The following is a 228,419-nucleotide window of genomic DNA, read 5'->3' on the forward strand; positions in this document are numbered from 1 at the left end:
AAAGCGCTCGGCGCCGACACCGGGATCTCGAAGTCCGAGGTGTCACGGATCTGCGGCAACCTCGACGAAGACGTCGCCGCGTTCCGCGACCGACCACTGGCCGACCAGCACTACCCGTATGTGTTCCTCGACGCCACCTACTGCAAAGCCCGTGTCGGACGGCGCGTCGTGTCCCAGGCGGTAGTCATCGCGGTCGGAGTCGCCGCAGACGGGCGCCGGGAGATCCTCGGATTCGAAGTCGGAGAGACCGAGTCACAACCGTTCTGGACCACGTTCCTGCGGTCCCTGAGAGCGCGCGGTCTGGGCGGGGTGCAGTTGGTGATCTCCGACGCTCACACCGGCCTGATCGCGGCGATCCAAACCGTGTTCGCCGGCGCCTCGTGGCAACGCTGCAGAGTGCACTTCATGCGCAACGTGCTCTCGAACGTCCCGAAGACGGCCGGGCCGATGGTCGCGTCGATCATCCGCACGATCTTCGCCCAACCCGACACCGAGCACGTGAGAGCCCAGTTCGACGAAGTCGTGCGTATGCTCACCCGCTCGCACCCGAAGGTCGCCGGCATGCTCGACACGGCCCGTGATGACCTCCTCGCGTTCACCGAGTTCCCCGCCGCGCATTGGCGGCAGATCTGGTCCACGAACCCTCTCGAGCGGCTCAACAAGGAGATCAAACGCCGCACCGACGTGGTCGGCACCTTCCCGAACCCCGCCGCGCTACTGCGACTGGCCGGGCACGTCCTGATCGAGCAACACGACGAATGGGACGGCGCCGACCGCCGCTACTTCAGCGAGCACTCCATGGCCCTACTCCTGACCGAACCCGAGGAGGTGGCAATCCCAGAACTGACCGCGGCATAATCAACACAAGCTGATCCCGCACGGTGTCGAGAAACTCCACCACACAGCGGGACGTCACCGGCGCAGGCGAGAAGAGGGACAAGAGAAGTGGGTAAGTAGAAGAACAAATTGAACAGCAACAAGGTGCAGGGAGGAGTGATCGGGAGAGGGGCATGCAGATGACGAAGTGGGATGCGGCCATTTTGGACTGGTCGAGCGTGGTCCGGGTCGCGGACGTGGACGGGGATTCGGTGGGCCCGCGGAGGGCTGGCTGGTACGGGGAGCGTGGAGACTGTGGGGTCGCGGACGATGCCGAGCTCGTGTCCGAGCTGTGGAGCAGCGCGACATTTGCGGTCGCCGGCTACCGCCACACGAGGTCCGTCGAGTCGGGACTCATTACGGCTGTGCGGGCTGAGTAGGCGAGTAGGCCAGTCTGCTGGTCGACTGCCGCGATGGCCTGGCAGAATATCGATGTGTCCGACGCCATCAACGGCTTGTTCGATCCCAGCCTTAGCGAGACTCCGCCCTCGATTGACCTCGTTGCGCTGAGACAGCTTCTTCAGGCCCAGGCGAACACGATCGTGGCGGTGGGCACTGGGGGCGAGCGCATCCAGAACGTGGACGCTCGCTGGCAACGAGACACTCGCACGCTTAATGCGAACTTCCGGCGTCTTGGACTACAGCCTCCGTTTCCTTGGGGTGGACTATGGGACTGGTACGGGTACTACTCGCAGAATCTCGCAACATACCAAGAGCGCCGAAGTCACGTGCGCGACCTAACCGAAACCGCGCTTGCCCAGCTTGAGATGGCTGAGGCGCGCGGAGGCGTTCACGACCCCGCTGCCGACGACGACACTCCAACGTGGCAGAATCTCAACGGGCGCATCTCGGGGCTAGTTGAAGAGTACTCGAGTGCTCGGGATCGCGATGGATGGCAGGACGTTGGACGACGAAGCCGCGAGATTCTCATCGACTTTGGCAAGCTAATCGCGGACCCAGCCATTGTTCCTGAAGGGCAGGAAGCCCCGAAGGGCGCAGACGCGAAGGCTTGGTTCGACTTGTTTCTGGCGCGATACGCGAGTGGTCGTGACAAGTCAGAGTTGCGATCTACGATGCGTGCTGTCTGGGACCTCGCTCAGAAGGTAACTCATGGAGACATCGCGGATGTCGACGCATTCGCTGCTGCACAGGCGACCGTCATGGTGGTACGCACGGCGCAGAAACTGCAGCGTGACGCTGAATAGGGGGCAATGCCGTGGCTAACTTCGATGAGGACACGCTTTGTGCCATTGGAGAATTGATCGCGCTTGGCGAGCAGGAGGGGTTCGGCATCTCCTTCGAACCGGACGTCGATGGCTGGCGAGTCGGATTCTTGTGTGGAACGGGAGGTGGTGAGCTCTCCAGTGATTTCGATCTGCGGAGCGCCGCGCGGGGCGCCGTTCGACCACTGCTAGAACTCTCTGCGCGTCACGTCGCCAATCGGCGGGATCGACAGCGGTAGCAGATGGTTCCTGCTCGGGACGGCAGGCTAAGCAGCCACGCTGGCAGAGATGGGGCCGTCTCCTCAGCGGGAGCTGCCCGACAGCGACGCTAATCGAGGCCTGAGACGACCGAACAACGGAAGCCGTCACAGGTCGGATCGCCTGGAAACGGCAACAAGTCGTATGTGGGGAGCTCGAGCAGGCGCATTAGATGCCACGATTTGATCCTTTACTGGGAACGAGCATTCTCGCAATCAGTGTTATTCGGACGCCTCGTGGTGCGTCTGCACTATCTCAAGCTTTCGCGTCGCCAGCCGCGTCGCTCCTGTTCTGGAGCGGCAGGAACACCGACGTGCGGGTCCGGGTGGATGCCGCATGCGGCAGGGTGAACAAATGGACTCCCGCAGTCGGCTCAAGAAGTTGTGTGGCGAGGAGCGAGACCATGACACCGGCTGCGGCGGCGAGGTCGGCTGCGGAGCCGTGAAAGGTTGGGACTGAGCAACCGCGGGTCGGAACGAGCATGCCGTGTGTCCCGCTCGACCACATTGAGTGGTACTCCTCCAGGGATGGGTCGGCCCCGACGAGGCTCCCGGCCCTGGCATCCAGTTGCGCCATGGTGTGCGCGCTCCCCGCCGGCTTGACCAGGACCATTCCGACTGACGCGGTACGGGGGTCGACGGCTACCTGCGCCACCAGGATGTGCTCCGAAAGCGAAGCGAGGAACTGTCCGAACGCCATGTTGACGGTGGCGTCGATGGCGAGATCGGGTTCGTGCAGTTCGCCGGTGCTATGGAGCCCCAGGATGTCCACGTCGAGGTCGTCGCGGATCGCGCGAAGCCGAGCGGCGAGGGCAGCCTGCTTGCTTGCACCGATGTCCTCTTCGAGGAAGTTCTGTCGGACCAGCAGTCCGCCCGAGATGGCAGCGGGGTCTGACAGCACGATTCCCTTCGCCCCAGCTCGTGCAACAAACTCGGCTATCCAGGATCCGAGGCCACCGCATCCGAAGATCATCACCGTACGACCGACGAAGGATGCCGTAGGGCGGGTCGAGTCTCGACGTGTTGTCACCGACGGCCTCTCATCGGACACGCGCCACCAGTCGAGTGTCGGATCTCCTGGCTCGCCTCCTGAGCGGAGCGCATCCGCGACTTCAGCCGTCAACGCACCGACCAGAATGTGCGGTGCGCCGCCGGCGGGATGCGGAACAGCCAGAATGAATGGCTGCGGCGATGATTCTGGGTTCCGTTTCGCTGCGGCGATGAGCATCACGGAGAGTGAGCCAGCTTTGGTCGGCACCCCGGGCGCGGGCTGACCGCCTCGACTCAGCGTCGGGTCGTCGAGGAGCATTGCGAGCTCAAACAATGTGGTGCCGGTGCCCAGCGGCAGGTGCGCGGGTGCGGTCACTATCGGAGCGCGAAGACCATCAGCGCCGTCCGAGACGGTGAAGTCGAATCGGCGGTCAGTTCGGTCGACGAGAGTCGCGCGACCCGCATTCTTGCCGATCTCATCCCGAATGACGACAGTTGGAGTTGACGCTGTCGCATGCGAAGTCCCGCCGATGGCGTGGTAGAGCGACGTGTGCGGGTCGAACTTTCCGGCGGCGGCGTCTGCGAACCAGCCCCATAGGCGGTTGAGGAATCCGGCGGCGCCGTTGCCGGGGTTCCATTCTCGGTTCGGGTCCAGGTAGATACACAGGACCATGCCACAAAGCACGTGCGGATAGCCGACGAATCGTGAGTGGGTGACGTGAACCAATGGCGGCCGGGAGGAGTTCGCCGGAATCGAGATTTCCACGATCTCGGTCGGCTCCAGGTCCAGTCCACCCTCGTCCTGGACTAGGCCACCGGTGTGGATCCCGAGCTGGACCGGCATCTCGCCAGCGTCGGTGAGTCTGCGACGCTCACGAACAATGACGAGTTCAGGATGCGCGCGAGCGACGGCGTCCAGGTCGGCGAGAAACTGTTCCTGCCACAGCGAACGAACGGGCCCGCGGCTCAACCGGCGCGTCCCGAGAGGCTGGTCGACGCGGGCGCGGACTTGGGCTCACCGAACGGCGCGCTCGACTCGGATGCTGCCGGCGCCTTGAAGCCGTCACCGAAGAGTGCCTGCCACTTCGCCACGCTGTCATCCTTGTCGGTCGAGTAGTAAGCGGCGTCCGCGTCTGCGGCGTACGTGTGGATTCGGTCGCGGAAGTTCGCGTAGGTTTCCTGTGTCCAACGGTGGTCGAAGCTGGCGCCGGAGCCGGAGGGGTCCATGATGACGGGCTTCGTGGGGTTGGCCTGGAGGTATTCATCGAGGTCGCTGACGATGTGCAGCAGTGCGGTTGGGACGTTCTTGTAGTAGCCCGTGTCGCCGAAGGTACGGAAGGCGCTCACCTGCTCACCGAGGAGCGTAGTGAGGATGACGGAGCGGGTGCCCTTGAAGGATCCCCGGTGGTCGCGAAGGAACTTCACGAGGCGAATGACCCGACGAAGGTTGCCGCCAGCGACGGTGTCCTTCTCCTTCATCCACTTGGTGAACCCCTCGGGGTCGGTCAGCTCCCAGTTGTTGTCCTCATAATTCGCGACGTACTCGAGGCCACCGCGCGTGATGGCGGGGACGATGTCGATGTGGCACGAGTTCGCGTAGACGACACGTACGCACCGGTTCTTCCGATTCACCGGCATCTGCCCGTAGACGGAGTTGCGCACCAGCGCCGACTTCACGTTCGTGAGGAAGTCCTTCGCGGACCATTCCGGATCGTCCTCGAGGTACAGCATGAAGTCCGCGTCGAACTCGTTCTTGCCGACCGGATTGATGATCGTCCGGTGCGCCCATGAACCCTGCTTGCTCATGCCGAGAACGCGCGGGCCGAGTTCGCTGTCGTTCTGAAGAGCAGAGTAGATCTTCGCCACTCGGTCGTCGAGCGTGTCGAGCCGGAACTGACTTAGGTTGACGGTGTCTCGGAGCAGTACTCCGAAATGATCCTCCAGCTGCATGACCGGATCCCTTCCAATTCGGATACTTGTCACCAAGCACCGCCGATGAATCACAACGGTGTAGTTCTATGATAAAGAAGGCCTCCGACATCGAGATGGGGATCGTATGGCCCGTAGGAAGACGCAAGTCGCGAGGTCCCGTATCGGCGAAGCCGTGATTCGCGAAATCTGGGTTCGCGCAGCTGGCCGCTGTGTGCTGTGCTCGTCCTATCTTCTCGGCGGCGGTCGCACCTACTTCCACCACATTCCCCACGGGCAGGTCGCTCACAACGTAGGCGCGACCACGGGAAAGAAGTCACCACGCGGAAAGTCCTCTCTCACGCTCGACGAGCGCGCTCTCCCGGAGAACCTGCTACTCCTGTGCCACCAATGCCATCGGATGGTCGACGACATAGGCGCGGAGAAGATCTACAACGAGGAGTACCTCGCCCGACACAAGCGCGAACATGAGGATCGCGTTCGCCAAGTGACGAACTTCGCCACCGTGACACCAGCGGCGGTCGTTCGTGTTACTGGCAGAATCCGCGGGACACTCTCGGCCGCAACTGACCGACAGGTCGGGGCGGCTCTTCACTATGAGGATCTCCGACCGGCCGGCGAGCATCCGCATGACTCGGAGTATGTCGTGACCATCGAGTCCGAGGACACCGATTCCTGGGTGTGGGATGAGGGCTCCAAGAAGATCGCGACCAGGCTCGCGGCACTTCGTGACTCCCCGCACGCCACTGTCGCAGTCTTTGCGATGGCACCGATTCCGCTGCTGGTTTTCCTCGGTTCGCAACTCGACGATAAATCCGACATTCGAGTGTTCCCCCGATTCCGCGACGCCGAGGATCTCGCGTGCTGCTGGCGGAATGAACCGGCCACGCCTGCAGTATTTGAGCTGTCCTCGTCAGTCGCCGATGCGACCGCCAAGGACGTCGTCGTCGCAGTAAGCGTCTCCGGCGTTGTGGACGCCGACCGGGCGCAGGCGGACCTTATCGGCGCTCCCCGTGTGTCTCTCCGCGCGAGCGAGCTCGGGCCGGATGCGATTCAGACGAAGTCGGACCTCACCGCATTCGCGTCCGCTTGGCGACGCACCCTTGCGAAAGTGGAGTCGGACTACCCAGCATGCGAACGGATACACCTTCTGGCAGCCGTGCCAGTCGTCGCAGCGGTGGCGTGCGGTCAACATCATATGCGGGATGCCCAGCCGGCCCTGGTTGTCTATCAACGTGCCGCCGAAGAGTATGTCGAGGCGTTGACAGTCTCCTGACCATCAATGACGGCACGTCCAGCAAGGCTCAGACCACAGACCACAGACCACAGACCACAGACCACAGACCACAGCCGCAGCGACGGTCGCCCCCGCGGCCCACGCAAAACGCTCTGACTGTCAAGACGTCAGCGCGAATCGCCAACTCCTCCAGCCTGGAGCGCATTCCTAGCCTTCCGCGATGTCCGCAACAACGAGCACTCGCGTCAATGGGACAACCGAACGCCACATCTCCGAAAGCTCCGAATAGTTCTCGAGCACCATTGTGACAACATCTTCCCCGGAGAGGAGCCGCAGGCCGGGACGCTGGCGCTCGATCGCGAGAGCGTCACGGGAGTAGCCGCCGAGAGTGATGAAGAGCAGCAGCTCGCCCTGACCTTGCGTGCCGATCAGCTGTTGTACGTCTGGCGCGCCGACCGTGCCCGTGTGGTGTTTGCACTGGACCTTGATCAGAGGTGGTTCTATTCCAAGCGGGTCGCGATGTGCGATGACATCGACTCCGCCGTCCTGGGAGTACTGAGTGACTCGAGCTTGATAGCCGACGGCGCGAAGAAGCGCGGCCGTGAATTCTTCGAAGTCCTGGTGGCTAAGTCGCTTGTGAAGCGTCTCAAGGACGAAGTCACGGGTGTGTCTTTCAATCCGTGACGCGCGAGGCTCGTCGATCTCGTCCTCGCTTGCGGTCTGGTCCGCCACCAGGTCGATGGTCTTGGCCAGATCGTCGAGTGATTGCTCCGGGCTCTCTAGCGCCGCGAGGAACTCGTCGATGTGCCGGCGAACCCGGAAAACGGCTAGAACGGAGCCGATCTCATACAGCGCTGCTTGCGAGAACAGTGAACGAGGCAGGCCGACGCGCTTCCACTCGACGCGTCGTCGGTGACGATGAGCTGAGGCGGAGGGCTCGAAGAAGTAGTCACTAGCGATCACTCCTAGGTTGATCGTCGAGTTGGGTTTGTAAGGCGCTACGACCACATCGCCAATCTGCATCTCGTCGCGAAAACGAGTGAGTACTCCCGCTTGGCCTGCGATAGATCGCACCTTCGCGTCCGGTTCGGCCGCCGTGAGCGCAGCCTTGATGCCGTCACGGCCCGCGGCGATTCCGGTGAGGTCTGAAAGTTCGTCCCAGCCGAGGCTGATGAAGCCGTCGTCGATGAGCTCCGTGGTCAAGGTGTTGTTGTGCACGCCCCACGCATTCACGATGTGGATCCTCCCGTAGTCCCTTGGACTGACTTGGACTTCAGGTACTCGTACAACATGGCCGGCAGCGCTTTGCCGAGCTCGGTGAAGAGACCGCTGTCGCTGAGCATGTCGTCAATGAACGCCGGCGTCTCCTCGCGCACCTCCACCACGGCTTTCGTGAACGCCTTCGGCAGTGCCGGAGACTCTGCGAACTGCTGCGGCGTGTTGACCTCGGCCTGCTTCGCGAGGTCATAGTCGAGGGCGAGTTTGCCAACGATGTGGTTCATCGTGATTTCGATAACACCGACGCCGTACTTGTCGCCGAGGCGTTCGTTGAGCTTGTGGATGATCTCCTCAAGCGCCGAGCGATGCTTCTCGTGGATGGCGCCTGAGCCGATCGCGGTAATCGGATCCAGCCCCGGCCCCTGCTCGAGGCTCAACTTCACCGATTCACCAGCGCTGATCTTGTAGCCGACCAGGCTCACGTCTGTGATGTCGACCGGCTCGATGATCGTCGCAGTGGACAACTGCGGGAGGATGCGGCGGAAGAAGTACTGCCGGCGAGGAAGGTCGGTGTCTTCGAGGTTACGGGCCTGAGAGATGAAGTCGTAGAACTTCACGAAGTTCCCCACGTCCGCCTTGAAGAGCCGCAGCTCGTCCTGCTCGGTCTTGTCGTCATCCAGGACCGAGGCGACCCACCGTTTCTGGAATCGACCCACCGTCGGCGCGGTCGCCGCCGACACCTTAGAGTTCGCGTTCACCCCACCGGTAAGGGCGGCGTCGAACGCCTGCTCGACCTCCGCCATGTCGTAGATTCCTGCGGAGTCGAGCTTCACGACGAGGTCGTAGATCAGGTTTGGGTCCGTCGTCGCGGTGAGCGTCGCCTTCCGGTAGTACGGCAGGAAAGCGTCCAGCACTTCGACGGGGTCGTTGACGAAGTCGAGGACGAAGGTCTTGTCCTTGCCTGGGTACGTGCGGTTCAGTCGAGACAGGGTCTGCACGGCTTGCACGCCGCCGAGCTTCTTGTCGATGTACATCGCGACTAGGCGGGGCTGGTCGAACCCGGTCTGGAACTTCTCCGCCACGATCATCACGTTGTACGTCGCCGGCTTGAACGCCTCGGCAAGATCCGACGGCACCCCCGGGTTCTGGGTCCGCTCCGTCAGTCCCTCACCGACATCGTCCGGGTCCTCTACCGTGCCCGAGAACGCGACCAGCGACCTCACATCTCGCACCCCCGCATCCGAGATGTAAGTGTCGAGGTACTTCTTCCACCGCACGGCCTCGATACGTGACCCGGTGACGACCATCGCCTTCGCCTTGCCGTCCAGCAGGGGCTGCACGAAGGCGCGGAAGTGGTCGACGACGATCTTCGCCTTCTGGCTGATGTTCGTCGGATGCAACCTGACGTACTGCACCAGCGCCTTCACCGCGGTCGACTCGTCGACCTCCCCGGCACCGTCGTAGTCCGAATCGGGATGCTGCAGCTTCCACGCCACCTTGTAAGGCGTGTAGTTCTGCAGCACATCGAGGATGAACTTCTCTTCGATCGCCTGATGCATCGAGTACAGGTCGAACGGCTCCGGCAGATCCCCACCCTCCGGGACACGCCCGAACAGTTCCAGGGTCTTCGCCTTCGGGGTCGCGGTGAACGCGAAGTACGAGATGTTCGGGGCGGAGGCGCTGACCTCCATCGCCCACTGCAGGTACGCATCCGAATCGATCGGGGCACCCTCAGCGACCGCGGCCTGCTCGTCCGGGGACAGTACCTTCGTCAACGCGCCCGCGGTCGACCCGGTCTGCGACGAGTGCGCCTCGTCCGCGATCACCGCGAACCGGCGCCCCTGCAACTCCGGCAGGGTCTGGATCGCGGTGATCAGCGCCTCGAACGACTGGATCGTCACGATCACGATGTTCTTGCCACCGGTCAACGCGGCGGCGAGCTGCTTCGACTTCGACTCGCCCGCATCCTTTGTGATCGACTGCACCACCCCGGCCTGCTTCTCGAACTGTGAGATAGCGTCCTGCAGCTGCTTGTCCAGCACCGTCCGGTCGGTAACCACCACGACCGTGTCGAACACCCGCACGTTCTGGTCATCGTGGAGCTGGGAGAGGCGGTGCGCGAGCCACGAGATCGAGTTCGTCTTCCCCGACCCCGCCGAGTGCTGCACCAGATACCGGTTCCCCGGCCCTTCGGCCCGCGCCGCTTCCACGAGCCGGGTCACGGCTCGCCACTGGTGATAGCGCGGGAACAGGACCTTCTCCGTCTTCGTCTTCTTGCCCGTGTCGGGGTCGAGGTCGACCTCGACCTGCAGGTGCACGAACGACCCCAGCAGCTGCAGCCAGGTGTCGCGATGCAGGATCTCTTCCCAGAAGTACGCGGATGCCGACCCGTCCAGGTTCACCGGGTTCCCGGCTCCTTCATCCGCACCCTTGTTGAACGGCAGGAACCGCGTCTTCGGCCCGGCGAGCTTCGTGGTCATCTGCACCTCGGAGTTCGACACCACGAAATGCACTAGCGACCGCTTCGCGAACCCGAATAGCGGCTCACCCGCCGGTGACCTGTCGAACCGGTACTGGTTAACCGCGTTCCCGATCGACTGCGTGAAGTCTGTCTTCAACTCGACTGTCGCGACCGGGATGCCGTTCACGAACAGCACCAGATCCAACGCCTTGTTCGGATGCTTCACCGAATAGTGCACCTGACGCATCACCCGCACCCGCATCTTCCCGTATGCCTCAAGCGTGTCCGGGTTCTGCGTAGTCGCCGGCCGGAACTGCGCCAACCGGAACTTCACCGCACCCCCGTGCAGCGGCACCATCGAGAAACCCTCATGCAGAATCCGGATCGTCCCCCCGTTCTTCAACGGATCCAGATCCAGCGACTTCGCGAGGCGGGCCAGGATGCTGTTGCCCGCGGCTTTTCGCTGCGCGTCGGTGTCGCCGGGGCGAACGACCTTGGCGAACTCGATTGACTGCGAATCCTCCAGCCACCCGAGGACGTCCTCGGGGAACAGCGCGAGCTCACGGTCGTAACCGGCATCAGTCGGCGAATACAGCCACCCGCTGGCGGCGAGATGCTCGGCAATCTCGCTCTCAAGCACCGACTCCAGATGCGCCCCAGCAACACCATTCATACCGCCACCCCCACATCGAACTTCCCCGTCACCGCAGCCGAAATCAGTGCGGAACGACGCTCGCGAGCGAGCATGATAGATCGTCCGGCAACGGCGACGGCCTCGTCGAGCCTTCCGAGGTGCTCGTCGAGCTCCGCCACAAGCTTGATCTGGGCCTCGATCGTGCAGAGGGGTAGAGGCAGATTTCCGACCAACGTCTTGTTCGTCGACGCGAGATTCGTCGTTTGCACGGCGGTGGTCTCGAAGTGCCGGCGCGAGGGGCTGGCGTCGAGCCACCTCATCAAGAATCGCGCGTCAAGGTTGGGTCGGACCTTGACGGCGAACACGTGGTTCTGGTGGAGCATGGGCTCGACTTCACCGGACCACAGGGCTCCGCGGCCGAGCTTGTCGCGGTCGCCGCCTTCGGTCATCAAGACGTCACCGTCGCTCAGCATTGACTGACGTGCCCGGGCCTCGGGCACTCGAATCGTCTTGATCTCGTCTAGGTCGACCCGGCCGACCTGGACATTTGCAACGCGCAGGTATGGCCACTCAGGATCCGCTGGGTCTCCGTCGCCACCGAGAGTTATGCCGGTCTGGATCGTGGCGCAGTATTTCAACCGCGTGGGCTTCGCGTCCAGTCGCACGAATGCGTCGTCGATCGAGGCAGAGCGGCGTTCGGTGAGAAGGGTGATGAGTTCCTCGTTCTTCGCGATGAACGCGTCGATCTGAGCGGTCTCCCGATCCAGATAGTCCGCAATCGCACGTTGCTCATTGAGCTCCGGGTAAGGCAATGGGATCAGGGTGAACTGCCCGTAGCGGATCGATTGCCCGTCGCGGAGTTGATCGGTCGTGGTCTGGAGAGCCTGGATATAGAGATCACTCTTGAACAGGTATTTGAAGAATCGCGGTTCTAGCGCCATCTTCGGCTTAAGCACCGTGTATGCCGCACTCACCTTGCCAGGGATGCCCGCAAATTCGAGTCCGCCCTGAAAGCTCCGAAGATGGCTGACGTAGTCGCCCGCCTCGACGTGACGCATGTTGTCAGCGCCGGAGAGGTTCAGAACCACCTTGTTGCCGGTGATCTCCATGTACTCGGCCTGCGGCAGCACACCGTATTTCTGGGAGGGCGTCAGGTGCACGTCGGTCGCGGAGCTCTTTTGTTTGCGTTCGCCGAAGAGAGCGCGCGCAGGGACAACGGACCAGGCCGCCGGAGTATCCCCGAGCCACCCCACTCCGGAGCCACGGAGCTCTCTTGTCATGCTTCGACCGCCGTGAGCATCGCCCGGAGGTCATCCATGACGGTGTCGAGGTCGCGGTCGATCTCTTCGAGCGGGCGGGGTGGGACGTACTTGTAGAAGTGGCGGGTGAAGGGGATCTCCGCGCCCTCTTTGGTCTTGGCGTGGTCGACCCAAGCGTCGGGAGCGTACGGGAGGACTTCGCGGGCGACGTAGGCGTCGGCATCCTCATCCCACGGCACGTTCTCCGTGTCCCGAAGCGAAGCATCCGCCTCAGGGTTCGCCTTCGCATCAGTGCAGGTGTCGGCGGTGTCGTCCTGCTCGCCGAGATCGGTCGTCACCGTCTTGAGAAGCGAGGCGGGGAGGGTGAGGCCTTCGGCTTTCGCGGCATCCTTCAGCACCTTCTGGAACTCAGCACGGTTCTTCCACACCGTGTCAGTGCCGAGCCGGTCGAGAGCGGCACGCAGGGCTCCGGCATCCGCCTCGTTCAGTTTCTGGATGGACTTGGCTTCGAAGACCGTGTCGATGCGCTCGGGGGTGGCGTGCCAGTTGAGTTTGAGGGGGCGTTCGACGGTGATGGTGCGGTAGAGGAAGTCCTCGTTGCGGAAGATCTTCGAGTGCTCGCCGTCCTCGAATCCGGCGTAGAGTCCGACGATGGTCTCAATGTTCTTCGGGGACAGTTCGTTGCGCTTAGAGCCGAGGCCCTTGCGGAGCTTTGTGGACATCTCACGGCCGTCGATGAGCTGCACCCGGCCCTTGCGGTTCTCATCTTTGCGGTTGGTGAGGACCCAGATGTAGGTGGAGATGCCGGTGTTGTAGAACATGTCCTTCGGCAGCCCGATGATCGCCTCGACGAGGTCGTTGTCGAGCAGCCACTTACGGATGTTCGACTCGCCGCCGCCAGCGCCGCCGGAGAATAGCGGTGACCCGTTGAGGACCATCGCCATCCGGGATCCGCCATCTTCCAGCTTGCGCATCTTCGACACCAGGTGCAGCAGGAACAGCATCGCCCCGTCACTGACTGCGGGGGTGCCGGGACCGAACCGGCCGTTGAACCCGAGCTTCGAATGTTCGTCGTCGACGTAGCTGCGCTGGTCTTTCCAGTCGACACCGAACGGTGGGTTGGACAGGCCGTAGTCGAACTTCTTGTCGTCGAAGTGGTCCTCGGTGAGGGTGTCGCCGAGGGCGATGTTGTCGACGTCCTGACCCTTGATTACCATGTCGGCCTTGCAGATCGCGTACGACGCGTCGTTGTAGTCCTGCCCGTACAGGCTCAGCTGGATGCCCGGGTTCAGGGTGCGGAGGTACTCGTCGGCGACGGAGAGCATGCCGCCGGTGCCCGCGGTTGGGTCGTAGATGGACCGCACCACGCCCGACTTCGACAGGGCGTCGTCGTCGAGGGCGAACAGCAGCTCGACCATCAGCTTGATGACCTCGCGCGGGGTGTAGTGGTCGCCGGCGGTCTCGTTCGACTTCTCGTTCGCGAACCGGATCAGCTCCTCGAACACCAGGCCCATCTGGATGTTGCTGACGGTGCGGGGGTGGAAGTCGGCTTGGGCGAACTTTTCCGTCACCGCGAACAGCTTGTTCTTCTCCGCCAGCTTGTTCAGCGTTTTGTCGAACTCGAACCGCTCGAAGATGTCCCGCACGTTCGGCGAGAACCCGGCCAGGTAGGACGAGAGGTTCGCACGGAGGTCGGCAGGGTCGGCGACCAGCTTGGCGAAGTCGAACGGAGAGGTGTTGTAGAACTGGTTCCCCGATGCCTTCTGCAGCGTGATCACCTGGAGCACCTCGGGGAGGTCCTCAATTCCCGTTGCCGCGTCGAGGACCGCGGGCTTCGTGTCCGCAAGGATCGCATCGAGCCGGCGGAGCACCGTGAATGGCAGAACGACCGACCCATACTCCGAAGGCTTGAATGGGCCCCGAAGGGACTCCGCGATGTTCCAGATGAAGGCGACGTGATTGACCACAGGTAGGTACTCTCGCTGGTAGGGCAACGAACAGACGGCAGGTGCCGCCGCGAACTCTTCCATCTTGTCGTATCGGCTTCGACACCGCGTCGGCGGCTCGGGCCGTCGGGCCGCCACCGTTGCACCGTGTCATCGATGTCTTGATGCAGAAACGTCAGAGATGTCCGGACACATCACGCGGGAGGCAATTCCAGGGTGGTGCTCCGTGCCCACATTTTGCCCACAATTGGTTTCAGAACAGCCTGATTCAGCGTCATCGACGTGATCCAAGAATCGCGGAAATACGCGGAAGTAACTGGTCCACGGGGCTGTCGCGGACTCGTCTAACGAGTTCGAGTCCCTCCATGGGTGCCGGGTGACTATCGGCAACCTATCCGGCCTTGCGGCTGGACTACCCGGCTGCATTCTTGAAACTCTCGTGGAGCCACAGGTTGTCGGCGCAGTCTTCCGAGCATGCTCGGTGGTTGTAGATCATCGCCGCACGAAGCATTCGTACGCCGCAGTGGTCGCACCGTCGCACCCGCCTCGCGAATGGGTTGTAGATGCTCACAGTGGCGCTCGCTTCACGTACTCGCGGAGCGCCCGGGAGATCACTGCGTCGATGTCCTCGCCTCGTGCCGCGGCGATGAGACGAGCCGTCCGTTCAAGCTCGTCGGGAACCCTGGCGATGAGCTGCGTTGTCGTGGCTGTCATGCCTCAACTTTACGCGGTGTGGCCACACCCGACAAGACATAGATGATGATCACTCGCCATATGTCTGCGACACTTGTGACGTGCCGAATCAGCCGAAAACACCGAAGCGGGGATTTCGCATCCCTACTGACCTTTACGAGGCGGCCCAGGCCAAGGCGGCCAGTGAGGGTCGAACTATCAGCGATGTCGTTCGCGAGGCCTTGCATCTGTATGTGGAGGGCACCGCGGCGGGCGGTGCCGGCCTGAAGTCCTAAAGCCGTGCGCTGGCCAGGCTGGCGACGTTAAGTCGCCGGGTGGAGTCGGCTTGATCGCCAATGAATGCCGTTGACACCAGGCGCCTGCGGTCAGGGAGCTCGGGCATCACGAGGTCGCTACGGCGTTGCGGGCCCGCCTAGCGAGCCTTGAATGCGCCTGCGGCGGCGGCGCTCGCAAATCATGCTCTGAGGTCTGGCCAGTGCTGGGGCAGTAGCTCTTCTATGGTCACCTCGAGGACTTGGGCGAGCGCCATGACGTTCCGGAGTGAGGGGTTGGCGGGCGTGCCGGGCATCGACTCGCCGCGCTCGAACTTCTGGTAGGTGTAGCGGCTGAGGCCGGCCGCGTAGGCGACCGCCTCCTGGCTGAGGCCGCGGGCGTGGCGATGATGCTCGAGCGAGCGGCCGAGCTCTCGCGCGAAGTCGGGCCAAGATCCTTGAGGAGTGCGGCGGGGCATCCAACCAGCTTGATCGCCCTGTCACCTATGAATGGCCTCTTGTATATGGCACAATGATCGCATGGACACGCGACGTGGCCACATGACCAGCGGGCACACTGCGAAGAAAGGTGGGAGCCATGCTTCGGATGAGAGCTCCGCACACCCGCATGCGCCGATGTCGACAGTGCGATCTTCGCGTGGCACAAGCCGAGATGGTGAGCGGATGGAGCGCATGCTCCATGGATTGCGCCGACGAACTCTGGAGGCGGCTGCACGACGCCGAAGGCATCCACGCGGTGTACCAGTTGCTGCGCTACCGCAGACGCTGAGAAAGACCCTCCCGCATCACCCCCAAACGCCGGCGCCGACAAATATTAGCGTTCACATTAGGGCCAACCCCGCGATAACGCCATCCCCGAAAATCGATCCACATCGTGATGATTTCGCAATTGTGAAGGCTCACAATTTGTGTCATGCTTCTGGCCCAGCGGCACCGATGTGGTTGTCGCACCCGGCACCACACGCAGCAACGACGCGGCCGGGAGGCTGAACAGAGAGGTTCAACGCGATGAAGAAGACGTTCATCGGGCTGGCGGCGGCGGGGGCCATGCTCCTCACGCTGGCCGGCTGCGCCGGCGGGGGAGACACGACCGCCGGCAGCTCCGAAGGTCCCAAGCCGGTCGACGAACTCGTCGTCGGGTTCGCCCAGGTCGGCGCCGAGAGCGGCTGGCGCACGGCCAACACCACCGACATCCAGGCCGCGTTCAAAGACGCCGGCATCGAGCTCAAGTTCTCCGACGCGCAGCAGAAGCAGGAGAACCAGATCAAGGCCATCCGCTCCTACATCCAGCAGGGCGTCGACGTGATCGCGTTCTCGCCCGTGGTGGAGACCGGATGGGATGCGGTGCTCAACGAGGCGAAGGCCGCCGGCATCCCGGTGGTGCTCACCGACCGCGCCGTCGACTCGCAAGACGACTCGCTCTACGTGAGCTTTCTCGGCTCCGACTTCGTCGAAGAGGGCAAGAAGGCGGGCGACTGGGTGGTCGAGGAGTACAAGGACTCCACTGACCCCGTGAAGATCATCCAGCTCGAGGGCACCACCGGGGCCGCTCCCGCCATCGACCGCGCCGAGGGCTTCGCCGACGTGATCGCCGCCGACGACAAGTTCGAGGTGGTCGCCAGCCAGACCGGCGACTTCACCCGGGCCGGCGGCAAGCAGGTCACCGAGGCGCTGCTCAAGTCGAACCCCGACGTCGACCTCATCTACGCCCACAACGACGACATGGCGCTCGGCGCCATCGAGGCGATCGAGGCGGCCGGACTCACCCCGGGCGTCGACATCAAGATCGTGAGCGTCGACGCGGTGAAAGACGGCATGCAGGCCCTCGCCGATGGCAAGATCAACTTCATCGTCGAGTGCTCGCCGCTGCTGGGCAAGCAGCTCGTGCAGATCGTCGAGCAGATCAACAACGGCGAGACGCCCGAGAAGCGCATCATCACCGAAGAGACCACCTTCGACCAGGAGCAGGCTGTCGCGGCCCTGCCCGACCGGCAGTACTAGCAGCAGGGTGACGGATGCGCGGGCGGGCACCGCGCATCCGTCACCGCCGCCGCACCACCAGAAGTCCCTCGAAGAAGAGAGATCACATGACCGCACCCGTCGTCGAGATGACCGGCATCTCCATCTCGTTCCCGGGCGTGAAAGCGCTCGACGGCGTCGACTTCCGCATGTTCCCCGGCGAAGTGCACTCGCTCATGGGCGAGAACGGGGCGGGCAAGTCGACCATCATCAAGGCGCTCACCGGGGTGTACCCGATCGACAGCGGCTCGATCGTGGTCGACGGCGCCACGGTGTCGTTCAGCGGGCCGGCCGCGGCCCAGGCGGCGGGCATCGCCACCGTCTATCAAGAGGTGAACCTGCTGCCGAACCTGTCGGTGGCCGAGAACATCCTGCTCGGGCGGGAACCGCGCCGGTTCGGATCGATCGACGGCCGGGCCATGCGGCGGCGGGCGAAGCAGCTGCTCGAAGGGCTCAACCTCGACCTCGACCCCGGGTCGCTGCTCGGCTCGCACTCGCTCGCCGTGCAGCAGCTCGTGGCCATCGCGCGGGCGATCGACATCGACGCCAAGGTGCTCATCCTCGACGAGCCCACCTCGAGCCTCGACGCCGACGAGGTGGCCGAACTGTTCCGGGTCATCCGGTCGCTGCGCGACTCGGGGGTGGCCATCCTCTTCGTCTCGCACTTTCTCGACCAGATCTACGAGATCACCGACCGGCTCACCGTGCTGCGCAACGGCCGGCTCGTGGGGGAGTACCTCACCGAGGAGCTGCTGCGCATCGACCTCGTGCAGAAGATGATCGGCAAGGAGCTCACCGCCCTCGACGAGATCGGCCGGCGATCGCACACCGCAGAAGCGGCGGCGGCCGCGGCCGACGACCGGCCCGCGGACTTCGTGCGGGCGGAGTCGCTCGGGCGCAAGGGAGCCATCGAGCCGTTCGACCTCGTGGTGGGCGAGGGCGAGGTGATCGGGCTGGCGGGGCTGCTCGGCTCAGGGCGCACCGAACTGGCGCGCTTGCTCGGCGGCATCGACCGCTCCGACTCGGGGCGGCTCGAGATCACGGGAGCGGGCACGCGGCTGCGCACCCCTCGGCAGGCCATCTCGCGGCGGATCGCCTACTCGTCGGAAGACCGGCGGGGCGAGGGCATCATCGACGATCTCACCGTGCGCGACAACATCGTGCTCGCCCTGCAGGCCGACCGCGGCTGGTTCAGGCCCATCCCCAAGAAGCGGCAGGAGGAGCTCGCTCAGAGCTACATCCAGGCCCTCAACATCCGCCCCGCCAACGCCGACGCGCTCGTGCGCAACCTCTCCGGCGGCAACCAGCAGAAGGTGCTGCTGGCACGCTGGCTGGCCATCGCACCCCGCCTGCTCATCCTCGACGAACCCACGCGCGGCATCGACATCGGGGCCAAGGCCGAGATTCAGAAGCTCGTCTACACCCTCGCCGAGAACGGGATGAGCGTGGTGTTCATCTCGGCCGAACTCGAAGAGGTGCTGCGCCTCTCGCACCGGGTCGCCGTGCTGCGCGACCGGCGGCTGGTGGCCGACATCGAGAACGATGGGCTGACCGTCGACGCGCTGCTCGCGCTCATCGCCGACGGGTCGGTGGCCGACGAGCAGGCTCCGGATGCGGGGCAGGCCCCGGATGCGACACAGGCTCCGGATGCGGGGCGTCCCGCCGACGCCGGTGTCGGTCGCCCCGCCGAGAACCCGGGCTCCGCATCCGACCCCACCTTCGAGACCACGGGAGACCGACGATGAACGCCCTCCTCCTGCGCACCGTCACGAGCCGGCTGTTCTGGCCCGTCGTGATGCTGCTCGCCCTCGTGGCGATCAACGTGATCGCCTTTCCCGGCTTCCTCACCATCACGGTGAAGGATGGCCACCTCTTCGGATCGGTGATCGACATCCTCCGCAACGGGGCGCCGACGCTCATCATCGCGGTGGGCATGACGCTCGTCATCGCCACGCGGGGCATCGACCTCTCGGTCGGGGCCGTGGCGGCGATCTCGGGGGCGGTGGCCTGCTCCATCCTGCTCGGCTCCTCCGACCCCGGCTCGTTCGGAACGGTGGCCGTGGCGGTCGCGGTGGCGCTGCTCATCGCGCTCGTGCTCGGTGTGTGGAACGGGTTCCTGGTGTCGGTGATCGGCATCCAGCCCATCATCGCCACGCTCATCCTCATGACGGCGGGTCGCGGGGTGGCCATGCTCATCACCGAGGGGCAGATCCTCACCGTCGACAGCGCCCCGTTCAAGGCGCTCGGCTCGGGGTTCTGGTTCGGGTTGCCGGTCGCGGTCGTCATCGGCGCCGTCATCTTCGCGCTCGCCGCGCTGCTCACCCGGCGCACGGCGCTCGGCATGCTCATCGAGTCGGTGGGCATCAACCCCGAGGCGAGCCGGCAGGCCGGAGTGCGAGCTCGCGGTCTCCTCTTCACCGTCTACACCTTCTGCGCACTCTCGGCGGGGATCGCGGGGCTCATCCTCACCGCCAACCAGACCGCGGCCGACGCCAACAACACCGGGCTGTTCATCGAGCTCGACGCCATCCTCGCGGTGGTGATCGGCGGCACCTCCCTCGCGGGCGGGCGCTATTCGCTCGCCGGCACCCTCATCGGCGCCCTCGTCATCCAGACGCTCGTCACCACGGTCTACACGGTCGGCATCCCGCCGATCATCACCATGGTGTTCAAGGCGGCCGTCGTCACCGCGGTGTGCCTCCTCCAGTCGCCCGCCACCAACGCCGCGTTCGCGCGGCTGCGTCAGCGCATTGCCGCGCGCCACGCCCGAGTCAAGGAAGCAGCAGCATCGTGACGTCGACCCTCGACCGCCCGTCCGCCGGAACCCCCTCGGGGCGCGGGTCTCGCCGCTCAGCGGGCAGCGCCGGCAGCAGCACCCACGGCCGCAGCCGCAGCCCGTTCGACCGGCTGCGCGACGTGCTCACGAGCCCCAAGTCGGGGCCGGTGCTCGTGACCGCGGTGCTCTTCGTCGCCGTCTTCGTCGCCGGCGGCATCCGCTACCGGGGATTCTTCTCGGGGCAGGTGTTCCTCAACCTCTTCGTCGACAACTCCTACCTCATCGTGCTCGCGGTGGGCATGACCTTCGTCATCCTCACCGGCGGTATCGACCTCTCGGTGGGTGCGGTGGTGGCACTGTCCACCATGATCGCGGCCAGCCTGCTGCAGAGCGGATGGTCGCCCGGGGTGGTCATCCCGCTCATCCTGGTGCTCACGAGCGTGCTCGGGCTGCTCGTGGGGCTCATGATCCACGTGTTCAAGGTGCAGCCGTTCATCGCGACGCTGGCGGCCATGTTCCTCGCGCGCGGGCTCTGCTACGTCATCTCTAAGGACTCCATCTCCATCACGGAGCCCACCTTCGTGGCGCTCGCCGTCACGCGCATCCCGCTCGGTGGTGGACTCAGCATCACGCCGAGCGTGGTGATCGCCCTCGTGGTGGTGGCCGTGGCCGTGTGGGTGCTCGGGTTCACCCGGTTCGGCCGCACCGTCTACGCCATCGGCGGGAGCGAGCAGTCGGGAATGCTGATGGGGCTCCCGGTGGCGCGCACGAAGGTGATCGTCTACGTGGTGAGCGGATTCTGCTCGGGCCTGGCCGGCGTGCTGTTCTCGTTCTACACGCTCTCGGGCTACCCGCTCACGGCCATCGGCACCGAGCTCGACGCGATCGCCGCGGTGGTCGTCGGCGGAACGCTGCTCACCGGCGGCTACGGGTTCGTGCTGGGGTCGGTGCTCGGCGTGCTGGTGCTCGGGGTCATCCAGACCATCATCACCTTCGAGGGCACGCTGTCGTCGTGGTGGACCAAGATCTTCATCGGTGCGCTGCTGCTGGTGTTCATCATCCTGCAGAAGGTGCTGACGGCGCGCAGGAGGTGAGGCGGCCAGAGGCCCCCACCCCCGCGATAATACGTAGACGCGCAGAACCCCGCGCCGATGAGGACCCACGGTGACTGAAGACGACAAGGCGAGAGCCGCCACGATCTTCGATGTCGCGCGCCTGGCGGGAGTGTCGCACCAGACCGTGTCGCGGGTGCTCAACGACCTGCCCAACGTGCGGCCGGCCACCCGGCAGCGGGTCGAGAACGCGATCCGGCAGTTGCGCTACGTGCCGTCACCGGCCGCCCGGGCGATGGTGACGCGGCGCTCGCGCACCATCGGGCTCATCACCACGGGGTCGGCCGACTTCGGGCCGTCGTCGACCGCGCTGCACTTCAACGAGACGGCACGGGATGCGCGCTACGCGGTGATCACCGCCGGGCTGCTCGAGGCGGATGCGGTGCACGTGCGCAGCGCCGCCGAGCTGCTGGTGCGGCAGAACGTCGAGGCGATCGTGCTCATCGCGCAGCAGCGCGCCGCGGTGGAGGGGCTGGCCGGGGTCGATCTCGGGGTGCCGGTGGTGGCGGTGGCGTCGGAGGATCGCGGGGCGGCGCATCGGGTGTCGCTCGACCAGTACGGGGGTGCGCGGGCGGCCGTCGATCGTCTGGTGGCGCTCGGGCATCGGGACATCCGGCACATCGCCGGACCGCCCGACTCGATGGACGCGGCCGAACGGATGCGCGGCTGGTTCGGCGGGCTCGCCGCACACGGGCTGGTGAGCCGCGAGCCGCTCGTGGGGGACTGGACGCCGGCGAGCGGGTACGCCCACGGGGTGCGGCTGGCGGAGGAGCGGGCGGCGACGGCGGTATTCGTGGCCAACGATCAGATGGCGCTGGGACTCATCCGGGCCTATACCGAGGCCGGGCTCTCGGTGCCGGGCGACGTGAGTGTGGTGGGGTTCGACGACATTCCGGAGGCGGCGTTCTTCTCGCCGCCGCTCACGACCGTGCGGCAGGACTTCACGGTGCTCGGCAGGGCGGCGATGGAGACGGTGCTCGAGGTGCTGGGGGAGCGGGCGGCGCCCGCGGATGGCGCGCCGTGGGCCGGGGTGACGCTGGTGGAGCGGGCGAGCACGGCGGCGCCGGCGGTGGTGTACGTGCCCTGAGTTCTGCCAGTGGTGGACACGGGCGGCGGGCGCTGCCACGCTGAAGCCATGAGCGCAACGATGCCGCGGTACACGGACGACTACCTCCGCACCCTCACCTCGGCCGCGTACCTCTGGGCCTGGCCGCTCATCAACATGCACAACCGGCAGTCGGTCATGAGGGCGGTGCCGCATCCGGGGCTCATGGGCGGCATCGTTCCGGTGGCGCCGCTCGGTTCGCTGTGCATGCTGCACGACTACGTCGAACCGCAGGAGCGCCTCGTCGCGTGCCCGAATCAGGATGTCGCCTACGGCTTCGGCATGGTGGCCGCGGAGGCCGGACCCTCCGTCATCCAGGTGCCCGACTTCGGGGAGCGGTTCTGGGTGTACCAGGCGGTCGATCAGCGCACCGACTCGTTCGTGCAGCTCGGTGCGATGTACGGCACCGCGCCCGGCTTCTATCTCCTGGCGCCGACGGGGTGGAGCGGCGAGGTGCCGGAGGGGATAGCCGGGGTGTTCCGCTTCGACACCGCGGTCGGCGTCGTCATCCCGCGGGTGTTCATGGACGACACCGCCGAAGACCGGGAGGCGATCCAGCCGCTCCTCAACGGCATCAGCATGTATCCCCTCACAGAGTTCGACGGCACCGTGAAAACGGTGGTGTGGGCGGACTGCCCGTCTTTCCCCGCTGCGGATGCCACCGGATCAGGAGCCGAGACCAGGTGGGTGGCGCCCGAGGCCTTCCCCGAGTCGCTCCGGGCGGTGCTCGACGAGGTGCCCGCCCGGGACGGGGAGGCGGCGCTGTACGACTGGTTGTTCACGCTCACGGAGGCCGCGGCTGCCGACCCGCATGCCCACGACGTGATCGTCGGTGCCGCGACGTCGGCCGACAGCGGCCTGGTGCAGGAGCTGTTCGAGTTCCGCAACATCGGAACCCCGGCGACCGGCAACTGGTCCACCACGCGAAACGGCGCGCACTTCGGCACCGACTACCTCACGCGCACCGCGATGGCGAAGGCCAACATCTTCGTGAACAGCGCGAACGAAACCTGCTACTACTACCTCGACGTCGACGCATCCGGTGACCGGCTCGACGGCACGCGCCGATACAGCGTCACGTTCCCGTCGGACGGGCTGCCGCCGGTGAAGGGGTTCTGGTCGCTCACGCTCTACAACGAGCACCACTTCTTTCACGAGAACGATCTGCACCGCTTCTCTCTCGGCACCAAGAACACCACCCTGCAGTTCGCCGACGACGGCGCGCTCACCCTGACCGCCGGCGGTCCCGCACCTGCCGACCCCGCGGAGTCGGCGAACTGGCTCCCCGCGCCGGAGGGACCGTTCTCGCTCTTCCTCCGCGCGTATTGGCCCACGGAGGCGGTGCTCGAACAGTCGTGGACTCCACCGGATGTCGTGCGCGTGAACTGAGCACCGGATCCGCCTTCGCACGCAGCGCGGCCGGCCTGTACAAAGGCCCTGGGATGCCGGTAGCTTTCAAGCGGGTTGGTTCGCCGTGGACGGGGGAATGGCAATGGGGTCAGACAGCAGCGTGGCGACGAACCGGCGCCGGATGCGCGGACGAATCGGAGCGATGATCGGTGCGATCGCGGTGATCGCCGGCACGATGCTCGCCGGAGGTCTGCCCGCCTCGGCGGCGCCGGGCGACGAGGGCGAGTCCGACTCCGCGCCGTTCGTCAACACCGTGCCGCCTGTCATCAGCCCGGAGGACCCGGTGTGGGGCATGCCGGGCGCCGACACGCTCACCGCCACACCCGGCACGTGGAACCAGAAGTACGACTCCATCTCCTACCGCTGGTTCGTCACCGACCAGGACGGCAACCCCTCCACGCAGTATCCCGACTACGTCTCGACCGACAACCCGTGGAAGACGGGCAACTCCTCCGGCAAGTACGCCGGCCAGTTCTTCGTGGTGCAGGTGCACGTGTTCCTCAACGACGGCACCTACGGCACGGCGGTGAGCGATCCGGTCTATTTCGCGCCCCAGGGGCTGCAGTCGGGCAAGGTCTCGATCGACGGCGACGGTGTCGTGGGCTCGAAGCTGAAGGCCAAGTTCGACGACTGGGAGGTTCCGCCGAACGGTGAGGCGTACGACTACGAGTTCTCGTGGGCGGCGAACGGCGTCCCCATCCCCGAAGCGACCTTCGACACGTGGAAGGTCACTTCCGAGTACGCCGGGCAGAACATCACCGTCACGATGGTCCTCCAGGCCGAGGGCTACTACGTCACCCCCGTCGTCTCCGACGGGCTGCAGATCGCCGACGTGCAGAACGTGGTCGCGGGCGAGACGGTCGACGCCACCGAACTGCCGGAGGGAGGCGTGGAGTTCGTGCTCGCCGACCCGGGGGCGCCGGCCTGGCTCGACTTCGGTGCGCCCGACGAATCCGGGGCCGTGACGGTGTCGGCGCCCGTCTTCATCACGACGCCGGTCGCGGCGGTGTCGATCCCGGCGGGCACGACGATCTCGAGCAGCGACCCTGCGTGGCAGGGGCTCGTCGCCCTTCCCGGGGTCGTCGACGACGTGGACGTGCCTGTCGAGGCGGGGTCGCGCGCCGACGTCGCGCTCGCGGTCGAACTGGGCGATCCGGATGCGACGCTCACCTTCAGCCGCACGGTTCGCCTCCTGCTGGTGGGCCAGGCCGGCCAGCTCGCGGGCTTCGTGCCCGGGGGCGGCGACAGCTCGGCGTTCAGCGAGATCGCGCTCGCCTGCGACGCCGACTCGCGCGAGGCCGCAGACCAGCAGTTCGACGGGGCGGCGCTCGCCTGCTCGATCGACGTCGACAGCGACCTCGTCATCCAGACGCGGCACTTCACGACCTTCGTCGCCTACACTGTCACGGCGGCCGCCTCGACGCCCACTCCGACCCCGACACCGACCTCGACGACCGCGGCTTCCACCCTCGCCGCGACCGGATCGCCGATTGCGCCGCTCCTGATCGCGGTGGTGCTTCTCGGAACCCTCGGCCTCGCCTCCGTGGCCGTCGCCCGACGTGCAGTGCGGAAGGGCTGAAACGGGGAACTGAACGGGCGTTCCGTGCTCACTGCGGGGGCATGGGGCGGTGCCGGTGCTCGCGGGGCGCACGGCGTCAGGCGCGCGCGAGCGCTCCCTCGAGCCAGGTCTGGGCGCGGGTGATGAGGGCCTGGGCGACCGGGGTGGTGGCGGCCCAGTTCTCGAAGCCGTGCACGCCGCCGGCGACGACGTCGGTGTGCACCTCGACTCCGGATGCGCGGAGGCGGTCGGCATAGGCGCCGTCCTCGGCGGCGAACAGCTCGATGTCGGCCCAGCTGAGGAAGGCGGGTGGGAGGCCCGTGAGGTCGGGGCGGCGCGCGGGGGAGGCGTAGGGCGGCACGGCTGCGTCGGAGGGGTCTCCGGGCGCCCGGCCGAGGTAGCCGCTCCATCCCTCGCGGTTGCTCGCGTTGTTCCACACGAAGTGGTCGAGCGCGTCGAGCGACCGGTCGGCGGCGGTGCGGTCGTCGATCATGGGCGCGAACAGCCACTGTGCCACGGGTTGCACGCCGCCCTCGTCGTGGAGGCGCTGCACCAGCCCCGCGGCCAGCCCGGCCCCGGCGCTCTCACCGCCGATCGCCAGGCGTTCGGGGTCGACGCCGAGGTCGCCCGCGTGAGCGACCAGCCACGACCAGGCCGCGTGCACGTCGTCGTGGGCGGCGGGGAACGGATGCTCGGGAGCGAAGCGATAGTTCGCCGACACGATCACGAGGCCGAGCCGCTCGGCCGTCGACAGGCACAGGCTCTCGTCTTGCTTCGCGTCGCCGAAGAGCAGGCCGCCGCCGTGAATCCACAGCAGCGCGGGGGCCGCAGCATGAGTCGGCGCCGCGCCGCCACCAGCCGCCTCCACCGGCTCATACACACGCACGGATGCCGTCGCGAGCTTCACCGTGCGCACCCGCACCGCCTCGCTGCGCGGCACCCGCAGCATCCGCACCGCCACCCGCAGCAGCCACCGCGGTGCCTTCGCCTGGGCACGCTTCATCGGCTCCCGCAGCTCCGGCAGCACCGCCTCGATCTCCACGCCCCCAGTATCCCGCGCCGGACGGTAGCGTGGGGCCGTGGAGGTGCCCAAGCGCACGCGGCCGAACTGGATCGCGGTCATGCTGTCGTCGAGGCGATGGCTGGTGGCGTGCGCCATTTCGGTCTCGCTCTTCATCGCGTCTCTCGCGACTTCGGCGGGCTGGCTCACCTGGATCGCGGTGGTGGGCGGGGTGCTGTCGGTGACCGGGATGCTCAACTGGTGGAGCGCGGGATTCAGGCCGACCGGAGTGCGCATGCTGATCACGAGGCTCACCGTGATCGGTCACGACGACGCAGTGCCCCTGCGATGCTCCATCGAGTTCTTGGAGGCCATGGCCGCGATGCGGCTCGACGCCGAAGACCTCACCCCGCTCGACTACCTCGCCTACACCGACGACGAGACCGCGTTCGCCGTGTGGCAGCTACGCCGGGGCGAGGCCGACGCGCTGTTCCGCTGCGAGTGGGCTGCGGTGGCGAGGGCCGAGTTCGGTGAGGCGCACAGCGGCACCGCGATCGAGCGGGCCATCGTGCTGGTGCTCGCGCCCGAGGCGGCCGGGGTGCGCATCCCGCTCGCCTTTCAGGAGCTGGCGGGGCGGAGGCTGCGGCCGGTCGACGACGAGGCGCTCCACGCGCGAGCCGAGTGGCTCGAACGGCGGGTGGCGGCGCAGTCCGCCTGATCGGCTCAGCTCGTCTGCCTCACCGAGCGCGCGAAGGCTTCGGCGTGCAGCTGCAGGCCGGTGATGTTGTCGAGACGGGCCGCCTCGGCGTCGAAGCCGATGTAGGCCATCGGAGGGAGCTTGCGCACGTTCGCCGAGCATCCGAAGTCGGCACAGATGAGGGTGCCGATCGTGTTGCCGTTGCGGCCCGCGGCGCCCGCGCGCTTGGCGGAGTAGAACACCACCTCGTTCGTGAGGTTCACGTCGGAGCACCACGAGCACTGCGCACGGGAGAGCGGCCTCTTGTCGGACTGCTTGAGCACGACGCCGACGGGCTCGCCGTCGACCTCCGCCACGACGTAGCTGCGGCGGGCGAGCTTGCGGTCGTGCCAGCCGAGGTAGTCGAGCGAGTCGAACGACAGCGTCTCGAAGTCGGGCGGAAGGGTCACGTCGGAGACCTCTTTTCGTGACGCGTTGACGAAAGAGGCGCGGATCTGTTGTTCGGTCAAGGACAGCATCGTGGAATCACCAATCACCGATCGAAATCGGTCTTCAGGCCGGACGGCCGGGGGAGTGCCCGCGAATCACGCGGGCGGAGATCATGATCGCGCGACGCACTGCCGCGCGCAGGGGCTACCGAGGGAAACGGCTACCTGGTGCCGGCGAGAACGACGCCGGCGACCTCCCCACGCCCCGCGGGCGACATGATTCGACTGGTGGATGACACATGATGATTCTACCGCCGCTCTCGACAGGTGTGGTCAGTCCGCCTGATCGGGGGCGGTGATGTAGAGCTTGCGCAGCCCCGCCTCGGTGCGCCACACCGTGCGGTCGCCCTCGCGGAGCGTGACGACGTCGCCCGGACCGATCGTGACGAACGGTCCGTCGCCGATGCTCAGCTCGCACGAGCCGGACAGCACCACGAACACCTCGTCGACCTCCACGTCGCGGGCGGTGCCGGCGGTGAGCTCCCACAGTCCGTAGGCGGCACCGGAGACCGCGCCCAGTTCGAGGAAGCCGGTGCGGGGTTCGCCCTCCATCACGAGCTCGGCCGGCAGCGCCTCGAGCGGCAGCTCGGTCGAGAGCGAGCGGTGGATGCGGTCGGCGGTCGTCATGATCCCGAATCCTACGCGGGGCGGGTGGCGGGGACCCAGGTCCCGCCCGTAACCCGGCTGAAACGAGCGGTCGGTAGGCTGCGGGATGCGCGCCGGGAGTCCGGTGCGAGCGAGACGTGAGCGGGAGGAGGCGACGTGAGCGAGCACGAGTTCTCGAGCTACCCGTCGTCGTGGAACCGCGGCGCCATCGCGCACGGGCACAGGTAGAGACGCCACCGGGCGGGCCTTCGAGCCCCGCCCCGCGCATCCGATTCTCTCCTCACTCATTCGTCTCAGCCTGAAAGACCGTGCCCTCATGACCGACGGAAAGCTCCGCCTCGCCCTGTTCCTCTTCCCCGGCTACCACCTCGGTGCCTGGCGTCTGCCCGACGCCGTGCCCGAGCTCGACCTCGGCATCGAGCACTACGTGCGCGCCGCCGAACTCGCCGAGGCCGCCAAGCTCGACGCCGTCTTCTTCGAAGACCAGGCCGCCGTGCGTCGCAGCAACGACATGCTCGCCGGCGACCGCTACGGCGTCGCCAACCCCCGCTCCATCCACTTCGACCCCACGATGGTGCTGCCCGCCCTCGCCATGCGCACCAGCCGCCTCGGCCTCGCGGCGACCTCCACCACCACCTTCAACGACCCCTACAACCTGGCCCGCCGGTTCTCCACTCTCGACCACCTCAGCCACGGCCGCGCCGGCTGGAACCTCGTGACCTCGTTCAACGAGGACGAGGCGCAGAACTTCGGCCTCGAGACCCACGTGGCGCACGCCGACCGCTACGCCCGCGCGAGCGAGTTCGTCGACGTGGTCACCGGCCTCTGGGACGGGTGGGATGCGGACGCGATGGTGCACGACAAGGAGAACGGCGTGTTCTTCGACGTCGACCGGATGCGCTTCCTCCAGCACGAGGGCGAGCACTTCCGGGTGCGTGGGCCGCTCACGACGGGGCGGAGTCCGCAGGGGCGGCCCGTCATCTTCCAGGCGGGGTCGTCGGAGCCCGGCCGGGCGCTGGCGGCGCGCACCGCCGACGTGGTGTTCACGCTGCAGTCCGATCCCGAGTCGGCGAAGGCCTTCCGCGATGACATCCGGGCCCGTGCCGCGGCGTTCGGGCGCGACCCCGACACGGTGAAGATCCTCGCCGGCATGACCCCGATCGTGGGCGACACCGACGAGGAGGCGTGGGCGCTGCGCGACCGCATGATGGAGCTCATCCCCGAAGACCTCGCCATCTCGAACCTCATGCCGCTCGCCGGCGGCTACGACTTCAGGCAGCACGACCTCGACGGGCCGATGCCCGAGCTGCCCGAGTCGAACGCCGGCAAGTCGCACCGGCAGGCGATCATGGACATCGCCCGGCGCGACGGACTCTCCATCCTCGAGACCGCCCGCTACTTCGCCGAGGGCAGCTACTTCAAGATGATCGGGTCGCCCGCCACCATCGCCGACACCATGCAGGCCTGGCTGGAGGCGGAGGCGGTGGACGGGTTCCTCGCGGTGCCCACGCATTTCCCGACCGGCGTGGAGGACTTCACCCTGAAGGTGGTGCCGGAGCTGCAGCGGCGGGGGCTGTTCCGCACCGAGTACGAGGGTGCGATGCTGCGCGAGAACCTGGGGCTGGCGCAGCTGGACTGACCTGGTTAGCGTGGCCGGTGGGGAGGCTCGACGACCGTGGGCGGGGTGGCAGGTGGGGTGAGCGCGGCGGGGCCGGGCGGCGGTGGTACTCACATCGGCGGCGCTGGCGGGCGGGCGGTCTGGATCGACGTCGCGCGCGGCGTGTGCGTCATCCTCGTGGTGCTGCTGCACGTGCGCATCTTCGTGTTCGAGCCGCTCGTGCCCGAGGAGGTCGACACCCGCGCCTGGCGCGAGTTCACCGAGTTCTTCGGCCCCTTCCGGCTGCCCCTGCTGTTCGCCCTGTCGGGGCTGCTCGTCTCCGAACGGGTGCGGCACGGCTGGGGCGACCGCCGCAACCTGCTGCGTGTGGCCTCCTCGTACTGGATCTACCTCGTGTGGCTCACCGTCTTCGCGCTGATGTCGCTCGCGGTCACCGCATCCGGTGTGCCCTTCAAGATCCACTCGGTGCCCGACTACCTGCTGCAGCTGGTGCTGCCCGACACCATCCTGTGGTTCGTGTTCGCGCTCGCCGTGTATGTGGCCGTGCTCACCACCCTGCACCGGGTGCCGTGGCCTGTGGTGCTCGGGGTGTTCGCGGCCGTAGCCGTCGGGTCAGGGCTGGTGCCCGCATCCGATGCCGAGGCCATGTGGGTGCACATGCTCTACTTCGGGGTGTTCTTCGCGGTCGGGGTGCACCTGCCGCGCGTGCTCGTGTGGCTGGCGGGCGGGCGGATGCTGCCCAAGCTGCTGGTGTGCCTGGTCGCGTTCGTGGGGCTGCTCGAGCTGTGGGAGCTGACCTCGCTCGGCGACATGCTCGAGTCGGGTCTGCGGCTGGTGCGGGATGCGGCGGCGATCGCGCTCGCGGTGGTGGTGTGCAGTCTGGTGAGCCGGGTGCCGGGGGTGTCGCGCGTGCTCGCGGGGGTGGGGCGGCGCACGCTGCCGGTGTACGTGATGCAGTTGCCGTGGTTGTGGGCGCTGTATCTGCTGCCATTCGTGCGCTCGCTGCACGGCAGTGACGTCGCTCTGTACCTCGGGCCGGTGGTGGCGACGGCCGTGATCGTGGGCGGCTCGCTGCTGCTGCACGCGGGGATGGAGCGCACGCCGTTGCGGTACGCGTTCCGGTTGCCGCCGGTGCTTGTGGCGCGCATCCTGGGGCCGGTCGGTGCCGGTGCGGGTGGTGCCGATGCCTCTGCCGGAGGCTCAGCCGAGGGTGGTCGTGCGAGGGCCTTCCGCTCGGAGGCTCCGGGTCACTAGAGTTCGAGCAGATGCGGGAGGGGGCTCCACCATGACGTTGACCGATGCCGAGCTCGGCGAGATCGAAGCGGCGAACTCCTCGGGCAAGACGCCCGTGGTGTTCGTGCACGGACTGTGGCTGCTGTCGAGCAGCTGGAAGCCGTGGCGCGACCTGTTCGAAGACCAGGGGTACGCCACGCTCGCGCCCGGCTGGCCCGACGACCCGGCCACGGTCGAGGAGGCCAAGGCCGACCCGGATGCGTTCGCCGGCAAGATGGTGCAGCAGGTCACCGACCACTACGCCGAGGCGATCGCGGCGCTCGACCAGTCCCCGGTCGTGATCGGCCACAGCTTCGGCGGGCTCATCGCGCAGAAGCTCGCCGGGCAGGGGCTCAACGCCGTAACGGTGGCGATCGATCCCGCCCAGTTCAAGGGCGTGACCGCGCTGCCGACCTCGGCGCTCAAGTCGGCCGCGCCGGCGCTGCTGCGGTTCAACCACACCAAGCACGGGGTGACGCTCACGTGGGAGCAGTTCCAGTTCGGGTGGGTGAACGCGCTCGACGAGGAAGAGGGGCGTTCGCTCTACGACACCTACCACGTGCCGGCGTCGAGCGTGCCGATCTTCCAGGCGGCGACGGCGAACTTCAACCCGTTCGCGGAGACGAAGGTCGACACCGAGAACCACGAGCGCGGGCCGTTGCTGCTCATCGCGGGGGCTTCGGACAACACGGTGCCGCAGGTCGTCGTGGAGAACGAGTACCGTCTTCAGGCGAAGAACCCGGGGGATACGGAGCTGGCGATCATTCCGAATCGGGGGCACTCGCTGATCATCGACTCGGGGTGGCGTGAGGTGGGCGACACGGCGCTGGAGTTCGTGCAGCGTTACCTGCCGTAGGGGGCGCCGCACGGCGGGTTGCGTGAGGTTGGTATGAGCGCAGCTTCAGAAGGTGAGTGTGCCTGAGAAGTACCTTTCCGATCTGTCGTTGAAGCATGCGCCGCGCATTCGAGCGCTGACGTAGAACGTCTTCGCTGGGATCAGTTGCGAACCTGTGGTTGCAAGGCCGAAGACTTTCGTACCCGTCGGGCTCGTCCAGGTCGGAGACGTTGTGAAGTGGGTGTTCGACGTGTCGCGGAGGCTGAGCGCGGTCGAGCCACCGCACTGCGCGGTCGTGGCCATCGCCATGGAGATTGTGCCAGTTCGGGCGTGATACCGCGCCGTCGTATAGTTCACAAGTGCGCCTGGATCAGGGGTTGCTCCCGTGATGGTCTGCGACACCGCATACGCCGCTGCCGGTGCGAGGACAATCAGGAAGAATGTCATCAACGCGGCGATCGCGCACGTAGCCGCGCGGTCGAGGGCGCTCACCTCTCCCCTTCAATCTGCTCGATGAACCCGCTGCAGGTGCCGATGCGGTAGTCCTGCTCGAGCGTCTTCGGCCCTTCGCCAGCCTCGACTGGGTCGACTACCGCAGTTTTCCAGAGGTCGACGTCTGGATAGTGGTCCTTCACCGCAGGCAGGCCGGTGAACTTGTCAATCTCAGCCAACGCGGTCCGCTGCCCTGCGCTGTCGTTCGTGTCGACCGCTTCGAGATAGGCATGTTCCCAGGTGCACAGCCAGTAGAACGACGCAGTGATGCCCGCGAGGCCGTCTTCATTGACTACGCCCTCGTCGGCCATATTGCCGGGCGGGTTCGCGGGCCATTCCGTGCCAGGAGCTAGCTCTTCGGGGAAGGTCGAGGTATCGGCTTTCCAGATTCCCGGCATTTCTGTTGCCGCATGGAAAGTGGAGGGCGCTGCGGGCTGACTCTCGTTGACCGCCGATGCGGCCATGGCGACTCCGCATGTGGACGCGAGCGCAGTGATGCCTGCCGCTGTGATCAAGGCTGCGCGGACAGGCCGAGAGCTCTGGCGTTGGTGTTTCATATCGCTGACTGTAGGGAGTCCCAAACCTGAAGAAAATACACAATTGGTTCACTGTTGATCAGGCGCGCGTAGGGATAACCTCGTGCGATGCAGATCCTGAGGCCGATTCGAGTTGCTGCGGCCGCGCTCGTCACGGTTGGTGTCACAGTGCTCGGCGGGTGCGCGGAAGTACCCGATTCTCTTGCTGATGAGTCGCTGACACCTGTCGTCGAGTCACCAACTGTTGCCACCCCTCAGCCGGTCTCCGACGATCTCGAGTCGACGTGCGGCGAGGTTTCGCGGGCGCTGAGCGGGTACTTCAACGCTGACGACGGGTACTCCCGAGGAGAGCTGACGGCGGATGAGTGGATTGCCGAAGTGCACGCATCCACGGCGGTGCTCGAACTACTTCTGGAAAAAGACTCCTCGGTCGAAGTGGGGGCCCTGGTGGGGGGTGCCCGCCTAATTCCTGAGGACCCTTCGCCAGGATTCGTCGCAACCAACTCTTCGAGTTATCCGGCTGGGCCCATCGTCGAGGCGTGCGAGGAGAACGGCACACCGATCGATATCACGAGGCGTTACCCTGCCGAGCCGAGGTGATCGGTGGGTGCCGCTGCTTTCGATCGGTTGGTGCTCGCGGCGAGTCAGAAGCTGAGAGTGCCAGAGAAGAATCGCTCGGAGTCGGGGATGTAGCACCTGCCGGTCATCCGCGCGCTCACATAGAAGACTCCCTTCGGGATGAGCTGCGAGCCGCTGGTCGCGAGCCCGAAGTACTTCGTTCCCGTGGGGCTCGTCCAGGTCGGTGAGGTCGTGAAGGGAGTCCCAATGCCGTTCCTCAGGCTGAGCGCGGTCGACCCTCCGCACAACGCCACGGTTCGCATCGACATGGAAAGAGTTCCGGTCTGAGCATGATTGCGTGCGGTCGTGTAGTTCTCGAGCCTTCCGGGGACGGGTGTCTGGCCCGTGATGACCTGAGTGAGTGCATACGCGGTGACGCCAGGTCCGGCGATCAACGCAGTGATGGCGAACACGGTGGCCAGAGTCTTTGTGAGCATCTTCATTGGTTGGCTCCGTTGAAGTCGGAGAGGCTGTTGCAGGTGAGCCCGTGAAAGTCTTCTTCGATTGTCGAGGGGCCTTCGCCGGCTCGCACGGGGCCGACCACCGACTCGAGCCACAGATGTGCATCGGGGAAGTGTGCCTGAACCGCGGGCAGCTCGGGAAACTTGTCGATCTGCTCGAGCGCGGCGTGCTGGCCCTCGATGTCTTGCTTCTCGAATGCATCTAGGTACGCGCGTTCCCAGGTGCATAACCAATACGTCGAGGCGATCATCGCCGACATTCCGTCTTCGTTGGCCACATCTTCGTCGGTCATGTTGCCCGGCGGATCGGTCGGCCATTCGGCACCCGGAGCTAGTGCCTCAGGGAACGTCGATGTGTCTGCCTCCCAAATCCCCGGCATCTCGGTTGGATCGTGAAATGTCGGGGTGGTCGTCGCCGCCAGAGGGGGCTCGTGTGCGTTCATCGCGGACGCTGCTGCGGCGACTCCGCACGCCGAGGCGAGCCCAGCCACTGCGGTGGCGAGGAGAAGTGTGCGCCGAATGCTCGGCACTGTCGGCCGTTTGTTGTTCATGGCACCGACTGTAGAGAGATCCTCACCTGAAGAAAACACACCGTTGGTTGATTGTCTTGTCGGCGAACGTCGCGTTACGTTCGGCGAATGCGGATCCGACCACTAGCGGGGGCCGGCCTGGTTATCATCGCCTGCGGCCTGTTCCTCGCTGGCTGCGCAGGCGGGCAAGAAACAAGCCTGCCCACGCCGGGCGCTGCTGCAGACTCTGCGTCAGCTGATCCCGTCACCGACGCAAATCTGGCTTCGCTCCGAAAGTCGCTGCAGAACGAGTTTCCTCAGGCAGAGGTGCCTGACGTCGAGGTCGTCCGATACATCGCCGAGGATGAGTATGGACAAGTGAGGGCGCAATGTTTGACCGATGCGGGATTCCCGACCACGGCCGGCGACGACGGTGGCCTCGGGGGTTCGTTCACTCGGGACCGCGCTCAGGAACACGCGCTCGCGAACTACGTCTGCGCAGCCAAGTTTCCGTTGGACCCCAAGTACCAGGTCCCTCTCACCGCCGATCAGGTCTCCGTCCTATACGACTACTTCGTCGATGCATTGATCCCATGTCTCGTGGACCATGGCCACATGATCGGGGAGCCGCCCACGCGGGAAGGGTTCTTCCGTGACTTCGCCGAAGGCCGACAGTGGACTCCGTACCTGGATCTCGGTCGAGATGCTGCGCTCAGCGAGCTCGAGAAGGCGTGTCCGTCAGTGCCCGACGACTTGGTCGAGTAGATGCGACGAGCGGTCAGCTGCTCGGGTGAGTCTGTAGCCCGCCTTGGCGCGCCACACGAGGCGGCTCGCTGCCCGGGTCGTTTGCGCATCAACCCTGCTCAGTGAGAGTTCTTCTCGAAGAGCAAGGCGATCCGGACAGCTTCGACGCGAGAGCCCACACCGAGCTTGCGATAGATACGATGGGTGTGGTGCTTCACGGTGCCTTCGGCGAGGTTGAGGTGGCCGCCGATGGTTCTGTTCGAGTAGCCGAGTGCGAGGAGCTTGAAGACATCGCGCTCGCGAGCAGTCAACGGCAGGTGCTCGGATGCTGAATCGCGGGACGACTCCGAGCGCGGTGGAGCGTCTGGGTTGACCGCTCTGAGGAGATCGTCGAGAGTCGCGCGGGCGGTGAGATGCGCAGTCATCCCCACTGCGACTTCGGAGTCGCGTGGCTTGTGAACCCGCCACGGACTCAGTGCGAGTATCCGGGCGCTCGGCCATCTCTGTCGCATCGCTCGTGGATCCAGTGCTCCTGGCGGGCTTGCGGCCGGGTCTGAGATCAGCACCACGACCTGCGGCGGCTGGTGGCCGATCGACTCGTGCTCCTCAACTCCTGCTTCGGAGGGATGAGTCAGCGTGATCCCATACTGGGTGGAAAGGAGCGCGACGATACCCTCGCGAACCAGCTCCGGACCGCCGACGACGGCGACACGCGTGCCCTGCATGAGTCCCGCCTTCCCGCTCGTGTCATCCCGAGCGCTTCAGAGTAGTCAAAGAAATGAGGGATGCTTGCTGAATTCCACACCCAACCTTCGTTCACTCGACTCGCCTGACGATCGCTCACTATCGTGAGCGCGTGATCAGAACTCGACCCTGCGCTCGCTGGCTGACGGCGTCGCTGCTGGCGACCACGCTTTTCCTCACCGCCGTCGTGGGTGACCAAACCGCGTTCGCTGAGGTGCCCGACAGCCCTCGCGTCGACGAGCAGCCGGTCGAGGGCGAGCAGCGGGGAGACCTTCCTGCCGATGGTTCAGGGAGCGTTGCCGAAGGGGATCGCGACCGCTTGCTCGGGTCTGAGTGGGCGGAGAGCGAAGACATCGCCTGGGCTCTCGCAGGCGATAGATCCGGGATGCACGTGCTTCGAGCGGCAGCTCGTGAGGGATATGCCTGGTCGCAGGTGGCCTCGCTCACGGCGGTCGGCATCGAGACCGACAGGTGGATCGGAAACGGCTGCCTCGCACCCGACGGGCGAACCCTTGCCGTGGTCTACGGGGCTCGCACCTTCACCAATGACGACCAGACCATGAATCGTGGTGGGTTCGGAGCGCTGATCGACATCGTCGACGGAACGGTCACTGACCTCGGCCGGGGCTACAGCATGTCGTACTTCAACCCGGGCTGCGGCGTCGGCGATGAGGTCGCCTTCAGTGCCTTCGCCGACGACTTCGCCCGTACGCGGGTCGACGTCGTCGATATCCGATCACGCGAGATCGGGTGGCAGGTCGAGGCAGCGGGACAGATCACCTCGGCCACGATGTCGGCCGAGGGGCTCGTCGGCTCCGGCGCGCACGGCGTGGTTTCGGTGGGTCGCGACGGAGCGACGACCCCACTCATCGAGACATCGAGCGTTCCGTACGACATTCGCGCAGGACGCGACGGCAGCTTGACGTTCCTCACGCAGACGGACGGTGTTGCATATGTGAACTACGCGAGCGACCCGCTCAGCGGTACCGATCTCGTCGTGCTTGCCACGGGCCCTGCCGATGAGGTGACCTCGACCCAGGCCGCGACAGGAGATGTCTTCGTGACCGGTGCGCAGGTCGATTCACTCGTCACTGATATGCCTGACGACCTGCGGATGATCGACGCTGCATGGCGGTCGACGGCGAGTTCGCGAGGTGAGTTGGTGGTCTCGCCGGTCAAGGTGAGTGATGTTCCGGCCTCCGATCCCACGACGACCCAGTCGATCGAGCTGGACGCAGTCTCCACGACGACCGCGGCGCGGGTCGGGTTCTCCGCCAGCGCTGTGGCGTTCGACGCGGATTCTACGACGACCAGTGAATCTGTGCTCACCGGCGGACGTGGTGCCGGCTCGGCCACCGAACAGATCGAAAGCGAGCGCGTGTGCGCGGTGCCGCGCAACGACCCGGGCAGTCAAGCCCTGCAGCCCAAGCCACGCCAGGTCGAGTGGGCGGTGGATCGAGCAGTCAAGGGAACGCTGACCGTCTCGCGCCCGGCCGGCTGGAAAAACCTCGGCATGCCTGCCTACACCCCGCAATCGCTCTTCCCGAAGCCGGCGTTGAACGGCGGCGGCACGATTCCGGCCCAGGTGCTCTTGGGTGTGCTCGCTCAGGAATCGAATCTCTGGCAGGCCTCGACTTATACGACCCCCGGAGTCACCGGTAATCCCCTGATCGGGAATTTCTACGGGAACGACCGATCAGCGAGTGAGGACGACTTCTGGGACATCGACTTCTCGAAATCCGACTGCGGTTACGGAGTTGGGCAGATTACCGACGGGATGCGGATGGCCGGTCGTGAGGGTGGGGCGCCCACCGCATTGCCTGTCGCCCAGCAGAGAGCGATCGCACTCGACTACGCGGCGAATGTCGCGAAGTCCGTTCAGATGCTCAGCGAGAAGTGGAACACGACGCGAGCCGCAGGTCTGACGATCAACAATGGCGACTCGCGCTACCTCGAGAATTGGTTCTTCGCAGTGTGGGCGTACAACACAGGGTTCTACCCCGACAAGAAGGACGGGTCGCCCTGGGGTGTCGGCTGGCTCAACAACCCGGCCAACCCCGCGTGGGATCCCGCGCGTGGCCCCTTCCTGGATCGGAGTCCAGGCGATGCTGCGACTCCCCAGCACTGGCCTTATCCCGAGAAGGTGATGGGTTTCGCGGCACACCCGATCGATCTCTTCGAAGACGAAGACACAGCCGTCCAGGCCTTCCGTCCCGCCTACTGGCTCGCCTCCGACGGGCGTGACGGCGAGCTCAACCGTGCCACCGTGAAGCCGCCCATCAATACGTTCTGCAAGGCCTCGAATTCGTGCGCTCCTGGCACCAAACAACAACCGTCCGACCCCGCCGAGAAGCCCGGTCCCTGCCTGCACAAGGATGGCGCCGGTGCCTACGACCTGAAGTGCTGGTACCACGGCAACGCCACCTGGAAGGGTGACTGTGACAGCCAATGCGGCCGCGAGTTCATCCGCTTCGACCCGCCGAGTTCCTACCCCAACGAAGAGCCCGACGCCACGAGCTTCCCGCCGAACTGCACCCCCGCGGGCCTTCCCCCTGGAACTCTCGTGATCGACGACATCCCGAACGGCACCAGGTCTTCCCGGCCCTCGGTGTGCGGTTCACCAGTCGCCTCGAATGGCTCGTTCTCTTTCGCCTTCGGCGCCGACGCGGACGGTCGCTACCCGTCCAAAATGGACCTCCACCAACTCGGCGCCGGCTTCAACAGCCACTTCTACTTCGCCCACACCCGCACTCCTGGCAGCAAACCTGACACCTACCACGGCGGAAGCTTGAACGTCACTGGCACCTGGACGCTCGGAAGACCGCTATCCCAATGGGCGCGAGTCCTGGTTCACCTGCCAGATCATGGTGCGTGGACGCAGCAGGCCGTGTACAAGGTCAACCTTGGCGACGGCACGATAAAACAGCGGGCGCTGCTGCAACGTCAAGGAGCGAACACCTGGGTGAGTATCGGCGCCTTCAACTTCTCCGGGACTCCTAGTGTCTCGCTGACGAATGTGACGCAAGACGGGATCGGGATCGATGACATCGCCTGGGACGCCGTCGCAATTCAACCACTCACCACCAAACCCTCCGACTTCGTCGTGGCCATGGGCGACTCCTTCTCGTCTGGTGAAGGCGCGTCATCCTTCGATGGAGCTGACTACTCCCGTGAGTCGGACAGCTTCGGGGCCGACCCTCAGCTTCGCAACGCGTGTCATCGCTCCTCGCAGGCTTGGTCGCGCAAAGCGGCAATAGGCTCCAGTAGCACTCCGACCGGGGCGCGTGCAGATCGCTTCGACCCGACGCTCGACTATCACCTCATCGCCTGCTCTGCCGCACAATCGGAGAACATCTTGCCGGCACTCGGAGCGCAGAACGCGGTCAATGACAAGAATGAAGGGCAGTACCACGAACTCTCGCAGATTGATCGTGGCTATCTAGACGAGAACACCACCCTCGTCACCCTCTCTATCGGCGGCAATGACGCAGGCTTCGCTGATGTCATCCAGCAATGTGTGCTCAGATTCCCGTCCCCGTTGGACTGCAAGGCGAGCGTACTCGAGGGCGAGACCGTGTCCGCGGAACAGACCCTCATCCGACGGACGACTACAGAGATTCCAATTTCGGTTGCGACGGTGTTGAAGCAGATCCAAACGAGAGCGCCGAACGCCACGATTGTCCTGATGGGATACCCGGCGCTGTTCGAAACCGGCGGGGACTGTGTCCTGGTGAAAGACTCCGATCGGCCGTGGCTCAACCGCGTCGGGAAAGATCTCAACTCGGCGCTCCTCGCCGCAAGGAACGCGGCCAACACTACCGATCATCCAGTCATCTTCGCCGACCCGACAACAGTGTTCTCAGGGACAAACCTCTGCACCCCAGCCGGGGTGTCCAGCAACACCGGGCTCGTATTCACGTTCACGCCTGGGGATCGCCCGCTCTTCACCAGTGGGGGAAAGCCAGTGTCTCAACAGTCTTTTCATCCGAACGTGCTCGGCACTGGGATGTATGCGCGGGTACTGATGGAATCGATCGGGAAGGGCAACTTCGTCTTCGCTCGGATCGCCGACGGTGATCGATACAGCACGAGCGCAGCTGTCTCTAAGTCTGCATTTCCCGACAGTGGCGCCGGGGCGAAAACAGTGTGGATAGCGAGTGGGGAGAACTTCCCCGATGCGCTGAGTGCGGGGCCGGCAGCTGCAAAGCAAGAGGCGCCTCTTCTACTGACCGCGAGCGGATCACTTCCCGACGTCGTGAAGGCAGAACTGCAGCGTCTTCATCCGTCCAAGATCGTGTTGGTCGGGGGAACCACCTCAGTGTCCGACGTTGTTCGAACTCAACTCGAGAACATTGCTCCGACTCAGCGTCTCAGCGGTGTCGACCGCTACGCCGCCAGTCGCGCCATCGCGGACTACGCCTTTGGACTGGGTGCGACAAGAGCCTACGTAGCGACCGGGGCCGATTTCCCGGATGCCATATCGGCCGGAGCGGCGGCAGCGGCCACGAAGTCGCCTCTGATCCTTGTCAACGGCAAGGAGAGCTCGTTGGATGAGGTGACTAGGCAATCGCTGGCGGCATTGAAGGTGTCGAACGTCACGGTGGTGGGTGGTCCCACCTCGGTGTCGCCGGGGTTGGAGCTGTCACTTTCGCGCTCCTGGAAGGTCCAACGTGTCTCGGGGACCGACCGCTATGCGGCGTCGTTCGCGGCAAACGCACGTCTCTATGATTCGGCGAGCACTGTTTTTCTGGCGGCAGGTGCTGGCTTCCCCGACGCGCTGGCAGGCGCAGCGCTGGCAGCACGACACAAGGCGCCACTCTTCCTTGTGCCGTCGAGCTGTATTCCGCGTGCGGTACTAGAGCGCGTTCGGGAAGTTAGGGCAACGAGAGTCACTGTGATCGGTGGAGCAAACAGTGTCTCTGATGCGGCGACGATTCCGACGGTCTGCTGAACAGCATGAGCGTTGGTTCGCGTATCCAGGGGTGCTTCATCTTCGTCGTGGGGTCGATCGGCGCGCTTGTCGCGCTGGTGCTGCTGATCTGGACGCTGCTGCCGCTGATGACGTTCTTGCCATCGGCGGAGGAGCAGGAGGCGGCGGAGCAGGTGCGGAACGCAGTGCGTAACGGTGCCGAGGTGTTCGGGGAGCTGGCAGAGGAGTCGTCGGAGGGCGAGCTCGCCAAGTCGCTGGCGCGAGGTGAGACGGGATTCACGACGACACTGGTGGGTAAGTCGATCGCAGAAGTCGATGCCATGTCGTTCCCCTCGGGGGATGTCGAGGTCTACGACATAGATGCCGACATGCTCACCATCACCGTGATCGGACTCGGGTACGCGTCGGGAGCGGGTTGGATAAGCAGCAGCGCGTCCGCCTACGGCTGCGCGGAGTTAACGGCGAAGCCGGGAAGCAACGAGGTAGACGTGAGGAACGTCGAGTGCGAAGAACCCGTGCTGACGGGGATCGGGTCGCACTGGGGGAGCGCGGTGAGCGCCACGTGAACAATTGAGGCGCAACCCGCATCCGCCGCACCAGCCCGACTCCCACCCGGCGGCCCGTCACCGCTTCTGACGGTACGATTGTGAAAGAAGTCACCTCTCGTGGCTCACGAGGGGGATGAATTCATGAAGGCTTTCGCGTGCGGAGACGTCGTGCCGGGCTGCGCCGCCAGTTGGACGGCGACGAGCGATGACGACCTGCTGGTGCTGGTGGGCGCCCACGCCCACGCCGCCCACGGCATCGAGGAGGTCACTCCCGAGCTCGTCGACAGCGTGACCCGACACATCGTGGCGCTCTCCTGACGCAGCCCGCCGACTGGCCGGCGCTGCTCGACGCGCTGGCCGGCGGAGTCGGCGTCGAGATCGCCTATCAGCCGATCGTCGACACGGCGCGCGGGGTGGTCGCCGGGTATGAGGCGCTGGCGCGGTTCCGTGACGGCGACCTCGAACGGCTCCCCACCTCGGAGGTGTTCGGCCGGGCGCGCGAGCTGGGCCGGGCCGCCGCACTCGAAGCGGCCTGCCTGCGGGCGGGGCTCGGCGATCGAGACGGGCTACCGTCCAACTGCTTCCTCACCGTCAACGTCTCTCCCGGGTTGCTGCCCGAGCCGGAGATCCGCGCGGTGTGGGACGATCATCCCGATCTGCGCGGGGTGATCGTCGAACTCACCGAGCGCAGCCGCATCGACTCCTACACCGGGCTCGAACCCCAGCTCGATCGGCTGCGGGGCACGGGGGCGCTGATCGCCGTCGACGACGCGGGGGCCGGATACGCGGGGCTGACCAGGATGCTCGCGCTGCGGCCCGCGCTCATCAAGCTCGACCGCGAACTGGTGAGCGGCATCGACCGCGACGAGGCGAAGCGGGCGCTCGCCGAGATGATCGGCGGCTTCGCGGCGCGCATCGACTCGTGGCTTCTCGCCGAGGGGGTGGAGACCGAGGCGGAGTACGCCACGATCGCCTCGCTCGGCATCCCGCTCGCGCAGGGGTACGGCATCGCGCGGCCCGGTCCGGCGTGGCCGGAGCTCGCGCGGGCGCTGCCCGTGATGCCGGCACCCGCGGGGGCGTCGTCGCTCGCCCGGCACGTGGGAGAGGGTGTACCGGCCGCGCGATCGGTGGCGGAGGCCGCCCAGGTGCTCGGCGCGCATCCCGAGACCCGCACGGTGGTGCTGGTCGACGAGTTCGACCGGCCCACCTCGGTGGTGGACAGCGAGAGCGCCGCCCTGGGGGTCGTGTCGACCGGTTTGCGGATGAACCTCGACACCCCGGTGCGTGAAGCGCTCCTCCGCGCGGTCACCCGCGACAGCGCGGAACGGTACGACCCGGTGATGCTCACCGACAGCGCCGGGCGCTACGCCGGGATCGCCCGCATGGAACGCCTCATCACGGCGGCCCTCGGCGGGTGGCAGACTACCGGTCTATGAGAATCCTCTCCATCCAGTCCGCCGTGGCCTACGGGCACGTCGGCAACTCGGCCGCCGTCTTCCCGCTGCAGCGCATCGGGGTGGAGGTGATGCCGGTCTACACCGTGAACTTCTCCAACCACACCGGGTACGGGGCGTGGCGCGGGCCGCTGATCGACCCCTCGGACGTGGCCGCCGTGCTCACGGGTATAGAGGAGCGCGGGGTGTTCCCCTCGGTCGACGTGGTGCTCTCGGGCTACCAGGGTGGCACGGGGATCGGCGACGTCATCATCGACGCCGTGCGCCGGGTGAAGGAGGCCAACCCCGACGCCATCTACTCCTGCGACCCGGTGATGGGCAACGCGAACTCCGGATGCTTCGTGGCCCCCGAGATCCCGGTGCTGCTGCGTGATCGGGTGGTGCCGGTCGCCGACCTCATCACGCCGAACCAGTTCGAGCTCGGCTACCTCACCGGCACCGAGCCGGTGTCGCTCGACGAGACGCTCGACTCGGTCGACGCGGCGCGGGCGATGGGGCCGTCGACGGTGCTCGTGACCAGTGTGCTGGACGCGGCCGAGAGCGAGGGCGTGATCGGCATGATGGCCGTCGACGACGAGGGGGCGTGGCTCGTGCGCACCCCGCTCATCCCGATGAAGGTCAACGGCTCGGGCGACGTGACGGCGGCGCTGTTCACCGCGCACTACCGGCGCACCGGCAGCGCGGCGGAGGCGCTCGAGCGCACGGCGTCGAGCGTGTTCGACCTCATTCAGGCCACCTTCGACGCGGGCTCGCGGGAGCTGCTGCTCGTCGAATCGCAGGAGTTCTTCGCCCACCCCCGCCTTCAATTCACCGCCCAGCGCCTCCGCTAAGCAAAGGGTAGCGATTTATCCTTTGCTAAGATCGAGGGATGAACACAGAGTCTCGCGAGTGGCCCGCCGTCGCGTACGAGACGCTGCCGTGGCATCGCAGCGGTGACGACATCGGGTCGCGGAGGTCGATCAAGGCGTCCATCGGGCCCTACGACGCGGCCATTCCGCCGAAGATCGCCACGCTCGACGTGACCGTGCCCAGTGGGATCCTGGCCGAGGCCGATGACGCCACGAACGAGATCGCGCGCTTCGATGCCGCCGTCGGCTCGCTCACGGCACCGTTCTCGTCGATCCTGCTGCGCACCGAGAGCGCCTCCAGCTCGCAGGTCGAGAACATCACCTCCAGTGCCAAGCAGTTGGCGCTGGCCGAGATCCGCCGATCGACCTCGGGTAACGCCCGGCTGGTGGTGGCGAACGTGCGCGCCATGAAGGCGGCCATCGAGCTCGCGGACAGACTGGATGCCGAATCGGTGATCGACATGCATCGCGCTCTCCTGGAGGAGAGCGATCCCGGCATCACGGGGCACTGGCGAGACGTGCAGGTGTGGATCGGTGGTGGTGGGTTGTCGCCTCACGCGGCGGCATTCGTTCCCCCGGCACCGGCGAGGGTTCCCGAACTCATGGACGACCTCATGGAGTTCACCCAGCGCGCCGACATTCCGCTGCTGGCGCAGATCGCGATCGCCCACGCCCAGTTCGAGACCGTGCACCCCTTTCCCGATGGCAACGGGCGCACCGGCCGGGCCCTGGTGCAGGGCATGCTCCGGGGCGGCAGGCTCACCCGCTCGGTGATCGTGCCGGTCTCGGCCGGACTGCTCCACGATCTCCCGCGCTACATCGAAGCGCTCACCGCCTACCGCAGGGGAGCCATCGAGCCGATCATCGAAGCCTTCGTGGAGGCGTCGTTCGCCGCGATTCGCAACGGATGGGTGCTCGTCGATGCCCTGCAGGCGACCCGCGACCGATGGGATTCGGTGCTCGTAGCCCGATCGGACTCGTCGGTGCACGCGCTGAAGACGATGCTCCTCCGTCAGCCCGTGGTCTCGGCGACGACGGTCGCGGAGGGCTTGGGAGTGAGTGAGGTGACCGCCCAGACGGGGATCGACCGTCTCGTCGACTCGGGCATCCTGAGGCAGGCCGGTGGCGGTCAGCGCTACCGGCTGTACGAGGCGCGGGAGGTGCTGGAGGCGCTGGACGCGTTCGCGGCGAGGGCTCGGAGAAGTGGACGGGGCGCTTAGGTTAGCCTTACCATAGCCAAGCCGTCCCCGGTTGGGGAGAGTATCCCGACCGGATCGGAAGCCGCCTGTGAAGAACACCCGCCTCGGACTGTATGACCCTGCCCGCGAGTCGAGCGACTGCGGCGTCGGCTTCATCACCCGCAAAGACGGCGTGCAGACCCACGACGTGATCCTGCGTGGCGACCAGGCGCTGTGCGCCATCCCGCACCGCGGCGGCATGTCGTCGGAGGGCGTGGGCGACGGCGCGGGCGTGAGCATCGACCTCTCGGTCGAGTTCTTCAGCGCGCTCACCGGCCGCGCGCTCGAGCCGGGGCTGTTCGGCGTGGCCAACCTGTTCATGCCCGCCGACCCCGGCGCGTGGGAGGCCGCGGGCGAGCTCGTCTCCGAGCAGCTCGCCGCCACCGGGCTCGAGGTGCTGCTCGTGCGCGAGGTGCCCACCGACGACTCCTCGACCGTGGCCGCCGCCGCGGCCTACCAGCTGCAGATCGTGCAGTGGGTGTTCGCCGCCCCCGAGGAGTGGACGCGCGCCGAGGTCGACCGCGCCGCCAACACCGCGCTGCTCGCGATCGAGAGCGCCGCCTTCGACCCCGCGCGCCCCGAGCTCGCCGGCCTCTACCCGCTCTCGCTCAGCGCACGCACCCAGGTGCTCAAGGGCCGCCTCAACGCCGGCGAGGTCATCTCGTACTTCACCGACCTGCTCGACGAGCGGCACAGCGTGCGCACCCTCTACTTCCACACCCGCTTCTCCACCAACACCGAGCCGCACCCGAGCATGGCGCAGCCGTTCCGCATGATGGCGCACAACGGCGAGCTCAACACCGACCGCAAGAACCGTCTCTCCGACGAGGCCCTGGCCACGAGCCGGTCGCGGCGTATCGTGCGCCCGCCCGGCCAGTCCGACTCCAGCCGTCTCGACCAGACCCTGCAGAGCCGCGTGTTCGACGACGGGCTCGACTTCGTCGAAGCCGTCGTGTCGCTCATGCCTCCGGCGTGGGAGAACGACCGCTCCCTCCCCGGCGAGGTGCGCGACATGCTCGAGTTCTTCTCCCTCTACGAGGAGAAGAACGACGGTCCCGCCGCCCTCATCTTCAGCGACGGCGACGTGGTGGGCGCCCGCCTCGACCGGCTCGGCCTCCGCCCCCTGCGGTCGGTGGAGACGGCCGACTACCTCATGGTCTCCTCCGAGGCCGGCCAGGTGGCCTTCCCCCACTCCGAGGTGGTGCACCGAGGCCGTATCGAGGCGGGCGGGATGCTCTACCTCGACCACCGCACCGGGCGCATCCACCGCACCCGCGAAGCGCTCGAGATGCTCGCCTCCCGTCGCGACTACGGTGCGCTGCTAGCCGACGCACGGGTGAACCTCGACGAGCTGCCCGCGCCGGAGTTCGACCGCGGCACCTCGACGCTCGGCTACCAGGGCGACCTCAGCCCGGCCGGCCGCTATGTGGCCTACTCGCTCAACCAGGAGAGCTTCCGGTTCATGATGGACCCGATGCTCGCCTCCGGCGCCGAGCGCATCTCGGCCATGGGTTACGGCAACGCCATCAACGCGCTCAGCGACCAGGAGGGCGGCATGGCGAAGTACTTCTCGCAGCGCTTCGCCCAGGTCACCAACCCGCCGCTGGACAGCATCCGCGAGGCCGACGGCATGAGCATGCGGGTGGCGCTCGGCGCGAAGCCCGACGGCGGTTCGGGCGGCGGCGTGCAGCTCGTGGTGCAGACGCCGGTGCTCAGCCACCTCGACATGGTGCGCCTGCGCGAGCAGCGCCTGGTGCCGCTGCAGCGCTTCGACCTGCTCTACGCGCCCGAGGTGAACGACACCGCCGCGAACGCGCGGTCGGTTCAGGATGCACTCGGCGCGCTCTGCGACGACGTGGAGGCCTTCGCGCGCGAACACGGCGGCATCGCCGTCGTGAGCGACCGCAACGTCTCCACCACGCGGGCCCCGTTGCCGCTGGTGCTCGCCCTGGCGGCGGTGAACCAGCGCCTCATCGAGACCGGGCTGCGGCTGCGGGTGTCGATCGTGGCCGAGAGCGGTCAGCTGCCGTCGTCGCATCACGTGGCCGTGGCACTCGGTTTCGGCGCCTCCGCCGTCTACAGCCTCTCGGCGCGGCTGCGCGCCGAGGAGAAGTACCCGAGCCCGGCCATGCCCGCCGACGAGATCACGGCCACCGACCTCGCGTTCGGCAAGTTCCGCAAGGCGGCCGAGAAGTCGCTGGCCAAGACCATGGGCCGAGTCGGGCTCTGCACGGTGGAGAGCTACATCGGCGGCGAGTTCTTCGAGCCGAACTACCTCGACACCTCCGACCCGGTGCTGGCGCCCATCTTCCCGCACCTCGACGCCCCGGTCGGCGGCGTGGGGTTCGAGCGGATCGCCCAGGCCGCCAGCGACTGGCACGCGCGGGCCTGCGCGGTCGAGAACGAGAACCAGATCCCGCTGCTCGGGCTGTTCAAGGAGCGGGCGGAGGGTGCCGGGCACTCCTTCGGCACCACCGCGGTGCGCGGGTTCGCGGGCATGACCGAGGAGCCGATCGAGTTCGGGCGTGAGGAGGGTGGCGGTGCGGCGGTCGGCGCTGCTCCGGGTGCGACCGCTCATGACGAGAGCAGCGAGCACAGGGCGCTCCGGCTGCTCACCCTGGGTCAGCTCGAAGACGCCTTCGGGCTCGACGACAAGGCCTACGCCCACAGCGGCTACGAGGCCCTGACCGACGAGCAGATCGACGCCTTCCGCATCACCCCCGGCTACCGCGACTTCGTCTCCACCACCGTGGCCGAGCGGCTGCGGCGGCCGAGCGCGCTCCGCGACGTGCTGGCGCTGCCGGCCGACGTGACGGCGCTCGGAACGGCCGAGGAGTTCGCGCTCGAGCTGCGCCGGTTTTCGGCGCACGGCAACAGCAGCATCCTGGTGCGCGGTCTCGCGGTGACCGCGACCGACGGCGGCGACGCATCCGGAGCCTTCGCGCTGCGCCTCACCGACACCGACGAGGTCGACGTGCTGCGCCACGAGGCGTTCGCCGCCTTTCTCTGGGAGGTCGACCCCGGGGGCCTCGTGGTGCACGGGGTCGACTCCGAGGGTGTGCACGTCACCGCCACGGGCACGCTGCGCGCCTTCCTCGAGCTGCTGCGCCCGGCTCCCGACCGGGTGCCGCTCGACGAGGTGCAGCCGGCCCACGAGATCACCCGCACCCTCGCCTCGGGGGCGATGAGCCACGGTGCGCTCGTGGCCACCGCGCACGAGGCCGTCGCCCACGGCACCAACATGGTGGGCGGCATGTCGAACAGCGGCGAGGGCGGCGAGAACCTCTCCCGCTACGGCACCATCCGCGGCTCGCGCATCAAGCAGTTCGCCTCGGGGCGCTTCGGGGTGTGGGCGGGGTACCTCGCCGACCCGATGCTGCAGGAGCTCGAGATCAAGATCGGCCAGGGCGCGAAGCCGGGCGAGGGCGGGCAGCTGCCCGCGCCCAAGGTGACCGTCGACATCGCGGCGGCCCGTGGCGGCACCCCGGGCATCGAGCTCATCTCGCCCCCGCCGCACCACGACACCTACTCCATCGAAGACCTCGCTCAGCTCATCCACGACTGCAAGGCCGCGCGCGTGCGGGTGATCGTGAAGCTCGTGTCGAGCGAGGGCATCGGCACCATCGCCGTCGGCGTGGCGAAGGCCGGCGCCGACGTCATCAACGTGGCCGGCAACACCGGCGGCACGGGTGCTGCGGCGGTGACGAGCCTCAAGTACGCCGGCCGTTCGGCCGAGATCGGCGTGGCCGAGGTGCACCAGGCCCTGCTCGCCAACGGCCTGCGCCAGAAGGTGACGCTGCGCTGCTCGGGCGCGCACCAGACCGGCAGCGACGTGGTGGTGTCGGCGCTGCTCGGCGGCGACAGCTTCGAGTTCGGCACCACGGCGCTCATGATGCTGAAGTGCGTGATGGCCAAGAACTGCAACATCAAGTGCCCGGCCGGCCTCACCACCAACCCCGAGGTGTTCGACGGCGACCCGCGGGCGCTCGCGCAGTACCTGCTCAACATCGCGCACGAGATCCGCGAGATCCTCTCGCGCCTCGGCCTGCGGTCGCTCCGCGAGGCGCGGGGTCGCACCGACCTTCTGCAGCTGCTCGACCACCCCGCCAGCGTGGGGCGCCTCGACGTGCGCGCCATGCTCGCCCCGGTCGAGGAGAAGATCGTGACCGACCCGATCTACCTCGAAAAGGACTTCGAGGTCGACGACACCCTGCTCGAGGCCGTGCGCGCCGCCCTGGTCGAGCGGGCCGAGCCCTCGGTCCGCCTCGGCGGCATCAGGCTGCGCAACCGCAACAAGTCGGTGGGCGGCCAGTTCTCCATCGACATCGAGCGGATGCTCAATCACGGCCCCGAGGCCGGCGCCCTCGCCGCGCTCCCGGCCGTGCGCACCGACGACCGCGGCCGCCGCAGCCTCGTGCCCGACGCGGTCGAGATCCACACCACCGGCTCGGCGGGCCAGTCGTTCGGCGCGTTCTGCAACGACGGCATCCTGCTCTCGCACACGGGCACCGCGAACGACGGCGTGGGCAAGAGCGCGTCGGGCGGCCGCATCGTCGTGCGCGATCCCGGTGGGGGCAGCCTCGAGCGCGGCGGGAACGTGCTCATCGGCAACTTCGCGCTGTTCGGCGCCACCGGCGGGCGCACCTTCGTGGCGGGCGAGGCCGGCGACCGGTTCGCCGTGCGCAACTCCGGTGCCACCGCCGTGGTGGAGGGCATCGGTGAGTTCGGCTGCGAGTACATGACCGGCGGTGCCGTGTTCAACCTCGGCGGCTTCGGCAAGGGCCTCGGCAACGGAATGAGCGGCGGGTTCCTCTACCAGTACGACCCCCGGGGTGAACTGGCCGACAAGGTCTCCGCCGACTCGCTGGTGACCTTCCCGATCACCGACGAGGCCCATGGCGGGTTCCACGAGCAGGCCGCGCTGCTGCTGCTCGAGTGGCACCTCGAGGCCACCGGCTCCCCGCTCGCCGCACGTCTGCTGGAGAACTGGGACGAGGAGCGACAGCACGTGTTCTGCGGCATGCCGCGAGCGCTGCTGCTCTACCAGGACGCCGACGCCATCCTCGCGGCCAAGACGCGCAAGGAGCTGCTCGACGAGCTCGCCACGGCCGTGGCCACCGACAAGCTGCGAGCGTTCAAGACCGACTACCGTGACAGTCACCCGGTGCTCGGCGGGCAGGTTCCCGGCGCCGATGACGCGGGCGGCGACATGTTCTCGCTGCTGTCGTCGTACACGGTGCTGAGCGTGGCCCAGGAGATCGCGCTCGAGCGCGTGCCAGGAGCCGCGGGAGCGGCCGACCCGCGGGTGCAGGACGCGGTGCGCAAGCTCGTGCTCACCGAGGACTTCTTCGTGATGCAGAAGGTGCTGCGCTACCTGCGCGACACCCTCGAGGTGTTCGGCGACGACGAACTCGCCACCCTCATCGCGATGAAGCGACTCGACGACTACAAGCGGGCGCTCGCGCTCCGCAACGTGCTCGGCATGGATGCGCCGGGCACCTACGGCTGGATCCTGCACCAGCAGGCCAAGAACGCGGGGCGCCTCCGGCAGGCGAGGTTCGACGAGCTGCTGGCCTCGGCCGCGCTCGACGACCTGGCGCGGCGGGCGGCCGCGGAACCCGGGCTCGCCGCGGCGGCGGGAGCGGGATCGTGACCGGCGTGCACATCCCGGCCGACGCCCCGTTCAGCACCGCCCAGCGCACCTGGCTCGGCGGATTCTTCGCAGGGATCGCGGCGCTGCGCGCGCTCACGCCCGACGCCGCCTCCGGCGCCGGAACCCTCACGGTCGACGCCCTGGTGGGCACCCAGACCGGCAACAGCGAGTTCCTCGCCCAGGACCTCGCTGCGGCGGCCCGGCAGCGCGGCATCGTGGTGCGCACCGCCGAGCTCGACTCCGTGAGCGTGGAGCAGCTGGCCGCGATGCCGCTCGTGCTCGTCATCACCTCCACCTACGGCGAGGGCGAGATGCCCGACAACGCCGAGCTGTTCTGGGAGGCTCTGGCGGCGGAGGGGGCACCCCGGCTGGAGGACACCCGGTTCGCGGTGCTCGCGCTGGGAGACAGCGGCTACGACGACTTCTGCCAAGCGGGCAAGCTGATCGACCTGAGGCTCGAGCAGCTCGGCGCCATGCGCCTGGTGCCGCGGGTGGACTGCGACGTGGACTACGAAGACGCCGCGGCGGGGTGGATCGCGGACGTGGTGGAGCGGCTCGCGGTGGAGGTGCCGGCCGGCGGGGGTACGGCCGGCGGGGGAGCGGCCGCCGGGGCCGGGGCTGGCGGGGCCGGAGCCGTCCCCGCGACGGAGGCGGGCGCCGCCCCCGCCGCCCGCCAGCGCTCGCCCTGGAACCGCAAGACCCCCTATCCCTCCCGCCTCGCCGTCAACCGCATCCTCTCGGGCGACCGCAGCGCCAAGGAGATCAGGCACTATGAGCTCGACCTCGGCGACAGCGGCATCGCCTACGCCTCCGGCGACGCGCTCGCCGTGGTGCCCGAGAACGATCCCGCCCTGGTGGCCGAGGTGCTGACGCAGCTGGGCATCGACCGCGACGAGGAGGTGGCCGGCGCCGCGCTCGGCGAGCTGCTGCACACGGCGTGGGAGATCCGCACCCCCTCCAAGGAACTGCTCGCGGCGATCGCCGAGCAGCAGCCCGCGGGCGACCTCGCCGCGGTGCTCGCGCACAGCGACCGAGACATGCTCGAGAGCTGGCTGTGGGGCCGCGACACCCTCGACGTGCTGCGCACCGCTCCCGGCCTGAGGTTCGAGCCCGATGCCCTGCCCGCGCTGTTCCGGCCCCTGCAGCAGCGGGCCTACTCCATCTCGTCGAGTCCGCTCGCGAGCCCCGACCGCATCCACCTCACCGTGGCCTCGGTGCGGCACGGCGACGACGGCCGGATGCGCGGAGGCGTCTGCTCGACGCACCTGGCCGACCGGCTCGCGGCCGAGCATCCGGTGGGCGTCTACCTGCAGCCGAACGCCGCGTTCCGGCTGCCGGCGGACGACGACGCACCCGTGGTGATGATCGGTCCAGGCACGGGCATCGCGCCCTTCCGCGGCTTCTTGCAGGAGCGGGAGGCGCGCGGCGGGTCGGGCCGCAACTGGCTGTTCTTCGGCGACCAGCACCGCGACAGCGACTTCATCTACGAGCAGGAGCTCGGCGCGTGGTCGGCGAGCGGCGTGCTCACCCGCCTCGATCTGGCGTTCTCGCGCGACCAGGCCGAGAAGGTCTACGTGCAGACCCGGATGCGCGAGCACGGCCGCGAGCTCTACGACTGGCTCGAACAGGGCGCGTCGGTGTACGTGTGCGGCGACGCCTCGCGCATGGCGAAAGACGTGGACCGGGCGCTGCACGACGTGATCGCCGAGCACGGCGGCGGGGCCGCCCGGGCCGAGGAGTACGTGGCAGGGCTCAAGCGCGCCAAGCGCTACGTGCGGGACGTGTACTGATGGCGGGCGAGAAGGAAGCGGCTCGTAGCGCGAGGCTGCAGGATCTGCTCGGGCGTGAGGGGCTGACGGTACGCGAGCTCGACCTCACCGCCGCCCAGCTCGGAGCGCTGCTGCCGCTGCTCGGTCACGCCGTGGCGGAGACCGCGAACCACGCCGTGGAGATCAGCCAGTCTGGCGCCTACCGGGAGGCCGGCGTGTGCGGCGAGGCGTTCGGAACCGGCGGCGGTGACGGCGCGTCGGTGCGGTTCCACCCCGAGTCGGTCGGCACCGCGGTGGTCTGTGCGCCCTCCGAATCGGCGGGGCACGGCGATCACGTGGGCGACGGTGCCGGATGCGCGCTGGAGGTGTTCACGCCGGCCGGAGAGTCCGCCCACCGGGTGCGACTCCACGCCGCCGCCGACCGTCGGCTCGCGGAGCGGGTGGCGCGGGGTGAGTTCCGTCCTGACCCCGTGTCGCGCATCCCGTCGTCGTGGCGCACGAGCGGCACGGCCGCGTGGCCCTACCGACCCTGGGCCGACGTGGGCTGGGAGGGCGCCGACCAGCTCGCCCAGCTCGACGAGATGCTCACCGACGGCGGCGTGAGGCGCAGGCGACGGCTCGCGACCGGCGGCGGGGCGCCGATGTCGCCCCGCGAGATCGACGTGACCGTGCTGCCGCTCGTGCTCGAACACCTCTGCGCCAGGGGTCTGCCCGTCACCGCGGCGGTCTTCGCTAGCGGGGTCATGCAGGCCGCCGCCGGACGCGTGCACGCCGTCGCCCGGGCGGGTGACCGCATCCGGGTGCTCGTGGGCGGCGCCGTGATCGAGCTCGACCCGGTGGCCGCCGCCGATGCGCTGGTCGTGAACGCCCACGGTGTGCACGGCCCCACCGCGGCCGTGGAGCTGTACGACGGCGACGGCGCGTGCGTGGTGGCGTTCACGCAGCTCGGCATGGTCGGCACCTCAGACCACGAGGCCTGGCAGCATCTCACCGGTTCCCTGCCCGCCGCCTGACGGCGGGCGTAGGGTGGCCGCATGGCACGCGAGTTCGAGCACGACACCGAGAAGCACCGCTACACGCTGAAGGTCGACGGGGCGCTGGTGAGCGCGGTCGACTACGTGGCGAACGAGGGCACGGTCTCGTTCACCCACACCTTCACCGATCCCAAGCAGCGCGGCCACGGCTACGCCGGCGAGATCGTCGGCTTCGCGATCGACGACGTCGAGGCGCGCACCGAGGACCGGGTCATCCCGATGTGCTGGTACGTGGGCAAGTGGTTCGACGAGCACCCCGAACGGGCGCACCTTCTCACCCGCTGATTGTTGCTAGAGTGATGCGTGGGGAGGGCTTCGGCCCTCTCCACCAGCATTTAACGGCCGGTTTCCTTCTGCCGGCACGAGCCTGATCGGCTCCCGGGGCGTACGTTCGATCGCGTCTCGAGGAGGTGCGCGATGGCGCAGAAGAAGGATGCGGTGGGCGACGACGCGCCCCGCAAGAGCGTGCGGAGCCTGGTTCCGGCGCGCATGGACCGGCTGCCGTGGACGAGGTTCCACTGGATGGTGGTGTTCGGACTCGGTGTCTCCTGGATCCTCGACGGCCTCGAGATCCAGATCATCGCCTCCAACGGCTTCCAGGAGTCGCTCGGCATGGACTCCGCCCAGGTCGGTCTCGCCGGCACCATCTACCTCGTGGGCCAGGTGGTGGGTGCCCTCGTGTTCGGCCGCTTCGCCGACAAGTGGGGGCGCAAGAAGCTCTTCATCATCACCCTCGCCGTCTACCTCGTGGGCTCGGCGGCAGCGGGTCTGTCGCCGAACATGGAGTTCCTCTTCGCGATGCGCTTCGTGGCCGGGCTCGGCATCGGGGGCGAGTACGCGGCCATCAACTCGGCCATCGACGAACTCATCCCGAGCCACTACCGCGGCCGGGTCGACATCGCCATCAACGGCACCTACTGGGGCGGCGCCGCCCTCGGCTCCGTGGCCAACCTGTTCTTCTTGAACCCCGACAACTTCGCCGAGAACATCGGCTGGCGGCTCGCGTTCTTCATCGGCCCGATCCTCGGTCTCGTCATGATCTACATGCGACGGCACATCCCCGAGAGCCCGCGCTGGCTCATGACGCACGGCAAGGAGGACGTGGCCGAGAAGACCGTCGACGAGATCGAGGCGCGGGTGGAGAAGGACACCGGCAAGAAGCTCGACCCCGTGCCCGACGACCAGGCCATCGAGGTGACGCCGCTGGACCGCATCCCGTTCCGCCGCATCGCCTCCGTGCTCATCCGCGACTACCCCAACCGCACGGTGGTGGGGCTCACCATGATGATCACGCAGTCGTTCCTCTACAACGCCATCTTCTTCACCTACGCGCTCGCGCTGCAGAACTTCTACGGGGTCGAGAACGATGCCGTGCAGTACTTCTTCTTCCCCTTCGCCATCGGAAACCTCCTCGGGCCGCTCGTGCTGGGGCACCTCTTCGACACCTGGGGTCGGCGCAAGATGATCCTGCTCACCTACGGTGTCGCGGGCGTCATCCTCACCGTCTCGGGCTTCCTGTTCCAGGCCGACGTGCTGAACGCCACCACGCAGACGGTGTTCTGGTGCGTGTCGTTCTTCTTCGCCAGCGCCGGGGCCTCCTCGGCCTACCTCACGGTGAGCGAGCTGTTCCCGCTCGAGATGCGCTCGCAGGTCATCTCGTACTTCTTCTCGATCGGCCAGATCGTGGGCTCCGTCGCCCCCGTGCTGTTCGGTGTGCTCATCGGCGACGGGGAGGACCGCGGGCCCATCACGATCGGCTACATCGGCGCGGGGCTGCTCATGCTGGTGGGCGGAATCGTGTCGTTCATCTTCGGGGTGAACTCCGAGCGCAAGCCGCTCGAGGCCATCACGAGCCCGCTCTCGGCCGTCAACCCGGGCAAGACGGCGGTGGAGGGCGAACGCACCACGCGACCGCGCGGCTGAGGGCTCAGGATGCGCAGGGTGCGTTGGAGAGGGCGTCCGGCGCGGGCAGCGAGTCGAGCAGGGCGACGTTGTCGCACGAGACGGCGTTTCCGGCGCCGAGGGCGTCGCCCGACAGCTTCACGGCGAAGCCGTCGGGGTCGCGAAGCGCGAAGGTGTTGGCCGAGAACTCGTTGCCGGCGCCCCAGCCATCGACGATCACGTGCACCTGCGCGCCGTCGACCGGTGCACCCGTGCCCTCGTTGCCGGTCACGCGCCAGCCGGAGCCCTTGACGTCGAGGAGGGAGTCGGCCGCCGACATACCGGTGCCGTCGAGCTGGTTGCCGCGGATCTCGCCTCCGGTCGTGCCCTCCTTCACGTCGATCGACTCGGCCGAGGTGGAGGCGATGACGTTGCCGACCACGCGGTTGCGGTCGCTGCGGTCGGGCTCGCACGCCGAGACGTCGCACCAGTTCGACTCGGCGCTGCCGACGTACACGCCCTCGCCGAAGCGCTCCTCCCGCAGGCCGGTGTCGGAGATCGTCGAGCCGATCAGCAGGTTGTCGCCCGAGCCCGCCCTGAAGTGCACGGCCTCGTCGCCGGTGCCCGACACGGTGAGCCCTCGCAAGACGGTGTCGGTGGTGGCATCGAGCATCACGCCCTTCTGGCCGCCCCGCACGGCGAAGCCCTGCAGCACCCAGTGCGCCGCGCCGTCGAGGTGGAGGGTGTAGCCGGAGTCGACCTCGCCGCCCTCGAGAACGGCGCCCGTTCCGACGGCGCACAGCAGGATCGGATCGTCGGCCGTGCCCTGCGCGGTGGCGGTGAAAGTGCCTTCGTACCGACCGTCGGCGAGCGCGATGACCGACCCGGGCCGGGCGGCGGCCAGCGCGCGCGTCAGTTCGGCGCCGGTCGAGACCACGGTGGAGGTGGCTCCGGATGCGGGGGCGCCGGCCGGAGGACAGGCGACGGGCGCGGCCTCGGGCTCACCCCGGAGCAGATCGGGGTCGACCTCGACGGGGGCGATGTCGGCAGGGTCGGCGACCGATCCGTCGCCCGCCGTCGGACCGGCGGTCTGCGTGCCACCGCCGGGTGAGGAATCCCCTGGCAGCCAGTAGGCGGTGCCCGTGCAGGCGCCGAGCGCGAGCGACACAGCCGCCCCGAGCGCCACGGCCACCGCTCTCGAGGTGTGCCGGGCCCGCATCCGTTCAGCTTACGCACCCGGTGCGAGCACTCGCGGTCGCCACCCGAACGGGGGGTCGGGCGCTCCTCGCGTGCGGGGTGTCGCCGTCATTACACTGGCACAGGCCCTCTCCCGGAGGCCGCGAGCACCCACTCGACCCGACCCGCGTGCACCACCCTGATGAGAGGCTGACGGCTCACCCGTGCCCAGTGACCTTTCGTCGTTCCTCGACGACCTCGGCCGCACCATCATGTGGCTGCTGCCCTTCGGCGTGTTCGGCATCGTGTCGTGGAGCTTCTGGCTGGTGCGCAAGCTCATCTCGGCGTCGACGAAGCCGGTCGTCAACGACTTCCGCACCACGACGACCGTGGTGGTGCCCTCCTATCGGGAGGATCCCGAGGTGCTGCTGCGGTGCCTCGCCGGCTGGCGGCGGCAGAAGCCCTCGCGCATCGTCATCGTGCTCGACCTGGCCGATGTCGAGGCGCAACGGCGCATCGAGGCGCTCGGGCATCCCGACGTCGAGGTCATCATGTTCAAGCACCGGGGCAAGCGCTCGGCGCTCGGCGTCGGCATCCGGGCGGCCGACACCGAGCTCGTCGTGCTGGTCGACTCCGACACGGCCTGGGAAGACGGGATGCTCGCCGCGATCCAGATGCCGTTCATCGACTCGGCGGTTGGGGCGGTGAGCACGAGGCAGAACGTGTACCTGCCCAAGACCAGCACCTGGCGGCGGGTGGCCGACTGGATCATCGACCAGCGCTACTACGACTACGCGCCCGCGATGGGGCGGTTCGGCGGCGTGATCTGCGCGTCGGGGCGCACCAGCGCGTACCGGCGCGAGATCATCCTGCCGAAGCTGCCCGACCTCGAGCACGAGATCTTCCTCGGCAAGGAGTGCGTGGCGGGCGACGACGGGCGGCTCACCTGGCTGGTGCTCTCGGAGGGGTACCGGGTGACGCACCAGGACTCGGCACGGGCGCTGTCGATGTTCCCCGACACCTTCCGCGCGTTCGTGAAGCAGCGGGTGCGCTGGAGCCGCAACTCGTACCGCTGCTATCTCACGGCCATCCGTCGGGGCTGGATCTTCCGGGTGCCGTTCATCTCGCAGATCACGGTCATGCAGATCCTCTTCACGCCCGTGTCGATGGCTATCGCGCTGGTGTACATCTTCCACTCGCTCACGGCGCCGCTGCCCTGGCTGGCGTTCTCGATGGCGCTGCTGTGGGCCTTCGTGGGCCGCGGCATCCGGGGCATCTCGCACCTGTGGCGGCGGCCGGAGGACATCGTCATCCTGCCGCTGGTGACGGGGATCACGGCGCTCGTGGCGCTGCCGATCAAGCTGTTCGCCCTGTTCACCATGAACACGCAGGGGTGGCTCACGCGCTCGGCCGACTCGGTGGGCGGCGAGGGGCAGAGCGAGGCGACGCTCGTGGCGCGCGCCGGCGACGGGGCCGTGGGGGCGGGCCGTGAGCGCTGACGACGAGCCGGATGCGCGGGGTGCGGATGCGGGCGGGCCCACGGCCGAGGAGCGCGGTGACACCCTGGGAAGGGGGCCGCGCGCGCTGGTGAGAGTGGCGGTCGCCGCGGTGTTCGTGGTGGCACTGGTCGCGGTGGTGCTGGTGGTGAACGGGGTGCCGCATCGGGTGAGCCAGTTCGTCGGCGGGATCGTGAGCGCGGCCTCGGGTGCGGACTCCGCGACCGTCGGCCCCACCGCCTCGGCCAGCGCGGTGCCTTCCGCGTCGGCCAGCGCGGTCCCTTCCGGGTCGGCCAGCGCGGCCCCTTCCGCGCCGGCCAACGCCGTGCCCTCCGCATCCGCCACCGCGGCTGCGACGGCGCCCACCCCCACGCCCACTGCCGGTGCCCCGGCCATCTCGGGCGACCAGGCGCTCATCGACGCCGCCCACGCGGTCGAAGCCACCCTTCGACCCGGCACCACGCAGGAGCCGTACCCCGTCGACGCCGACGACCTGCACCAGGCGGAGCTCGTGCAGGCGAACGACACGCGCTGGGCGCTGCTCTCGCGCGGTCTCGGCCTCGACGCGGGTGCCGTCGGAACCATCGTCGTGCTGCCCGCGATCGACCGCGCGTACACGCTGACCGACCTGATCGAGCGGGGCGCGGTCACGCGCGTCGACGACGCCACCTTCCTCGTGGGCAAGACCGTGTTCGTCGCCCGCGGCGCCACCCTCGACCTGCAGGGTGCCGGCCAGACCCTCCGACTCTCCAGCGGCGCATCCGGGTTCTCGCCCCTCGTCGTGTGGGGCGGCACGCTGAAGCTCGGCGGAGCCGAGGGGGCGCCGCTCGCCATCACCTCGTGGGACACGGCGGCCGACGCGCCCGACACGACCGTCGCCGACGGGCGTGCTTACATCCGGGTCAACGAGGGGACCGTGGCGATCGATCGCGTCGGGCTCTCCGACCTCGGGTTCTGGAGCGGGCGCACCGGGGGCCTCGCGCTCACCGGATCGAGCTCGTGGGCGTCGACCGGCAGCATCGCGAACACCACGATCGACCGCGATCACGTCGGCCTGTATGTGGAGTCGGCGGCGAAGGTGCGGCTCGGCTCGTCGGTCGTCTCCGACTCGGTACGGGCCGGGGTGCTCGTGGGGTCCGACGTGGTCACGGTCGACATCGCCGACAGCACCGTGCGCGGGTCTGGCGCGAGCGGCGTCGACGTGCGCCAGGGCGCCTATGACGTCTCGGTCACGGGCTCGACGCTGAGCGGCAACGCCCACTACGGCCTCGAGGTCGACGGGAGCCCGCGTGCCGAGGGCGCGAGCGCAGGCGGGTTCACGCCCGAGAACTCGTGGGGGCTCGAGGTCTCGGGCGACACGTTCACCGGCAACGGCAAGGGCGGCGCGACGGTGACCGGGATGAGCGATGTCGCCTTCGACGACGTGGCGATCGACGAGCGGCGGTCGGGACTGGTGCTCACCGACTCGCAGGGGTCGATCGCCGACAGCACGGTGGAGGTGGACTCGGGCGACGGCATCGTGCTCGCGGGCCCGCTCACCTCGGTGACGGTGAGTGGCACGACCGTCACGGGTACGGGGCCGTCGGCGATCGCCGTGCGCGACGGAGCCGACGACGTCACCCGCACGGGCAACGACACCTCGGGGTGGACGGAGCGGTGGCAGGCGCTGATGTGGCTCGAGGCGCATCCGCTGGCGCTGCTGTGGGGGCTGCTGCTGGTGATCCCAGTGCTCGGGTTCGCGTTCGTGTTCTATCGGGCACGGCGGCAGCGGCGCATCCGTGAGCTCGTCGAGGCGGCGACCATCGCGCTCGCCGCCCGCGACGTGGCGCGCTACGAGGCGGGGCGCGGCGATGACGTCTCCGGGCCGGAGGACACCGAGGCGGGTCGGGAGCCGGCTGCCGGGCACGAGAGGCTCGACCCGCTCGACGAGGCGGTGGACCAGTGGGCGCGTGAGCTGCATCAGGCCGCCGGAGGAGCCCCGGATGTCGGCTCGGAGGCGACAGCGACTCACGACGCCGCCGACGAGGACTCCGAACCCGTGCACGGCGTGCCGCTGCGAGGGCCGAGGCGGCGAGTGCCGAAGTCGCCGGCGCGCACGACGGCGCGCTATGCGCCGGTGCAGAACGAGACGTGGCTGCTCGGCGGGCCGTTGAGCGCCCGCGACCACGGAGTCGGGGAGACCGCCCGCCCGCCGGGGGCCGCGCGCGCCGGCGGGGCGTCACCGACGGGTCAACCGGTGAGCGGGCGATCGTCGGCGGCTCCTGCGATGACGTCGAGCCGTGCTGACGGTGAGGCGGCAGCGGTGCGTCCGGCGCAACCACGACCGGCGCCGATGGTGGCGCACACGTCGATCGGGCGGTTCTCCTCCGTCGAGGAGCTCGCCGTCACCGCCGTGCTCGACGCGGGCAAGCCCGTCGACCGTGTGGCCGCCGCACTCCGGGTGCCCGTCGGCACCGTCGCGGGCTGGGTCGCCAAAGCCCGCCGCGCCCGCGGCGAGTAGCCCGCGCGGGTGGTCCATTCCGCCTGCATCTCGCGCATCCGTCCCTCGCGGAGTGGATCGAGCGGTCACCAAGTGCCCTCTGGTGCTTCGGCGGGGGCACCTTCTGCCGGGTCGATCGCGGTGTGACCCCGCCACCCTCATCCGCACCCGTGCGGCGGGCGGTGGCACGGGCTACGGGGCGGGGGCGGGAGCAGAGGCGCGCGCGGTGTCGAGGAGGTCGCGGGCGGTGGCGAGGAACGCGTCGAGGGCGGCCTCGGGGGAGTCGAGGTAGCCGCCGACGAGGGTGCCGTCGCGGAGGAGCACCAGCGAGGCTGCCGTGCGGAGCGCGGCCGGGGCCGGCAGCCCCGCCTCGGTGAGGCGTTCGCGGAGGGCGCCGGCGAACCAGGCCCGGTGGGCGGTGACGATCCGGCGCACCGCGCTCCGCGCATCCGGATACTCGGCGGCGGCGTTGATGAAGGGGCAGCCGCGGGTGTGGTGGCGCCGCACGTCGTCGGCGATGCCGCGCAGCACGGCGTCGACCGCCGCCCACGGATCGGTGGTGTCAGGAGCGGGGAAGGAGGCGCGCAGCGAGGCGTCCTCACGCTCGAGGTAGGCGGCGACGAGCTGCTCCTTGCCCGCGAAGTAGCGGTAGAGCGTGGCTCGAGTCACCCCCGCCTCGCGCACCACGCGGTCGACACCCACCCGCGTGATGCCCTCGCGGTAGAACAGCTCCGACGCCACCCGCAGCAGCCGCTCGCGCGCCTCGGAGAGCGTGGGGCCGACGTCGCTGGACACCCTCGCAGCCTAGCGGAACGACCGTTCTGCCCGAGTCACCCGCCGTTCACCTCCCGGTCACCTGGCGTCACTACCGTGGCCGACGCGTACGGTGGACAGGGATTTCGGACGCCGACCGGAGGGGCATCGCGTGACAGACGACGACTTGCGGGCTCAGGCCGCCGGCGACGCCGCTGGGCGCGCTGGCGCGGCCCAGCCCGTGGGCGACCAGGCGGTGCTCGATGCGGGAGACCGCGCGGCCCCGGTGCGCACCCTCGTCGACGTGCTCACGCAGACCGCGGCCGAGCATCCCGACGCCCTCGCGCTCGACTCGCCCGAGGGCGCGGTCAGCTACCGCCGTCTCATCCGCCTGGTGAACGCGCAGGCCGCCGACCTCACCATCGGCGGGGTGCGACGCGGCGACAAGGTGGGCATCCGCATCCCGTCGGGCACCCGTGAGCTCTACGTGTCGATCCTCGCGGTGCTCGCGGTGGGCGCGGCATACGTGCCGGTCGACGCCGACGACCCCGAGGAGCGCGCGCGACTCGTGTTCGGCGAGGCGAAGGTGGTGGGCGTCGTGGGCGTGGGCGGGGTGTTCACTCCGAGCGCGGCAGCGGCGTCGGATGGGCGCGACGGGGCTGCGGATGCACGGGGCGGCCCAGCGGCGAACACGGCAGTGGCGAACGCGGCAGTGGCGCAGGCGGCCGGCGGCCATGCCGCGGTAGAGCCGCCCACGCTCGCCTCGCCCACCGGCACGATCCCGGCGCTCGGCGCGCCGCATCCCGACGACGACGCGTGGGTCATCTTCACCTCGGGTTCGACGGGAGTGCCCAAGGGCGTCGCGGTCACCCACCGTTCGGCGGCGGCCTTCGTCGACGCCGAGGCCCGGCTGTTCCTGCAGAGCGCGCCGATCGGCCCGACTGACCGTGTGCTCGCCGGGCTCTCCGTGGCCTTCGACGCCTCGTGCGAGGAGATGTGGCTCGCGTGGCGCAACGGCGCCTGCCTCGTGCCCGCTCCGCGCTCGCTCGTGCGCTCGGGCGTCGATCTCGGCCCCTGGCTCATCGCACACGGCATCACGGTGGTGTCGACCGTGCCCACCCTCGCCGCGCTCTGGCCCGAGGAGGCGCTCGAAGCGGTGCGCCTGGTGATCTTCGGCGGCGAAGCCTGCCCGCCCGAACTCGTGGCGCGCATCGTCGCCCGTGGGCGGGAGGTGTGGAACACCTACGGCCCCACCGAGGCGACCGTCGTCGCCTGCGGTGCCCTGCTCGACGGCGGGCCCGTGCGCATCGGTCTCCCACTCGACGGCTGGCGCCTCGCCGTGGTCGACGCCGTGGGTGCGCGCGTCGCCGAGGGCGAGACGGGCGAGCTCATCATCGGCGGCGTGGGGCTCGCGCGCTACCTCGACCCGGTGAAGGATGCGGAGAAGTACGCTCCCTTCCCCTCGCTCGGCTGGGAGCGGGCCTACCGCAGCGGCGACCTCGTGCGCTTCGAGGCCGAGGGCCTCGTGTTCGTGGGCCGGGCCGACGACCAGGTCAAGCTCGGCGGGCGCCGCATCGAGCTCGGCGAGGTCGACTCCGCGTTGCAGGGCCTGCCGGGGGTGGCGGGAGCTGCGGCTGCGGTGAAGACGACTCCGGCCGGCAACCAGATCCTCGTGGGTTACCTCGCACTCGCCGACGGTGCCGAGTTCGATCGCGAGGCCGCCAACGCGCGCCTGCGGGAGGAGCTGCCGGCCGCGCTGGTGCCGCTTCTCGCGGTGGTCGACGCACTGCCGACCCGCACCTCGGGCAAGGTGGATCGCGCGGCGCTGCCGTGGCCGCTGCCCGGCGGCGCGGGCAGCGGGCCGGGAGCGGGCGGGTCAACCGGCTCGGGGAGCGCGGATGCGGGCGACGACGGCCGACCGGGCGCCGACGGCGGGGTGGACGGCCTCACTCCCACCGCGGGCTGGCTGGCCGAGCGCTGGACCGCCATCCTCGGCATGCCCGTCACGAGCGCCGACGACGACTTCTTCGCCCACGGCGGCGGCTCGCTCTCGGCCGCGCAGCTGGTCTCCGCCATCCGTGAGCGCTTCGCGGAGACGCGTGTCGCCGACATCTACGACCACCCGCGTATCGGGGCGCTCGCCGACGAGCTCGACGCGCGGGCGGGTGTCGTGGGCGCAGTGGGCACGGGCGCCGGCGCGGGCCCGGGCGCAGCGGGTCGCACGGGTGCAGTTGGCGGGGCGGGCGCCTCTCGCGGCCCCCAGCGCACCCTCCGCGTGACCCCGGCGTCGAGCCGCATCGTGCAGACCCTGCTCGGCATCCCGCTGCACATCCTCGTCGGCCTGCGCTGGACCGTCTACCTCGCCACGGCGAACAACCTCCTCGCCGCCTGGACCGGCGCGAGCTTCGTGCCCACCCTCGACTGGTGGGTGATCGTGCTCGGCTTCGTGCTCTTCGTCACCCCGCCGGGGAAGATGCTCATCTCGGTGGTGGCGGCGCGCATCCTGACCGCGGGCCTGAAGCCGGGCGCGTACCCGCGCGGCGGCAGTGTGCACCTCAGGGTGTGGCTGGCCGAACAGGTGGCGCAGATGGCGGGCGCGGTGAGTCTCGCGGGTGCGCCGTGGATCCTGTACTACGCCCGCGCGCTCGGCGCGAAGATCGGGCGCGGGGTCGACCTGCACTCGCTGCCGCCCATCACGGGCTGGATCAGCATCGGCGGCCGGGCCGCGATCGAGCCCGAGGTCGACCTCGCGGGGCACTGGGTCGACGGCGACACTTTCCGCATCGGCCGCGTGCACGTGGGCGCCGACGCCACCGTGGGCTCGCGGAGCACGCTGCTCGGCGGCACCACCATCGGGCGCGGTGCCGTGGTGGAGCCGGGCGCCGTGGTGTCGGGCCGGGTTCCGGCGGGCGAGCGGTGGGCGGGGTCGCCGGCGGGGCGCGTCGGTCCGGCTCGGCGCGACTGGCCGGCCGTGCGTCCCGCCCCGGCGAGGCGCTGGCTGGTCGCCTACGCGCTCGGCTCGCTCGCGATGGCGGCCATGCCCGCGATCGCCGTGGTGCTCGCCGCCCTCGTGCTCGGGGCCGGCATCGCAGGGTCGGCCTCGCTCGCCGAGGCCGCGTGGCGTGCTGCGGCTCTGATGCCGCTGGCTGTGGTGGTGGCAGGGCTCAGCTACGCGCTGCTCGTGCTCGGCTCGGTGCGGCTGCTCGGCATCGGTCTGCACGAGGGCTACTTCCCGGTGCGCAGCCGCATCGGGTGGCAGGTGTGGTCGACGGAGCGCATCCTCGACGCCGCCCGCACCCTGCTGTTCCCGATCTACTCCAGCCTCTTCACGCCGGTGTGGCTCCGGATGCTCGGGGCCAAGGTGGGGGCCTACGTGGAGGCCTCGACGGTGCTGCTGCTGCCGAAGCTCACCACGATCGCACCGGGGGCGTTCCTCGCGGACGACACGATGGTCGCCTCCTACGAGCTCGGCGGAGGCTGGCTGCACATCGCCCCCGCCAAGGTCGGGCGCCGTGCCTTCCTCGGCAACAGCGGCATGGCCGGACCGGGACGTTCGGTGCCGCGCAACGGGCTGGTCGCGGTGCTCTCCTCGGCGCCGCGCAAGGGCAAGCGGGGGTCGTCGTGGCTCGGCAACCCGGCCATCCGGTTGCGGCGCACGGTGACCGACTTCGACGAGGCGCGCACCTTCCGGCCGCCGACGCGGCTGAAGGTGGCGCGGGCGGTGTGGGAGCTGCTGCGCATCGTGCCCGTCATCGTGACGGGCTGGATCGCGCTCGTGGTGCTGCTCGCGCTGGAGGCGCTCTGGATCGAGCTCGGCCTCGGCTGGGCGATCGTGCTCTCCGGCGTGGTGATGCTCGCCGTGGGAGGGGCGGCGGCGCTCGTGAGCACCGCGGCGAAGTGGCTGCTGGTGGGGCGCATCACGGCCACCGAGCATCCGCTCTGGTCGTCGTTCGTGTGGCGCAACGAACTCGCCGACACCTTCGTCGAGACGGTCGCCCGGCCCTGGTTCGCGGCCAACGCCGCCGGCACGCCGGCGCTCGCCGTGTGGCTGCGCACGCTGGGGGCGCGCATCGGCCGCGGGGTGTGGTGCGAGTCGTACTGGCTGCCCGAGGCCGACCTGGTGACGCTCGGCGACGGCGCCGCGGTGAACCGCGGCTGCGTGGTGCAGACGCACCTCTTCCACGACCGCATCATGCAGCTCGACGCGGTGGAGCTGGCCGAGGGTGCGACGCTCGGGCCGCACAGCGTCATCCTGCCGGCGGCCGGCATCGGCGCCCTGGCGAGCGTGGGACCGGGGTCGCTCGTGATGCGCGGCGAGCTCGTGCCGCGGGCCAGCGTCTGGGCAGGAAACCCGATCGCTCCGTGGCAGACTTGAGGCCAGTCATGGCCTCCCACACCCCTTCGACCGTAGGCGCGACCTCCGCGGGCGATCCCTACCTGCCCGGGAGTGGCAACGGCGGCTACGAGGTGCTGCACTACGACCTCGATCTCGACTACCGCGTGTCCACCAACCGGCTCGCCGCCGTGGCGGTCATCCGGGCGCGCACCACCATGCCGCTCAGCCGGTTCAGCCTCGACTTCGCGGGGCTGAGCGTGGTGAAGGTGACGGTCGACGGCCAGCGCCCGCGCAAGATCGCCGAGACCACCCGCAAGCTCGTGGTCACCCTCGACACCCCCCTGGCAGAGGGTGCGGAGTTCACCGTGACGGTGCGCTACCGCGGCGCCCCGCATCCGGTGCGCAGCCCCTGGGGCGAGGTGGGATGGGAGGAGCTCTCCGACGGTGTGATCGTGGCGGGTCAGCCCTGCGGCGCGGCCACCTGGTACCCGTGCGACGACCAGCCGGCGAGCAAGGCGACGTATCGCATCACGGTGTCGTGCGAGTCGGGGTACACGGCCGTGTCGAACGGTGTGCTGACCGGGCGCACCACCCGCTCGGGGCGCACCGCGTGGACCTACGAGATGCGCCAGCCGATGTCGAGCTACCTGGCCACGGTGCAGATCGGGCGCTATCGCACGCGGCGGCTCGCCGAGCATCCCGTGCCCCAGTCGGTGGTGCACCCCGCCGACCTCGAGCGGCAGGTGGCGATCGACTTCGGTCAGGTGCCGCGCATGCTCGAGCTGTTCACGCGGCTGTTCGGGCCGTACCCGTTCGAGGAGTACGCGGTGGTGGTGACCGACGACGCGCTCGAGATCCCGCTCGAGGCGCAGGGGCTCGCCGTGTTCGGGCGCAACCACGTCGACGGGAGGCACGGCAGCGACCGGCTCATCGCGCACGAGCTGGCGCACCAGTGGTTCGGCAACAGCCTCACGGTCGCGCGCTGGCAGGACATCTGGCTGCACGAGGGCTTCGCCTGCTACGCCGAGTGGCTGTGGGCCGAGGAGTCGGGCGGGCCGAGCGCCGACGAGAACGCGGCTCTGCACCGGGCGGGGGTCGACGCCCTGCCGAAGGACATCGTGGTGGCCGACCCGGGGCCGCGCGCCATGTTCGACGACCGGGTGTACAAGCGGGGGGCCCTGGCGTTGCACGCGGTGCGGAAGGCGGTGGGCGATGAGGCGTTCTTCGACGGGCTGCGGGCGTACGCCGCCGAGTGCGAGCACGGGCTGGTGTCGCCGATCGACTTCGTGGAGATCATGGAGCAGAACGTGGGCGACGGGGTCGACGTGGGCGGCATCGTGGAGCGCTGGGTGGGGAAGCGGTCGCTGCCGAAGCTCTGAGCGGGCGCCGCCGCCGCGGCCTCACGCGGTGTGCTTGCAGAAGTCACCGGTGCAGGCGCGGGGCGAGGTCGGTGACGACTGCGACGGCTGCCACGAGTGTGCCGTGGGGTGTGTGGCGGGTGAATGCCCGAAGGTGTGTGCGGCTGGGATCGATCGCCGAGCCGGGGGGCACCGCTTCGAGGTGGAAGGCGGGGAACGGTTCCCACGGTGGGTCCAGGGTGTCCACGCCGGGCCGTGGCACCGGGGGAGGCGCCGACCGCGGTGCCCAGGTGAGTCGCAGAGCGCGCGGGTCGGCGCGCAGGCCGGTGCCGGCTGCCTTCAGGAGAGCCTCCTTGATGGTCCACGCGGCGGTGCGTAGTTCGAGGTGGTCGACATCACGGGCGGCCGCACCGCGTTCGAGGTCGGCGAGCTCATCGGCGGTGAACGCGACCGAGTCGATCGGGGCGCGTGCGACGGCGGTGGTCGACTCGAGGTCGATGCCCAGCGCGTCGGCTCCGGAGGCGACCGCCCAGAACGAGCCGCCGTCGGTGCGCGACAGGCTGACGGTGAGCGGGAGGGCGCCCGGGCCGGGGCCGGCGTGCGTGGAGCGCAGTTCCGGGCGGCCGTGATCGGTGGCACCGCAGGTGGGGCACTGGTGGCTGAGTCGCACCGAGCCGTCGGGCAGAGCGAGGATGCGCGCGGTGGACGTCTCGACAGCGAGGTGATCGTCGTCGCGGGAGGCCTCCGGTGTCGAGACGCCCAGCCACACCTCGGGAGGGCGAGCGACGTTCACCCGCCCATCCAACCATGCCGCCTCGGACGGAGGCGGCCGTCGCCGAGCGTTCACCGAGTGCCGGTCGACTACAGCTGTCGACAGAGGTAGCATCGCCGGATGGGACGACACAGAGACGTGAAAGCGCTCGCACTCGCGGCGCTCGCCACCCTCGGCCTCACCGCCGGGCTCCTCGCCGGCGGTGGCCCGGTTGCCGCAGCCGAGGTCTCGCCGACTCCGCCGCCCACCTCCACGCCCGAGCTCAACGCGGCCTCCGCGCCCACCGCGGCCTCCGAGCCGACCCAGCTCACCGCGGCCTCCGAGCCGACCCAGCTCACCGCGGCCTCCGAGCCCACCGCGGCCTCCGAGCCGACCCAGCTCACCGCGGCCTCCGAGCCCACCGCGGCCCCCGAACCCACCCCAACCCCCACCGCCACCCCCGAGCCCACCCCCACCGTCGCCCCCGACCCCGACGGCCCCCTCACCTCCCGCATCCCGGGCGTGAGCACCAAGAGCTTCGACCCCGACGACATCGTGAGCAACAGCAACCTGTTCGGCGGCGGGCGGATGTCGGCCGGCGCGATCCAGTCCTTCCTCGAGCTGAGATGGAACGAGTCCAACCCCGGCGGCGTGTGCGCCCAAGGGTCGGTGTGCCTGCCCGCGTTCGTCACCGACACCACCTCCATCCCGTCCAGCGCTGAGTGCAGCGCCTTCCAGGGGCGATCGAACCAGCGGGCCTCCGACGTGATCGCCGCGGTCGGTCGCAGCTGTGGAATCAGCGAGCAGGCCCTGCTCTCGCTGTTGCAGAAGGAGTCGGGTCTGCTCTCGTCGGCCGCGCCCGAGCAGTCCGACTACGACCAGGCCATGGGCTTCGACTGCCCCGACAGCACGGGATGCGCGGAGGAGTACCGCGGATTCTTCAAGCAGGTGTACTGGGCGGCGTGGCAGTTCGAGAACTACCGTCTCGATCCCGACGGCCTGAGCTACCCGGTCGGCAAGCCGAGCCGCATCGCCTACTCGCCCAGCGCCGACTGCTCCAAGAACGCCCAGGCTCCACTGCGCACGCCACGCAACCTAGCCACGGCTGCGCTCTACACCTACACGCCGTACCAGCCCAACGCCGCCGCGCTCAGCTCCACGAGCGAGGGCGACGCCTGCTCGAGCTACGGCAACCTGGTGTTCTGGGTGAACTTCACCGACTGGTTCGGGCTGCCGCAGAAGGATGCGCCCATCGGCGTCGATCGGGTGAACGGCGCTGATCGCTTCACGGGCGCCGTCGCGATCGCGCAGGCCGCCTATCCGTCGGGTGCTCCGGTGGTCTACGTGGCCAGCGGACTGAACTACCCGGACGCGCTCTCGGCCGGCCCTGCGGCGGTCGCGGCGGGCGGGCCGCTCCTGTTGACCGATGCGCTCACGCTGCCGGGCGCCGTGCGCGAGGAGATCGCCCGGTTGACCCCGGACCGGATCGTGGTCGTGGGCGGAACGTCGTCGGTCTCGAAGTCGGTGGCCGACGCGTTGAGGACGGTGGTCTCCGGCGCATCCGTCGACCGTATCGCCGGGTCGACCCGCTACGAGACCTCGCGGCTGCTGGCCGCCGACGCGTTTCCTGAGGGTGCGGAGGGTGCCTACCTCGCCACGGGAACGAACTTCCCGGATGCGCTCAGCGCGGGCGGGGCGGCCGGGTTCCGTGCGCAGCCGGTGCTGCTCGTCGACGGCAGCGCTTCGTCGCTCTCGGCCGCCGACACCTCGCTGCTCCGGGAGCTGGGCGTCGACGACCTCACGGTGGTGGGCGGGCCGAACTCGGTGAGCGCCGGCGTAGTCGCCTCGGCGAAGAAGGTGGCGCCCACCGTGCGGATCGCGGGGTCGGACCGCTTCGACACCTCACAGCGAGTCAATGCGGACGTGTACCCCGTGGTGCCCCGAGCCTTCCTCGCCACGGGCTCCACCTTCCCCGACGCACTCGCGGGGAGCGCGTGGGCCGGGGCGCAGGGCGCCCCGTTGTTCGTCGTGCCGCAGAACTGCCTGCCGTCGTCGGTGCTGGCGGGTCTCTCGCCGGCGGGGGTGTCGCGGGTGACGCTGCTCGGTGGGCCGAACTCGCTCGGCGATGGGGTGGCGCGGCTGCAGCCCTGTTGAGTCGGAGGCTCGACGCGGTGAGCGCGGGCGCGGCCCGCTGATCGGAGACGCTGAGAGATGCCGGATGCGCGCCGAATCGCCGAATCGGTGAACCGGTTTACAAAAAGAGGTTGACCGGTTTACCTGAGACCAACAGAATGGCCAGGTGCACTCGTTCTCGCCCTCGTCCCTCCCGCCCGCGGCCCTCGGCGTCGCCTACTATCCCGAGTACCTCCAGGAGGACAGGCTCGACGCCGACCTCGACCTCATGGTGGCCGCCGGCATCCGCACCATCCGCATCGGAGAGTCGGTGTGGAGCACCTGGGAACCCCGCGACGGCGAGTTCGACACCGCCTGGATCGTGCCCGTGCTCGACGCCGCCCACGCCCGCGGCATCCGCGTGGTGCTCGGCACCCCCACCTACGCCGTGCCGCCGTGGCTCATGCTCGCCCACCCCGAGATCGCGGGGGAGCGGCGTACCGGGGAGCGCATCCTGTGGGGCGCCCGGCAGGAGGCCGACCTGCACCACCCGGTGTTCCGCCGCTACGCCGAGCGGCTCATCCGCCGGATGCTCACCGACGTGGGCGCGCATCCGGCCATCGTGGGGTTCCAGGTCGACAACGAGCCCGGCGAGCACGTGCTCTACAACGACGGGGAGTTCGTGCGGTTCCGGGAGTGGCTGCTCGAGAACGTGGGCGACGTCGAGCACCTGAACGACGCCTGGAACCTCACCCACTGGTCGCACCGCCTCACCCGCATCGAGGAGTTGTGGAGGCCCGACGGCAACCTCGTGCCCCAGTACGACCTGGCGTGGCGCCGCTTCCAGGCCGAGTCGACGGCCGGCTACATCGCGTGGCAGACCGCGATCGTGAGCGAGTACGCCGCGCCGGGCACCTTCATCACGACCTGCATCGACCGCGATCGCGCCGCGGTCGACGAAAGGCTGCTCGGCGAGGCCGTCGAGGTGGCGGGCGCCAACCTCTACCTCGCCACCCAGGAGGCTGCGGCGCACGGTGCGCCGGGCTCTCCGCGTTTTCCGGCATCGGGCGACTGGGCGGCGCTCTACGGGGCCGACCGGGCGCGGGGCATCACGGGCGGACCGTTCCTCGTCACCGAGACCAATGCGCAGTCGGTCGGCTCGGCGTGGCACACCTTCCCGGCGCTCGACGGGCAGTGGCGGCTGTTCGCGTGGTCGTTCGTCGCCCGCGGTGCCCGCCTGGTGTCGTACTGGAACTGGCACACCATGCACGCCTCGTGGGAGACGCAGTGGCACGGCGTGCTGCCCCACACCTTCGTGCCCGGACGCGCCTATCGCGAGATCGCGCGCCTCGGCGCCGAGCTGGTCGAAGCCGAGGGCTGGACGGCCGGGCTCGCTCCCGAGGCTCGTGTGGGGTTGCTCTACTCGACGGATGCGCACCGCCTGTGGGAGTTCCAGGCGCCGGTGGCGCTCGCCTCGGCCCCCGGGGCACCGGCCCTGCAGGGCGAACCCGACCGTCATGCCTACGAAGACGTGGTCTACACCTGGTACGGCGGGTTCTCGCGGGCGGGGTCGCAGCAGCGGGTGCTGCACGACCACGACCTGACGCAGCTCGACGCGGCGGAGCTGGCGGCGGAGCTGCCCGTGCTCGCCGTGCCGGCTCTGCCGGTGGCGAGTGACGAGACGCTCGAGTGGCTCGGCAATTACGTCGAGGCCGGTGGACACCTCGTGATCGGGGCGCGGTCGCTCGTCTGCGACGACGAGGGCCGCTTCAGGTCGACGGATGCGCTGGCCGCGCTGGTGGGCGGCGCCTGGTCTGTCGACGAGTTCACGTCGCTCCGCGCGGCTGCGCCCGTGCACTCGCCGGAGCAGCCGACGGATGTGCCTCTCGGCGAGCTCACCGGCTTGCTGGAACTGCTGTCGGTGCCCGCCGATGCGCGGGGTGATGTGGAGTCGGGCGCTGAAATCCTCGCCTGGGCGGATTCGGTGTTCGGTTCGTCGCCGGCGGCGGTGACCGTGGCGCGAGGGGCCGGCAGGGTGACCTACCTCGCGGGCTTCCCCACGGTGGAGCTCGCCGAGTGGCTGGCGCGGTGGGTGGCGGATGCCACTCCGGCGGCCCGCGACGGCTGGAGGGGCGATCGCCTGCCCGGGGTGCAGGTGCAGAGCGCGGTGGGCGCCGACGGCAGCCGCACGTGGTTCCTCTTCAATCACACCGCCGCATCCGTCGCCGTCGCTCTCGGCGGTGCGTTCGTCGACCGGCTCGGCGCAGACGAGCAGCGGCACGCCGGCGACGGGTCAGCCACGACCGACACCGTCCACCTCGCGCCCTGGGGCGTCGCAGCCCTGGAGGAGCGGGCATGACCGCCGCCGACCCCCACCGCCTGGCGGCGCGCTTCCCGGCCGGGTTCCGCTTCGGCGTCGCCACCAGCGCCTACCAGATCGAGGGCGCCGCCCACCGCGACGGCAAGGGTCCCTCCATTTGGGACACCTTCACGAACACCCCCGGCCGCGTCGACCGCGACGTGCCCGGCGACCGCGGCGCCGGCCACTACGACCGCTGGCGTGACGACGTGCAGACCATGCGCGAGCTCGGCCTCGGCGGCTACCGTTTCTCGCTCAGCTGGCCGCGGCTGTTCCCCGAGGGGGTCGGCGCCCGCAATCCCGCCGGGTTCGACTTCTACCGCCGCCTGATCGACTCCCTGCTCGAGGCCGGCATCGAACCCCACGTCACGCTCTACCACTGGGATCTGCCGCAGGCTCTCGAAGACCGCGGCGGCTGGGCGAACCCCGACGTCGCCGGGTGGTTCGGCGACTACGCGGCCGCCGCGTTCGAGGCCTTCGGTGACACCGTGCCGACCTGGGCCACGCTCAACGAGCCCATCTCGATGTGGGTGGGCTACGGCATGGGCCTCTTCGCACCGGGGCATCGGGATGCGCGCCTGGGCCGGCTGGCGATGCACCACGCGATGCGCGCGCACGCCCGCGGGGTGCAGGCGTTCCGCGCCTCCCGCGCGGGTGGTGGCGGCGCGGGTTCCGGCGGCCCAGGTGGCGGCGCGGGTGTCGGTGGTACTGCCGTCAGCGCTGGTGCCCAGATCGGGATCGCCGTCGACGTGTGGCCGCGGCATCCGGAGACCGACAGCGAGGTCGACCGCGCTCTGGCGCGCCGGGAGGAGGAGACGAGCTTCCGGTTCTTCCTCGACGCCGCATTGCGCGGAGAGTACCCCGAAACGATGGTCGACGAGCTGGCGGCCGCAGGACTGAGCGACGCCGAAGCGGCTCCGGCCCCGCTCGAGCCGATCGACTTCGTGGGCGTGAACGTGTACTCCCGCTCGATCGTGAGTGCCGACCGTCCCGGGGCGGTGTGGTGGCAGCCGGGCGACCCGCATCCGGGAGGCAACTACCTCTCGAACGGCCAGGAGTTCTACCCCGCAGCAGCGCGTGAGGCGCTCGCCGTGGTGCGGGAGGAGTACGGCTGGCGCGGGCCCGTGCAGATCACGGAGAACGGATTCGGCGAGTCGGTGCCCGGAGGTGAGCCGGCTCCGCTCGACGACGCCGAGCGCATCCGCTACGTCGCCGGTTTCCTCGAGGCGATCGCCGACGCCGTGGCCGACGGCAGCGACGTGCGGGCCTACTATCTGTGGACGCTCATGGACAACTTCGAGTGGGCAGCCGGGTACTCGCAGCGCTTCGGGCTCCACGCCGTCGACGAAGCCGACCAGCACCGCACGCCGAAGGCCTCGGCACGGTGGTATCGCGAGTTCATCGCCGCGCACCGTGAGGCGCGTCACGACACGCCGCGTCACGCCGGCGATGCCAAGTAGACCGGTTTAGCGCTTTTCCGTAAGGTTGCTGCATGGCATCCGTACCGCGCCGCCGCCCCACCATCGCCGACGTCGCCGCCCTCGCCGGGGTGTCGAAGGGCGCGGTCTCGCGTGCCCTCAACGGCGGGGCCGGTATCAGCGCGCCCACCATCGCGCGCATCCAGGCCGCCGCCGCGGAGCTCGACTGGGTGCCCAACTCCGCCGCGCGCGCGGTGAGCGGGGCGGCCTCGCAGGCGGTGGGCCTGGTGCTGCGGCGCAATCCCGAGCTGCTGGAGGCGGACCCGTTCTTCCCGGCGTTCATCGCAGGGGTCGAGCAGGTGCTGAGCGCCGCGGGGCAGTCGGCCGTCATCCGCTTCGTGAGCGAGGCCGGGGCCGAGCACGACGCCTACCGGCGGCTGTTCAGCGAGCGGCGCGTCGACGGGTTCCTTGTGACCGACCTGCGGCACCACGACCCGCGCTTCGAGTGGTTGCGCGCCCTCGAGGCCCCTGCGGTGGTGGCCGGCACCCCGCCCCGCACGTGCACGCTCCCGAGCGTGGGCACGGGCAGCGCCGACCAGGTGCGCGAGCTGTTGCGCCACCTCATCGACGCGGGGCACCGCACCATCGCGCACGTGTCGGGGCCGCCGTCGCTGCGGCACGCCCGCCGCCGCATCGACCTGTGGCGCCAGACCCTCGAGGAGGCCGGACTCGAACCCGGCCCCCTCGCCGACGGGGAGTTCACCTCGGAGGGCAGCGTGCGCGCCACCCGCGAGCTGCTCGAGGCCCCGAACCGCCCGACCGCGATCTTCTACGCCAGCGACGTGATGGCGATCGCGGGCATGTCGGCCATCGCGGAGGCCGGGCTGAGCGTGCCCGACGACGTGGCGGTGGCGGGGTTCGACGGCATCGCGCTGTCGAACTATGTGGTGCCCTCGCTCACGACCGTGCACTGCGACTACCAGCTGATGGGCCGCCGCGCCACGCAGATGCTGCTCACCCTGGTGCGCGGAGAGGAGGTGCCCCACATCTCCACGCCGGTGGGCGCTCAGCTCGTGGTGCGGCGCTCCACCACCCGCACCCCGTAGGGCTCGAGCTCGATCGCCGCGAGCGCGGCACCGTCAGCACGCGCATCGCCCGCACCCGCCGTGCCGTCCGCATCCGCCGCCCCGGGTGCGCCCGCCGCACCGGGCGCACCCTCCGCCCCGCCCGCGAGCGCCACCAGCCCCGCCCCTTCGGGCACCACCGGCGCCACCGTCACCGGCGACCCCGAGACGTTCACGAACCACACGAACTCCCGCCCGTCGCGGTGCCGCATCCGGTCGACCACCACCCGCGGGTCGCCCGACGCGATCTCGGGCGCGCATCCCGACTCCGCCGCGAGCGCCGCGTAGAGCCGCTGCACCTCGTCGTCGCGGTGCGCGTGCGCCCGCGCCGAGCCGAAGTACTCCACCGAGTACGTGCCGAGCCACACCCAGCCCGCACCCTGCCGGCGGCGCACCAGCGCGGGCCGGCCCTGCGCATCCCGTGCCATCACCTGCACGCCTTCGGGCAGCGCCGAATCGTCGAGCGGCAGCATGTGCCGCGCCTCGATCGTGCCGGCCACGGGGAACCGCAGCACCTCGCCCGCGGCGAGACCCCCGAACGGCACCTCCACGCGCCACTCCACCACGTCGTCGACCTCTTCGCGCAGGCCGTAGCGCAGCAGGTGCGGCATGCCCGCCACCCCCGCCACGTCGGGCCACCACGAGCCGCGGTGCGAGCCGCTCACCCCGCTGAACCAGGAGTAGTAGACCGTGCTGCCGGCCTCGGCCCACCGCTCGAGCAGCCGCGCGGTCGGGGCGGTGAGCAGCTTGTTCGAGGGCACGAGCACCAGCGGTGCGGCCGTCTCGAGCGACTCCTCGCGCACCACCGCCGGGGCCAGTCCCGCGGCCCGCGCCGCGAGGTAGGCGTGGCCCGTGACCTTCGCGATCACGGGGCGTTCCTCGGGCGAGATGCGCGGGTGCAGGTGGATGGAGGAGGGCAGCACGATCATCGTGTCGGTCGCCGCCCGGGCGAGGCCGGGGAAGTCGACCGCGTCGAGCACCGAGCGGAAGCGCGCGATCTCCTCCAGTTGCGGCTTCGGCGTGCCGTCGGCGCGGGTGAGCCCGAAGCCGAGCTCGAACGGGTGGTGGTCGTAGGGCGGCTGGTCCCAGAGGTCGAAGTCGGTGTTGTTCCAGGGGATCCACCCCGTGGCGCCCGCCAGCAGCGAGAGGTGCAGCGACTGCCGGTAGAGCTCCACGGCGGCCCGGTCGGAGGAGAGCGCGTCGGGCACGCCGAACTCCTCCAGCACCACGGGCTTGCCGAAGTGCGCGAACTCGCACACCAGCGAGGCGGCGGCGTGCACGCGCACCTGGTCGTCGTCCATCGGGTAGCTGTGCGGGCCGATGAAGTCGACCAGGTCGAGCTGCCGGGCGATGCGGAAACCGTTGTCGCGCCCGCCGAGCTCACGAGTCCACGCGCCGTCGCCGAGCGACACCGGCTGCGTGCCGCCGCCCTCGCGGATCGCACCGACGCACACCTCCGCCCAGCCGCGCACCGCATCCGGGGTCGCCGGCCCCGCGTAGTTCGTGAACTCGTTCGACACCAGCCAGGCCCAGACGGCCGGATGCGCGTGGAGGCGCTCGGTGACGCTCCGGATGAACCAGGCCTGCCGGTCGAGCATGAACGGGTCGGTGTAGAGGTCGCGGCCCTCGCGCCACGGCACGTCCCAGTCCTCGCCCGACATGTGGCCGACGAGGAAGGTGGGGATGGTGGGCACGCCCTCCTCGGCGCTGGTGTCGAGGAACCGCAGATAGGCCTGCACGAACGGCTCGGCCAGCACCTCGGGCCCGGGATGGAAGTCGGGCCAGAACAGGAACGACCGGGTGTGGGTCACCCCGTGCGCCCGCAGGGTGCGCAATTCCTCCCGGGCCACGTCGTCGTCGTAGTCGCGCCACATGAACGGTCCGCCGCGACGTGACCAGTAGTTGACGCCGAGCAGGATCTCGGGGGAGAGGTGAGGGGCGGGCCGGTCGATCCGATCCATTCGGTGGTTCATCCTTTCAGCGCTCCGGAGACGAGCGCGTTCTCCATGCGCTTGCGCAGGGCGAGATAGCAGAGGTAGACGGGGATGAGCACGATCACGGTGCCCGCGGTGAGCAGGCCGAACTGCGCCGCCTGGTTGGTGACGAGGGTCGGCAGGGCCACCTGGGCGGTGCGGATGTCGACGGAGGGCCCGCCGATCACCAGCGCGATGAGGTACTCGTTCCAGATGTTGATGAAGTTGAGCAGCATGACGGTGGCCAGCGCCGGCATGATGAGCGGCAGATAGATGCGCCAGAGGATCTGCAGCCGGTTGGCCCCGTCGACCCGGGCGCTCTCCTCGAGCTCGTGGGGGAGGGCCCGGACGTACTGGGCCAGCAGGATGACCGAGAGCGGCATCGCCCCCGCCACGTAGTCGAGGATGAGGAACTCGCGGGTGCGGAAGAGGCCGAGGCCGATGGCCAGCAGCACCGTCGGCACGAGCGCGGCGAACCCCGGGATGAGGAAGCCGAGCGTGAGCGAGCGCTCCACCAGCTTGCCGATCCACCCGCGCGAGCGGGCGACGCCGTAGGCCGCGGGCACCGCGAGCACGATGATGAGGATCTCGGAGAGCACCGTCACGTAGGCCGAGTTGAACAGCGCGTGGCCCAGGTCGACGTAGTTCCACGCGTTGACGTAGTTCTCCCACCTCCATTTCGGCGGCAGGCCGAAGCCGTCGGCGTAGATCTCGGTGTTGTCCTTGAGCGACGACACCACGAGGAAGTACAAGGGCAGCAGGAGCAGGGCGGCGTAGAACCACACCGCGACGTGGGAGAGGGTTCGCGTGCCGATCGACAGCGCCCTCGACCCGGTCATGCCCGGCTCCTCAGGGCGGCGCGGATGGCGACGGCCCCGCCGACGCCCACCACGAACAGCACCACGCCGACCGCCTGGCTGTAGCCGATGTCGTTCTGCTGGAACGCCTTGGCGAACAGCAGGTACGACAGCGTCGTCGACGAGGTGCCCGGCCCGCCCTTCGTGAGCAGCAGCACCGTGGTGGCCGAGAGGAACAGGGTCCACAGGAACTGCAGCATCGCCACGACCCCCACGAAGCCCCGCACCATGCCGAACGCGATGTGCCACATGGTGCGCCAGTGCCCGCATCCGTCGATTCGCGCCGCCTCGAGCACCTCGCCCGAGACGCTCGTGAGCTGGGCGGCGAAAAGAATGCCGAGGAAGCCGATGCCCGACCACAGGTCGATCGCCATGATGACCGGCAGCGCCGTGTCGGAGTTGGCGAGCCAGGTGGTGGTGAGGGAGCCGAGGCCGACCGCCTCGAGGGTCTGGTTGAGCAGACCGTTGGGCTGCAGCACGGCGTAGAAGATCATCGCCTTCGCCGAGACCGACAGCAGCGCCGAGGTGAAGAACAGTACCCGCAGCACCCCCGCGAGCGGCGGGCGCAGCATGAGGTAATAGCCGATCATGAAGCCGCCCACCACCATGAGCGGCACCACCACGACCACCTGGACGGCGGTGTTGCGCAGTGCGATCCAGAAGGTCGGATCGGTGAACATCGCGACGAAGTTGCCGAAGCCCGAGAACTCCATCGGGGCGATGAGCGTGGTGGCGTCGGTGAGGCTGAGGTAGAAGACACTGATCAGCGGGCCGACCAGGAAGACCAGGAACCAGAGGAAGGCCGGCAGGGCCAGCAGTCCGGGGTCACGGCCCTCGCGGCGGCTGCGCCGCGAGCGCGAGGCGGATGCGGGGGGCCGGGTGGGGCCCCCACCCCCGCCCACCCCGCGCGCGGCGGGGGAGGCTGGAGCGGAGGCCTCGGCGGTCATGCTGCCGCTCATCCGTAGATCGAGTCGAGCCCGGCGCAGATCGAGTCGGCGCTGGTGCCCGGTGCGAAGGCGAGGGCGGTCTGACGGATCTGCTGCTCGGTGATGTCGCCCGGCACGTAACGGTCGGGCTGCAGCGCGTACGCCACCTCGGTGGGCAGCTCGCTCGTGAGCTGCGCCAGCAGCGGGCTCACCTCGGTGCCGAGCTGGTCGGCGGGCACGTCGATGACGGTGAGGATCTGCGCCTGGTCGACGAACTGGGCCGCGACCTCGGGGCTGTACATGTAGGTGATGAACTTCTGCACCGCGTCGATCTTCTCGGCGCCGTTCGTGCTGATCCAGAAGCCGTTCGCCGTGCCCTGGTAGGCGGTCGGGGCGTCGAAGGCGCCGCCGCTCGGAACGGCGAGGCCGCCGAACTGAATGGAGTCGGCGAGCTCGGCCGGGGCGTTGCCCAGCTCCCACGAGCCGGCGCTCATCATCGCGGCGTCGCCCGTCATGAACGCCGCCGACATGCTCGAGGCCTCGAGGCCCTCCGCGTTGTCGACGAACACGCCCGCGTCGCGCAGTTCGGTAAAGAGCTCGATGCCCTTCATCGCGTCGTCGCTGGCGCACCAGCCGCCCTCGGAGAAGATCGCCCGGGCGGCGTCGGCGTCGAGGTAGCTCTGCGCGATCTGCAGGAACAGCTTCTGGCCGCTCCAGTCGTTGCCGCCGATGGCGAAGGGCTGGATGCCCGCGGCGCGGAGCTCGGCGGCGGCGGCGATGAGCTCGTCAGTGGTGGTGGGGATCTCGACCCCGGCCTCCTCGAAGAGTGCCGTGTTGTACCAGATCGGCCACTGGTAGCCCTCGTAGGGGAAGCCCTGCAGCTGACCGTCGTCGCGGGTCCACTCCTCGATCGCCGCGGGCAGGGCGCTGTCGGCCAGGCCCCAGTCGGTGAGGTAGTCGGTGACGGGCACGACCAGGCCTGCGTCGATCCAGGTGAGCGGGTTGCGCACCGCGTTGATGTTCACGATGTCGGGGGCCTCGCCGGCCGCCGCGGCGGTCTCGAACACGAGGGGCACGTCTTCGCCGCCCACCTCCAGTTCGACGGTGATGCCCGACTCCGCCTCGAAGTCGGCGATCACCGAGCGGAGCACGTCTCCGCCGGGCGTGCCTTCCGCCGCGGCGGTGAGCATCGTGATGGTGTCGGCGTCGGAGGCGGAGTCGCCGCCGCCGGAACAGCCGGTGAGGGTCAGGGCGGTGACGGCGCCGAACGCCGTCACCGAGAGGATTGCACGAGCACGAGTCTTCATCTCATCTCCATTGCTGAGTGGACAGCTGCTGCTGTGAAGGGGTGGTGTGATAAACCGGTTTACTAGAGAATAGCGCCGGTGGTGAATCGTGTAAAGCGTCGGTGGGAAACCGGTTCAGTAGAGGGTCCAGCCCTGCAGGCCGGCGTCGAGCGCGGCCTCGTCGGCCACGAGCGTGAGGGGGCCGTCGGAGGTGGTGGCGCCGGCAGCGCCCTCGCCGCGTCGGCCGCCGCTGCTGGGCAGGGTGCCGTCGGGTGCGCCTGCCCCAGGTGCCTGGCCGTCGGTGCCGGTGCCGACCTCCGCATCCCACCGCGTCTGGCACGCATCCGCCCGCCCCGGTAGCGAGATGCGGCCGGGGGTGGCGGGTATCACGGCCACGGGCGCGCGCCCGACTCCGCCGTCGCCAGGGGCGCCGAGCGCCACCACCGCCCAGTCGCCCTCGAACTCCCAGCCCTGCAGCGCCTCGGCCAGGTGCAGGTCGGCGAGGCCTAAGCCGGTGGTGCCGTCGGGGGAGTGCCCGTCGAGGTGCGGATGCGCGGAGCGCAGGCAGACGGCGGTGATCACGCCGTCCTCCACCCGGGCCCAGGTGCCGGCCTCCGGCTGCTCCTCGGGAGCGCCGAGCGGGCCGTCGAGGAAGAGCGGATGCCAGGCCGCCGTCGGCCGGCTCCACCGGAAGGAGGCGCGTCGCAGCGCCAACTGGCGCTCGGTGGGCGGATGCGCGGGATCGCGCAGCGGCAGCACGATGCCCGCGCCGCCCAGCACGAAGGAGTCCAGCACGCTGTCGCGGTCCTGCTCCCAGGAGTATCCGCTCGACCCGCTGAGGCCCACGCCGCGCGGCCCGGCGAGTGCCGCCCACACGCTCCAGCGGCGGTGGCCGAGTCCCTCGTCATGCGCGCCGTGGTCGCCCATGTCGTCGAGCGCCACCACGTCGGCGACATCGGTGTGCAGCGGGTGGATGCCGTAGAGCTGGATCGCGACGTGCGGATCGGCCGCACGTGCCGCATCCGCCGCGATGCGGTAGAGGGCGTGGCCCATCCGCTCGCCGCGGTACTCGGGGTCGCGGGGCGCGGCCTGGTCGGGACCGGGGAGTCCGTAGCCGAAGTCGAGCTTCAGCAGAGCGGGCCGGTGGTCGCGCACGATGCGCTGGATGCGGTCGGCGAGATAGGCGCGGGCGCGCGGGCTGCTCGGGTCGAGCACGTGGTGGCGCACCGGGTCGCGCGGGTCCATGCCCCAGTTGCCGAGGGCGGGGGAGCCGTCGCGGCCGGCGAGCACGTCGTCGTCACTCAGGCCGATGCCCGCCGGGTCGGGCACCCAGCCGACCGATTGCCAGAAGCCGATCTCGAGACCGGCCGCGTGCACGCCCTCGCGCACGGCGTCGAGGTCGGGGATGTTGTCGCTCGAGGCGTGCCCCGACGACTCGAAGCTCTCCCAGCCGTCGTCGATCACGACCGCCTGCGCGCCGAGTTCCGCCGCCGTCGCCGCGGTGGCGAGCACGTCGAAGTCGCCGCGCCGGAAGTCGCCCCAGGTGTTGATGGCCGAGAGGCCGCCCGCGGGCCGGGCCGGCTCGGGACGGGCGGGGAAGGTGGCGAAGAAGCGGGCGAAAGCGTCCACCGGGTTCGGGCCCCAGGTGAGCCGTAGGGGCGCGGCCCAGGTGCGCGGATGCGCGGGCGGGCCCCAGAGGTCGTCGCGGTAGCGCCAGCGGAGGGCGCCGGAGGTGGAGCGCACATCGAGGGTGAGCGCCGCATCCGGCACCTCGCCCGGGCCGGCCACGAGCCAGCCGCGGTCGTCGCCGAATCCGGCGCTCCACACCGGGCGAGGGAAGGCCGCCGCGTAGGGGGCGCCGAGCGCGGGGCCGAACTGGCCGAGGGCGACGGTGGCCTGGCCGAGATCCCAGCGGCGGGCGATCGCCGTGGCGGGGGCGGGGCGGATGCCGGGCACGCAGAAGGCGCCGGCCTGCCAGTCGGGCCACTCGGGGTAGTCGGGGTCGGGCACGCCCTGCCGCTCCGCGTCGTCGAGCGCGCTCAGCCCGAAGAACAGGTCGCGCAGCGCGAGCCCGGGCGCGAGCGCGATGCGCAGCTCGGCGAGCTCGACCACCGCGGCGTCCGTTACCCCGGCCTCCACCACCCCGGCCTCTACTGGCCCGGCGCCCTCGGTGGCACCCGTCACCCCGTCGACCACCCCACCCTCCACCGCGGTGGTGGTGTCGGGGGCCGGCGTGACGCCGGCCGAAAGGCCCACGGCGCCACCGGCCGGTGCTGAGCCGAAGCGCAGCACCGCCGAACCGGAGCCCGCGTCGCCGAAGGAGAGCTCGAGGTGGGCCGAGCCCTCGCCGCGCCGCGCCACGGTCGCGGTCGCGTGGCGCACCAGCGGGCCCCGGTCGCTCTGGAGGTGGAGCGATGGGAGGATCGTGCCCGTCCAGATCGGCGCCTCGTCACCGGACGCCGGCCGGAGCGCCGCTCGCCCCGTCTCCGGATCCACCGTGAACACCCCGTGCGCCGTCGCGACCTCGATCATCCCCATGTCCCTCGCCTCATTGCTCGTAAACCGGTTTACAATCTAAAGCGTGGCTCCATCGACGTCAACCACACCGCGCATCCGGCGGCACCATCGCGACCTAGACGGGCCGCCCGTTCGGCCGCGTCGCCACGCTGCCCGCGCTGCAGTACGACCCCGGGCTGTGCACGCCGTGCGCCACCCGCAACTCCTCCTCGCGATCGCCCGAGGCGACCGGCCGCAGGCCCTCGCCCACGTTCCACTCGAAGCCCCGCGCATCCGGATTCTGCGCCCGCCACTCCTCGAGCCCGAGCCCCACCAGGCGCAGCCTCTGGTCGATGAACTCCGCATCCCACGGTCCCTCCGCCAGAATCTGCGACGCCGCCCGGAACTCGTAGTAGATCGTGCGCCGCAGCTTGTTCGCCAGCGTCGCCTCCGAGCCGTGCACCACCATCACGTCGTGCACGAGCACGTCGCCGGGCTCGAGCTCGGTCTGCACCACGCCGGGCGCGTCCCAGCCGTATTCCTCCTGCAGCTGGCACACGTCCACCACCTGCTTCTGCGAGCCGGGTGCCACCCGCAGCGAGCCCGCGCCCTTGCGGCTGTCGTCGAGGTACACGTCGATGTTGAAGATGCGGTTCGTGCGCGGGTGCACCGCATCCTGGTGCCAGTCGATCGGCGCCCCGTCGCCGGTGTTCTTGAACACGAGCGACTCGTAGGTGGGCACGAAGTCGGGGCCGGCCAGACTCTCCGCGATGCCGAGGATCTCGGGGCTCCCGAGCAGTTCCAGCGACGCCGCCTCACCCTTGTTGTGCACGTAGTTGATGCGGAAGAGCACGCGCCCCGACGGCCTCGTGGCGAAGTTGTAGTCGCCGTCTCCGTCGCTCTCGTTCTCGAGCGCGTGCCCGTCGGCGATCCAGCGCTCGGATGCTCGCTGCAGCCGCTCGAGCAAGGCGCCGGTGACGCGGCGGCGCAGGATGAGGTAGCCCTCCTCGTCGAAGCGGCGCACCTCCTCGTCGGTGAGGTGGTAGTCGCGCAGCCCGGTGCCGGGGCGGGCGACGGATGCGGTGGTGCTGCTCATGGTGGATCCTTCCGTGTCGTTGCCCCGACGCTAGGCGCCGTGCCGGCGGCACGATTCGCGCTTTCGGGCGTACGATTCCGGGAATCCACCCGTGTGGGGTGAGCCGGCCACCGCCCGGGCGAGCTTCGGGCTGGCGGCCTGGGCGGGCATCCCGCAGCTCATGGCGGTGCCGCACGCGCACAACGACATCGAGATCAACCTCAGCGCGGGCGAGCTGGTCTACAGCACGGGCGGGCGGATGAGCACGCTGCCCGCCGGTTCGCCTTGCGCGTTCTGGGGGGCCCGGCCGCACAGGCTCGTGCACGCGGGGGAGGGGGCGCCGCTGGCGTGGGTGACGGTGCCGTTGGCGGTGTTCATGTCGTGGGGAGTTCCCGAGCTCGTGAAGCGGCGCCTGCTCGAGGGCGAGGTACTCGTGGGGAGTCCGGATGCGGTGGGGGGTGCGCCGGGGCGTGCGGGTGGGGTGCTCGTGGGGCCTCCGGGTGCGGGGTCGGGCCCGCCGCCGACGCTCGCGGGGCAGGTGCGCATCGCGGGGTGGGCGCGGGAGCTCGCGGGCGGCGACGCCCTGGCGCGGCGTGCCGCGGCGCTCGAGATCGAGGCGTTGCTGTGCCGGTCGGCGTCGGGAACCTGGGCGGAGTCGGCGATCGTGTCGGCCAGGTCGTCGCGCGAGGTGGGGCGCGCCGCACGCATGGCGGCGTTCCTGGTGGAGAACTCGGGTCGCCGGGTGCGGATGGAGCAGGTGGCCGAGGTGGTGCACCTGCATCCGAACCGGGCGGCCAGGGCGTTCAAAGAGGTGTTCGGATCGACGATCGGCGAGTACCTCGCCCAGCTGCGCACCGCCGAGGCCCAGCGTCTGCTCGTGACCACCGACCTGCCGGCGGCCGAGGTGGGCAGCCGCGCGGGCTTCCACTCCTCCAGCGCCTACCACGACACCTTCCGCCGCCTCGCCGGCACCTCGCCCCAGCGCTGGCGCGCCGCGCATCTCCCCACTTCCACGACCCTGTAGGCCCGTACTCGCCGCGCACCACGGCGACCCCGTCGGCCTGACCCGCACTGCCCGCGGCGCTGCCCGTGGCGCTGCCCGCGGCGCACGTGCCGGGTGTGCTGTACTGGTCGCATGAGCCAGCCGCGCGCATCCGGTCACCTCGACGAGCCGCACGTCGAGGGCCTCGCATCACGGCTGAACTGGCTGCGGGCGGGCGTGCTCGGCGCGAACGACGGCATCGTGTCGGTGGCCGCGATCGTCGTGGGTGTCGCCGGCGCAACCGATGCGACGGCCCCCATCCTCGCGGCCGGGGTGGCGGGGCTCGTGGGTGGCGCGATCTCGATGGCGCTCGGCGAGTACGTCTCGGTGAGCAGCCAGTCCGACAGTCAGAAGTCGCTCATCGCGAAAGAGAAGCGCGAGCTGCGAGCCATGCCCGAAGAGGAGCTCGCCGAGCTCGCCGGCCTCTACGAGCAACGCGGTCTCAGCCCCGAGACGGCGCTCACCGTGGCCCGCGAGCTCACCGCGCACGACGCACTCGCCGCCCACCTCGCGGCCGAGCTCAACATCGACGAGCGCGACCTGCCGAGCCCGTGGCAGGCGGCGTTCGCCTCGGCGGCGGCCTTCACGCTCGGGGCGCTGCTGCCGTTCCTGGCGATTCTGCTGTTCCCGCCGGGAATCCGCGTGATCGCGACCTTCGCCGTGGTGCTCGTCGCCCTCGTGCTCACCGGCTCCGTCAGCGCGTGGATCGGCGGCGCCCGCATCGGCCGCGCCACCCTCCGCGTCGTCGTCGGCGGGGCGCTCGCCCTCGCGGTCACCTTCGCCATCGGCTCCCTCCTCGGCACCACCGGCGCCGTCTGACGCGCCCGTGGCTTCCGCCGTTCGCTGAGACGAACGTCACGCCCAACAGCCCTCAGAGGCGGCTCTACCCCGCGAGGTTCATCTCAACGCACGCGAACACGCCCGCGAAGGGCTCGACGCGGAGTGTGGCTGACCGCGGCGGCGCACTGTGCGGCGTCAGGCGGCGAGCTCGGGGAACTCGGCGGCGACGAGCTCGAGCGTGCGCTCCCGGGCCGGGCTCGCCGTCAGCGCATCCGCGTCGCGGCCGCCGCCGATCGGCGACAGCATCACCTCGTCGACCCCGTAGCGCTCCGCGGCCGACCGGATGCGCGACGCGACGTCGTCCGCCGTGCCGATCAGCCAGCGGCGCTCCTGCTCGAGCACCGCATCCTGCTCCACCGCGGTGAGCGGCGTCGCCACCGCCTCCTCCACCGTGAGCTGCGCCGCGAGCGCCCCACCCGTGCGCAGCCGCGCCATCGTGATGAGCTGCGGCAGCGCCACCTCGCGCGCCTCTTCGGCGGTCGGCGCGACCGACACGTTGAGCGTGAGGAAGGTGCGCGGCTCGGCGAGCGCCGCCGACGGCTCGAACGACCCGCGGTACACGGCGAGCGCCTCGTCGATGCCCGACTGCCCGAAGTGGTTCGCGAACACGAACGGCAGCCCCAGCTTCGCGGCGAGCGACGCGCTGTAGGTGCTCGACCCGAGCAGCCACAGCGACGGCGCGCTCGTGAGGAACGGCGTCGACTTCAGTTCGTACGAGCGCGCCCGCACGTTGAGCGCCACGCCGGGCTGCGCATCCGCCCCGAACGGCACCTCGTCGGCCGCCCGGTCGGCCCCGATCAGCGCTGCCACGGTCTCGACGTCGGTGGGGAAGTTCGCCGCCGGGTCGGGATCGGTGGGGTTGCGCTGCCCGCGCAGCATGTACGCGGTCACGGGATCGGACCCGGGCGCGCGCCCGAGCCCGAGGTCGATGCGCCCCGGATGCATCGCCTCGAGCAGCGCGAACTGCTCGGCGATCGAGAGCGGCGCGTGATTCGGCAGCATCACCCCGCCCGACCCGAGACGGATGCGCGAGGTCTGCGCCGCGAAGTGCGCGATGAGCGTGGCGGGCGAGGTCGACGCCACGGCCGGCATGTTGTGGTGCTCCGCCACCCAGTAGCGCGTGAACCCGAGCCGCTCGGCGGTGCGCACGAGCGCCAGACTCGCCGCGATGGCGTCGCCCGAGCTCTGCCGGGTGCGGACGGGGATGAGATCGAGAACCGAGAGCTGCGTCATGACCCTCTCCTCAGCCGCCGGGCGGCGTCGATTATTCCATCCGCACGCGTGTCGCCACGCCTGGCGCCCCTCGGCGCGCTGAGGGCTCCGGATGCGCGCCGGCGTGGCGATAGGGTCGGGGCATGGTCGATCGTGAGCACCCCGCGGTGCACCGGGTTCAGGATGCGCTGCGCGCGTCGGGCGCGCACACGGCGGCCGAGAACGTGGTCTGGCTCGACGACGCCGCATCCACCGCAGCCCTCGCCGCCGCCGCGCTCGGCGTGGAGGTGGGCGCGATCGCCAACTCCCTCGTCTTCCTGCTCGACGGCGAGCCGCTGCTCGTGCTCACCAGCGGCGCCCACCGCGTCGACACCGACTGGCTCGGCTCCGAGCTCGGCGGCACCATCACGCGTGCCCCCGCCGCCGTCGTGAAAGAGGCCACGGGCCAGGTCATCGGCGGGGTGGCACCGCTCGGGCACCCGGCGCCGCTCCGCACCGTCGTCGACGTGGCGCTCGCCGCGCATCCGCAGCTCTGGGCCGCCGCCGGCCACGCCCACACCGTCTACCCCACCTCGTTCGACGAACTGGTGCGGGTCACCGGCGGCACACCGCGCGAGGTGGTTCCACCACCAGGCTGACCCGTCGCAGCACCGCCCGGCTGACGCCGCATCGCGTCGCCGAGCGGCGCGACTTCGCGAAACTCGCGCGCAATTCCGCGCAAAACGGCGTGTCGCCCGTACGGTAGCGGTGTGTGGCGTGCCGATAAGAAACGAGAGACAGACGAGCAGACGTCTGCGGCCGACTCCGCCGAGGCGGCCTGGGGCCGCACCGGGCAGCCCGCCGACGGCTCTCCGCTCGGCCAGGTCTACAGCACCGAGAGTCTGGTCGAACCGGCCCGCGAGCGCTGGCGCGACGAGCTCGCGACCCTCGGCGGCGAGTCTCCGCTGCTGCACTTCGACGACTCCCCGCGGTCGCGCATCGAGCTGAGCACCACCCACCCCGGCGGCCTGGCGCAGTTCATCACGGGCAACGCCACCCTGCTCTCGAGCCTCATCCGCGACGAGCTCGCCCTGCGCGGCGCCCGCCTCGCCGCAGGCGCCATCACCGACAAGGGCGTCGAGCTGCGGTCGGTGCGCGGCATCGACTCGGTGCGCCTGGCGATCGGCCTCGCCGAGTGGCGGGTGACCACCGACGGCATCGACGAGCAGTTCCGCGCGCCCGTGCTGCTGCGCCCCATCTCGGTGCGCCGCTACGGCCGCGACTTCGAGCTGAAGCTGCGCGGGCTGCCCTTCGTGAACCCCGTGCTCGTGGCCGAGCTGCAGCGCCAGTTCGGCATCACCGTCGACCAGCAGGCGCTCATCGCGCTCGCGGCCCAGGGCGGCGTGTTCAAGCCGCAACCCGTCATCGACCGGTTGCGCAGCCTCACCTCGCACCTGCCGTGGTTCCAGGTGCAGCCGCGCCTCGTGGTGTCGACCTTCGCCGACGTGTCGCGGGCGATGGTTCAGGATGCGGCCGACCTCGCGCATCCCGTGCTCGACGCCCTCGCGGGCAACCTCACCTCCCGCCGCGCCGTGCAAGACGGGTACCACCCCGTCGACCCCTCGCCGCAAGACAAGCGAGCGCCCGGCACCGACACCCTGCTGCTCGACGCCGACGGCGAGCAGGAGAACGTGATCGCCCAGATCTCGGGCGGCAACTCGCTCGTGGTGAAGACCCTGCCAGGCACCGGCGGCACCCAGACCATCGTGAACGCCATCGGCGCCCTCGTCGCCCAGAACAAGCGGGTGCTCGTGGTGAGCCCCCGCCGTCTCAGCCTGAGCGGCATCGACCGCAGGCTCTCCGACGTGGGCCTGCCGGGCGTCGCGGTGTCGCCGCGCACGCTCCGCCGCGACCTCATCCAGTCGATCGGCCGCAACGAGAAGGCCGCGCAGCCCCAGGTGGCCGACGTCGACGAGGCCCTGGTGCGCCTGCGCAGCGTGCTGCTCGACTACCGCACCTCGATGTCGCGGGTCGACCCCACGCTCAAGGTCTCGGTGCTCGACGCCCTGCGCGAGCTCGCCCGGCTCGCCCTGCTGCCCAGCCCGCCGTCGACCACGGCCCGGCTCGACCGGCCCGCGCTCGAGTCGCTGGCCTCGGGCCGAGCCAAGGCCGCCAAGACCATGAGCCGCGCCGCCGAGCTCGGCCAGTTCCGCTACGGGCCCGACGACTCGCCCTGGTACGGCGCCCAGTTCTCGTCGAGCGACGACGCCCAGCGCACCCACCGCCTCGCGAAGCGCCTGCACTCGGTCGAGCTGCCCGGCCTCCTCGAAGGCGCGTACGAGCTCATCGGCCAGACCCGCATGCGGCCGTTCTCCACACTCACCGAGCTCGGCACCTACCTGCGGCTGCTCGCCGACCTGCGCGAGACGCTCGACAAGTTCCTCCCCGTCGTGTTCGACCGCTCGCTCACCGACCTCATCGCCGCCACCTCGCCCCGCCGAGACTCGCCGCAGATGTCGTCGACCTCGCGACGCCGGCTCAAGGCCCTGGCGAAGGAGTACGTGCGCCCCGGGGTGCACATCGGCGACATCAACGAGGCGCTCCGCCGGATCCAGCAGCAGCGCACCCTCTGGTACCGCTACGCCGCCGCGGGCATCCCGCCGGAGATCCCGGTCGGCATCAACGAGGTGCAGATCGCGTTCCAGCGCGTCACCGAAGACCTCGCCCTGCTCGACCTGCCCCTCGGTCTCGTGGGCACCTCGAAGCAGCTCGCGACCCTCCCGGTGGAGGAGCTCGAGCAGATGCTCGAGGGCCTCGCCGCCGACTCCGAGGTGCTCGCAAACCTGCAGGAGCGCACCGCCCTGCTCGACTCGCTGCGCGAGCACGCGCTCGACCCGCTGCTGGTCGACCTCTCGAACCGCCACGTGCCCGAGGCTGCCGTGGCCGACGAGCTCGAGCTCGCCTGGTGGCAGTCGGTGCTCGAGCTCATGCTGGCCGACGATCGCGCGCTGCTCGGTGCCAACACCGGCGTGCTCGACCGCCTCGAGGGCGACTTCAGGCTCGTCGACGAGGCCCACGCGTCGATGAACGGACAGCTGCTCGCCTGGCAGCTCGCCGACACCTGGAGCGTCGGCATCCTCGACCACCCCGAAGAGGCGACCGCGCTCAAGACGCTGCTGCGATCGGATGCGGTGAGCTCGTTCACCCTGCACGAGGCGGCCCCGCACCTCGGCAAGGTGCTCGCCCCGGTGTGGCTCGCCTCGCCCTACGAGGTGCCGCAGATCACCGACGCCATCACCTTCGACGCCGTCGTGCTGGTCGACGCCGGTGCCACCACGCTCGCCGAGAACGTGGGCGCCATCCGCAGGGGCCGCCAGGTGGTGGCCTTCGGCGACCCCGTCACGCAGACCCCATCGCGTTTCGACATCGGCATCCACCCCGTCGACGAGCAGCGCGCCCGCCCCGGCGCGGAGGCCCTCGAGGTCGACGAGCTGCACGGCGGTTCGGCACTCGCCCGCCTCGCCGACCTCGTGCCCACGCTCTCGCTCACCCGCAGCTACCGCGCGGGCGGCGAAGACCTCGCCGAGCTGGTCAACCACCGCTTCTACGGCGGCAAGATCGACTCCCTGCCCTGGGCCGGCACCTTCCTCGGCCACGGCAGCCTGGCGCTGCACTACGTCGAGGGCCGCGGTGGCATGCCCGATTCGGAGACCGGAGCGGTGGAGAGCGTCGACGCCGAGGTCGACGAGGTGGTGGCGCTCGTGCTCGACCACGCCATCCACTACCCGCGCGAGTCGCTCATGGTGATCACCGCATCCCCCCGCCACGCGGTGCGGGTGCAGCAGGCGGTGCTCGCCGCGTTCGCCAAGCGCAGCGACCTCGCCGACTTCATCCTCAAGGAGCGCGCCGAGCCGTTCATGGTGGCCACCCTCGAGCAGTCGGTGGCGCAGAGCCGCGATCGCGTCATCTTCTCGGTCGGCTACGGCAAGACCGCGCACGGGCGTGTGCTCACCAACCTCGGTGGCCTCGCGAAGCCGGGGGGCGAGCGACTGCTCGCGGTGGGCATGACGCGGGCTCGCCGCTCGATGGACATCGTGAGCTGCTTCACACCGGCCGACATCGATGAGGACCGCATGAACTTCGGTGTGGTCGCCCTCCGCCAGATCCTCCAGGAAGCCGAGGCGGGTCCAACGCCCGACACCTTCTCATCGCCCGGCGACGCGCTGCTCATCGACCTCGCGCGCCGCCTCGGTGCTCGCGGACTCGAGGTGGCCTTCGAGCACCGCGGCAAGCTCACGCTGGTGGCCTCGCACGACGGCCGCGCCATCGCCATCGAGACGGATGCGGTGGTGCACTCCACCTCGCTCCGCGAGTCGCTGCGGCTGCGCCCCGACATGCTGCGCCGCCTCGGCTGGCACTACCTGCGGGTGCACTCGTTCGAGCTCTTCGCCAACCCGGAGGCCGTCGCCACCCGCATCGCCGGCGTCATCGGCGTGCGCGAGACCAACCTCTCCCTCGTCGAGACCGCCCCCATCTCCATCTGACGGGGTCGTGGGCCCGCGCCGCGTCGTCGCGCGCCCGAGCGTCGTCTTCCACGCCCACCCATCTGGTGCATTGGGCGAGGCGTTGCGCGCGGCGCGGGGCGGGTTAGGGTGGCGGGGTGGATGTGCGGAAGAGCGGGCGGCGGCGGGTGTCGACGGATGCGGTGCCGGGCAGCGACCCCACCCCTCAGGCCGGGGAGGGCTCACCCGTGCGCGCGACGGAGGACACGGACGCTGCCTGGGGCGGCGCGGCCGGGCGGCCCCGCGCATCCGGAGCCTCGGGCGCAGCGGGGCGCCCCAGCGAGAACGACGAGCGCCTGAAACGCGACGTGCCGCCCCACTGGTGAGGCGGCACGTCGAGACGGCGGACTGAGGGCACGCGGCCCGGAACTCAGTGCTTCGGAACGTGGTCCGACGCGGGTGGCTCGCCGGCGGCCTCGGCACGCTGATCGGCGAGCAGGTCGCGGATCTGGATGAGCAGCTCGGTCTCGGTGGGAGGCAGCTCCTCCTTCTCCTCCTCGATCGACTCGGCGGGCGTCTTCTTGAGCGAGAACGCGGCCTTCTTGAGGTGGTTGATCGGCAGTACGAACACGAAGTAGACCACCACGGCCACCAGCAGGAACTGTATGAGCGCCCCGAGCACCGCCCCGAACTTGATCTCGGCGTCGCCGATCACCACGGTGGCCGCGTTGTCGAGGCTGTCGGCCTTGAAGATGGCGCCGATCAGCGGGTTGAACACGCTGTTGACGATCGAGTTGACGACGGCGGTGAACGCGGCGCCGATGACCACCGCGACAGCGAGGTCGATGACGTTTCCGCGGAGGATGAACTCCTTGAATCCCTTCAGCATGCGAACAAGCCTAGGGGGTGGCCCCCGACGACGAGGAGGACGGCGCCGAGGCGGGCGCGGGGGACGAGCTGCTCGAACCAGCCGACGACGAGCCGCCCGAGCCGCCGGAGTCGCCCGACGACGAGGAGCCCGACGAGCTGCCGCCGCCCGGCTTCGACCGCGAGTCGGTGCGGTAGAACCCCGAGCCGTTGAACGTCACGCCCACCGGGCTGAACACCTTGCGCAGCACGCCACCGCACGACGGGCACTCGGTGAGCGAGTCGTCGGTGAAGGACTGCTGGATGTCGAACGCGTTGCCGCACTCGGTGCAGCGGTAGGAGTAGGTGGGCACGAGGAGAGATTCTACCGCCGGCCGAAGTGCAGGATGCGCGTGGGCGTGACCGCACCGTCGACCAGGGCGTCGTGCACCTCGCGCGGCACCTCGGGCAGCACCTCGTCGTCGAACACCACCGCGTACACGGGCGGGCACTTCTCCATCGAGCCCAGCGTGCGGTCGAAGTACCCCCGCCCCCAGCCCATCCGCGTGCCCCGCTCGTCGACGGCCGAGGCCGGGATGATGATGAGGTCGGCGTCGTTGATGGCGATCGGGCCGAGGATGCCGCCGACGGGCTCCGGCAGTCCGTAGAGCCCCTCGGTCTCGGTCTCACCGTCGCCCTCCGCCCAGTCGAGCAGGCCGTCCTGGCGGGCGATGGGCAGCAGCACCCTCCGCCCGTCGGCGAGTGCCCAGTTGAGGAAGGGGCGGGTGTTCGGCTCGAAGGAGGTGGAGAGGTAGCAGGAGATGGTGCGCGCATCCGTCTGCGTCGCCAGCTCGATGAGGTGCTTCGTGATGCCCTCGTTCGCGGTGTCGACCACGTGCGCGGGGCGGGTGCGTCGCCGCTCGCGGAGTTCGGCGCGCAGCGCCCGCTTGTCGTACGAGACGTCTGCTGCCATGCCGACATTGTAGGTCGACCGAGATTGCGGGAGTGTTTCACGCCGGAGCCTGGTCGTCGTCGGCCCGCGAATCTGGCTACTGTGTATGGAATGGGGACACAACTGACCAAAGCCGTCATTCCTGCCGCGGGTCTCGGCACACGCTTCCTGCCTGCCACGAAGGCCATGCCCAAGGAGATGCTGCCTGTCGTCGACAAGCCGGCGATCCAGTACGTGGTAGAAGAGGCGGTGGATGCCGGCCTGCAAGACGTTCTCGTCGTGACCGGCCGCAACAAAGCCGCCATCGAGAACCACTTCGACCGGGTGTACGAACTGGAGTCGACGCTCGAGCAGAAGGGCAAGGGCGACATGCTGCGGGTCGTCAACGAGTCGACCGCGCTCGCCGAGATGCACTACGTGCGCCAGGGCGACCCGCTGGGCCTCGGCCACGCGGTGCTGCGCTCGAAGATGCACGTCGGCCACGAACCCTTCGCCGTGCTGCTCGGCGACGACATCATCGACTCCCGCGACCCGCTGCTCAAGCGCATGCTCGAGGTGCAGCAGTCGCGCACCGCCACCGTCATCGCGCTGATGGAGGTGCCCGAGTCGATGACCCACCTCTACGGCGTCGCCTCGGTCGAGGCCACCGACGAAGACGACGTGGTGAAGGTCACCGGGCTCGTCGAGAAGCCCGACGCCGGCACCGCCCCGTCGAACCTCGCCGTCATCGGCCGCTACGTGCTCATGCCCGAGGTGTTCGAGATCCTCGAGAACACCCCTCCCGGCAAGGGCGGCGAGATCCAGCTGACGGATGCGCTGCTCACGCTCGCCGACGACGACTCGATCGCGGGCGGCGTCTACGGCGTGGTGTTCCGCGGCCGGCGCTACGACACCGGTGACAAGCTCGACTACATCAAGGCGATCCTGCAGCTGGCCAGCGACCGCTCCGACCTGGGTCCGTCGCTCCGTCCGTGGCTGAAGGACTTCGTCGCCGGATTGTGACCCGGGGCGCATGCCGCCACTGGAATACTGACGGTATGAGACTCCCGAAGCTTCTTCCCGTCGTCGCCGCCGCCGCCCTCGTGGTGGTCCTCAGCGCCTGCAGCTCCACCCCGTCGAACACCTCGGAGACCCCGATCGGTGGAGACGTCATCACTCCGGTCACCATGGAGGCGAACGACCTCCAGGGGGCGACCGTCGACCTCATCGTGGGTCAGGTGCTCAACATCAACACCGGCGACCTCGCCACCGACAGCTACACCGGCGAGGTCGCCGACACCGCCGTCGCCCGCTTCGTGCAGGGGCAGACCGGCGGCAGCGCCGAACTCAACCCCGGCGTCGAGGCGCTCGCCGTGGGTGAGACCGAGGTCACCATGACCAACGAGCAGGGCGGCATCCAGCCGCTCGAGTTCACGGTCGTCGTCACCGAGAAGTAGCCCGGCCACCCGGCAGCGCGACGGGGCCACGAGGCGGTAGTGTTCGAGCAATGTTCGTACCCACCCTCTCCGACGGCCCCGTCGCCATCCGGCCCATCCGCGTGCGCGACGCGAAGCCGCTCGAGCGCGAGCTGATGGAGAACAGGTCGTGGCTGCGCACCTGGGAAGCCACCAACCCCGGGGGCCCGATGGCCTTCGACACGCGGGCGAGCATCCGGTCGCTGCAGGCCAACGCCAGGGCGGGCCTCGGCCTGCCGTTCATCGTGGAGCACGAGGGTCGTCTGGCAGGGCAGCTCAACGTCTCGTCGATCAGCTACGGGTCGGTGGCCTCGGCCTCGATCGGGTACTGGGTGTCGGAGCGCTTCGCCGGCAAAGGCATCACTCCCGCGGGCGTGGCGCTGGCGAGCGACTACTGCTTCTTCTCGGTGGGGCTGCACCGCATCGAGATCTGCATCCGGCCCGAGAACGGCCCGAGCCTCAGGGTGGTCGAGAAGCTCGGCTTCCGCTACGAGGGGTTGAGGCGGCGCTACATCCACATCAACGGCGACTGGCGCGACCACTTCTGCTTCGCGCTCGTGCGCGAAGAGCTGCCCGTGGGGGTGCTGCGGCGCTGGCAAGAGGGGCGGGTGCCCGTGGGTGCCGGAGTCGTGCCCGCCGAAGACCGTGAGGCGGCCAGGCGGCAGATCCCCGTCACGCGGTAGCGACACGCGCCCCGTCTTCGGGGGTCGGCGGCTCGCCCGCCCCTACCGTAGACGCATGACCACGGACTGGCTGAGCGGCGGCTTCATCATCGCGCTCGCCGCCGTGCTCTGGCTGGTGTACCTCGTGCCCTCCTGGTTCCGCAGCCGGCAGTACCTCGCCACCGAGCGCAACGCCGTGCGCCTGCAGCAGACCCTCCGCATCCTGGCCGAGACGGCCGAGGTGCCCGAGGAGGTGCGGGTCGAGGCCAACGCGCGCAGCATCGCCGAGCAGGAGCGCATCCTCAAGCACCGGGCCGCCGAGCGCGCGGCCCAGGCCGTGCCCGCCGCGATCGTCGCGGCCGACCGCATCCGTCGTTCGCGGGCCGTCACGTCGGTGGTGCTCGCTCTCTCGGTGGTCGTCGCCGTGCTGGGAGGGGTGCAGCTCGCGTCCAACGGCACGTGGTTGCTGATCGCGGTCGGGGGTGTGGTGGCGGTGGGCTGCGTCGTGATGCTCGCCACGCTCGCCAGGGCCGGCCGTCGCCTGCGGGTGCCGTTGCCCGAGGGGTTCGCGGGGGCGCACGTTCTCGAGACCGCTCCGGATGCGCGGAGCGGCACGTTCGTCATCGTCCCGCCGGCGGACGCGGGGTGGCAGACGGACGATGGCGCGGCGGACCACGCAGCGACCGCCGATCGTGCCGAGGCCATCACGGAGGCTTCCCTGCAGGGCGAGGCGCCGAGCGGCTGGGTTCCCGTGTCGATGCCCCGGCCGGCATATCTCTCGCGAGGCTCCATGGCACCGTTCGGGTCGGAGTCCTCAGACGAGCCCTTCACGGCCGCTGAGCCTGCCACTGTCGAGGCTGCAGCCACGCCGACGACCGATGCCGCGGGCCATCACGAAGACCTTCTGCGTGCCGCTGCCGAGGCAGAGGCCGCGCTGCGTGAGCGACTCCGCGTGCAGCACGAGACCGTCGCCGAGCTGCGCGACCCGGAGCCGGCGCCAGCGCCCGCGCCCGCGCCCGCCGCGCCGCCGTCGCGGTTCGCGGCCATGGGAATCCTCGACGACGACACCGCGCCCTCGTTCGACCTCGACACCGTCCTCGCCCGCCGCCGCGCCGGCTGAGCTCCACGGGCCGGGCCTGACACGCAGATGAGCGCGACCTCGACGACGGCGTCGATCGACCTGTCGAAGCGCGATCTCACGCTCGACCTGGCGCGGGTGTTCTGTGTGCTGCTGGTGGTGCTCATCCACCTGCTCATGGTGGGAGTCGGATTCGGGCCCGACGGGCAGGTCGCGGTGTCGAGACCGCTCGAAGAGCAGTGGTGGTTCGCTCCGGTCACCTGGGCGGGGCAGATCATGCCCCTGTTCTTCGTGGTGGGCGGATTCGCGTCGATCACGGCGTGGCGGAGCCTCGTGCGGCGCGGCGGGAGCGGTGCCGACTACGTGCGCACGCGGGTGCTGCGGCTCGCGCAGCCTGCGTTGCCTCTGTTCGTGTTCTACGCCGTGGTGATCGGCGGGGCGCGGCTCATCGGCATCGACCCGCAGCTGGTCGATCTCGCGGCGGTGGGGGCGGCGTCTCCGCTGTGGTTCCTCGCCGCGTACACCCTGTGCCAAGCGCTCGTGCCGCTGATGGTGCGCTGGCACGGCAGGGCGCCGCGGTCGACGCTCGTGGTGCTCCTGGCCGGAGCCGTGGTGGTGGATGCGCTGCGGTACTCGACGGGCATCGACGCGATCGGCCTCGCCAACCTCTTCTTCGTCTGGCTGCTGGTGCAGCAGCTCGGCTTCTTCTACGCCGACGGCTGGTTCGCCCGCCGTCGCTGGTGGGTGCTGCTGCTCATAGCCGCGGGGGCATACCTCACGCTGGTGCCGCTGACCGTGCTCGGCCCCTACTCCGACGACATGCTCACGAACCTCAACCCGCCCACCCTGCCGCTGGTGGCGCTCGCGATCGCCCAGGCGTGCATCCTGAAGCTGATGCGCCCTGCGCTCGCGCGTCTCATGGCGACGCACGCGGCCAGAGCCGTCGTGTTCCTCGTCGGGTCGAGGCTCATGACGATCTACCTCTGGCACTTGCCCGTCATCCTGGTGCTCTCGGGGGTGGCGCTGCTCATCCCGTTCGCGAGTCCCGCGCCGGCGAGCGCGGCGTGGTGGTGGACGCGGCCGGTGATGTTCGTGCTCGTCATGGCGGCCCTGTTCGGCCTCTCGTTCCTCGTGGGCCGGTGGGAGGCGCCACGGGAGGTGGGACCGACGCCGCCGACCGCGGTGGTGGCAGTGGCGACCGTGCTGGCGTTCCTGCCGCCGTTCGCGGTGATGGAGTTCTTCATGGACCTGCCGATCGCGATCGGTGGCAGCCTCGCCCTGGGCGCCGCCGTGCTCCTCCTCGGTCGTTGGCCGGTCGCCCGCCCGGCGGCCGCACGCGGCGCGGGTGGGCGCATTGGCGCTTCGGGGTGATTTGGCTCTACACTGTTCAGGTTGTCGTTTCGACGTCAGCGGGGCTATGGCGCAGTTGGTAGCGCGTCTCGTTCGCAATGAGAAGGTCAGGGGTTCGAATCCCCTTAGCTCCACCAAACGAATCATGTTCCATGGTCGTGCTCTCGGGGGAGGGTGATGACGCTCAAGTACGTCGGCGGCCCGGCCGCGGTGCTGGTCGTGATCGTGGCGATCGTCGTCGTCCTGGCCGGAGCCGGTGAGGTCGGCACACGCACACCCGCCGGTGTGCTCGTGTCCATCTTGTCGACGGTGGCGATCCTCGTGGCCGTGGGCGCGGTGGTCCTCGGCTTCTTCAAGCGGGAGGCGGCCGTGATCGGTGCGCGCACCGGCGTGCGGGCCTTCAGGGTCTTCCCCGACGGCGGCGGATCGGTGCAGCAGCTCGTGGATGCGGACGGCTGGGCCGGTCCCGCTTCGCCCGTCGTGTGCGTGCGGGAGGGTGCGCTCGAGTTCTGGCGCGCGGGAGGCGTGGCGGCGTTCGCGTCGTTCCGGGTGGAGGAGGTCGAGGTTGCGATCGGGAGGACGCCGGTCATGATCGGCCGGTTCCCCGACCCGATCCCGCGCGCCGCCCTCGTGCTGGGGCTGCCGGGGGTGGCCGGTGCCGTGACCATCGCGCTGTTCAGCGACGCGTGGTGGTCGGTCGGGGCGATGGGCGAGGATGCGCTGCGTGAGGTGGCCGTGGAAATGGGACTGCTGCGCGAGTGAGAGTATCGAAGGGTACCCGAGCGACGAAGGAGCACGATGAAGGCAGCGATCACCGGAGGAGCGGGGTTCATCGGCACCCTCGTGGCGCGCGAGCTGCTGGCGGGTGAGGGCGTGGTCGGCGAGCTCGACGAGCTCTTCCTCCTCGACATCGCGGCACCGCAGCCCGACGTCGCCGCCGATGCGCGGGTGCGGCCGATCGTCGGGGCGCTGGGCGACACGGTCGGGCAGCTGCCCGCCGTCGACGTCGTGTTCCACCTCGCGGGCGTCGTCAGCGGTGCCGCCGAAGCCGACTTCGACCTCGGGATGCGCACCAACCTCGACGACACAAGGGCCCTGCTCGAGCGGGCCCGGAGCATGGGCGTCCCGCCCGTCGTCGTGTTCTCGAGCTCGCTCGCGGTCTACGGCACCGACCCCGAGTTCGGTCTGCCCGCCGTCGTCGACGACCAGACCCTGCCGCGCCCGCAATCGAGCTACGGCATCCAGAAGTTCATCGGCGAGCAGCTCGTCGCCGACTACACGCGCAAGGGTTTCCTGCGTGGCCGCACCGTGCGGCTCATGACCATCTCCGTGAGGCCCGGCAAGCCCAACGCGGCCGCGTCGTCGTTTCTCTCCGGCATCATCCGCGAGCCGCTCGCGGGCGAACGCGCCGTCTGCCCGGTCGACCTCGACACCGAGGTGGCGCTCTCCTCGCCGAGCGCCGCTGTGCGGGCACTCCTGGTCGCCGCCACCGTCGACGACGCCACCTGGGGCAGCCCGACCGCCGTGAACATCCCGGCCCTCACCACCACCCCGCGCGCGATGCTCGCCGCCCTCGACCGCGCATCCAAGGCCGCATCCGGACCTGCATCCGCCGCGCTCCCCAGCACCCTCGTCGACCTCGCGCCCGACCCCGCCGTCGAGGCCATCGTCACCTCGTGGCCCGCCCGCTTCGCCACCGCGCGCGCCGCCGCCCTCGGCCTCCGCGCCCCCGCCGACTTCGACGAGATCGTGCACGAATACCTGGCCCAGCGCTAGCCGTACCGCCCAGCGGCCACCAGCGGCCCGAAGGGCGGGCGGATGCGGGCAGAATGTCCCAAAGGGAAGGGCGGATGCGATGAGCCGGTTCGACGTGGTGGAGAAGGGGATCGCCGAGCTGCTCGAGGCGCTCGCGAGCGGTGAGGTCACGAGCGTGGAGCTCACCTGCGCCTACCTCAACCGCATCGCCTACTACGACCGCACCGGACTCTGCCTGCACGCCATCGCGGTGCTGAACCCCGACTGCCTCGCCGAGGCGGCTGCGAGCGACGAGCGACGGCGGCGCGCGGTCGAGGCCGGCACCGAGGCGGAGCTCGGGGCGCTCGAGGGCATCCCGTTCACCGTCAAGGACAGCTACAAGGTGAAGGGCCTCACCGTCGCCTCCGGCAGCCCCGCGCTCGCGGGCCTGGTCGCGACCGACGACGCGGCATCCGTCGCCCAGCTGCGCGCCGCGGGTGCCGTGCTGCTCGGCAAGACGAACATGCCGCCGATGGCCGCCGGCGGCATGCAGCCGGGGCTCTACGATTACGCGCGCAGCCCGTACCACCCCGACTACCTGACGGCGGCCTGGGGGTCGGGCTCGTCGAACGGTTCGGGCACCGCCACGGCGGCGAGCCTGTGCGCGTTCGGCATGGCCGAGGAGACCGTGTCGTCGGGGCGCGCGCCCGCGTCGAACAACAGTCTCGTGGCGTACACGCCGTCGCGCGGGGTGCTGTCGATCCGGGGCAACTGGCCGCTGCGCCCCACCTGCGACGTGGTGGTGCCGCACACGCGCACGGTCTCGGATCTGCTGCGGCTGCTCGACGTGCTGGCCGTCACCGATCCCGACACCTCGGGCGACATCTGGCGGATGCAGAGTGCGGTCGAGTTGCCGGCGCCCGAAGAGGTGTTCGCGCATCCGATCGCCCGACCTCGGCCCGAGCGGCTCGACGGGGTGCGCATCGGGGTGCCGCGGCTCTACCTCGGTGACGACCCTGTGCCGCTCGACCCGCCCGCGATTCGCCCGAGCGTGCGGGCGCTCTGGGACCGCGCCGCCGATGACCTGCGTGCGCTCGGTGCCGAGGTGGTGGAGGTCGACTTCCCGGTCGTGTCGAACTACGAGGAGGACAGGCCCGGTGCCGTCGGGCTCGCCGCCCGCGGGCTGGTGCCGGCCGATTTCCGCGCGCTCGAGGGCGGCACCGTGACGGCGATGGCGCTGGATGCGTTCCTGCGCGACAACGCCGACCCCGAGCTCAGCACCTGGGCCGACGTCGACGGCGACACGGTCTTCCCGCTCGACGACGCCCCCGTCCCCGTCTGGATCACCCGCGCCCGCGGCGGCTTCGACTGGCAGCGCCTGGCCGAGCTCGTGAAGCAGGGGCTGCCGGCGCACTACGACGAGGTGCCTGGGCTGGCGCATCTGCTGCGGGGCCTCGAGCAGGCCCGTCGCGAGGACTTCGAGGAGTGGATGCGTGCGGAGCGCCTCGACCTCGTCGCCTTCCCGGCAGCGGGCGACGTGGGACGGGTCGACCTGTTCACCCGCCCCGAGAGCCTCGAGGCCGCGTCGCGCAACGGTGTCGTGTACTCGAACGGCAACCGGGTCATCCGGCACCTCGGCATCCCGACGGTCACGGTGCCGATGGGGTTCATGGGCGACACCCAGATGCCGGTCGGCCTCACCTTCGCCGGCCCCGCCCACAGCGACGACACCCTCCTCGACCGCGCCTGGGCCTACGAACAGGCCACCCACCGCCGCCAGCCCGCCTTCCTCACCCCCACCCTCCCCTCGAACCAGATCGACACCCCGACGGCACCGGATGCGGGTGGGGCGGTGGCCCCGGATGCACGCCCCGCGTCGGGAGGTGTCAACCCGGATGGCGACGCGCTCGCTTCTGCGGCGCCCGTGGTGGACGTCCAGGTCGCGGCACGCGGGCGGTCGTGGGAGGTGGAGGTGCGGGTGTCCGCCGCCTCACCCGCCGCGCAGGTGTGGGCCGACGGCCACATCCTCCGTGCCGACCCTACTCTCTTCCGAGGCCGCGTCTCCCTCGCCCGTCGCCGCCTCACCCCCGAGACCCTCATCCTCACCCGCACCAGCCGCACCGCAGCCACCCTCACCCTGACGCCCCTCCCGAGTCCGTGACGGCGGGGCACCTGACGAGTGTGCGGGAGCTGTGGGGTGGTGATGGATTCGGGTGGGAGCGACAGGGGTGTCGGTGGGCGGGAGTAGCGTGGCTGGGGTGATGCAGCCGAACATCGACACGGTCGGCGCGCTCCGCGCGTCGGGCTACGAAGACAAGTCCCTGCGGGCCGAGATCCGCGACAACCTGCTCCAAGCGCTGCGCGAGGGCCGCGACCCGTGGCCCGGGCTGCACGGCTTCGAGGGCACCGTCATCCCGCAGCTGGAGCGCGCGCTCATCGCCGGCCACGACATCGTGCTGCTCGGCGAGCGCGGTCAAGGCAAGACCCGTTTGCTGCGTACACTCGCGGGTCTGCTCGATGAGTGGTCGCCGGTCATCGCCGGCTCCGAGCTCGGCGAGCATCCGTTCCACCCCATCACCAGCGTCAGCATCCGCCGCGCCGCCGAGCTCGGCGACGCCCTGCCAGTCGAGTGGCGCCGCCGCGACGAGCGCTACGTCGAGAAACTCGCCACGCCCGACACCAGCGTGGCCGACCTCATCGGCGACGTCGACCCGATGAAGGTCGCCGAGGGCCGCAGCCTCGGAGACCCCGAGACCATCCACTTCGGCCTCATCCCGCGCAGCCACCGCGGCATCGTCGCCATCAACGAGCTGCCCGACCTCGCCGAGCGCATCCAGGTGGCGATGCTCAACGTGATGGAGGAGCGCGACATCCAGATCCGCGGCTACGTGCTGCGCCTGCCCCTCGACGTGCTCGTGGTGGCCAGCGCCAACCCCGAGGACTACACGAACCGCGGCCGCATCATCACCCCGCTCAAAGACCGCTTCGGCGCCGAGATCCGCACCCACTACCCGCTCGAGCTCGCCGACGAGACCGCAGTCATCCGACAGGAGGCCGAGCTCGTGGCCGAGGTGCCCGAGTACCTGGTCGAGATCCTCGCCCGCTTCACCCGGGCCCTGCGCGAATCGCCCTCGGTCGACCAGCGCAGCGGCGTGAGCGCCCGCTTCTCGATCGCTGGTGCGGAGACCATCGCGGCGGCGGCCCTGCACCGTGCCGCCCGCCAGGGCGAGCCCGAGGCCGTGGCCCGCCCGGTCGATCTCGAGACCGCGGTCGAGGTGCTCGGCGGCAAGATCGAGTTCGAGTCGGGGGAGGAAGGCCGTGAGGAGGAGGTGCTCGACCACCTGCTGCGCACCGCCACCGCCCAGACGGTGCGCGAGCACCTGCGCGGCATCGACTTCTCACTGCTCGTCGACGCGATCGAGGCCGGCGCCCTCGTCACCACCGGCGAGCAGATGGCGGCCCGCGACTTTCTCGCCGGCTTGCCCGTGCTCGGCGAGTCCGAGCTCTACGACGACATCGCCGCGCGCCTCGGCGCCCGCACCGACGGTGAGCGGGCCGGCGCGATCGAGCTCGCGCTGGAGGGCCTCTATCTCTCGCGCAAGGTGAGCAAGGAGTCCGGCGGCGGCGAGGTGGTCTATGGCTAGAGCCAACCGCCGGCTGCGCGACTCCCGCTACGGCCGCTACGTCGACGGGCCCGACCCGCTCGCCCCTCCAGTCGACGTCTCCGAGGCCCTCGACGCCATCGGGGCCGAGGTGATGGCGGGCTACTCCGCCGAGCAGGCCCTCCGCGAGTTCCTCCGCCGCGGAGGCCGCGACCAGGCGGGCCTCGACGACCTCGCCCGCCGCGTGGCCGAGCGCCGCCGCGAGCTCACCCAGCGACACAACCTCGACGGCACCCTCCAGGAGGTGAAGAAGCTCCTCGACCGCGCTGTGCTCTCCGAGCGCAAGCAGCTCGCCCGCGATGCCCTGATGGACGACGGCGACCGAGCCCTCGCCCAGCTGCAGCTCGACAACCTCCCCGACTCGCCCGCCGCCGCGGTGAGCGAGCTGAACGGCTACCGCTGGCAGAGCGCCGAGGCCCGTGCCGACTTCGAGGCCATCAAAGACCTCCTCGGCCGGGAACTCCTCGACCAGCGCTTCGCCGGCATGAAGCAGGCCCTCGAGAACGCCACCGACGACGACCGCGCCGCCATCACCGCCATGATGGCCGATCTCAACGCCCTCCTCGCCGCCCACGCGCGCGGCGACGACACCCGTGAGCAGTTCGAACGTTTCATGGCCGAGCACGGCGAGCACTTCCCCGAGCAGCCCGAGACGGTCGACGAGCTCATCGACCTGCTCGCCCGCCGCGCGGCTGCAGCCCAGCGGATGCGCAACTCCATGACCGCCGAGCAGCGCCGAGAACTCGACGCGCTGGCTCAGCAGGCCTTCGGCTCGCCCGAGCTCATGGAGCAGCTCGCCCAGCTCGACGGCGCCCTGCAGGCCCTCCGCCCGAGTGAGGACTGGAGCGGCGGCGAGCAGCTGGACGGCCAGGAGGGCGTCGGCCTCGGCGACGGCACCGGCGTCTTTCAAGACCTCGCCGACCTCGATGCCCTCACCGATCAGCTCGCCCAGTCGTACGGCGGTTCGCGTCTCGACGACCTCGACCTCGACAAGCTGGCCCGTCAGCTCGGCGACGACGCGGTGACGGATGCGCGCACCCTGCAGCGCCTCGAGAAGGCGTTGCGCGATTCGGGTACGGTGCGCCGCGGTGCCGACGGCCGGCTCAGGATCACACCGAAGGCGATGCGTCAGCTCGGCAAGGCCCTGCTGCGCGATGTGGCCCGGCGGCTGTCGGGCCGGCAGGGTGCGCGAGACCTGCGACAGGCGGGCGCGGCGGGAGAGCGCTCGGGTTCGACCCGCGAGTGGGCCTTCGGCGACACGGAGCCGTGGGATGTGACCCGCACCATCACGAACGCCCTCACCCGCACAGCTGCCGAGAGGCCGGGCGCGAGCGGCCCGCTCGACGCGGGCACCGCATCCGCAGGCCTTCGCCTGAACATCGCCGACGTCGAGGTGCAGGAGACCGAGGCACGCACCCAGGCCGCCGTGGCCCTGCTCGTCGACACCTCGTTCTCGATGGCGATGGACGGTCGCTGGGTGCCCATGAAGCGCACGGCCCTCGCGCTGCACACGCTCATCTCGACGCGGTTCCGCGGCGACGACCTGCAGCTCATCGCCTTCGGCCGCTCGGCCTCGGTGATGGAGATCGACCAGCTGGTGGGACTCGAGGCGAAGTGGGACAAGGGCACGAACCTGCACCACGCCCTCCTGCTCGCCAATCGCCACTTCCGCAAGCACCCGAACGCGCATCCGGTGCTGTTGATCGTGACCGACGGGGAGCCCACCAGCCATCTCGAGTCCAGCGGCGAGGTGTTCTTCGACTACCCGCCGCATCCGCTCACCATCGCCTACGCGGTGCGCGAGCTCGACAACTCGGTGCGCCTGGGCGCTCAGACGACCTTCTTCCGGCTGGGCGACGACCCGGGCCTCGCCCGCTTCATCGACTCGATGGCCCGCCGGGCCGACGGCACCGTCGTGGCGCCAGAGCTCGACGACCTCGGAGCCGCCGTCGTCGACTCCTACCTCGGCTCCCGCCGTCCCGGCCTCGACTTCTAAGCACGTCCGAGCACGTCCGAGCGACCGGTCCGCACCGAGCCCGAAACACGCGCTCGGTAGCATTCCCGCATGACCCAAGCGCGCTGGAAGCAGCTCACCGAGTGGCCGCTGGCCATCATCGCCTTCGTGTTCCTGGTGGCGTACGCCTGGGAGATCATCGGCGAGCTGGAGGGCCCGGCCGAACGCGCCCTCGACACCGTCATCTGGATCACCTGGCTCGTCTTCGTGGTCGACTACCTCGTCAACCTGGCGCTGGCCGAGCGGCGCTGGCACTGGTTCTGGCGCCACATCCTCGACCTGCTCATCGTGGTGCTGCCGATGCTGCGCCCGCTGAGGCTGCTGCGCCTGGTGACACTCCTCACCATCCTCAACCGCACGGCGGGCTCAGCGTTCCGCGGCCGGGTGGTGGTCTACGTGGTGGGGGCGTCGATGCTGCTCGTGTTCGTGGCGTCGCTCGCGGTGCTCGACACCGAGCGGGATGCGCCGGGAGCGACGATCGTGACCATCGGCGACGCCCTGTGGTGGGCGTTCGTCACCATCACCACGGTCGGCTACGGCGACTACACCCCCGTCACCACGGAGGGCCGCATCATCGCGGTGGGGCTGATGCTCTCGGGCATCGCGCTGCTCGGTGTGGTCACGGCGACGATCGCCTCCTGGATCGTGGAGCGCGTCGCGGAGCGCGACGAGGACGAGCGGGCGGCCACCCGCCGCGAGGTGCGGGCGCTCGGCGAGCAGATCGCCCGGCTGCAGGCCACGCTCGAGAAGAAGGGCGCCTGAGCGCGGACGGCGGGCATCACTCAGGCGGCGTCGGACGACTGAAGCTGAGCGGCGAGCAGTTCGACCATCCAGCTCACGAGCAGTTCGGGACGCCCCGATTCGTCGCCCTGACCGCTCTCCAGCAGCTCGAGCAGGAAGTCCCCGATCAGGGTGGCGAGAGCCGAGGGATGCGCGGGGGCGGCGTTCCCGGAGAAGTCCAGCTGCGGGGTGCGGTCGCCGAGAGCGGCCGTGACGTCGACCAGCAGCACCTGCGCTTCGCCGTGAGCGGTGCCGCTCGACGAGTGGAGCGTGACGGCTTCGCCGGGAGCGAGCCAGAGCGAGCCGCGCGGCGGGATCACCCGGGTTCGGCCGTCGGCGCCCGCGATGACGATGGTCTCCTCGAGTGCGAGCACCAGGCGCAAGCCGAGGGAGCTTCCGGCGCTCAGGAGCTGACCGGAGTGGTCACGGCAGGCACTCCGCGACGGTGAATTGCAGCCCTGAGATGGCGATGAAGTGCCATCCCTGCCGGCCGTCGTACTGTGTGTAGACCAGTTCCCCGCCCGAGGGGAAGCTGCCGAAGTCGAAGCGATCCTCGATCTCGGGATCGCCCACGGTCGGCTGGGATCCATCGATCCGGTGGTACGGGTCGGCGAGCGTTCCCGTGCCGGCACCGCCCAGCGGGTACGGGCTGCTGACGTTGGTGATGGCCGTGGGGGTCACGCTGAACCCCACGGCATCCCAGTAGTTCTGCCTCCAGCCGGTCGGAGTCGCGTCGGCGGCGGAGGAGATGTCGAACACGGTCACCGAGAAGTCGCCGACGTTCGGGATGAGGGTGTTGCTGCCGTCGTAGAAGGCGAAGGAGAGCGTCTGCCGATCGGTGCCGGCCACGGGCAGGGTGTCGTCGCCGACCACGGTCGAGGTGCGCTGGTTGAGCACGATCGCACCGCTCGGACCGAATCCGCTGTAGACCCAGTCGGCGCTTCCGTCCGCGGCGATCGACCCGTTGATGCCCGAGCCGTCCTGGGCGAGATTGCGGGTGACGTAGCTGCCATCGATGTCCTCGCCGATCGTCGTGTCCCCGCTGATCGTCGAGGTGATGACGACGGTGTAGACCTGGCCGCTGAACGAGCTCGTCGCCTGGAGGATGAGAGGGTTGGACGGTGTGCTGGACGGCGTGAGCACGACGTCGAATCGGCAGTCGGGGACGGTCGACGCAGCTGCAGAGGGTGCCGCCACCGCCATCGCGAGGACCGGCACCGACCACGCGCCGACGGTGAGGACGGTACGTCGTTCGATGCCTCCTGACACGGGCAGCGTGGGCGCATTCGCGTCGGTCTCGGTCATGGTGTCCCCCTGGGAATCTCTGCGGTGCCCAGATCGTATTGACGGTGATGAGCCGGTGGTGTTCACCGTTCGGGGGTCATTTCGGCTGTTCCGCTGCCTCGTGCCAGACTGCTGCCGTGGACGAGCAGGGCTGGGCGCGCAGGAGCCTGGAGCGGGCGCTGCAGCGCGCCATCCTTCTGGTGTGCCTGGTGTGGAACCTCTTGATGCCGGTGGTCATCGTGGTCGGCGATCATCGTGACGCCACGCCGGCGATCGTGGTGGCCGTGCTGCACGTGCTGGTCGCGGCGGGCATGCTGGGTGCGCTCCTCGGCCGTGTACCTCCGACCCTCCCGGTACTCGCCCCCTTCGTCGTCGCCGCCGCCGACTGGGTGCTCGCCGCCAGCGCCGACGGCGTTCTCGCCCTGGCTTCGGCATGGACCTGGGATTTCGCCCTCATCGCCTCCGCGTTCCTGCTCGGGAGGCTGGGCACCGTCGTCTGCCTTGCGGCCACGGTCGGCATGCCGACGGTGCTGCTGCTCTCGCACCCCGGGTGGCCGATCTCCCTGATCGTGGCGGTGACGGTGACCCCTGCAGCGATCCTGCTGGTCGCCAAGGTGGCGTTGCGGGCGTTGCGCGCGTTCGCCGCCGGCATCGACGAGACCGCGCAGGAGGCGGAGGCCTCCGTGGCGGAGGCCGCCGCCTCGGAGGCCGCCCGGCGGGCGACCTCCGAGAACGCGCGCACCCTGCACGACACCGCCGTCAACACGCTCGGCGCGATCGCCGCCGGCGGTGCCGCCGTGCGCGACGCCGACGAGGTTCGGCGGCGATGCGCGAGTGATGTCGAGGCGCTCGAATCGGTGATGCGCGGAGACGACGCGGCACCGCGCGGCTGGTCGTTGCCCGGCTCGCTGCCGGGCCACCCACTCCTTGTGACCAGGCGTGGACCGGGCGACGACGAGCTCGAGTACGTCGCCGCCTCCGTGCCGCTCGGCACCCGCGAAGCGATCGCGCGGGCTACGCTGGAGCTGCTGCAGAACGTCGAGCGGCACTCCGGCGCCCGGGCCGCTGCCATCGAGGTGACCGTCGACGGTGCTGCGCTCGAGGTGACAGTGTCGGATGAGGGGTCGGGCTTCGACGGACGGCTGAGGCCGGGGCACGGCTTGGCCGAGTCGGTGGTGGGGAGGCTCGCCGACGCCGGGGTGCGCGTCGCCATCGACAGCGAGCCGGGGCGGGGCACCCGCGTCACCATGACCTGCCCTCTCGGCGCCGACGGCGGAGCGGCCGACACCGCGGTCGACGACGTCGATCGCGCGGTCGAGGCCATCCGGCGCCGGGCGGGTCTGTCGTGGTCGTTCGGGGTGGTCGCCGTGGGAGTGCTCCTCCGGCTGGCAGACGACCCGGTCGCCCCCTCCGGCACGACCGCGATGCTCGCGATCGTCCTCGTGCTCACCCTTCTGGTAGTGGGCCTGGCCCGTTTCAGGCCCGCGGTGCCCGTGCTCATCGCGCTCTCGGTGCTCGTGGCACCGGCCGCGTTCCTGCTCGGCTACGCGGGCACCGACTTCGGCACCGCCGATGTGGGGCTCTGGCAGGCACTCGGCCCCTCGGTGCCGCTCGTGCTCCTGCTCATGCTGAGCCGGCAGACGCGCCCGTTCGCACTCGGGTGCGCTGCCCTGGTCGTGACCGTCGTGGTCACGGCCGGAGCGGCGATGGTCGCGGGCGGCCAGGGGCTGATGGGTCTCGCGATCGTCGTGGTGGGCGGTGCGGTGCCGGTGCTGATCGGTGTCGCGTGGTTCCTGTTCTATCGGGGGCTCACGACCATCGGCCGCCGGGCGCACGCCGAGTCGCTCGAGGTCTCGGCGATGCGGCGCGACTCGGTGATGCGCGAGGCGGTCGACGTCTCCCGAGCCCGCTGGCGCGCGGCCGGACTGAGCGCATCGCTCGACGTACTCAGGGGGCTCGCCATCGGCAGGCTCGACCCGGGATCGAGCGGGGTGCAACAGCTCTGCGGCCGCGAGGAGGCCTACCTGCGCCAGCTGATGCTGCTCGACCCGGCGACGATCCGGCTCGGGGCCTGGTACGCGAGGATGCTGCGGGAGGCCCATTCGAGGAGGGTGCGGGTGAGCATCCGCGGCGGCGGCCTCGACGTCGACGAGGCCTCCGCCGATCTGCTCGGCGGGTTCCTCGTGGAGATCGCGCAGTGGTCCGGGCCGGGTGCCTCGTTGGTCGTCGGCGTGTTCGAGGTGGAAGGGCTGCCGAGAGTCACCGTGGTCGGTCCCGCCTCCGACCTTGCCCGGGCGCGGCCCGCGTTCGCCGCAGGCGCCGGTTGGAACATCGGTTCGACCGAGTTCGGGGAACAGGCGCTGCTGGAGATCGTGCGATCGAGGTCGCACGACGAGGAGTCCGGTTCGAGATGGGATTCCACCCGGGTTTGACCCCCGTTCGGATCTCAGCGCCCGTCCTCGGCATACGCCAGGATCGTGGAGTCCGGCGATCGTGAGCCGGAGGCCCCGCGGCACTCGGCCCCACGACGTGCCGGACGAGGGCTGCTGTTCCCGCCGTCGGCACCCCATCCCGATGCGGCGGGGACAGCCTTCGTCGTGAGAGGGTGGACGGCGTGACGGAGTCGGGGAGGGCGTGGCGCATCGCCATCGTCGAAGATCATCTGCTGCAGCGGCGGCGCACCGAGGAGCTCCTCGGCGACGGCGAGCTGATGCGCGTGGTGCACAGTGCGGAGTCGATGCCCGAGTTCATCGACTGGCTGGCGGGCGCGGCGGCCGACGACCGGCCCGACCTGCTGGTGCTCGATCTCATGGTGGAGCGCGGGCCGAGCGTCGACCCCGTCCGGCTCGGTGAACTGATCGACGACGGGCTCCGGGTCGTGGTGCTCTCGGCCCTGGTCTCGCCGCCCCTGGTGCGCCAGGTGCTCCAGGCCGGCGTCGGCGCCATCGTGGGAAAGCGCGACAGTGAAGACGACATCCTCGCCGCCGTCGACGAGGTGCTGCATGACGGCCACTGGATGAGTTCGGAGCTCGCCGCGGTCATCGCCGCAGATGCGGCGCGGCCCAAGCTCAGCGTGCAGGAGGAGCGCGCACTGGTGCTCTACGCCTCCGGACTCACCCTCGACGCTGTGGCGAGCGCGATCGGTGTGAAGCGCGACACGGCGAAGCAGTACATCGAGCGGGTCAAGCTCAAGTACGTGTCGGCGGGGCGACCCGTGCGCACGAAGATCGACCTCAACCGGGTCGCGACCGCGGACGGGTACCTCGACGGGTGAACCGTGTCACGCCTGGGCCGAGCGTCAGGGCGCGGTCGTGGGCGCCGACTTCACGGTGGGCCGCGGGGTGGGGGCCGGCACCGGCTGCGGTTCGGGCGGGAGCTGCAGCTCGTCGGCGGTCGGCGGGCTGAACGGCGCGGCGGCCGCGGTGCCGCGGGCGTTGGAGACGGTCGTTCCCTTCTCGGCGGCGGTCTTGTCCTGCTCCACCACGATCGGGTTCGCGGTCGCGTACGAATCCTGGCGGATGCCCGTGACCTGCCAGGAGACCTCGACCCCTGGTTTGTCGGTGGCGATCTCGAAGGAGTTCTTGGCGATCTTCTTCGAGATCATCGCCTGGGCGAACTGGCCGAGAACGGTGAGCTGGTAGCGGAAGTCGCGGTTGAGCGCTTCGAAGTAGCCGGGGAGGGTGACGGTGGCCTTGCCCTTCGCATCCGTGGTGACGTTGCCGTTGTAGACGTTCATCATGTCGGGGGACTCGACGAAGGAGTGGGAGAGCCATTTGTTCTGCGGGTCTTGGGGGTGGTCGATCCTGAACGAGCCGGCGCTCTTGGAGAGGGTGCCCTGCACGTGCATGCGTCCGTTGGCGTAGACGGCGTAGCCGTCGGGACTGCGCGTCTCGCCGAAGAGACCGTAGTTCTGGCCGCTGGTGCCCGTGGCCAGGCCGTAGGTGCCGTAGGTCGTGGCCTGCCCCCACACTCCGACGTACCCGGAGTCGCCGCGCACGCCGGCTGTGCTGCCGTCGGCACCTGCGACACCGTATTGACCGCCCCTGCCGTAGACAGCTGTGCCGGTGGTGTTCGGGTTGTTCCCGTAGACGCCGTTGGTCATCCCGTATCCATAGACGCCCACGCTGCTGCTGCTGCCGTAGACGCCGTAGGTGGTGCCGCTGCCGAGGGCTCCGATGCTGGCCGAGGTGAAGTAACCCGAGATTCCGGAGCCGTTCGTCGAAGCGAGCACCCCATAGGTCGTGCCCTTGGCCGTGACGCCCGCGTATCCGCCTGTTGCATTGACACCGACGTTGTTCGTCGACTTGCCCTCGACGCCGTAACCGCCCGGGGCTGAACCGACGACTCCGCGGCCGGCGGAGGCCGACGCGGAGCAGACCCCCTGCACGCCGATGCTGCTGCTGATCGCGTCGACGCGGGCGGCCGGCGCGGTCACTCCGAGCCCCAGCCGCCCCTGCGGGCTGAGACGCATCTTCTCGTTGACGTCGGAGCTGGTGTTCGCCTTCGTCTTGAAGATGAGGGCGGCTCCCGATGTGGTGGGGCCGATGAAGTTGTTCGTGGTCACGCCGGAGTTCCCCCCGAGCATCCACGGTGTCGTCGCCGACGCGGCCGCGGCGGGCTCGGCGGAACCGACCGCGGCGGCGGTGGCCGCCACGCCTGCGGCGGCGCCCGCGAAGAGCAGCCGGCGGGGGAACCTCCGTTCGGCCTCGGGGCTGTCGAGGGCGGTGCTGTCGAGCACAGGCTGCTGGGAATCGGACACAGGTCGACCTCCGGTCGTCGGTGGAGCACGGATGATCGGCGTCATGACCGTCTTCCACCACGCCGTGAGCGCGAGCATATCGCCCACCACGCCCCGCGTACAGGGCACATCCGGTCAGCTGGCCGCAGGGCTTCAGCGCCGCGTGGACTCGCCGACGACGAGCTCGACGGGCAGGGTGGCGCGGCCGCCCTCGCCACCGTTCATCATGGCCGCGAGGTAGTCGGTGGCGCGGGTGGCGATGGCCGCCCAGTCCTGCCGGATGGTGGTGATGGTGGGGGAGATCTGCCTGGTCCAGCCGATGCCGTCGTAACCGCAGATGAGCAGGTCGCCCGGCACGCTGCGCCCCGACTGCTGGGCCTCGAACAACCCGCCGACCGCGTGCATGTCGCTCACCGCGAACACCGCGTCGACGGTGGGGTCGAGCTCGAGCAGCTCGTACATCGCCGACTGCCCGCCGTCCATGCCGTAGACGTCGCCGACCACGTGCACGGCTTCGTCGGGCACACCGCGGTCGCGGAGCCCGGCGAGGAAGCCCTCGCGCCGCTCTTGGGTGGAGGGGAGGTAGCCGGCGCCGCCGAGCATCCCGAAGCGGGTGCCTCCGGCGTCGACCAGGTGGTGGGCGGCGGCCCGGCCGCCCCCGAAGCTGTCGGTGCGCACCGAGGCGCCGATGAGCGGGGAGTCGGCCGGCTCGTCGCAGGTGACGATCGGCACGGGGCTCGCAGTGAGCCGGTGCAGCCCCGACCGTGGCGGCCGGCTGGGCGAGACCACCACGCCGTCGGTGGTCTGAACGAGGCGCTCGAGGGCCTCGAGCTCCTTCTCGGGCTCGTAGTCGGAGCTCGCGAGCACGAGCGACCACTCGCGCCGCTTGCCCTCGCGCTCGAAGGCGTGTGCGAGCTCGGCGTAGGCGGGGTTGCGCACGTCGGGCAGCACGATGCCGACCGTCACCCGCTCGGTCTTGCGCGACCGGGCGGCCGACCCGCCGCGCGGGTAGCCGATGCGCTGGGCGGCCTCGACGACGCGCTCGCGCAGGGCTGCGCTCACGCCCCGGTTGCCCGAGAGCGCGTTGCTCGCCGTCGCGAGGCTCACGCCCGCCTCGGCCGCCACCTCTTGGAGGGTCGGAGTGCGCGAAGGGCCGTCCGAAGGCATCAGTGCATCACCATCCCGCCGGTGACGTTGATCGCCTGGCCGGTGAGGTACGCGGCAGCGTCGGAGGCGAGGAAGGCGATCACCCCGGCCACGTCGCCGGGCGTGCCGAGCCGGCCCACGGCGGTCTGCGACTCCCACCGCGCGATGTCGTCGGCGGTGCGGGTGTCGGCGCCCATCGCGGTGGGGATGTAGCCGGGGCAGACGCAGTTCACGGTGATGCCCGCGCGGCCCCACTCCAGGGCGGCCACCCGGGTGAGCGCCACCACGGCGGCCTTGGATGCGGCGTAGGCGGCTTCATCGACGCCGCCGGCTTTCGCGGCCATCGAGGCGATTGTCACGATGCGCCCCGCCGTGCCGGCCGCGAGCATCCGCCGGCCGGCCTCGCGCACCACCACGAAGGCGGCGCGGGCGTTGACGGCCTGCACGAGGTCCCACTCCTCGAGGGTGGTCTCGGCGAACGGGGTGATGCGCAGGATGCCCGCGGCGTTCACGACCACGTCGAGCCCGCCGAGGAGCGACTCGGTCTCGCCGACGGCGGCGATCAGGGCATCCGCGTCGGCGATGTCGACGGCGAGCTCGGCGACGACGGCGGGAGCGAGCGCGGAGGGCAGCGGCGCGCGGTCGAGTACGACCACCGCGTCGCCGGCCTCGGCGAAGCGCTGCACGATCGAGGTGCCGATGCCGCCGGCGCCGCCGACGACGAGCACGCGGCGGGCGGGGGAGACGCGGCTCATGCCGCGCCGCCGGGTGCGGGGTAGGAGAACCCGGCGAGCTCCACGATCGCCTCGGCGAGGCTCTGCGCCTGCACGGCGAGGGCCTTGGCCCCCCACTCGGCCGAGGCACCGGTCGGGTCGCCGATGACCCCCGAGGCCGAGAGGTCGTCGCTGTGCCAGGGGAGGGAGATCTCGCCGAACAGCGACACGTGCAACAGCCCGTCGAGCGCGCCGGCCACGGCGAGCCCGTCGGGCGCGGCCGACGGCAGGTGGACGGATGCGGGGTCGAGCGCCAGCATCACGCTGGTCTCGTAGAAGCCGGCGTGCACGTCGAGCTCGGGCCGCGGCTGGGCGGCGACGAGTCCGTCGGGCAGCGGCAGCACCGGCGCGTGGACCACGTAGGTGGTCACTCCGCTGTCGGCACGGATGTCGCGGGCGGCGACCCGTAGCAGATCGGGGTTGCCGCCGTGCGCGTTCACGAAGATCAGCGTAGCGATGCCGCTGGCGGCGATCGCGCGGCCGAGGTCGAGGCAGATCGCGAGCAGCGTGGTCGACGACAGCGACACCGTGCCCGGCCGGCCCGCGTGCTCGGGGGAGAGGCCGTAGGAGAGGGTGGGCAGCAGCCACAGCGGCGGCGCCCCGTCGATGCCGCCCGCGAGTGTGACGGCGCGCTCGGCGAGCGCGGTGGCGATCACCGAGTCGGTGTCGATCGGCAGGTGGGGCCCGTGCTGTTCGACGGCGCCGATGGGCAGCACCGCGACGCCGCCGGCGGCGGCCAGCCCCGCGACCTCGGGCGAGCGCATCGACGCCGCCATCTCAGAGCCCCAGCAGGAGGCGTGCCTCGGCGCGGTCGGCGCCGCCGTCGTACACGCCGCGCGAGGCCAGCGACTGCGCGGTGGCGCCCACGGTGCGCTCGCCGCGCGCCCACATGCAGGCGTGCTCGGCGGTGAGGTGCACGAGCACGCCCTTGGCGCCGAGGGTGCTCGACACGGTCTCGGCGATCTCGTCGGCGAGCCGCTCCTGCATCTGCGGTCGGGCGGCGAGCACGCGGATCATGGCGTCGAAGTCGCCGATGCCCGCGAGCATGCGGTCGGGCAGGTAGGCCACCGAGATGATGCCCTTGAAGGGCAGCAGGTGGTGCTCGCAGATGGAGGAGTACGGAACGTCCTTCACCGACACGGGGCCGGGGTAGACGCCCTCGATCGGTTCGCCGCCGCCCAGCGCCTTCGCGGGGTCGCCGCCGAGGCCGGAGTAGAGGTCGAGGCCGGCGTAGGCCACGCGGCGCGGGGTGTCGAGCAGAGTGGGGTGGTCGACGTCGAGGCCGATCGCGGCCATGTAGTCGCGCACGGCGCGCTCGGCGGCGAGGAGGTCGGGGGCGGAGGCGGTGGCCATCGTGGTGCCTGCTTTCGTGGTTCTGAGCGGATGCTCGGGGTGGAGCGTGGGGTGGAGCGGGTCGGTCTCGGGGCGAAGGAGGGCGGTCAGTGGAACAGCAACTGCGTCGCCCGGTCGACGTAGTGGTGGAACTCGGGGGTCGACATGAGGTCGATGGTGCGCGGCCTCGGCAGATCGATCTCGATCACCTCTTTGATGGTGCCCGGTCTCGGGCTCATCACCGCCACGTAGTCGGAGAGGAAGACGGCCTCCTGGATGCCGTGGGTGACCATCACCGTGGTGGCCTCCTGCTCCATCCAGAGCCGTTGCAGTTCGAGGTTGAGGCGCTGGCGGGTCATGTCGTCGAGCGCTCCGAAGGGCTCGTCGAGAAAGAGCACGCTGGGGCGCAGCGCCAGGGCGCGGGCGATCGACACCCGCTGCCGCATGCCGCCGGAGAGCTGCCACGGCTTCGCGTCGGCGAAGCTCTCGAGGCCCACGAGGCCGAGCAGCTCGCTCACCCAGGCCTTGTCGACCGGCACGCCGGCCACCTCGAAGGGGAAGCGCACGTTCTTCTCCACGCTCCGCCAGGGCAGCAGCGCGTGGTCTTGGAAGGCGACGCCGAGCGACTTCTCCTTGCGCAGCTCGGCGGGGCTCAGGCCGTGCACGGTCGCCTCGCCGCTGGTGGGGGTGTCGAGGCCGGCCAGGATGCGCAGGATCGTCGACTTGCCGCATCCGCTCGGACCGAGCAGTGACAGGAAGGAGCCCTTCGGCGTCTGGAGGTCGACGTCGGAGACCGCCTGCACGGTGCCCGCGCGGGAGGTGAAGCTGCGGGTGAGTGCGCTCAGCTGAACGCCGGTGTCGGTCATCGGGAGTCTCCTCGGCGGGCGAGTGCGGATTCAGGGGGGAAGCGGCCGGCGAGCACGAGCCGCTCGAGCAGCACGACGAGGCCGTAGGCGGCGAGGGCGAGCGCGATGGTGGTGGCCACCAGGGTCCAGAGCAGTCCGTAGTCGGAGTACGACTTGCTCGTGAGCAGGTTGGCGCCGAGCCCCTCGAACGAGAACAGGAACTCGTAGAGCGTGGCGGCCGAGACGGTGGCCGGTGCCGCGATCTTGAGCCCCGCGAACAGGTAGGGCAGGGCCGAGGGCAGCTGCACCGAGAACAGCAGGCGGAGCCGGCCGCCGCCGTAGGCGCGCACCAGGTCGACGGTGTCGCCGCCGGCGGCACCGAGTCCGGCGCCGACGTTCATGAGCAGAGGGAAGAAGGTGACGACACCGGCGATGACCGCTGCGGTCACCACGCCCGAGCCGAACACGGCGTAGACGACGGGCGCCATAGCGATGAGCGGCACGGTCTGCAGCACGAGGGCGATCGGGAGGAAGGTGGCCCGCACCGTGCGGGACACCGACATGACGACCGCACCCACGAGGCCGAGCGACACCCCGAAGGCGAGGCCGACACCGGCGTGGAAGAGGGTGACGCCGATCATCGGCAGCAGTTCCGCCCGGCGCTCGGCCGCGGAGGCGGGGTCGAAGGCTCCGTCGACGAACAGGTAGTTCCACACGTCGAGGGGGGTCTTGGTGAGGTAGGGGCTCACATCGGTGAGGGTGATGGCGAGCTGCCAGCCGGCCAGCAGCACCACCAGGGTGACGAGGGTGGTGAGCAGGGTCACGGCCCAGCGGGGGAGTCGGCGCGCGCTCATCGGAGGCCTCCCGTGCTGCTGTGGGCGGTCCACGGTGCGAGCCAGCGCGCGGCCAGGGCGATCACACCGTAGCCGAGGGCCGAGACCGCGGTGGCCAGGATGGCGATCGCCCACATGCCCACGAAGTCGCCGGCGTACTGCTGCGAGATGAGCAGGCGCCCGGCGCCGGAGTCGACGCCGACGGCGAAGAACTCTCCCGTCATGGCGCCGAGGAAGGCGGCGGGCGCGCCGATCTTGAGCGCCGAGAGGAGGGCCGGGATGGCGGCGATGATGCGCACTTTGCGGATGGCCGTGAGGGTGCCGCCGCCGTAGGCGTGCACGAGGTCGAGCTGGCCGGGCGTGGTGGCCCGGAGACCGAGCAGCACGCCGATGATCATGGGGAACTCCACGGCGAGCAGGGCCAGCACCACACTCACGGCGCGGCTGCCAGGAGGGGAGAGCAGCACCACGATGGGGCTGATGGCGGCAACGGGCACGCAGGCGGCCACGACGCCGAGCTGGGTGGCGAAGGCCTCGAGCCGGGGCAGCAGGAGCACGAGCACACCGAGGGCGAGCGCCACGGCGATGGCGATGAGGTAGCCGGTGAGGGCCGCGCCGGCGGTGGCTCCGATGCCGGCCCAGTAGGCGGGGTCGACCAGGTCGGCGGCGACCCGCTCGAAGGCGGCGAGGGGAGGGGGCACGGCGCCGTAGCTGCCGTTGGGCCGGGTGAAGGCGAACACGGCCACGAGCTGCCAGACGACGAGGATGACGAGGAGTCCGCCGAGGCCCAGCAGGGCGGGCGCGAGTGCGCTGCGGCGTGTCTGCATCGGATGCTCCTGGGTGGACGTGCGGTGGATCGGGCGGTGCGGTGGTGCGAGGTGGATCGGGTGGTGCCGGATGCGGGGGTCGCCTACGAGGGGCGACCCCCGCATCCTGTCACGGTTGCGGCGGACTACTGCTGCGGAACCTCGAAGCCCGGGATGAGCTCGGGGTTCTCGTCGTAGACCTCCTGCAGCAGCGAGAGGTCGAACAGCGAGTCGGCGCTGGTGTCGATGCCGGCGGCGGCGAGCGAGCTCACGGCCTGGTCGGCGAGGTCGGACGAGATGGTGAAGATGCCGTTCGCGACGGTCTCGTCGGTGAGCATGAACGACGGCAGCACCGTCGCCGAGCTCAGCTGCAGGGCCGGGTCGAGGTCGTTCTCCGAGCCGCCGTACTCCATGGCGATGTCGGCGATGCCCTGCGGGCCGTCGGTGAGGGCGGTGTTCCAGCCCTCGATGACCGACTTCATGAGGGCCTTGACGGCCTCGCGGTCGTTCTCGAGCGCATCCGTCGACACCACGACCGCGTCGCCCATCTGGGCGTAGCCGGCGTCGGAGAAGCTCAGCGTGACGGCGTCGCCGCCCGCGGCCTCGACGGCCAGCGGGTAGTTGGTGAGGAAGCCGATGAGCGCGTCGACGTCGCCGTTCATGAGCGGGTCGATGCCGTTGGGCACCGACACGAAGGTGACGGTGTCTTCGGGCAGGTCGTTGGCGCGCAGCACGGCCTCGACGGCGAGCTTGCCGCCCGCGTCGACGCCGATGGTCTTGCCGGCGAGGTCGTCGATCGACGAGATCGGGTTGCCCGCGAGCGAGACGAAGCCCACGGGGCTCTTCACGAACTGGGCGCCGATGATCTTCAGCGGGGCGCCGTCCTCGATCGCACCGGTGACCCCGGTGAGGTCGGAGGCGAGGCCGATCGTGGCCTGGCCGGCGAGCACGCTGTCCCACGAGTTCGTGGTGCCGCCGCCGGCGATGATGTCGACCGAGTCGAAGCCGTTGTCGGTGTAGTCGCCGTCCTGGTCGGCGTAGAAGTAGCCGGCGAACTCGTAGTTCTTGATCCAGCTGAGGGCGATGCCGGCGTCTCCGAAGCCGTCGGCGCTCGCGGTCGACGTGGCTGCCGGTGCGCTCGATGAGCAGGCGGCGAGCACGGCGGCCAGGGCGAGGCCGGTGGCGGCCGCGGTGAGGCGGCGGATGCGGCGGGCGGGGCGGGGGGAGCGAGTGGGTGAGGTGGTGCGGGTGATTGTCATGAGACCTCCATCGTGATCGCGGGACCTCGGCAAACGTAAACCTTTTACGTTTCGTGAAATCGCTTCTATATTTCACGCATGTTACCGATCGTAGACTGGCTGCGATGACTGCTTCCTGGCCCATCCTGCCCGTCGACTCCTGGACGCCCACCCGGGAGACGCTGCACCTGTTCACCCAGATCGTGGGCAAGATCCGTCTGGTCGCGAGCCCGCCCGTGAACCATTGGTGGCACGTCACGCTCTACGTCACCTCCCGCGGGCTCAGCACCGGTGCCGTGCCGGTCGACGGTGGTCTGCTCGACATCGAGTTCGACTTCGTGGGGCACCGCCTGGTGCTGCGCACGAGCTGGGGCGGCAAGGAGGCCTTCGCGCTGGCCGGGCTCTCGGTCGCCTCGTTCTACGACCAGGTCTTCTCGGCGCTGCGCCGCCTCGGCGTCTCGGTGAGCATCCGGCCCGTGCCCAACGAGGTCGAGGTGGCCATCCCGTTCCCCGACGACACGCAGCACGCCTCCTACGACCCGGAGGCGGTGCACGCCTTCTACCGCCAGCTCGTGCTGGCGGACGGACTGCTGCGCCGCTTCCGCTCGGAATTCACGGGCAAGGCGAGCCCGGTGCACTACTTCTGGGGCGCGATGGATCTCGCCGTGACGAGGTTCTCGGGCCGCCCCGCCCCGCTGCACCCCGGTGGCGCACCGAACTGCCCCGACAGCGTGATGCACGAGGGCTACTCGCACGAACTCTCGAGCGCGGGGTTCTGGCCCGGTGGGGGCGCGGAGGGCGCCTTCTACTCCTACGCGTATCCGGCGCCTGAGGGGTATGCGGATGCTGCCGTGCCCGACGGGTCGTTCTTCAGCGAGGCGTACGGGGAGTTCCTGCTGCCCGTCGAGACGGTGCGAGTCGCCGACGATCCCGACGTGCTCGTGCTCGACTTCCTGCGCGCCACCACGGCTGCGGCCGAGGGCCTCGCGGAGTGGCCTCGCGCCTGACCCGGCCCGGCTCAGGCCGGGGCGAAGGTGGTGCTCGGCGGGGTGACGATGACACCCTTGCGCAGGATGACGTTGGCGTAGACGCGCTGCTCACTCGTGCGCACCACGAGGCGGGCGTTGCGCGCGCGGTCGTAGAAGGCGAAGCGCTCGAGCGCCACGAGGCGGTCTTCGGGCGCGGCGGCGGCGCCCCGCAGAGCCGGATGCACGACGGGCTCGGGTGCGCCCTCGGCTCCCGCCATGAGCAGCGCCGAGGGCCCTTCGCTGAGGTCGAGCGGGATGACCGTCCGGATGGCCGCCACTGCGGTCGGGGCGTCGCAGCCCGGCAGCTCCACCACCGTGGCTCCCGAGCTGTAGGCGGGGTAGTTGCCGTCTACGACGACGAGTTCGTCGCCGTGGCCCAGCCGGTCGAGCTGCAGCAGCAGATCGCCGCTCAGAACGGGGTGGACGGTGCTCAGCATGGTTCTCCTTCGAACGTGGTGCGGCGACGGTGCGCTGGGGTGGCGCCGCGGTGTGGCGCTGCGGTGGGCCCGCTCACGCCTCGAACACCACCGTCTCCCAATCGTCGAGCCCGGTCAACTCCACCACGCCGTCGACGAGGGGCAGCGGCACGAGCACCCCGTCCACCACTCGCCCTGCGGTGCGGGCCTCCCGGGGAGCCGTGAGGCGCATCCGCCCGATGCTCGCCACGTCTTCGACGGCGGCCGGCTGGTCGGCGCCGTAGAGCGACAACCGCGCCACCGGTCCTCCGGTGATGAGGTGGGCGACGATGCTCGTGCCCAGGCGGCGCAGCACCAGCTCGGTGTTGCGGTGGGTGCCCTCGATCTGCACCGGAGCATCCGCCCCCGGGCCGGCAGCCCGTCGCACGAGCGCGTCGAGCAGCCTGCGGTACCCGTCGTGCCCGAGCCGCGCGTGGTTGTTGCCGAGCCGGGCGGCCGACACGATCACGCGCCCCGCGCCGAAGCGGCGTTCCACCACGGCCGGCCGGGCAGGCCCGAGGCCGGCGGCGGGCTGGTTGTTGTGCCAGTAGTGCTCCTCATCGGTCTCGAGCACCGGGTCGACGGCGGTCAGGAGGACACGCGCGTCGGGGTCGAGCACGTGCAGTTCGGCGAGCCGGCCGTAGTGGGGCAGGGGCACCGTCCCCACCTCGGCGGCGAGTGAGTCGTCGACCGCGGAGAGGTAGGGGTAGGTGGCCGGGCGGAGAGCGCCGAAGCGCACGCCGAGCACGTCGTCGAGCGGCGAGGCGCCCGACTCGAGCAGATCCCCTGTGGCATCGCGCACGGCGGTCGGGCCGGTCACGAGCAGTCCGCCCCCGGCGGCCACGAACCCGCGGATGGCCTGTGCCTCCTCCTCGTCGAGGCTCAGGGCGTCGGCGAGCACCACCACCCGGTGGCCGTCGAGCCGGGCCAGCGACCCCGCGCGCTCGTCGAACAGGGTGACGGGCAGGTGCGACTCCACCAGGGCGCGGTACGTGCCCGTCACCGCGGCCACCAGGTCGCTCGGCGAGGAGCGGGGCTCGCTCGGCGGGAACTGGGCCGACTGCTCGCCGATGCTCGGGTTCTCGGGGGCGCCGAGCAGGCTCTCCAGGTCACGCGAGCGCTGGCTCACCGAGAGCGCCGCGTAGCGCACCGGTTCAGCGCCGTCGAGCCAGGGCGCGCGCTCGGCGATGCGCTCGAACACGGGCCCGAGCCGCCGGTACACCTCGGGTTCGACGGCGCCCGTGGCGGAGGGCTGGTCGTCGAGCGACACGGCGGCGCCGTGCGCGGCCACGGTGAACGCCTCGAACCGCAGCTGCGCCTCCGAGCGCAGCGTGAAGTCCCAGGTGTGCACGAACCGGCTCACCAGCACCTCGTGCGGCCGCTCGAGCACCCCGGCGCGGATGTAGCTCGAGGCGAAGCTCGGAAACCCGAGCCCGTGCCAGTCGGTGTAGCCCTCGCTCGACCCGATGTCGGCCAGCGCGAGATGCTCGGTCGAGAGCCCGATCACGGCGTCGACGAAGGTGGTGGCGTAGAAGTTCGGGATGAGCGCCGCCTCCGGCCGCACCTCGGCCAGCACCGCGCGCTGCTCGGCGAGGTAGTCGAACAGCGTCTGCTGCGAGAAGTGCACGAGGTCGAGCCAGCCGGCGTCGTCGCGGCCTTCGGGCAGTGGATGCCCGTACTCGGCCTCGAACGCGGCGGCGCAGCGGGTGCAGACGCAGGGGCCGGCGGTGAGGATGTCGCTCCACAGCGCGTCGATCGGGTAGCGGCTCGCGATCTCGCGCACCTGGTCGAGCGCGTAGCGGCGGTAGCCGCTGCGCAGGCACAGGGCGGGCCAGCGGCCGGTGCTGCCCCGTGAGCCGGCGGGCACGAGCGCCCAGTCGGGATGAGCGCCCGCGGTCGCGGTGTCCCACATGTTCGAGAAGTAGGCGATCACGCGCATCCCGCGGCGGTGTGCGGCCTGCAGCTGCTCGCCGAACAGGTCGCGCCCGGCCAGGGCCGAGTGCGCATGCCCGATCGTGGTGGGGTAGTAGGCATTGCCGTACTGGCACTTCGCGAAGAGCACGACGGAGTCGACCCCCGCGTCGGCGAGCAGCTGCAGGTCGTTCTCGGGGTCGACCTCGCTCAGCAGGGGGAAGGCGGGGTCGGCCGCGGCGCCCCTCTGGTGCGGGTCGTTCCAGTCGGGGGTGTGCGAATCGTAGAACACGCGCCGGCGCGAGGTTGCCCACCAGTCGCGGGAGGGCGCGGTCACGGCCGAGGTGCTCTCGGCGGTCAGGGGCGAGAGGGGAGCGGTCATCGTGTGGGCCGTCCTTTCGTGGGGTGGTCGTCGATGACGAGGTCGGTGTCGACGACGCGATCGTCGTCGGTGTCGAGGAGACGGCGCAGCCAGGCGAGGCGCTGCCGTCGGGCCAGGAGGCTCGTGCGGGCGCCGGGCACGAGCCAGTCGAAGGCGTGCACGGCACCCGGATGCACGTGCACCTCCACCGGCACACCCGCGTCGCGCAGACGGTCGGCGAAATCGAGGTCGTCGCGCAGAAAGAGGTCGGCGTCGCCCACGTCGAGATAGGCCGGCGAGAGCCCGGCCAGGGAGGTGGCGCGGGCCGGTGCGGCGTACTCGTCGGCCGTGCGGCCGCCCAGATAGGCGCTCCACGCGAGTGCGTCGAGCCTGGCGTTCCAGACGGGGGCGTCGTCGGGGCGCCGTGCGGGACGGTCGTCGAGCATCGGGTACAGCAGCTGCATCCCGGCGATGCTCGGCCCACCGCGGTCGCGGGCGAGCAGCGCCAGACCCGCCGCGAGGCCACCGCCCGCGCTGGCGCCCGCCACCACGACTCTGTCGGCACGCTCCGCCAGCCACACCAGTGCGGCGAAGCAGTCGTCGAGGGGCTCGGGGTGTCGGTGCTCCGGACTGAGCCGATATTCTGCCGTGATCACCGGCACCCCGAGGTCATGGGAGAGCGCGGCGCAGAGGGCATCGTCGCCCGCCGCGCTCCCGAGCATCATTCCGCCGCCGTGCAGCCACAGCACCGCCCCCGCCGCGCGGAGGCCGGCGGGCCAGCCGCCGCGCGTGCCGTGATCGGCGAGACCGTGCACCCGCAGTTCCAGCGGAGTTTCGCCGGAGCGCGGCAGGTGCACCACGAGGGGTGCCCTGCCTCTCTGCGGCTCGTGGACGGTATCTGCCGCGAGCTCGGCGTCGAGGGTGCGCACGAGCTCCACCGTCAGCTCACCGTCGGGCAGGTGAGCTGCGAGAGTCCACTCGCAGGCGTCGACGAACTCGGGGTCGATGGCCGCGATGCGGTCGACCCCTGTCTCCGCGCCCATCAGCCGGCCCGTCGCATCCGGTCGTCCCTGCCGATCGTCGAGCCGGCCGAACGGGTCGCGCTCGCCGCCTGAGCGCTGTCGATCTCGTCGAGGAGGGCGCCCGCAGCGGCCGCGCCGAACGCGGCCAGCAGCACCGGCACCACGAGAACGAGCACGCCCGCCGTGGCGACGATCGCGAATCCGCTGAGGCACCCGAGGGCGAGCAGGGTGAGAGCGGTCGACGGTCGGTAGGCCGCGAGGATGATCGCCCCGCGCCACGCGGTCAGCCCCCGTCGCTCACGCACCGCTCCGTAGGCCAAGGCGAGCGGAGCGAGAACCGCGACTCCGGCACCTATTCCGAATCCGGCATACATCACCGCCCCGCCCGCGGCGATCACGGCTGCCACGACCGCGGCGCCGGCCGCCAGGGTGAGCCCGAGCATGAGATCGAGCCGGAGGGCCTCACGCACCAGAGGCTTGCCGCCGGTCACCACGAGTGCGCCGTACCGGGCCACCCCGGTCAGCCCGATGAACGCGGGCGCTATCGCGATCACCACGATCCACCACGGCGCCGCGACAACCGCCGACAGCACGCCCGGCAGCAGACTCGCCGCCCACAGGGCTCCCACGGCGAGCACCCGGGGCAGCTCCCACCACACCCGCCGCGCGCTCCGCGCCAGCATCGCCTGCAGCGTCTCCGGCTGCAGCCGCGCGTCCGCACCGGACCCTCGGCCCGCGCCGCGCGCATCCGGGGCATCCGCGCCCCGCGCATCCCGCCCACCGATCAGCTGCGACATCAGAGCTTCAATCCACTCGAGGCGATCGACTGCACGATGGAGCGCTGCGCGATCAGGAACACGATGAGCACCGGGATGATCGCGAGCGTGATGCCCGCCGCGATCGTGCCGAGCGACCCGGTGGAGAACCGTCCGGCCAGCAGCACCAGGCCCACGGGGAGCGTCTGCGTCTCGGTGTCGTTGATCATGACCAGCGGCAGCAGCAGGTCGTTCCACCAGTAGGTGAAGGTGAGGATGCCGAGGGTCGCCAGCGCGGGCCCCGACAGCGGCAGCATCACTTGGAAGAAGGTGCGCACGTGGCCCGCCCCGTCGATGGTGGCCGCCTCTTCGAGCTCGCGCGGCAGGCTCAAGAAGTGCTGCCGCAGCAGGAAGATGCCGAACGCGCTGAACACCCCGGGGAGGATGAGCGACCACAGCGTGTTGGTGAGCTGCAGCTTCGACATCACGAGGAACAGCGGCACGATCGTGACCTGGATGGGGATCATGAGTGACCCGATCACCACGGCGAACGCGATGCCCTTGCCCGGGAAGTCGAAGCGGGCGAACGCGTAGCCGGCGGTGGAGCAGGTGATGAGCTGTGCCGCCGTGATGGTGGTGGACACGATCAGCGAGTTGAGGATGAACCGGAAGTACGGCACCTGCGTCGCCACCTTGCCGAAGTTCTCCAGCGTCGGGTCGGCGGGGAAGAGGGTGGGCGGCAGCTGGTAGAGCTCCGCGTCGGTGGGTGAGATCGCGCCGCGGAAGATCCACAGGAACGGGGCGATGATGGCCAGCGCGGCGATGCCGAGCACGGCGAAGACGAGGATGCGCGAGAGCACCGTGGCGGTCGTGGTTCTCATTGGTAGTGCGTCCACTTCTTCGACACGCGGAACTGGATCGTCGTGAGCACGATGAGCACCACGAGCAGGGTGAGCCCGACCGCCGAGGCGTAGCCGAGGTCGAACGCGCCGAACGCGAGGTCGTAGATGTACTGCACGATGGTGCGGCTGGCGTCGCCCGGCCCACCGCCCGTGAGCACCTTCGGCTCGGCGAAGAGCTGGAAGGCGCTGATGGTGTTGATGACGAGCAGGAACAGCACCGTGGGGGAGAGCAGGGGGAGGGTGATGCGGAAGAACCGCTGCCACGCGTTCGCCCCGTCGACGATGGCCGCCTCGCGGATCTCGGTGGGGATCGACTGCAGGCCGGCGATGTAGATGAGGATGGAGAAGCCGACCGTCTTCCACGACGACACGATGATCACCGAGATGGGCGCCCAGAAGCTGGAGCCGAGCCAGTCGATGCGGTCGATGCCGATGAGGCCGAGCCAGTAGTTCACCAGTCCGAGGTCTTTGTTGAGCAGGAAGCGCCAGATGAGCGCCACCGCCGACGACGACACGACGAACGGGAAGAGGAAGGAGAGCCGGAAGAACCCGCGCAGCCAGTTCGGCATGCGCGTCTCCAGCAGCACGGCGAGCAGGAGCCCGATCACCACGTTGACGGCCAGGATGACGACGGCCATGAAGGCGGTCGAGCGGTACACGTCGGCCAGGCGGGTGTCGGAGAACAGGCGCACGAAGTTGTCGACGCCGATGAAGGTGCCGTCGGAGAGCAGGTTCCAGCGGAAGAAGCTCAGCACCACCACGGCGATGCTCGGCGCGAACACGAAGATCGCGAAGGCGATCAGCGACGGGGTGAGGAAGGCGACGGCCGCGCGGGTGTCGCGGGTGCGGCGGTTGCGGCCGGCTCGCCGGGGGCGACGGATGCGCGGGCTACCCGCATCCGCCGCCCCGGCCGGGCTACCGCTCGGCTGGGCGCTGCCGCCGGCGGCGAGGCCGGCGTCACGCTCCACGGTGAGTCTCGTCATGTCAGCTGCAGGTCACGATCGACTCGAGCTCGCCCTGCATCGTGGCCAGGCCTTCGTCGACGCCGACCTCTCCGGCGAAGATGAGCTGCAGGTTGCGAAGCACAGCGGCCTCGTACTCGCTGTAGTTCGTCGGCGCCGGGTAGGGCACGAGGGTGTCGTAGTCGTCGATGCTCGCGTAGAACAGGTCGGAGTTCACCGGGGGCACACCCACCTCGCTGATGGTGTCGGCCGCCGCGCGGAGCGACGGGATGGAGTCGCCGGGCGCCTCGGGGGTGCCGACGATGGCGTTCTGGATGTCCTCGCTCACCGTGAACTTCTGGAACTCCCAGGCCAGGTCGGGGTTGGCCGACGACTTGAGGATGGGGTAGCCGGCCCCGCCGAACACCGTCTTGTAGGTCTCGCCGGTGGGGTAGAGCTGGATGTCGAACGCGGTGAACCCGGCCGGCACGAAGGTGCCGATCGGCCAGCGGCCGGCGCCGAACATGGCGATGGTGCCGTTCTGGAAGCGGGTGAACACGTCGCTCATGGGCATCGGCGCCGGGGCGATCTTCTTCTCGATGAGCTCGTTCAAGAAGCCCACCGCCTCCGACACCTCGGGGGTGTCGACGGTCGGCGTGCAGACCGCGTCGTCGGTGAGGTTGCCGCCGGCGTTCGCCACCCACGGCATGATGCCCGGGAAGATCTCGTTGCTGGCCCAGGTGAACCCGTACTGCTCGGGCTCGCCGTCGCCGTCGGTGTCTTTCGTGAGGGCGGCCGCGGTGGCCTCGAAGTCGTCCCAGGTCCAATCGGCGCTGGGCGCCTCCAGGCCCGCTGCCGCGAATACGTCGGTGTTGTAATAGACGACCATGTCGTTCCACTGGTTGGCGAGGGTGACCACCTGCTCGTCGACGGTGAAGCCGGCGATGAGACCCGGCGCGATGCCGTCTTGGATGGCCTGCGCATCCGGGTCGTTCTCGAGGTAGTCGTTGATGGGCAGGATGAGGTCGTTGTTCGTCACGAACTGGGCTCCCTCGCCCGAGATGAGCATGAGGTCGGGGCGGTTGCCCGCGGCGATCGAGGTGGCCACGTTGGCGTAGTAGCTGCCCCAGTTCTCGCCGGCCACCGGGGTGAGCTCGACGGTCACGCCGGGGTTCGCGGCTTCGAAGCCCTCGGCGAGGGCCTTGTTGTTGGCCTGGGCGGCGGGCCCGTAGTCCCAGAACGCGACGTTGAGGGAGTTCGAGTCGGCGTCGCTGCCGCCTCCGGCGCTGCAGGCGGTCAGGGTGGCTGCGGAGATCGTTGCGGCGATCGAGAGTGCGGCCAGTTTTCTCGTGGTGCGTTTCATCGTGGGGGTACATCCTCTCCGTTGAGAATCGGCTGCACTCAGTGAATCGCATGAAATCGGTTTCGTCAAGCCGTGTCGGCGTGGCGCAGAGAATTGCGCGTCACCCTTTGTTCATAAGGGTGAAACCGATTCCGTGAAGGGTGCTGACCGACGGTCGTCGGCGAGGTGCGGGATGCGCGTCAGCGCGCGGCGCGGCGGGCCAGTTCGGCGCGCAGCACGACGGTTCTCGCCGGCTGCGTGTCGCCCGCGATGCGGTCGAGCAACAGGCTCGCGGCGGTGATGCCGAGGTGCCTCGCGGGGAGTCGCACCTCGGTGATGGCCTCGGGGGGCAGGGTGCTGAACGGCAGCTCGCCCACCACGGCCACGCCGAATTCGGGCGGGGTGATGCCCGCGGCGGCGAGGGCCTGCAGTGCGCCCACGCCCATGAGGTTGTTCGTGGTGACCACCGCATCCGGAGGTTCGCGCAAGGCGAGCAGCTCGTTCATGGCGGCGCGGCCACCCTCCACGCGATAGTCGGCGTGGCGCAGCAGTGACTCGAAGCCCGGCTCACCGCGGCGGCGCATGGTGGTGCGCCAGCCGAGGCCGCGCTCCTCGGTGTCTTCGAGGTCGAGTGGGCCCGCGATGCAGGCGATGCGGCGGTGGCCGGCGTCGAGCAGGGCGGTGGTCGCCCAGGTGCCGGCGGCGCGGTTGTCGACCATCACGGAGTCGATGTCGAGCCCTGTGTTGCGGTCGACCGCCACCACGGGGCGGCCGCGGTCGGTGAGGTGGCTGATGTCGCCGTCCTCCGCGGCCGGGGCGAGGATGACGCCGGCCATGTCTTCGGAGTTCGCGATGTCGAGGTAGCGCGTCTCTTTCTCGGGCTCGTCGTCGGTGTTGCAGAGCACGATCGAGAAGCCGGCCTCCTGGGCGCGGTCTTCGACCCCGCGGGCGAGCGCGGTGAAGAAGGGGTTCTCGATGTCGGGGATGAGGAGCGCGATGAGTTCGGAGCTCTGCGTGCGCAGGCGTTTGGCCGAGCGGTTCGGCGTGAAGTGCAGCTGCGCGGCGGCGGCGCGCACCGAGCTCACCTTCTCGGGAGACACCGGATGCCCGTTGAACACGCGGGAGACGGTGGCCGGTGAGACCCCCGCCAGGGTGGCGACCTCGTAGATCGTGGACATGCAGACACCCTAGTGCGGTGAAATGGATTTCACCGCATTCGGCGGTGGCGAGGGCGCGCCGTCACCGCCGCTGCCGGTGTGCCGCCCGTGGGTCAGGGGGTCGGGTCTGTGGGCGGGATGGTGGCGTCGGGCGTGGGTGCGGCCGTGGCGGTGGCGCGACGGCGGCGGAGGCCGGTGATGACGAGGATGGTGCCGAGCGCGAGCACCACGACGACCGCGAGCGGGATGACGGGGACCGCGAGCACCCCGAAGCTCCGCGACTCGGCCGCGATCGGGGCGCCGCCGATGCCGACTCCCTCGGGTGTGATGTCGACCTGCCCGCTCAGCCAGAGCAGCGCGGCCACGCCGTCGAGACGCTGCTCCACATCGATCGTCGAGCCCGGCAGCACCTCGGCGAGCTGTTCCTCGCCGGTCGTCGATGCGGCGATGCCGAACGGCCCCGCCACTTCGAGGGCGGAGGTAGCGGTCGCCCTGGTGTTGCCCGTGTTGGTGAGCGTGTAATCGATGGTGACCGAGCCCATCCCCACCGGGTTCCACATCCCGGAGTAGTCGACCGACACATCCGAGATCTCGACGGCCGGGGCGAACTCGCCGTCGACCCGCAGGTAGACGCGGCTGCCGAGGCGGCGATCGACCTGTACGGTGGCGCCCGCGGTGTCGGTGCGCACCGAGGAGATGATGCCCGCGGGATGGTCTCCCGGCGTGGCGTGGTCGGGCACCTCGATGCGGAACGGCACCGCCACGCTCTCGCCGGGCTGGAGAGTGAGCGAGTCCAGGCCCAGGGTGATCCAGGTGCCGGCGTCGGTGGAGGGCGTGCCTGCCGGGAGCAGGTCGATGCCGCCCTCGCGGGTGGTGAAGGCGTCGGCGGCGTACACGTCGAGGGTGAGGGCCGTGGCACCGGTGTTCGTGATCTCGAAGGAGTCGTCGATGACGGCTCCCGGCACGAGTGAGTAGTCGAAGTGCGAGCGGTCGGAGGCCAGCTCGGTGTCGGCCGGGGCGACCGCCCAGCTCGGGCCGGTGGTGGCGGATGCGGGGGTTGTGGTGGACGCCGGGGTCGTGGTGGCTGCGGCCGGGGTGGCTAGGGCGAGGCTCGACATCGTGAGGAGCGCGGCGGCGGCGAAGGCCGCGCGAGGTGTGATGCGGAGGGCGGAGCGGGTCATGGCGGTGTCCTGGGTGAGAGACGGCGGGTGAGGAGTGGGGGCTGCCGTGGGTGCGGCGCGAGGGGGGCGGAGGTGGGGCGTCGTGGCGGTGGGTTGCGGGAGTGAGAGGAGTGCGGTGGCGGGTGACGGGTCGCGCGAGTGAAGACGGATGCGGTGGCGGGTGGCGGTTGGCGGGATGCGCGCTGTGCGCTCGGAGGTCGTGAGGTAGGAGGGGCGGCCCGGACGCGGCGGAGCGGGGTGGGACCGCTGTGCGACCCCACCCCGCCGTGATGCGTGCTGGATCAGCTCAGCGCGGTGATGGTGAGGGTGGAGGTGTAGTCGCCCGCCGGGGTGGTGGTGGGGATCACGAGCTCGAGCTCGGCGTCGATCGTGGCACCCGAGGCAGCGGTGCTCGAGGCGAGTCCTGCCGAGGTGGCCAGACCGGTGCCGCCCTGTAGGGCGGGGTCGACCGCGGCGCCCTCGACGACGCTCGGGCCGGCGGCGCTCACGCTCGGGGTCCAGCCCAGCGCGTCGGCGCCGAAGCTGCTGCCGGTGGAGGTGAAGTCGCTCACCTGGCCGGCGATGCTCCAGCTGTAGGCCGAGGTGCCGCCCGCGCGGGTGTCGGTGACGGTGATCGACGGGATGTCACCGGTCGCCACGAAGGTGCTGCCGGCCTGGGTGGCGGTGCCGAGCGAGACCGCCGCGGAGTCGGCGAAGGTCCAGCCGAAGCTGCCGCTCTCGGGCTCGACGGTGGCCTGAGGCACCGTCACCTCGAGCTCGACGGAGTCGGCGGGAACCTCGGGCTCCGGGTCGACCGGCTCCTCGGCGGCGTCGAGCGTGTAGGCGACGGCGAGCGGCGTGGTGGGCTTCGCCGCGTCACGCGAGCCGCCCGAGCTGTACCAGTAGCTCGACTGACCGGTGAGGTTCTGGAAGTCGACGAAGCTCTGCGGGAACGATCCCCACGAGGTGCCCGTGGTGCTCTGGGCGGTGCTCGAGGTGGTGATCGCGACGCCGAGGTAGTCGGGGGTGACGGTGAGGCCGTCGTTGTCGACCGAGGCGCCGGTGATGTCGGCGAGCACGATCTCCTGGCCGGCGATCGGCACCCACTGGGTCTGGTCTTCCATGCTCGTGCCGTAGCCGCTGGCCGTCGCCGTCAGCGTGCCGTTGCCGGCGGCGTCGAGCGAGAGCACGGGGTCGGTGGCGGTCCAGTACGTCATGCCGCCGTAGAAGGCGACGGTGAACGAGCCGGTCCACTCGATCTCCACCGAGCCGTCGGCGGCGGCGCTGCCGGTGCCGCCCACGAACTCGACCTGGTTGAGCGAGAGGGAGGTGGTGGAGAAGGGCGTCACCGCGGTGCCGGCGGGGGTCTGGCACTTGGTGGCCCAGCTGGCCTCGACCTTCTCGTTGGCCGCGTTGGGCTTCACGATGGTCACGTTGCCGGCGCTCGAGGCGTAGAAGCCGTCGGCCTCGGTCCAGGTGCGGCTGCTGCCGGTGTTGCCCGCGGTGCCTGCGCTGAGGAAGTTGCAGCCGCCGGCGTAGGCGCCACCGCCGGACTCGCCGTTGAGGCCCCAGGTGAAGGTGGCGTCGGTGATGGTGCCGGCGTCGGGCGCGGCCTGGGCTGCACTGGCGCCGACGAGCGCTGCGCCGGTGGCGAGCGTCGTCGCAGCGAGAGCGGCGACCGTACGGCGCAGCATGGGTCGGCTGCGGCGCGAGGTTGCTGTATGCACTGTGATCCCTTTCGGAGTCGGTTAATAAGGTAAGGCAAACCATAGTAAGGTTGCCCTAACTTAATCCAGTCTCCGGGAGCGAAAGGGTGCGGATGCGGTCGCTCGCTGTGGTGTTCGCCCTGGTGTTGGCGGTGGCCCCGGTCTCGGCGGCCCCGGTCTCGGTGGTGCCCGACTCGGGTACGGCGCGGCTCGGATACACCGCATCCACGGCCGTGGCCGGCGAGCAACTCGAGTTCGCGGGCAGCGGTTTTCGGGGCGGAGAGTCCGTCGTGGTGGTGCTCGACGAGGGGGTGGCCGAGAGCGACCCCGTCGTCGCGGGCGCCACGGGTACCGTCTCAGGCACGCTGACGCTCCCAGTCGAGCTGCGGGGCGGCACCCATGTGCTCTCGGCGACGGGCCTCGGCTCGGGCATCGCGGCGGTCACCGAGGTCGCCGTCGAGGCTTCCGAGTTCGCGGCGCCCCTCGTCGCCGAACCGGCGCCCGACCAGGGCGTTCCGTCGTGGGTGTACCTCGCGGCCGTGCTCGCCGTGCTACTGGCGGCGCTCGCCGTTCTCGTCGTGGTGCCGGTTCTCGTGGTGCGAGGAGTCCGCACCCGCCGCCGGAGGCGCCGCGCATCCGCGGTGTGACCACCGGATCCTGGGGAACGCGCGAGGGCCGCCACCTCCTCGCGCGAGCGAAGGGGTGACGGCCTGGCGTGCGCGAACGCGCCTCAGTACATCGCGGCGCCCGAGGCGGCCGCGATGATGGAGAAGATGCTCACGATGAACCCGAGCACCGTGAGCGCGGCCCCCACGATGATGCCGATGAAGGCGAGAGAATTCTTGACGCCGACCCGCTTCGACTGCGTGTAGGCGACGGCGCTGATGATGAGGCCGATGAGCGGCGCGAGGATGGCCACCACCAGCCCCACGATGCCGAGGGTCTTGCCGGGGTAGTCGGTTCCGGCGGCGGGACGGGTGAGTTCGCTGGCGCTCATCGGTGCTCCTTGAGAGTAGGGATTGAGAGTAGGGATCGGGTCGGATCGCCGTGGCCGTGGGCCTCGGTGCACTCACTGTCGCACCGACTTCTCTCACCCCGTGATGAGTAGTTTCTGCCTAGAGACGCGCTACTTGAGGAGCCGCGACAGCACCCGATCCGCGAGCGGCTTTCCTCCGGTCTGGCACGTGGGGCAGTACTGCAGGCTCGAATCGGCATAGGTCACCTGCCGCACGGTGTCGCCGCACACGGGGCAGGCCTCACCGGTGCGCCCGTGCACCCGCAGGTTCGATTTCTTCTCCCGCTTGAGCTCCGACGCCGCCAGGCCGTCCGCCCGCGCCACCGCCTCCCGCAGTGTGGTCTGCATCGCCTCGTAGAGACCCGCGGTCTCCTCCGGCGTCATCGACGCGGGCTTGAATGGCGACATGCGCGCCACGTGCAGGATCTCATCGGAGTACGCATTACCGATCCCCGCGATGAGCGACTGATTACGCAGCACCCCCTTGATCTGCGCCCGCCCCGCCGACCCCAGGATGCTCGCGAAGACCTCCTCGGTGAACTCCAGGGAAAGCGGGTCGGGCCCCAGGCGGGCGATGCCAGGTACCTCCACCGGGTCGCGCACCAGCCAGATGGCGAGACTCTTCTTCGTGCCGGCCTCGGTGATGTCGAGCCCCGCACCGGCCACGCCCACCCCGTCGTCGGCGAGCACGAGCCGTGCGGCGAGCGGGCCGGAGCCCGGCCTGCCGCGCGGTGGGGGCGGCGGGCCCTCGCGCCACCGTATCCACCCCGCCCGCGCGAGGTGGATCACGAGGTGCAGGCCCCCGATCTCCAGGTCGAGGAACTTGCCGTGCCGCGTCACGTCGTTGACACGCAGCCCCACCAGCGCGCTCACCGGCGGATCGAACGTCTTCAACGCGGCGAACGACACCGGCACGAACGCCTCCACGGTGCGCCACCGCAAGCGCGCACCCAGATCGGCGACCAGCGCGGTCACTTCCGGCAGCTCGGGCATGGGGCCATTATGGGCCCCGCCGCCACCTCCCCGGTCGGATTCGGGAGGAGAATCCGGCTACCCTGCCCCGCTGAGCGGCCGAGCCCCCGGATTCTCCTCCCGAACTTCGACGCCTAGACGCCGACGCGCCTACAGGATGTAGAGCATCTCCTGGTAGGTCGGCAGCGGCCACAGGTCGTCGGCCACGATCTCCTCCAGCGCATCGGCGGCCGCCCGCACCGCTGACATGGCCGGCAGCAGCTCCTCCCGGGCGTGGGTGGCCTCCGCGAGCGTCGACTCGTCCTCGCCCTCGTGCCCGAGCGCCGCCTTGAGCGACCCCAGCGCCGCGCGCAACGCCCCCAGGTCTGCCGTCACGTCCTCGAGCGCCGAGAGGTCGGCCTCCACGCCCGCTGCCCTCAGTGCCGCCACGTTCGCCGCCAGCTCGGTCTGGTACCGCACCCCCGCGGGCAGCACCACGGTGGTACCCATCTCGAGCGTCAGCCGCGCCTCCACCCCGATCGTGAGCGCGTACTGCTCCAACCCGATCTCGTAGCGCGAGTGCATCTCGCGCTCGTTGAACACCCCGTACTTCGCGAACAGCTCGATCGCCTTCGGTGTGATGAGCTCGGGCAGCGCGTCGAGCGTGGTCTTGAGGTTCGCGAGACCGCGCTTCTCGGCCTCGATCGGCCACGCATCCGAGTACCCGTCGCCGTTGAACACCACGGCACCGTGCTCGGTGATGATCTCGGTGAGCAGTTCCTGCACCGCGGCGTCGAAGTCGAGCCCGTTGGCCACAGCGCTCTCGAGCTTCGTGGCGATGTAGTCGAGCGAGTCGGCCATGATCGTGTTGATCGTCACCATCGGCCCCGACACGGTCTGCATCGACCCCGGCGCCCGGAACTCGAAGCGGTTGCCGGTGAACGCGAACGGGCTCGTGCGGTTGCGGTCGCCCGGGTCGGTCGGCAGCTGGGGGAGGGTGTCGACCCCGATGGTCATGATCCCCTTGCGCTTCGACGAGGTGGCCGGGCCCTTGGCGATCTGCTCGAACACGTCGGCGAGCTGGTCGCCGAGGAAGATCGAGATGATGGCGGGCGGCGCCTCGTTGGCGCCGAGCCGGTGGTCGTTGGTGGCCGAGGCGACGGATGCGCGCAGCAGCCCCGCGTAGAGGTGCACGGCCCGGATGACGGCGGCGCAGAACACGAGGAACTGCGCGTTGTCGTGCGGGTTGTCGCCCGGCACGAGCAGCGAGCCGAGCTGCGAGTTGCCGAGCGAGAAGTTCACGTGCTTGCCCGAGCCGTTGACCCCGGCGAACGGCTTCTCGTGAAAGAGGATCTCCATGCCGTGCTTCTTCGCCAGCGTCTTGAACGTGGTCATGAGCAGCTGCTGGTGGTCGGCGGCGATGTTGCCGCGCTCGAACATCGGCGCGATCTCGAACTGGCCGGGGGCTACCTCGTTGTGCCGCGTCTTGGCGGGGATGCCGAGCTTGAACAGCTCCCGCTCGGTGTCCATCATGAAGCCGAGCACGCGCTCGGGGATGGCGCCGAAGTAGTGGTCGTCGAACTCCTGACCCTTCGGGGGCTTCGTGCCGAACAGCGTGCGCCCGGCGTTCATGAGGTCGGGGCGGGCGAGGAAGAAGTGCCGGTCGACCAGGAAGTACTCCTGCTCGGGCCCGCAGAACGACACCACGTGCTCGAGATCGCTGTGCCCGAACAGGGTGAGGATGCGCTCGGCGTGCTCGCCCATCGCCTGCTGCGAGCGCAGCAGCGGGGTCTTGTGGTCGAGCGCCTCGCCGGTCATCGACACGAAGACGGTCGGGATGCACAGGGTGTTGCCGTTGGGGTTCTCGAGCACGTAGGCGGGGCTCGTCACGTCCCATCCGGTGTACCCGCGGGCCTCGAAGGTGTTGCGCAGCCCGCCGTTCGGAAAGCTCGACGCGTCGGGCTCGCCCTGGATGAGCGTCTTGCCGGCGAACTCGGCCAGCGCGGTGCCGTCGGGGGTGGGCTCGAAGAAGCTGTCGTGCTTCTCGGCCGAGAGGCCGGTCAGCGGGTAGAACACGTGGGCGTAGTGGGTGGCGCCCTTCTCCAGCGCCCAGTCCTTCATGGCGCTCGCCACCGCATCCGCCACCAGGGGGTCGAGCTTGGCGCCCTTCTCGATGGTGGCCATCACCGACTTGTAGACCGACTTCGGCAGTCGCTTCTGCATCACCGACTTGCTGAACACGTTCTCGCCGAACACCTCACCGGGTGCCTCCGACTCGTCGAAGCTGTGCGCCGGGGGCACATACGCCTCCACGTCGCGGATCGCCTGCATGCGGACGGTGTTGCCACTCATGACTGCCTCCTCGCGCGGCCTCTCGGATCCGCTGCTGTGCGGGGGCCGCTGGGCTCAATCTAGGGATGCGCTGTGGCGGGCGTGTTTCGGGCGTGTGACGGTTGGAATCCGCGGAATCACGCGGATCGGCGGGGGTGTGGATGCGGCGTCCCGCGTTCAGGGGACAGTCGGTCGAGTCTCAGACCGGCCGGGATGCGCGGGCGCTCAGGGCAGGATGCGCAGGGTGTTCTCGGGGTCGAGTCGCTGCAGCAGCACGCCCATGATCTCGCCGAGCTGGTCGAGCTGCTCGGGGGTGAGGAGGTCGACCACGTGCTCGCGCACGGTGTTCACGTGTCCGGGTGCGGTCGCGACGACCTTCTCCCAGCCCGCGTCGGTGAGGTGCGCGTTCGTGGCACGGCGGTCGCCGGGGCATGGCACCCGCTCCACGAAGCCGCGCGCCTCGAGGCGGCTGACCACGTGGGAGAGGCGGGGGAGGGTGGAGTTCGTGGTGGCGGCGAGGGCCGTCATGCGCAGCACGCGCTCGGGGCTCTCGGAGAGCTTGGCGAGCACCAGGTACTCGAAGTGGGTCAGCTGGGCGTCGCGCTGCAGCTGCGAATCGAGCACGGGTGGGAGGAGCTCGGCCACGGCCTCCAGCTGGATCCAGGCGCGCAGCTGCTCGGGGGTCAGCCAACGCACCTCATCCATGTGTCGATTCTACTTGTTGTGACAACCAAAGAGGCGTATGGTTGACGCATTAATAGTTGTAGCAACAAGTAAAAGGAGTCGTCATGGCTGACATCACCATCATCGGAGCGGGCAACATGGGTGGGGCCATCGCGGGCCTCGCGGCGGCCGGCGGATCGTCGGTGCAGGTTCTCGCTCGCTCGCTGGAAGCCGCTTCCGCCGTCGCAGGCTCGCTCGAGGGTGCCTCCGCGGGCACGGTCGGCGACGCCATCGCCGGCGAGATCGTGGTTCTCGCGCTTCCCTACCCGGCCGTCGCCGAGGTGCTCGGCGCCTACGCCGACCAGCTCGACGGCAAGGTCGTGGTCGACATCACCAACCCGCTCGACTTCTCCACCTTCGACTCGCTGGTCGTGGCTCCGGATGCGTCGGCCGCCGCTGAGATCGCCGCCGCCGTTCCCGGCGCGCGCGTGCTCAAGGCCTTCAACACGAACTTCGCCGGCACCCTGGCCACGGGCTCGGTGGGCGAGGCTCAGCCGACCACCGTGCTCATCGCGGGTGATGACACCGCCGCCAAGGAGGCGCTCGCCGCGATCGTGACCGCCGGTGGTCTCCGTGCCGTCGACGCCGGCTCGCTCCGTCGTGCGCGCGAGGCTGAGGCGCTCGGCTTCCTGCAACTGACCCTCGCGGCGCAGGAGAAGACCTCCTGGGGTGCGGGCTTCGCCCTGATCTGACGCCCCACTCAGGCCTCGCCGTAACTTCTGCATAAGATTCCGGGGGTGCAAGCTCTGTGAGGGCTCGCACCCCCGGAATCTTATGCAGAACTGTGCCGCGCACCGGCCGGCGCCGATGTCGGCGGCGGGTGCGACGATCGCCGCAGGAGCGAGCGGCGGGAGGCGGCATGCGGGGCGAGGCGACCGTGCTGCACGCCGACCTCGACGCGTTCTTCGCCTCGGTTGAGCAGCGGGATGCGCCGGCGCTGCGAGGCCGTCCCGTGATCGTGGGCGGGGGAGTGGTGCTCGCCGCGAGCTACGAGGCCAAGGCGCGCGGTGTGCGCACCGCGATGGGCGGGAGGCAGGCGCGCGACCTCTGCCCCGAGGCGGTCGTGGTGCCCCCGCGCATGGAGGCGTACTCGGCGGCGAGCAAGGACGTGTTCGCGATCTTCCGCGACACCTCTCCGCTCGTGGAGGGCCTCTCGATCGACGAGGCGTTCCTCGAGGTGGGCGGCCTGCGCCGCATCGCGGGCACCCCGGAGCAGGTGGCGGTGCGGTTGCGCGCTCGGGTGCTCAGTGAGGTGGGCCTGCCCATCTCCGTCGGGGTGGCTCGCACGAAGTTCCTCGCGAAGGTCGCCAGCGCGGTGAGCAAGCCCGACGGGCTGCTCGTCGTCGAGCCCGACCGTGAAGAGGCGTTCCTGCTGCCGCTGCCCGTGGAGCGCCTCTGGGGTGTCGGCGCGAAGACGGCGGCCAAGCTGCACGGGCTCGGCATCCGCACCGTGGGCGAGCTCGCCGAGCTCGAGGCCGCCACGGCGGAGCGACTGCTCGGCAAGGCCGCCGGCGCGCACCTGCACGCGCTGGCCCGGCTGCGCGACCCGCGGCCCGTCGAGCCCACCCGGCGCCGCTCGTCGATCGGCTCGCAGCGCGCCCTGGGCTCCCGGCCGCGCACCCCCGCCGAGCTCGACCTCATCCTCACCCAGCTCGTCGACCGCCTCGCCCGCCGCCTCCGCGAGGGCGACCGCGTCTGCCGCACGGTCGTGCTGCGCCTCCGCTTCGGCGACTTCGAGAAGGCGACCCGCTCGCGCACCGTGCTCTCCGCATCCGATCGCACGGCGGTGCTGCTCGGCGTGGCCCGCGACCTTCTCGTCGCAGCCCTGCCCGAGATCGAGGCGCGGGGAATCACCCTCATCGGCATCTCGCTGTCGCAGCTGGGGCGGGCCGCCGACATCACGCCCGAGCTGCCGATCAACTGGGGCGAGGAGGCCCGCCTCGACACCGCGCTCGACGCCGTGCGCGAGCGCTTCGGCGCCACCTCGGTCTCCCGCGCCACCCAGCTCGGCCGCGACACGGGCTGGGACGCGCCCCTGCTCCCCGAGCACGAGTGACCGGCGACAACGCCACTCCTGGTGTCATCCGGCCCGCTCTACGCCTCGGTTGCGCGCAGGAGTGGCGTTGCCGCGCGGACTGCGCCTGGCCACCCGAGCCGTCGCGGGCAGCAGGCCGCCGGCCGGCGCGCCTCACCAGGCGCCGGGGCGGTAGTCCTTCAGGAAGACGCCGAACAGGTCGTCGCCGGCCTCGCCGCGCACGATGGGGTCGTACACGCGGGCGGCACCGTCGACGAGGTCGAGCGGGGCGTGGAACCCCTCCTCGGCGAGGCGGATCTTCGTGGGGTGCGGCCGCTCGTCCGTGATCCAGCCGGTGTCGACGCTCGTCATGAGGATCGCATCCGTCTCGAACATCTCGCGCGCGCTCGTGCGGGTGAGCATGTTCACGGCGGCCTTCGCCATGTTCGTGTGGGGGTGGCCGGGGCCCTTGTAGCCGCGGTTGAACACGCCCTCCATGGCGCTCACGTTCACCACGTGGGTGCGGCGGGCGGCGCTCGCCGCGAGGGAGGCACGCAGCTTCGACACGAGGAGGAAGGGAGCCGTCGTGTTGGCGAGCTGCACCTCGAGCATCTCGAGGGGGTCGACCTCGCCGACGGACTGGGTCCACGAGTTGACGTCGTGCAGGTCGGGGAGGAGCCCGCCCGCGTCGATGGCGGTGCCGGCGGCGTGGCGTTCGAGGGAGCTCGACCCGGCGGCCATGGCCTGCTCGGCGAGCTCCTCTGCCCGGGTGGCGGCGTCCGCCGCAGCAGCGAGGATGGGATGAGCCGACACCGAACGCTCCAGGGCCTGCGGATGCGGGTCGTTGGTGTGGCCGAAAGTCGCCAGCTCGGGCAGCGCGCCGTCGGGCAGCGGGGCGAGCTCCGCATCCACCAGGGGTTGGTAAGCACCGGGAGAGCGCCGCACCGTCTGCGTGGCGTTGTTGATGAGGATGTCCAGCGGACCGGCCGCGGCCACCTCCTCGGCCAGCGCCACCACCTGGGCGGGATCGCGCAGGTCGATGCCCACCACCTTCAGCCGGTGCAGCCAGTCGGCGGAGTCGGGCAGGCTCGTGAACCGCCGCACGGCGTCGCGCGGAAAGCGGGTGGTGATGGTGGTGTGCGCCCCGTCGCGCAGTAATCGCAGGGCGATGTACATGCCGATCTTGGCGCGCCCGCCGGTGAGCAGGGCGCGCTTGCCGGTGAGGTCGGTGCGGGCGTCGCGCTTGGCGTGGTTGAGGGACGCGCAGCCGGGGCAGAGCTGGTGGTAGAAGGCGTCGACGAGCGTGTAGTGCTGCTTGCAGATGTAGCAGGCGCGCGACTTGAGCAGGGTGCCGGCGGTGGGCGTGGTGGTCGCGGTGCTGATCGGGATGCCGCGGGTCTCGTCGTCGATGCGGTCGGGGGCGCCCGTGGCGGTGGCGGCGATCACGGCGCGGTCGGCCGCGGCGGTGGCGGCCCGGATCTCGCGGCGCCGCGCGTGCTTCACCGCCTTGAACATGCGGGCGGTGGCGTGGCGCACGGCGACGAAGTCGGGGTGCTCCTCGTCGAGGTCGTGCAGGGTCGCGAGCACGCGGAGGGTCGTCGCGAGGTCGTCGGGGTCGATTCCGGTGGTCGCTTCGGGGGTCTCTTCGGGCACACGAGATTCTATGCGACGGCACCGGATGCGCGGGCCGGGGCGGGCCGGATGCGCGGGCCGGGGTGGGCCGGATGCGCGGGCCGGGTAGCGGGGGCTGTTAGCGTGCCAGGGTGACCGCATCCGATTCCGTGCCCTCGTCCGCATCCGGTGCCGCGCGCATCCACGTCTCGGCCGCGGTCATCACGGATGCGGAGGGACGCCTGCTCGTCGTGCGCAAGCGCGGCACCACCGCGTTCATGCAGCCGGGCGGAAAGCCCGAGCCGGGTGAGACGCCGGCCGAGACCCTCGTGCGCGAGCTCGCCGAGGAGCTCGGCGTGACCGTCGACCCCGCCGCGCTCGGTTCGCTCGGCCGTTTCACCGCGTCTGCGGCGAACGAGCCGGGCTTCCTCGTGGTCGCCGACGTCTTCACCGTCGACCTCGGCGGCCAGGAGCCGGTTGCGGCCGCCGAGATCGCCGAACTCCGCTGGATCATCCGCGCCGACGCCGCCTCCACTACCGCCCCGCTCGAGATCGCCCCGCTCGCCTTGGAGCACTTCCTCCCGGCCGCGGACGGCTGAACTGCGCCTCGCGGGCCGGTGTTCGTTCAGCTTCGTTCGCGTCGTCCCGCGCGCTCGGCGAATCGGTCGATCGCTCCCAGAACCTCATCACTCCGCCAGAACGGCCCGGTGCGATGCTCGGCCTTCGACTTCAGGATGCCGGCGTCGGTCAAGACCTGCAAGGCAGGATAGACATTGGGTTGCTTCACGCCGAGCGCGGATGCAGCGGTGGCGGAATCGATCACCGGGCGCTCGGCGATCACCTCCAGTAGCGCCCATGCGGCGCTCGACCGTCGCACGGTGAGCCGCTGCTTCCATCCGTCCTTGATCTCGTCGATGTCTGCGACAAGCTCTCGTGAATTGGCTACGGCGCGCAGGGACGCTTCGGCGAAGGCGAGGATGATCGGCGAGACGTCGCCCTCCCGGTAGGCGGTCAGGGCCCGGTGGTAGCCCCCGACATCGGCGAGCAGCCCCGCCGAAACCGGCACGGCAACGTTCCGCGTGACGCCGCGACGACGGAGAAGGGCTTGCGCGAATGCGCGACCCGTTCGGCCGTTGCCGTCGGTGAAGGGGTGGATGGTCTCGAACTGCGCGTGCGCGATCGACGTCGAGGTGAGAGCTGGGATGTCGCGCCTTGCTGTGAAGTCGATCACGTCGTCGATGAGTGCAGGAACCCGATCGTGGTGTGGTGCCACGAACTCTGCGCCGAGAGGGCTGTTCGACCTCGTTCCGATCCAGACAGCTTCACGCCGCCACTGCCCAGGGGTGTGCCGTGTCTGGTCGTTCATCAGCACGCGGTGCATCTCGGTGATGGCGAACGGGGAGAGCGAATCGGAGAGGTCGATGGCCGCCTGCATGGCTCGGGTGTTCGCTGCGATCAGCTCCGCATTGTGACTTCCCTTCGCTCCGAGCTCGGCGCTGAAGATCGCGCGTGCACTAGCGGTGAGGTTCTCGATCTGCGACGAGGAGGCGGCTTCCGACCGAAGGAGCACGGGCGCGAATCCGATCACGCGGGCGCCCAGCTCGGCGTCGAAGCGGCCCAACTCCTGCACGGCGGCCTCTGCCGCCTGTGTGGCTTCTGTGCTCGGCTCGGGGGTCAACGCTGCGATGTTCGGCGGAACGGCGGACTTGTACGGGAGGTGGCCGCTCCCGAAGTCGGCGTCCACACCCCAGCCACTCGTGGGCATCCAGACTTGCGGCTCCCATTCGAGCTGCGGCCACGGTTCAGGTGAGGTCCCTTCCACGACGGAGTTGCTCATAATGTCGACCACTTTACTTTATGACTAACTCAGTTACTCATAATTTTGAGTAGCACGGATTATGAGTTATGCAGCTTCGGTGGCGGAGCCGCGCAGACGCGGGCGCGCCGGCCCTCGAAGGCGACGATGTCGCCGAGCTGCAGCTGGCGTCCGCGGCGGCGGTCGACCTCGCCGTTCACGGTGACGTAGCCGTCGATGACGGCCTCCTTCGCGTTCCCGCCGGTGTCGAGCAGCCCCGCGAACTTCACGAACTGCCCGAGGCGGATACCGTCGCCCCCGATGGAGACGTCTTCGATCGCATCCTGCTTCGCCATGCCCGAATGCTAACCGACCGGAACGTGCGCGAGGATGCTGGTATGGCTTCCCCACAGACCCTCAGCGAGGCCGACCGACGACTCGTCGCGGCCTGGGCGGCGGACTGCGCCGACCGGATGCTGCCGCTGTTCGAGGCGGAGGCGCCGGCTGACGACCGGCCCCGCGATGCCATCGCCCGCGCGCGGGCGTTCTCGCGAGGGGAGCTGGATGCGGCGGGGGAGATCCGCCGGCGTTTCGTGGCGAATCGGGCGGCCCACTCCGTGCAGGCACCCGCGGCGAAGGCGGCGGCGTGGGCCGCAGGGCAGGCGGCGGGTGTGGCGCACATGGGTGCTCACGCGCTCGGCGCGGCAGCCTACGCGGCGAAGGCAGCAGCGCTCACCTCGCCTGAAAGCCGCGACGGCGACGCCCACCGCGATGCCGAGATCGCGTGGCAGCTCGACCACCTCTCCGACCCCGTCCGTGCCGCGCTGAAGCGCCTCCCCCTGCTCGGCACCGATCCCTCAGGCCCCCTCGGCACCGGCCTCCTCGCCTCGGGCGCTCTCGGCGCGAACATCCGCACCCTCCAAGCGTCACTCTGAGCCTCTACGCGCCGTTCTCGATGAGGTGCAGCTGGGTCCCGTCGATGTCCACGAGGAATCCCGCCCGCTGACCCCAGCTCTGCATCCGAACAGGAACGAGCCGCGGGAACCCGATCGGCCTCGTCGTCACCCCCGCCGCTGAGATCTCCCCGTACAGCTCGTCGACATCGTCGACCCGCACACTGCACATGAACGAGCTCGTCTCCGGCACCAGCTCGGGGAAGTGGAAGAACTCCAGCCGCAGCCCGCGCCGATCGAGGATGAGCCAGCCCTCGTCGCGGTACCCGACCTCGAACCCGAATCCCGCGTAGAAGGCGACCGTGGCGTCGAGGTCGCGCGACGGCAGGTTGGGCACCGCGTGATCGGCCATCAGAGAGAGCTTATGCCCGGTGGCCTGGCGGGCGAGTAGCCTGCAGGTGGGCGTCTGCGTCGAAGGAGAGCACCGGATGAGGTCACTGCGGTACGGAATCAACGTGACGCTCGACGGGTGCGTGCATCACGAGGCGGGCGTCGCGCCCGACGAGCAGTCGATGCGGTTCTGGACTGCCGAGATCGCCCGCGCCGACGCGCTGATCTATGGGCGCGTGACGTACGAGATGATGCAGGAGGCGTGGCGCCGGCCGGCCGACGGCGTGTGGCCGGAGTGGATGGACGAGTGGGACATCCCGTTCGCCGAGGCGATCGACGGCACGAAGAAGTACGTCGTGTCGAGCACGCTCGACGAGTCCGACGTGGACTGGAGCGCCGAACTGCTCCGCGGTGACCTCGGTGATGCCGTGCGGGGCCTCAAGGAGGAGCCGGGTGGTCCGCTCTCCGTCGGTGGTGTCACGCTCCCGCTGGCGCTGGCCGACCTGGGCCTCATCGACGAGTACGCGTTCGTCGTGCATCCGGTCATCGCGGGCCACGGTCCGACCCTGTTCGCCGGTCTGCGCGAACGGGTCGAGCTCGAGCTCATCGGGAGGGAGGAGTTCCGCTCGGGCGCGGTGGCCCTGCGATATCGGCCCGCCTAGGATCCTGTGGACGCTGAAGACCCCGAAGACCCCGAAGCCGCCGCCGCCGCACGGCGCAGCGCCGCCTGCCCGAGAAACTCGCCCAGGTGGTACTCGAGCTGCAACGCCTGCTCGCCCGTCGGCGCCGGCGCCCCGGCCGCCCTCTCCCGGTACCCGGGCAGCGTCGTCGTGTGCACGAACTCCCCGTACGCCGCCACCAGATCGCTCTCCGGCGGCAGCGACGCCCGGTTCACCATCGCCTTCGCGGTCGCCAGCGCCGTCCGATCGAATGCCGCGAGCCTCGCCACCACACCGTCCACGAACCCGTCGAGCTCGGCGTCGGGCAGCGCCCGCGTCACCCACCCCCACCGTTCGGCCGTCACCGCGTCGTAGTCCTGCGAGGTCAGCACAGCCTCGAGCGCTCGATCGCGCCCGATCAGCCGCGGCAACCGCTCAGTGCCCCCACCGCCCGGCACCACGGCCGTGCCCACCTCCGGCTGTCCGAAGAACGCCTTCTCGATGCTCGCGTACCGCAGGTCGAGCGCGAGGGCCAGCTCGTTGCCCCCGCCCCGCGTGCGACCCCGGATGCGCGCCACGGTGATGTAGGGAGCAGCGGCGAGCCTGATGGCGATGTCGGTCCACACCTCCCGCCCCGTCTGCGCATCCGCCGGCGGAAAGTCGGCCAGGTGGGCGAGATCGAAGTGGTTGAGGAAGAAGTCGGGAACGGCACTGTCGAACTCGAGCACCTGCAGCTGCTCGTCGGCGGCGAGTTCGTCGAGCACTCGCGTCAACTGCTCGGCGAGTGCGCCGACGACGAGATTGACGGGCGCATTCGCGAACGTCACCCGGGCCGTCTGAGGAGTGAGCCGCTCGTAGTGGAGAGAGGAGGTGGTCATGGTCGGATCCTTCGGAATGTGGCGGGCGATGGGACAGCGAGCGGGATGCGGGTGCGCGTCACCCCGCGACGAGCACGACCTTGCCCGGCCCGTGTTTGGTCGCGTGCGCCGTCGCCGCGTCGTCGAGCGGGTAGGTGGCCGCGATGATCGGGGTGAGGCGCCCTTCTGCGACGAGCCCGGCGAGCGCCGTGAGCCCCAGCCGATCCGACTCCACGAACAGCCCCGCGACGCGGATGCCGAGCTCGGAGGCCGCGGCGGCGGCCGGCCCGAGGCTCTGCGGCAGTGTGGACACGAGCACGCCGCCCGGCCGCAGCACCTTCAGCGCACGAAGCGGATAGTCACCGCCGACCACGTCGAGCACCACGTCGAGATCGCCGAGCGTCTCCCCGAAGTCTGTGGTGCGGTAGTCGACGACCTCGTCGGCCCCGAGCGACCGCACCAGCTCGGCGTTCGCATCCGACGTCAGCGCGATGACGTGCGCCCCGCGCGCCGCAGCGATCTGCACCGCGAGATGGCCGACGCCACCCGCCGCTCCTGTGACCAGCACGCGGGTACCGGGCCCGACCCCCGCCGTCTCCACCAGCGCCTGCCACGCCGTCAGCCCCGTGAGCGGAAGCGCCGCGGCCTGCACGTGCGAGAGCGCCTCGGGCTTCGGCACGAGAGCGCGCGCCGGCGCCAGCACGAACTCGGCATAGGCACCGGCACCGCGCGGAAAGGGCAGCAGCCCGAACACCTCGTCGCCCGGGGCGAACAGCGTCACGCCGGGTCCAGTGGCCTCGACGACGCCCGACACGTCCCAGCCGAGCGTGAACGGCGGGGGCCCGCTGAACACCCCGGCCTGCCGGTTCATGGCGTCGGCGGGGTTGACCCCGGCCCCGCGCATCCTGATCAGCACCTGCCCGATGCCCGGGCCGGGCCTGACGACCGTGGCCGGGTGCAGCACCTCGGGGCCGCCGAGTTCGTCTTGGATGATCGCACGCATGGTTTCCGTCATGTCTTCGACGCTAGAAGCGGCGCGCATCCCGCCCAATGACTAAGAAGTCAGGTTTCGCTACGTTCAGGCCAGAAGCTCTTCGTCCCAGCCCGAGAGCACGATCTTGCCGACGGTGCGCCCCGACTCCACGGCGGCGTGGGCCCGTCGCAGCGAGTCGGGCGAGAGTGGCCCGAGGTCGTCGGTGACCGTCGGATGAACGGTGCCGGCGTCGACGAGTGCGGCGACCTGGTCGAGGATCCAGTGCTGGTGCTGCGACGTCGGCAGGTGCAGTGGGTCGGTGAACATGAGCTCCCAGAGCCAGCCGATGCTCTTGCCTTTGAGGGGTGCCACGTCGCGGGGGCCGTCGTCGATGGCGACGACTTTGCCGAAGGGGCGGACGAACCGAGCGTAGAGCTCCTCCTGCGCGTGCGAGTGCGAGGTGAACACCCAGTCCACCCCGCCGGGAGCGAGCCCGAGCACCTGCGCCGCGAGGTCGTCCTTGTGATCGACCACCTCGTGCGCCCCCATCGAGCGCACCCAGTCGGCGTTGGCCGCCCCGGCGGTCGCGATGAGCCGCACGTGGGGTGCGCGGGCGCGCACGAGCTGCAGCAGCACCGAGCCGACCCCGCCGCTCGCGCCGACGACGAGCAGGTCTCCCCGCGCATCCGGAGCGATTTCCAGCCGGTCGAACACGGCCTCCCACGCGGTGATCGCGGTGAGCGGCAGCGAGGCGGCCTCGCCGAACGAGACACTGCTCGGCTTGTGGCCCACCAGCCGCGCCTCGACTAGCTGGAACCGCTGGTTGCTGCCGGGCCGGCCGATGCTGCCGGCGTAGTACACCTCGTCGCCCGGGGCGAACGCGCTCACGTCGTCACCGACGGCCTCCACCACCCCGGCGGCGTCGTAGCCGAGCACGCGGAACCCGTTCGCGGGGCTGCCGGCGCGCTGCTTGACGTCGACGGGGTTGACCGAGACGGCTTCGACCCGCACGAGGAGCTCGCCCGGTGCAGGGTTCGGGATGTCGGCCGTCCGGGCCTCGAACGCGTCGGGATCGGTGGTGGGGAGGTTGGCGGTGTAGCCGATCATCGTGTTGTGCGTGGGTGCCATGGGTCGAGACTTCCACGGCGGGCGCGTGCGGAACAGGCCCGTGGTGCCGTCGGGCTCGTTCGTGGCGATAAATGGCCGGATGCTCGCTTCAGCTCGCGCGCGCATCCGGATAGCTTCGCCTCTGCCCGGTACACGCCGGATGAACGCCCCGGCGCACGCCGGATGAACTCAGGGAGCGCCCATGTCGGCCAAGGAGATCGTGACGAGCGCCGTGGAGCGCCTGTTCAACCAGAAGGACCTCGTCGTGGTCGACGAGGTGTTCGGGCCCGTCTACGTGCAGCACTCGGCGCTCGGACCCGACGGGGTGGACGGGCTGAAGGGGTTGATCGGCCGGCTGCCCGCGGCGTCGGGGTACGAGCTGGTGCGAGCGCTCGCCGACGGTGAGCTGGTGGTGACCGAGGGGGTGTTCACCGGCTTCGCGCCGGTGCCGCTGACGGGGTACGACGTGTGGCGGCTGGTGGACGGGCGGGTGGTCGAACACTGGGATGCACTGGGTGCGGCCGCCACGCACGCGACGGGTGAGGAGTCGGGGGCGGGCTCGGGCGACGTCGCCGTCAATCGTTCGTTCGTCGCGGGGTGGGTGGAGAACGGCTTGATCGGTGGAGACCCGGACGCGGTCGCAGCGTCTGTGGGAGAAGGCGGCCGCGACGCCTTCGTCGACCCGGCGCTCGTGTACTCGGCGCTCCACGCTGTGATCGCCGACGGTGACCTGGTGTACACGCGGTCCGAGGGATCGCTCGAGGGGCCGGTCATCATCAACGACGTGTGGCGGGTGAAGGACGGGCGCATCGTCGAGCGATGGGGGCTGGTGGCGCCGGTTCCCGCCGAGTTCCCGCACTCGAACGGAGCTTTCTGACTTCCCGCTGCGTGTATGGCTTGATCTTAGTGCTCACTTAGAATCAAGCCATGACTGCTGCAGCGCCCCACCGTGTCGCCGTCCTCGCGCAGAACGGCGCCTACCCCTTCGAGCTCGGCATCCCCGCCCGCGTTCTCGGCGCGGCCGACGAGGGCTACGACGTGGTGCTCTGCACGCCCACGGGCGAGGCGATCACGACCAATGCCGGGTTCGACGTGCTCCCTGCACGAGGCCCGGATGCGCTGGCCGAAGCCGACACGGTCATCATCGCCCCGGTCGACCCCACCGTTCTGAGGCGCGAGCTCGCCGACGAGGTGCGGTCGGCCCTCGCGCGGATCAGGCCGGGCACGCGCGTCGTCTCGATCTGCACGGGCGGGTTCACGCTCGCGGCGGCGGGCATCCTGGCCGGGCGCCGGGCCACGACGCACTGGCAGTGCGAGCCGCTGTTCCGCTCCTGGTACCCCGAGGTCGAGCTCGACGAGAACGTGCTGTTCGTCGACGACGGCGACGTGCTCACCTCGGCGGGCGCCGCATCCGGAATCGACCTGTGCCTCCACCTCATCCGCCTCGACCACGGCATGGAGGCCGCCACCCGCGCCGCCCGCCGCTGCGTGGTCGCGCCGCACCGCGACGGCGGCCAGGCGCAGTTCATCGAGCGCCCGGTTCCGGATGCGCCCGACACCTCCACGGCCCCGACCCGCGAGTGGGCGCTCGCCCGCCTCGCCGACCCCCTCACGCTCAGCGAGCTGGCCCGCCACGCGCACATGAGCGAGCGCACCTTCGCGCGCCGCTTCCGAGCCGAGACCGGCCTCGCACCGCGGCAGTGGCTCACGCGGCAGCGTCTCGCGCTCGCCCGCGAGTTGCTGGAGTCGACCGACCTCGGCATCGACGCCATCGCCGCGGCGGTCGGCTACGCGACCGCGACTTCGTTGCGCAACCACCTCGGGGCGGCGCTCGGCGTGTCGCCGCTGGCCTATCGGCACACCTTCCGTTCCACCGAGTCGCGCGCCCGCCGGCTCCACGCCCGCGCGGGTGCGGGCGTGGGCGTGGGTGAGTCGGTGGCGGTTCGCTAGTGTGCGCACATGGGGATTGACGACACCGACGAGCAGGTGGCCGCCGCCGCCCCGGTCGAGACGGATCGGCCGGCGGCAGTGGCGCAGGTCTTGGCCGAGATCATCGCGATGATGCGGGAGTACGAACTCCCGCACTGGGAGTCGGCGCTCACCGCGGACCGTCGTCGCGTGCTCGACGGCGACGATGAGGTCTATGGCGTGATCCGCTATCGCCTGTCGGTGCCCCGGGGATTCGCCGACGTGAGGGTGGGGTTCGGCGACCGCGCCTTGAATGCCCGGCTGGATGAACTCCGCACTCGACTCGCTGAGCTCGTCGTCGACCACCAGTCGGTCCTCGACGCAGCGCGGGCGCCGAAGCCGGTGGAGGTGGAGCCCCGTGAGCCCGATCCACCCGCATTCGGGGTACGTGTCGAATACGAGCCCGCGCCCCTGCGCGTGCGAAAACTGATCGCCTCCGACTACCCGCGCGGAACCGTCGTCAATGACGAGGACGGTCGCCTCGTGCGTTCGACCATATCGGTGTTGCATCACGACGAAGCCGGTCGGCTGAGACCCTGGCACTGGATCTGGCTACCCGTCGAGCCTGTCAGCGTCGAAGAGTATCGATCACTCCGGCGAACATGTATCGGTTGGTGGGTTTCTCTCGCGGCCATGCCGGTGATCGCCGTCGGCACGGGTGCTGCAGGGCTCCGGCCCGACATCTGGATGATCGTGGTCATCCTCGCAGGGATCGTCATGACCGGCTCAGCCGTCATGGTGGGGGTGATGGAGCGTCGACGCTCCGCGGTGGTCGCGCTCTACAGCGAGAAGTCGGGAGCTCTCGTCATCCCTCGCAGTCGGGGCTCACGCCTGCATCGAGTCGGTGGCGAGCTGGACTCTCCCGCACACCGCGCTGCCCAAGCCGAGGTTGACGCTGCGGTCGACCGGCGGATGCTGCGACGATTGAAGAGATCTGGAACCTCGGGTGTCCTGTTGGAGTTCTTGTCCTGTGAGGGGCGGCTCCCTGCCGAGGCGCTGGTGATCGCCGCGCTCGGTGAGGGGTGGGAGCTGCGTTTCGCTGGGCCGAGCTCGATGAGCGAGCTGTGGAGCGTGATTCTCGAGAGAGACGTGACGAACCTCGACTCCCATGACGTCCGCGCCGCCCGCGAATACTTCGAGACCCTCGTAGCCTTGGCGCCTTCGGGTTCCTATGATGGCTGGCAGCTCGATGCGGCACGTGAGGGGGAATCGTGACGGAGACGCTCGATCAGTTCCGCGAGGCGCTCGGCAACGCGGTGTCCCGCCGCGAGCTGGGCATCGAGATGACCGATCAGGAAGCCCGAGACATTCTTGCCGACGAGGCGGCGGTCGCCGACTACTACGCGATCTGGGTGCTGGATCGTGGCCGGAAGACGAGCAGTGCGGGTCGGTGGCAGCCGACCGCGGTTGCAGGATTCGTCGTGGTGGTGGTCAGCATCGCCCTTGGCGCCTACTGTTTTGCGCCGATCGCATGGCGGGCCTGCCGTTGTGGGTGGTCATCGGGATCGTCGTGGGCATCGTCTTGTCGGCCAACGGGTTGAGCGCCTGCGCCACCAACGTCACTCGTGGGCGCGGCTTGGCGATCGGGGGCATCGCGCTGGGCCGTGCGGCCGCGCTAGGCGGGATCTCGCTCATTATCTCCGTCGTCTCATCGTGATCCAGCATGTAATAAAACATGGCTTAAAAGCCTAAAACCTGTCATAATCGGCCCATGGCCAAGCGAGGTGTGCCTCTCCGTCCTCATGTTCAGGATGCGTTGTCCATCTGGGGGCAGCTGATCCGTGAGGGTCGAATAGCTCGGGAGTGGACAGCCAGAGACCTCGCAGCTCGCGCGAACGTGTCGGAACAGACGGTGTTATCGGCAGAAGCGGGCAATCGAGGAACCAGCGTCGGCACCATGATGGATCTTGCCGATCTGGTCGGAGTTCCGCTGTTCGGAATCGACGATCGCGCCGAGCTGGCGCAACGTCGACGCCGAGGCGAAGAGATGCTCGCCCTGCTCCCCAGCCGCGTGCGTGCGAAGAAGCGGAATCATGCCGATGACGACTTCTGACGAGCTCTACGTCTGGACATGGTTGCCCGGCCACTCGGAGCCGGTCGTGGCCGGTCGAATGGACCAGGCCGGACCCATCGTCACGTTCATCTACGCCTCGAGTTATCGAGCTCGCCATGATGCCATCAGCCTGTTCGCGCCAGAGCTGCCGCTGCGGCCCGGGATCCAAGAGCCGTTGGACGGACTTGTTATCGCAGGCGCGCTCCGTGACGGCAGCCCAGACCGATGGGGCAGGGGTGTCATCGAGCGGCGACTGGGGGCCGCCCCGAACTCACTCAGCGAGATCGAGTACATGCTGAACTCGGCTTCCAACAGGTTCGGAGCGTTGGACTTCCAGGTCGACCGTGAAGAGTACGTGCCGCGAGATGAGCGCGCGACCCTTGATGAGCTGCAACGGGCGGCCACTCTCGTGGAGGAGGGAAGCGCCCTGCCGAGCGCACTCGACGCGGCCCTCCTTCACGGCACGAGCTTGGGTGGTGCTCGTCCCAAGGCGACCCTCACCGATGACGGAGGGCGCGAGTGGCTGGCGAAGTTCTCGTCGTCGGATGACCGACTGTTCTCGGTCGTCAACGCCGAGGGGGCGATGCTCGAGCTCGCCCGGCGTGCGGGCATGAACGTTCCGGAGAGCAAGGTCGTCTCCTCGTTGGGCAAAGAGGTTCTCTTGGTATCGAGGTTCGACCGCGTGGGAGCCTCAGAACGGCGCCACATCGTCTCCGGTCTCACGATGGCGGAGACGGACGAGATGTACGCGCGGTACGTGTCGTATCCGCAGATCCTCGATGCACTGCGTCTTCATGCCCGGGATGCGACGCAGCCAGGGCCGGAGCTGTTCAGGCGGATCGCGTTCAACATCGCCATCAGCAACAACGACGACCACGCCAGAAACCATGCCGCTTTCTGGGACGGCACGCATCTCGAACTCACCCCGGTCTACGACCTGGCGCCTGGTCAGCGGTCGGGTGACACGTTCACCCAGGCGATGGCGTATGGACGTGGCGGTGCGAAGGTCTCCAACTTCGCGGCGTTGGCGCAGGAGTCGGAGACGTACGGACTGTCTCGGGCGCAGGGCTGGGAGATCATCGGCCAGCTGGTCTCGAGCATCGACGACAACTGGGATGACGCGGCCGACATCGGTCGGCTCAGTAGTGCTGACAAGCGACAGCTCGCGAAGCGGCAGATCCTTCCTCGAGCCGCGTTCTTCGATGGCGAGATCGAACGGTGCTGACTGGGTGCACAAGGGTGTGCTGTGGGCGCTGTGTCAGTGTCCCCGCTCCTCCAAGAACGCGCTGACCTGCCGATGCGTCTCGGTGAGCCGCTCGATCCGCTCCGCCAGACCCGCCCGCACCTGCACGAGCTGCTCCGCGAGCGCATCGTGCGCATCCGTCGGTGCCTCCCCGGTGCAGGCCAGCACCGACACCACGACCTCCCGCGGAAAATCCATCCCGAACAGCATGTGGATGATCTCGGCCCGCTCGACGGTCGAGTCGTCGTACTCCCGGTACCCGTTGGACTCGCGGCGCGCCGAGATGAGCCCGTGCTGCTCGTAGTAGCGCAGCGACCGCGCGCTCACGCCGCTGCGGCGGCTCACCTCGCCGATCCTCATCGCGCGCCTGCAGTGCTCGCCGCGTGTGACGTGCTTGACGCGTTTGACCTTGACATGATGTCAGAGTCTACCGTGACGGTGTCCGGACGAGATCCGCCCCGACGCGAAGGATGTCTCATGCGCTCAACTGTCACGGCCGCCGGCCGCACCCGCTCGTTCACCGTCGTCGGCGACGCCGACGGTCCCGAAGATCGCGCCCTCGTGCTGGTCTTCCACGGCTCACGACAGAACGGCGAGATCCACCGCCGCTTCACCGGCGGCGCCCTCGACCACCTCGCCGACGACGGCCGCGCGGTGGTGGCCTACCTCGACGGCCACCGCGGCAACTGGAACGACGCCCGTGCCGAGAGCTCCTTCCCGGCCCGCCTCGAGCAGGTCGACGACGTCGCATTCGCACGCGCCGTTGTCGACTCCGTGCTCCGATCCCACCGCATCGACCCCCGCCGGGTGATCGGCGTCGGCTACTCCAACGGCGGCCAGATGATCTTCCGCCTCATCCACGACGCCCCGGACCTGCTCGCCGGCGCGGTAATCGTCGCCGCGACCATGCCCGACCGGGCCGGCTTCCTCGGCCCCTTCTCCGAGGACGTCGCGGAGCATCCCATCCCCGTCACCCTCGTGGCCGGCACCGCCGACCGCATCGTCCCCTACAAGGGCGGCCGGATGGCGTGGTGGGCCCGCGCCCTGTTCAAGGTCGGGGGAGTAGCTCTCTCCGCCCCGGCGACGGCCGAGTATTTCGCCCGCCGCAATGGCATCACTGCTCCGCCCATGACCCGGATGTTCCCCACTTCACCCGGCACGCGTCGCCGCCCTCGGATGGATGAGGCGACCTACTGCGAACCAGGTCACTCGCCCGTCACCCTCTACACGGTCCGCGGCGGTGGACACGCGATCCCCGGACCGAAGAAGGCACCCGGGGTACTCGGCCGAACCGGCGTGGACCGCCCCATCGAAACACTCGTTCTCGAGGTGCTCGCACGTGATGGATCTGCGTGAAGGACGGGTTGCCGTCACCGAATCCTCGTCAAGGCCGGATGTGAAGCCCGTCGAGCAGGAGTTGCACCATCGGGTTCGGCGACCCGTCGGGCGACGGCGCGCGGTGGCTGAGGTCACCCACGGCCTGGAGAAGGTCGAGGGGGTCCACGCCGGGCCGAACCTCGCCCGCCGCTGCGGCTGCGTCGAGCAAGGATGTGAGTGCCGGCCCGAGCTTGCCCGTGAGGTGCGCGGGGAGTGAGTCGAACGCCGGGTCGCCCGAGCGCAGCGCGGCCGAGAGCCCCTGCTTGGTGGCGACGAAACGCGTGAACCGGGTGATCCACAGGTCGAGGGCTTCGCCCGGCGGATGCTCGGCCAGCAGGTCGGCCGCCGCGGCGGCGGTCGCGTCGATTTCGGTCGTGAACACGGCGGCCACGAGCTCGGCCCGGTTCGGAAAGTGCCGGTAGAGGGTACCGACGCCGACGCCCGCCTCGGCCGCGATCTCGCGAGCGGGCGCATCCACCCCTGACCGAGCGAACACGGTTCGGGCCGCGATCAGCAGGGCGTCGAGGTTCTGGCGGGCATCCGCCCGCACCTTGCGAGGCGCATCCGATGGCGTCACGACACACCCCCTTGCTTAATCGGAACAACGTTCCGTATAGTGGACGACAGTTTTCGGAACAATGTTCCGCATCCGATCGTACAGGAGGACTTCATGCACTACCGCTCACTCGGCCGCACCGGAATCAAGGTGACGCCCTACGCCCTGGGTGCCATGATGCTCGGCTCGTTCGGCAACCCCGACCGCCAGGAGGGCATTCGCATCATCCATCGCGCGCTCGACGGCGGCATCAATTTCATCGACACCGCCGACCGCTACGGCGACTCGGAGGAGGTGGTGGGCGAGGCGCTCGCCGGCCGGCGCGACGAGATCGTGCTGGCCACGAAATTCTGGGGCCCCGTCGACGACGACGTGAACCACCGTGGCGCGTCGCGCCGGTGGATCATGCAGGCCGTCGAACGCTCCCTCCGCAACCTTCGAACCGACTACATCGACCTCTACCAGCTGCACAGGCCCGACCCCGACACCGACATCGACGAGACACTCTCGGCGCTCACCGACCTGGTGCGCTCAGGCAAGGTGCGCGCGATCGGCACCTCGTCGATGCGGGGTTCTGAGATCGTCGAGGCGCAATGGATGTCTGAGCGACGCGGGTTCGAGCGGTTCCGCACGGAGCAGCCGAACTACTCCATCCTCGACCGTGAGATCGAGCGGGAGATCCTGCCGGTCGCACAGCGGTACGGGATGGGCACGCTCGTGTACAGCCCGCTCGCCGGCGGCGCGCTCTCGGGCAAGTACCGCGCGGGTCAGAGCAACGACAACTTCCGGGCGAGCACTGGTATGCGTCACTTCACTGATGAGCGCCGACTCGCCGCCATCGAAGATCTCGTCGCGCTGGCGGATGAGATCGGTATGCCACTCACGCACCTGGCGATGGCGTTCACGATCGCGCATCCGGGTGTCACCTCGGCGATCGCCGGTCCACGCACCATGGAGCAACTCGAAGACACCCTCTCGGGCGCCGATGTCGCGCTCTCGGACGAGATCCTCGACCGCATCGACGCCATCGTTCCGCCCGGCGAGAGCATCGGCGCGATGGACATGGTCTACCGCGGCACCGAGGTGACGGATGCGGCGACCCGCCGTCGCCCGCCGGCCGGCCGTTCGGCGCGGTAGCGGGGGGCGGTGTTGGCGGGTCAGTGTTCTTCGGGCGTCTCCCACAGCTCGATCGGCAGTCCCTCGGGATCGTGGATGCGCACGAACCGGCCGTACTCGCTGTCCCACTCGGGGCGTCGCTCCACGTCGATCCCGGCGCTCTCCAGCCCGGCCACGAGCTCGTCGAGGTCGGTGACCCGGAGGTTGAGCATGAACGGCTGATCCACGGCGAAGTAGGAGCTGTCGGCGGCGAACGGCGCGAACACGGTCGCTCCCGCCTGCTGCTCCCACACGGCTCCGGCACCCTCCGCTCCGGCGCCGATGCCGAGGTGCTGCGAATACCACGCGGCGCGCGCCTGCGGGTCGCGACTGCGGAAGAACAAACCGCCGATACCGAGAACAGTCATGCGTCACACCGTACTGCGGCCCGGTGCCGCTCCGCGTGGTGACGCATCCGTCAGGCATGGGCACTCGAGTGATTCGATCGGAAGGACCTAAGGTTGCGTTATGGCGATCGTCCCGGTGTTGGGGTGGGTGTTCACGGGCCTGCTGGCCGTTCTGGTGGTGGCGTGCGTGACCGCGGCGCGCGGGATCGTGCCGGTCAACTCGCTGTTCGGGGTGCGCACAGCCGCGGTGATGCGGAGCCCGGCCGCCTGGCGGGCAGGGCACGCAGTCGGCATCCTGCCCAGCGCAGTGGCCTTCGTTCTGGCCCTCGGCTTCAGCCTGGTGGGCCTGGCCGTGTCGGCGGTGTCCGTCGGCGCGATCGTGGTGTTCGCCGGTGGGGTGCTCTGGGTGATCGTCGCCTCCGGCCGCGCGGCCTCGCGTGTCTGAAGGGTTTCATTTAGCACGACGGATGGAGTCGTGGCGATCTGCAAGCGCTTCATTCCTGGTGCTGCCGGGCGCGTCGGCGGAAGGCTTTCTCATGGTTGCTACCCTCTACCCATGTCACTGCCGGAGCGCATCGTCGTCAACCCGGAGGTCGCCCACGGCCGCCCTGCCGTTCGCGGCACGCGCGTTCGCGTGGCCGACGTGATTTCTCTTCTGGCTGCCGGTGCGTCGGAGGCGGAGATCCTCAAGGACTACCCGTATCTCACGGCCGACGACGTCCGAGCCTGCCTAGCGTATGCCGCGGCTCAGGCTGATCACCCGATCCTGCCCGCGTCGTAGCCGGTGTGCTTCATCGTCGCCGCCCAGTTGCCGCCGGCGCTCCCCCGAATCCCGTCCGATCATGGTCAGGGCGAAACGTAAGCGGCTGCGATAGCTACGGTCGAGATAGAATTGATGAGGTCCCACAGGCACGACAGAGGTGAGGGTATGAAGCGCAAGAATGTGACTCTCGATGCGCTCCGCCGCGCCGCGCTGCGCGCCGCCAGAGACTCCGCGACACTGGAGAACCGCTCCGTCCCGGTCGGCACTGTGCGCTCCGAACGAGTCGAACGATTCCTCGCTGCGCGCAAGCAGCAGGTCTGATGCAGTTCGGCCCCGGTTACGGTGAAACGCCGCTGGAACCGGATGAAGCCGACGCGCTGACCCCGCAGGCGAGGGCCGTCTTCGGTGATCAGCCGAGCAAGCTCGAGATCTACGAAGCCGAACAGGCGATCAATGACGAGGTCAGCATTTCGCTTCTCACCGATGTGGTTGCCGGTGAGCTCGACATCGCTGCATTGATTTCCGATGTCTTCCTTCGCGAGCTTCACCGAGGGCTCTATGGTGACCTCTGGACGTGGGCGGAGGCGGGCGCTGAGGGCTGCGAATGCCCGGCTGGCGCGTGCGAGGAGGTGGAGGCGCATGTTCTCGCAAGTTGAGGTGCGCGGGTGCGTGTCGAGCGAGCCGTTCGTCGGCGAAGGGCCGGATGGGGAGGTGGTGGCGTTCCTGGTTTCTGACGATGCTCACGCGGGTCGTCCGGATCCGGCGTGCGAGGTCATCTGCGAGGGAGCGCTTGCGCGGCGCGCGCTTGCGTGCGTGGTCGAGGGGTCGCGAGTCGTCGTGACGGGTGCGCTTCGCGCGTCTCAGCCGCCGAGGTGGGAAGGGAGCGATCTCTGCGTGCTGCGCGTTGAGGCTCGGGCGATCGAGTGTGTCTAGGGCGGCGGGAGGTGTGGACGATGATCGTGAGGCCGACTGCGTAGAGCGCTCAACTCGCCTGGAAGGCGGTCGACGCTGTCGCGGGTGCGCATTTCGTATTACGATAAAGACCATGGATGAGCGCGAGACGATCAACGGTGTTCCTGTCACGGAGGAGCAGATCGATGCCTGGGCGGCTGAGGCTGAGGTGGGATATGACGTGAAGGCGCTCAAGAAGCGCGGTCGCGGTCGTCCGGGGCGCGGTGCCGAGCCGATGCAGGTCGTTGCCATACGGCTTACCGCGGACGAATTAGCCGAGATCGACTTACGCGCTGCGCGCGAGCAGAAGTCCCGGTCTGAAGTCGTCCGTGATGCCCTGGCTGCGTCGGCCGCGTGAGGGTTCATCCCTCCGCGCTGAAGCACGGGGTCGATCCTGAAGATTCGATCCAGGCCGCAACGTGGCCACTGTGGGTCGAAGACCTCGATGACGACAGCCCTGCTCGCCAGCTTCGGCTCGGATTCGACACCGGCGGCCGACTGCTGGAACTCGTCGTGCTGCGGTTCGACAGCGGCAACGAGCTCCTCATCCATTCAATGAAGGCTCGGCCCCAGATGTTCGATCTGCTGCCCTGACAGGGATGCGCCCCAGAGCAGCGGCGCGTGACTTCTTCTATACGCGGTGTTCCGCGTGGGCTTCCTGCACGATGTCGCCGACTCGCTGCGGATGCGATCGAGAATCACCAGGCGGGCGCTAGCCGTCGATTCGATTGCAGGTCCGAGCGCATGCTGCTGAACTGCGCGTCTGCTCCTGCGAGCACGCGAAGTGTCTCGGCTTCCATGGGTGAGGCGATCGTGCGGAGCGGTGACTCGAGGTCCATGCATCGCTTGTGCAGCCAGAGTTGTGATCGCGCAACTCAGGTTGGACGACCATAGGGGAGGATGGCGGAATGAGCGGCTACGTGCGCCCGGCGGTCGAAGCGGTTGTGTTTCGCGACGGCGACGGGCGAGTTATCGAGTACGGGAGCCGGTGGGAGGGGTCGCCGCCGGAGGACACCTACTCGATGAGCGCGCATCCGGAGCGGTTCGCGCCGCTGCATACCGTGGCGGATGCTCTCATCGACTACCTCCGCGACATCTGCGACGTCAGCGTCGAGGAGGGCGATGACGTGGTGGCCGACCTCATCCGTCCCCCGTCTCACGACGTCGTGCGCGCGGTGCGGGTGCGACCTCGCGACCCGGCCTGCGCATCCGTGACCGTGGTGATGACCGCCTACCCCGGCATCTACCTGCACGCCGGCGTGCTGCACGACTTCCACTACCCGGTGTGCGGATGCGACGCCTGCGACTCGACGTGGCAGCACGAGGCCGACAGGCTGGAGGAGCAGGTGCTCGCGGTCGTCGCGGGGAACTACCGCGAGACGCTCGAGCGACGCGAGGGCGAGACGTGGGTCGGGTTCGCGTTCACGTATCCCGACGGCGCGTCTTCGGGTGGGTCTCGTGAGGAGGGCATGTCGCCCGAGAGCTATGCGGTGGCGGATGCGGCGCTGCGCGCCGTGACTGCGGAATGGGCTGCATGGCCGAGGCGTCAAGGCCGATAGCGGCTAGAATATGGCGTAAGAAACATATTTTGGTTCAGGGAGGTGATCGATGTGGCGGATGCATCGACGCTCATCCGTGCTGCCCGTCGAAGTCGACGGCTTACGCAGGAACAACTCGCTGAGCGTGCTCAGCTGGACCAGGGCAGCGTGTCCCGCTCTGAGCGGGGTCGCGATGCGGGGTTCAGCACGATCGATCGACTCCTCGCCGGCGCGGGCCACCGGCTCTACGCGGCACCCACGCGGCGGGACGATGCGGCGTCTTCAGCGGCGGAAATCCGTGAGCACCTCCGTCATGGAGACAAGGATCGCGCCCTGCGTGCGTTGCTTCAACTCAACGACAATCTTCTGGCAGAGCATGGGCTCGTTCGAGGAGTCCTCGGCTTGGCTGAGCCTGAGCCGACCAGAGACCTGGTCTGGGATGCGGCGATTGCGGCCCTCGTGGCGTGGAGGTTGGGCGCAGAGAGAATCCCGCTGCCGACCTGGGTCGACGAGCCGGGGCGATTTCTCTCCGAGCCACGAACGCTCGAGGTCGACTCGGCCGACCCCGTGCCGCCGCGGTCGGAGGTGCCCGACGAGTTCGCGAAGCGGGGCGTGCTCGCCTGGAGTGACACGTTCGCGAGCGTCTGACGATGGCCAGCGCACTGAATCGTGACGACATCATCACAGGTCTGCGTGAACTCATCACCGAACTCCGGGCGGCCGGTCAGGTGGCGGGGATCCGGCTCGTCGGTGGTGCGGCCCTCTCTCTGCGGTACTTCGACCGTGGCATGACGCAGGATCTCGACTCGCTCCACATTCGCCCCGGCAGCGACGAGGCGGTGGCGGATGCGGCGGCCCGAGTCGCTCGACTTCACGATTGGGACCCGGACTGGCTGAACTTCGAGGTGACGAAAGCGGATGCGCTCCCCACGTTGGGGCGTGAGGTCGTGTGGGAGAGCATCTACGACGAAGACGGCATCGTGGTTCAGGTGGCCTCGAAGGAGGCCTTGCTCGCGATGAAATTGAGGGCCAACCGCCCGGGTCGCGATACGCGCGACATCCGTCTCCTGCTGGGGCTGTGCCGCATCGACACCCTCGAGCGGTGCGAGGACTTCTATGAGGAGTTCTATCCCGGTGACGGGCTCGCTCCGCGGGCAGTGAGCATCGTCGAGGCGATCCTCGCTGAAGGTCCGCCTGACGCACCTGAGCCACCGGAGCCGGTCGTGCTCTGAATGGTGAGTGGTGATCCCGTCGAAGGTGCTCCTTTGGGGCGATCGCGTGAGTACGGTGGGGAATCCGGCGTCTCTCGAGGAGTGCGATGACCACCAACATGCGCGATAGCCTGCTCAGCGAGGCCGACCTCGACCGACGGGGCGCACTGCGGCGGATGAAGGTGCTCGCGACTGCGCTGCTGGTCGGGGCCGCCGTCGTGTTCGCGGTGGCGTTCGCGCTGCAGGATCGGTATCCGTGGCTCGGGTTCGTGCGGGCGGCGGCCGAGGGCGCGATGGTGGGGGCGCTCGCGGACTGGTTCGCGGTGACGGCGTTGTTCCGGCATCCGCTCGGGCTGCGCATCCCGCACACCGCGATCATCCCGAACCGAAAAGACGAGATCGGGGTGAGTCTCGGCGAGTTCGTGGAGCAGAACTTCCTCTCCGACGAGGTGGTGCGCAGCAAGCTCGCGACCTTCAGCGTGGCCGATCGGGTGGGGTCATGGCTGGCCGACCCGGCCCATGCCGAGCGGGCGAGCGCCGAGGCTGCCGTGATCGCCCAGGGTGCGCTGCGCATCCTGAGCGACAGCGACGTCGAAGGGCTCATCGAGCGGCTCGCGCGCACGCATCTGTTCGAGAAGGAGTGGGCGCCCACGATCGGGCGGGTGGGAGCCGAGCTCGTGGCGGCCGATCAGCAGCGGGCGGTGGTGGATGCGCTGGTCGAGGCGGCCGAGACGTGGCTGGTCGCGCATCCGGATGCGCTGGGCGAGGTCGTGTCGACGCGGTTGCCCAGGTGGGTGCCCGGGTTCGCGAAGGGGTTCGCCGACGATCGGGCGTACAAGGAACTCGTCGGATTGTTGCGGGCTGTGCGCGACGACCCCGAGCATCCGTTGCGCGTGGCGATCGACGGCTATCTCGTCGATCTCACCGAGCGGCTGCAGCACGATCCGGCGATGGGGGAGCGGGTGGAGGAGATCAAGGCCGTGTTCCTCGCGAGCCCGCGGCTGCGGTCGTTCGCCGGGCAGCTGTGGAGTGCGATCAAGGCGACGGTGAGCGAGGCGCTGGCCGACCCGGCGAGTGAGCTGCGGCGGGCGGCGGCGTCCGCTCTGGTGGATGTGGGGGTGCGGCTCTCGGGCGACCGCACGCTCGCGAGCAAGATCGACGCGTGGATCGCGGATGCGGCGGGGTATGCGGTGCAGAAATACCGGCACGATCTGGCGTCGGTGATCAGCGAGACGGTGCAGCGGTGGGATGCGCGGGAGACCACCGAGAAGATCGAGCTGCAGGTGGGGCGCGATCTGCAGTTCATCCGCATCAACGGCACCGTGGTGGGGGCGATCGCGGGGGTGGGCATCTTTGCCATCGCGACCGGGCTGCATGCGTTGCTCGCGTGAGCGCGCGGTCGACGTGGTGTCGGTCGCGCGCTCAGCACCGACCGTTTCGGGCCGCGAAAGTCGGGCGGGAGGCGATACCGGCGCGGGAGAGTGGGTGTCGAAGGGAGAGCCGTGATCGCTGAGCTGAACAGGCTGGTGGAGTCGGTCGAAGAGCGCCTCGCCGACGAGATCGACGTAGGCGAGCTGGCGCTCGGGCTCGGGACGACCGAGTACCACCTGCGGCGCATGTTCTCGTCGCTGGCGGGTATGCCGCTGTCGGAATACATCCGGCGGCGGCGGATGACCCTGGCGGCGGCGGATGTGGTCGGCGGTGGGGAGCCACTGATCGACATCGCCGTGCGCTACGGCTACGGATCGACCGAGGCCTTCACGCGCGCCTTCCGCGCGGTGCACGGCGTCGGCCCCGGCGATGTCCGGCGCGACGGCGGACCCCTTCGCACGCAACCGCAGCTCAGGTTCCGCCTGACCGTCGAAGGGAACACCGTCATGCACACCCGCCTCGTCGAACGACCCGCGTTCAGGCTCGTCGGGCACGCCGCCCGCGTGCCGCTCATCCATCAGGGCGCCAACCCGCACATCCTCTCGTTCATCGGCGCGCTGCCGGCGGAGGAGCACGCGCGACTCAAGGCCCTGAGTGCTGCCGAGCCGGCCGGGCTGCTCCAGGTGAGTGCGGACGTGGACGCGGACTACCGCGAGGGAACCGAGCTCACCTACCTGCACGGTGTCGCGGTCGGTGCCGACTCGGAGGTGCCCGAAGGGCTCGACGCCTTCGAGGTGGCGAGCGGCATGTGGGCGGTGTTCACGGTGTCGGGGGAGTACCCGACTGCGCTGCAGTCGACCTGGGCGGCGACGGCGTCCGAATGGTTCCCGTCGAACCCCTGGAGGTTGCGGGAGGGACCGTCGATCGTCGCGGTTCTCGAGCGGGCGGATGACTTCTCGACCGCTACCTGCGAACTCTGGTTGCCGGTGGAGCGGGCGTGAGTGCGTGTCACCGCTAAACTGCGGGCATGGTCGAGGTGGGGAGACGGACGGTACTCGCGGGGGCGTGGGCGACGCCGGTGGTGTTGCTCGCGGCGACGGCCCCGGGAGCGGCCGCGAGTGAGACGCACGCCGTCTCGTGGACGTGGGTGCCCGCGGCGGCGAGTGGCGCCGCGGAGGCCTCTTCGACGCTGCGGATCACGAACGACTCGGCCGCCGACGTTGAGGTCACGCTCTCGGTCGCACGCCTGCAGGGCGACACCGAACTCATGTCGTGGAACATGCTCGGCCCCGCGTTCCTCCTGAGCGACCTGTCGAACAGCGACTTCGTCGCCACGGGCACGCTGGCGGCCGGCGGTCAGTACGGTGTGTCGCTCGGCTTCACCGGCCCAGACGGCGAAGCCCGCTCCTTTGCCGCCTCACTGACCAGCCCCGGCGACGCCCAGAGTCCAGCGGTCACCCTCACGTTCCCCTGAACAGAAGTGCGCGCTCCGTCCGTGCGCTAGAATTCTGTACATGACGACACTTCCGGTCGCAGAAGCGCGCGCGAACTTCTCCAAGATCGTGGAGTCCGCCTCGACGACGCACGAGCGCTTCGAGGTCACGCGCAACGGGAGCCGTGCCGTGGTCATCCTCGGCGCCGACGACTACGACGTGCTGCTCGAGACGATCGAGATCCTCAGCGATTCGTCAGCGCTCGAAGCCATTCACGAGGGTCTTCGCGACCTCGAGGCCGACGACCTTGTCGACGCGGATGACCTGCGCGACGCCATGATCGAAGCGCGACGACTCGGTGGCGATTTGCGCGTGAGCGGGCGACCGCCCGTGACCGACGACGAGTGAGCGCGCCCTACGAGGTGCGTTTCACCCGCTCGGCCAAGCGCGCGCTGACCGAGCAGCTGCCTGAAGCCGTCGCCGCAGCGGCGTTCGAGTTCATCATGGGAGCCCTGCGCGACAATCCGAAACGGCTCGGCAAGCAGCTCAACGAGCCCCTCTTTCCGCTCTACTCGGCACGGCGTGGTGAGTATCGCGTGATCTACCGGGTGGAAGACCGCCGCCTCATCATCGAGGTGGTCACCGTGGTTCATCGGCGGGATGCGTATCAAAGCTGAGGCGCGCATCCGCCACCACCCCCTCGATCGCGTCGATCACGAGCGCTGCGTTGTCGTGGGCGATGTCGTGACCGCTGTGCGTCTCGGTGAGGTGCGTCTCATCCGGCACCAGCGTCGCCTGGAACTGCTGCGACGCCGCCTGCGCCCGGTCGATCTGCTCGCCGAGGTCGAGCGGTGTGCCCTCGGGAAGGGTTCCGGCGTCGATCAGCGACTCCCAGATGGGCGCGTACTTCACGTCGGCCGAGAGCACCGTGACGGGCATCGGGCTGATGGCGGGTGCCGCGCGCATCTCGTCGAACACGGCGTCGTCGTCGAGCCGTTCGAGTGCGGGGTATACGGCGATGTCGGCGGGGTCGGAGGCGCCCGACACCTTCCACATCTCGTAGTACTCGGGCGAGAGCGCCGTCTGGAACGCCTCCGACAGCGTGTCGACGAGCACCAGTCCCACCACCTCGTCGGGATGCGCGCTCGCGAAGAGGCGCGCGATCATCCCACCGTACGAGTGCGCCGCCAGCACGTAAGGGCCCGGCACATCCGCGGCTTCGAGCAGCGCCTGCAGGTCGGCGGCGGCCGGTGCGGCGGTGGTGGGCTGCTCGATCGGGTCCGACCGGCTGAACGCGTTGCCGTCGAGCACCGTTCCCGGCCGGTCATAGGTGCACGCGCGCGTGTTCTCGGCGATCGCCGGGTAGACCGGCTTTTGGCCGTCGGATGCGCGGCTCCAGTAGTCGCCCCCGGCCCGCAGCCCTCCGACGAACACCACGGTCGGCGAACCGCTGCCGCTGCACTCGAGATATATCTTCCGCCCGCCGCCCACATCGAACAGCCCCGCGATGGGCGACGCAGACGTGGCGGCGGCCGGGTCTGCGGCGTCGCTGTTCGCGTTGGTGGGGGATCCCCTGGGTGCGATCGGAGAGGAGCACCCCACGAGAGCCGCACAGACGGAGGCGAGCACCAGTGCGGAGCGAAGCATTCGCCCCCGGGCCCCGCGCGGTGGTCGCCCTGGTCGGCGCACCGTCACTCCCGAGCCCCCCGCGTGCGCTTCAGGTGCACCAGCACGAGGCCGGCCGCGAGCAGCGCCGCGCCCAGCGGAGCGGAGATGTCGTTCACGATGACGATGACCGTCTGAAGCGCGATGAGCAGACTCTGGCCCCCGGGCGAGCCGGAATCGACCAACCTGAAGCCGAGCACCGACGTCCCCGTCGTCAGCACGGCCGACAGCACGATGAGGCCGACCCCCGCGATCACGAACCTGTTGCCCGAGCGCATCAGCCCACCTTCCCGCACCTTCCCGCCTGGACGTGTGCGAACAATGCTCACCATAGGCGCTATCGGCGCTCCTGGACACCCCTCACGCCGACGGCGCGTGGCGCTCCAGGAACTCGAACACTTCGGTGGTGTCGACCCCGGTGAACCCCGAGGTCGGCATCGCCGCGTGCAGCGACGAGTTGAGGCGGGCCGACGGATGCGCCTGGCCGGCCCAGCGCGAGGCCAGCCCCGCGGGCGGGCGGCGGCAGCACGACTCGTCGGGGCAGGTCGACGCGAAGCGGTTCACCGTGTCGCGCCCCCGGAACCACTTCGCGTGCGCGAACGCCGTGCCCACCGACACCGAGAACTGCCCGCGACTCGAGGGCTGGATGCGCGAGGTGCACCAGTAGGTGCCCGCCGGCTTGTCGGTGTACTGGTGGTAGGGGCTGAAGCGGTCCTCCACGTCGAACACCCGCCGCGCGCTCCAGAAGCGGCACACGGTCTGCCCCTCCACCGCGCCCAGCGCATCCGTCGGGAACTGCACGCTGTCGTTCTCGTAGGCCTTCGAGATCGACCCCGACTCGTGCACCTTCAAGAAGTGCACGGGAATGCCGAGGTGCTCCGTCGCCAGGTTGGTGAAACGGTGCGCCGCCGTCTCGTAGCTCACGCCGAACGCATCCCGCAGGTCTTCGACCGACAGCTCGCGCGCATCCTTCGCGGCCGACAGGATGCTCACCGCGGCCGCCTCGGCCACCAGCAGCGCTGCCGCGAGATAGTTCGTCTGCACCCGCTGCTGCAAGAACTCGCCGTAGTCGCGCGGTTCGGCGTGCCCGAGCACGTGCGAGGCGAGGGCCTGCAGCACCACCGAGCGCGGGTCGGCGTCGGGACTCTGGCCGAGCGGCACGTAGATGCGACCGTTGCGCAGGTCGGTCACCGAGCGGGTCGAGCCCGGGAGATCGCCCGCGTAGTGGAGGGTGAACCCCAGGTGCGAGGCCAGATCGGATGCGACCCGCTGCGACAGGGGACCGCCGCGGTGACCGACGGCGGCATGCAAGGCAGCGGCCTGCTGCTCGAGTTCGGCGAAGTAGTTGTGGCGGGCGCGCATCGACTGCCGCAGCTGCGTGTTCGCGCGGCGGGCCTCCTCGGGGGTGGCGGCGCGCTCGTTGTGCACGCGCTCCAGCTCGCGGTGGAGGCTGAGGATGGTGCGGATGGCGTCGTCGCTGAGCGACTTGCGCAGGGGGAGGGGCGGCAGCCCGAGCGACGCGAAGAGCGGCCCGCGCTGGGCTCGTTCGAGCGCGATCTCGAGAGCGGCGCGCTCGGTCGGCGGCTCGGCGCTCATGAGCTGCTGCACGCCCACCCCGAGCGCCGAGGCGAACCGCTGCAGCTCGCCCAGCTTCAGTTCGCGGCGGCCGTTCTCGACGACCGAGACCTGTGAGGGGGCGCGGCCGATGGCGGTGCCGAGGTCGTCGAGGGTGAGGCCGCGCTCGGTGCGCAGCTGCCGGATGCGGCGGCCGATGGTGAGGGAGTCGAGCATGAGTCCATCGTGCGCGGGGGTGGGAGACGTCGTCGTCATGCCGACAGTCTCGCAGAGCGCGTTCTTCGTGAAAACAGAAGAAGGCCAGAATTTCTGGCCGAGATTCTCGAGAAGAAGGCTTGTGCAGGCCCCAGAGTCGAACCCAAGCACGATCTCGACCTCATTGGAGCATCGACATGAGCACCACCACCCGACCCGGAGACCAGATCCAGACCGCCGCCGACCTGGAGCGCAGCTGGAAGACCGACGCCCGCTGGAACGGCATCCAGCGCGACTACAGCGCCGAAGACGTCATCGCGCTCCGCGGCCGGGTCGCCGAAGAGAACACCCTCGCCGCCCGCGGTGCCGAGCGCCTGTGGGAGCTCATCCACTGCGACGACGAGTGGGTGGCCGCCCTCGGCGCCCTCACCGGCAACCAGGCGGTGCAGCAGGTGCGCGCCGGCCTCAAGGCCATCTACCTCTCCGGCTGGCAGGTGGCCGCCGACGCCAACCTCAGCGGCCAGACCTACCCCGACCAGAGCCTCTACCCGGCCAACTCGGTGCCGGCCGTCGTGCGCCGCATCAACAACGCCCTGCTGCGCGCCGACCAGATCGAGTTCGCGGAGGGGCTGCCCGAGCGGGAGTGGCTGGTGCCGATCGTGGCGGATGCGGAGGCGGGCTTCGGCGGCCCGCTCAACGCCTACGAGCTCATGAAGTCCATGATCCAGGCCGGCGCCGCGGGCGTGCACTGGGAGGACCAGCTGGCCAGCGAGAAGAAGTGCGGGCACATGGGAGGCAAGGTGCTCATCCCGACTAGCCAGCACATCCGCACCCTCAATGCGGCCCGCCTGGCGGCCGACGTCGCCGGCGTGCCGACCATCGTCATCGCGCGCACCGACTCGCTCGCCGCCAACCTCATCACGAGCGACGTCGACGACCGCGACAAGCCGTTCCTCGACGGCACCCGCACCCCGGAGGGCTTCTACGGCACCACACCGGGCATCGACACCGTCATCGAGCGTGGTCTCGCCTACGCGCCCTACGCCGACCTGCTCTGGGTGGAGTCGAGCGAGCCCGACATCGAGCTCGCCCGCCGCTTCGCCGAGGCGATCCACGCCGAGTTCCCCGGCAAGCTGCTCGCCTACAACTGCAGCCCCAGCTTCAACTGGAAGAGCAAGCTGACGGATGCGCAGATCGCCACCTTCCAGAGCGACCTGTCGGCGATGGGCTACAAGTTCCAGTTCATCACCCTCGCGGGCTTCCACGCCCTCAACCACTCCATGTACACGCTCGCCCGCGGCTACGGCGAGACGCACATGAGCGCCTACGTCGAGCTGCAGGAGGCCGAATTCGCCTCCGAGGCCGACGGATACACCGCCACGAAACACCAGCGTGAGGTGGGCACCGGCTACTTCGACCGGATCGCCACGGCCCTGAACCCCGAGAGCGCCACCCTCGCGCTCGTGGGTTCGACCGAGTCCGAGCAGTTCCACTGAGCTGCACCCACGACCGCAGTGCCACTGCGTCCGCGATTCATTCTGTGAAAGGCATACGACGATGTCCCACCCCACCCCCACCTCCACCACGGTGCACGCCGAGCAGGGCGAGCGCTTCGACGAGATCCTCACCCCCGAGGCGCTCGCCTTCCTCACCCGGCTGCACGACCAGTTCGCCGGCCGCCGCCAGGAGCGGCTCGCCGACCGCATGGCCCGCCGCAAGCACATCGAGAACGGCCGCGACCTGCGGTTCCTGCCCGAGACCGCGCACATCCGCGAGAACACCGAGTGGCGGGTCGCCGGTGCCGGGCCCGGGCTCGAAGACCGCCGCGTGGAGATCACCGGGCCCACCGACCCGAAGATGACCATCAACGCGCTGAACTCGGGTGCGAAGGCGTGGCTCGCCGATCTCGAAGACGCCACCAGCCCCACCTGGGCCAACGTCATCGGCGGCCAGCTGTCGCTTCACGACGCCATCCGCGACCGGCTCGAGTTCACGAGCCCGGAGGGCAAGCACTACACCGTTACCGCGTCACCCGACGAGCGCCCGACCATCATCATGAGGCCGCGCGGCTGGCACCTCACCGAGAAGCACCTGGGCTACACCGACCGGGCCGGCTACACCCGTGCGGCGTCCGCATCCCTGGTCGACTTCGGGCTCTACGCGTTCCACAACGCCACCGCTCTCATCGAGTCGGGGCGCGGACCGTACTTCTACTTGCCGAAGATCGAGAACCACCTCGAGGCGCGGCTGTGGGACGACGTGTTCACCTTCACCGAGAACGCCCTGCACATTCCGCACGGCACCATCCGGGCGACGGTGCTCATCGAGACCATCCCGGCGGCCTACGAGATGGACGAGATCCTCTACGAACTGCGCGACCACGCCGCGGGCCTCAACGCCGGGCGCTGGGACTACATCTTCAGCATCATCAAGAACTTCCGCGATCGCGGGCGCGGCTTCGTGCTCCCCGACCGTGCGCAGATCACGATGACGGTGCCATTCATGCGCGCCTACACCGAGCTGCTCGTGCAGACCTGCCACAAGCGGGGAGCACATGCCATCGGGGGCATGAGCGCGTTCATCCCGAACCGGCGCGACCCCGAGGCCACCGAGCGGGCTCTGGCGAAGGTGAGCGACGACAAGCGGCGCGAGGCCGGCGACGGCTTCGACGGAACGTGGGTGGCGCATCCCGACCTCATCCCCACGGCGCGCGCCGAGTTCGACGCGGTGCTGAGCGACCGGCCGAACCAGCTCGAGCGCACCCGCCCCGAGGTGTCGGTGACGGCGGCGCAGCTGGTCGACCTCAGTGGCATCGACCGCACGGTGACGGATGCCGGGGTGCGGTCGAACGTGTCGGTCGCCCTGCGCTACCTCGAGAGCTGGCTGCGGGGCACGGGCGCCGCGGCGATCGACGGGCTCATGGAGGACGCGGCCACGGCGGAGATCTCGCGGTCGCAGCTGTGGCAGTGGATCCACCAGGGTGTCGTGACCGCGGAGGGCACGCGGGTGACCCGGGCGCACGTCGAGTCGGAGCTGCACGAGGTGCTGCGCAGCCTCGACCGCTCGCTCGACGACCGCTTCGACGACGCGGAGAACATCCTGCGCATGGTGGCCCTCGAGGAGGACTTCCCCACCTTCCTCACCATCCCCGCCTACGCGCACTACCTGGTGGACACCGCCCCCGCTCGCACCCGCGAGCCCGTCGCCGCCTGACCGCCCGCGCGGCGCGCGTTCGGGAGGAGGATCCGGTCACACCTGGCTCTCATGCCGGGGGTGGCCGGCTCCTCCTCCCACCCTGCCGCCTGGGTGAATCGCGCTAGTGGCGGCGGCTCTGCACACGCCACCGGTGGTCGCGAGCCTCATCCCCCCAGTTCGTCGGCCGAGCCCTCGCGCGCTCGCCGGGGCCGCGATAATGGGCGGATGGAAGCTGCGGCCATCGGCACGATCGTGTGGGTGGTGTCGTTCGTGGTGGTGACCGTGGCGGTGACCGGCCTGTCGGGCCGGATCGGCTGGTCGGCTCCGATCGTGCTGGTCGTGGTCGGCGCGGTCGTGTCGTTCATCCCCGGAGTTCCGGCCGTCGAGGTCGAACCCGACCTCATCCTCTACGGGCTGCTGCCACCTCTCCTCTTCGCGGCCGCGATCCGCACCTCCTTCGCCGACGTGCGGGCCCGCCGCGACGGCATCCTCCTGCTCTCCGTCGGGCTGGTCGCCTTCACCGTCGTTGCTGTCGGCCTCACCGCGTGGCTCGTGGTGCCCGCCATCACCCTGGCGGCCGCCTTCGCGTTCGGCGCGGTCGTGGCACCCACCGACGCGGTCGCGGTCACCGCCATCGCGGGCCGGCTCAAGCTGCCGCGCCGCCTCGTGACCGTGCTCGAGGGAGAGAGCCTGCTCAACGACGCGACGGCCCTGGTGGCGCTCAACGCCGCGATCGCCGCCATCGTCGCAGCCTCGACCGGCACGAGCGCGACCGGCGACGCTGCCGCCGAACCCCTTTCTCCGTGGCTCATCCTGCTCGAGTTCGTCATCGCCGTCGTCGTGGGCGTCGGTTTCGGCTTCGTCGTCGGCGGCATCCTGGCCGCGGTTCGCAAGCGCCTGCACTCGCCCGTGCTCGACACCAGCCTCTCGCTCATCACGCCCTACGTCGCGTTCATCCCCGCCCAGCTGCTGCACGGCTCCGGCGTGCTGGCCGTCGTGGTCGCGGGTCTCTTCCTCGGCTTGCGGGCCCCCGTCATCCAGACCGCCCAGGCCCGAATCGCGGAGGCGCTCAACTGGCGCACCATCCAGTTCCTGCTCGAGAACGCCGTCTTCCTCTTCATCGGCCTGAGCCTGCCCGCCATCCTCGAGGGCGCCCTCGCCACGGGCCCCGGCGTCTGGCCCACCATCTGGATCTCGGCCGCCATCCTCCTCTCCGTCTTCCTCTCCCGCTTCGTCTGGATGATGTTCACCACCTCCGTCTACCGCTTCGGCCCGCAGTGGCTCCGGCCGCGCGGCTGGAGCTGGCGCAACGGCATCGCGGTGTCGGTCGCCGGCATCCGCGGCGTGGTCACGCTCGCCGCCGTGTTCCTGCTGCCCGAGGAGACACCGGGCAGAGCCTTCCTGCAGTTCCTGGCATTCGTGGTGGTGGTCGGCACCCTGCTCGGCGGGGCGTTCCTGCCGTTCGTCATCCGGCGCCTGCACCTGCCGCCGCCCGACTTCCGGCAGGAGCAGAGCGAGGTGCACATGCTGCTCGCCGAAGCCCAGACGCACGGGCTCGCCCGCCTCGACGAAGAGCTCGATGAGGGCGTCGACCGCCGCGTCGTGGAGCGACTCAGGCTCAACGCCGGCTTTCTCGGTGACGCGCTCGAGAACCCCGGCGAGGGTGACGAACCGCTCACGAAGACCTACAACCGCCTGCGTCGCTCCATGATCGCGGCCGAGCGGGATGCGGTGCTCGCCGCCCGCTCGGAGGGCCGCTACCAGGAGCGCGCGGTCAAGGCCGTGCTCGCGAAGATCGACGTCGAGGAGACCGAGCTCGACGTGGGAAGGTCCCGGGGCGATGAGTGACACCGCCGCGCCCGCGACGGAGCTGCCGACCGCCGCCGACCGCCGCTTTCTCGTGGTGTACCGCATCGGGCTGGCGCTCAAGGGGATCGACGGCGCGTTCGAACTCCTCGCCGGCCTCGCGCTGCTGTGGGCACCGGATGCGCTGGCCAGGCTGATCGCGCCGCTCGCGGTCGCCGAGACCGGACCGCATCCCGTGCTCGACCTGATCGCCTACTGGGTGGGTCGCGCCCACCACGAACTGATAGCAGGGCACCACGCCTTCATCATCACGTTCCTGCTGCTGCACGGCGTGGTGAAGCTGGCGCTCGTCTACTGCCTGCTCCGCCGGTTCCACTGGGTGTACCCGTGGGCGCTCGCCGTGCTCGGGGCGTTCGCGGTGTACCAGGGCGTCGTGCTGGTGATGAAGCCGACCGTGGGGATGGGGCTGCTCACGGTGATCGACCTGGCGATCATCGGGCTGGTGTGGAAGGAGTGGCGGATGGTGCGGCGTACGCCGCACCCCGCCTGACCGGTCAGTCGCCCGCGCCACCCACGGGTGTGCGGTTGAGCGTGTAGGCCTGCGCGGCACCGGTCACTCCGGCCACGTCGACCGTGATGTCGGCGGTGTAGGTGCCGAGCGGCCAGGTGAGGATCTCGGCCTGCGCCTGTTCGGTGGTCGATCCCTCGAGCGGAATCCACGAGATGGTCTTGCGGTAGGTGCCCTCGGGCAGGGCGTTGTTCGACACGAGCACGATCGTCTGCGACCCGTCGCCACCGGCCGACGTGCTCACCACGTTGAAGTTCGGCCCGTTCACGGCCGAGATGCGCAGCGGAGTGGTGCGGCTGCTGCCGGCGCCGCCGCCGGAGCGCACCATCGTGCCGGCGACCACCATCGTGACGAGGTCGCCCGCCGCGAGGGTCCCGTCGATCACGATCGCGAGCGGCCGGTTCACGTTGATCTGCTCGTCTTGGAAGCTCGCCGACGAGAAGCTGGTGTATTGCACCGAGTTCACCCCCACCGTCGAGGCGGAGGCCCTGGGGGCGGCCAGCGTGGCTACCACGACGGGTGCCGCCCACGCCGCGGCCAGCACGCTGCGGCGCGCCACTCCGCCCTCGGTCGGGGTCTCGCCGTCAAGCGTGTCAGTATGCGTCATCATCGTCCTCTCGCCGGGAAGGAGCCGTCGTGATCGACAGCCGTCTTGACCCAGCCCACCCCGTTGGGGGGACATTTGCAAGCGATGTGAACGTGGAATTTACACGCCGTTCATCCGGCGAGGCCCGAATTGACTTGAACGGCCGCCTCGCGACCCCGACTCAGCGACGTGCGGCCAGGAAACCCTCGACGAACTCCGCGGTGTCCTCCCAGCCCTCGACGGCGTGGGTCGGCACGCCGACGGTCTTCACCGGGTAGTCGTTGCCGCCCTCGTCGAGGCGGTCGCCCACGAACAGCATCTCGCCGAGCGGGATGCCGGTGAGCTCGGCCAGCTTCGTCATGCCGTAGGCCTTGTCGATGCCCTTGCGCGTGATGTCGACCGAGGTCGACCCGCCGGAGCGCACCTCGAGCTCGGGGAGGAGCTCGGCGACCGCCGACCGCAGGGCCTCCTTCTTGGCGCCGGTCGGGTCCCAGGCCGACTTCGCCGGGATGGGAGCCTGCTGGCCGAGCGCCGAGTAGGTGATCTGCGAGCCGCGGTCCTCGAGGATGGGGCCCCAGGTCTGCTCCTCCCAGAGACCGAGGCGCTTCGCGTTGCTCACCAGTGCATCCTGAGCGGCGGTCTTCTGCTCGTCGGTGAGGTTCTCGGCGTAGATCTGGTTCCAGCCGCCGTCGTCGTAGCGGTAGTACTGGGTGCCGCAGGTGGGCATGAGGTGCAGGCGGGCCAGCTTGTCACCGGCTCCCTCAGGCAGGTTCGCCACGAGCTGCGACTGGAACTGCCCGAACTGACCGCCCGAGATGACGCAGACGGGAACGGCCTCGAGCAGGTCGACGAGCAGCGAGGCCATGCGGGGGTCGAGCGGTGCCTTGGAGGGCGCGAGGGTGTCGTCGAGGTCGAAGGCGACCAGGCGGACGTTCGTCGTCAAAGCGGTATCTCCTAGGTAGGGCCGGGATGCGGCGAGCAGGCGAGATCATATTGTGACAGATCAGCGCATCCGCCCGTGTTCAGTCGAAGCCGATGACCTCGTCGCCCCAGGCCTCGCGGATGGCGGCGTCGGGATCGCCGACCACCGTCGCCCCGTGGTCGAACACGAGGGTGCTGCGCGCAGCCTCGTCGTAGAGCGGCCACCCCGGGGCTTCGCCGGTGCGCGCGAACGCGAGCCAGTGCCCCCGCACGAGCTCGGCCACCCGGTGCGCCGCGTCGCGGCCGCCGAGACGGAAGCTGAAGTCTTTGCGGGTGAGTTCGAAGTTGCCGAACACGTAGGCCAGCTCGGCTCCGTGCGTGGCGCCGATGCCGAGCAGGCGCAGGGCCGGCGTGGAGTGGTCGAAGCGGTACATGCGCGTGGGCGCCAGCCGGCTGTGCGCGGCGGCCACCCAGATCGACGGCATGCGGAACCCGGCGTCGCGCGACACCTCGGAGGGCGTTCGATGGTGCGGGAAGTGCGGGTACGCGGCCTCGATGCGCTCCTCCACGCCGTCGAGCTCGGGGCGTTCGAGCGCGATCTGCTCGAACATGGCGTGCACCGAGGTCTGCGTGATGGGCATGAGGGGCGACTTCATGAGGCGGAACAGCGAGGCCTCGTCGCGGTTCGTGCCGATGATGAGCGGCACCGGCAGCTGCCGGCCCGCGGCGAAGGCGGTGACGGGATGCTCGGGCACGAGGTCGCCGTCGACGACCGGCCCGATAGCGAGGGTGCCCGGCGCCTCGGCCGAGACGGCGCCGACCAGCTCGAAGGCGGCCTCGCTGAGGCGCTCCGCCGAGAGCTCGCGCAGGGCTTCGGGATGCGCGGGGTCGACGCCCACGAGCCCGAGAAACTGGTGGGCCACCCGTGCCGCGCGCTCCTGCCCGTAGACCGAGGTGGCGGGCGAGCTCTCCGCGATCGCACGATGGAACAGACCGGAGGCGGCGGGGGAGGTGAGCAGGGTGGTGACGCACCCGCCGCCGGCCGACTCACCGAACAGGGTGACCGCATCCGGGTCGCCGCCGAACGCGGCGATGTTCTGCTGCACCCAGTGCAGGGCGGCGACGATGTCGCGGAGGCCGAGGTTGGTGTCGAAGGGCTGCTCGGCTGTCGACAGCGACGAGAAGTCGAGGAAGCCGAGGGCACCGAGCCGGTAGTTCAGCGACACGACGACGACGTCGCCCTCGGTGACGAGGTGGGTGGGTTCGTAGAGCGGCTGCGCGCTGGAGCCTGCGATGTAGGCGCCGCCGTGGATCCAGACCATGACGGGGAGGCGCGTGGCCACGGCGGGTGCCGACACGTTGAGGGTGAGGCAGTCCTCCGACTGGGTCACACCCTCGGGGAGTGAGACGGCGCGGTTCTCGTGCTGGGGCGCGGCGTCGCCGAACGCGACCGCCTCGCGCACGCCGTCCCACACAGCGGGCGGCTGCGGTGCACGGAACCGCAGCGCTCCCACGGGTGCCGCGGCATAGGGGACGCCCCGCCAGTGCCGCACTCCGCTCTCGAGCACCCCGCGCACAGAACCGGCGGTGGTGTCGATGAGGAGCGAGGCGTCGTCGGTGGTCGGCATGCGCCCACTGTATCGACTCGAGCCGGCGCTGCGGCACGGTTGAATGGGGGTGTGGATGCTCAGCTGATCGACCTGCTCCGCGACGATCTCGTGGCGGCGCGCTACCGGGTCGACGTGATCGAAGGGCTCTGGGGCCCGGCCGCCGCGGCGGCGCTGCACCGGGGGCGCACGCTCCCGGCGCGACGGGTGCTGGAGGCGTCGCGCGCATCCGGAGCCGCCGAGCCCGAACCGGCGGCTGCGACGCTGGCGCGACTGTTCCTCCTGGGGGAGGCGCTCGAGTCCGACGCGGTCTCGCGGGCTCTGCCCCGGGTGGGGCCCGCCGGGATGGTCGAGCTGGGGCTGCTCGACTCGCACGGCGGGCACCTGCACGCCCTGCTAGACCTGCGGCCTTACAGCTTCGTCGACTCGCTGGGCGCGGGCAGCTGGTGGATCGTCTCCGACCTCGGCGAGGCCGTGCTCGGGCGGGCGCTCGACGAAGACCACGTGCTCGGCGTGGGCGGGGCGTCGCTCACGCTGTCGGGCCTGATGGTGCCGACGCCCGCGCGCACGGTGCTCGACCTCGGCACCGGATGCGGCATCCAGGCCATGCACGCGGCCCGCCACGCCGAGCGCGTGGTGGCCACCGACATCTCGGAGCGAGCGCTCGAGCTCGCGCGCTTCAACGCGCGGCTGAACGGCATCGCGGGCATCGAGTTCCGGCACGGGAGCCTGTTCGAGCCGGTGGCGGGGGAGCGGTTCGACCGCATCGTGTCGAACCCGCCGTTCGTCATCACACCGCGGCGCGACGGGGTGCCGCAGTACGAGTACCGCGACGGCGGGCTCGAGGGGGATGCGCTGGTGGCGCGGGTGATCCGGCAGGCGGGCGAGCACCTCGAACCGGGCGGGATCGCTCAGCTGCTCGGCAACTGGGAGTACCGGGCGGGGAGCGGCGACGGCGACTCGCCGACGCTCGACGGACTGGAGCGGGTGCGCTCGTGGGTGGCGTCGTCGGCGGTGCCGGTCGACGCCTGGGTGATCGAACGCGAGCGGCAGGATGCGCCGACGTATGCGGAGACCTGGATCCGCGACGGCGGCACGCGCCCCGGAGCATCCGGGTTCGACGCACTGTACGCGGCCTGGCTCGACGACTTCGACGCGCGTGGCGTGCACGAGGTGGGGTTCGGCTACGTGCTGCTGCGGCGGCCGTGGGCGCAGGCGGGTGACGTGACCCTGGCGCGCTACGAGCGGGTGGCCGAGGCGATCGGGTCGAACCCGATCGGACTGGGCGACCACCTCGCGGCATGCCTGGAGGCGCACGACTGGCAGGCCCACCGCGGCGACGAGGCCCTGCTCGCGGCGACCCTCGTCTACGCGGGAGACGTCACCGAGGAGCGCCACTACTGGCCAGGACACGACGACCCCGTCGTGATGACCCTGCGCCAGGGCGGCGGCTTCGCCCGCACGGTGCCCCTCGGCACGGCGCTCGCGGCATTCGTGGGCGCGTGCGACGGCGACCTCGGCGTGCGCGCGCTCTGTGCGGCGCTCGCCGAGGTGCTCGAGGTCGACGAGCCCGCCCTCACGGCCGAGCTGCTGCCGCAGGTGCGCGACCTCGTCGCCGACGGCTTCCTGCGCCCCGCCTGATGCTTTCGTCTCGCATGGCTGACGCGCAGTGGGTGCACAGTCGGTGCACAGAAGCGGCCGCCAGACTGGTCTCCAGTGTCGGCGCATTCCGGCGCCGCTGAGATCGGAGCGATTGATCATGGGATTCCTCGACCGCCTGCTTGGCCGAGAAGAACCGCAGCAGTACCCGCAGTACACCCCCGCGCCGCAGGCCCGGCCGGCCGCCGGCCAGACCGCCCAGGCCGCCCAGCGCACCGACGACGAGATCGCCGTCGAGCGCTACCGCTACCTGCTGCGCACCGCTCCGCCCGAGACCATCGAGCAGGTGCACGAAGAGGCGTTCACCAAGCTCACCCCCGAGCAGCGCCAGCTGCTGTTCCAGCAGCTCAGCGAGAACGCACCCGCCGGCGACCAGCCGCGCGGCGACGACCCGCACTCGCTGGCGCAGTCGGCCACCCGCTCCGAGCTGCGTCAGCCCGGCACGCTCGAGCGCTCCTTCAACGGCGGCAACCGCGGCGGTGGCATGGGCTTCGGCAGCATGGTCGCGTCGTCTCTGCTCGGCACCGTCGCGGGCTACGTGATCGGCTCCGCGCTGGTGAGCGCATTCCTTCCCGACCCCTCGGTCGACCAGGCGGCCGACTCCGGCGACTCCGGCACCGGCGACTCCGGCACCGACGCGAGCGGTGACACGGGTACGGATGCGGGTGCCGACGGCGGCGTCTCGGCCGACGGAGGCGACTGGGGCGGCGGCAGCGGCGACTGGGGTGGCGGCGGCGACTTCGGTGGCGATTTCGGTGGCGGCGACTTCGGCGGCGGCTTCGACTTCTGATCGCAGCGTCAGAGGCGGCGCGATAGTCTGACGCCATGACCGACCTGCGCATCGTCGAGCACGAAGACGACGACACCGTCACCTACTACGTGACGACCGACCTCAACCCCGAGGAGTTCCCCGGCGCCCCGTCGCTCGGCCCCTTCACCACCCGCGCGGAGGCCGAGACAGCACTGGCCGAGTGGGACCAGGAGCTGATCGACGACGCCGCCGAAGACGGCGACACCGCTCCCGCCGCGGTCTGAGCGCGCAGAGCCGCTACAGGCTGCTCTGCAGCACGATCACGAACGAGATCGCCCCGATGCTGAGGGCCACCAGCCCGATGATCACGATCCAGGTGAGTGCTCGAGCACGCCCGAGGCGGCCCATGAACCCGGTGGGGCGGTCGTCGTCGAGGTCGTCGCTCATGACTCCGACACTAGTGGCTAGCGGGTAGCGTAGTCATCGGCCCCCACCGTCGACACCGAAGAAGGCGATGAACGACTACGCGAGCAAGCCCTGGCTGTCCAGCTACCCGCCCGAGCTGGCGCCCACGATCCAGGAGGTCGACTTCGCCTCCGTCGGCGAGCTCGTCGATGCCACCTGCCTGCGCTTCAGCGCGAAGCCGGCCTACTCCAACCTCGGTCACGTCATCGACTACGCCGAGCTCGGGCGGCTCTCCGACCACTTCGCCGCCTTCCTTCTCGGCGAGCTGAAGCTCGCGAAGGGCGACCGCATCGTGCTGCAGATGCCCAACCTGCTGCAGTACCCCGTCGCCGTCTACGGCGCCCTCAAGGCCGGCCTCGTGGTGGTGAACGCGAACCCGCTCTACACCGCCGCCGAGATGAAGAAGGTCTTCCTCGACTCGGGTGCCGTCGCCATCGTCGTCATCGAGAACTTCGCCGACAAGCTCGAGAAGATCATCGCCGACACGGGCATCCGCCACGTGGTGCTCACCGAGGTGGGCGACCTCCTGCCGCCGGTGAAGCGCGTGCTCACGAACTTCGTGGTCAAGCGCGTGCGCAAGATGGTGCCCGCGCACGAGCTGCCCCGCGCATCCGCCTCGCTCACCACCTTCCGCGACGCCCTGGCGAAGGGCGAACGGATGCACGGCACACCCGCCGCCGCCCGCCCCGTGGTCGAGACCGGCGATACCGCGCTGCTGCAGTACACCGGCGGCACGACGGGCGGCACCAAGGCCGCCGTCATCACCCACCACAACCTGCTCGCCAACCAGGCGCAGATGCTCGCCCCGATGCGCCTGCGTCTCACCGAGGGCGAGGAGACCATCATCGCGGCCCTGCCGCTGTACCACATCTTCAGTCTCACGGTGAATGCGCTGGCCTTCTTCGCCTACGGCTCGCACAACGTGCTCATCACGAACCCGCGCGACACCAAAGACCTCGTGAAGACGCTCGGCGCCACCAAGCCGACCGTGCTCATCCTGGTGTCGACGCTGGCGGGTTCGCTGCTCGACAGCGAGGCCTTCCGCGCCCTCGACTTCTCGCGCGTGAAGCTCGCGGTGGCCGGCGGCATGGCGGTGCGCAGCGCCACCGCCAAGCGCTGGCGCGAGGTGGTGGGTGCCGACATGCTCGAGGGCTACGGCCTCACCGAAGCATCGCCCGTGGTGTCGGTAAACCCCACCTGGACGACCCCGCGCGTGGGCACCATCGGGCTGCCGTTGCCCTCCACCGATGTCGAGCTGCGCGACGACGACGGAGAGCCCGTGCCGATGGGCGAGCGCGGCGAGCTCTGCGTGCGAGGCCCGCAGGTGATGTCGGGGTACTGGAACCAGCCGGGCCCCACCGCCGACGTGCTGAAGGACGGCTGGTTGCTCACCGGCGACGTGGCCACGATGGAGCCCGACGGCTACCTCACGATCGTCGACCGTAAGAAGGACATGGTGGTGGTCTCGGGCTTCAACGTCTACCCCTCCGAGGTGGAGGAAGCGGCGATGTCGCACCCGAAGGTGAAGGATGCGGGCGTCATCGGCGTGCCCGACGAGCGCTCCGGCGAGTCGATCGTGCTGTTCGTCGTGAAGGCCGACCCCTCGCTCACCGAGGAGGAGCTCGCGGCCTACCTCAAGACCGAGCTGGCGGGCTACAAGCGCCCGCACCGCATCGAGTTCCGCGACGAGCTGCCGAAGACCAACGTGGGCAAGGTGCTGCGCCGCGAGCTCACGGCCCTTCTGGAGCAGGACGGGGCCGCCGCAGCAGGATCGTGACCGCGATCACCGCAGCGACGGTGAGCGCGATGGCGAGCAGCACCGCCGGCAGCGGCAACGGCCCGACGAGCAGGGGCAGGGCGAGTACGACCGAGGCGCCGCCGAGCGAGAGCGCGGGCGGGATGACCGTGGGCCCGAGCAAGGGGCGGTAGAGCACCCACATCATGACGAGGTAGACCGCCACGGGCACCGCGATCGAGAACGCCACGAGCTCCAGTGGCAGGGTGTGTCCCTCCTCGGAGGGCGACTCGTGGCCGAGCTCGGCGAACGCCTTCACGCTCACCTCGAGCCCGGCCCCCACCGCCGCGAGGGCGGCGAAGACGAGGTAGTGCCCGTAGCCCCAGAAGTAGGCCCAGCGCCGGTTGCGCTCGAGCCCCTCGTGGGCCGGCTGCAGGAAGTACACCCACCACAGCCCGAACAGCAGCGCGAGACCGGAGGCGGCGAGCACGACGAAGGGCGCCGACCCGGCTCCCGCCGCCACCACCTCCTGCACCCCCACGCTCACCGCGAGCACCGACTCGCCGAGCAGGATGATGACGAAGAGCGCGTAGCGCTCCGCGACGTGGTGCGGGTGCCAGCGGGTCTCGCCCGTGCGCTCGGCCCACGGCGGCACGGCCATCTCGAGCAGTGCCAGCACCACGAACACCGTCACCTGCACGCCGAACGGCAGCCCGGCGGTCACGAACAGCCGCACGATCCAGAGCGCCTGCACCACCGTGATGCCGAGGGCGTAGCGGAGCGCGGTGGCCCGGCCCGACGGGTCTTGCGCGGCGGCGCGCAGCCACTGCACCACGAGCGCGATGCGCATGATGAAGTACCCGACGGTGATGAGCGTGTAGTCGCCCTCCCCGAAGGCGCCGGGCACCCCGGCCGCCAGCACGAGCACCCCGCCCATCTGCAGCATGGTGAGCAGCCGGTAGGGCACGTCGTCGGTGTCGTAGGCCGAGGCGAACCAGGTGAAGTTGAGCCACGCCCACCAGATGGCGAAGAACACCATGAGGTAGTTCGGCACGGCCTCGGCCAGGTGGTCGCCCTCGATCGCGTGCGCGACCTGCCCCACGATCGAGGAGACGGCGACCACGAAGGTGAGGTCGAAGAGCAGCTCGAGCGGGGTGGAGACGCGCTCCTGCTCGTCGATGGAGCGGCCGCGCATCCGGACCAGCGGAACGACCCCCGAGAGGGCGTGGGGGCGACGATCGGTGCTCATGGCCCGAGCGTAGCGCCGCCAAGTGACCTGCCGTGTCGCACGAACGGGCGACACGAGCGCGTCACACGAACAGCAGCACCAGCTGCAGCACGACGGCGCCCACGCCGAGCCCGAGCAGGATCCACCCGGTCATGCGCAGCGCCCGGCCCTCGTGGCGCGGATCCTCGACGCGCCCGACCGAGGGATCGCGCGGGTTCACATAGACGGTCACGTCGTCGCCGGGTTCGAGCACCTGGGTCTCGTCGTCGATCGACGGAGCCTCGTAGAGCACCCCGTCGTCGCCGAGCCACCGGTAGACGAGGTCTCCCCGGCCGTCGACCACCACCACCCCGAGCGTCTCCCGCCAGCCGTGGAACACCGCCTTGCGGATGTAGCCGACCACCACCAGCAGGGCGCCCGCCGCCACCCCGATCCAGCTGAACACCTCGACGATCAGCGAGATCGCGTCGATCGGGTCGTCCATGGTAGAAGACTAGGGCCTCCGGCCGGGAGCGTGGCCGACGGATGCGCGGGGCCGCTGGCTAGAGTGGAACGGATGAACGGGGTGCAGCTGCTGCTCGTGATCGTCGGCGCGATCGCGGTGACCGGTCTCGCCCAGCGCCGGGGACTCCAGCCCGCGCTCGTCATCACCGTGGTGGGGTTCGCGGCATCGTTCATCCCGGGGTTCACGAGGCTCGAGCTCGACTCCGAGATCATCCTCGGCGTGGTGCTGCCGCCGCTGCTGTACTCGGCGGCGCTCAACTTCTCGTTCTACTCCTTCGTGCGCAACCTCCGGCCCATCATCGGTCTCGGAGTGGGGCTTGTGGTGGCCACGGCGTTCGTGGTGGGCCTGTTCGCCTCGTGGGCGGTGCCCGCGCTCACCCTGCCGACCGCCCTCATCCTGGGCGCCATCGTGTCGCCGCCGGACGCCGTGACCGCGGTCGCCATCGGCCGCAAGCTCGGGCTGCCCAAACGGGTGATGTCGATCCTCACCGGCGAGAGCCTCGTGAACGACGCCGCCGCGCTCACGATGTTCAGCATCACCCTCGCGGCGGTCGCGGGCACGCACACGCTGTTCGAGAGCCCGGTTCTGCTGTTCGGCTACTCGGCCCTCGTGGGCGTGGCGGTCGGGCTCGTGCTCGCGGCGGTCGCTACGGGCATCCGGAGGCTGCTGAAGGACGCGGGCCTCGAGACGGTGCTCGGGCTCGTGGTGCCGTTCGCAGCCTACCTGCTCGCGGAGCAGCTGGAGGCCTCGGGAGTGCTCGCGGTCGTCGCGGCGGGCTTCGCGGTGGGCAGCTCGTCGGGGCGCGCGGGCTATGAGACCAGGCTGCAGGAGCGGCAGGTGTGGTCGTCGATCGACGTGCTGCTCGAGGCCTTCGTGTTCGCCTACATGGGGTTGCAGCTGCGTTTCGTGATCCAAGACCTGGCCGACGCGGGGGAGTCGGTGTGGGCCGTGTTCGGAGCGGGACTGCTCGTGCTACTCGTGGTGCTGCTCGTGCGGCCGGTGTGGGTGTTCCTGTCGTTCGGGCGGCACTACCTCGGCGACCGGCTGATGCGCCGGCGGGTGGCCGCCGACGACCGGGTGCGCGAACGCATCGAGCGCGAGAACGCCCGGCGGGTGGCCAGGGGGCGCCGGCCGCGCGGCTTCCCCGTCTATCTCGGGTGGCGCGAGAGCGTCGTGGTGTCGTGGACCGGGATGCGCGGCGTGGTCACGCTGGCCGCAGCGGCCGGTGTGCCGGTGCTGCTGGCCTCGGGCGAGCCGTTCCCGGGCCGCGCCGAGATCCAGGCCATCGCGTTCATCGTGGCCGTGGGCACCCTGCTGGTGCAGGGCCTCACGCTGCCCGCGCTGATCCGCGGGCTGAAGCTCAGCGATCCAGCGCAGGAGGAGTACGACCGCGCGCAGACTCAGCACGCCCGCGAGGTGGCGCACGCCGCGGCCGGCCGGGTGTTCGCCGAGTTCACCGCATCGCCGCCTCCCGGCGTCTCGCCCGAGCTGGTGCAGCGGGTGACGAACCTCGTGTCGAAGCAGTCGGCCGACGCCGAGCGCGATCCCGATCCTCGTGAGGGCAGCGCTCAGGGGAGCGCCTTCGGCGACCTGTACCGCCGTGTGCTGCAGGCGCAGCGCGCCGCCGTGCTGCAGGAGCGCGACAGCGGCTCGCTCGACGACGACATCGCCCGCGACTACCTCGAACAGCTCGACTACCAGGAGGCCGCGATCGTGTCGCGGCTCGGAAACCGCCTCTGACCGGGCGTCACGCGTGAAGGAGCGCAGATGATCATCACCTTCGACGGAATCACCCCCTCGGTGGCCGCCGACGCCTGGGTGGCCCCCACGGCCACGCTCATCGGGCGGGTCGAGCTGGCCGAGCGCGCGAGCGTGTTCTACGGCGCGGTGCTGCGGGGCGACAACGACCCGATCGTGCTCGGGCCGGGCTCGAACCTGCAGGACAACGTGGTGGTGCACACCGACCTCGGCCGGCCGGTGACCATCGGGGCGAACGTGAGCGTGGGGCACGGCGCGGTGCTGCACGGTTGCACCGTGAGCGACGACTGCCTCATCGGCATGGGCTCCACCGTGCTGAACGGTGCGGTCATCGGAGCGGGGTCGCTGGTCGCGGCGGGCGCCGTGGTGCTCGAGGGCACGGTGGTGCCGCCCGGCTCGCTGGTGGCCGGGGTTCCGGCGAAGGTGCGCCGCGAGCTCACCGTGGAGGAGCAGGACGGCATCCGCGCGAACGCGGCCCGCTACCTCGCCCTGAGCGCCGCGCACTCGGTCGCGACGGCGGGCATCCAGGGGAGCTGACCTGACATCCGCCGTCCACGCGGGTGTCAGGTGCGGCGGGTAGCCTGGGCGCCATGCACTCGGACAGCACCTCGGTCATCGACGACGAGCTCCTCACGCGCATCCGGTCGAGGGCAGCGGTCTACGACCGCGAGAACCGCTTCTTCGACGACGACCTGGCCGAGCTGAGGCAGGCCGGCTATCTCGGGATGCTCGCGCCGGTCGAGCTGGGCGGCCTCGGCTTCGGCCTCGAACGGGTCGCGCGCGAGCAGACGCGGCTCGCCACGGCGGCGCCGGCCACGGCGCTCGCGGTGAACATGCACCTGGTGTGGACCGGCGTGGCGAAGGTGCTGCGCGACCGCGGCGACACCTCCCTGGAGTGGGTGCTCGCCGACGCCGCCCGCGGGGAGCTCTTCGCCTTCGGCAACAGCGAGGCGGGCAACGACCTCGTGCTCTTCGGCTCCACCACCCGCGCCGAGCCTCTCCCCGACGGCGGCTACGCCTTCACCGGCCGCAAGATCTTCACTTCGCTCGCCCCGGCTTGGACCCGCCTGGGCGTCTTTGGCCTCGACGACAGCGACCCGGCCGCGCCGCTGCTCGTGCACGCCTTCCTCGAGCGCGAGTCGCCCGAGTCGGCGATCCCGGGGGTCGAGACTCTCGACGACTGGGACACGCTGGCGATGCGCGCCAGCCAGAGCCGCACCACCGTGCTCTCCGGCGCCGTAGCGAGGCCCGGCCGCGTGTTCCGCAGGCTTCCCGCCGGGCCGAGCGCCGATCCTCTGATCTTCGGCATCTTCGCGAGCTTCGAGATCCTCCTCGCCGCCGTCTACACCGGCATCGCGCAGCGTGCCGTCGAGCTCGCGGTCGAGGCCGCGCACCGCCGCACCTCGCTGAAGTACGGCGGCCGGCCCTACGCGCACGACCCCGACATCCGCTGGAAGGTGGCCGAGGCCGGCATCCTGCACGACGGCCTGCCGCCGCAGATCGCCGCCCTCGCGCGTGACGTCGACGAACTCGCGCCGCACGGTGCCGCCTGGTTCCCGAAGCTCGTCGGGCTGAAGGTGCGTGCGACCGAGACAGCCCGCGAGGTGGTCGATCAGGCACTGCGGGTGTCGGGAGGTTCCGCGATCGCGTCGTCGAGCGAGCTCGGCCGCCTCTACCGCGACGTGGTCGCGGGCATCTTCCACCCCTCCGACGGCGAGTCGGCCCACTCCACCGTCGCGAACGCCCTGCTCGGGCCCGTGCCGGAGTGATGCGGGGCAGCAGGGGGCTGAAGAGACTCGTCGGCGCTGCGGCGATCACGGTCGTGCTGGGGGCGCTCGCCGCGTGCTCGGGCGAGCCCGGAGCCGGGCCGGCTGCCGCTGATGCGACCGCCACCGCGCCGACCGTGACCGCAGGGCCGGGCTCGGCAGGGCAGACGCGGGCACCGGATGCGCGCACGCGCGCTGCGTTCCCGGCTCTCTCGCCCGCCGAGCGCATCCGCCTCTACGCCCAGGTGCGGCTGCAGAGCATGACCCTCGAGCAGAAGATCGCCTCGATGATCATGGTGCACGTGCCCGGCGCCGACCCGGCGCCGCTGGCGGCCTACCTCGACGCGAACCGGCCCGGTGGACTGCTGCTGCTCGGCGACAACGTGCCGGGCGATTCGGGTCAGGCCGCGGCACTGACCGGCGCCCTCCCGGTCGACACCGGTCTCGGCACCCTCGTCGCCATCGACGAGGAGGGCGGCATCGTCGCCCGACTCTCGGCCGACACGTACCCGGCGGCCGACACCCTCAAAGACGCCCCCGTCGAGGACACCACGGCGGCCTTCGACCAGCGCGCGGCGCTGCTCGAGCAGACCGGCATGACCGTGAACTTCGGCATCGTCGCCGATGTCACCGACGACCCCTCCTCGTTCATCTTCGAGCGCGCCCTCGGCACCACGCCGCAGAGCTCGTCCGAGCGGGTGGCCGCCGCGGTGGCCGCCGAGCAGGGTCGAGTGTTCAGCACGCTCAAGCACTTCCCCGGTCACGGGGCGGCCGGCGGCGACTCGCACACCTCCATCCCCACCACGGCCCTTCCGCTCGAGCAGTGGCGCACCGACGACGCTCCGCCGTTCCAGGCGGGCATCGACGCCGGTGCCGAGCTCGTGATGTTCGGTCATCTGGTCTACTCGGCCGTCGACCCCGCACCGGCCTCGCTGTCGCCGGAGTGGCACCGCATCCTGCGCGACGAACTCGGCTTCGAGGGCGTAGCCGTCACCGACGACCTGCTCATGCTCGAGCACTCGGGGGTGCCCGCCTACGCCGACCGCACCGCGAACGCGATCGCCGCCGTGGGTGCGGGCAACGACCTCTTGCTCTACAACACCACGGTCGACCTGCCGGGCCTCGTGGCCTCGATCGCCTGGGCGGCCCGCACGGGCGCGCTCGACCCGGCGCTCATCGACGACGCGGCGTTGCGCGTGCTCGAACTGCGCCGGGAGCTGTGGCTCGCTACGGGCGGCCGCGCATGATCGCCTGCTTGACCTCGGCGATCGCCTGCGTCACCTGAATGCTCGCTACGGACGGCCGCGCATGATGGCCTGCTTGACCTCGGCGATCGCCTGCGTCACCTGAATGCCTCGGGGGCACGCATCCGTGCAGTTGAAGGTGGTGCGGCAGCGCCACACGCCTTCTTTGTCGTTGAGGATGTCGAGGCGGGTGGAGGCGGCCTCGTCGCGCGAGTCGAAGATGAAACGGTGCGCGTTGACGATGGCGGCGGGGCCGAAGTACTGCCCGTCGGTCCAGAACACGGGGCACGACGAGGTGCACGCGGCGCAGAGGATGCACTTGGTGGTGTCGTCGAACCGGGCGCGGTCGGCGACCGACTGGATGCGCTCTTTGTCTTTCGGCGGCTGGGTGGCCGACTGCAGGAACGGCTGCACCTCGCGGTACGACTCGAAGAAGGGCTCCATGTCGACGACGAGGTCCTTCTCCAGCGGCAGGCCCTTGATGGCCTCCACGTAGATGGGCTTCGTGATGTCGAGGTCTTTGATGAGCGTCTTGCAGGCCAGACGGTTGCGCCCGTTGATGCGCATGGCGTCGGAGCCGCAGATGCCGTGCGCGCACGAGCGGCGGAAGGTGAGCGAGCCGTCCTGCTCCCACTTGATCTTGTGCAGGGCGTCGAGGATGCGGTCGGTCGCGTAGAGCTGCACGTCGAAGTCTTGCCAGCGCGGCTCGTCGTCGACGTCGGGGTCGAAGCGGCGGATGATGAGCGTGACGGTGAACGCCTCGATCGGCGCCTCGGGAACCGGGGCGCCCGCGGGGGAGTCGGCAACCAGGGTCATCAGTACTTCCTCTCCATCGGCTGGTAGCGGGTCACGACGACGGGCTTCCAGTCGAGCCGGATGTGGTCGGCGGCGTCGGCGGAGTGCGGATCTCCCGACAGGTACGCCATGGTGTGCTTCATGAACTTCTCGTCGTCGCGCTTGGGGAAGTCGTCGCGCATGTGACCGCCGCGCGACTCCTGCCGGTTGCGGGCCGAGAACACGACGACCTCGGCCAGGTCGAGCAGGAAGCCCAGCTCGATCGCCTCGAGCAGGTCGGTGTTGAACCGCTTGCCCTTGTCTTGCACCTGGATGTTCTTGTAGCGCTGACGCAGGCCGTGGATGGTCTGCGTGACGTCGGCGAGCGACTCGTCGGTGCGGAACACCTGGGCGTTCTTGTCCATCTCGTCTTGCAGTTCTTTGCGGATGGCCGCGATGCGCTCGGTGCCCGTGCCGGCGCGGAGCGAGGCGACGAGGTCGCTCACGAAGCCGGCCGGGTTCTCGGGCAGCGGCGTGAAGTCGACCGTCTGCACGTACTCCGCGGCATTGTTGCCCGAGCGCTTGCCGAACACGTTGATGTCGAGCAGCGAGTTGGTGCCGAGACGGTTGGAGCCGTGCACCGACACGCAGGCGCACTCGCCGGCGGCGTAGAGGCCCGGAACGACGGTGTCGTTGTCGCTCAGCACCTCGGCCTTGATGTTGGTGGGGATGCCGCCCATCGCGTAGTGCGCGGTGGGCATGACGGGCACCGGCTCCACGACCGGGTCGACGCCCAGGTAGGTGCGCGCGAACTCGGTGATGTCGGGGAGCTTGGTCTCGAGCACCTCGGCGCCGAGGTGCGTGCAGTCGAGCAGTACGTAGTCCTTGTGCGGGCCGGCACCGCGGCCCTCCGCCACCTCCTGCACCATGCAGCGGGCCACGATGTCGCGCGGGGCGAGGTCTTTGATGGTGGGGGCGTAGCGCTCCATGAACCGCTCGCCCGAGGCGTTGCGGAGGATCGCGCCCTCACCGCGGGCACCTTCGGTGAGCAGGATGCCGAGGCCGGCGAGACCGGTGGGGTGGAACTGGAAGAACTCCATGTCCTCCAGCGGCAGTCCCTTGCGCCAGATGATGCCCACGCCGTCGCCGGTGAGGGTGTGCGCGTTCGAGGTGGTCTTGTAGATCTTGCCGAAACCGCCGGTGGCGAAGATGACCGCCTTGGCCTGGAAGACGTGGATCTCACCGGTGGCGAGCTCGTAGGCCACCACGCCGGAGGGCTTCTGCACTCCGTCGACCTCGGTCATGACGAGGTCGAGCGCGTAGTACTCGTTGAAGAAGTTGATGCCGAGCTTGACGCAGTTCTGGAAGAGCGTCTGCAGGATCATGTGGCCGGTGCGGTCGGCCGCGTAGCAGGCCCGGCGCACGGGCGCCTTGCCGTGGTCGCGGGTGTGCCCGCCGAAGCGGCGCTGGTCGATCTTGCCCTCGGGCGTGCGGTTGAACGGCAGGCCCATGTTCTCGAGGTCGATGACCGCGTCGATGGCCTCCTTCGCCAGGATCTCGGCGGCATCCTGGTCGACCAGGTAGTCGCCGCCCTTGACCGTGTCGAAGGTGTGCCACTCCCAGTTGTCCTCCTCCACGTTGGCAAGCGCGGCGGCCATGCCGCCCTGCGCCGCACCGGTGTGGGAGCGGGTGGGGTAGAGCTTGGAGATGACGGCGGTCTTCGCCTTCGGCCCCGCCTCGATCGCCGCGCGCATGCCGGCGCCGCCGGCGCCGACGATGACGATGTCGAACTGGTGGTAGTGCACGCCGTCGATCACGGCGCCGTCTTCGAACTGGGTCACGGAATCACTCACGCTTCGGGACTACTGGTTGATGGTGCTGCAGAACGAGGGCAGCAGGTCGGCCGGCGATCCTGCGGGGCAGGGGTCGAAGGTGAAGATCACCAGGGTGCCGAGGATGATCTCGGCCACGACCGACACGAGGATGGCGCCGAGCAGGATCTTGCGGGTGAGCGGCTTCGTGGCGTAGTCGTTCACGATGGTGCGCATGCCGTTGCCGCCGTGGATGAAGGCCAGCCACAGCATCAGGAGGTCCCACACCTGCCAGAACGGGTCGCTCCACTTGCCGCCGACGAAGGCGAAGTCGATGGCCTTGATGCCGTCGCCCACGAGCAGGTTCACGAAGAGGTGGCCGAAGATGAGGATGATCAGCACCACGCCCGAGGCGCGCATGTAAATCCAGCCCCACTTCTCCCAGTTCACGCCGCGGCTGCGGCGCACGGAGTGCGGGGCGCGGGGGGAGTCGATCGTCGTCGCCATCAGTGGCCTGCTCCCGGGATGTGGCTGAACACGTTGATGAGGTGCCGCGGGGCGAAACCGATCATGGTGACCACCCAGAGGCCGATGACCACCCAGAACATGATGCGCTGGTACTTCGTGCCCTTCGACCACAGGTCGATGAGGATGATGCGGATGCCGTTGAAGGCGTGGAACACTATGGCGGCCACGAGCGCCGTCTCGCCGAGGCCCATCAGCGGGTTCTGGTAGGTCGAGATGACCGCGTTGTAGGCCTCGGGCGCGACCCGCACCATGGCGGTGTCGAGCACGTGCACGAGCAGGAAGAAGAAGATCGCGACACCGGTGATGCGGTGCAGCACCCACGACCACATGCCCTCACGGCCGCGGTAGAGAGTGCCAGCAGGCCGCCTCGGCGTCATGGTCCCCGCTGAGTTCTCAGGCATGACAACCCTCCTTGGCTTTCGAGTCTGCAGCCTGAGTCTACGCCGAGAATGCCCGTTCCGGTTCTTAGGCTGGCCTTACTTGTATACAGAGCGCGTGCGGGCGCGGTCCCGCCAAATGAGAGGGCGAGACGGCTCCCGAATACCCTGATGTATTCAGGCGTGTGAGCCGACCGGAGTGCGGCGCTGTGCCGCGCGTCGCGCACCCACGAGGCGGTAGACGCCGAGCAACTCGTCGCAGATCGTGTCCCACGACCGGCCGAGCACGGCACGCCGGCCGGCCTCGCCCATTCGAAGCCGCATCCCCTCATCGGTGACGAGCGTCTCGACCTTCGCGCGCAAGTCGCCGTCGTCGGCGGGGTCGAAGAGGAACCCGTTGCCGCCGTGGTCGACGAGGTCGATCGGGCCGCCGGCGCGCGGGGCGACCACGGGCAGGCCGGAGGCGTGGGCCTCCTGCAGCGTCTGACCGAAGGTCTCCTCGGTGCCGGTGTGCACGAACACGTCGAGGCTCGCGTAGGCCTCGGCCAGCTGCGCTCCGGAGAGTCTGCCGAGGAAGGTGACGGGCATGCCGTGGGTGAGCCGCCGCACGGACTCGTCGGAGGGGCCGTCGCCGACCACCACCAGGTGCATGCCGTCGATGCCGCGGAGCGCCGCGAGGCGTTCGAGGCCCTTCTCGGGGGCGACGCGGCCCACGTACCCCACCACCGCATCCCGCCCACCCGAGGAGAGCAGGTGGTGCAGGGCCGACGCGCCAGGGCGCATCCGGTTGTTCGGGTGGTAGCGCTGCAGGTCGACGCCGCGACCCCACAGCGCGAGGCGCTCCACCCCGGCGCGCTCGAGGTCGGCGAGCGAGGCGCGCGAGGGCGCCAGCGTGAGGTCGGCCCCGTCGTGCACCCACTTCACCAGGCGCCAGGCCAGCTTGGCCGTGGAGCCGAGGCGGTTGCGCCGGGCGTAACCGGCGACGTCGGTCTGGAAGATCGCCACCGAGGGGATGCCGAGCCGTTTCGCGGCGGCGATGCCCTGGGCGCCGAGGAGGAACGGGGAGGCCGCGTGCAGCACGTCGGGCTCGAACCGCGCGATGATGCGGGCGACCTGGGCGTTCGGGATGCCCACGGGGAACTGCCGGTAGGCCACCGCGGGCACCTGGTGCACGGGGAAGCCGCGGTAGTGCGACGGCGACCCCGCCGCCGGGGCGATCACGATCGCGTCGTGACCGCGGTCGGCGAGGTGGTCGAGCACCTTGCAGACGCTGTTGGTGACTCCGTTGACGGTGGGAAGGAAGCTCTCGCTGATGATCGCAACGCGCATGACGTGGTCTCTCCGCACTCGCAGGGTGGCCGCATCCGGCCACGTCTCCGACGGTACGAAGGCGAGGTGACGGGTCGGTGACGGGCAGGTGGAGTGTCGATGAGCGTCGGATGGCGCTAATAGGCTGTGCGCATGACCTCCACCTCTTCGGCTCTCGAGCGGTTCTACAGCGTCATCCCCGCCGGCGGCATCGGTTCACGGCTCTGGCCGCTCTCCCGGGCCGACGCGCCCAAGTTCCTGCACGACCTGAGCGGGTCGGGCCGCAGCCTGCTGCGCGACACCTGGGAACGCCTGGCGCCCCTGTCGGGCGAGCAGCGCATCATGGTCGTCACCGGCAGGGCCCACCGCGCCGCCGTCGAGGAGCAGTTGCCCTCGCTCGCCGACGCGAACGTGGTGCTCGAGAGCGAGCCGCGCGACTCCACGGCGGCCATCGCCCTGGCCGCCGCCATCCTCGAGCGCCGGGAGCCCGGCGTCATCATCGGCTCGTTCGCGGCCGACCACGTCATCGCCAACCCCGACCGCTTCCGTGAGGCTGTGGCCCAGGCGGTCGAGGTGGCCGACGCCGGCTACATCGCGACCATCGGCATCACCCCGACGGATGCGGCGGTGGGATTCGGCTACATCCGCTGCGACCAGCCGCTCGAGATCGAAGGCGCGCCCGGTGCACTGCGGGTGACCAACTTCGTCGAGAAGCCCGACCTGCCCACCGCGAAGCGCTACGTGAAGGCCGGCAACTACCTCTGGAACGCCGGTATGTTCATCACCCGCGCCGACCGTCTGCTCGAGCAGCTCGGTGCCGCGGAGCCCGCACTCCTGGCCGGGGTGCTCGAGCTCGCCGAGGCGTGGGACACCCCGCGCCGGGGCGAGGTCGTCGACCGTGTCTGGCCCACGCTCAAGAAGATCGCCATCGACTACTCGGTGGCAGAGCCCGCCGCCGCGGCCGGGGTGCTCGCCGTCATCCCGGGCGACTTCGACTGGGACGACGTGGGCGACTTCGCCTCGATCGCCAAGCTGCACAGCTCGGGCCGTGGAACCGACCTCGCCATCCTGGGCAAGAACGCCCGCGTGCTCGCCGACAGCTCCTCGGGCATCGTCGTGTCGCAGTCGAAGCGGGTCATCAGCCTCATCGGGGTGAGCGACATCGTCGTGGTCGACACGCCAGACGCGCTGCTGGTCACCACCAGCGAGCACGCCCAGCGGGTGAAGTCGGTCGTCGACGCGCTGCGCGCCGGCGGTTCGGGAGACGTGCTGTAACGAGACGCGCTGTAACGAGGGAAGGGGTCATCATGACCAGGAGGTTCGCACTGGCGGGAGCGGCGGCCGCCGCCCTGGCGCTGGCACTGGCCGGATGCGCGGCGCCGCCGACCGCATCCGACACCACCTCGACGGCCACGGCCTCGGACTACTGCGCCCGCATGGTCACGAACTCCGGCGGTCTCGACGACCGCTCCTTCAACCAGTCGAGCTGGGAGGGCCTGGAGCGGGCCCAGGAGGAGTTCGGCATCGACGCCCAGGTGCTCGTGTCGACGGGCGAGACCGACCTGGCGCCCAACGTCACCCAGGCAGTGCAGAGCGGATGCGCGTTCGTGCTCACCGTGGGCTACGAGCTGGCCGACGCCACGGCCGCCGAGGCCGAGGCGAACCCCGGCACGCACTTCGCGATCGTGGACGAGTCGGTCGAGGCGCCCAACGTCAAGCCGATCCTGTTCGACACGGCGCAGGCCTCCTACCTCGCCGGCTACCTGGCCGCCGGGGTCTCTACCACGGGCAAGGTCGCCACCTTCGGCGGCGGCAACCAGCCGCCGGTCACCCTGTTCATGGACGGCTTCGTCGACGGCGTCGCGAAGTACAACGAGGTGCACGGCACCCAGGTGCAGGCGCTCGGGTGGGACAAGGCGGCGCAGGACGGCGTGTTCACGGGCGACTTCGAAGACATCAACAAGGGCAAGACCGTCACCCAGGGCTTCATCGACCAGGGTGCCGACGTCATCCTGCCCGTCGCGGGGCAGGTCGGCGAGGGGGCGGCCGCCGCGGCGCTCGAGGCCGGGGGCGTGTCGCTCATCTGGGTCGACAACGACGGATACGACACGCTGCCCGCCGAGTACCGGCCGATCGTGCTCACCAGCGTGATGAAGAACACCGGCGACGCGGTGGTCGAGATCGTCGGTGACGACCTCGACGGGTCGTTCAGCCCCGAGCCCTTCGTAGGTACGCTCGAGAACGGCGGAGTGGCGCTCGCGCCCTTCCATGACCTGGAGGCCTCGGTGACCCCCGAGCTCGCGGCCGAGATCACCGAGCTGCAGGCCCAGATCGCGGCGGGGTCGATCACCGTGGAGTCGCCGTCGACGCCCTGATGGCGTGGACATTTCCTGCAGATTACGTGGTGGTCGCGGCTTTGTAACGCTTGCGCGGCGATGATGCGGTACCCCCTGTCCTGGGGCGTCACATTGGGTAACGTTGCTCCAACACAGCCCCTGTGCGATCACAGGGCAGCATCTTGGAGGACACTTTGAGCATCACACTGCGCCGTGCGAGCATCGCCGGCTTCTCCACCCTCGGGGTGGCGGCTCTCCTGGCCGGCTGCGCATCCGCACCGTCCGACACCGCGTCGACCAGCGGCGGAGAGGCCGCGAGCGACTTCATCCCCTGCATGGTCTCCGACTCGGGCGGGTTCGACGACAAGTCGTTCAACCAGGCCGGCTACGAGGGCATCGTGGAGGCCTCCGAGGCGCTGAGCGTCGAGCCCATCACCGTCGAGTCCTCGGCCGACACCGACTTCGGCCCGAACATCGACCAGCTCATCTCGCAGAACTGCAACCTCATCATCTCCGTCGGCTTCCTCCTGGCCGACGCCACGAAGGCGGCCGCCGAGGCCAACCCCGACGTGGAGTTCTCCATCATCGACGACTCGTCGATCGAGGCCGACAACGTCAAGCCCATCGTGTTCGACACCGCGCAGGCCGCGTTCCTCGCCGGCTACTCCGCCGCCAGCTACTCGAAGACCGGCACCGTCGGCACCTTCGGTGGCATGCAGATCCCGTCGGTCACCATCTTCATGGACGGCTTCGTCGACGGCGTGAACTACTACAACGAGCAGAAGGGCACCGACGTCAAGGCGATCGGCTGGGACGTCGCGGGTCAGACCGGCGTGTTCACCGGTGGCTTCGCCGCCGGTGTCGAGGCCAAGACCGCGGCCCAGGGCCTGATCGACCAGAACGCCGACGTCATCCTCCCCGTCGGTGGCCCGATCTTCCTCTCGGCCGGTGAGGCCATCCGCGACTCCGGCAAGGAGATCGCGCTCATCGGTGTCGACTCCGACAACTACGAGACCGCTCCCGACCTGGCCGACCTCTTCCTCACCTCGGTGATGAAGGGCGTGAAGGCCGGTGTGGTCGACGTCGTCGACACCGCCGCCGCCGGTGAGTTCGACGCCACCCCGTTCGTGGGCACCCTCGAGAACGACGGTGTCGGCATCGCGCCGTTCCACGACTTCGAGAGCAAGGTGTCGCCCGACCTGCAGGCCGAGCTCGACACCATCACGGCGGGCATCATCGACGGCTCGATCGAGGTCGAGTCGCCCAGCACCCCGTAACACCCCCGCGTTCTCCGAACGCGACCGGTCGGGGAGGCCAGCGCTGCTGGTCTCCCCGACCTCGTCTACTTAAAAGACCCATCGACACTTCCGAGCAGGTAGGTAGATTGGCTGTATGAAGCTCGAACTCAGGGGCATCACCAAACGATTCGGCGCCCTCACCGCGAACGATCACATCGACCTCACGGTCGAGCCCGGCGAGATCCACTGCCTTCTCGGCGAGAACGGCGCCGGCAAGTCCACCCTCATGAACGTGCTCTACGGCCTCTACCAGGCCGACGAGGGCGAGATCGTGCTCGACGACGTGGTCCAGCACTTCTCCGGCCCCGGAGACGCCATGGCCGCGGGCATCGGGATGGTGCACCAGCACTTCATGCTCATCCCGGTGTTCACCGTGGCCGAGAACGTGATGCTGGGCCACGAGCAGACCGGATTCGCGGGGCGGCTCGACCTGGCCGCCGCGCGGGCCAAGGTGCGCGAGATCAGCGACCGCTTCGGGTTCGACGTCGATCCCGACGCGCTGGTCGACGACCTGCCGGTGGGCGTGCAACAGCGCGTGGAGATCATCAAGGCGCTCTCGCGAGACGCCCGGGTGCTCGTGTTCGACGAGCCCACCGCCGTGCTCACACCGCAGGAGACCGACGAGCTGATGGCGATCATGCGCCAGCTCAAGCAGAACGGCACCTCCATCGTGTTCATCACGCACAAGCTGCGCGAGGTGCGCGAGGTGGCCGACCGCATCACGGTCGTGCGCCTCGGTAAGGTCGTGGGTGAAGCATCGCCCACCGCCACCAACGCCGAGCTCGCCTCGCTCATGGTGGGCCGCGCGGTCGAGCTCACCGTGCAGAAGGAGCCCGCTCGACCCGGCGCCGCGGCGCTGGTGGTGAAGAACCTCTCGGTCATCGACCCGCGCGGCCAGCTCGTGGTCGACGACGTGTCGTTCGAGGTGCACGCGGGTGAGATCGTCGCCATCGCGGGAGTGCAGGGCAACGGGCAGACCGAGCTCACCGAGGCCCTGATGGGTCTGCAGCCGCGGGTCACCGGCGACGTCACCCTCGACGGCCGCTCGTTGCGGGGTCTGACCGTGCGCAAGGTCCTCGACTCCGGCGTGGGGTTCGTGCCCGAAGACCGCAAAGAGGACGGCCTCGTGGGCGAGTTCACGATCGCCGAGAACCTCATGCTCGACCGCTCTAACGGCGCGCCCTTCGTGAAGGCCGGCGGGCTGCAGCTGTCGTACCTCGCCGAGTTCGCCGAGGAGAAGTCGAAGGAGTTCGACGTGCGCTCGCAGGGCATCACCACCCAGGTGGGGAGGCTCTCGGGCGGCAACCAGCAGAAGGTGGTGCTCGCCCGTGAGCTCTCCCGGCAGCTGCGCCTCTTCGTGGCGGCCCAGCCCACCCGCGGCATCGACGTGGGCTCGATCGAGTTCGTGCACAAGCGCATCGTCGCCACCCGAGACGAGGGCATCCCGGTGATCGTGGTCTCCACCGAGCTCGACGAGGTCGTCGCGCTCGCCGATCGCATCGCCGTCATGTACCGCGGGGGCATCGTCGGCATCGTGCCGGGCGACACCCCGCGCGACGTGCTCGGCCTCATGATGGCGGGCGAGATCCCGGCCGGAACCGATCTGGAAGGAACCGCCGCGTGAGCGACAGCACCGTGACGACCCCGCCGCCCGCGCCCGCCGCGACGCCGGCGGCCGCCCCGCCGCCCTCGCGCTGGCGCACCACCTTCAACGAGATCATCGGCGGCTCGGTCATGATCTCGATCCTGGCGGTGGTGCTCGCGATGGTGGCCGGCGGCATCCTCATCGCCGTCACCGACGAGAACGTGCAAGCCGCCTCGGCCTACTTCTTCGCCCGGCCCGGCGACACTTTCGCCGAGATCTGGAAGGCCGTCTCGGGTGCCTACGTCGCCCTCTTCCAGGGCGCGGTCATCAACCCCAACCGGCCCGACTTCGTGCAGCAGATCAAGCCGATCACCGAGACGCTCACCTTCGCCACCCCGCTCATCGCGGCCGGTCTCGGTGTGGGCCTGGCGTTCCGCGTCGGCATGTTCAACATCGGCGGCCGCGGTCAGATGCTCATCGCGGCGGCCTGCGCCGGCTGGGTGGGCTTCACCCTCCACCTGCCCTGGGGTCTGCACATGCTGCTTGCCGTGGTGGCCGGCGTGGTGGGCGGCGGTATCTGGGGCGGCATCGCGGGCCTGCTGAAGGCGCGCACCGGCGCCCACGAGGTGATCGTCACGATCATGCTCAACTACGTCGCCTTCTACCTCGTGTCGTTCCTGCTGCGCACCCCGGTGCTGCAGGCGCCGGGGTCGAACAACCCCAAGTCACCGCCCATCGACGAGACAGCGGTGTTCTTCGACCTGCTGGGGCCGCAGTTCAACCTGCATTTCGGGTTCATCCTGGTGATCGCGGCGACCGTGTTCGTGTGGTGGCTGCTCAACCGCTCCTCGCTCGGCTTCAAGTTCCGAGCCGTGGGCATCAACCCCAACGCGGCGCGGGTCGCGGGCATCGACGTGAAGAACATGTACGTCTACGCGATGCTCATCTCGGGCGGGCTCGTCGGCCTCGCCGGTGTGTCGCAGGTGCTCGGCACCGTCACCACCGGTTTCAGCTCGGGCATCGACGCCGGCATCGGCTTCGACGCCATCACGGTGGCGCTGCTCGGCCGGTCGAAGCCCTGGGGCATCTTCATCGCGGGCATCCTGTTCGGCGCCTTCAAGGCCGGCGGCTTCGCCATGCAGGCCTCGCAGGGCATCCCCATCGACATCGTGCTCGTGGTGCAGTCGCTCATCGTGCTGTTCATCGCGGCCCCGCCGCTCATCCGCACGGTGTTCCGCCTGCCCGATCCGTCGAAGCCCAAGAAGCCGAAGGCGCCCAAGCGGCCTGTGCCGGCCACGACCGGAGAGGCGGTGGCGGCGAAGTGAGCGAGACCGTTCCCCCCAGCAGCAACCTCACCCCGGCCGGCGGCCTGCCGCCCACCGAGCACAACCACCCGGATGCTCCCGCCGACGCCCTGAAGACCGTGGTGGTGAAGAGCTGGAAGGCCCCGGTGGCCTTCGGTGTCTTCGCCCTCGGCGCCATCATCCTGTTCATCGTGTTCGGGCGCGACGGGTCGTCGACCTTCCGGCTCTCCACCGACTCCGACGTCATCCAGCTGCCCGAGGTGGTGCTGCCCACGAGGGTCACCGGCATCGTGGTGAGCATCGTGCTCGTGCTGCTCGCGGCCTATTCGGCGTGGCTCGTCTCGTCCGGGCGCCGGGTACGGCTGTGGCTGATGTCGGTGTTCGCCGTGCTCTTCCTCGTGGCGTTCCTCACCTGGGCGTCGGCCGGGCAGACCATCCCCGTGCCCGGCCTCCTCATCGGAACCGTGTCGCTCAGCGTGCCGCTCATCTTCGGCGCGCTCGGCGGCGTCATCTCCGAACGCGTGGGTGTGGTCAACGTCGCGATCGAGGGTCAGCTGCTGGCCGGGGCCTTCGCCTCGGCCGTGATCGCCTCGATCACCGGCAACCCCTTCGTGGGTCTCATCGGCGCCGTGGTCGCGGGCACCCTGGTGTCGTTCGTGCTCGCCGCCTTCTCCATCAAGTACCTGGTCGACCAGGTGATCGTCGGTGTGGTGCTCAACGTGCTCGTCACCGGACTCACCTCGTTCCTCTACTCGAAGGTGCTGACGGCCGACCCGGAGGTGCTCAACTCGCCGCCGCGGTTCGACCGCATCCCGATCCCGCTGCTGTCCGAGATCCCGATCATCGGGCCGACGCTGTTCCGCCAGACGATCGTGGTCTACCTCATGTACATCGCGGTGGCGCTGGTGTTCTGGGGCCTGTTCAAGACCAAGTGGGGTCTGCGCGTTCGGGCCGTGGGCGAGCATCCGCAGGCCGCCGATACCGTCGGCATCAAGGTGAACGCCACTCGGTTCTGGAACGTGTCGCTGGCTGGCGCGATCGCGGGCCTCGGCGGGGCGTACTTCACGCTCGGCTCGGTGGGCGCCTTCAACAAGGAGATGACCGCCGGAGCCGGGTACATCGCCTTGGCGGCCGTCATCTTCGGGCGGTGGGACCCCATCCGGGCCACCCTCGCGGCGCTGCTGTTCGGCTTCGCGTCGAACCTGCAGAACGTGCTCGGCATCATCGGCTCGCCGGTGCCGTCGGAGTTCATGCTCATGCTGCCGTACGTGGTGACCATCTTCGCCGTCGCGGGACTGGTGGGCCGGGTGAGAGGGCCCGCCGCCTCCGGCAAACCGTACGTCGGGTCTTAGGAGCAGCACGATGACCGCAGAAGAGATCGACTGGGATTCGCTGCGCGCCACGGCGCTCGAGGCGATGGAGAAGGCCTACGTGCCCTACTCGAAGTTCCCCGTGGGGGTGGCGGCGATCGTCGACGACGGCCGCGTCATCTCGGGGTGCAACGTCGAGAACGCCTCCTACGGGCTGACGCTCTGCGCCGAGTGCACGCTGGTGTCGGGGCTCATGATGTCGGGCGGCGGCAAGCTGGTGGCGTTCACCTGCGTCGACGGGCACGGCAACGCGCTCATGCCCTGCGGGCGGTGCCGGCAGCTGCTGTTCGAGCACTCCGCCGAGGGCATGCTGCTCGAGACGGTGTCGGGCATCAAGACCATCGACGAGGTCATCCCGGATGCGTTCGGGCCGCGCACTCTCGTCGAGTACCGCGAATCCACCATCGCCGAGCAGTAGAGGAACCACCCGCATGGCCACCGAGGCGTTCGACGTCGTCGACCTCATCCGCACCAAGCGCGACCACGGCGCTCTCTCCACCCCCGAGATCGACTGGCTGATCGACGCCTACACCCGCGGCTACGTGGCCGACGAGCAGATGGCGGCCCTCGCCATGGCGATCGTGCTGAACGGCATGTCGCGCCAGGAGATACGCGACCTCACGCTGGCGATGATCGCCTCGGGGGAGCGGATGGACTTCTCGCAGCTGTCGAAGACCACGGTCGACAAGCACTCCACGGGCGGGGTGGGCGACAAGATCACGCTGCCGCTCATGCCGCTGGTCGCGTCGTTCGGGGTGGCGGTGCCGCAGCTCTCGGGGCGCGGGCTCGGGCACACCGGGGGCACGCTCGACAAGCTGGAGTCGATTCCGGGGTGGCGGGCGTCGCTGTCGAACGCCGAGATCCTGGAGCAGCTCGAATCGGTGGGCGGCGTCATCTGTGCTGCGGGGTCGGGGCTCGCGCCCGCCGACAAGAAGCTCTACGCGCTGCGCGACATCACGGGCACCGTCGAGGCCATCCCGCTCATCGCCTCGTCGATCATGTCCAAGAAGATCGCCGAGGGCACCGCGTCGCTGGTGCTCGACGTGAAGTTCGGCTCGGGCGCGTTCATGCAGGACATCGCGCGCTCGCGCGAGCTTGCGCAGACCATGGTCGACCTCGGCAACGACGCTGGGGTGCGCACCACGGCGCTGCTGACCAACATGGAGGTGCCGCTCGGGCTCACCATCGGCAACGCCAACGAGGTGCGCGAGTCGCTCGAAGTGCTCGCGGGCGGTGGGCCGGCCGACGTGGTGGAGCTCACCCTGGCACTGGCCTCGGAGATGCTGGCGCTCGCGGGGCAGCCCGATGCCGACGTGGCGGCCGCGCTCGCCGACGGCCGGGCGATGGACACGTGGAACCGGGTCATCCGGGCGCAGGGCGGCGACCCGACCGCGGCGCTGCCGGTGGCGAAGGAGACCGAGACCGTGGTGGCACCCGCCTCGGGCGTGCTGCTGCGGCAGGACGCGCTGGCGTTCGGCATCGCCGCGTGGCGGCTCGGGGCCGGGCGCGCGAGGGCGTCGGACCCCGTGGTGCACGCGGCGGGTATCGAGCTGCACGCGAAGCCGGGCGACACCGTCGTGGCGGGTCAGCCGCTGTTTACCCTCGCGGCCGACGACGCGTCGCGCTTCGCGCGGGCGCTCGCGGCGCTCGACGGCGCCTGGGCGGTGGGCCCGGCGTCGGAGCTGCCGGAGTCGCTGCCGCTGGTGGTCGAGCGCATCTCCTGACGGCACCTCACACGGCGCTACCGCGGATGCTCAGGCAGCGTCGGCGCGGGTGAGGAAGTCGCGCACGAGCCCCGGCACGGCGGGCTGCCGCGGCGTGTCGGCGTGGGTAGCGCCGTCGAGCACCACGAGTTCCGACCGCGGCTCGGGCAGCAGCGCGTGCACGTGCTCGGCAGCCACCAGGCGTGAACGGTCGCGTGTACCGGCCACCAGCAGCACGGGCATCGCGAAGCGCTCGATCTCGGCGTCGGTCACCCGCGGGGCGGCTTCGGCGGCCCGCATGTAGGCGGCCAGTGCCACGGGGTCGTTGGCGAGGAACGCCGCCCGCGTCGCGGCGTCGACCTCCGCCCCCGAGGCCAGCCGCCACTCCTCGAGAAACCCGCTCATCCCGCCCTTCTCGAGGGCCTCGATCGACCCCTCGAAGAACACGCGGTCGAACACCCCCACGCCGGTGGCGGGTGCCCCGGCGAGGCTCGTGAGACTCGCCAGCCGCTCCGGATGCGAGGCCGCCAGCGAGAACCCGAGCCTCCCGCCGAGGGAGTACCCCGCGAAATGCGCCCGCTCGACACCCGCGGCGTCGAGCACCGCGACCATGTCTCCGACGAAGCGGTCCATCGCGTAGGCGTCGGCCTCGTGCGGCTTGCCGCTCGACCCGTGGCCGCGCAGGTCGACCACGATCACCGGCCGGTCGGGCGCGAGCGCGCGCAGGTACCCGAAGCCCCGCCAGATCGCCTTCGAGAGGGCGGTGCCGTGCGCGAGCACGACAGGGGTTCCGGATGCGCCCGGCTCCGCGGTGACCCGGTAGGCGATCCGGGTGCCGTCGACGGGGTTGAGCGCGGAGTCCATCCTCCTACGCTACGCGCCCGCCGACGGCGCCCGGCCCGGGGCGCTGCCGGCTACAGCCCCTGCGCCAGCCGGTAGTACGCCTGGTTCCAGCGCACCTCGTTCTGGAAGCCCTTGAGCGTCGTGCCCTCGTCGATGGTGAGCAGCTCGGTCTTCGCGATCGCCGCGAAGTCCTCGAACACCTCGATGCCCACGGCGGTCGACATCACCGTGTGGTGCGCGGCACCCGCGGTGAGCCAGGCCGCCGCCGACACGGCGAACGAGGGAGCCGGCCGCCACACGGCACGGCCCACGGGCAGGTGCGGCAGCGGAGCGCGCGGCTCCACGACCTCGACCACGTTGGCCACGAGCCGGAACCGCTCGCGCATGTCGCTCATCGCCACCACGACGGCGGGGCCGGGGTCGGCGGTGAACACCAGACGCACCGGGTCGTCCTTGCCGCCGATGCCGAGCGGGTGGATCTCGAGGCTGGCCTTGGCCGAGCTGAGCGAGGGGCTCACCTCGAGCATGTGGGCGCCGAGGATGGTCTCCGCCCCGTCGACGAGGTCGTAGGTGTAGTCCTCCATGAGGCTCGCACCGCCGGGGAGGCCGGCACCCATCACGTTCGCCGCGCGCACGAGCACGGCCGTCTTCCAGTCGCCCTCGGCGCCGAATCCGTAGCCCTCGGCCATGAGGCGCTGCACCGCGAGACCCGGCAGCTGCTTGAGCGAGCCGAGGTCTTCGAAGCTCGTGGTGAACGCGCCGAAGCCGCCCTCCTCGAGGAAGGAGCGCAGCCCCAGCTCGATCGCGGCTCCGTCGCGCAGCGACTGGTGCCGCTCGCCGCCCTTGCGGAGCTCCGGCACCACGTCGTAGAGCTCCTCGTACTCGGCGACCAGCGCATCCACCGCCGCGGTGTCGCCCTCGAAGCCGGCCACCGCATCCGCCAGCTCGTTCACGCCCCAGGTGTTCACCTGCACGCCGAAGCGGATCTCGGCCTCGGTCTTGTCGCCCTCGGTCACCGCCACGTAGCGCATGTTGTCGCCGAAGCGCGCGAGCTTGAGGGTCTTCACGGCCTGCCAGCCGGCGGCGGCGCGCGACCAATCGGCGATCTGCTTCTGCACCAGCGGGTTGGTGGCGTGGCCCACCACGGTCTTGCGGGCGACGCCGAGCCGGGTCTGGATGTAGCCGAACTCGCGGTCGCCGTGCGCGGCCTGGTTGAGGTTCATGAAGTCGAAGTCGATCTCGGCGTAGGGCAGCTCGACGTTGGCCTGCGTGTGCAGGTGCAGCAGCGGCTTCTGCAGAGCCTCGAGGCCGGCGATCCACATCTTCGCGGGGCTGAAGGTGTGCATCCAGGCGATCACGCCGATCACCGCGTCGTCGGCGTTCACGTCGAGCGCCGCGCGGCGGATCGACTCCGAGTCCTTCAGCACGGGCTTCCAGACGATCTTGACGGGGATGCCCGCCGCGGCCTCGAGGGTCGCTGCGATCTCCTGCGACTGGGCCGCCACCTGGCGGAGGGTCTCCTCGCCGTAGAGGTTCTGGCTGCCGGTGAAGAACCAGATCTCGTAGGGGTCGAGGGAGGTGCTGAGGGTGCTCATGCGAGGGATCCTGTCGGGTCTTGTCCGTAGACGTTCTGGTAGCGGTCGAAGAGGGCATCGATCGCCTCCTGGGCGATCGGCTGGGGGGTGCCGAGCTGGCGCGAGAACAGCACGCTGCGGGCCACGTCCTCCACCATCACGGCGGCCTTGACGGCGTCGCGCGCGTCTTTGCCGATGGTGAAGGGGCCGTGGTTCTTCATGAGCACCGCGCGCGAGCGGTGGCCGCGCAGGGTCTCCACGATGCCGCGGCCGATCGAGTCGTCGCCGATGATGGCGAACGGGCCGATCGGCACCTCGCCGCCGAACTCGTCGGCCATCGCGGTGGTGACGCACGGGATGGGCTCGCCGAACGCCGCCCACGCCACGGCGTAGGGGGAGTGGGTGTGCACCACGCCGCCGACGTCGGGCATGTTGCGGTACACGTAGGCGTGCGCTGCGGTGTCGCTCGACGGCGAGCGGTCGGAGCCGGGCGTACCCGGCACGACACGGCCGTCGAGGGTGCACAGGATCATGTTCTCGGGTGCCAGCTCGTGGTAGCGCACGCCCGAGGGCTTGATGACGAAGAGGTCGGAACCGGGCACGCGGCCCGACACGTTGCCGCCCGTCCAGATGACGAGGTCGTAGCGGGTGAGCTCGGAGTGCAGGTCGGAGACCTGGGTGCGCACCAGGTCGATGGCGGCCTGCAGCTCAGGGCTCGGGTCGAAGGGGGCAGCGGATGCAGAGCCCGCTTCGTCGGGGGAGGGTGGCTTCATCGGGGTGTCGAGATCGTCGAAGGGGGGCACCGGGTGTCCTTCCTGGGGTGCGGGCCGGTGAGCGGGATGCTCGTGCGGCTGCGGGGCGGGTGGTGGCGGTGGGGTGAGCTGGTTCTGCGGGCCCGGTCAGAGCGATTCGGCGGCGGTGCGCTCGACGGCGAGGCCGGCGCGGTAGCGGTCGAGGTAGGAGGAGAAGCCCGCGACGTCGGCCGGCTCGGGGTCGACGGTGCTGAACTCGGCGCCGGCGAACACGACGTCGCCGAGGTAGGCGTCCAGATCGGGGGCGTTCTCGTCGGCTCGGCGCGCATCCTGAACCGACGCCGTGAAGGCGGCGAGCACGGCGATGCCCCAGGCCCCGCCCTCGGAGGCGGTGGCCGCGACCGACACGGGCGCGTCGAGCGCACCGGCGAGGAAGCGCTGGGCCACGCCCGCCGTGCGGAACATGCCTCCGTGGGCATACATGCGGTCGAGCTCGACGCCCTCGCCGTCGAGAACCTTCATACCCAGGGCGAGGGTGCCGAACACGCCGTAGAGCTGGGCGCGCATGAAGTTGGCGAGGGTGAGGCGGCTGTCGGGCGTGCGCACCACCAGCGGGCGGCCCTCGTCGAGACCGGCGATGGGCTCGCCGGCCAGGTGGTTGTAGGCCAGCAGGCCACCCGCATCCGGTTCGCCGTCGAGCGCCTCGCGGAACAGCACGTCGAACACGCCGTCGGAGTCGGTGCCCGAGCCGGAGGCGGCCGCGAAGCGGGTGAAGAGGCCGGCCCAGGCGGCGAGTTCACTGGCGCCATTGTTGCAGTGCACCATGGCCACGGCGTCGCCGGCCGGGGTGGTGACGAGGTCGAGTTCGTGGTGCTGGTGGGCGAGGGGGCGCTCGAGCACGACCATGGCGAAGATGCTGGTGCCGGCGCTCACGTTGCCGGTGCGGGGGGCGACCGAGCGGGTGGCGACCATGCCGGTGCCGGCGTCGCCCTCGGGCGGGCAGAGCGGCACGCCTGGCTTGAGCACCCCGGTCGGGTCGAGGAGGAGAGTGCCGGCCTCGGTGAGGGAGCCGGCGTCGGCTCCGGCCACGAGCACCTCGGGGAGCAGGGCGGTCACACTCCGGCCCGCGAGGGGCGCGGCGGCGAGCTCGTCGTAGCGCGCGATGAGGGTGGAGTCGTAGTCGCGGGTGGCGGAGTCGATGGGGAACATGCCCGAGGCATCGCCCACGCCGAGCACGCGGCGGCCGGTGAGCCTCCAGTGCACGTAGCCGGCGAGAGTGGTGACGAAGTCGATGCGGGGAACGTGCGGCTCGTCGTCGAGCACGGCCTGCTGCAGGTGGGCGATCGACCAGCGGAGGGGGATGTTGACGCCGAACAGTTCGCTCAGCTGCGCCGCCGCGGGGCCCGTGTTGGTGTTGCGCCAGGTGCGGAAGGGCACGAGCAGCTCGCCGTCGGCGTCGAAGGCGAGGTAGCCGTGCATCATGGCCGAGACGCCGATCGCCGTGAAGGTGACGGGCGCCGTGCCGTGACGCGCGACGCTGTCGGCGACGAGGGCGGCGTAGGCGGCCTGGAGGCCCGACCAGACGTCGCCGAGGGAGTAGGTCCAGAGGCGGTCGACGAACTCGTTCTCCCACTCGTGGCCGCCGACGGCGAGCACGGTCGACGGGTCGTCGGCGTCGACGAGGCAGGCCTTGATGCGGGTGGAGCCGAACTCGATGCCGAGCGTGGTGCGGCCCGAGCGGATGGCGTCGGCGGGGGCGAGTGACATGGCGGCGGTGCTCCTAGCTCGTCGATCCGGGCGCGGAGTCCGTTCTGCGGCGCCCAGGCGTGATTGTGATCGATCACAATCACCTGCCCAGTGTAGGCCATCCGCCCGCTGGCGTCATCCCGGAGTTCTCTGTGATCGAGAAGTCACCTAGTGCCCCGCGTGCCCGAGGTGAGGGCACTTCGCGACTTCTCGAAGGGCCGGGATGCGCGCCGGGGTCAGTGCTCGACAGCCGGGCGGGGCGCGGTGGAGCCGCGCACCAAGAGGGGAGGAGGGGCGGGCGGCGCGGCGGGCGGAGCGGAGCCCTCCGGTTCGCCGAGGAGGCGGGCGACGGCGAGGCGGCCGACCTCGTCGAAGCGCTGACGCACCGTCGTGAGCGGCGGTCGGTAGTGCGCCGATTCGGGGGCGTCGTCGAACCCGACGACGCTGAGGTCGCGCGGCACGTCGAGTCCGGCGTCGAATGCGGCGTGCAGCATCCCGAGCGCCATCTGGTCGTTGGCCGAGAACACCGCCGTCACCCCGCGGTCGAGCAGTTCCGGGGCGGCGGCGTACCCCGCTGCCGCGCTCCAGTCCCCGTGGGCCACCGCGTCCGCATCCAGGCCCCTCGCCGCCATCTCGGCACGGAAGCCCTCGAGCCGCGACCGCGCGTCGATCCAGTCGCCGGGGCCGGCGAGATGCCCGATGCGCCGGTGCCCGAGTTCGGCGAGGTGAGCCACGGCGGCGCGCGCGCCCGCGACCTGCTCGGCAGCGAGGTCCTGCTCGCCGTGGCGCACGAGCGTCTGCGTGGTGACGTGCGGGATGCCGACCGCCGCCGCCTCCAGCGCCTCGAGCACGCCGGCCTGCGGCGCGACGACCACGATCCCCTCGGCGGCCACGTTGCGGAGCACCTCGATCGCCTCCGCCACCGACTCCTTCGAGTGCCCGTCGGCGTTCGCGATGGTGACGCTGTACCCCTTCGCCCGCGACGCCGCCTCCACCGCGGCGATCGTCGAGGCCGGACCGTACTCGCCGTTCGCGGTCGACAGGATGCCGATGATGCGCGACCGGCTCGACGACAGCGTCCGCGCCGCGAAGTTCGGCCGGTAGGCGAGCCGCTCCATCGCGTCGAGCACCTTCTGCCGGGTCTCGGTCCGCACGTTCGGATGATCGTTGAGCACCCGCGACACCGTCTGGTGCGAGACTCCCGCCGCCTTCGCGACGTCGAACACGCTGGCGGCGCGCCCGGGCTGCGCCGCGCGCCCCTCGCCCGCCATCGTCGTCATCCCTCGATTATGGCCGCCCCCGCGCATCCGGATACCGAGTCACCCTCCGCAGGGCGGGCGCGGATGAACGGGGTCCGGATGCGCCGCGCCGGCCGGCTTGAGCGGATGGCGGTTCAGGCGCGGCGCGCATCGGCCTCGTCGAGCTCGAACTCCTCGGCCAGCCGCTCCCGTGGCGCGACCGCCGCGAACGACCCCGTCGCGGTCGACGCCGCAGCCATCCGGTCCCGCTCCCCGAACACGAGCCGCACGCGCAGCCGCCCGCGACGCGAGCCGGCGCCGCTTCGCCACGCCACGGCACCTCCGCCGCCCCCAGGAGCTCGGATACGCCCTCGAGTGGCGAACCCGCCGGCCACGTCGGCGCCGCCGACACCCGCTTCATTGCCGACGGCACCCACGGCGCCCGCCGCCTCGGTCCCACCGCCCGCGCCCGCCGTACCGCCCGCGCCCGCCGCACCCGCTGCCCGAACCGCGCCCACGTCCCCGCTGCCCGCGCCCGTGCCGCCCACCGCCCGATCCCCGTCAGCGCCCGTCGGCACCCGCACGAGCCGCAGCCGCGCATCCCGGTACACCACCAGCCACGCCACCCCGATGGCGAACGCCACCGCCCCCGCCGCGGCGGCCACGCCGAGCCCCCACCGGGGCCCGAACGTGTCGGCCACCCACCCCACGAGCGGTGCCCCGATCGGCGTTCCACCCATGAAGATCGCCATGTAGAGCGCCATCACGCGCCCGCGCATGGCCGCATCCGTCGTGGTCTGCACCGTGCCGTTCGCCGTGGTCATCAGCACCTGCCCGGCGAACCCCACCACCACGAGCGCCACCGCGAACACTGCATACCCCGGAGACACCGCGGCACCGAGCGCCCCGATGCCGAAGACGGCGCAGGCGAGCACCACGAGCCGCAGCCGCGGCTTGTCGCGGCTGGCCGACAGCAACGCTCCCGCCACCGACCCGACCGCCATCACCGAGGTGAGCAACCCGAACCCGGCGGAGTCGAGGCCGAACTCGATCGTCGCCATCGTCGACGTGAAGATGGGGTAGTTGAATCCGAAGGTGCCGATCACGAACACGATCGTGAACACCACGAGCAGATCGGGCCGCCCGCGCACGTAGCGGAACCCCTCGAGCAGCTGCCCCCGACCACGAGGTGCCCGGGTGACCGGCACCAGCCGCGCGGGCCGGATGAACGCGAGCGACACCAGCACCGCCGCGAACGACACCGCGTTGAGCAGGAACACCCAACCCGCCCCCACGACCACCACGAGCAGCCCCGCCACCGCGGGCCCGATGGTGCGCGCCGCGTTGAACGACGCCGAGTTGAGCGCCACCGCGTTGCCGAGGTCGCGGCCCGGCACGAGCTCCGACACGAAGGTCTGCCGCACGGGCGCGTCGATCGCCGAGGCGATGCCGAGCAGCAGCGCGAAGAGGTAGACCGTCCACAGCTGCGCCACGCCGAGCAGCAGCACCACGCCGAGTCCCGCGCCGAGCAGCCCCATCGACAGCTGCGTCGCCATCAGGGTCTTGCGCCGGTCGAGCCGGTCGGCGATCCACCCCGACACCGGCACGAGCAGCAGCTGCGGTCCGAGCTGCAGCGCCGTCGTGATGCCCACCGCGAGCGCGTCGTGGTCGCTCAGCTCGGTGAGCACGATCCAGTCCTGCGCCGTGCGCTGCATCCAGGTGCCCACGTTCGACACCAGCGCTCCGGCGAACCAGATGCGGTAGTCGATGCTCGCGAGCGAGCGGAAGACCGCGCTCACGCCTCCATCATCGCCCGGATGATCGTGGCGGCGCGGGCGAGCACCTCGCGGTCGGCGTCGTCCAGGCCTGTGAGTCGGGTGCCCAGCCAGGCCTCCCGCCGGCGCCGGGTCTCGAGCACGACGGTGCGCCCCGCATCCGCGAGCGTCACCACCACCATCCGCCCGTCGTCGGGGCTGGGGCTGCGCCCGAGGTAGCCGAGCGCTTCGAGGGCGTTGAGCGTGCGGTTCATGGCGGGCGGGCTCACGTGCTCGAACGAGCTCAGGATGGCCGGGCTCGTCGGGCCGTTGCGATCCAGGTAGGCCAGCACGCTGAGCTGGCCGTCGCTCAGTTCGTCGTCGGCCTTCTCCTGGCGGAGGCGCCGGGCGAGCCTCAGGGTGGCGACGCGCAGCTCGGTCTCGAGGTCGGTGCCGTCACCCGCATCCGTCGTTCCGCCCGCATCTCGTTCATCACCCATGGTCGTTAACCTACGCTCATTAGCCTGGTTAACGAAACCCTCCCGCGCCCGCGTTCGCTGAGAGCGCTCGGGCCCCGCGCATCCGGTGCGGTTAAACTGATCGCACGATGGCTACATTTGGAAACCTCTCCGACAGGCTCGCCGAGACCTTCAAGAACCTCCGCACGAAGGGCAAGCTCAGCCCCGCCGACGTCGACGGCACCGTGCGCGAGATCCGGCGTGCCCTGCTCGACGCCGACGTGGCGCTCGAGGTGGTCAAGGAGTTCACCGGCAAGGTGCGCGAGCGCGCCCTCGGCGACGAGGTGAACCGGGCGCTCAACCCGGCGCAGCAGGTGGTGCAGATCGTCAACGAGGAGCTCGTGGCGATCCTCGGCGGGCAGCAGCGCCGGCTCGAGTTCGCCAAGAAGCCGCCGACCGTCATCATGCTCGCCGGCCTCCAGGGTGCCGGTAAGACCACCCTCGCGGGCAAGCTCGCGAAGTGGCTCGCGAAAGAGAACCACACCCCGCTGCTGGTCGCCGCCGACCTCCAGCGCCCCAACGCCGTCAACCAGCTGCAGGTGGTGGGCGGCCAGGCCGGAGTCGCGGTCTACGCGCCCGAGCCCGGCAACGGCGTGGGCAACCCGGTGAAGGTGGCGAAGGACTCCCTCAAGTTCGCCGTCGACAAGCAGTACGACACGGTGGTCATCGACACCGCCGGCCGCTTGGGCGTCGACGCCGAGATGATGAAGCAGGCCGCCGACATCCGCAAGGCGACGAATCCCGACGAGGTGCTCTTCGTCATCGACGCCATGATCGGTCAAGACGCCGTCGCCACGGCCCGCGCGTTCCAGGAGGGCGTCGACTTCACCGGTGTGGTGCTCACCAAGCTCGACGGCGACGCGCGAGGCGGTGCCGCGCTCTCGGTGGCCTCGGTCACGGGCCGCCCCATCATCTTCGCCTCCACAGGTGAGACCCTCGACGACTTCGAGCCGTTCCACCCCGACCGCATGGCGTCGCGCATCCTCGACCTCGGCGACATCCTCTCCCTCATCGAGCAGGCGCAGTCCGCCTTCGACGAGGAGGAGGCGCGCAAGGTCGCCGAGAAATTCGCGACCGACTCGTTCACGCTCGACGACTTCCTCAAGCAGATGCAGCAGCTGCGCAACGTGGGCTCGATCAAGAAGATGATGAGCATGCTGCCGGGTGCCGGAGGCCTCAAGCAGCAGCTCGACAACTTCGACGAGAAGGAGATCGTGCGCACCGAGGCCATCATCCAGTCGATGACCCCCGCCGAGCGCAAGAACTCGAAACTGCTCAACGGCTCGCGGCGCCTGCGCATCGCGCGCGGTTCGGGCATGACCGTCACCGACGTCAACCAGCTCGTGCAGCGCTTCGAGCAGGCCTCGAAGATGATGAAGACCGTGGCCAAGGGCGGGGTGCCGAACGTTCCCGGCATGGGCCCGATCCCCGGTGCGGGGTACGGCGGCGGCCGCGGCAAGCAGCAGGCGAAGAAGAAGGGCGGCTCTCGCTCGGGCAACCCCGCCAAGCGCGCGGCCGAGAACGCCGCCCGCGCGAGCGGGGTGAAGCCCGCCGTCACCGCCGGCTCGAGCGGGGGAGCGGGCTTCGGTCTCGGTGCGAAGGCCGCCGATGGCAGCGGCAACCCCACGCCCGAGGAGCTCGAGGCACTGCAGCGCTTCCTGCGCTGAGCGAGGCCTGCGCGGGGCCCGGGTGATGGGCTCCGCCGACCGAGGGCGAGCCGGATGCGCGTGGTTAGGGTAGCCTTGCCTGCGTGACTACGAGTACCACCGAGGCCCTCCCGTTCCGCCTGTTCGAGGTCGAGCTCGTGCGCCGCACCGTGCTCAGCCCGAACTTCGTGCGCTTCACCTTCTCGGGCGCCGACCTCGACCGCTTCGCCGACAACGGCTACGACCAGCGCATCAAGCTGCTCTTCCCGATCACCGGGTCAAGCGTCGCCTCCCTCGTGGAGTCGCAGGCCGACTGGTACACCGCCTGGCGCGAGCTGCCCGACGACGAGCGCCCGCCCATGCGCACCTACACGATCCGCGCGGTGCGCCCCGCCTCCCGCGAGATCGACGTCGACATCGTGCTCCACGGTCTCACCGGCGTCGCGACGGCCTGGGGTTCCACCGCTCCGCTCGGCTCCACCCTCGTCATCTGCGGCCCCAACGCCGACTTCGACGGGCCGCACGGCGGCATCGACTTCCACCTCCCGCCCACGGCGGCGCGTGTGCTCGTAGCGGGCGACGAGACGGCGCTGCCGGCCATCGCGAACATCATCGAGAAGTTGCCGGCGGATGCGCGGGGCTGCGTGCTGGTCGAGGTTCCGGATGCGGGCGACGCGGCCGCGCTGCCCGCGCATCCCGGTCTCGAGGTGATCGTGGTCGGGCGCGACCACGGGGCGCACGGTGAGGCGCTGCAGCCGCTGGTGCACGAGCACGCGGGGCGGCTGCTCGCCGAGCACGAGGCTGAGGCGTCGGTTGCGGCCGCCGCCGCTGCCGCCGCTGCCGCCGCCGACTCGGTCTCGGTCGACGAACTCGACGCCCTCGACGTCGACCACGACCTGCTGTGGGAGGTGCCCGAGGCGGACCAGGGCGCGACCGCGGCCGTACCCCTCTACGCCTGGCTCGCCGGTGAGGCAGGCACGATCAAGGCGCTGCGTCGGCACCTGGTGGCCGAGCGCGGCATCGACCGCAAGGCCGTCGCGTTCATGGGGTACTGGCGGCACGGCCGCGTCGAGCAGAACTAGGCGGCGAGCATCCGGAGGCCGCGTCCGCGGAGCCGCCCACCGCGCCGCGTCCGCGCATCCTCACCTCGCCGCGTTCGCGCATCCTCACCTCGCCGCGTCCGCGCATCCGCGGAGCCGTGCCTATGCTGGCACCATGACGACCCCTTCCCGCCCTGTGCGCGTCGGCGTGCAGATCGCCCCCCAGCACGCTTCCTACTCCACCATCCGCGACACCCTCGCCGAACTCGAAGACCTCGGCGTCGACGTCGCCTTCAACTGGGACCACTTCTACCCGCTCTCGGGTGAGCCCGACGGCCTGCACTTCGAGGGCTGGACCATGCTCGCCGCGTGGGCCGAGCAGACCACCACCATCCAGTTCGGCCCGCTCGTCACCTGCAACAGCTACCGCAACCCCGACCTGCTCGCCGACATGGCGCGCACCGTCGACCACATCTCGGCGAAGAACGGCGAGCCCGGGCGGCTCATCTTCGGCATCGGCTCCGGCTGGTTCGAGCGCGACTACGACGAGTACGGCTACGAGTTCGGCACCGCCGGGCAGCGGCTCGACGCCCTCTCGGAGGCGCTGCCCCGCATCGAGGCGCGCTGGGCGAAGCTCAACCCCGCGCCCACGCGCGACCTCCCCATCCTCATCGGCGGCGGTGGCGAGAAGAAGACGTTGCGCATCGTGGCCGAGCACGCCGACATCTGGCACTCGTTCTCCGACACGGCGACGCTCGAGCGCAAGCTCGGCATCCTCGGCGACTGGTGCGACACGGTCGGCCGCGACGTCTCCGAGATCGAGCTCTCCGTCGGCACGCGCGCCGGCGACGGCGCGCAGCTCGCCGAGCGCGAGCGCCAGCTCGAACTCGGCGTGACGCTCTTCACCCTCGGCATCTCGGCGCCCGACCTCGACATGCAGAGCGTGCGCGACCTCGTCGCCTGGCGCGACTCGGTGCGCTGACGGTCAGATGACGAAGTCCTCCTGAGCAGTGGTGGGGGCGTCCGCTCCCACCACTCCCGGGACATCGGCTCGGAGGCCGTGGCGCAGCTCCTTCGTGAGCGAGGCCACGACGGCGCGGAGGCTCCCGCCGTTCTGCTCGGCCACCCGGAGCTGCCGCTGGTAGCTGGCACCGTGCTCGAGGATGAGGTTCACCTGCTCGAGTTCGGCGGTGCAGCCGAGCCGAGCCGCGACCGGGGCGAGGCGTTCCAGCTCGCGGCGTACCGCATCCGTCACCAGTTCTTCGCGGCCCGAGCTGTCGAGGATGATCTCGGCCTCCATGCCGTACCGGGCGGCGCGCCACTTGTTCTCGCGCACGAACCAGGGCTGCATGGTGGGCGGCTCCTCGCCCGCGTCGAGGCGTTCGGACATGTCGTCGACCAGGCACTGGATGAACGCGGCGACCGCCCCGATCTCCTCGGCGGTGGAGAGGCCGTCGCAGGCGCGCATCTCGACCGTGCCCCATTGCGGGCTGGGACGCACATCCCACCGCACCTCGGTGTGGTCGCTGATGACACCGGTCTTCAGCAGGTCGGCGACGTATTCCTCGTAGTTCGCCCAGGCGCCGAACTGGTAGGGGAGCCCCGCGGTCGGCAGCTGCTGGAACATGAGGGCGCGGTTGCTGGCGTACCCGGTGTTCACGCCGCCCCAGAACGGGCTCGAGGCGCTGAGCGCCTGCAGGTGCGGGTAGTAGTCGAGCAGCGAGTTGACGATGGGGAGGGCCTTCTCGCGGTCGTCGATGCCGACGTGCACGTGGATGCCCCAGATCATCATGTTGCGGCCCCACCACTGGGTGCGGTCGATGAGCTTATGGTAGCGCTCCTTGTCGGTGACGGTCTGCTCGAACCACTGGCCGAAGGGATGCGAGCCGGCGCACATGAGCTCGACGTCGAGGGGGTCGGTGATGGCGCGCACCTCGGCGAGCTGGTGCTGCAGGTCGGCCACCGCATCTTTCACCCGGTGGTGCACGCCGGTGACGAGTTCGACCGTGTTGAGCAGCAGCTCACCCGTGATGCGGTCGTGCGGCGAGCCGTCGGGCTTGGCCAGAGCGGCCAGCACGTCGCCCGCCACCGACACCAGATCGCCCGAGCTGCGTTCCACCAGGGCGATCTCCCACTCGATGCCGAGGGTGGAGCGCTCCGACTCCGCGAACCTGATCTCCATCGAGTGCCCTTCGAGAATTACCGCTTCGGCCGCAACATCTGTCAGAATAGCCAGTCGAGTCCGTGCGTGCCCGACCCTCTAATCAGGCCGTCACGGAATCCCCCAGAGCTTGTGCCGAGTGTGCCCCCACGCTCACGGCCCCCAGTTCGCCCACCTTCACATCACACAGGAGAATTGTGGCTGTCAAAATCCGTCTGAAGCGCCTCGGCAAGATCCGTGCGCCCTACTACCGCATCGTCGTGGCCGACTCGCGCACCAAGCGCGACGGTCGTGTCATCGAGGAGATCGGCAAGTACCACCCCACCGAGGAGCCCTCGCTGATCGAGGTCGACTCCGAGCGTGCCCAGTACTGGCTCGGCGTCGGCGCGCAGCCGACCGAGCAGGTCGCCGCGCTGCTGAAGCTCACGGGTGACTGGGGCAAGTTCAAGGGCGACAAGGACGCCGTCTCGACCGTGCGCGTCAAGGCCGAGAAGGAGGCGTTCGTCGCCGACGAGAAGAAGAAGCCGGTGCTGAAGCCCAAGGCCGAGAAGCCTGCCGCTGCTCCCGCCGCTTCTGAGCCGGCCGAGTCGGCCGACGAGGCTGCTCCGGCCGCCGACGAGGCCTGATCTTGCTCGCTCCCGCTCTCGAGCACCTCGTCAAGGGGATCGTCGACAACCCCACCGAGGTGCGGGTCGTCACGAAGAGCTCGCCGCGCGGCGAGGTCCTCGAGGTGCGTGTGCACCCCGACGACCTCGGCCGCGTGATCGGGCGATCGGGCCGCACCGCCAAGGCGCTGCGCACCCTCGTCAGCGCGCTGGCCGACGGCCGTCGCGTGCGTGTAGACGTGGTGGACACCGATTACTGAGCAGAAGAAGACCCAGTTGAGGGTCGGGCGCCTCACCAAGGCGCACGGACTCAAGGGCGCCATCAAGCTGGAATTGTTCACCGACGACCCCGAGCGCCGGTTCGTGCCGGGGGCGGTGTTCACCCTGCAGGTGCCCACCACCTCGGCATGGCACGGCAAGACGCTCGAGCTCTCGGAGCTGCGGTGGTACAACGGGCACCCGGTCGGGTTCTTCGTGGGTGTGCCCGACCGTAACGCCGCGGAAGAACTCGTCAAGGCGATCCTGTGGATCGACCTCGACGAGTCCGATGACTCCTCGCAGGAGGAGGACGCCTGGTACGACCACCAGCTCGTCGGCCTCCGTGTGGAGCGCGACGGCGTGCAGGTGGGCACGGTCAAGCTCGTGGAGCACCTGCCGGCGCAAGACCTGCTCGTGGTGAAGACCGCCGACGGCGAGGTGATGGTGCCGTTCGTGAAGGCGATCGTGCCGTCGGTCGACGTGGCGGCCGGCGTCGTGACGGTGACGCCGCCCGCGGGGCTCTTCGAGGAGCTGCCCGACGACCCGGCCGAGCCCGAGCCGGCGGGCGACGATCCGGAAAACTGACCGAATGACGAGGGCCGAGGCGAATAGCGCCTCGGTCCTCGTCATTTCCCGCGCGCGTGACCGCAGTCGCGGCCTCGTGGCCGCACCGTGCCGGGCTACGCTGGGCGGATGCGCATCGACGTCGTCACGATCTTCCCCGAGTTCTTCGGAGTGCTCGACATCTCGCTCCTCGGCCGCGCCCGGCAGTCCGGCATCATCGAGTTCGAGGCCCACGACCTGCGCGCGTTCACCCACGACCGCCACCGCACCGTCGACGACACCCCCTACGGTGGCGGCGCCGGCATGGTGATGAAGCCCGGGCCCTGGGGTGAGGCGCTCGACACGATCCTCGGAGAGCCCGACTCCGCAGAGCCCGGTCCCGTGGTGATCTTCCCCTCACCCGCCGGCGAGCCCTTCACCCAGCGCATGGCCCGCGAACTCGCCACGCGCGACCACCTCGTCTTCGGCTGCGGGCGCTACGAGGGCATCGACCAGCGCGTGTTCGAGCACACGGCTACCCGCGCGGAGGTTCGCCTCGTGAGCCTCGGCGACTACGTGCTCAACGGCGGCGAGGTCGCGGTCATGGCGATGATCGAGGCGATCGGCCGGCTCATCCCCGGTGTGGTCGGCAACCCCGAGAGCTTGGTCGAGGAGTCGCACGAGGACGGTCTGCTCGAGTACCCGAGCTATACCAAGCCCGCGAACTGGAGGGGGCTCGAGGTGCCCCCGATCCTGCTGAGCGGCAACCACCGCGCCATCGACGAGTGGCGTCACGAGCAGCAGCTCGAGCGCACGCGCCGGGTGCGCCCCGACCTGCTGCCGCCCGCCTGAACTACCCCGCGCTCAGCGCGCCGTCAGCACCACCGGGCCGTCCTCGGTGATCGCCACCGTGTGCTCCATGTGCGCCCCGTTCGACCCGTCGGCCGAGCGCAGCGTCCACCCGTCTTTGTCGGTGTAGATGCGGTCGGTGGTCTCGAGGAACCACGGCTCGATCGCGATCACGAGTCCCGCACGCAGCGGCAGCCCCCGCCCGGCGCGCCCCTGGTTCGGCACGTGCGGGTCGCCGTGCATCGTGCGGCCCACCCCGTGCCCGCCGAAGTCGGTGTTCACGCCGTAGCCCGCGGCCGTGGCCACGGCGCCGATCGCGGCGGAGATGTCGCCCAGCCGCCCACCGGGCTGCGCAGCCGCGATGCCCGCGGCCAGCGCATCCGTCGTCACCTCGATCAGGCGCGTGTCTTCGGGCGAGCGCGGCGTGCCGACCACCACGGTGAGCGCCGAGTCGGCCACCCAGCCGTTCACCGAGGCGGCGAAGTCGAGGCTCAGCACGTCGCCGTCGCGCAGCACGTAGTCGTGGGGGAGGCCGTGCAGCACGGCGTCGTTGACGCTCGTGCAGAGCACCTTGCCGAAGGGCGAGGCGCCGAACGAGGGGTGGTAGTCGATGTAGCACGACTCCGCGCCGCGCTTGCGGATCATCTCGTGCGCGATCGCGTCGAGCTTCAGCAGGTTGGTGCCGACCGTGGCGCGCGCGGCGAGCTCGGTGAGAACGGATGCGACGAACGCGCCCGCGGGCCGCATCTCGTCGATCTCGGCGGGGGTCTTCAGCTCGATCATGGTGGTCCTTCCTCCTCCAAGACCTTATCCACTCGGATCTCAGCGAACATCCGGAGACCCTGCATACTCTTGGAGTCGTGGTCATCCGTCGGGCGTTCTTCTCTTGGCAGTTCCCGGCCGCCGTCATCCTCCCCGCGTGGATCCTGGTGGGCTGGGGCGTCTTCGCCGCCACCGGCTGGCAGATCATCGGCCTCATCGTGGGCGTGATGATGCTCACGGTGGCGATGCTCGCGACCGCCGGCATCGTGTTCGCCCGCAAAGACGTGCGCGCCGAGCGCGCGGTGTCGTGGCTGGATGCGGGGCTGCTGACGGTGCTGCACGGCCTGGTGATCGCGGTGGGGTTCTTCACGCCGGTCACCGCGTTGCTCTCGACGCTCGTCGTGGTGGCCGTACTCGCCCTGTTCTGGGCGGGGATCGTGCAGCTCGTGATGGAGACGCGTAGGCGCGTGCGCGAGGCGGTCGCGCGGTTCGAGGAGCAGGCGCGCGTGCCGCAGCAGCGGCGCAGCCCCCGCATCGACGGGGAGTACATCGTCATCCAGCCGTCGTCGGTGACGCGCGAGGAGCAGCCGCCGCGGCTCTGAGGTGAACACGGCTTTGCGCGCCGTGGCTCGCCTATGGCACAATAGACGCTTGTGCCACGGCCAGGCTCTGCCACAGGGGAGCCAGCATCACTCGGGCACGACTCCTACTGACACGAAGCCGTAGTCGACCTGTGGCGGGTACAGATTGCGAACACCATCATGCACATCCTCGACTCCGTCGATGCAGCGTCGCTCAAGAGCGACATCCCCGACTTCCGTGCCGGCGACACCGTCAAGGTGCACGTGAACATCATCGAGGGCACGCGTTCGCGCATCCAGGTCTTCCAGGGCGTCGTCATCGGCCGCTCGGGCGAAGGCGTGCGCGAGACCTTCACCGTGCGCAAGGTCAGCTTCCAGGTGGGCGTCGAGCGCACTTTCCCCGTGCACTCCCCGGTGATCGACCACATCGAGCTGGTCACCCGCGGTGACGTGCGCCGCGCGAAGCTCTACTACCTCCGCAACCTCCGCGGCAAGAAGGCGAAGATCAAGGAGAAGCGCGACGCGTAAGTCGGGTTTCCCCGGTTATCCTGAGCTCCCGGCCACTACAGTGGTCGGGAGCTCAGGCGGTTAAATGACAGACACATCAGTGCCCCAGGTGCCCGGTGCACCGTCCGACGGGTCGGGCGACGGTTCCGGTGCCGGCGCGGGGGGCAGCGGCAGCCGGAGGTCGCGGCGTTCACGCAGCGCCTGGCTCTTCGCCCGCGACCTGCTCATCATCTTCGTGGTGGCGCTACTGGCCTCGGTGCTCATCAAGACCTTCCTGGTGAGGTCGTTCTTCATCCCCTCGGGGTCGATGGAGAACACCCTCCAGATCGACGACCGCATCCTCGTGAACCAGCTCGAACCCGGCCTCATGCCGATCGAGCGGGGCGACGTGGTCGTGTTCAAGGATCCGGGTGGCTGGCTGCCACCGGTCGCCGAGCCGGTGAAGAACCCGTTCGCCGCCGCGGTCGACTGGGTGCTCGAGGGGGTCGGCCTCGCCGCCGACGACGCGAACGACCACCTCATCAAGCGCGTCATCGGCCTGCCCGGAGACACCGTCGCCTGCTGCAACGCCCTGGGCCAGATGACGGTCAACGGCGTGGCGCTCGACGAGTCGGCCTACCTCAAGCTCCCGGACGGTGTGTCGACGGTCTCGCAGGAGCCGTTCGAGATCACGGTTCCGGCCGACTCGCTCTGGGTCATGGGCGACAACCGCTACAACTCCGCCGACTCGCGCTTCAACCAGGACCAGCCCGGCAAGGGTTTCGTGCCCGTCGGCAACGTGGTGGGCCGCGCCATCCTGGTCACCTGGCCCATCGACCACTGGACCTGGCTCGACAACTACGGCAGCGTGTTCGAGGGAATCCCGGATGCGGAGCCCACGGTGTCGGAGTCGGGCGACGGTTCCGAGTCGCAGGCCGTCGACCCCGAGCTGGAGGGGGCCGCGCTGGGCGGGGCTGCGCTGGGCGCCGCTGCTCCCGCATCCCTGTCGCCGCTCGCCCTCCCCGGAGCCGGCTGAGTGTCTCCGGTCGCCGAGCCCACCCTCCGCTTCGAGCGGTCGCTCCTACCCGGGCGCGCCGGTCTCGTGATCGGGTGCGACGAAGTGGGGCGCGGCGCACTCGCCGGGCCGGTCGCGGTCGGGCTGAGCGTCGTGGAGGTGAAGACCTCGAGCCGCGTGCCGAAGGGCCTCCGCGACTCGAAGCTGCTCTCCGAGCAGCGGCGCGAGGAGCTCGCCCCGGTGGCGGCGGCCTGGTCGCTGATGAGTGCGGTCGGTTACGCGTCCGCCTCCGAGATCGACCGCCTCGGCATCAGCGCGTGCCTCGGGCTCGCGGGCGTGCGTGCCCTGGCCGAGCTGCAGCACGCCGGGGTCGACGTCGAGGCGTGCACCGTGGTGCTCGACGGCAACTGGGACTGGCTCTCGGCCGCGGCCTCCGGAACCCTCTGGGGCGGTGTGCCGCTCGCCGAGGCCGCCCGCGCCGGGTTCGATCCCGTGCCGCTGCGGCCCTCGCGGCTCGCGGTGACCACCCGCATCAAGGCGGATCGCGACTGCGCCTCGGTGGCCGCCGCATCCGTCGTGGCGAAGGTGGCCCGTGACCGCCTCATGGTGGGGCACGACGGGGAGCATCCGATGTACGGCTGGGTGCGCAACAAGGGGTACGCGAGCGAGGAGCACCGCGATGCGATCGTCGAGCACGGGCCGAGCGGGCTGCACCGTCACACCTGGCTGAGCAGGGTCCTGGCGCCGGATGCGCGGGGCGCGGCCCCAGGGCAGGTCGAGTTCGACTTCGCCGACAGCGCACCGGGCGGCACTGCCGCGTAAGGCGGGCAGCGCCCGCAGCCGCCTAGACTGGAGTCACGATGGACGAAGACGAATTCGACGACTACGACCGCGAGGTCGAGCTCGCGCTCTACCGGGAGTACCGCGACGTCGTCTCCCAGTTCAAGTACGTGATCGAGACCGAGCGGCGGTTCTACCTCGCCAACGAGGTCGAGCTCACCCGCCGCGACACCGAGCACGACTTCTACTTCGAGCTGGCGATGAATGACGTGTGGGTGTGGGACGTCTACCGGGCCGACCGGTTCGTGAAGTCTGTGCGGGTGCTCACGTTCAAAGACGTGAACGTCGAGGAGCTCTCGAGCAAAGACTTCGAGCTGCCGAAGGAGCTCGCGCTCGACGAGTGAGCCGCGACTGCTCCTGCACCACCCCGCCGTCGTGACCGTCTCTCCACAGATTCGTGTGACCCGCTGATCTCCCCGGTCCCTTCCGCGCATTCTTGCCGCGGAGGTACCGATGAATCCGAAAGACGAACTGGGGCGCCGCGGAGAAGACCGTGCCGTCCTTCATCTGCAGGCCGCCGACTTTCGCGTGGTCGGGCGAAACTGGCGCTGTCCGGTGGGCGAGATCGACATCGTCGCCTACGACGGCGACTGTCTCGTCGTGGTGGAGGTCAAGACGCGGTCGACGGAGGCCTACGGCCATCCGTTCGAGGCGATCAGCCCCGCCAAGCTGAGGCGGCTGCATCTGCTCGCCCGCGAGTGGATCGCGCGGAGCGGTGAGCCGAGTCCGCCGTCGTGGAGAGTCGACGTGGTCGGGGTGATCTGGCCGTCCGACGGCGAGGCCGTCGTCGAGCACCTGCGCGAGGTGGCGTGATGGTGGCGCGCACGCTCTCGGTCGCTCTTCTCGGCATGACCGGGGCCCTCGTCGAGGTGGAGGCGCACATCGCCAACGCCATCCCCGGGTTCCAGCTCATCGGGCTGCCCGATGCGGCCCTGTCTGATGCGAAAGACCGCGTCAAGGCGGCCGCCGCCAACGACGGTTCCCCGCTCCCGGCGAAGAAGATCGTGGTGAACCTCTCACCGGCCGGTCTACCCAAGCAAGGCACCGCCTACGACCTCGCGATCGCCGTCGCCGTACTGGCGGCCGAGGGGGTGGTGAAGGCCTCCGCCATCGACTCGGTGGTCCACCTCGGAGAGCTGAGTCTCGACGGTCGCGTGCGGCCGATGAGCGGCCTGCTGCCCGCGATGGTGGCGGCTCGGGCGGCCGGCCACACACGATTCGTCGTGCCGGCGGGCAACGCGCGTGAGGCGGCCCTGGTGCCGGGTGTCGAGGTGAACACGGTGACGTCGCTGCGCGAGGCCCTCATCCTGCACGGGGCGCGGGTGCCCGCGATCGAGGTGCCGCCGCTCGTGCAGCGGCCTGCCCCCACGATCGAGACGCCGGAGGGTGACCTCGCCGACGTGGTGGGCAACCCCGACGCCGTGGAAGCGCTCGTCGTCGCCGCGGCCGGTGGCCACCACCTGCTTCTGCTCGGGCCTCCGGGAGCGGGCAAGACGATGCTGGCCCACCGGCTGCCGGCCATCCTGCCCGATCTCGACGACGAGCAGGCCCTCGTCGCCACCTCGGTCTCCTCGTTGGCGGGCCGCCCCGTCGAGGGCCTCATCACCCGGCCGCCGCTCGAGAGCCCGCACCACACGTCGTCGGCGGCCGCTCTCGTAGGAGGCGGATCGAAGGTCATCCGCCCGGGCGCAGCCGCCCGGGCCTCCGGGGGTGTGCTCTTCCTCGACGAGGCGCCCGAGTTCCCGGCCGCGGTGCTCGATGCTCTGCGGCAGCCCCTGGAGTCCGGCAGCATCACCATCCACCGGGCGGCGGCGGTGGCTCGGTTCCCCGCGAGGTTCCAGCTCGTGCTCGCCGCCAACCCCTGTCCGTGCGGTCAGTTCGGGGCCAGCGACATCGCGTGCACCTGCACGCCGATCGCGCGCCGACGTTACCTCGCCCGCCTGTCGGGGCCGTTGCTCGACAGGGTCGACCTCCAGCTCCGGGTGGCGCGGGTCACCACGGCGGCCGTGCGCCTCGCTGCCGATGATCGCCAGGGGAGCCTCTCCACCGCGGAGGCGCGCTCCCGCGTCGAGCGGGCCCGTGAGATCGCCGCGGCACGCCTCGGTGGCACGGGCTGGAAGACCAATGCCGAGGTGCCGGGTTCGCGGCTGAGAGCCGGTGCCTGGCGGCTTCCGCCCGCCACCACCGCCCCGCTCGACCGGGCCCTGGAGCGGGGAACCCTCACCATGAGGGGGTACGACAGGGTGCTGCGCGTGGCGTGGACGCTGGCCGATCTCGCTGGCGGGGGTACTCCGACCCCGGAGCACCTCGGGTGGGCGCTCTACCTGCGCAGGTCGGTGGCGACATGACGATCCATGGGCTCGAAGCCGGTCTGATCCAGCAATTGCTCGCGAGGGTGCGACCCGAGCTGCGGGAGCACGGTGCGTCAGGGTCGGCGGTGGACGGCGCGGGCGCGATCGACGACGGTGTTCTCGACTGGGCGGCCTCGCCAAGTGTCTCGGAGGGTGACGCGGCTGCCGACTCGGTCGTGAACTCGACGGGCGAAGCGGGCGCGCGAGACACAGCTGATCCCCGAGGCAGCCAGAACGAGTGCGCTCAGGTCTTCGCCGGGGCGGCGTGGTCGACGCTGGCGGAGCCGGGTGACGCAGTGGCGGGGTTGGTCGTTCTGCAGCTCGGCGCCGATCGTGCGCTCGGGCTGCTGCGGTCGATGGTGGGCCCCGAAGACTGGTTGACCCGACTCGGGCCGACCGTCGGCGGTTCGCTGTCGGTGTCCGACATGGCGGCTGCACTCGATCGATGGCGACCTCGTCTGTCGTCGCGGGCCGTGCTGTCGGCGTTGCGCTCTGCGGCCGAACTGGGGGCGAGACTCGTGCTCCCGTGCGACGACGACTGGCCGGAAGGATTCACCGCGCTCGGGGTCCACCAGCCCATGGCGCTCTGGGTGCGAGGGACGGCGGGTCTCGTTCAGGAGGAGTCGGTCGCCGTGGTCGGGTCGCGCGATGCGACGAACTACGGCGAGCACGTCGCCTCCGAGATTGCGGCGGGCCTCAGCGATCGAGGTGTCGCCGTCGTGTCGGGGGCCGCCTACGGCATCGACGGCATGGCGCACAGGGCGACGCTCGCCAGTGGCGGCCGGACGGTCGCCTTCCTCGCCGGCGGGGTCGACAGGCTCTATCCGGCGGCGCACAGCGAGCTTCTCGGCCGCATCATCGCGGAGGGTTCGGTGGTGTCCGAGCTTCCCTGCGGCTCGTCGCCCACCAAGTGGCGGTTCCTTCAGCGCAACCGCCTCATCGCGGCGCTCGCCGACGCCACCGTCGTGGTCGAGGCCGGGCAGCGCTCGGGTTCTCTCAACACGGCCGGGCACGCTGCGGCACTCGGAAGACCGTTGGGTGCGGTGCCGGGCCCGATCACCAGTCCCACCTCGGCGGGATGTCACCGGCTGCTCCGCGAGTTCGACGCGGTGTGCGTCACCTCCGCCGGTGAGGTGATCGAACTCATCCGCGGGCCGGCCGACCCCGCGTCACCCTCGGTCGACCCCCGCCTTCGCGGGCCCGACGGCACCCGCCTTCTCGACGCCCTGAGCCGGCGTGCGGCACGGGGCTCCACCGAACTCGCGCGACTGACCGGACTCGCGCCCGGGGTGGTCCGCTCCGCCCTGGGTCTCCTCCTCGCCGAGGGGGCAGCGCGCGAGACCCCGGCGGGCTGGTTACGCACCTGATGCGTGCACGCCGCCACGCGCAGTGCGCGCTGATCCGCGCCGGACGGTCCGGTCCGGTCCGGAACCACAGTGCCGCCTCGACCGGTCCGCGCGGGCCCGGTCCGGAACCACAGTGCCGCCTCGACCGGCCCGCGCAGGCTCGGTGGGGAGTCGTTCTGGCGCCTCGACCGGCCCGCGCAGGCTGGGTGTGGAACCATGCCGGCCCCACGACCGGCCCGCGTCGGTCCGCGTCGGTCCGCGCCGATCAGGGCTGGATCGATGCCGAACGGATGGGGCGAGTGTCAGGGACGCTACTGAAGTGGGCGCCAGGTGGGATGCGACCGGGCGAATGGTTCGCGAGACGTTCGTGCGATGTGCGGGGTGCTGTCACCGGCGTCTGCGACACTGGTCGGCATGTCCCAGTACGGTGAGCCACTGCACACGATCATCCATATCAGCGACACCCACTTCCTGGCGGATCGAGGGCGTCTGTACGGAAAGGTCGACACCGATGTCACCCTGGTGCAGGCCTTCCGGCAGCTGGAGGAGTCGGGTATCCGGCCGGAGGCGATCGTGTTCACCGGCGACATCGCCGACCTCGGGGAGGTCGACGCCTACCAGCGCATCCGCTCGATCGTCGAGCCGGCGGCGCAGTCGCTCGGTGCGCGAGTTCTCTGGGTGATGGGCAATCACGACGATCGTGCCCGTCTGCGCACCGAACTCCTCGATGAGGAACCGCTGACCGACCCCGTGGTCACGAGCATCAGGCTGGGCGGCCTGAGGCTCATCGCGCTCGACACCAGCGTTCCCGGTTTCCACCACGGTGAGCTCTCGATCGACCAGCTCGCCTGGCTCCGCGCCGAGCTGGCCCAGCCCGCTCCGGAGGGCACCATCGTGGCGCTCCACCACCCGCCGATCCCCACGACCATCCCGCTCATGCCCATTCTCGAACTGCAGCGGCAGCATGAGCTGGCAGCCGCGATCGAGGGCACCGACGTGCGCGCGATCATCGGTGGGCACCTGCACTACTCGACCACGAGCACGTTCGCGGGGGTACCTGTGTCGGTCGCCGCCGCCACCTGCTACACGATGGATGTCGCCGGTCCCCGAGGAGAGCTGAGGGGACTCGGTGGTGGCCAGTCCTTCACTCTCGTGCACGTCTACGAAGACCGGATCGTGCACTCGATCGTTCCGATCGGCGAACTCCCCGTAGTCAACACCTTCCCGCGCGACTTCGTCGCCGGCATCGAGTCGCTCTCCGCAGACGGGCAGCTCGACGCCTTCTCGCGCCAGGTGCCGCCCATCTCGCCGCCCCAGGGCTGATCCACGATCCACGCCGCTCGGTGGGGGAGAGCGGGCAGGATGAGGTCGGCGCGAGCCGTGGCAGGTGTTGCCACGGGACGCAGGGGGTGGGCGCGGAGCGCACAGCGTAGGCGCGGAGCGCACAGCGTAGGCGCGGAGCGCAGGGGGTGGGGTGCGGCGAGGCCAGGGCGCAACGCCGCCTGGCCGCTGTCGAAGTGGAGGGCGGAGCGCATCTCATCGCGTGTGGCGGCGGGCTGGGCGGGAATCGCGGGGCATGCTGGGGGAGTGGATATCTCGACGGCGCGTGCTGCGTATGAGGAGCACCTCGTGCTCGAGCGTGCCTACTCCGAGCACACGGTGCGGTCGTATGCCTCCGATCTCGCCGACCTGCAGCAGTTCGCCGCCGGCCGAGGAGTCTCCGCGGTGGGCGGGCTCGATCTCGAGCTCTACCGCGACTGGCTCTGGACCGCCTCGCAGAAGCATCTCTCCAAGGCCACGCTCGCCCGCCGGGCGGCGAGCGCGAAGACGTTCTCGGCCTGGCTGACCCGAAGCGGACACATCCCCGCCGACCCCGCCCTGCGGCTGCGGGCGCCGAGACCCGACCGCACCCTGCCGCGCGTGCTCAGCGGCGATGCCGTCGCCCTCCTGCTCGACGGACTGCGGGAGCGGGTCGGCGACGGTGAGCCCGCCGCCCTCCGCGACCTCGCCGTGGTCGAACTCCTCTACGCCTCGGCGCTCCGCGTCTCCGAGCTGACGGGACTCGACGTGGGCGACCTCGATCTCGACCGCCGGACGGTGAGGGTGGTCGGCAAAGGGGGCAAGGAACGGGTGGTGCCCTTCGGAGTGCCGGCCCACGCGGCGCTCGTCGACTACCTGGCACGGGAGCGCCCGGCACTCGTGGCCAGGAGGAACGACGGCGCCGCCGCGATCGATGCGCTTCTGCTCGGCGCGCGCGGTGGTCGCCTCGGTACCCGCGCGGTGTACGAACTCGTGGCGCACCTGCTCGCCGAGGTGCCGGGGAGCGGCCCCGCGGGGCCGCACGCCTTCCGCCACACCGCCGCCACCCATCTCCTCGACGGGGGAGCCGACCTGCGCGCCGTGCAGGAACTGCTCGGCCACGCCAGCCTCGGCACCACTCAGATCTACACGCATGTCAGCATCGAGAGGCTCCGATCCTCGTACCGCGCGGCGCATCCGCGAGCCTGAGCCCCCGCGCGACGCGACGCGACGCGATCTAGCGCGCGGCGAAGACCCGCCGAGTCACTCGAGTGGCTTCAAGACGGCACGGGGAACTCCGCCGTAGAACAGACGTGGATTGATGTAGCCGCCGTCTCGTCGAACGCCGAGGTGCAGGCAGGCCGAGTCGCAGTGCCCACCGGTCGCGACCGTGCCGAGCGGCTGCCCCCGGGCAACGGCCTCTCCGGCATGGACCGCAGCGGCCACGGGCTCGAGGGTGGAGACAAGACCACCGGCGTGCGCCACCGAGACCACGGAGCGCTCGCCGACCACACCGGCGAACGACACGACCCCGTCGGTGGGGGCGACGACCTCCTCGCCGGGTTGCGTCACCAGATCGATTCCGCGATGCCCTGCGGAGTACCGGGTCATCGGGGCGCGGAACTCGCGGACGACGACGGCCGACGCGACGGGCCACACCCACATCGGGGAGGCGAGCTCCCCAGACACGCGCGCCGCGCCCGCGGGCCACGCCACGCCTGCAGCCACGCCCGCAGCCCCGCCCGCCCCCCACAACCCCACCACGACCACCGCGGTCGCCATTGCCCGGCGCATCCATCTCATGCCGCAATCCTCACCCTGTCCCCGACCCACCCACCCGCCTTGTGACACAGCTGTGGATGAACCGTGCCAGTATCGGAGTTGTGAGGGAGTGGTCAGACGTCGCCCTGGGCGGCAGAGGAACCCCCACCCCCTCGCACCCGGCACAAAGGAGTCCGTCATGACGTCAGTCGACCCTGCATCCCCGCGCGTGAGCCCCGAGGTCTCGAAGAGGCTCCGCCGCAAGGTGATCGCCCTCTCCATCGCCGCCGCCCTCGGCGGCTTCCTCTTCGGGTTCGACTCCTCCGTCATCAACGGCGCCGTCAAGGCCATCGACGAGGACTTCGCGCTCGGCGACCTCCCCCTCCTCTCGGGCTTCGTGGTCGCCTGCGCCCTGCTCGGCTGCGCCATCGGCGCCTACTTCGCCGGCCGCATCGCCGACCGCATCGGCCGCATCCCGGTCATGCTCATCGGCGCCACCCTCTTCCTCGTGAGCTCGATCGGCTCGGGCCTCGCCTTCGCCGTGTGGGATCTCATCGCCTGGCGCGTCATCGGCGGTCTCGGCATCGGCATCGCGAGCGTGATCGCGCCCGCCTACATCGCCGAGATCGCGCCGAAGGCCGTGCGCGGCTCGCTCGCCAGCCTGCAGCAGCTCGCCATCACCCTCGGTATCTTCGCGGCCCTGCTCTCCGACACCCTCCTGCAGGGCGCTGCCGGCGGCGCCAACGAGCCGCTGTGGTTCGGCGCCGACGCGTGGCGCTGGATGTTCATCGCCTGCGCGGTCCCGGCCATCGTCTACGGCCTGCTGGCATGGCGGCTCCCCGAGTCGCCGCGCTACCTCGCCGGCAAGGGCCGCCGGGACGACGCGAGGGGCGTGCTCGCGAGCGTGATCGTCGAGCATGAGGTCGACGCCGCACTCGACGAGATCGAGAAGAGCCTGCGCGAAGACCGCGAGAACGCCCGCACCGCCAGTCTCCGCGGCAAGCTGCTGGGACTTCTGCCCGTGGTGTGGATCGGCATCCTGCTGTCGATGTTCCAGCAGCTGGTGGGCATCAACGTCATCTTCTACTACTCCACCAGCCTCTGGAGCTCGGTCGGCTTCGACACCACGAACAGCGACACCAGCTTCGTCATCTCCGTGGTCACCAGCATCATCAACGTGGCCGTCACCTTCGTGGCCATCTTCTTCGTCGACAAGGTCGGCCGGCGCCCGTTGCTGCTCATCGGCTCGGCCGGCATGGTGGTGTCGCTCGGTCTCATGGCCGTGGCGTTCTCGCAGGCCGTCGTCACGGGCGACACCCCGCAGCTGCCGGGGGCGTGGGGCCCGCTGGCCCTGGTGGGCGCGAACCTGTTCGTCATCTTCTTCGGCGCGACCTGGGGCCCGATCGTCTGGGTGCTGCTCGGCGAGATCTTCCCCAACCGCATCCGCGGCAAGGCCCTCGGTGTGGCGGCCGCCGCCCAGTGGCTCACCAACTTCGCGATCACCGAGACCTTCCCGTGGCTCTCGGGCTTCTCGCTCGCGTTCACCTACGGGCTCTACACCTTCTTCGCCCTGCTGTCGTTCGTGTTCGTCTTCTTCGCCGTTCCCGAGACGAAGGGCCGCTCGCTCGAGAGCATGGACAGCCTCAAGGTCGAACGCCGCCGCGCCTCTGTCTCATCCTGATGCTATGATTCTCGGTGCACCCCGCATGTCGGGGTGACTTCGCGTGCCCACGTGGTGCGAGCATCCGATCGGTCCCGCCGCAGAGCGGGCCGGATGCGCGCCGGGCACCAGGCATCCGCGGCCACCGTCGCGGTGAGAAACCGAGAACAAAGGAGAACGGCCATGGCCGTCGTCACCATCCGCCAGCTGCTCAACAGCGGCGTGCACTTCGGGCACCAGACCCGCCGCTGGAACCCGAAGATGAAGCGCTTCATCCTCACCGAGCGCTCGGGCATCTACATCATCGACCTGCAGCAGTCGCTGGGCTACATCGACAAGGCCTACGACTTCGTCAAGGAGACCGTCGCCCACGGCGGCACCATCCTCTTCGTCGGCACGAAGAAGCAGGCCCAGGAGTCCATCGCCGAGCAGGCCACCCGCGTGGGCCAGCCGTACGTGAACCAGCGCTGGCTGGGCGGTCTCCTCACCAACTTCAGCACCGTGTCGAAGCGACTCGCGCGCATGAAGGAGCTCGAGGAGCTCGACTTCGAAGACACCTCGAAGAGCGGCTTCACCAAGAAGGAGCTCCTCATCAAGAAGCGCGAGCTCGACAAGCTGCACAAGTCGCTCGGCGGAATCCGCAACCTCGCGAAGACCCCGTCGGCGCTCTGGGTGGTCGACACCAAGAAGGAGCACCTGGCGATCGACGAGGCCAAGAAGCTCGGCATCCCCGTCATCGGCATCCTCGACACCAACTGCGACCCCGACGAGGTGCAGTACCCCATCCCGGGCAACGACGACGCCATCCGCTCCGTCGCGCTCCTCACCCGCATCGTGGCCGACGCCGCGGCCGAGGGCCTCATCCAGCGCCACCAGAAGCCCGAAGAGGGCGAGCAGGCCGAGCCTCTGGCCGAGTGGGAGCGCGAGCTCCTCCAGGCTTCGGAGACCCCCGCCAGCGAGGCCGAGAAGATCGAGGCCGTCGACGGCCTGGTCGCCGGCGCCGAAGACACCGCGGCCGTGGCCGAGGTCGTCGCCGCCGAGACCCCCACCGAGGAGAACGACGCCGACGCCGAAGCCTCGGCCGACCTCGCCGCCATCACCGACGAGGCCCTCGTG

The 228,419-nt window shown here is 69.9% G+C and carries 207 protein-coding genes, 1 tRNA gene and 2 pseudogenes (1 of these 210 running past the window's edge); 122 read left to right on the forward strand and 88 right to left on the reverse strand.

Features of this window, described 5'->3' with window-relative positions; genetic code table 11:
- Together N1031_RS07220 and N1031_RS07225 are read left to right on the forward strand one after the other, a co-directional pair.
- Positions 1–858: IS256 family transposase (locus tag N1031_RS07220; RefSeq protein WP_259478942.1), on the forward strand; the 858-nt coding region annotated here is incomplete at its 5' end.
- Positions 859–1,289: 431 nt separating this feature from the next.
- Positions 1,290–2,081 (forward strand): hypothetical protein, encoded by a 792-nt coding sequence (locus tag N1031_RS07225; RefSeq protein ID WP_259478943.1) that lies wholly within the window; start codon positions 1,290–1,292, stop codon positions 2,079–2,081.
- A 531-nt stretch (positions 2,082–2,612) separates the two neighbouring features.
- Here N1031_RS07225 and N1031_RS07230 read toward each other — a convergent pair.
- Both N1031_RS07230 and N1031_RS07235 read right to left on the reverse strand, forming a co-directional pair.
- The gene (locus N1031_RS07230) at positions 2,613–4,316 is read right to left on the reverse strand and encodes a ThiF family adenylyltransferase (RefSeq protein WP_259478944.1); all 1,704 of its coding nucleotides are present in this window, start codon (positions 4,314–4,316) and stop codon (positions 2,613–2,615) included.
- Positions 4,313–5,296 carry an SMODS domain-containing nucleotidyltransferase gene (locus N1031_RS07235; RefSeq protein WP_259478945.1) on the reverse strand — a complete coding sequence of 328 codons (984 nt, stop codon included), beginning with the start codon at positions 5,294–5,296 and terminating at the stop codon, positions 4,313–4,315. Before N1031_RS07235 ends, N1031_RS07230 begins: the two co-directional genes overlap by 4 nt.
- Before the next feature lie 106 nt (positions 5,297–5,402).
- On the opposite strand from N1031_RS07235, the gene N1031_RS07240 reads away from it, so the two are divergent.
- Positions 5,403–6,551, forward strand: coding sequence for an SAVED domain-containing protein (locus N1031_RS07240; protein WP_259478946.1), 1,149 nt, complete (start codon positions 5,403–5,405; stop codon positions 6,549–6,551).
- Positions 6,552–6,719: 168 nt separating this feature from the next.
- Here N1031_RS07240 and N1031_RS07245 read toward each other — a convergent pair whose 3' ends face one another.
- From N1031_RS07245 to N1031_RS07270, 6 genes are all read right to left on the reverse strand, one after another.
- Entirely contained in the window at positions 6,720–7,745 is a 1,026-nt protein-coding gene (locus N1031_RS07245; RefSeq protein WP_259478947.1) for a restriction endonuclease, read from the reverse strand.
- Entirely contained in the window at positions 7,742–10,864 is a 3,123-nt protein-coding gene (locus N1031_RS07250; RefSeq protein ID WP_259478948.1) for a type I restriction endonuclease subunit R, read from the reverse strand. Before N1031_RS07250 ends, N1031_RS07245 begins: the two co-directional genes overlap by 4 nt.
- On the reverse strand, positions 10,861–12,105 hold the full coding sequence (locus tag N1031_RS07255; protein ID WP_259478949.1) for a restriction endonuclease subunit S: 1,245 nt from the start codon (positions 12,103–12,105) through the stop codon (positions 10,861–10,863). The genes N1031_RS07250 and N1031_RS07255 overlap by 4 nt, the downstream gene beginning before the upstream one ends.
- Positions 12,102–14,168, reverse strand: a complete 2,067-nt coding sequence (locus N1031_RS07260; protein WP_259478950.1) for a type I restriction-modification system subunit M — start codon at positions 14,166–14,168, stop codon at positions 12,102–12,104. Before N1031_RS07260 ends, N1031_RS07255 begins: the two co-directional genes overlap by 4 nt.
- 429 nt (positions 14,169–14,597) lie before the next feature.
- On the reverse strand, positions 14,598–14,744 hold the full coding sequence (locus N1031_RS07265) for a hypothetical protein (protein ID WP_259478951.1): 147 nt from the start codon (positions 14,742–14,744) through the stop codon (positions 14,598–14,600).
- 433 nt (positions 14,745–15,177) lie between these two features.
- Positions 15,178–15,453, reverse strand: coding sequence for a helix-turn-helix domain-containing protein (locus N1031_RS07270; RefSeq protein ID WP_259478952.1), 276 nt, complete (start codon positions 15,451–15,453; stop codon positions 15,178–15,180).
- A 550-nt stretch (positions 15,454–16,003) separates the two neighbouring features.
- Here N1031_RS07270 and N1031_RS07275 point away from each other — a divergent pair.
- The 7 genes from N1031_RS07275 to N1031_RS07305 all read left to right on the forward strand — a co-directional run bounded on the left by N1031_RS07275 (position 16,004) and on the right by N1031_RS07305 (position 24,996).
- Positions 16,004–16,996, forward strand: coding sequence for an ABC transporter substrate-binding protein (locus N1031_RS07275; protein ID WP_259478953.1), 993 nt, complete (start codon positions 16,004–16,006; stop codon positions 16,994–16,996).
- Positions 16,997–17,082: 86 nt separating this feature from the next.
- Positions 17,083–18,759, forward strand: a complete 1,677-nt coding sequence (locus N1031_RS07280) for a sugar ABC transporter ATP-binding protein (protein WP_259478954.1) — start codon at positions 17,083–17,085, stop codon at positions 18,757–18,759.
- A complete protein-coding gene (locus tag N1031_RS07285; protein ID WP_259478955.1) occupies positions 18,756–19,808 on the forward strand; it encodes an ABC transporter permease in 1,053 nt (350 codons plus the stop codon). Before N1031_RS07280 ends, N1031_RS07285 begins: the two co-directional genes overlap by 4 nt.
- A complete protein-coding gene (gene yjfF / locus N1031_RS07290) occupies positions 19,805–20,884 on the forward strand; it encodes a galactofuranose ABC transporter, permease protein YjfF (RefSeq protein WP_259478956.1) in 1,080 nt (359 codons plus the stop codon). The genes N1031_RS07285 and yjfF overlap by 4 nt, the downstream gene beginning before the upstream one ends.
- A gap of 70 nt (positions 20,885–20,954) precedes the next feature.
- Complete coding sequence (locus N1031_RS07295) at positions 20,955–21,989, forward strand: LacI family DNA-binding transcriptional regulator (protein WP_259478957.1); 1,035 nt, start codon at positions 20,955–20,957, stop codon at positions 21,987–21,989.
- Between the two features lie 48 nt (positions 21,990–22,037).
- The gene (locus N1031_RS07300) at positions 22,038–23,396 is read left to right on the forward strand and encodes a DUF1214 domain-containing protein (protein ID WP_259478958.1); all 1,359 of its coding nucleotides are present in this window, start codon (positions 22,038–22,040) and stop codon (positions 23,394–23,396) included.
- Between the two features lie 163 nt (positions 23,397–23,559).
- Positions 23,560–24,996, forward strand: coding sequence for a hypothetical protein (locus N1031_RS07305; protein WP_259478959.1), 1,437 nt, complete (start codon positions 23,560–23,562; stop codon positions 24,994–24,996).
- A gap of 76 nt (positions 24,997–25,072) precedes the next feature.
- Here N1031_RS07305 and N1031_RS07310 read toward each other — a convergent pair whose 3' ends face one another.
- Positions 25,073–26,017, reverse strand: coding sequence for an alpha/beta hydrolase (locus tag N1031_RS07310; RefSeq protein ID WP_259478960.1), 945 nt, complete (start codon positions 26,015–26,017; stop codon positions 25,073–25,075).
- A gap of 37 nt (positions 26,018–26,054) precedes the next feature.
- Here N1031_RS07310 and N1031_RS07315 point away from each other — a divergent pair, with 37 nt between their 5' ends.
- Positions 26,055–26,693: a hypothetical protein gene (locus N1031_RS07315; protein ID WP_259478961.1), complete on the forward strand. Its 639-nt coding sequence runs from the start codon at positions 26,055–26,057 to the stop codon at positions 26,691–26,693.
- Between the two features lie 5 nt (positions 26,694–26,698).
- Here the strand turns inward: N1031_RS07315 and N1031_RS07320 are convergent, their stop codons facing one another.
- Together N1031_RS07320 and N1031_RS07325 are read right to left on the reverse strand one after the other, a co-directional pair.
- The gene (locus tag N1031_RS07320) at positions 26,699–27,190 is read right to left on the reverse strand and encodes an FBP domain-containing protein (protein ID WP_259478962.1); all 492 of its coding nucleotides are present in this window, start codon (positions 27,188–27,190) and stop codon (positions 26,699–26,701) included.
- Positions 27,191–27,433: 243 nt separating this feature from the next.
- Complete coding sequence (locus N1031_RS07325) at positions 27,434–27,787, reverse strand: cupin domain-containing protein (RefSeq protein ID WP_259478963.1); 354 nt, start codon at positions 27,785–27,787, stop codon at positions 27,434–27,436.
- A 295-nt stretch (positions 27,788–28,082) separates the two neighbouring features.
- On the opposite strand from N1031_RS07325, the gene N1031_RS07330 reads away from it, so the two are divergent.
- The 3 genes from N1031_RS07330 to N1031_RS07340 are packed head-to-tail and all read left to right on the forward strand — an operon-like array spanning position 28,083 to position 31,512.
- Positions 28,083–29,405 (forward strand): LLM class flavin-dependent oxidoreductase, encoded by a 1,323-nt coding sequence (locus N1031_RS07330; RefSeq protein ID WP_259478964.1) that lies wholly within the window; start codon positions 28,083–28,085, stop codon positions 29,403–29,405.
- Between the two features lie 36 nt (positions 29,406–29,441).
- Positions 29,442–30,638: an acyltransferase family protein gene (locus tag N1031_RS07335; protein WP_259478965.1), complete on the forward strand. Its 1,197-nt coding sequence runs from the start codon at positions 29,442–29,444 to the stop codon at positions 30,636–30,638.
- A 31-nt stretch (positions 30,639–30,669) separates the two neighbouring features.
- Entirely contained in the window at positions 30,670–31,512 is an 843-nt protein-coding gene (locus N1031_RS07340; RefSeq protein ID WP_259478966.1) for an alpha/beta hydrolase, read from the forward strand.
- 45 nt (positions 31,513–31,557) lie between these two features.
- Here N1031_RS07340 and N1031_RS07345 read toward each other — a convergent pair whose 3' ends face one another.
- Both N1031_RS07345 and N1031_RS07350 read right to left on the reverse strand, forming a co-directional pair.
- Entirely contained in the window at positions 31,558–31,983 is a 426-nt protein-coding gene (locus N1031_RS07345; protein WP_259478967.1) for a hypothetical protein, read from the reverse strand.
- Entirely contained in the window at positions 31,980–32,447 is a 468-nt protein-coding gene (locus N1031_RS07350; protein WP_259478968.1) for a hypothetical protein, read from the reverse strand. The genes N1031_RS07345 and N1031_RS07350 overlap by 4 nt, the downstream gene beginning before the upstream one ends.
- A gap of 180 nt (positions 32,448–32,627) precedes the next feature.
- On the opposite strand from N1031_RS07350, the gene N1031_RS07355 reads away from it, so the two are divergent.
- Positions 32,628–33,119 carry a hypothetical protein gene (locus N1031_RS07355; RefSeq protein WP_259478969.1) on the forward strand — a complete coding sequence of 164 codons (492 nt, stop codon included), beginning with the start codon at positions 32,628–32,630 and terminating at the stop codon, positions 33,117–33,119.
- Positions 33,120–33,163: 44 nt separating this feature from the next.
- On the opposite strand, the gene N1031_RS07360 is transcribed toward N1031_RS07355, so the two are convergent.
- Together N1031_RS07360 and N1031_RS07365 are read right to left on the reverse strand one after the other, a co-directional pair.
- Positions 33,164–33,580 carry a hypothetical protein gene (locus N1031_RS07360; protein WP_259478970.1) on the reverse strand — a complete coding sequence of 139 codons (417 nt, stop codon included), beginning with the start codon at positions 33,578–33,580 and terminating at the stop codon, positions 33,164–33,166.
- Complete coding sequence (locus N1031_RS07365; RefSeq protein WP_259478971.1) at positions 33,577–34,149, reverse strand: hypothetical protein; 573 nt, start codon at positions 34,147–34,149, stop codon at positions 33,577–33,579. The genes N1031_RS07360 and N1031_RS07365 overlap by 4 nt, the downstream gene beginning before the upstream one ends.
- A 285-nt stretch (positions 34,150–34,434) precedes the next feature.
- Here N1031_RS07365 and N1031_RS07370 point away from each other — a divergent pair, with 285 nt between their 5' ends.
- The gene (locus tag N1031_RS07370) at positions 34,435–34,872 is read left to right on the forward strand and encodes a hypothetical protein (RefSeq protein ID WP_259478972.1); all 438 of its coding nucleotides are present in this window, start codon (positions 34,435–34,437) and stop codon (positions 34,870–34,872) included.
- Positions 34,873–34,970: 98 nt separating this feature from the next.
- On the opposite strand, the gene N1031_RS07375 is transcribed toward N1031_RS07370, so the two are convergent.
- The gene (locus N1031_RS07375; protein ID WP_259478973.1) at positions 34,971–35,576 is read right to left on the reverse strand and encodes a response regulator transcription factor; all 606 of its coding nucleotides are present in this window, start codon (positions 35,574–35,576) and stop codon (positions 34,971–34,973) included.
- A gap of 131 nt (positions 35,577–35,707) precedes the next feature.
- Between N1031_RS07375 and N1031_RS07380 the strand changes: the two genes are divergently transcribed.
- The 11 genes from N1031_RS07380 to N1031_RS07430 all read left to right on the forward strand — a co-directional run bounded on the left by N1031_RS07380 (position 35,708) and on the right by N1031_RS07430 (position 54,992).
- Positions 35,708–40,546 carry a cell wall-binding repeat-containing protein gene (locus tag N1031_RS07380; RefSeq protein WP_259478974.1) on the forward strand — a complete coding sequence of 1,613 codons (4,839 nt, stop codon included), beginning with the start codon at positions 35,708–35,710 and terminating at the stop codon, positions 40,544–40,546.
- Positions 40,547–40,551: 5 nt separating this feature from the next.
- Positions 40,552–41,091: a hypothetical protein gene (locus N1031_RS07385; RefSeq protein ID WP_259478975.1), complete on the forward strand. Its 540-nt coding sequence runs from the start codon at positions 40,552–40,554 to the stop codon at positions 41,089–41,091.
- Positions 41,092–41,214: 123 nt separating this feature from the next.
- Positions 41,215–41,391, forward strand: a complete 177-nt coding sequence (locus N1031_RS07390; protein WP_259478976.1) for a DUF1059 domain-containing protein — start codon at positions 41,215–41,217, stop codon at positions 41,389–41,391.
- 35 nt (positions 41,392–41,426) lie between these two features.
- The gene (locus tag N1031_RS07395; RefSeq protein ID WP_259479294.1) at positions 41,427–42,509 is read left to right on the forward strand and encodes an EAL domain-containing protein; all 1,083 of its coding nucleotides are present in this window, start codon (positions 41,427–41,429) and stop codon (positions 42,507–42,509) included.
- Complete coding sequence (pdxY, locus tag N1031_RS07400; protein WP_259478977.1) at positions 42,506–43,357, forward strand: pyridoxal kinase PdxY; 852 nt, start codon at positions 42,506–42,508, stop codon at positions 43,355–43,357. The genes N1031_RS07395 and pdxY overlap by 4 nt, the downstream gene beginning before the upstream one ends.
- Before the next feature lie 38 nt (positions 43,358–43,395).
- Positions 43,396–44,595 carry a Fic family protein gene (locus N1031_RS07405; protein WP_259478978.1) on the forward strand — a complete coding sequence of 400 codons (1,200 nt, stop codon included), beginning with the start codon at positions 43,396–43,398 and terminating at the stop codon, positions 44,593–44,595.
- Between the two features lie 67 nt (positions 44,596–44,662).
- Entirely contained in the window at positions 44,663–50,266 is a 5,604-nt protein-coding gene (locus tag N1031_RS07410; RefSeq protein WP_259478979.1) for a glutamate synthase-related protein, read from the forward strand.
- Positions 50,263–52,056 (forward strand): diflavin oxidoreductase, encoded by a 1,794-nt coding sequence (locus N1031_RS07415; RefSeq protein WP_259478980.1) that lies wholly within the window; start codon positions 50,263–50,265, stop codon positions 52,054–52,056. Before N1031_RS07410 ends, N1031_RS07415 begins: the two co-directional genes overlap by 4 nt.
- Complete coding sequence (locus N1031_RS07420; RefSeq protein WP_259478981.1) at positions 52,056–53,048, forward strand: hypothetical protein; 993 nt, start codon at positions 52,056–52,058, stop codon at positions 53,046–53,048. The genes N1031_RS07415 and N1031_RS07420 overlap by 1 nt, the downstream gene beginning before the upstream one ends.
- 21 nt (positions 53,049–53,069) lie before the next feature.
- The gene (locus N1031_RS07425) at positions 53,070–53,354 is read left to right on the forward strand and encodes a GNAT family N-acetyltransferase (protein WP_259478982.1); all 285 of its coding nucleotides are present in this window, start codon (positions 53,070–53,072) and stop codon (positions 53,352–53,354) included.
- Positions 53,355–53,486: 132 nt separating this feature from the next.
- A complete protein-coding gene (locus N1031_RS07430) occupies positions 53,487–54,992 on the forward strand; it encodes an MFS transporter (protein ID WP_310795670.1) in 1,506 nt (501 codons plus the stop codon).
- 4 nt (positions 54,993–54,996) lie between these two features.
- Here N1031_RS07430 and N1031_RS07435 read toward each other — a convergent pair whose 3' ends face one another.
- Positions 54,997–56,169 (reverse strand): right-handed parallel beta-helix repeat-containing protein, encoded by a 1,173-nt coding sequence (locus N1031_RS07435; protein ID WP_259478983.1) that lies wholly within the window; start codon positions 56,167–56,169, stop codon positions 54,997–54,999.
- Positions 56,170–56,350: 181 nt separating this feature from the next.
- Here N1031_RS07435 and N1031_RS07440 point away from each other — a divergent pair, with 181 nt between their 5' ends.
- Together N1031_RS07440 and N1031_RS07445 are read left to right on the forward strand one after the other, a co-directional pair.
- A complete protein-coding gene (locus N1031_RS07440) occupies positions 56,351–57,625 on the forward strand; it encodes a glycosyltransferase (RefSeq protein WP_259478984.1) in 1,275 nt (424 codons plus the stop codon).
- Entirely contained in the window at positions 57,615–60,122 is a 2,508-nt protein-coding gene (locus tag N1031_RS07445) for a right-handed parallel beta-helix repeat-containing protein (RefSeq protein ID WP_259478985.1), read from the forward strand. Before N1031_RS07440 ends, N1031_RS07445 begins: the two co-directional genes overlap by 11 nt.
- A 171-nt stretch (positions 60,123–60,293) precedes the next feature.
- Here N1031_RS07445 and N1031_RS07450 read toward each other — a convergent pair whose 3' ends face one another.
- A complete protein-coding gene (locus N1031_RS07450; protein ID WP_259478986.1) occupies positions 60,294–60,896 on the reverse strand; it encodes a TetR/AcrR family transcriptional regulator in 603 nt (200 codons plus the stop codon).
- Between the two features lie 244 nt (positions 60,897–61,140).
- Here N1031_RS07450 and N1031_RS07455 point away from each other — a divergent pair, with 244 nt between their 5' ends.
- Positions 61,141–65,229, forward strand: coding sequence for a Pls/PosA family non-ribosomal peptide synthetase (locus tag N1031_RS07455; protein ID WP_425551836.1), 4,089 nt, complete (start codon positions 61,141–61,143; stop codon positions 65,227–65,229).
- Between the two features lie 8 nt (positions 65,230–65,237).
- Positions 65,238–66,569 (forward strand): M1 family metallopeptidase, encoded by a 1,332-nt coding sequence (locus N1031_RS07460; RefSeq protein ID WP_259478987.1) that lies wholly within the window; start codon positions 65,238–65,240, stop codon positions 66,567–66,569.
- Between the two features lie 43 nt (positions 66,570–66,612).
- Here N1031_RS07460 and N1031_RS07465 read toward each other — a convergent pair whose 3' ends face one another.
- Positions 66,613–67,341: a 4'-phosphopantetheinyl transferase family protein gene (locus N1031_RS07465; protein WP_259478988.1), complete on the reverse strand. Its 729-nt coding sequence runs from the start codon at positions 67,339–67,341 to the stop codon at positions 66,613–66,615.
- A gap of 99 nt (positions 67,342–67,440) precedes the next feature.
- Between N1031_RS07465 and N1031_RS07470 the strand changes: the two genes are divergently transcribed.
- From N1031_RS07470 to N1031_RS07485, 4 genes are all read left to right on the forward strand, one after another.
- Positions 67,441–69,453, forward strand: a complete 2,013-nt coding sequence (locus N1031_RS07470) for a cell wall-binding repeat-containing protein (protein ID WP_259478989.1) — start codon at positions 67,441–67,443, stop codon at positions 69,451–69,453.
- 145 nt (positions 69,454–69,598) lie between these two features.
- Positions 69,599–71,770 carry a beta-galactosidase gene (locus N1031_RS07475; RefSeq protein ID WP_259478990.1) on the forward strand — a complete coding sequence of 724 codons (2,172 nt, stop codon included), beginning with the start codon at positions 69,599–69,601 and terminating at the stop codon, positions 71,768–71,770.
- Entirely contained in the window at positions 71,767–73,230 is a 1,464-nt protein-coding gene (locus tag N1031_RS07480; RefSeq protein ID WP_259478991.1) for a glycoside hydrolase family 1 protein, read from the forward strand. Before N1031_RS07475 ends, N1031_RS07480 begins: the two co-directional genes overlap by 4 nt.
- 32 nt (positions 73,231–73,262) lie before the next feature.
- Positions 73,263–74,294 carry a LacI family DNA-binding transcriptional regulator gene (locus N1031_RS07485; RefSeq protein ID WP_259478992.1) on the forward strand — a complete coding sequence of 344 codons (1,032 nt, stop codon included), beginning with the start codon at positions 73,263–73,265 and terminating at the stop codon, positions 74,292–74,294.
- Here N1031_RS07485 and N1031_RS07490 read toward each other — a convergent pair.
- From N1031_RS07490 to N1031_RS07515, 6 genes are all read right to left on the reverse strand, one after another.
- Entirely contained in the window at positions 74,255–76,273 is a 2,019-nt protein-coding gene (locus N1031_RS07490) for a beta-mannosidase (RefSeq protein WP_259478993.1), read from the reverse strand. The two genes, N1031_RS07485 and N1031_RS07490, sit on opposite strands and share 40 nt — an antisense overlap.
- Before the next feature lie 8 nt (positions 76,274–76,281).
- The gene (locus tag N1031_RS07495; RefSeq protein WP_259478994.1) at positions 76,282–77,124 is read right to left on the reverse strand and encodes a carbohydrate ABC transporter permease; all 843 of its coding nucleotides are present in this window, start codon (positions 77,122–77,124) and stop codon (positions 76,282–76,284) included.
- The gene (locus tag N1031_RS07500) at positions 77,121–78,101 is read right to left on the reverse strand and encodes a carbohydrate ABC transporter permease (RefSeq protein WP_259478995.1); all 981 of its coding nucleotides are present in this window, start codon (positions 78,099–78,101) and stop codon (positions 77,121–77,123) included. The genes N1031_RS07495 and N1031_RS07500 overlap by 4 nt, the downstream gene beginning before the upstream one ends.
- Entirely contained in the window at positions 78,098–79,375 is a 1,278-nt protein-coding gene (locus N1031_RS07505; RefSeq protein ID WP_259478996.1) for an ABC transporter substrate-binding protein, read from the reverse strand. Before N1031_RS07505 ends, N1031_RS07500 begins: the two co-directional genes overlap by 4 nt.
- Positions 79,376–79,489: 114 nt before the next feature.
- Positions 79,490–81,892 (reverse strand): alpha-amylase family protein, encoded by a 2,403-nt coding sequence (locus N1031_RS07510; protein WP_259478997.1) that lies wholly within the window; start codon positions 81,890–81,892, stop codon positions 79,490–79,492.
- Between the two features lie 94 nt (positions 81,893–81,986).
- The gene (locus N1031_RS07515; protein ID WP_259478998.1) at positions 81,987–82,946 is read right to left on the reverse strand and encodes a phytanoyl-CoA dioxygenase family protein; all 960 of its coding nucleotides are present in this window, start codon (positions 82,944–82,946) and stop codon (positions 81,987–81,989) included.
- A 91-nt stretch (positions 82,947–83,037) separates the two neighbouring features.
- On the opposite strand from N1031_RS07515, the gene N1031_RS07520 reads away from it, so the two are divergent.
- Positions 83,038–83,949: a helix-turn-helix domain-containing protein gene (locus N1031_RS07520; protein ID WP_259478999.1), complete on the forward strand. Its 912-nt coding sequence runs from the start codon at positions 83,038–83,040 to the stop codon at positions 83,947–83,949.
- Positions 83,950–84,060: 111 nt separating this feature from the next.
- Positions 84,061–84,786: a VIT1/CCC1 transporter family protein gene (locus tag N1031_RS07525; protein WP_259479000.1), complete on the forward strand. Its 726-nt coding sequence runs from the start codon at positions 84,061–84,063 to the stop codon at positions 84,784–84,786.
- Between the two features lie 156 nt (positions 84,787–84,942).
- On the opposite strand, the gene N1031_RS07530 is transcribed toward N1031_RS07525, so the two are convergent.
- Positions 84,943–86,040, reverse strand: coding sequence for an LLM class flavin-dependent oxidoreductase (locus N1031_RS07530; RefSeq protein WP_259479001.1), 1,098 nt, complete (start codon positions 86,038–86,040; stop codon positions 84,943–84,945).
- 122 nt (positions 86,041–86,162) lie between these two features.
- Between N1031_RS07530 and N1031_RS07535 the strand changes: the two genes are divergently transcribed.
- The 3 genes from N1031_RS07535 (at position 86,163) to N1031_RS07545 (ending at position 90,886) form a co-directional block, all read left to right on the forward strand.
- Positions 86,163–86,657: a YbaK/EbsC family protein gene (locus N1031_RS07535; RefSeq protein ID WP_259479002.1), complete on the forward strand. Its 495-nt coding sequence runs from the start codon at positions 86,163–86,165 to the stop codon at positions 86,655–86,657.
- A 111-nt stretch (positions 86,658–86,768) separates the two neighbouring features.
- Positions 86,769–90,542: an AAA family ATPase gene (locus N1031_RS07540; protein WP_259479003.1), complete on the forward strand. Its 3,774-nt coding sequence runs from the start codon at positions 86,769–86,771 to the stop codon at positions 90,540–90,542.
- A gap of 116 nt (positions 90,543–90,658) precedes the next feature.
- Positions 90,659–90,886, forward strand: coding sequence for a hypothetical protein (locus N1031_RS07545; protein WP_259479004.1), 228 nt, complete (start codon positions 90,659–90,661; stop codon positions 90,884–90,886).
- Between the two features lie 44 nt (positions 90,887–90,930).
- On the opposite strand, the gene mscL is transcribed toward N1031_RS07545, so the two are convergent.
- The 3 genes from mscL to N1031_RS07560 are packed head-to-tail and all read right to left on the reverse strand — an operon-like array spanning position 90,931 to position 92,319.
- Complete coding sequence (gene mscL, locus N1031_RS07550) at positions 90,931–91,389, reverse strand: large conductance mechanosensitive channel protein MscL (protein WP_259479005.1); 459 nt, start codon at positions 91,387–91,389, stop codon at positions 90,931–90,933.
- A 10-nt stretch (positions 91,390–91,399) separates the two neighbouring features.
- The gene (locus tag N1031_RS07555; protein WP_259479006.1) at positions 91,400–91,720 is read right to left on the reverse strand and encodes an FmdB family zinc ribbon protein; all 321 of its coding nucleotides are present in this window, start codon (positions 91,718–91,720) and stop codon (positions 91,400–91,402) included.
- 11 nt (positions 91,721–91,731) lie between these two features.
- Positions 91,732–92,319, reverse strand: a complete 588-nt coding sequence (locus tag N1031_RS07560) for a 5-formyltetrahydrofolate cyclo-ligase (protein WP_259479007.1) — start codon at positions 92,317–92,319, stop codon at positions 91,732–91,734.
- A 90-nt stretch (positions 92,320–92,409) separates the two neighbouring features.
- Between N1031_RS07560 and galU the strand changes: the two genes are divergently transcribed.
- The 12 genes from galU (at position 92,410) to N1031_RS07620 (ending at position 105,014) form a co-directional block, all read left to right on the forward strand.
- Entirely contained in the window at positions 92,410–93,300 is an 891-nt protein-coding gene (gene galU / locus N1031_RS07565; RefSeq protein ID WP_259479008.1) for a UTP--glucose-1-phosphate uridylyltransferase GalU, read from the forward strand.
- Positions 93,301–93,335: 35 nt separating this feature from the next.
- Positions 93,336–93,734, forward strand: coding sequence for a hypothetical protein (locus N1031_RS07570; protein ID WP_259479009.1), 399 nt, complete (start codon positions 93,336–93,338; stop codon positions 93,732–93,734).
- A 50-nt stretch (positions 93,735–93,784) separates the two neighbouring features.
- Complete coding sequence (locus N1031_RS07575; protein ID WP_259479010.1) at positions 93,785–94,435, forward strand: GNAT family N-acetyltransferase; 651 nt, start codon at positions 93,785–93,787, stop codon at positions 94,433–94,435.
- Positions 94,436–94,490: 55 nt separating this feature from the next.
- A complete protein-coding gene (locus N1031_RS07580) occupies positions 94,491–95,534 on the forward strand; it encodes a hypothetical protein (RefSeq protein WP_259479011.1) in 1,044 nt (347 codons plus the stop codon).
- 27 nt (positions 95,535–95,561) lie between these two features.
- Positions 95,562–96,863: an acyltransferase family protein gene (locus tag N1031_RS07585; RefSeq protein WP_259479012.1), complete on the forward strand. Its 1,302-nt coding sequence runs from the start codon at positions 95,562–95,564 to the stop codon at positions 96,861–96,863.
- A 40-nt stretch (positions 96,864–96,903) separates the two neighbouring features.
- A tRNA-Ala gene (locus N1031_RS07590) sits at positions 96,904–96,979 on the forward strand.
- A gap of 40 nt (positions 96,980–97,019) precedes the next feature.
- Entirely contained in the window at positions 97,020–97,604 is a 585-nt protein-coding gene (locus tag N1031_RS07595) for a hypothetical protein (RefSeq protein ID WP_259479013.1), read from the forward strand.
- 36 nt (positions 97,605–97,640) lie between these two features.
- Entirely contained in the window at positions 97,641–98,618 is a 978-nt protein-coding gene (gene denD / locus N1031_RS07600; protein WP_259479014.1) for a D-erythronate dehydrogenase, read from the forward strand.
- Positions 98,619–98,697: 79 nt separating this feature from the next.
- Entirely contained in the window at positions 98,698–100,737 is a 2,040-nt protein-coding gene (locus tag N1031_RS07605) for an amidase (protein ID WP_259479015.1), read from the forward strand.
- Positions 100,738–100,837: 100 nt separating this feature from the next.
- Positions 100,838–102,220, forward strand: coding sequence for a magnesium chelatase ATPase subunit I (locus tag N1031_RS07610; protein ID WP_259479297.1), 1,383 nt, complete (start codon positions 100,838–100,840; stop codon positions 102,218–102,220).
- Positions 102,213–104,234, forward strand: a complete 2,022-nt coding sequence (locus tag N1031_RS07615; protein WP_259479016.1) for a vWA domain-containing protein — start codon at positions 102,213–102,215, stop codon at positions 104,232–104,234. The genes N1031_RS07610 and N1031_RS07615 overlap by 8 nt, the downstream gene beginning before the upstream one ends.
- Before the next feature lie 69 nt (positions 104,235–104,303).
- Positions 104,304–105,014: a potassium channel family protein gene (locus N1031_RS07620; RefSeq protein WP_259479017.1), complete on the forward strand. Its 711-nt coding sequence runs from the start codon at positions 104,304–104,306 to the stop codon at positions 105,012–105,014.
- Positions 105,015–105,034: 20 nt separating this feature from the next.
- Here N1031_RS07620 and N1031_RS07625 read toward each other — a convergent pair whose 3' ends face one another.
- Together N1031_RS07625 and N1031_RS07630 are read right to left on the reverse strand one after the other, a co-directional pair.
- The gene (locus N1031_RS07625; RefSeq protein ID WP_259479018.1) at positions 105,035–105,406 is read right to left on the reverse strand and encodes a cupin domain-containing protein; all 372 of its coding nucleotides are present in this window, start codon (positions 105,404–105,406) and stop codon (positions 105,035–105,037) included.
- Positions 105,407–105,455: 49 nt separating this feature from the next.
- Positions 105,456–106,337, reverse strand: a complete 882-nt coding sequence (locus tag N1031_RS07630) for a hypothetical protein (protein ID WP_259479019.1) — start codon at positions 106,335–106,337, stop codon at positions 105,456–105,458.
- A 116-nt stretch (positions 106,338–106,453) separates the two neighbouring features.
- Here N1031_RS07630 and N1031_RS07635 point away from each other — a divergent pair, with 116 nt between their 5' ends.
- Together N1031_RS07635 and N1031_RS07640 are read left to right on the forward strand one after the other, a co-directional pair.
- Positions 106,454–108,748, forward strand: a complete 2,295-nt coding sequence (locus N1031_RS07635; RefSeq protein WP_259479020.1) for a sensor histidine kinase — start codon at positions 106,454–106,456, stop codon at positions 108,746–108,748.
- Positions 108,749–108,930: 182 nt separating this feature from the next.
- Positions 108,931–109,590, forward strand: coding sequence for a response regulator (locus tag N1031_RS07640; protein ID WP_259479021.1), 660 nt, complete (start codon positions 108,931–108,933; stop codon positions 109,588–109,590).
- A 24-nt stretch (positions 109,591–109,614) separates the two neighbouring features.
- On the opposite strand, the gene N1031_RS07645 is transcribed toward N1031_RS07640, so the two are convergent.
- The 9 genes from N1031_RS07645 to N1031_RS07685 form a co-directional block, all read right to left on the reverse strand.
- Positions 109,615–111,075 (reverse strand): autotransporter outer membrane beta-barrel domain-containing protein, encoded by a 1,461-nt coding sequence (locus tag N1031_RS07645; protein ID WP_259479022.1) that lies wholly within the window; start codon positions 111,073–111,075, stop codon positions 109,615–109,617.
- Positions 111,076–111,207: 132 nt separating this feature from the next.
- On the reverse strand, positions 111,208–112,221 hold the full coding sequence (locus N1031_RS07650) for a LacI family DNA-binding transcriptional regulator (RefSeq protein WP_259479023.1): 1,014 nt from the start codon (positions 112,219–112,221) through the stop codon (positions 111,208–111,210).
- Positions 112,221–112,955: an SDR family NAD(P)-dependent oxidoreductase gene (locus N1031_RS07655; protein WP_259479024.1), complete on the reverse strand. Its 735-nt coding sequence runs from the start codon at positions 112,953–112,955 to the stop codon at positions 112,221–112,223. Before N1031_RS07655 ends, N1031_RS07650 begins: the two co-directional genes overlap by 1 nt.
- Entirely contained in the window at positions 112,952–113,749 is a 798-nt protein-coding gene (locus N1031_RS07660) for a creatininase family protein (RefSeq protein WP_259479025.1), read from the reverse strand. Before N1031_RS07660 ends, N1031_RS07655 begins: the two co-directional genes overlap by 4 nt.
- Position 113,750: 1 nt before the next feature.
- The gene (gene folE, locus N1031_RS07665) at positions 113,751–114,326 is read right to left on the reverse strand and encodes a GTP cyclohydrolase I (protein ID WP_259479026.1); all 576 of its coding nucleotides are present in this window, start codon (positions 114,324–114,326) and stop codon (positions 113,751–113,753) included.
- Between the two features lie 86 nt (positions 114,327–114,412).
- Positions 114,413–115,171, reverse strand: a complete 759-nt coding sequence (locus N1031_RS07670) for an ABC transporter ATP-binding protein (RefSeq protein WP_259479027.1) — start codon at positions 115,169–115,171, stop codon at positions 114,413–114,415.
- Complete coding sequence (locus N1031_RS07675; RefSeq protein ID WP_259479028.1) at positions 115,168–116,004, reverse strand: ABC transporter permease; 837 nt, start codon at positions 116,002–116,004, stop codon at positions 115,168–115,170. Before N1031_RS07675 ends, N1031_RS07670 begins: the two co-directional genes overlap by 4 nt.
- Positions 116,001–116,810: an ABC transporter permease gene (locus N1031_RS07680; RefSeq protein ID WP_259479029.1), complete on the reverse strand. Its 810-nt coding sequence runs from the start codon at positions 116,808–116,810 to the stop codon at positions 116,001–116,003. The genes N1031_RS07675 and N1031_RS07680 overlap by 4 nt, the downstream gene beginning before the upstream one ends.
- A 125-nt stretch (positions 116,811–116,935) precedes the next feature.
- The gene (locus N1031_RS07685; protein ID WP_259479030.1) at positions 116,936–118,048 is read right to left on the reverse strand and encodes an ABC transporter substrate-binding protein; all 1,113 of its coding nucleotides are present in this window, start codon (positions 118,046–118,048) and stop codon (positions 116,936–116,938) included.
- Positions 118,049–118,152: 104 nt separating this feature from the next.
- Between N1031_RS07685 and N1031_RS07690 the strand changes: the two genes are divergently transcribed.
- Complete coding sequence (locus N1031_RS07690) at positions 118,153–119,034, forward strand: DUF5996 family protein (RefSeq protein ID WP_259479031.1); 882 nt, start codon at positions 118,153–118,155, stop codon at positions 119,032–119,034.
- A gap of 11 nt (positions 119,035–119,045) precedes the next feature.
- On the opposite strand, the gene N1031_RS07695 is transcribed toward N1031_RS07690, so the two are convergent.
- From N1031_RS07695 to N1031_RS07740, 10 genes are all read right to left on the reverse strand, one after another.
- Complete coding sequence (locus tag N1031_RS07695) at positions 119,046–119,492, reverse strand: RbsD/FucU family protein (RefSeq protein ID WP_259479032.1); 447 nt, start codon at positions 119,490–119,492, stop codon at positions 119,046–119,048.
- 73 nt (positions 119,493–119,565) lie between these two features.
- Positions 119,566–121,803, reverse strand: a complete 2,238-nt coding sequence (locus N1031_RS07700) for an alpha-L-fucosidase (RefSeq protein ID WP_259479033.1) — start codon at positions 121,801–121,803, stop codon at positions 119,566–119,568.
- On the reverse strand, positions 121,800–122,825 hold the full coding sequence (locus tag N1031_RS07705) for an alpha/beta hydrolase (protein ID WP_259479034.1): 1,026 nt from the start codon (positions 122,823–122,825) through the stop codon (positions 121,800–121,802). Before N1031_RS07705 ends, N1031_RS07700 begins: the two co-directional genes overlap by 4 nt.
- Positions 122,825–123,601 (reverse strand): hypothetical protein, encoded by a 777-nt coding sequence (locus N1031_RS07710; RefSeq protein ID WP_259479035.1) that lies wholly within the window; start codon positions 123,599–123,601, stop codon positions 122,825–122,827. The genes N1031_RS07705 and N1031_RS07710 overlap by 1 nt, the downstream gene beginning before the upstream one ends.
- A complete protein-coding gene (locus N1031_RS07715; RefSeq protein WP_259479036.1) occupies positions 123,601–124,440 on the reverse strand; it encodes a carbohydrate ABC transporter permease in 840 nt (279 codons plus the stop codon). Before N1031_RS07715 ends, N1031_RS07710 begins: the two co-directional genes overlap by 1 nt.
- Positions 124,437–125,444 carry a carbohydrate ABC transporter permease gene (locus tag N1031_RS07720; protein WP_259479037.1) on the reverse strand — a complete coding sequence of 336 codons (1,008 nt, stop codon included), beginning with the start codon at positions 125,442–125,444 and terminating at the stop codon, positions 124,437–124,439. The genes N1031_RS07715 and N1031_RS07720 overlap by 4 nt, the downstream gene beginning before the upstream one ends.
- A gap of 1 nt (position 125,445) precedes the next feature.
- On the reverse strand, positions 125,446–126,765 hold the full coding sequence (locus N1031_RS07725; protein ID WP_259479038.1) for an ABC transporter substrate-binding protein: 1,320 nt from the start codon (positions 126,763–126,765) through the stop codon (positions 125,446–125,448).
- Positions 126,766–126,944: 179 nt separating this feature from the next.
- Entirely contained in the window at positions 126,945–127,922 is a 978-nt protein-coding gene (locus tag N1031_RS07730; RefSeq protein ID WP_259479039.1) for a LacI family DNA-binding transcriptional regulator, read from the reverse strand.
- Positions 127,923–128,014: 92 nt separating this feature from the next.
- A complete protein-coding gene (locus N1031_RS07735) occupies positions 128,015–129,082 on the reverse strand; it encodes a DUF916 domain-containing protein (protein ID WP_259479040.1) in 1,068 nt (355 codons plus the stop codon).
- A 281-nt stretch (positions 129,083–129,363) separates the two neighbouring features.
- Positions 129,364–130,755: a hypothetical protein gene (locus N1031_RS07740; protein ID WP_259479041.1), complete on the reverse strand. Its 1,392-nt coding sequence runs from the start codon at positions 130,753–130,755 to the stop codon at positions 129,364–129,366.
- Positions 130,756–130,880: 125 nt separating this feature from the next.
- Here N1031_RS07740 and N1031_RS07745 point away from each other — a divergent pair, with 125 nt between their 5' ends.
- Entirely contained in the window at positions 130,881–131,414 is a 534-nt protein-coding gene (locus N1031_RS07745; RefSeq protein WP_259479042.1) for a hypothetical protein, read from the forward strand.
- Between the two features lie 83 nt (positions 131,415–131,497).
- Here N1031_RS07745 and N1031_RS07750 read toward each other — a convergent pair whose 3' ends face one another.
- The 4 genes from N1031_RS07750 to N1031_RS07765 form a co-directional block, all read right to left on the reverse strand.
- Complete coding sequence (locus tag N1031_RS07750; RefSeq protein WP_259479043.1) at positions 131,498–131,764, reverse strand: hypothetical protein; 267 nt, start codon at positions 131,762–131,764, stop codon at positions 131,498–131,500.
- A gap of 129 nt (positions 131,765–131,893) precedes the next feature.
- Positions 131,894–132,775, reverse strand: coding sequence for a DNA-formamidopyrimidine glycosylase family protein (locus tag N1031_RS07755; RefSeq protein ID WP_259479044.1), 882 nt, complete (start codon positions 132,773–132,775; stop codon positions 131,894–131,896).
- Between the two features lie 129 nt (positions 132,776–132,904).
- Positions 132,905–135,085 carry a glutamine synthetase III family protein gene (locus N1031_RS07760; protein ID WP_259479045.1) on the reverse strand — a complete coding sequence of 727 codons (2,181 nt, stop codon included), beginning with the start codon at positions 135,083–135,085 and terminating at the stop codon, positions 132,905–132,907.
- 204 nt (positions 135,086–135,289) lie between these two features.
- Entirely contained in the window at positions 135,290–135,769 is a 480-nt protein-coding gene (locus tag N1031_RS07765; protein ID WP_259479046.1) for a MarR family winged helix-turn-helix transcriptional regulator, read from the reverse strand.
- A gap of 83 nt (positions 135,770–135,852) precedes the next feature.
- Between N1031_RS07765 and N1031_RS07770 the strand changes: the two genes are divergently transcribed.
- Together N1031_RS07770 and dinB are read left to right on the forward strand one after the other, a co-directional pair.
- Positions 135,853–136,479, forward strand: coding sequence for an NADPH-dependent F420 reductase (locus tag N1031_RS07770; protein WP_259479047.1), 627 nt, complete (start codon positions 135,853–135,855; stop codon positions 136,477–136,479).
- A 167-nt stretch (positions 136,480–136,646) separates the two neighbouring features.
- Entirely contained in the window at positions 136,647–137,843 is a 1,197-nt protein-coding gene (gene dinB / locus N1031_RS07775) for a DNA polymerase IV (protein ID WP_259479048.1), read from the forward strand.
- A gap of 132 nt (positions 137,844–137,975) precedes the next feature.
- Here dinB and N1031_RS07780 read toward each other — a convergent pair whose 3' ends face one another.
- Entirely contained in the window at positions 137,976–139,574 is a 1,599-nt protein-coding gene (locus N1031_RS07780) for an SDR family NAD(P)-dependent oxidoreductase (protein ID WP_375163618.1), read from the reverse strand.
- Here N1031_RS07780 and N1031_RS07785 point away from each other — a divergent pair.
- Positions 139,565–140,011 carry an NUDIX hydrolase gene (locus tag N1031_RS07785; RefSeq protein ID WP_259479050.1) on the forward strand — a complete coding sequence of 149 codons (447 nt, stop codon included), beginning with the start codon at positions 139,565–139,567 and terminating at the stop codon, positions 140,009–140,011. The genes N1031_RS07780 and N1031_RS07785 overlap by 10 nt on opposite strands.
- A 26-nt stretch (positions 140,012–140,037) precedes the next feature.
- Here the strand turns inward: N1031_RS07785 and N1031_RS07790 are convergent, their stop codons facing one another.
- Positions 140,038–141,249 carry a Fic family protein gene (locus tag N1031_RS07790; protein ID WP_259479051.1) on the reverse strand — a complete coding sequence of 404 codons (1,212 nt, stop codon included), beginning with the start codon at positions 141,247–141,249 and terminating at the stop codon, positions 140,038–140,040.
- A gap of 59 nt (positions 141,250–141,308) precedes the next feature.
- Entirely contained in the window at positions 141,309–141,563 is a 255-nt protein-coding gene (locus N1031_RS07795) for an RNA-binding S4 domain-containing protein (protein WP_259479052.1), read from the reverse strand.
- A gap of 42 nt (positions 141,564–141,605) precedes the next feature.
- Here N1031_RS07795 and N1031_RS07800 point away from each other — a divergent pair, with 42 nt between their 5' ends.
- A complete protein-coding gene (locus N1031_RS07800) occupies positions 141,606–142,142 on the forward strand; it encodes a putative immunity protein (protein WP_259479053.1) in 537 nt (178 codons plus the stop codon).
- 4 nt (positions 142,143–142,146) lie between these two features.
- Here the strand turns inward: N1031_RS07800 and N1031_RS07805 are convergent, their stop codons facing one another.
- Positions 142,147–142,512, reverse strand: a complete 366-nt coding sequence (locus N1031_RS07805; protein WP_259479054.1) for a bleomycin resistance protein — start codon at positions 142,510–142,512, stop codon at positions 142,147–142,149.
- A gap of 76 nt (positions 142,513–142,588) precedes the next feature.
- Here N1031_RS07805 and N1031_RS07810 point away from each other — a divergent pair, with 76 nt between their 5' ends.
- On the forward strand, positions 142,589–143,152 hold the full coding sequence (locus N1031_RS07810; protein ID WP_259479055.1) for a dihydrofolate reductase family protein: 564 nt from the start codon (positions 142,589–142,591) through the stop codon (positions 143,150–143,152).
- Here the strand turns inward: N1031_RS07810 and N1031_RS07815 are convergent.
- The 3 genes from N1031_RS07815 to N1031_RS07825 all read right to left on the reverse strand — a co-directional run bounded on the left by N1031_RS07815 (position 143,149) and on the right by N1031_RS07825 (position 146,107).
- A complete protein-coding gene (locus N1031_RS07815; protein ID WP_259479056.1) occupies positions 143,149–144,027 on the reverse strand; it encodes an enoyl-CoA hydratase/isomerase family protein in 879 nt (292 codons plus the stop codon). The genes N1031_RS07810 and N1031_RS07815 overlap by 4 nt on opposite strands.
- A gap of 58 nt (positions 144,028–144,085) precedes the next feature.
- The gene (locus N1031_RS07820; protein WP_259479057.1) at positions 144,086–145,021 is read right to left on the reverse strand and encodes an NADP-dependent oxidoreductase; all 936 of its coding nucleotides are present in this window, start codon (positions 145,019–145,021) and stop codon (positions 144,086–144,088) included.
- Positions 145,022–145,084: 63 nt separating this feature from the next.
- Positions 145,085–146,107: a zinc-binding alcohol dehydrogenase family protein gene (locus N1031_RS07825; RefSeq protein WP_259479058.1), complete on the reverse strand. Its 1,023-nt coding sequence runs from the start codon at positions 146,105–146,107 to the stop codon at positions 145,085–145,087.
- 181 nt (positions 146,108–146,288) lie between these two features.
- Between N1031_RS07825 and N1031_RS07830 the strand changes: the two genes are divergently transcribed.
- The 6 genes from N1031_RS07830 (at position 146,289) to N1031_RS07855 (ending at position 151,332) form a co-directional block, all read left to right on the forward strand.
- Positions 146,289–146,963, forward strand: a complete 675-nt coding sequence (locus tag N1031_RS07830) for a nuclear transport factor 2 family protein (protein ID WP_259479059.1) — start codon at positions 146,289–146,291, stop codon at positions 146,961–146,963.
- A gap of 50 nt (positions 146,964–147,013) precedes the next feature.
- A complete protein-coding gene (locus N1031_RS07835; protein ID WP_259479060.1) occupies positions 147,014–148,036 on the forward strand; it encodes a GlxA family transcriptional regulator in 1,023 nt (340 codons plus the stop codon).
- 9 nt (positions 148,037–148,045) lie between these two features.
- The gene (locus tag N1031_RS07840) at positions 148,046–149,269 is read left to right on the forward strand and encodes a hypothetical protein (RefSeq protein WP_259479061.1); all 1,224 of its coding nucleotides are present in this window, start codon (positions 148,046–148,048) and stop codon (positions 149,267–149,269) included.
- A complete protein-coding gene (locus tag N1031_RS07845; RefSeq protein ID WP_259479062.1) occupies positions 149,266–149,595 on the forward strand; it encodes a hypothetical protein in 330 nt (109 codons plus the stop codon). The genes N1031_RS07840 and N1031_RS07845 overlap by 4 nt, the downstream gene beginning before the upstream one ends.
- 170 nt (positions 149,596–149,765) lie before the next feature.
- Entirely contained in the window at positions 149,766–150,107 is a 342-nt protein-coding gene (locus N1031_RS07850; RefSeq protein ID WP_259479063.1) for a helix-turn-helix transcriptional regulator, read from the forward strand.
- The gene (locus N1031_RS07855; RefSeq protein ID WP_259479064.1) at positions 150,088–151,332 is read left to right on the forward strand and encodes a type II toxin-antitoxin system HipA family toxin; all 1,245 of its coding nucleotides are present in this window, start codon (positions 150,088–150,090) and stop codon (positions 151,330–151,332) included. Before N1031_RS07850 ends, N1031_RS07855 begins: the two co-directional genes overlap by 20 nt.
- 33 nt (positions 151,333–151,365) lie before the next feature.
- Here the strand turns inward: N1031_RS07855 and N1031_RS07860 are convergent, their stop codons facing one another.
- A complete protein-coding gene (locus N1031_RS07860; RefSeq protein ID WP_259479065.1) occupies positions 151,366–151,710 on the reverse strand; it encodes a MerR family transcriptional regulator in 345 nt (114 codons plus the stop codon).
- 117 nt (positions 151,711–151,827) lie between these two features.
- Here N1031_RS07860 and N1031_RS07865 point away from each other — a divergent pair, with 117 nt between their 5' ends.
- Positions 151,828–152,706, forward strand: coding sequence for a CE1 family esterase (locus N1031_RS07865; protein ID WP_259479066.1), 879 nt, complete (start codon positions 151,828–151,830; stop codon positions 152,704–152,706).
- Between the two features lie 28 nt (positions 152,707–152,734).
- Here N1031_RS07865 and N1031_RS07870 read toward each other — a convergent pair whose 3' ends face one another.
- On the reverse strand, positions 152,735–153,304 hold the full coding sequence (locus N1031_RS07870) for a TetR/AcrR family transcriptional regulator (RefSeq protein WP_259479067.1): 570 nt from the start codon (positions 153,302–153,304) through the stop codon (positions 152,735–152,737).
- Positions 153,305–153,397: 93 nt separating this feature from the next.
- Between N1031_RS07870 and N1031_RS07875 the strand changes: the two genes are divergently transcribed.
- Entirely contained in the window at positions 153,398–154,420 is a 1,023-nt protein-coding gene (locus tag N1031_RS07875; protein WP_259479068.1) for an aldo/keto reductase, read from the forward strand.
- A 20-nt stretch (positions 154,421–154,440) separates the two neighbouring features.
- Here N1031_RS07875 and N1031_RS07880 read toward each other — a convergent pair whose 3' ends face one another.
- Positions 154,441–154,806: a VOC family protein gene (locus N1031_RS07880; protein ID WP_259479069.1), complete on the reverse strand. Its 366-nt coding sequence runs from the start codon at positions 154,804–154,806 to the stop codon at positions 154,441–154,443.
- Between the two features lie 100 nt (positions 154,807–154,906).
- Between N1031_RS07880 and N1031_RS07885 the strand changes: the two genes are divergently transcribed.
- From N1031_RS07885 to N1031_RS07950, 14 genes are all read left to right on the forward strand, one after another.
- Positions 154,907–155,230 carry an SdpI family protein gene (locus N1031_RS07885; RefSeq protein ID WP_259479070.1) on the forward strand — a complete coding sequence of 108 codons (324 nt, stop codon included), beginning with the start codon at positions 154,907–154,909 and terminating at the stop codon, positions 155,228–155,230.
- A 111-nt stretch (positions 155,231–155,341) separates the two neighbouring features.
- Positions 155,342–155,566 carry a DUF433 domain-containing protein gene (locus tag N1031_RS07890; RefSeq protein WP_259479072.1) on the forward strand — a complete coding sequence of 75 codons (225 nt, stop codon included), beginning with the start codon at positions 155,342–155,344 and terminating at the stop codon, positions 155,564–155,566.
- 147 nt (positions 155,567–155,713) lie between these two features.
- Entirely contained in the window at positions 155,714–155,869 is a 156-nt protein-coding gene (locus N1031_RS07895) for a hypothetical protein (protein WP_259479073.1), read from the forward strand.
- On the forward strand, positions 155,869–156,204 hold the full coding sequence (locus N1031_RS07900; protein WP_259479074.1) for a hypothetical protein: 336 nt from the start codon (positions 155,869–155,871) through the stop codon (positions 156,202–156,204). Before N1031_RS07895 ends, N1031_RS07900 begins: the two co-directional genes overlap by 1 nt.
- A gap of 389 nt (positions 156,205–156,593) precedes the next feature.
- The gene (locus N1031_RS07905) at positions 156,594–156,857 is read left to right on the forward strand and encodes a ribbon-helix-helix protein, CopG family (protein ID WP_259479075.1); all 264 of its coding nucleotides are present in this window, start codon (positions 156,594–156,596) and stop codon (positions 156,855–156,857) included.
- Positions 156,854–157,093, forward strand: a complete 240-nt coding sequence (locus tag N1031_RS07910) for a toxin (protein WP_259479076.1) — start codon at positions 156,854–156,856, stop codon at positions 157,091–157,093. Before N1031_RS07905 ends, N1031_RS07910 begins: the two co-directional genes overlap by 4 nt.
- 314 nt (positions 157,094–157,407) lie before the next feature.
- The gene (locus N1031_RS07915; protein WP_259479077.1) at positions 157,408–158,058 is read left to right on the forward strand and encodes a DUF6226 family protein; all 651 of its coding nucleotides are present in this window, start codon (positions 157,408–157,410) and stop codon (positions 158,056–158,058) included.
- A 42-nt stretch (positions 158,059–158,100) separates the two neighbouring features.
- Complete coding sequence (locus N1031_RS07920; RefSeq protein WP_259479079.1) at positions 158,101–158,685, forward strand: helix-turn-helix domain-containing protein; 585 nt, start codon at positions 158,101–158,103, stop codon at positions 158,683–158,685.
- A gap of 2 nt (positions 158,686–158,687) precedes the next feature.
- Positions 158,688–159,269 carry a hypothetical protein gene (locus N1031_RS07925; protein ID WP_259479081.1) on the forward strand — a complete coding sequence of 194 codons (582 nt, stop codon included), beginning with the start codon at positions 158,688–158,690 and terminating at the stop codon, positions 159,267–159,269.
- 86 nt (positions 159,270–159,355) lie between these two features.
- On the forward strand, positions 159,356–160,639 hold the full coding sequence (locus N1031_RS07930; protein ID WP_259479082.1) for a DUF445 domain-containing protein: 1,284 nt from the start codon (positions 159,356–159,358) through the stop codon (positions 160,637–160,639).
- 111 nt (positions 160,640–160,750) lie between these two features.
- On the forward strand, positions 160,751–161,620 hold the full coding sequence (locus tag N1031_RS07935; RefSeq protein ID WP_259479083.1) for an AraC family transcriptional regulator: 870 nt from the start codon (positions 160,751–160,753) through the stop codon (positions 161,618–161,620).
- Positions 161,621–161,646: 26 nt separating this feature from the next.
- Positions 161,647–162,093, forward strand: a complete 447-nt coding sequence (locus tag N1031_RS07940) for a hypothetical protein (RefSeq protein WP_259479084.1) — start codon at positions 161,647–161,649, stop codon at positions 162,091–162,093.
- A 40-nt stretch (positions 162,094–162,133) separates the two neighbouring features.
- Positions 162,134–162,460: a type II toxin-antitoxin system Phd/YefM family antitoxin gene (locus N1031_RS07945; protein ID WP_259479085.1), complete on the forward strand. Its 327-nt coding sequence runs from the start codon at positions 162,134–162,136 to the stop codon at positions 162,458–162,460.
- On the forward strand, positions 162,457–162,729 hold the full coding sequence (locus tag N1031_RS07950; RefSeq protein ID WP_259479086.1) for a type II toxin-antitoxin system RelE family toxin: 273 nt from the start codon (positions 162,457–162,459) through the stop codon (positions 162,727–162,729). The genes N1031_RS07945 and N1031_RS07950 overlap by 4 nt, the downstream gene beginning before the upstream one ends.
- On the opposite strand, the gene N1031_RS07955 is transcribed toward N1031_RS07950, so the two are convergent.
- The 3 genes from N1031_RS07955 to N1031_RS07965 all read right to left on the reverse strand — a co-directional run bounded on the left by N1031_RS07955 (position 162,692) and on the right by N1031_RS07965 (position 165,547).
- A complete protein-coding gene (locus N1031_RS07955) occupies positions 162,692–163,699 on the reverse strand; it encodes an alpha/beta fold hydrolase (RefSeq protein ID WP_259479087.1) in 1,008 nt (335 codons plus the stop codon). The two genes, N1031_RS07950 and N1031_RS07955, sit on opposite strands and share 38 nt — an antisense overlap.
- 44 nt (positions 163,700–163,743) lie before the next feature.
- Positions 163,744–163,995 carry a hypothetical protein gene (locus tag N1031_RS07960; RefSeq protein ID WP_259479088.1) on the reverse strand — a complete coding sequence of 84 codons (252 nt, stop codon included), beginning with the start codon at positions 163,993–163,995 and terminating at the stop codon, positions 163,744–163,746.
- Positions 163,996–164,077: 82 nt separating this feature from the next.
- Positions 164,078–165,547, reverse strand: a complete 1,470-nt coding sequence (locus tag N1031_RS07965; RefSeq protein WP_259479089.1) for a helix-turn-helix domain-containing protein — start codon at positions 165,545–165,547, stop codon at positions 164,078–164,080.
- Positions 165,548–165,684: 137 nt separating this feature from the next.
- Between N1031_RS07965 and aceA the strand changes: the two genes are divergently transcribed.
- From aceA to N1031_RS07985, 4 genes are all read left to right on the forward strand, one after another.
- Positions 165,685–166,983, forward strand: coding sequence for an isocitrate lyase (gene aceA, locus N1031_RS07970; RefSeq protein WP_259479090.1), 1,299 nt, complete (start codon positions 165,685–165,687; stop codon positions 166,981–166,983).
- 61 nt (positions 166,984–167,044) lie between these two features.
- Positions 167,045–168,700, forward strand: a complete 1,656-nt coding sequence (aceB, locus tag N1031_RS07975) for a malate synthase A (protein WP_259479091.1) — start codon at positions 167,045–167,047, stop codon at positions 168,698–168,700.
- 207 nt (positions 168,701–168,907) lie between these two features.
- The gene (locus N1031_RS07980; protein WP_259479092.1) at positions 168,908–170,530 is read left to right on the forward strand and encodes a cation:proton antiporter; all 1,623 of its coding nucleotides are present in this window, start codon (positions 168,908–168,910) and stop codon (positions 170,528–170,530) included.
- Positions 170,523–171,038 (forward strand): DUF2127 domain-containing protein, encoded by a 516-nt coding sequence (locus N1031_RS07985; protein WP_259479093.1) that lies wholly within the window; start codon positions 170,523–170,525, stop codon positions 171,036–171,038. Before N1031_RS07980 ends, N1031_RS07985 begins: the two co-directional genes overlap by 8 nt.
- Before the next feature lie 4 nt (positions 171,039–171,042).
- Here N1031_RS07985 and N1031_RS07990 read toward each other — a convergent pair whose 3' ends face one another.
- The 3 genes from N1031_RS07990 to N1031_RS08000 form a co-directional block, all read right to left on the reverse strand.
- Entirely contained in the window at positions 171,043–171,663 is a 621-nt protein-coding gene (locus tag N1031_RS07990; RefSeq protein WP_259479094.1) for a hypothetical protein, read from the reverse strand.
- 160 nt (positions 171,664–171,823) lie between these two features.
- Positions 171,824–172,585, reverse strand: a complete 762-nt coding sequence (locus tag N1031_RS07995) for an HAD-IIB family hydrolase (protein WP_259479095.1) — start codon at positions 172,583–172,585, stop codon at positions 171,824–171,826.
- 79 nt (positions 172,586–172,664) lie between these two features.
- Positions 172,665–174,191: a carboxylesterase/lipase family protein gene (locus N1031_RS08000; RefSeq protein ID WP_259479096.1), complete on the reverse strand. Its 1,527-nt coding sequence runs from the start codon at positions 174,189–174,191 to the stop codon at positions 172,665–172,667.
- A gap of 51 nt (positions 174,192–174,242) precedes the next feature.
- On the opposite strand from N1031_RS08000, the gene N1031_RS08005 reads away from it, so the two are divergent.
- From N1031_RS08005 to N1031_RS08015, 3 genes are all read left to right on the forward strand, one after another.
- Positions 174,243–175,811 (forward strand): DUF7059 domain-containing protein, encoded by a 1,569-nt coding sequence (locus tag N1031_RS08005; protein WP_259479097.1) that lies wholly within the window; start codon positions 174,243–174,245, stop codon positions 175,809–175,811.
- A gap of 118 nt (positions 175,812–175,929) precedes the next feature.
- Complete coding sequence (locus tag N1031_RS08010; protein ID WP_259479098.1) at positions 175,930–176,619, forward strand: hypothetical protein; 690 nt, start codon at positions 175,930–175,932, stop codon at positions 176,617–176,619.
- Between the two features lie 35 nt (positions 176,620–176,654).
- A complete protein-coding gene (locus N1031_RS08015) occupies positions 176,655–176,864 on the forward strand; it encodes a hypothetical protein (protein WP_259479099.1) in 210 nt (69 codons plus the stop codon).
- 13 nt (positions 176,865–176,877) lie between these two features.
- Here the strand turns inward: N1031_RS08015 and N1031_RS08020 are convergent, their stop codons facing one another.
- On the reverse strand, positions 176,878–177,027 hold the full coding sequence (locus tag N1031_RS08020) for a hypothetical protein (RefSeq protein ID WP_259479100.1): 150 nt from the start codon (positions 177,025–177,027) through the stop codon (positions 176,878–176,880).
- A gap of 67 nt (positions 177,028–177,094) precedes the next feature.
- Here N1031_RS08020 and N1031_RS08025 point away from each other — a divergent pair, with 67 nt between their 5' ends.
- Positions 177,095–178,822 (forward strand): AMP-binding protein, encoded by a 1,728-nt coding sequence (locus N1031_RS08025; protein WP_259479101.1) that lies wholly within the window; start codon positions 177,095–177,097, stop codon positions 178,820–178,822.
- On the opposite strand, the gene N1031_RS08030 is transcribed toward N1031_RS08025, so the two are convergent.
- Together N1031_RS08030 and N1031_RS08035 are read right to left on the reverse strand one after the other, a co-directional pair.
- Entirely contained in the window at positions 178,776–180,029 is a 1,254-nt protein-coding gene (locus tag N1031_RS08030; RefSeq protein ID WP_259479102.1) for a low temperature requirement protein A, read from the reverse strand. The two genes, N1031_RS08025 and N1031_RS08030, sit on opposite strands and share 47 nt — an antisense overlap.
- A 61-nt stretch (positions 180,030–180,090) precedes the next feature.
- Complete coding sequence (locus N1031_RS08035) at positions 180,091–180,492, reverse strand: DUF3592 domain-containing protein (protein WP_259479103.1); 402 nt, start codon at positions 180,490–180,492, stop codon at positions 180,091–180,093.
- 72 nt (positions 180,493–180,564) lie between these two features.
- Between N1031_RS08035 and N1031_RS08040 the strand changes: the two genes are divergently transcribed.
- From N1031_RS08040 to N1031_RS08055, 4 genes are read left to right on the forward strand one after another with little or no spacing between them, the layout of a single operon-like run.
- The gene (locus N1031_RS08040; protein ID WP_259479104.1) at positions 180,565–182,253 is read left to right on the forward strand and encodes a cation:proton antiporter; all 1,689 of its coding nucleotides are present in this window, start codon (positions 180,565–180,567) and stop codon (positions 182,251–182,253) included.
- Positions 182,254–182,280: 27 nt separating this feature from the next.
- Positions 182,281–182,808, forward strand: a complete 528-nt coding sequence (locus N1031_RS08045; RefSeq protein ID WP_259479105.1) for a gamma carbonic anhydrase family protein — start codon at positions 182,281–182,283, stop codon at positions 182,806–182,808.
- A 53-nt stretch (positions 182,809–182,861) separates the two neighbouring features.
- On the forward strand, positions 182,862–184,040 hold the full coding sequence (locus N1031_RS08050; RefSeq protein ID WP_259479106.1) for an acyl-CoA dehydrogenase family protein: 1,179 nt from the start codon (positions 182,862–182,864) through the stop codon (positions 184,038–184,040).
- Entirely contained in the window at positions 184,040–185,284 is a 1,245-nt protein-coding gene (locus tag N1031_RS08055; RefSeq protein ID WP_259479107.1) for a glycoside hydrolase family 3 N-terminal domain-containing protein, read from the forward strand. Before N1031_RS08050 ends, N1031_RS08055 begins: the two co-directional genes overlap by 1 nt.
- A gap of 45 nt (positions 185,285–185,329) precedes the next feature.
- On the opposite strand, the gene N1031_RS08060 is transcribed toward N1031_RS08055, so the two are convergent.
- From N1031_RS08060 to N1031_RS08080, 5 genes are all read right to left on the reverse strand, one after another.
- Positions 185,330–186,097, reverse strand: coding sequence for a succinate dehydrogenase iron-sulfur subunit (locus N1031_RS08060; RefSeq protein WP_259479108.1), 768 nt, complete (start codon positions 186,095–186,097; stop codon positions 185,330–185,332).
- Positions 186,097–187,908 (reverse strand): succinate dehydrogenase flavoprotein subunit, encoded by a 1,812-nt coding sequence (sdhA, locus tag N1031_RS08065; RefSeq protein ID WP_259479109.1) that lies wholly within the window; start codon positions 187,906–187,908, stop codon positions 186,097–186,099. The genes N1031_RS08060 and sdhA overlap by 1 nt, the downstream gene beginning before the upstream one ends.
- A 9-nt stretch (positions 187,909–187,917) precedes the next feature.
- Complete coding sequence (locus tag N1031_RS08070) at positions 187,918–188,373, reverse strand: succinate dehydrogenase hydrophobic membrane anchor subunit (protein WP_259479110.1); 456 nt, start codon at positions 188,371–188,373, stop codon at positions 187,918–187,920.
- Positions 188,373–188,795, reverse strand: a complete 423-nt coding sequence (gene sdhC, locus N1031_RS08075) for a succinate dehydrogenase, cytochrome b556 subunit (protein WP_259479111.1) — start codon at positions 188,793–188,795, stop codon at positions 188,373–188,375. The genes N1031_RS08070 and sdhC overlap by 1 nt, the downstream gene beginning before the upstream one ends.
- A 153-nt stretch (positions 188,796–188,948) precedes the next feature.
- Complete coding sequence (locus N1031_RS08080) at positions 188,949–190,100, reverse strand: glycosyltransferase family 4 protein (protein WP_259479112.1); 1,152 nt, start codon at positions 190,098–190,100, stop codon at positions 188,949–188,951.
- A gap of 132 nt (positions 190,101–190,232) precedes the next feature.
- Here N1031_RS08080 and N1031_RS08085 point away from each other — a divergent pair, with 132 nt between their 5' ends.
- The 8 genes from N1031_RS08085 (at position 190,233) to N1031_RS08120 (ending at position 199,696) form a co-directional block, all read left to right on the forward strand.
- Complete coding sequence (locus N1031_RS08085) at positions 190,233–191,354, forward strand: mannose-1-phosphate guanylyltransferase (RefSeq protein WP_259479113.1); 1,122 nt, start codon at positions 190,233–190,235, stop codon at positions 191,352–191,354.
- A 32-nt stretch (positions 191,355–191,386) separates the two neighbouring features.
- A complete protein-coding gene (locus N1031_RS08090; RefSeq protein WP_259479114.1) occupies positions 191,387–192,454 on the forward strand; it encodes a BMP family lipoprotein in 1,068 nt (355 codons plus the stop codon).
- 155 nt (positions 192,455–192,609) lie between these two features.
- Positions 192,610–193,692: a BMP family lipoprotein gene (locus tag N1031_RS08095; RefSeq protein WP_259479115.1), complete on the forward strand. Its 1,083-nt coding sequence runs from the start codon at positions 192,610–192,612 to the stop codon at positions 193,690–193,692.
- 115 nt (positions 193,693–193,807) lie between these two features.
- Positions 193,808–195,337, forward strand: coding sequence for an ABC transporter ATP-binding protein (locus N1031_RS08100; protein WP_259479116.1), 1,530 nt, complete (start codon positions 193,808–193,810; stop codon positions 195,335–195,337).
- Positions 195,334–196,623 (forward strand): ABC transporter permease, encoded by a 1,290-nt coding sequence (locus tag N1031_RS08105; RefSeq protein WP_259479117.1) that lies wholly within the window; start codon positions 195,334–195,336, stop codon positions 196,621–196,623. The genes N1031_RS08100 and N1031_RS08105 overlap by 4 nt, the downstream gene beginning before the upstream one ends.
- A 44-nt stretch (positions 196,624–196,667) precedes the next feature.
- Positions 196,668–197,954, forward strand: a complete 1,287-nt coding sequence (locus tag N1031_RS08110) for an ABC transporter permease (RefSeq protein WP_375163629.1) — start codon at positions 196,668–196,670, stop codon at positions 197,952–197,954.
- A 10-nt stretch (positions 197,955–197,964) separates the two neighbouring features.
- Positions 197,965–198,390, forward strand: coding sequence for a cytidine deaminase (locus tag N1031_RS08115; protein ID WP_259479118.1), 426 nt, complete (start codon positions 197,965–197,967; stop codon positions 198,388–198,390).
- Between the two features lie 13 nt (positions 198,391–198,403).
- Entirely contained in the window at positions 198,404–199,696 is a 1,293-nt protein-coding gene (locus N1031_RS08120; protein ID WP_259479119.1) for a thymidine phosphorylase, read from the forward strand.
- Positions 199,697–199,726: 30 nt separating this feature from the next.
- Here the strand turns inward: N1031_RS08120 and N1031_RS08125 are convergent, their stop codons facing one another.
- From N1031_RS08125 to N1031_RS08155, 7 genes and pseudogenes are all read right to left on the reverse strand, one after another.
- Entirely contained in the window at positions 199,727–200,539 is an 813-nt protein-coding gene (locus tag N1031_RS08125; RefSeq protein WP_259479120.1) for an alpha/beta fold hydrolase, read from the reverse strand.
- A 50-nt stretch (positions 200,540–200,589) separates the two neighbouring features.
- Positions 200,590–202,113 (reverse strand): L-arabinose isomerase, encoded by a 1,524-nt coding sequence (gene araA / locus N1031_RS08130; protein WP_259479121.1) that lies wholly within the window; start codon positions 202,111–202,113, stop codon positions 200,590–200,592.
- On the reverse strand, positions 202,110–202,865 hold the full coding sequence (locus N1031_RS08135) for an L-ribulose-5-phosphate 4-epimerase (protein ID WP_259479299.1): 756 nt from the start codon (positions 202,863–202,865) through the stop codon (positions 202,110–202,112). The genes araA and N1031_RS08135 overlap by 4 nt, the downstream gene beginning before the upstream one ends.
- Before the next feature lie 126 nt (positions 202,866–202,991).
- Positions 202,992–204,611, reverse strand: a complete 1,620-nt coding sequence (locus N1031_RS08140; protein ID WP_259479122.1) for a xylulokinase — start codon at positions 204,609–204,611, stop codon at positions 202,992–202,994.
- Positions 204,612–204,826: 215 nt separating this feature from the next.
- Positions 204,827–205,870 (reverse strand): LacI family DNA-binding transcriptional regulator, encoded by a 1,044-nt coding sequence (locus N1031_RS08145; RefSeq protein WP_259479123.1) that lies wholly within the window; start codon positions 205,868–205,870, stop codon positions 204,827–204,829.
- A gap of 530 nt (positions 205,871–206,400) precedes the next feature.
- Positions 206,401–207,627 (reverse strand): annotated as a pseudogene (locus N1031_RS08150) (MFS transporter); the annotation flags it as partial.
- Positions 207,624–208,082 carry a MarR family winged helix-turn-helix transcriptional regulator gene (locus N1031_RS08155; protein ID WP_259479124.1) on the reverse strand — a complete coding sequence of 153 codons (459 nt, stop codon included), beginning with the start codon at positions 208,080–208,082 and terminating at the stop codon, positions 207,624–207,626. The pseudogene N1031_RS08150 and the gene N1031_RS08155, both read right to left, overlap by 4 nt.
- Before the next feature lie 107 nt (positions 208,083–208,189).
- Between N1031_RS08155 and ffh the strand changes: the two genes are divergently transcribed.
- The 3 genes from ffh (at position 208,190) to N1031_RS08170 (ending at position 211,768) form a co-directional block, all read left to right on the forward strand.
- Complete coding sequence (gene ffh, locus N1031_RS08160) at positions 208,190–209,767, forward strand: signal recognition particle protein (RefSeq protein WP_259479125.1); 1,578 nt, start codon at positions 208,190–208,192, stop codon at positions 209,765–209,767.
- An 83-nt stretch (positions 209,768–209,850) separates the two neighbouring features.
- Positions 209,851–210,828 (forward strand): siderophore-interacting protein, encoded by a 978-nt coding sequence (locus N1031_RS08165; protein WP_259479126.1) that lies wholly within the window; start codon positions 209,851–209,853, stop codon positions 210,826–210,828.
- 133 nt (positions 210,829–210,961) lie between these two features.
- Positions 210,962–211,768, forward strand: coding sequence for an LLM class F420-dependent oxidoreductase (locus N1031_RS08170; protein WP_259479127.1), 807 nt, complete (start codon positions 210,962–210,964; stop codon positions 211,766–211,768).
- Positions 211,769–211,771: 3 nt separating this feature from the next.
- Here N1031_RS08170 and N1031_RS08175 read toward each other — a convergent pair whose 3' ends face one another.
- Positions 211,772–212,968 carry a glutamate--cysteine ligase gene (locus N1031_RS08175; protein ID WP_259479128.1) on the reverse strand — a complete coding sequence of 399 codons (1,197 nt, stop codon included), beginning with the start codon at positions 212,966–212,968 and terminating at the stop codon, positions 211,772–211,774.
- 176 nt (positions 212,969–213,144) lie between these two features.
- Between N1031_RS08175 and rpsP the strand changes: the two genes are divergently transcribed.
- The 4 genes from rpsP to trmD all read left to right on the forward strand — a co-directional run bounded on the left by rpsP (position 213,145) and on the right by trmD (position 215,205).
- The gene (rpsP, locus tag N1031_RS08180) at positions 213,145–213,573 is read left to right on the forward strand and encodes a 30S ribosomal protein S16 (RefSeq protein WP_259479129.1); all 429 of its coding nucleotides are present in this window, start codon (positions 213,145–213,147) and stop codon (positions 213,571–213,573) included.
- 2 nt (positions 213,574–213,575) lie between these two features.
- Complete coding sequence (locus N1031_RS08185; protein WP_259479130.1) at positions 213,576–213,812, forward strand: RNA-binding protein; 237 nt, start codon at positions 213,576–213,578, stop codon at positions 213,810–213,812.
- 16 nt (positions 213,813–213,828) lie between these two features.
- Positions 213,829–214,395 (forward strand): ribosome maturation factor RimM, encoded by a 567-nt coding sequence (gene rimM / locus N1031_RS08190; RefSeq protein ID WP_310795672.1) that lies wholly within the window; start codon positions 213,829–213,831, stop codon positions 214,393–214,395.
- Positions 214,396–214,503: 108 nt separating this feature from the next.
- Entirely contained in the window at positions 214,504–215,205 is a 702-nt protein-coding gene (gene trmD, locus N1031_RS08195; RefSeq protein ID WP_259479131.1) for a tRNA (guanosine(37)-N1)-methyltransferase TrmD, read from the forward strand.
- Between the two features lie 12 nt (positions 215,206–215,217).
- Here the strand turns inward: trmD and map are convergent, their stop codons facing one another.
- Entirely contained in the window at positions 215,218–215,985 is a 768-nt protein-coding gene (gene map, locus N1031_RS08200) for a type I methionyl aminopeptidase (protein ID WP_259479132.1), read from the reverse strand.
- A 77-nt stretch (positions 215,986–216,062) separates the two neighbouring features.
- Here map and N1031_RS08205 point away from each other — a divergent pair, with 77 nt between their 5' ends.
- The 10 genes and pseudogenes from N1031_RS08205 to N1031_RS08250 all read left to right on the forward strand — a co-directional run bounded on the left by N1031_RS08205 (position 216,063) and on the right by N1031_RS08250 (position 225,091).
- Complete coding sequence (locus tag N1031_RS08205; RefSeq protein WP_259479133.1) at positions 216,063–216,566, forward strand: MFS transporter; 504 nt, start codon at positions 216,063–216,065, stop codon at positions 216,564–216,566.
- Positions 216,567–216,725: 159 nt separating this feature from the next.
- Entirely contained in the window at positions 216,726–217,073 is a 348-nt protein-coding gene (rplS, locus tag N1031_RS08210; RefSeq protein WP_259479134.1) for a 50S ribosomal protein L19, read from the forward strand.
- 64 nt (positions 217,074–217,137) lie between these two features.
- Positions 217,138–217,917, forward strand: a pseudogene (lepB, locus tag N1031_RS08215) (signal peptidase I); the annotation flags it as partial.
- Positions 217,918–218,067: 150 nt separating this feature from the next.
- On the forward strand, positions 218,068–218,868 hold the full coding sequence (gene rnhB / locus N1031_RS08220) for a ribonuclease HII (protein WP_259479136.1): 801 nt from the start codon (positions 218,068–218,070) through the stop codon (positions 218,866–218,868).
- A gap of 38 nt (positions 218,869–218,906) precedes the next feature.
- Positions 218,907–219,230 carry a DUF2469 domain-containing protein gene (locus N1031_RS08225; RefSeq protein ID WP_259479137.1) on the forward strand — a complete coding sequence of 108 codons (324 nt, stop codon included), beginning with the start codon at positions 218,907–218,909 and terminating at the stop codon, positions 219,228–219,230.
- Positions 219,231–219,339: 109 nt separating this feature from the next.
- A complete protein-coding gene (locus N1031_RS08230) occupies positions 219,340–219,699 on the forward strand; it encodes a YraN family protein (RefSeq protein ID WP_259479138.1) in 360 nt (119 codons plus the stop codon).
- Positions 219,696–221,234 (forward strand): YifB family Mg chelatase-like AAA ATPase, encoded by a 1,539-nt coding sequence (locus N1031_RS08235; protein WP_259479139.1) that lies wholly within the window; start codon positions 219,696–219,698, stop codon positions 221,232–221,234. The genes N1031_RS08230 and N1031_RS08235 overlap by 4 nt, the downstream gene beginning before the upstream one ends.
- A complete protein-coding gene (gene dprA / locus N1031_RS08240; protein WP_259479140.1) occupies positions 221,231–222,604 on the forward strand; it encodes a DNA-processing protein DprA in 1,374 nt (457 codons plus the stop codon). Before N1031_RS08235 ends, dprA begins: the two co-directional genes overlap by 4 nt.
- 393 nt (positions 222,605–222,997) lie before the next feature.
- Positions 222,998–223,906, forward strand: coding sequence for a phosphodiesterase (locus N1031_RS08245; RefSeq protein ID WP_259479141.1), 909 nt, complete (start codon positions 222,998–223,000; stop codon positions 223,904–223,906).
- A gap of 264 nt (positions 223,907–224,170) precedes the next feature.
- A complete protein-coding gene (locus N1031_RS08250; protein WP_259479142.1) occupies positions 224,171–225,091 on the forward strand; it encodes a tyrosine recombinase XerC in 921 nt (306 codons plus the stop codon).
- A 54-nt stretch (positions 225,092–225,145) separates the two neighbouring features.
- Here the strand turns inward: N1031_RS08250 and N1031_RS08255 are convergent, their stop codons facing one another.
- Complete coding sequence (locus N1031_RS08255; RefSeq protein ID WP_259479143.1) at positions 225,146–225,685, reverse strand: murein hydrolase activator EnvC family protein; 540 nt, start codon at positions 225,683–225,685, stop codon at positions 225,146–225,148.
- Between the two features lie 157 nt (positions 225,686–225,842).
- On the opposite strand from N1031_RS08255, the gene N1031_RS08260 reads away from it, so the two are divergent.
- Both N1031_RS08260 and rpsB read left to right on the forward strand, forming a co-directional pair.
- Positions 225,843–227,324 carry a sugar porter family MFS transporter gene (locus N1031_RS08260; RefSeq protein ID WP_259479144.1) on the forward strand — a complete coding sequence of 494 codons (1,482 nt, stop codon included), beginning with the start codon at positions 225,843–225,845 and terminating at the stop codon, positions 227,322–227,324.
- Between the two features lie 162 nt (positions 227,325–227,486).
- A protein-coding gene (gene rpsB / locus N1031_RS08265) for a 30S ribosomal protein S2 (protein ID WP_259479145.1) crosses the window boundary here: on the forward strand, positions 227,487–228,419 show its 5' portion. It continues 90 nt past the right edge of the window; 933 of the gene's 1,023 nt are visible here — the first part of the coding sequence; the start codon lies at positions 227,487–227,489; its stop codon lies off the right edge, out of view.

Origin of the sequence: Herbiconiux moechotypicola (assembly GCF_024979255.1) — a bacterium.
Classification (GTDB): domain Bacteria; phylum Actinomycetota; class Actinomycetes; order Actinomycetales; family Microbacteriaceae; genus Herbiconiux; species Herbiconiux moechotypicola.

Excerpts from the sequence above, each read along its gene's own strand:
- N1031_RS07225 (WP_259478943.1), top strand. The coding sequence starts at position 1,290 with ATGGCCTGGCAGAATATCGATGTGTCCGACGCCATCAACGGCTTGTTC.
- N1031_RS07235 (WP_259478945.1), bottom strand. The coding sequence starts at position 5,296 with ATGCAGCTGGAGGATCATTTCGGAGTACTGCTCCGAGACACCGTCAAC.
- N1031_RS07240 (WP_259478946.1), top strand. The coding sequence starts at position 5,403 with ATGGCCCGTAGGAAGACGCAAGTCGCGAGGTCCCGTATCGGCGAAGCC.
- N1031_RS07250 (WP_259478948.1), bottom strand. The coding sequence starts at position 10,864 with ATGAATGGTGTTGCTGGGGCGCATCTGGAGTCGGTGCTTGAGAGCGAG.
- N1031_RS07255 (WP_259478949.1), bottom strand. The coding sequence starts at position 12,105 with ATGACAAGAGAGCTCCGTGGCTCCGGAGTGGGGTGGCTCGGGGATACT.
- N1031_RS07265 (WP_259478951.1), bottom strand. The coding sequence starts at position 14,744 with ATGACAGCCACGACAACGCAGCTCATCGCCAGGGTTCCCGACGAGCTT.
- N1031_RS07270 (WP_259478952.1), bottom strand. The coding sequence starts at position 15,453 with ATGCCCCGCCGCACTCCTCAAGGATCTTGGCCCGACTTCGCGCGAGAG.
- N1031_RS07275 (WP_259478953.1), top strand. The coding sequence starts at position 16,004 with ATGAAGAAGACGTTCATCGGGCTGGCGGCGGCGGGGGCCATGCTCCTC.
- N1031_RS07280 (WP_259478954.1), top strand. The coding sequence starts at position 17,083 with ATGACCGCACCCGTCGTCGAGATGACCGGCATCTCCATCTCGTTCCCG.
- N1031_RS07285 (WP_259478955.1), top strand. The coding sequence starts at position 18,756 with ATGAACGCCCTCCTCCTGCGCACCGTCACGAGCCGGCTGTTCTGGCCC.
- N1031_RS07300 (WP_259478958.1), top strand. The coding sequence starts at position 22,038 with ATGAGCGCAACGATGCCGCGGTACACGGACGACTACCTCCGCACCCTC.
- N1031_RS07305 (WP_259478959.1), top strand. The coding sequence starts at position 23,560 with ATGATCGGTGCGATCGCGGTGATCGCCGGCACGATGCTCGCCGGAGGT.
- N1031_RS07320 (WP_259478962.1), bottom strand. The coding sequence starts at position 27,190 with ATGCTGTCCTTGACCGAACAACAGATCCGCGCCTCTTTCGTCAACGCG.
- N1031_RS07325 (WP_259478963.1), bottom strand. The coding sequence starts at position 27,787 with ATGACGACCGCCGACCGCATCCACCGCTCGCTCTCGACCGAGCTGCCG.
- N1031_RS07330 (WP_259478964.1), top strand. The coding sequence starts at position 28,083 with ATGACCGACGGAAAGCTCCGCCTCGCCCTGTTCCTCTTCCCCGGCTAC.
- N1031_RS07340 (WP_259478966.1), top strand. The coding sequence starts at position 30,670 with ATGACGTTGACCGATGCCGAGCTCGGCGAGATCGAAGCGGCGAACTCC.
- N1031_RS07350 (WP_259478968.1), bottom strand. The coding sequence starts at position 32,447 with ATGGCCGCATCGGCGGTCAACGAGAGTCAGCCCGCAGCGCCCTCCACT.
- N1031_RS07355 (WP_259478969.1), top strand. The coding sequence starts at position 32,628 with ATGCAGATCCTGAGGCCGATTCGAGTTGCTGCGGCCGCGCTCGTCACG.
- N1031_RS07360 (WP_259478970.1), bottom strand. The coding sequence starts at position 33,580 with ATGAAGATGCTCACAAAGACTCTGGCCACCGTGTTCGCCATCACTGCG.
- N1031_RS07365 (WP_259478971.1), bottom strand. The coding sequence starts at position 34,149 with ATGAACAACAAACGGCCGACAGTGCCGAGCATTCGGCGCACACTTCTC.
- N1031_RS07375 (WP_259478973.1), bottom strand. The coding sequence starts at position 35,576 with ATGCAGGGCACGCGTGTCGCCGTCGTCGGCGGTCCGGAGCTGGTTCGC.
- N1031_RS07385 (WP_259478975.1), top strand. The coding sequence starts at position 40,552 with ATGAGCGTTGGTTCGCGTATCCAGGGGTGCTTCATCTTCGTCGTGGGG.
- N1031_RS07390 (WP_259478976.1), top strand. The coding sequence starts at position 41,215 with ATGAAGGCTTTCGCGTGCGGAGACGTCGTGCCGGGCTGCGCCGCCAGT.
- pdxY (WP_259478977.1), top strand. The coding sequence starts at position 42,506 with ATGAGAATCCTCTCCATCCAGTCCGCCGTGGCCTACGGGCACGTCGGC.
- N1031_RS07405 (WP_259478978.1), top strand. The coding sequence starts at position 43,396 with ATGAACACAGAGTCTCGCGAGTGGCCCGCCGTCGCGTACGAGACGCTG.
- N1031_RS07420 (WP_259478981.1), top strand. The coding sequence starts at position 52,056 with ATGGCGGGCGAGAAGGAAGCGGCTCGTAGCGCGAGGCTGCAGGATCTG.
- N1031_RS07425 (WP_259478982.1), top strand. The coding sequence starts at position 53,070 with ATGGCACGCGAGTTCGAGCACGACACCGAGAAGCACCGCTACACGCTG.
- N1031_RS07430 (WP_310795670.1), top strand. The coding sequence starts at position 53,487 with ATGGCGCAGAAGAAGGATGCGGTGGGCGACGACGCGCCCCGCAAGAGC.
- N1031_RS07435 (WP_259478983.1), bottom strand. The coding sequence starts at position 56,169 with ATGCGGGCCCGGCACACCTCGAGAGCGGTGGCCGTGGCGCTCGGGGCG.
- N1031_RS07460 (WP_259478987.1), top strand. The coding sequence starts at position 65,238 with ATGGCCTCCCACACCCCTTCGACCGTAGGCGCGACCTCCGCGGGCGAT.
- N1031_RS07470 (WP_259478989.1), top strand. The coding sequence starts at position 67,441 with ATGGGACGACACAGAGACGTGAAAGCGCTCGCACTCGCGGCGCTCGCC.
- N1031_RS07480 (WP_259478991.1), top strand. The coding sequence starts at position 71,767 with ATGACCGCCGCCGACCCCCACCGCCTGGCGGCGCGCTTCCCGGCCGGG.
- N1031_RS07485 (WP_259478992.1), top strand. The coding sequence starts at position 73,263 with ATGGCATCCGTACCGCGCCGCCGCCCCACCATCGCCGACGTCGCCGCC.
- N1031_RS07490 (WP_259478993.1), bottom strand. The coding sequence starts at position 76,273 with ATGGATCGGATCGACCGGCCCGCCCCTCACCTCTCCCCCGAGATCCTG.
- N1031_RS07495 (WP_259478994.1), bottom strand. The coding sequence starts at position 77,124 with ATGACCGGGTCGAGGGCGCTGTCGATCGGCACGCGAACCCTCTCCCAC.
- N1031_RS07500 (WP_259478995.1), bottom strand. The coding sequence starts at position 78,101 with ATGAGCGGCAGCATGACCGCCGAGGCCTCCGCTCCAGCCTCCCCCGCC.
- N1031_RS07505 (WP_259478996.1), bottom strand. The coding sequence starts at position 79,375 with ATGAAGACTCGTGCTCGTGCAATCCTCTCGGTGACGGCGTTCGGCGCC.
- N1031_RS07510 (WP_259478997.1), bottom strand. The coding sequence starts at position 81,892 with ATGGGGATGATCGAGGTCGCGACGGCGCACGGGGTGTTCACGGTGGAT.
- N1031_RS07515 (WP_259478998.1), bottom strand. The coding sequence starts at position 82,946 with ATGAGCAGCACCACCGCATCCGTCGCCCGCCCCGGCACCGGGCTGCGC.
- N1031_RS07525 (WP_259479000.1), top strand. The coding sequence starts at position 84,061 with ATGAGCCAGCCGCGCGCATCCGGTCACCTCGACGAGCCGCACGTCGAG.
- N1031_RS07530 (WP_259479001.1), bottom strand. The coding sequence starts at position 86,040 with ATGACGCAGCTCTCGGTTCTCGATCTCATCCCCGTCCGCACCCGGCAG.
- N1031_RS07535 (WP_259479002.1), top strand. The coding sequence starts at position 86,163 with ATGGTCGATCGTGAGCACCCCGCGGTGCACCGGGTTCAGGATGCGCTG.
- mscL (WP_259479005.1), bottom strand. The coding sequence starts at position 91,389 with ATGCTGAAGGGATTCAAGGAGTTCATCCTCCGCGGAAACGTCATCGAC.
- N1031_RS07560 (WP_259479007.1), bottom strand. The coding sequence starts at position 92,319 with ATGGCAGCAGACGTCTCGTACGACAAGCGGGCGCTGCGCGCCGAACTC.
- galU (WP_259479008.1), top strand. The coding sequence starts at position 92,410 with ATGGGGACACAACTGACCAAAGCCGTCATTCCTGCCGCGGGTCTCGGC.
- N1031_RS07570 (WP_259479009.1), top strand. The coding sequence starts at position 93,336 with ATGAGACTCCCGAAGCTTCTTCCCGTCGTCGCCGCCGCCGCCCTCGTG.
- N1031_RS07575 (WP_259479010.1), top strand. The coding sequence starts at position 93,785 with ATGTTCGTACCCACCCTCTCCGACGGCCCCGTCGCCATCCGGCCCATC.
- N1031_RS07580 (WP_259479011.1), top strand. The coding sequence starts at position 94,491 with ATGACCACGGACTGGCTGAGCGGCGGCTTCATCATCGCGCTCGCCGCC.
- N1031_RS07585 (WP_259479012.1), top strand. The coding sequence starts at position 95,562 with ATGAGCGCGACCTCGACGACGGCGTCGATCGACCTGTCGAAGCGCGAT.
- N1031_RS07595 (WP_259479013.1), top strand. The coding sequence starts at position 97,020 with ATGACGCTCAAGTACGTCGGCGGCCCGGCCGCGGTGCTGGTCGTGATC.
- denD (WP_259479014.1), top strand. The coding sequence starts at position 97,641 with ATGAAGGCAGCGATCACCGGAGGAGCGGGGTTCATCGGCACCCTCGTG.
- N1031_RS07605 (WP_259479015.1), top strand. The coding sequence starts at position 98,698 with ATGAGCCGGTTCGACGTGGTGGAGAAGGGGATCGCCGAGCTGCTCGAG.
- N1031_RS07610 (WP_259479297.1), top strand. The coding sequence starts at position 100,838 with ATGCAGCCGAACATCGACACGGTCGGCGCGCTCCGCGCGTCGGGCTAC.
- N1031_RS07615 (WP_259479016.1), top strand. The coding sequence starts at position 102,213 with ATGGCTAGAGCCAACCGCCGGCTGCGCGACTCCCGCTACGGCCGCTAC.
- N1031_RS07620 (WP_259479017.1), top strand. The coding sequence starts at position 104,304 with ATGACCCAAGCGCGCTGGAAGCAGCTCACCGAGTGGCCGCTGGCCATC.
- N1031_RS07630 (WP_259479019.1), bottom strand. The coding sequence starts at position 106,337 with ATGACCGAGACCGACGCGAATGCGCCCACGCTGCCCGTGTCAGGAGGC.
- N1031_RS07650 (WP_259479023.1), bottom strand. The coding sequence starts at position 112,221 with ATGCCTTCGGACGGCCCTTCGCGCACTCCGACCCTCCAAGAGGTGGCG.
- N1031_RS07655 (WP_259479024.1), bottom strand. The coding sequence starts at position 112,955 with ATGAGCCGCGTCTCCCCCGCCCGCCGCGTGCTCGTCGTCGGCGGCGCC.
- N1031_RS07660 (WP_259479025.1), bottom strand. The coding sequence starts at position 113,749 with ATGGCGGCGTCGATGCGCTCGCCCGAGGTCGCGGGGCTGGCCGCCGCC.
- folE (WP_259479026.1), bottom strand. The coding sequence starts at position 114,326 with ATGGCCACCGCCTCCGCCCCCGACCTCCTCGCCGCCGAGCGCGCCGTG.
- N1031_RS07670 (WP_259479027.1), bottom strand. The coding sequence starts at position 115,171 with ATGACCGACACCGGCGTTCAGCTGAGCGCACTCACCCGCAGCTTCACC.
- N1031_RS07675 (WP_259479028.1), bottom strand. The coding sequence starts at position 116,004 with ATGAGCGCGCGCCGACTCCCCCGCTGGGCCGTGACCCTGCTCACCACC.
- N1031_RS07680 (WP_259479029.1), bottom strand. The coding sequence starts at position 116,810 with ATGCAGACACGCCGCAGCGCACTCGCGCCCGCCCTGCTGGGCCTCGGC.
- N1031_RS07685 (WP_259479030.1), bottom strand. The coding sequence starts at position 118,048 with ATGACAATCACCCGCACCACCTCACCCACTCGCTCCCCCCGCCCCGCC.
- N1031_RS07690 (WP_259479031.1), top strand. The coding sequence starts at position 118,153 with ATGACTGCTTCCTGGCCCATCCTGCCCGTCGACTCCTGGACGCCCACC.
- N1031_RS07695 (WP_259479032.1), bottom strand. The coding sequence starts at position 119,492 with ATGCTGAGCACCGTCCACCCCGTTCTGAGCGGCGATCTGCTGCTGCAG.
- N1031_RS07700 (WP_259479033.1), bottom strand. The coding sequence starts at position 121,803 with ATGACCGCTCCCCTCTCGCCCCTGACCGCCGAGAGCACCTCGGCCGTG.
- N1031_RS07705 (WP_259479034.1), bottom strand. The coding sequence starts at position 122,825 with ATGGGCGCGGAGACAGGGGTCGACCGCATCGCGGCCATCGACCCCGAG.
- N1031_RS07710 (WP_259479035.1), bottom strand. The coding sequence starts at position 123,601 with ATGTCGCAGCTGATCGGTGGGCGGGATGCGCGGGGCGCGGATGCCCCG.
- N1031_RS07715 (WP_259479036.1), bottom strand. The coding sequence starts at position 124,440 with ATGAGAACCACGACCGCCACGGTGCTCTCGCGCATCCTCGTCTTCGCC.
- N1031_RS07720 (WP_259479037.1), bottom strand. The coding sequence starts at position 125,444 with ATGACGAGACTCACCGTGGAGCGTGACGCCGGCCTCGCCGCCGGCGGC.
- N1031_RS07725 (WP_259479038.1), bottom strand. The coding sequence starts at position 126,765 with ATGAAACGCACCACGAGAAAACTGGCCGCACTCTCGATCGCCGCAACG.
- N1031_RS07730 (WP_259479039.1), bottom strand. The coding sequence starts at position 127,922 with ATGTCCACGATCTACGAGGTCGCCACCCTGGCGGGGGTCTCACCGGCC.
- N1031_RS07735 (WP_259479040.1), bottom strand. The coding sequence starts at position 129,082 with ATGACCCGCTCCGCCCTCCGCATCACACCTCGCGCGGCCTTCGCCGCC.
- N1031_RS07740 (WP_259479041.1), bottom strand. The coding sequence starts at position 130,755 with ATGCTGCGCCGTACGGTCGCCGCTCTCGCTGCGACGACGCTCGCCACC.
- N1031_RS07745 (WP_259479042.1), top strand. The coding sequence starts at position 130,881 with ATGCGGTCGCTCGCTGTGGTGTTCGCCCTGGTGTTGGCGGTGGCCCCG.
- N1031_RS07750 (WP_259479043.1), bottom strand. The coding sequence starts at position 131,764 with ATGAGCGCCAGCGAACTCACCCGTCCCGCCGCCGGAACCGACTACCCC.
- N1031_RS07755 (WP_259479044.1), bottom strand. The coding sequence starts at position 132,775 with ATGCCCGAGCTGCCGGAAGTGACCGCGCTGGTCGCCGATCTGGGTGCG.
- N1031_RS07760 (WP_259479045.1), bottom strand. The coding sequence starts at position 135,085 with ATGAGTGGCAACACCGTCCGCATGCAGGCGATCCGCGACGTGGAGGCG.
- N1031_RS07765 (WP_259479046.1), bottom strand. The coding sequence starts at position 135,769 with ATGGATGAGGTGCGTTGGCTGACCCCCGAGCAGCTGCGCGCCTGGATC.
- N1031_RS07770 (WP_259479047.1), top strand. The coding sequence starts at position 135,853 with ATGGCTGACATCACCATCATCGGAGCGGGCAACATGGGTGGGGCCATC.
- dinB (WP_259479048.1), top strand. The coding sequence starts at position 136,647 with ATGCGGGGCGAGGCGACCGTGCTGCACGCCGACCTCGACGCGTTCTTC.
- N1031_RS07780 (WP_375163618.1), bottom strand. The coding sequence starts at position 139,574 with ATGCGGTCACCCTGGCACGCTAACAGCCCCCGCTACCCGGCCCGCGCA.
- N1031_RS07790 (WP_259479051.1), bottom strand. The coding sequence starts at position 141,249 with ATGAGCAACTCCGTCGTGGAAGGGACCTCACCTGAACCGTGGCCGCAG.
- N1031_RS07795 (WP_259479052.1), bottom strand. The coding sequence starts at position 141,563 with ATGGCGAAGCAGGATGCGATCGAAGACGTCTCCATCGGGGGCGACGGT.
- N1031_RS07800 (WP_259479053.1), top strand. The coding sequence starts at position 141,606 with ATGGCTTCCCCACAGACCCTCAGCGAGGCCGACCGACGACTCGTCGCG.
- N1031_RS07805 (WP_259479054.1), bottom strand. The coding sequence starts at position 142,512 with ATGGCCGATCACGCGGTGCCCAACCTGCCGTCGCGCGACCTCGACGCC.
- N1031_RS07810 (WP_259479055.1), top strand. The coding sequence starts at position 142,589 with ATGAGGTCACTGCGGTACGGAATCAACGTGACGCTCGACGGGTGCGTG.
- N1031_RS07815 (WP_259479056.1), bottom strand. The coding sequence starts at position 144,027 with ATGACCACCTCCTCTCTCCACTACGAGCGGCTCACTCCTCAGACGGCC.
- N1031_RS07820 (WP_259479057.1), bottom strand. The coding sequence starts at position 145,021 with ATGACGGAAACCATGCGTGCGATCATCCAAGACGAACTCGGCGGCCCC.
- N1031_RS07825 (WP_259479058.1), bottom strand. The coding sequence starts at position 146,107 with ATGGCACCCACGCACAACACGATGATCGGCTACACCGCCAACCTCCCC.
- N1031_RS07830 (WP_259479059.1), top strand. The coding sequence starts at position 146,289 with ATGTCGGCCAAGGAGATCGTGACGAGCGCCGTGGAGCGCCTGTTCAAC.
- N1031_RS07835 (WP_259479060.1), top strand. The coding sequence starts at position 147,014 with ATGACTGCTGCAGCGCCCCACCGTGTCGCCGTCCTCGCGCAGAACGGC.
- N1031_RS07840 (WP_259479061.1), top strand. The coding sequence starts at position 148,046 with ATGGGGATTGACGACACCGACGAGCAGGTGGCCGCCGCCGCCCCGGTC.
- N1031_RS07850 (WP_259479063.1), top strand. The coding sequence starts at position 149,766 with ATGGCCAAGCGAGGTGTGCCTCTCCGTCCTCATGTTCAGGATGCGTTG.
- N1031_RS07855 (WP_259479064.1), top strand. The coding sequence starts at position 150,088 with ATGCCGATGACGACTTCTGACGAGCTCTACGTCTGGACATGGTTGCCC.
- N1031_RS07860 (WP_259479065.1), bottom strand. The coding sequence starts at position 151,710 with ATGAGGATCGGCGAGGTGAGCCGCCGCAGCGGCGTGAGCGCGCGGTCG.
- N1031_RS07865 (WP_259479066.1), top strand. The coding sequence starts at position 151,828 with ATGCGCTCAACTGTCACGGCCGCCGGCCGCACCCGCTCGTTCACCGTC.
- N1031_RS07875 (WP_259479068.1), top strand. The coding sequence starts at position 153,398 with ATGCACTACCGCTCACTCGGCCGCACCGGAATCAAGGTGACGCCCTAC.
- N1031_RS07880 (WP_259479069.1), bottom strand. The coding sequence starts at position 154,806 with ATGACTGTTCTCGGTATCGGCGGTTTGTTCTTCCGCAGTCGCGACCCG.
- N1031_RS07885 (WP_259479070.1), top strand. The coding sequence starts at position 154,907 with ATGGCGATCGTCCCGGTGTTGGGGTGGGTGTTCACGGGCCTGCTGGCC.
- N1031_RS07890 (WP_259479072.1), top strand. The coding sequence starts at position 155,342 with ATGTCACTGCCGGAGCGCATCGTCGTCAACCCGGAGGTCGCCCACGGC.
- N1031_RS07895 (WP_259479073.1), top strand. The coding sequence starts at position 155,714 with ATGAAGCGCAAGAATGTGACTCTCGATGCGCTCCGCCGCGCCGCGCTG.
- N1031_RS07900 (WP_259479074.1), top strand. The coding sequence starts at position 155,869 with ATGCAGTTCGGCCCCGGTTACGGTGAAACGCCGCTGGAACCGGATGAA.
- N1031_RS07905 (WP_259479075.1), top strand. The coding sequence starts at position 156,594 with ATGGATGAGCGCGAGACGATCAACGGTGTTCCTGTCACGGAGGAGCAG.
- N1031_RS07915 (WP_259479077.1), top strand. The coding sequence starts at position 157,408 with ATGAGCGGCTACGTGCGCCCGGCGGTCGAAGCGGTTGTGTTTCGCGAC.
- N1031_RS07925 (WP_259479081.1), top strand. The coding sequence starts at position 158,688 with ATGGCCAGCGCACTGAATCGTGACGACATCATCACAGGTCTGCGTGAA.
- N1031_RS07930 (WP_259479082.1), top strand. The coding sequence starts at position 159,356 with ATGACCACCAACATGCGCGATAGCCTGCTCAGCGAGGCCGACCTCGAC.
- N1031_RS07940 (WP_259479084.1), top strand. The coding sequence starts at position 161,647 with ATGGTCGAGGTGGGGAGACGGACGGTACTCGCGGGGGCGTGGGCGACG.
- N1031_RS07945 (WP_259479085.1), top strand. The coding sequence starts at position 162,134 with ATGACGACACTTCCGGTCGCAGAAGCGCGCGCGAACTTCTCCAAGATC.
- N1031_RS07955 (WP_259479087.1), bottom strand. The coding sequence starts at position 163,699 with ATGCTTCGCTCCGCACTGGTGCTCGCCTCCGTCTGTGCGGCTCTCGTG.
- N1031_RS07960 (WP_259479088.1), bottom strand. The coding sequence starts at position 163,995 with ATGCGCTCGGGCAACAGGTTCGTGATCGCGGGGGTCGGCCTCATCGTG.
- N1031_RS07965 (WP_259479089.1), bottom strand. The coding sequence starts at position 165,547 with ATGACGACGACGTCTCCCACCCCCGCGCACGATGGACTCATGCTCGAC.
- aceA (WP_259479090.1), top strand. The coding sequence starts at position 165,685 with ATGAGCACCACCACCCGACCCGGAGACCAGATCCAGACCGCCGCCGAC.
- aceB (WP_259479091.1), top strand. The coding sequence starts at position 167,045 with ATGTCCCACCCCACCCCCACCTCCACCACGGTGCACGCCGAGCAGGGC.
- N1031_RS07980 (WP_259479092.1), top strand. The coding sequence starts at position 168,908 with ATGGAAGCTGCGGCCATCGGCACGATCGTGTGGGTGGTGTCGTTCGTG.
- N1031_RS07985 (WP_259479093.1), top strand. The coding sequence starts at position 170,523 with ATGAGTGACACCGCCGCGCCCGCGACGGAGCTGCCGACCGCCGCCGAC.
- N1031_RS07990 (WP_259479094.1), bottom strand. The coding sequence starts at position 171,663 with ATGACGCATACTGACACGCTTGACGGCGAGACCCCGACCGAGGGCGGA.
- N1031_RS08000 (WP_259479096.1), bottom strand. The coding sequence starts at position 174,191 with ATGCCGACCACCGACGACGCCTCGCTCCTCATCGACACCACCGCCGGT.
- N1031_RS08010 (WP_259479098.1), top strand. The coding sequence starts at position 175,930 with ATGGGATTCCTCGACCGCCTGCTTGGCCGAGAAGAACCGCAGCAGTAC.
- N1031_RS08015 (WP_259479099.1), top strand. The coding sequence starts at position 176,655 with ATGACCGACCTGCGCATCGTCGAGCACGAAGACGACGACACCGTCACC.
- N1031_RS08020 (WP_259479100.1), bottom strand. The coding sequence starts at position 177,027 with ATGAGCGACGACCTCGACGACGACCGCCCCACCGGGTTCATGGGCCGC.
- N1031_RS08025 (WP_259479101.1), top strand. The coding sequence starts at position 177,095 with ATGAACGACTACGCGAGCAAGCCCTGGCTGTCCAGCTACCCGCCCGAG.
- N1031_RS08030 (WP_259479102.1), bottom strand. The coding sequence starts at position 180,029 with ATGAGCACCGATCGTCGCCCCCACGCCCTCTCGGGGGTCGTTCCGCTG.
- N1031_RS08035 (WP_259479103.1), bottom strand. The coding sequence starts at position 180,492 with ATGGACGACCCGATCGACGCGATCTCGCTGATCGTCGAGGTGTTCAGC.
- N1031_RS08040 (WP_259479104.1), top strand. The coding sequence starts at position 180,565 with ATGAACGGGGTGCAGCTGCTGCTCGTGATCGTCGGCGCGATCGCGGTG.
- N1031_RS08045 (WP_259479105.1), top strand. The coding sequence starts at position 182,281 with ATGATCATCACCTTCGACGGAATCACCCCCTCGGTGGCCGCCGACGCC.
- N1031_RS08050 (WP_259479106.1), top strand. The coding sequence starts at position 182,862 with ATGCACTCGGACAGCACCTCGGTCATCGACGACGAGCTCCTCACGCGC.
- N1031_RS08055 (WP_259479107.1), top strand. The coding sequence starts at position 184,040 with ATGCGGGGCAGCAGGGGGCTGAAGAGACTCGTCGGCGCTGCGGCGATC.
- N1031_RS08060 (WP_259479108.1), bottom strand. The coding sequence starts at position 186,097 with ATGACCCTGGTTGCCGACTCCCCCGCGGGCGCCCCGGTTCCCGAGGCG.
- N1031_RS08070 (WP_259479110.1), bottom strand. The coding sequence starts at position 188,373 with ATGGCGACGACGATCGACTCCCCCCGCGCCCCGCACTCCGTGCGCCGC.
- sdhC (WP_259479111.1), bottom strand. The coding sequence starts at position 188,795 with ATGCCTGAGAACTCAGCGGGGACCATGACGCCGAGGCGGCCTGCTGGC.
- N1031_RS08080 (WP_259479112.1), bottom strand. The coding sequence starts at position 190,100 with ATGCGCGTTGCGATCATCAGCGAGAGCTTCCTTCCCACCGTCAACGGA.
- N1031_RS08085 (WP_259479113.1), top strand. The coding sequence starts at position 190,233 with ATGACCTCCACCTCTTCGGCTCTCGAGCGGTTCTACAGCGTCATCCCC.
- N1031_RS08090 (WP_259479114.1), top strand. The coding sequence starts at position 191,387 with ATGACCAGGAGGTTCGCACTGGCGGGAGCGGCGGCCGCCGCCCTGGCG.
- N1031_RS08100 (WP_259479116.1), top strand. The coding sequence starts at position 193,808 with ATGAAGCTCGAACTCAGGGGCATCACCAAACGATTCGGCGCCCTCACC.
- N1031_RS08115 (WP_259479118.1), top strand. The coding sequence starts at position 197,965 with ATGACCGCAGAAGAGATCGACTGGGATTCGCTGCGCGCCACGGCGCTC.
- N1031_RS08120 (WP_259479119.1), top strand. The coding sequence starts at position 198,404 with ATGGCCACCGAGGCGTTCGACGTCGTCGACCTCATCCGCACCAAGCGC.
- N1031_RS08125 (WP_259479120.1), bottom strand. The coding sequence starts at position 200,539 with ATGGACTCCGCGCTCAACCCCGTCGACGGCACCCGGATCGCCTACCGG.
- araA (WP_259479121.1), bottom strand. The coding sequence starts at position 202,113 with ATGAGCACCCTCAGCACCTCCCTCGACCCCTACGAGATCTGGTTCTTC.
- N1031_RS08135 (WP_259479299.1), bottom strand. The coding sequence starts at position 202,865 with ATGAAGCCACCCTCCCCCGACGAAGCGGGCTCTGCATCCGCTGCCCCC.
- N1031_RS08140 (WP_259479122.1), bottom strand. The coding sequence starts at position 204,611 with ATGTCACTCGCCCCCGCCGACGCCATCCGCTCGGGCCGCACCACGCTC.
- N1031_RS08145 (WP_259479123.1), bottom strand. The coding sequence starts at position 205,870 with ATGACGACGATGGCGGGCGAGGGGCGCGCGGCGCAGCCCGGGCGCGCC.
- N1031_RS08155 (WP_259479124.1), bottom strand. The coding sequence starts at position 208,082 with ATGGGTGATGAACGAGATGCGGGCGGAACGACGGATGCGGGTGACGGC.
- ffh (WP_259479125.1), top strand. The coding sequence starts at position 208,190 with ATGGCTACATTTGGAAACCTCTCCGACAGGCTCGCCGAGACCTTCAAG.
- N1031_RS08170 (WP_259479127.1), top strand. The coding sequence starts at position 210,962 with ATGACGACCCCTTCCCGCCCTGTGCGCGTCGGCGTGCAGATCGCCCCC.
- N1031_RS08175 (WP_259479128.1), bottom strand. The coding sequence starts at position 212,968 with ATGGAGATCAGGTTCGCGGAGTCGGAGCGCTCCACCCTCGGCATCGAG.
- trmD (WP_259479131.1), top strand. The coding sequence starts at position 214,504 with ATGCGCATCGACGTCGTCACGATCTTCCCCGAGTTCTTCGGAGTGCTC.
- map (WP_259479132.1), bottom strand. The coding sequence starts at position 215,985 with ATGATCGAGCTGAAGACCCCCGCCGAGATCGACGAGATGCGGCCCGCG.
- rplS (WP_259479134.1), top strand. The coding sequence starts at position 216,726 with ATGCACATCCTCGACTCCGTCGATGCAGCGTCGCTCAAGAGCGACATC.
- N1031_RS08225 (WP_259479137.1), top strand. The coding sequence starts at position 218,907 with ATGGACGAAGACGAATTCGACGACTACGACCGCGAGGTCGAGCTCGCG.
- N1031_RS08230 (WP_259479138.1), top strand. The coding sequence starts at position 219,340 with ATGAATCCGAAAGACGAACTGGGGCGCCGCGGAGAAGACCGTGCCGTC.
- dprA (WP_259479140.1), top strand. The coding sequence starts at position 221,231 with ATGACGATCCATGGGCTCGAAGCCGGTCTGATCCAGCAATTGCTCGCG.
- N1031_RS08245 (WP_259479141.1), top strand. The coding sequence starts at position 222,998 with ATGTCCCAGTACGGTGAGCCACTGCACACGATCATCCATATCAGCGAC.
- N1031_RS08255 (WP_259479143.1), bottom strand. The coding sequence starts at position 225,685 with ATGAGATGGATGCGCCGGGCAATGGCGACCGCGGTGGTCGTGGTGGGG.
- N1031_RS08260 (WP_259479144.1), top strand. The coding sequence starts at position 225,843 with ATGACGTCAGTCGACCCTGCATCCCCGCGCGTGAGCCCCGAGGTCTCG.